The 230686-nt window shown below is 52.8% G+C and carries 213 protein-coding genes and 1 riboswitch (1 of these 214 cut by a window edge); of the genes, 117 read left to right on the top strand and 96 right to left on the bottom strand.

Features of this window, described 5'->3' with window-relative positions:
• The 6 genes in view from QMZ30_RS01065 to QMZ30_RS01040 are tightly spaced (at most 10 nt apart) and all read left to right on the top strand, a layout consistent with a single transcriptional unit that may run on beyond the window.
• A protein-coding gene (locus QMZ30_RS01065) for an ABC transporter substrate-binding protein (RefSeq protein ID WP_283226001.1) crosses the window boundary here: on the top strand, nucleotides 1-1587 show its 3' portion. 12 nt of this gene lie to the left of the window's left edge; the window shows 1587 of its 1599 coding nt (coding positions 13-1599); its start codon lies beyond the left edge, outside the window; it ends in the stop codon at nucleotides 1585-1587.
• 9 nt (nucleotides 1588-1596) lie between these two features.
• Entirely contained in the window at nucleotides 1597-2544 is a 948-nt protein-coding gene (locus tag QMZ30_RS01060; RefSeq protein WP_283226000.1) for an ABC transporter permease, read from the top strand.
• Nucleotides 2537-3367 carry an ABC transporter permease gene (locus QMZ30_RS01055; RefSeq protein WP_283225999.1) on the top strand — a complete coding sequence of 277 codons (831 nt, stop codon included), beginning with the start codon at nucleotides 2537-2539 and terminating at the stop codon, nucleotides 3365-3367. Before QMZ30_RS01060 ends, QMZ30_RS01055 begins: the two co-directional genes overlap by 8 nt.
• Nucleotides 3364-5001 (top strand): dipeptide ABC transporter ATP-binding protein, encoded by a 1638-nt coding sequence (locus QMZ30_RS01050; RefSeq protein WP_283225998.1) that lies wholly within the window; start codon nucleotides 3364-3366, stop codon nucleotides 4999-5001. The genes QMZ30_RS01055 and QMZ30_RS01050 overlap by 4 nt, the downstream gene beginning before the upstream one ends.
• A 10-nt stretch (nucleotides 5002-5011) precedes the next feature.
• Nucleotides 5012-6238 carry a M20 family metallopeptidase gene (locus QMZ30_RS01045; RefSeq protein ID WP_039326934.1) on the top strand — a complete coding sequence of 409 codons (1227 nt, stop codon included), beginning with the start codon at nucleotides 5012-5014 and terminating at the stop codon, nucleotides 6236-6238.
• Nucleotides 6238-7353, top strand: a complete 1116-nt coding sequence (locus QMZ30_RS01040) for a M24 family metallopeptidase (protein WP_283225997.1) — start codon at nucleotides 6238-6240, stop codon at nucleotides 7351-7353. The genes QMZ30_RS01045 and QMZ30_RS01040 overlap by 1 nt, the downstream gene beginning before the upstream one ends.
• A gap of 9 nt (nucleotides 7354-7362) precedes the next feature.
• On the opposite strand, the gene QMZ30_RS01035 is transcribed toward QMZ30_RS01040, so the two are convergent.
• A complete protein-coding gene (locus QMZ30_RS01035; protein ID WP_283225996.1) occupies nucleotides 7363-8910 on the bottom strand; it encodes a sensor domain-containing diguanylate cyclase in 1548 nt (515 codons plus the stop codon).
• Between the two features lie 281 nt (nucleotides 8911-9191).
• On the opposite strand from QMZ30_RS01035, the gene pagP reads away from it, so the two are divergent.
• On the top strand, nucleotides 9192-9749 hold the full coding sequence (pagP, locus tag QMZ30_RS01030; protein ID WP_283225995.1) for a lipid IV(A) palmitoyltransferase PagP: 558 nt from the start codon (nucleotides 9192-9194) through the stop codon (nucleotides 9747-9749).
• Complete coding sequence (locus tag QMZ30_RS01025) at nucleotides 9739-11229, top strand: alpha/beta hydrolase (RefSeq protein ID WP_283225994.1); 1491 nt, start codon at nucleotides 9739-9741, stop codon at nucleotides 11227-11229. Before pagP ends, QMZ30_RS01025 begins: the two co-directional genes overlap by 11 nt.
• On the opposite strand, the gene QMZ30_RS01020 is transcribed toward QMZ30_RS01025, so the two are convergent.
• From QMZ30_RS01020 to QMZ30_RS01010, 3 genes are read right to left on the bottom strand one after another with little or no spacing between them, the layout of a single operon-like run.
• Nucleotides 11219-12184 (bottom strand): acyltransferase, encoded by a 966-nt coding sequence (locus tag QMZ30_RS01020; RefSeq protein ID WP_283225993.1) that lies wholly within the window; start codon nucleotides 12182-12184, stop codon nucleotides 11219-11221. The two genes, QMZ30_RS01025 and QMZ30_RS01020, sit on opposite strands and share 11 nt — an antisense overlap.
• A complete protein-coding gene (locus QMZ30_RS01015) occupies nucleotides 12181-15243 on the bottom strand; it encodes an efflux RND transporter permease subunit (RefSeq protein ID WP_283225992.1) in 3063 nt (1020 codons plus the stop codon). The genes QMZ30_RS01020 and QMZ30_RS01015 overlap by 4 nt, the downstream gene beginning before the upstream one ends.
• Nucleotides 15243-16328 carry an efflux RND transporter periplasmic adaptor subunit gene (locus tag QMZ30_RS01010; RefSeq protein ID WP_283225991.1) on the bottom strand — a complete coding sequence of 362 codons (1086 nt, stop codon included), beginning with the start codon at nucleotides 16326-16328 and terminating at the stop codon, nucleotides 15243-15245. Before QMZ30_RS01010 ends, QMZ30_RS01015 begins: the two co-directional genes overlap by 1 nt.
• Before the next feature lie 761 nt (nucleotides 16329-17089).
• On the opposite strand from QMZ30_RS01010, the gene QMZ30_RS01005 reads away from it, so the two are divergent.
• The 4 genes from QMZ30_RS01005 to QMZ30_RS00990 all read left to right on the top strand — a co-directional run bounded on the left by QMZ30_RS01005 (nucleotide 17090) and on the right by QMZ30_RS00990 (nucleotide 23410).
• On the top strand, nucleotides 17090-19777 hold the full coding sequence (locus QMZ30_RS01005) for a cation-transporting P-type ATPase (RefSeq protein ID WP_283225990.1): 2688 nt from the start codon (nucleotides 17090-17092) through the stop codon (nucleotides 19775-19777).
• A gap of 80 nt (nucleotides 19778-19857) precedes the next feature.
• Nucleotides 19858-19985, top strand: a riboswitch (TPP riboswitch).
• Nucleotides 19986-20085: 100 nt separating this feature from the next.
• Entirely contained in the window at nucleotides 20086-21168 is a 1083-nt protein-coding gene (locus QMZ30_RS01000) for a LuxE/PaaK family acyltransferase (protein WP_283225989.1), read from the top strand.
• Entirely contained in the window at nucleotides 21165-22616 is a 1452-nt protein-coding gene (locus QMZ30_RS00995; protein WP_283225988.1) for an acyl-CoA reductase, read from the top strand. Before QMZ30_RS01000 ends, QMZ30_RS00995 begins: the two co-directional genes overlap by 4 nt.
• A gap of 26 nt (nucleotides 22617-22642) precedes the next feature.
• Nucleotides 22643-23410, top strand: a complete 768-nt coding sequence (locus QMZ30_RS00990; RefSeq protein ID WP_283225987.1) for a 3-oxoacyl-ACP reductase — start codon at nucleotides 22643-22645, stop codon at nucleotides 23408-23410.
• A 146-nt stretch (nucleotides 23411-23556) separates the two neighbouring features.
• On the opposite strand, the gene QMZ30_RS00985 is transcribed toward QMZ30_RS00990, so the two are convergent.
• Together QMZ30_RS00985 and QMZ30_RS00980 are read right to left on the bottom strand one after the other, a co-directional pair.
• Nucleotides 23557-23811: a hypothetical protein gene (locus QMZ30_RS00985; protein WP_283225986.1), complete on the bottom strand. Its 255-nt coding sequence runs from the start codon at nucleotides 23809-23811 to the stop codon at nucleotides 23557-23559.
• A 171-nt stretch (nucleotides 23812-23982) separates the two neighbouring features.
• Nucleotides 23983-25002 carry a LacI family DNA-binding transcriptional regulator gene (locus QMZ30_RS00980; protein ID WP_283225985.1) on the bottom strand — a complete coding sequence of 340 codons (1020 nt, stop codon included), beginning with the start codon at nucleotides 25000-25002 and terminating at the stop codon, nucleotides 23983-23985.
• A gap of 420 nt (nucleotides 25003-25422) precedes the next feature.
• On the opposite strand from QMZ30_RS00980, the gene QMZ30_RS00975 reads away from it, so the two are divergent.
• Genes QMZ30_RS00975 through QMZ30_RS00965 form a run of 3 tightly spaced genes read left to right on the top strand, consistent with a single transcriptional unit; the run spans nucleotide 25423 to nucleotide 29254 of the window.
• On the top strand, nucleotides 25423-26142 hold the full coding sequence (locus QMZ30_RS00975) for a gluconate 2-dehydrogenase subunit 3 family protein (protein ID WP_283225984.1): 720 nt from the start codon (nucleotides 25423-25425) through the stop codon (nucleotides 26140-26142).
• Between the two features lie 27 nt (nucleotides 26143-26169).
• Nucleotides 26170-27942: a GMC family oxidoreductase gene (locus QMZ30_RS00970; protein ID WP_283225983.1), complete on the top strand. Its 1773-nt coding sequence runs from the start codon at nucleotides 26170-26172 to the stop codon at nucleotides 27940-27942.
• A 1-nt stretch (nucleotide 27943) separates the two neighbouring features.
• Nucleotides 27944-29254, top strand: coding sequence for a c-type cytochrome (locus tag QMZ30_RS00965; protein ID WP_283225982.1), 1311 nt, complete (start codon nucleotides 27944-27946; stop codon nucleotides 29252-29254).
• A 422-nt stretch (nucleotides 29255-29676) separates the two neighbouring features.
• Here the strand turns inward: QMZ30_RS00965 and QMZ30_RS00960 are convergent, their stop codons facing one another.
• Entirely contained in the window at nucleotides 29677-29880 is a 204-nt protein-coding gene (locus QMZ30_RS00960) for a con-10 family general stress protein (protein ID WP_034822638.1), read from the bottom strand.
• A gap of 843 nt (nucleotides 29881-30723) precedes the next feature.
• Between QMZ30_RS00960 and QMZ30_RS00955 the strand changes: the two genes are divergently transcribed.
• Nucleotides 30724-32298 (top strand): methyl-accepting chemotaxis protein, encoded by a 1575-nt coding sequence (locus QMZ30_RS00955; protein WP_283225981.1) that lies wholly within the window; start codon nucleotides 30724-30726, stop codon nucleotides 32296-32298.
• Between the two features lie 310 nt (nucleotides 32299-32608).
• On the opposite strand, the gene QMZ30_RS00950 is transcribed toward QMZ30_RS00955, so the two are convergent.
• Both QMZ30_RS00950 and hpxD read right to left on the bottom strand, forming a co-directional pair.
• Entirely contained in the window at nucleotides 32609-33574 is a 966-nt protein-coding gene (locus tag QMZ30_RS00950; RefSeq protein WP_283225980.1) for a PDR/VanB family oxidoreductase, read from the bottom strand.
• Between the two features lie 11 nt (nucleotides 33575-33585).
• Nucleotides 33586-34617 (bottom strand): molybdenum cofactor-independent xanthine hydroxylase subunit HpxD, encoded by a 1032-nt coding sequence (gene hpxD, locus QMZ30_RS00945; protein ID WP_502921460.1) that lies wholly within the window; start codon nucleotides 34615-34617, stop codon nucleotides 33586-33588.
• A 139-nt stretch (nucleotides 34618-34756) separates the two neighbouring features.
• Here hpxD and QMZ30_RS00940 point away from each other — a divergent pair, with 139 nt between their 5' ends.
• Nucleotides 34757-35662 carry a LysR family transcriptional regulator gene (locus QMZ30_RS00940; protein ID WP_283225979.1) on the top strand — a complete coding sequence of 302 codons (906 nt, stop codon included), beginning with the start codon at nucleotides 34757-34759 and terminating at the stop codon, nucleotides 35660-35662.
• Here QMZ30_RS00940 and msrA read toward each other — a convergent pair.
• From msrA to QMZ30_RS00920, 4 genes are all read right to left on the bottom strand, one after another.
• Nucleotides 35659-36192, bottom strand: coding sequence for a peptide-methionine (S)-S-oxide reductase MsrA (msrA, locus tag QMZ30_RS00935; protein ID WP_283225978.1), 534 nt, complete (start codon nucleotides 36190-36192; stop codon nucleotides 35659-35661). The two genes, QMZ30_RS00940 and msrA, sit on opposite strands and share 4 nt — an antisense overlap.
• Nucleotides 36193-36284: 92 nt before the next feature.
• On the bottom strand, nucleotides 36285-37067 hold the full coding sequence (gene map, locus QMZ30_RS00930; RefSeq protein WP_283225977.1) for a type I methionyl aminopeptidase: 783 nt from the start codon (nucleotides 37065-37067) through the stop codon (nucleotides 36285-36287).
• Complete coding sequence (locus tag QMZ30_RS00925) at nucleotides 37064-37309, bottom strand: ParD-like family protein (RefSeq protein ID WP_039337220.1); 246 nt, start codon at nucleotides 37307-37309, stop codon at nucleotides 37064-37066. Before QMZ30_RS00925 ends, map begins: the two co-directional genes overlap by 4 nt.
• A 205-nt stretch (nucleotides 37310-37514) precedes the next feature.
• Nucleotides 37515-37700, bottom strand: coding sequence for a con-10 family general stress protein (locus QMZ30_RS00920; RefSeq protein ID WP_072016973.1), 186 nt, complete (start codon nucleotides 37698-37700; stop codon nucleotides 37515-37517).
• Nucleotides 37701-37902: 202 nt separating this feature from the next.
• Here QMZ30_RS00920 and QMZ30_RS00915 point away from each other — a divergent pair, with 202 nt between their 5' ends.
• From QMZ30_RS00915 to QMZ30_RS00895, 5 genes are all read left to right on the top strand, one after another.
• Nucleotides 37903-38502 (top strand): helix-turn-helix transcriptional regulator, encoded by a 600-nt coding sequence (locus QMZ30_RS00915; protein ID WP_283225976.1) that lies wholly within the window; start codon nucleotides 37903-37905, stop codon nucleotides 38500-38502.
• Between the two features lie 194 nt (nucleotides 38503-38696).
• Nucleotides 38697-39374: a response regulator gene (locus QMZ30_RS00910; protein WP_283225975.1), complete on the top strand. Its 678-nt coding sequence runs from the start codon at nucleotides 38697-38699 to the stop codon at nucleotides 39372-39374.
• Between the two features lie 115 nt (nucleotides 39375-39489).
• The gene (locus tag QMZ30_RS00905) at nucleotides 39490-40212 is read left to right on the top strand and encodes a YoaK family protein (protein ID WP_283225974.1); all 723 of its coding nucleotides are present in this window, start codon (nucleotides 39490-39492) and stop codon (nucleotides 40210-40212) included.
• 205 nt (nucleotides 40213-40417) lie between these two features.
• On the top strand, nucleotides 40418-42286 hold the full coding sequence (gene bglF / locus QMZ30_RS00900) for a PTS beta-glucoside transporter subunit IIABC (RefSeq protein ID WP_283226305.1): 1869 nt from the start codon (nucleotides 40418-40420) through the stop codon (nucleotides 42284-42286).
• 15 nt (nucleotides 42287-42301) lie between these two features.
• The gene (locus tag QMZ30_RS00895; RefSeq protein ID WP_283225973.1) at nucleotides 42302-43696 is read left to right on the top strand and encodes a glycoside hydrolase family 1 protein; all 1395 of its coding nucleotides are present in this window, start codon (nucleotides 42302-42304) and stop codon (nucleotides 43694-43696) included.
• Nucleotides 43697-43726: 30 nt separating this feature from the next.
• Here QMZ30_RS00895 and licT read toward each other — a convergent pair whose 3' ends face one another.
• Nucleotides 43727-44590, bottom strand: coding sequence for a BglG family transcription antiterminator LicT (licT, locus tag QMZ30_RS00890; RefSeq protein WP_283225972.1), 864 nt, complete (start codon nucleotides 44588-44590; stop codon nucleotides 43727-43729).
• Nucleotides 44591-44929: 339 nt separating this feature from the next.
• On the opposite strand from licT, the gene fliD reads away from it, so the two are divergent.
• The 4 genes from fliD (at nucleotide 44930) to QMZ30_RS00870 (ending at nucleotide 47901) form a co-directional block, all read left to right on the top strand.
• Nucleotides 44930-46345: a flagellar filament capping protein FliD gene (gene fliD / locus QMZ30_RS00885; RefSeq protein ID WP_283225971.1), complete on the top strand. Its 1416-nt coding sequence runs from the start codon at nucleotides 44930-44932 to the stop codon at nucleotides 46343-46345.
• Nucleotides 46346-46617: 272 nt separating this feature from the next.
• A complete protein-coding gene (locus QMZ30_RS00880; RefSeq protein ID WP_283225970.1) occupies nucleotides 46618-47244 on the top strand; it encodes an ATP-dependent Clp protease proteolytic subunit in 627 nt (208 codons plus the stop codon).
• 10 nt (nucleotides 47245-47254) lie between these two features.
• Nucleotides 47255-47569: an ArsR/SmtB family transcription factor gene (locus QMZ30_RS00875; RefSeq protein ID WP_283225969.1), complete on the top strand. Its 315-nt coding sequence runs from the start codon at nucleotides 47255-47257 to the stop codon at nucleotides 47567-47569.
• On the top strand, nucleotides 47566-47901 hold the full coding sequence (locus QMZ30_RS00870) for an SRPBCC family protein (RefSeq protein WP_283225968.1): 336 nt from the start codon (nucleotides 47566-47568) through the stop codon (nucleotides 47899-47901). The genes QMZ30_RS00875 and QMZ30_RS00870 overlap by 4 nt, the downstream gene beginning before the upstream one ends.
• A gap of 56 nt (nucleotides 47902-47957) precedes the next feature.
• Here the strand turns inward: QMZ30_RS00870 and QMZ30_RS00865 are convergent, their stop codons facing one another.
• On the bottom strand, nucleotides 47958-49154 hold the full coding sequence (locus tag QMZ30_RS00865) for an MFS transporter (RefSeq protein WP_349306819.1): 1197 nt from the start codon (nucleotides 49152-49154) through the stop codon (nucleotides 47958-47960).
• Nucleotides 49155-49244: 90 nt separating this feature from the next.
• Nucleotides 49245-50882 (bottom strand): methyl-accepting chemotaxis protein, encoded by a 1638-nt coding sequence (locus QMZ30_RS00860; protein WP_283225967.1) that lies wholly within the window; start codon nucleotides 50880-50882, stop codon nucleotides 49245-49247.
• A 283-nt stretch (nucleotides 50883-51165) separates the two neighbouring features.
• On the opposite strand from QMZ30_RS00860, the gene QMZ30_RS00855 reads away from it, so the two are divergent.
• Complete coding sequence (locus QMZ30_RS00855) at nucleotides 51166-51573, top strand: type II toxin-antitoxin system RelE/ParE family toxin (protein WP_283225966.1); 408 nt, start codon at nucleotides 51166-51168, stop codon at nucleotides 51571-51573.
• Nucleotides 51545-51883, top strand: a complete 339-nt coding sequence (locus QMZ30_RS00850) for a helix-turn-helix domain-containing protein (protein ID WP_283225965.1) — start codon at nucleotides 51545-51547, stop codon at nucleotides 51881-51883. The genes QMZ30_RS00855 and QMZ30_RS00850 overlap by 29 nt, the downstream gene beginning before the upstream one ends.
• A 32-nt stretch (nucleotides 51884-51915) precedes the next feature.
• Here QMZ30_RS00850 and glgX read toward each other — a convergent pair whose 3' ends face one another.
• The 9 genes from glgX to QMZ30_RS00805 all read right to left on the bottom strand — a co-directional run bounded on the left by glgX (nucleotide 51916) and on the right by QMZ30_RS00805 (nucleotide 64713).
• On the bottom strand, nucleotides 51916-53991 hold the full coding sequence (gene glgX / locus QMZ30_RS00845) for a glycogen debranching protein GlgX (protein WP_283225964.1): 2076 nt from the start codon (nucleotides 53989-53991) through the stop codon (nucleotides 51916-51918).
• Nucleotides 53992-54041: 50 nt separating this feature from the next.
• Nucleotides 54042-56537, bottom strand: a complete 2496-nt coding sequence (treY, locus tag QMZ30_RS00840) for a malto-oligosyltrehalose synthase (protein ID WP_283225963.1) — start codon at nucleotides 56535-56537, stop codon at nucleotides 54042-54044.
• On the bottom strand, nucleotides 56534-58318 hold the full coding sequence (gene treZ / locus QMZ30_RS00835) for a malto-oligosyltrehalose trehalohydrolase (protein WP_283225962.1): 1785 nt from the start codon (nucleotides 58316-58318) through the stop codon (nucleotides 56534-56536). The genes treY and treZ overlap by 4 nt, the downstream gene beginning before the upstream one ends.
• Before the next feature lie 263 nt (nucleotides 58319-58581).
• A complete protein-coding gene (locus tag QMZ30_RS00830) occupies nucleotides 58582-59697 on the bottom strand; it encodes a M20 family metallopeptidase (RefSeq protein WP_283226303.1) in 1116 nt (371 codons plus the stop codon).
• Nucleotides 59697-60452 carry a glutamine amidotransferase gene (locus tag QMZ30_RS00825; RefSeq protein ID WP_283225961.1) on the bottom strand — a complete coding sequence of 252 codons (756 nt, stop codon included), beginning with the start codon at nucleotides 60450-60452 and terminating at the stop codon, nucleotides 59697-59699. The genes QMZ30_RS00830 and QMZ30_RS00825 overlap by 1 nt, the downstream gene beginning before the upstream one ends.
• A gap of 13 nt (nucleotides 60453-60465) precedes the next feature.
• Nucleotides 60466-61545 carry a phosphotriesterase family protein gene (locus tag QMZ30_RS00820; RefSeq protein WP_283225960.1) on the bottom strand — a complete coding sequence of 360 codons (1080 nt, stop codon included), beginning with the start codon at nucleotides 61543-61545 and terminating at the stop codon, nucleotides 60466-60468.
• Between the two features lie 3 nt (nucleotides 61546-61548).
• Nucleotides 61549-62550 (bottom strand): ABC transporter permease, encoded by a 1002-nt coding sequence (locus QMZ30_RS00815; RefSeq protein ID WP_283225959.1) that lies wholly within the window; start codon nucleotides 62548-62550, stop codon nucleotides 61549-61551.
• Nucleotides 62551-62568: 18 nt separating this feature from the next.
• Nucleotides 62569-63315: an ATP-binding cassette domain-containing protein gene (locus tag QMZ30_RS00810; RefSeq protein WP_283226302.1), complete on the bottom strand. Its 747-nt coding sequence runs from the start codon at nucleotides 63313-63315 to the stop codon at nucleotides 62569-62571.
• A gap of 360 nt (nucleotides 63316-63675) precedes the next feature.
• The gene (locus tag QMZ30_RS00805) at nucleotides 63676-64713 is read right to left on the bottom strand and encodes a LacI family DNA-binding transcriptional regulator (protein WP_283225958.1); all 1038 of its coding nucleotides are present in this window, start codon (nucleotides 64711-64713) and stop codon (nucleotides 63676-63678) included.
• A 339-nt stretch (nucleotides 64714-65052) separates the two neighbouring features.
• Between QMZ30_RS00805 and QMZ30_RS00800 the strand changes: the two genes are divergently transcribed.
• The gene (locus QMZ30_RS00800; RefSeq protein WP_283225957.1) at nucleotides 65053-66003 is read left to right on the top strand and encodes an ABC transporter substrate-binding protein; all 951 of its coding nucleotides are present in this window, start codon (nucleotides 65053-65055) and stop codon (nucleotides 66001-66003) included.
• A 52-nt stretch (nucleotides 66004-66055) separates the two neighbouring features.
• Here the strand turns inward: QMZ30_RS00800 and QMZ30_RS00795 are convergent, their stop codons facing one another.
• On the bottom strand, nucleotides 66056-66922 hold the full coding sequence (locus QMZ30_RS00795; RefSeq protein WP_283225956.1) for a PfkB family carbohydrate kinase: 867 nt from the start codon (nucleotides 66920-66922) through the stop codon (nucleotides 66056-66058).
• Between the two features lie 27 nt (nucleotides 66923-66949).
• Here QMZ30_RS00795 and QMZ30_RS00790 point away from each other — a divergent pair, with 27 nt between their 5' ends.
• From QMZ30_RS00790 to QMZ30_RS00760, 7 genes are read left to right on the top strand one after another with little or no spacing between them, the layout of a single operon-like run.
• Nucleotides 66950-67795 carry a BtpA/SgcQ family protein gene (locus QMZ30_RS00790; protein ID WP_283225955.1) on the top strand — a complete coding sequence of 282 codons (846 nt, stop codon included), beginning with the start codon at nucleotides 66950-66952 and terminating at the stop codon, nucleotides 67793-67795.
• Nucleotides 67795-68451, top strand: coding sequence for a TenA family protein (locus tag QMZ30_RS00785; RefSeq protein WP_283225954.1), 657 nt, complete (start codon nucleotides 67795-67797; stop codon nucleotides 68449-68451). Before QMZ30_RS00790 ends, QMZ30_RS00785 begins: the two co-directional genes overlap by 1 nt.
• Nucleotides 68444-69211, top strand: a complete 768-nt coding sequence (locus tag QMZ30_RS00780) for an ATP-binding cassette domain-containing protein (protein ID WP_283225953.1) — start codon at nucleotides 68444-68446, stop codon at nucleotides 69209-69211. The genes QMZ30_RS00785 and QMZ30_RS00780 overlap by 8 nt, the downstream gene beginning before the upstream one ends.
• 18 nt (nucleotides 69212-69229) lie before the next feature.
• Complete coding sequence (locus QMZ30_RS00775) at nucleotides 69230-70201, top strand: autoinducer 2 ABC transporter substrate-binding protein (RefSeq protein WP_283225952.1); 972 nt, start codon at nucleotides 69230-69232, stop codon at nucleotides 70199-70201.
• An 11-nt stretch (nucleotides 70202-70212) separates the two neighbouring features.
• Nucleotides 70213-71154, top strand: a complete 942-nt coding sequence (locus tag QMZ30_RS00770) for an ABC transporter permease (protein WP_283225951.1) — start codon at nucleotides 70213-70215, stop codon at nucleotides 71152-71154.
• On the top strand, nucleotides 71151-72095 hold the full coding sequence (locus tag QMZ30_RS00765; RefSeq protein ID WP_283225950.1) for an ABC transporter permease: 945 nt from the start codon (nucleotides 71151-71153) through the stop codon (nucleotides 72093-72095). Before QMZ30_RS00770 ends, QMZ30_RS00765 begins: the two co-directional genes overlap by 4 nt.
• A 3-nt stretch (nucleotides 72096-72098) precedes the next feature.
• Nucleotides 72099-73427 carry a M20 family metallopeptidase gene (locus QMZ30_RS00760; protein ID WP_283225949.1) on the top strand — a complete coding sequence of 443 codons (1329 nt, stop codon included), beginning with the start codon at nucleotides 72099-72101 and terminating at the stop codon, nucleotides 73425-73427.
• 58 nt (nucleotides 73428-73485) lie between these two features.
• Here QMZ30_RS00760 and QMZ30_RS00755 read toward each other — a convergent pair whose 3' ends face one another.
• From QMZ30_RS00755 to QMZ30_RS00725, 7 genes are all read right to left on the bottom strand, one after another.
• Nucleotides 73486-74208, bottom strand: coding sequence for a fimbrial assembly chaperone (locus QMZ30_RS00755; RefSeq protein ID WP_283225948.1), 723 nt, complete (start codon nucleotides 74206-74208; stop codon nucleotides 73486-73488).
• Nucleotides 74174-75460 (bottom strand): fimbrial usher protein StbD, encoded by a 1287-nt coding sequence (gene stbD, locus QMZ30_RS00750; RefSeq protein WP_283226301.1) that lies wholly within the window; start codon nucleotides 75458-75460, stop codon nucleotides 74174-74176. Before stbD ends, QMZ30_RS00755 begins: the two co-directional genes overlap by 35 nt.
• Nucleotides 75461-75496: 36 nt before the next feature.
• The gene (locus QMZ30_RS00745; RefSeq protein WP_283226300.1) at nucleotides 75497-78025 is read right to left on the bottom strand and encodes a fimbrial outer membrane usher protein; all 2529 of its coding nucleotides are present in this window, start codon (nucleotides 78023-78025) and stop codon (nucleotides 75497-75499) included.
• A gap of 7 nt (nucleotides 78026-78032) precedes the next feature.
• Nucleotides 78033-78773, bottom strand: coding sequence for a fimbria/pilus periplasmic chaperone (locus QMZ30_RS00740; RefSeq protein ID WP_283225947.1), 741 nt, complete (start codon nucleotides 78771-78773; stop codon nucleotides 78033-78035).
• A gap of 60 nt (nucleotides 78774-78833) precedes the next feature.
• A complete protein-coding gene (locus tag QMZ30_RS00735; protein ID WP_502921459.1) occupies nucleotides 78834-79379 on the bottom strand; it encodes a fimbrial protein in 546 nt (181 codons plus the stop codon).
• Between the two features lie 16 nt (nucleotides 79380-79395).
• Nucleotides 79396-80010, bottom strand: a complete 615-nt coding sequence (locus tag QMZ30_RS00730) for a LuxR family transcriptional regulator (protein ID WP_283225946.1) — start codon at nucleotides 80008-80010, stop codon at nucleotides 79396-79398.
• Nucleotides 80011-80749: 739 nt separating this feature from the next.
• Nucleotides 80750-81649 carry a LysR family transcriptional regulator gene (locus QMZ30_RS00725; protein WP_283225945.1) on the bottom strand — a complete coding sequence of 300 codons (900 nt, stop codon included), beginning with the start codon at nucleotides 81647-81649 and terminating at the stop codon, nucleotides 80750-80752.
• Nucleotides 81650-81795: 146 nt separating this feature from the next.
• Between QMZ30_RS00725 and QMZ30_RS00720 the strand changes: the two genes are divergently transcribed.
• From QMZ30_RS00720 to QMZ30_RS00700, 5 genes are all read left to right on the top strand, one after another.
• Nucleotides 81796-82515, top strand: coding sequence for a CoA transferase subunit A (locus QMZ30_RS00720; RefSeq protein WP_283225944.1), 720 nt, complete (start codon nucleotides 81796-81798; stop codon nucleotides 82513-82515).
• The gene (locus QMZ30_RS00715) at nucleotides 82502-83179 is read left to right on the top strand and encodes a CoA transferase subunit B (RefSeq protein ID WP_283225943.1); all 678 of its coding nucleotides are present in this window, start codon (nucleotides 82502-82504) and stop codon (nucleotides 83177-83179) included. The genes QMZ30_RS00720 and QMZ30_RS00715 overlap by 14 nt, the downstream gene beginning before the upstream one ends.
• Complete coding sequence (locus QMZ30_RS00710; RefSeq protein WP_283225942.1) at nucleotides 83176-84357, top strand: acetyl-CoA C-acetyltransferase; 1182 nt, start codon at nucleotides 83176-83178, stop codon at nucleotides 84355-84357. Before QMZ30_RS00715 ends, QMZ30_RS00710 begins: the two co-directional genes overlap by 4 nt.
• A 102-nt stretch (nucleotides 84358-84459) precedes the next feature.
• Complete coding sequence (locus tag QMZ30_RS00705; RefSeq protein ID WP_283225941.1) at nucleotides 84460-85851, top strand: GntP family permease; 1392 nt, start codon at nucleotides 84460-84462, stop codon at nucleotides 85849-85851.
• Between the two features lie 14 nt (nucleotides 85852-85865).
• Nucleotides 85866-86636, top strand: a complete 771-nt coding sequence (locus QMZ30_RS00700) for a 3-hydroxybutyrate dehydrogenase (RefSeq protein ID WP_283225940.1) — start codon at nucleotides 85866-85868, stop codon at nucleotides 86634-86636.
• Nucleotides 86637-86643: 7 nt separating this feature from the next.
• Here the strand turns inward: QMZ30_RS00700 and QMZ30_RS00695 are convergent, their stop codons facing one another.
• Entirely contained in the window at nucleotides 86644-87315 is a 672-nt protein-coding gene (locus tag QMZ30_RS00695) for a TetR/AcrR family transcriptional regulator (protein WP_283225939.1), read from the bottom strand.
• Between the two features lie 211 nt (nucleotides 87316-87526).
• Between QMZ30_RS00695 and QMZ30_RS00690 the strand changes: the two genes are divergently transcribed.
• The 7 genes from QMZ30_RS00690 to QMZ30_RS00660 all read left to right on the top strand — a co-directional run bounded on the left by QMZ30_RS00690 (nucleotide 87527) and on the right by QMZ30_RS00660 (nucleotide 96656).
• A complete protein-coding gene (locus QMZ30_RS00690) occupies nucleotides 87527-88678 on the top strand; it encodes a Gfo/Idh/MocA family protein (RefSeq protein WP_283225938.1) in 1152 nt (383 codons plus the stop codon).
• A 10-nt stretch (nucleotides 88679-88688) separates the two neighbouring features.
• Nucleotides 88689-89522 (top strand): sugar phosphate isomerase/epimerase family protein, encoded by an 834-nt coding sequence (locus tag QMZ30_RS00685; RefSeq protein WP_283225937.1) that lies wholly within the window; start codon nucleotides 88689-88691, stop codon nucleotides 89520-89522.
• 59 nt (nucleotides 89523-89581) lie between these two features.
• Nucleotides 89582-90823 (top strand): MFS transporter, encoded by a 1242-nt coding sequence (locus tag QMZ30_RS00680; protein WP_283225936.1) that lies wholly within the window; start codon nucleotides 89582-89584, stop codon nucleotides 90821-90823.
• Between the two features lie 16 nt (nucleotides 90824-90839).
• On the top strand, nucleotides 90840-92009 hold the full coding sequence (locus tag QMZ30_RS00675) for a dihydrodipicolinate synthase family protein (protein ID WP_283225935.1): 1170 nt from the start codon (nucleotides 90840-90842) through the stop codon (nucleotides 92007-92009).
• 252 nt (nucleotides 92010-92261) lie between these two features.
• Nucleotides 92262-93716, top strand: a complete 1455-nt coding sequence (locus tag QMZ30_RS00670) for an APC family permease (protein ID WP_283225934.1) — start codon at nucleotides 92262-92264, stop codon at nucleotides 93714-93716.
• 115 nt (nucleotides 93717-93831) lie between these two features.
• A complete protein-coding gene (locus QMZ30_RS00665) occupies nucleotides 93832-95157 on the top strand; it encodes an APC family permease (RefSeq protein WP_283225933.1) in 1326 nt (441 codons plus the stop codon).
• A 74-nt stretch (nucleotides 95158-95231) separates the two neighbouring features.
• Nucleotides 95232-96656 carry an NAD(P)/FAD-dependent oxidoreductase gene (locus QMZ30_RS00660; RefSeq protein WP_283225932.1) on the top strand — a complete coding sequence of 475 codons (1425 nt, stop codon included), beginning with the start codon at nucleotides 95232-95234 and terminating at the stop codon, nucleotides 96654-96656.
• Nucleotides 96657-96687: 31 nt separating this feature from the next.
• On the opposite strand, the gene QMZ30_RS00655 is transcribed toward QMZ30_RS00660, so the two are convergent.
• Together QMZ30_RS00655 and QMZ30_RS00650 are read right to left on the bottom strand one after the other, a co-directional pair.
• Nucleotides 96688-97392, bottom strand: coding sequence for a cache domain-containing protein (locus QMZ30_RS00655; RefSeq protein WP_283225931.1), 705 nt, complete (start codon nucleotides 97390-97392; stop codon nucleotides 96688-96690).
• A gap of 10 nt (nucleotides 97393-97402) precedes the next feature.
• Complete coding sequence (locus tag QMZ30_RS00650; RefSeq protein ID WP_283225930.1) at nucleotides 97403-98131, bottom strand: FadR/GntR family transcriptional regulator; 729 nt, start codon at nucleotides 98129-98131, stop codon at nucleotides 97403-97405.
• 281 nt (nucleotides 98132-98412) lie between these two features.
• Here QMZ30_RS00650 and QMZ30_RS00645 point away from each other — a divergent pair, with 281 nt between their 5' ends.
• The 4 genes from QMZ30_RS00645 to QMZ30_RS00630 all read left to right on the top strand — a co-directional run bounded on the left by QMZ30_RS00645 (nucleotide 98413) and on the right by QMZ30_RS00630 (nucleotide 103496).
• Nucleotides 98413-99837 carry a gamma-aminobutyraldehyde dehydrogenase gene (locus QMZ30_RS00645; protein WP_283225929.1) on the top strand — a complete coding sequence of 475 codons (1425 nt, stop codon included), beginning with the start codon at nucleotides 98413-98415 and terminating at the stop codon, nucleotides 99835-99837.
• Between the two features lie 12 nt (nucleotides 99838-99849).
• On the top strand, nucleotides 99850-100311 hold the full coding sequence (locus QMZ30_RS00640; protein ID WP_283225928.1) for an ester cyclase: 462 nt from the start codon (nucleotides 99850-99852) through the stop codon (nucleotides 100309-100311).
• 72 nt (nucleotides 100312-100383) lie between these two features.
• Entirely contained in the window at nucleotides 100384-101655 is a 1272-nt protein-coding gene (puuE, locus tag QMZ30_RS00635) for a 4-aminobutyrate transaminase (protein ID WP_283225927.1), read from the top strand.
• 113 nt (nucleotides 101656-101768) lie between these two features.
• Nucleotides 101769-103496, top strand: a complete 1728-nt coding sequence (locus tag QMZ30_RS00630; RefSeq protein WP_283225926.1) for an ATP-binding cassette domain-containing protein — start codon at nucleotides 101769-101771, stop codon at nucleotides 103494-103496.
• Between the two features lie 58 nt (nucleotides 103497-103554).
• Here the strand turns inward: QMZ30_RS00630 and QMZ30_RS00625 are convergent, their stop codons facing one another.
• Both QMZ30_RS00625 and QMZ30_RS00620 read right to left on the bottom strand, forming a co-directional pair.
• Nucleotides 103555-104445 (bottom strand): oxidoreductase, encoded by an 891-nt coding sequence (locus QMZ30_RS00625; protein ID WP_283225925.1) that lies wholly within the window; start codon nucleotides 104443-104445, stop codon nucleotides 103555-103557.
• A gap of 86 nt (nucleotides 104446-104531) precedes the next feature.
• On the bottom strand, nucleotides 104532-105281 hold the full coding sequence (locus tag QMZ30_RS00620; RefSeq protein WP_283225924.1) for a DeoR/GlpR family DNA-binding transcription regulator: 750 nt from the start codon (nucleotides 105279-105281) through the stop codon (nucleotides 104532-104534).
• Nucleotides 105282-105363: 82 nt separating this feature from the next.
• Here QMZ30_RS00620 and QMZ30_RS00615 point away from each other — a divergent pair, with 82 nt between their 5' ends.
• Together QMZ30_RS00615 and QMZ30_RS00610 are read left to right on the top strand one after the other, a co-directional pair.
• Nucleotides 105364-105954 carry an NUDIX domain-containing protein gene (locus tag QMZ30_RS00615; protein ID WP_283225923.1) on the top strand — a complete coding sequence of 197 codons (591 nt, stop codon included), beginning with the start codon at nucleotides 105364-105366 and terminating at the stop codon, nucleotides 105952-105954.
• Nucleotides 105951-106319 (top strand): NUDIX hydrolase, encoded by a 369-nt coding sequence (locus tag QMZ30_RS00610; protein WP_283225922.1) that lies wholly within the window; start codon nucleotides 105951-105953, stop codon nucleotides 106317-106319. The genes QMZ30_RS00615 and QMZ30_RS00610 overlap by 4 nt, the downstream gene beginning before the upstream one ends.
• Nucleotides 106320-106371: 52 nt before the next feature.
• Here the strand turns inward: QMZ30_RS00610 and QMZ30_RS00605 are convergent, their stop codons facing one another.
• Entirely contained in the window at nucleotides 106372-107121 is a 750-nt protein-coding gene (locus QMZ30_RS00605; protein WP_039333303.1) for an SDR family oxidoreductase, read from the bottom strand.
• 131 nt (nucleotides 107122-107252) lie between these two features.
• Here QMZ30_RS00605 and QMZ30_RS00600 point away from each other — a divergent pair, with 131 nt between their 5' ends.
• The gene (locus QMZ30_RS00600; RefSeq protein ID WP_283225921.1) at nucleotides 107253-108158 is read left to right on the top strand and encodes a LysR family transcriptional regulator; all 906 of its coding nucleotides are present in this window, start codon (nucleotides 107253-107255) and stop codon (nucleotides 108156-108158) included.
• 11 nt (nucleotides 108159-108169) lie between these two features.
• Here QMZ30_RS00600 and QMZ30_RS00595 read toward each other — a convergent pair whose 3' ends face one another.
• On the bottom strand, nucleotides 108170-109366 hold the full coding sequence (locus tag QMZ30_RS00595) for an ABC transporter substrate-binding protein (protein ID WP_502921458.1): 1197 nt from the start codon (nucleotides 109364-109366) through the stop codon (nucleotides 108170-108172).
• 369 nt (nucleotides 109367-109735) lie between these two features.
• On the opposite strand from QMZ30_RS00595, the gene QMZ30_RS00590 reads away from it, so the two are divergent.
• Entirely contained in the window at nucleotides 109736-110617 is an 882-nt protein-coding gene (locus tag QMZ30_RS00590) for a MurR/RpiR family transcriptional regulator (protein WP_283225919.1), read from the top strand.
• 3 nt (nucleotides 110618-110620) lie between these two features.
• Here QMZ30_RS00590 and QMZ30_RS00585 read toward each other — a convergent pair whose 3' ends face one another.
• Nucleotides 110621-111523 carry a DMT family transporter gene (locus QMZ30_RS00585; protein WP_283225918.1) on the bottom strand — a complete coding sequence of 301 codons (903 nt, stop codon included), beginning with the start codon at nucleotides 111521-111523 and terminating at the stop codon, nucleotides 110621-110623.
• A gap of 131 nt (nucleotides 111524-111654) precedes the next feature.
• Between QMZ30_RS00585 and QMZ30_RS00580 the strand changes: the two genes are divergently transcribed.
• The 4 genes from QMZ30_RS00580 to QMZ30_RS00565 all read left to right on the top strand — a co-directional run bounded on the left by QMZ30_RS00580 (nucleotide 111655) and on the right by QMZ30_RS00565 (nucleotide 114563).
• Nucleotides 111655-112212, top strand: coding sequence for a GNAT family N-acetyltransferase (locus QMZ30_RS00580; RefSeq protein ID WP_283225917.1), 558 nt, complete (start codon nucleotides 111655-111657; stop codon nucleotides 112210-112212).
• Nucleotides 112184-112633, top strand: coding sequence for a GNAT family N-acetyltransferase (locus tag QMZ30_RS00575; RefSeq protein WP_283225916.1), 450 nt, complete (start codon nucleotides 112184-112186; stop codon nucleotides 112631-112633). The genes QMZ30_RS00580 and QMZ30_RS00575 overlap by 29 nt, the downstream gene beginning before the upstream one ends.
• 355 nt (nucleotides 112634-112988) lie before the next feature.
• Nucleotides 112989-113597, top strand: coding sequence for a TetR/AcrR family transcriptional regulator (locus tag QMZ30_RS00570; RefSeq protein WP_283225915.1), 609 nt, complete (start codon nucleotides 112989-112991; stop codon nucleotides 113595-113597).
• 51 nt (nucleotides 113598-113648) lie between these two features.
• Nucleotides 113649-114563 carry an alpha/beta fold hydrolase gene (locus QMZ30_RS00565; protein WP_283225914.1) on the top strand — a complete coding sequence of 305 codons (915 nt, stop codon included), beginning with the start codon at nucleotides 113649-113651 and terminating at the stop codon, nucleotides 114561-114563.
• Here the strand turns inward: QMZ30_RS00565 and QMZ30_RS00560 are convergent.
• From QMZ30_RS00560 to QMZ30_RS00550, 3 genes are all read right to left on the bottom strand, one after another.
• Entirely contained in the window at nucleotides 114560-115741 is a 1182-nt protein-coding gene (locus QMZ30_RS00560; RefSeq protein ID WP_283225913.1) for a Gfo/Idh/MocA family protein, read from the bottom strand. The two genes, QMZ30_RS00565 and QMZ30_RS00560, sit on opposite strands and share 4 nt — an antisense overlap.
• A gap of 10 nt (nucleotides 115742-115751) precedes the next feature.
• The gene (iolE, locus tag QMZ30_RS00555; RefSeq protein ID WP_283225912.1) at nucleotides 115752-116675 is read right to left on the bottom strand and encodes a myo-inosose-2 dehydratase; all 924 of its coding nucleotides are present in this window, start codon (nucleotides 116673-116675) and stop codon (nucleotides 115752-115754) included.
• Nucleotides 116676-116960: 285 nt separating this feature from the next.
• Nucleotides 116961-119126 (bottom strand): TonB-dependent siderophore receptor, encoded by a 2166-nt coding sequence (locus tag QMZ30_RS00550; RefSeq protein WP_283225911.1) that lies wholly within the window; start codon nucleotides 119124-119126, stop codon nucleotides 116961-116963.
• A gap of 344 nt (nucleotides 119127-119470) precedes the next feature.
• On the opposite strand from QMZ30_RS00550, the gene QMZ30_RS00545 reads away from it, so the two are divergent.
• From QMZ30_RS00545 to QMZ30_RS00525, 5 genes are all read left to right on the top strand, one after another.
• The gene (locus QMZ30_RS00545; RefSeq protein WP_283225910.1) at nucleotides 119471-120664 is read left to right on the top strand and encodes a glycoside hydrolase family 5 protein; all 1194 of its coding nucleotides are present in this window, start codon (nucleotides 119471-119473) and stop codon (nucleotides 120662-120664) included.
• A gap of 326 nt (nucleotides 120665-120990) precedes the next feature.
• Nucleotides 120991-121887 carry an ABC transporter substrate-binding protein gene (locus tag QMZ30_RS00540; RefSeq protein ID WP_283225909.1) on the top strand — a complete coding sequence of 299 codons (897 nt, stop codon included), beginning with the start codon at nucleotides 120991-120993 and terminating at the stop codon, nucleotides 121885-121887.
• Complete coding sequence (locus QMZ30_RS00535) at nucleotides 121884-122807, top strand: amino acid ABC transporter permease (RefSeq protein WP_039327935.1); 924 nt, start codon at nucleotides 121884-121886, stop codon at nucleotides 122805-122807. The genes QMZ30_RS00540 and QMZ30_RS00535 overlap by 4 nt, the downstream gene beginning before the upstream one ends.
• Nucleotides 122800-123561 carry an amino acid ABC transporter ATP-binding protein gene (locus QMZ30_RS00530; RefSeq protein ID WP_039327937.1) on the top strand — a complete coding sequence of 254 codons (762 nt, stop codon included), beginning with the start codon at nucleotides 122800-122802 and terminating at the stop codon, nucleotides 123559-123561. Before QMZ30_RS00535 ends, QMZ30_RS00530 begins: the two co-directional genes overlap by 8 nt.
• 35 nt (nucleotides 123562-123596) lie before the next feature.
• The gene (locus QMZ30_RS00525) at nucleotides 123597-125885 is read left to right on the top strand and encodes a molybdopterin-dependent oxidoreductase (RefSeq protein WP_283225908.1); all 2289 of its coding nucleotides are present in this window, start codon (nucleotides 123597-123599) and stop codon (nucleotides 125883-125885) included.
• A 34-nt stretch (nucleotides 125886-125919) separates the two neighbouring features.
• Here the strand turns inward: QMZ30_RS00525 and QMZ30_RS00520 are convergent, their stop codons facing one another.
• On the bottom strand, nucleotides 125920-126306 hold the full coding sequence (locus QMZ30_RS00520) for a VOC family protein (RefSeq protein WP_283225907.1): 387 nt from the start codon (nucleotides 126304-126306) through the stop codon (nucleotides 125920-125922).
• Nucleotides 126307-126613: 307 nt separating this feature from the next.
• Nucleotides 126614-126847, bottom strand: a complete 234-nt coding sequence (gene chaB / locus QMZ30_RS00515) for a putative cation transport regulator ChaB (protein ID WP_283225906.1) — start codon at nucleotides 126845-126847, stop codon at nucleotides 126614-126616.
• Between the two features lie 462 nt (nucleotides 126848-127309).
• Here chaB and QMZ30_RS00510 point away from each other — a divergent pair, with 462 nt between their 5' ends.
• A complete protein-coding gene (locus tag QMZ30_RS00510) occupies nucleotides 127310-128197 on the top strand; it encodes an SDR family oxidoreductase (protein ID WP_283225905.1) in 888 nt (295 codons plus the stop codon).
• Between the two features lie 64 nt (nucleotides 128198-128261).
• On the opposite strand, the gene proP is transcribed toward QMZ30_RS00510, so the two are convergent.
• Nucleotides 128262-129770, bottom strand: coding sequence for a glycine betaine/L-proline transporter ProP (gene proP, locus QMZ30_RS00505; RefSeq protein ID WP_283225904.1), 1509 nt, complete (start codon nucleotides 129768-129770; stop codon nucleotides 128262-128264).
• A gap of 437 nt (nucleotides 129771-130207) precedes the next feature.
• On the opposite strand from proP, the gene QMZ30_RS00500 reads away from it, so the two are divergent.
• From QMZ30_RS00500 to QMZ30_RS00480, 5 genes are all read left to right on the top strand, one after another.
• Nucleotides 130208-130528: a hypothetical protein gene (locus QMZ30_RS00500; protein ID WP_283225903.1), complete on the top strand. Its 321-nt coding sequence runs from the start codon at nucleotides 130208-130210 to the stop codon at nucleotides 130526-130528.
• Between the two features lie 304 nt (nucleotides 130529-130832).
• Complete coding sequence (locus QMZ30_RS00495; protein WP_283225902.1) at nucleotides 130833-131108, top strand: hypothetical protein; 276 nt, start codon at nucleotides 130833-130835, stop codon at nucleotides 131106-131108.
• A 198-nt stretch (nucleotides 131109-131306) separates the two neighbouring features.
• A complete protein-coding gene (gene ycgZ, locus QMZ30_RS00490; protein WP_058973571.1) occupies nucleotides 131307-131552 on the top strand; it encodes a regulatory protein YcgZ in 246 nt (81 codons plus the stop codon).
• A 151-nt stretch (nucleotides 131553-131703) separates the two neighbouring features.
• Nucleotides 131704-131994 (top strand): hypothetical protein, encoded by a 291-nt coding sequence (locus tag QMZ30_RS00485; protein ID WP_283225901.1) that lies wholly within the window; start codon nucleotides 131704-131706, stop codon nucleotides 131992-131994.
• A 45-nt stretch (nucleotides 131995-132039) separates the two neighbouring features.
• Entirely contained in the window at nucleotides 132040-132306 is a 267-nt protein-coding gene (locus QMZ30_RS00480; protein WP_283225900.1) for a biofilm development regulator YmgB/AriR family protein, read from the top strand.
• Nucleotides 132307-132324: 18 nt separating this feature from the next.
• Here QMZ30_RS00480 and QMZ30_RS00475 read toward each other — a convergent pair whose 3' ends face one another.
• Nucleotides 132325-132525, bottom strand: coding sequence for a hypothetical protein (locus tag QMZ30_RS00475; protein WP_283225899.1), 201 nt, complete (start codon nucleotides 132523-132525; stop codon nucleotides 132325-132327).
• A gap of 297 nt (nucleotides 132526-132822) precedes the next feature.
• Here QMZ30_RS00475 and QMZ30_RS00470 point away from each other — a divergent pair, with 297 nt between their 5' ends.
• Nucleotides 132823-134019 (top strand): diguanylate phosphodiesterase, encoded by a 1197-nt coding sequence (locus QMZ30_RS00470; RefSeq protein ID WP_283225898.1) that lies wholly within the window; start codon nucleotides 132823-132825, stop codon nucleotides 134017-134019.
• A 158-nt stretch (nucleotides 134020-134177) separates the two neighbouring features.
• Nucleotides 134178-134402 carry a hypothetical protein gene (locus QMZ30_RS00465; protein ID WP_283225897.1) on the top strand — a complete coding sequence of 75 codons (225 nt, stop codon included), beginning with the start codon at nucleotides 134178-134180 and terminating at the stop codon, nucleotides 134400-134402.
• Nucleotides 134403-134438: 36 nt separating this feature from the next.
• Here QMZ30_RS00465 and QMZ30_RS00460 read toward each other — a convergent pair whose 3' ends face one another.
• From QMZ30_RS00460 to QMZ30_RS00445, 4 genes are all read right to left on the bottom strand, one after another.
• The gene (locus tag QMZ30_RS00460) at nucleotides 134439-135134 is read right to left on the bottom strand and encodes a helix-turn-helix transcriptional regulator (RefSeq protein WP_283226298.1); all 696 of its coding nucleotides are present in this window, start codon (nucleotides 135132-135134) and stop codon (nucleotides 134439-134441) included.
• Nucleotides 135135-135204: 70 nt separating this feature from the next.
• Nucleotides 135205-136521 carry an MmgE/PrpD family protein gene (locus QMZ30_RS00455; RefSeq protein ID WP_283225896.1) on the bottom strand — a complete coding sequence of 439 codons (1317 nt, stop codon included), beginning with the start codon at nucleotides 136519-136521 and terminating at the stop codon, nucleotides 135205-135207.
• Entirely contained in the window at nucleotides 136518-137666 is a 1149-nt protein-coding gene (locus tag QMZ30_RS00450; RefSeq protein WP_283225895.1) for an amidohydrolase, read from the bottom strand. Before QMZ30_RS00450 ends, QMZ30_RS00455 begins: the two co-directional genes overlap by 4 nt.
• On the bottom strand, nucleotides 137663-138208 hold the full coding sequence (locus QMZ30_RS00445) for a GNAT family N-acetyltransferase (RefSeq protein ID WP_283225894.1): 546 nt from the start codon (nucleotides 138206-138208) through the stop codon (nucleotides 137663-137665). Before QMZ30_RS00445 ends, QMZ30_RS00450 begins: the two co-directional genes overlap by 4 nt.
• A gap of 291 nt (nucleotides 138209-138499) precedes the next feature.
• Between QMZ30_RS00445 and QMZ30_RS00440 the strand changes: the two genes are divergently transcribed.
• The 3 genes from QMZ30_RS00440 to QMZ30_RS00430 are packed head-to-tail and all read left to right on the top strand — an operon-like array spanning nucleotide 138500 to nucleotide 142120.
• Nucleotides 138500-139570 (top strand): iron-containing alcohol dehydrogenase family protein, encoded by a 1071-nt coding sequence (locus QMZ30_RS00440; protein WP_283225893.1) that lies wholly within the window; start codon nucleotides 138500-138502, stop codon nucleotides 139568-139570.
• Between the two features lie 34 nt (nucleotides 139571-139604).
• On the top strand, nucleotides 139605-140903 hold the full coding sequence (locus QMZ30_RS00435; protein WP_283225892.1) for an LLM class flavin-dependent oxidoreductase: 1299 nt from the start codon (nucleotides 139605-139607) through the stop codon (nucleotides 140901-140903).
• Nucleotides 140904-140920: 17 nt separating this feature from the next.
• Nucleotides 140921-142120: an aminotransferase class I/II-fold pyridoxal phosphate-dependent enzyme gene (locus tag QMZ30_RS00430; protein WP_283225891.1), complete on the top strand. Its 1200-nt coding sequence runs from the start codon at nucleotides 140921-140923 to the stop codon at nucleotides 142118-142120.
• Between the two features lie 74 nt (nucleotides 142121-142194).
• Here the strand turns inward: QMZ30_RS00430 and QMZ30_RS00425 are convergent, their stop codons facing one another.
• From QMZ30_RS00425 to QMZ30_RS00415, 3 genes are all read right to left on the bottom strand, one after another.
• Nucleotides 142195-142596, bottom strand: coding sequence for an H-NS family histone-like protein (locus QMZ30_RS00425; protein ID WP_058973560.1), 402 nt, complete (start codon nucleotides 142594-142596; stop codon nucleotides 142195-142197).
• Nucleotides 142597-142775: 179 nt separating this feature from the next.
• Entirely contained in the window at nucleotides 142776-144071 is a 1296-nt protein-coding gene (locus tag QMZ30_RS00420; protein WP_283225890.1) for a CitMHS family transporter, read from the bottom strand.
• A 309-nt stretch (nucleotides 144072-144380) separates the two neighbouring features.
• On the bottom strand, nucleotides 144381-145511 hold the full coding sequence (locus tag QMZ30_RS00415; RefSeq protein WP_283225889.1) for an L-dopachrome tautomerase-related protein: 1131 nt from the start codon (nucleotides 145509-145511) through the stop codon (nucleotides 144381-144383).
• A 136-nt stretch (nucleotides 145512-145647) separates the two neighbouring features.
• Here QMZ30_RS00415 and QMZ30_RS00410 point away from each other — a divergent pair, with 136 nt between their 5' ends.
• Both QMZ30_RS00410 and fhuE read left to right on the top strand, forming a co-directional pair.
• Nucleotides 145648-146526 carry a LysR family transcriptional regulator gene (locus QMZ30_RS00410; RefSeq protein WP_283225888.1) on the top strand — a complete coding sequence of 293 codons (879 nt, stop codon included), beginning with the start codon at nucleotides 145648-145650 and terminating at the stop codon, nucleotides 146524-146526.
• Between the two features lie 220 nt (nucleotides 146527-146746).
• Complete coding sequence (gene fhuE / locus QMZ30_RS00405; protein WP_502921457.1) at nucleotides 146747-148954, top strand: ferric-rhodotorulic acid/ferric-coprogen receptor FhuE; 2208 nt, start codon at nucleotides 146747-146749, stop codon at nucleotides 148952-148954.
• A 53-nt stretch (nucleotides 148955-149007) separates the two neighbouring features.
• Here the strand turns inward: fhuE and QMZ30_RS00400 are convergent, their stop codons facing one another.
• The gene (locus QMZ30_RS00400) at nucleotides 149008-149913 is read right to left on the bottom strand and encodes a nickel/cobalt transporter (protein ID WP_283225886.1); all 906 of its coding nucleotides are present in this window, start codon (nucleotides 149911-149913) and stop codon (nucleotides 149008-149010) included.
• Nucleotides 149914-150048: 135 nt separating this feature from the next.
• A complete protein-coding gene (locus QMZ30_RS00395) occupies nucleotides 150049-151191 on the bottom strand; it encodes an acyl-CoA dehydrogenase family protein (protein WP_283225885.1) in 1143 nt (380 codons plus the stop codon).
• Between the two features lie 209 nt (nucleotides 151192-151400).
• On the opposite strand from QMZ30_RS00395, the gene QMZ30_RS00390 reads away from it, so the two are divergent.
• Nucleotides 151401-152459 (top strand): ABC transporter substrate-binding protein, encoded by a 1059-nt coding sequence (locus tag QMZ30_RS00390; protein ID WP_283225884.1) that lies wholly within the window; start codon nucleotides 151401-151403, stop codon nucleotides 152457-152459.
• A 67-nt stretch (nucleotides 152460-152526) separates the two neighbouring features.
• Here QMZ30_RS00390 and QMZ30_RS00385 read toward each other — a convergent pair whose 3' ends face one another.
• Genes QMZ30_RS00385 through QMZ30_RS00375 form a run of 3 tightly spaced genes read right to left on the bottom strand, consistent with a single transcriptional unit; the run spans nucleotide 152527 to nucleotide 155695 of the window.
• On the bottom strand, nucleotides 152527-153576 hold the full coding sequence (locus tag QMZ30_RS00385) for a PLP-dependent cysteine synthase family protein (protein WP_283225883.1): 1050 nt from the start codon (nucleotides 153574-153576) through the stop codon (nucleotides 152527-152529).
• A 27-nt stretch (nucleotides 153577-153603) separates the two neighbouring features.
• Nucleotides 153604-154611, bottom strand: coding sequence for an ABC transporter permease (locus tag QMZ30_RS00380; RefSeq protein ID WP_283225882.1), 1008 nt, complete (start codon nucleotides 154609-154611; stop codon nucleotides 153604-153606).
• Between the two features lie 10 nt (nucleotides 154612-154621).
• Entirely contained in the window at nucleotides 154622-155695 is a 1074-nt protein-coding gene (locus tag QMZ30_RS00375; RefSeq protein WP_283225881.1) for an ABC transporter substrate-binding protein, read from the bottom strand.
• 206 nt (nucleotides 155696-155901) lie between these two features.
• Between QMZ30_RS00375 and QMZ30_RS00370 the strand changes: the two genes are divergently transcribed.
• Together QMZ30_RS00370 and QMZ30_RS00365 are read left to right on the top strand one after the other, a co-directional pair.
• Nucleotides 155902-156678: an ABC transporter ATP-binding protein gene (locus QMZ30_RS00370; RefSeq protein ID WP_039330848.1), complete on the top strand. Its 777-nt coding sequence runs from the start codon at nucleotides 155902-155904 to the stop codon at nucleotides 156676-156678.
• 145 nt (nucleotides 156679-156823) lie between these two features.
• Nucleotides 156824-157933, top strand: coding sequence for an SMP-30/gluconolactonase/LRE family protein (locus QMZ30_RS00365; RefSeq protein ID WP_283225880.1), 1110 nt, complete (start codon nucleotides 156824-156826; stop codon nucleotides 157931-157933).
• Here the strand turns inward: QMZ30_RS00365 and QMZ30_RS00360 are convergent.
• Both QMZ30_RS00360 and QMZ30_RS00355 read right to left on the bottom strand, forming a co-directional pair.
• Nucleotides 157930-158829: a LysR family transcriptional regulator gene (locus QMZ30_RS00360; RefSeq protein ID WP_283225879.1), complete on the bottom strand. Its 900-nt coding sequence runs from the start codon at nucleotides 158827-158829 to the stop codon at nucleotides 157930-157932. The genes QMZ30_RS00365 and QMZ30_RS00360 overlap by 4 nt on opposite strands.
• 63 nt (nucleotides 158830-158892) lie before the next feature.
• Entirely contained in the window at nucleotides 158893-159588 is a 696-nt protein-coding gene (locus QMZ30_RS00355; protein WP_283225878.1) for a type 1 glutamine amidotransferase domain-containing protein, read from the bottom strand.
• 235 nt (nucleotides 159589-159823) lie between these two features.
• Between QMZ30_RS00355 and QMZ30_RS00350 the strand changes: the two genes are divergently transcribed.
• Complete coding sequence (locus QMZ30_RS00350; RefSeq protein ID WP_283226297.1) at nucleotides 159824-160336, top strand: SRPBCC family protein; 513 nt, start codon at nucleotides 159824-159826, stop codon at nucleotides 160334-160336.
• 3 nt (nucleotides 160337-160339) lie between these two features.
• Here QMZ30_RS00350 and QMZ30_RS00345 read toward each other — a convergent pair whose 3' ends face one another.
• Nucleotides 160340-161206: a LysR family transcriptional regulator gene (locus QMZ30_RS00345; RefSeq protein ID WP_283225877.1), complete on the bottom strand. Its 867-nt coding sequence runs from the start codon at nucleotides 161204-161206 to the stop codon at nucleotides 160340-160342.
• 90 nt (nucleotides 161207-161296) lie between these two features.
• Here QMZ30_RS00345 and QMZ30_RS00340 point away from each other — a divergent pair, with 90 nt between their 5' ends.
• From QMZ30_RS00340 to QMZ30_RS00330, 3 genes are read left to right on the top strand one after another with little or no spacing between them, the layout of a single operon-like run.
• On the top strand, nucleotides 161297-161797 hold the full coding sequence (locus tag QMZ30_RS00340) for a lactoylglutathione lyase family protein (protein WP_039330851.1): 501 nt from the start codon (nucleotides 161297-161299) through the stop codon (nucleotides 161795-161797).
• Nucleotides 161790-162764, top strand: coding sequence for a zinc-binding dehydrogenase (locus tag QMZ30_RS00335; RefSeq protein ID WP_283225876.1), 975 nt, complete (start codon nucleotides 161790-161792; stop codon nucleotides 162762-162764). The genes QMZ30_RS00340 and QMZ30_RS00335 overlap by 8 nt, the downstream gene beginning before the upstream one ends.
• A gap of 18 nt (nucleotides 162765-162782) precedes the next feature.
• Nucleotides 162783-163883, top strand: a complete 1101-nt coding sequence (locus QMZ30_RS00330; RefSeq protein WP_283225875.1) for an NADH:flavin oxidoreductase/NADH oxidase — start codon at nucleotides 162783-162785, stop codon at nucleotides 163881-163883.
• Nucleotides 163884-163916: 33 nt separating this feature from the next.
• Here the strand turns inward: QMZ30_RS00330 and QMZ30_RS00325 are convergent, their stop codons facing one another.
• The 3 genes from QMZ30_RS00325 to QMZ30_RS00315 form a co-directional block, all read right to left on the bottom strand.
• Nucleotides 163917-164987 (bottom strand): ABC transporter ATP-binding protein, encoded by a 1071-nt coding sequence (locus QMZ30_RS00325; protein WP_283225874.1) that lies wholly within the window; start codon nucleotides 164985-164987, stop codon nucleotides 163917-163919.
• Complete coding sequence (locus QMZ30_RS00320) at nucleotides 164980-166749, bottom strand: ABC transporter permease (protein WP_283225873.1); 1770 nt, start codon at nucleotides 166747-166749, stop codon at nucleotides 164980-164982. The genes QMZ30_RS00325 and QMZ30_RS00320 overlap by 8 nt, the downstream gene beginning before the upstream one ends.
• Before the next feature lie 70 nt (nucleotides 166750-166819).
• A complete protein-coding gene (locus tag QMZ30_RS00315) occupies nucleotides 166820-167872 on the bottom strand; it encodes an ABC transporter substrate-binding protein (protein ID WP_283226296.1) in 1053 nt (350 codons plus the stop codon).
• Between the two features lie 498 nt (nucleotides 167873-168370).
• Here QMZ30_RS00315 and fetA point away from each other — a divergent pair, with 498 nt between their 5' ends.
• From fetA to QMZ30_RS00300, 3 genes are all read left to right on the top strand, one after another.
• Nucleotides 168371-169039 (top strand): iron efflux ABC transporter ATP-binding subunit FetA, encoded by a 669-nt coding sequence (gene fetA / locus QMZ30_RS00310; protein WP_283225872.1) that lies wholly within the window; start codon nucleotides 168371-168373, stop codon nucleotides 169037-169039.
• On the top strand, nucleotides 169026-169790 hold the full coding sequence (fetB, locus tag QMZ30_RS00305) for an iron efflux ABC transporter permease subunit FetB (RefSeq protein WP_283225871.1): 765 nt from the start codon (nucleotides 169026-169028) through the stop codon (nucleotides 169788-169790). Before fetA ends, fetB begins: the two co-directional genes overlap by 14 nt.
• Before the next feature lie 401 nt (nucleotides 169791-170191).
• Complete coding sequence (locus QMZ30_RS00300; RefSeq protein ID WP_283225870.1) at nucleotides 170192-170557, top strand: hypothetical protein; 366 nt, start codon at nucleotides 170192-170194, stop codon at nucleotides 170555-170557.
• A gap of 31 nt (nucleotides 170558-170588) precedes the next feature.
• On the opposite strand, the gene QMZ30_RS00295 is transcribed toward QMZ30_RS00300, so the two are convergent.
• From QMZ30_RS00295 to QMZ30_RS00245, 11 genes are all read right to left on the bottom strand, one after another.
• Nucleotides 170589-171554: a DUF6402 family protein gene (locus tag QMZ30_RS00295; RefSeq protein ID WP_283225869.1), complete on the bottom strand. Its 966-nt coding sequence runs from the start codon at nucleotides 171552-171554 to the stop codon at nucleotides 170589-170591.
• An 8-nt stretch (nucleotides 171555-171562) separates the two neighbouring features.
• On the bottom strand, nucleotides 171563-172108 hold the full coding sequence (locus QMZ30_RS00290; protein WP_283225868.1) for a PAAR domain-containing protein: 546 nt from the start codon (nucleotides 172106-172108) through the stop codon (nucleotides 171563-171565).
• Nucleotides 172105-172494: a hypothetical protein gene (locus QMZ30_RS00285; RefSeq protein WP_283225867.1), complete on the bottom strand. Its 390-nt coding sequence runs from the start codon at nucleotides 172492-172494 to the stop codon at nucleotides 172105-172107. Before QMZ30_RS00285 ends, QMZ30_RS00290 begins: the two co-directional genes overlap by 4 nt.
• Nucleotides 172495-172720: 226 nt before the next feature.
• The gene (locus QMZ30_RS00280) at nucleotides 172721-173569 is read right to left on the bottom strand and encodes a VOC family protein (protein ID WP_283225866.1); all 849 of its coding nucleotides are present in this window, start codon (nucleotides 173567-173569) and stop codon (nucleotides 172721-172723) included.
• A gap of 35 nt (nucleotides 173570-173604) precedes the next feature.
• A complete protein-coding gene (locus tag QMZ30_RS00275; protein WP_283225865.1) occupies nucleotides 173605-173955 on the bottom strand; it encodes a peptidase dimerization domain-containing protein in 351 nt (116 codons plus the stop codon).
• 8 nt (nucleotides 173956-173963) lie between these two features.
• Nucleotides 173964-175061 (bottom strand): alkylhydroperoxidase domain protein, encoded by a 1098-nt coding sequence (locus QMZ30_RS00270; RefSeq protein ID WP_283225864.1) that lies wholly within the window; start codon nucleotides 175059-175061, stop codon nucleotides 173964-173966.
• Between the two features lie 12 nt (nucleotides 175062-175073).
• Nucleotides 175074-176078, bottom strand: a complete 1005-nt coding sequence (locus tag QMZ30_RS00265; RefSeq protein WP_283225863.1) for a putative FMN-dependent luciferase-like monooxygenase — start codon at nucleotides 176076-176078, stop codon at nucleotides 175074-175076.
• Nucleotides 176075-177685, bottom strand: a complete 1611-nt coding sequence (locus tag QMZ30_RS00260; protein ID WP_283225862.1) for a dipeptide ABC transporter ATP-binding protein — start codon at nucleotides 177683-177685, stop codon at nucleotides 176075-176077. The genes QMZ30_RS00265 and QMZ30_RS00260 overlap by 4 nt, the downstream gene beginning before the upstream one ends.
• Nucleotides 177682-178533, bottom strand: a complete 852-nt coding sequence (locus tag QMZ30_RS00255) for an ABC transporter permease (RefSeq protein WP_283225861.1) — start codon at nucleotides 178531-178533, stop codon at nucleotides 177682-177684. Before QMZ30_RS00255 ends, QMZ30_RS00260 begins: the two co-directional genes overlap by 4 nt.
• A complete protein-coding gene (locus QMZ30_RS00250; RefSeq protein ID WP_283226295.1) occupies nucleotides 178530-179474 on the bottom strand; it encodes an ABC transporter permease in 945 nt (314 codons plus the stop codon). The genes QMZ30_RS00255 and QMZ30_RS00250 overlap by 4 nt, the downstream gene beginning before the upstream one ends.
• Nucleotides 179475-179486: 12 nt before the next feature.
• Nucleotides 179487-181109 carry a TIGR04028 family ABC transporter substrate-binding protein gene (locus QMZ30_RS00245; protein ID WP_283225860.1) on the bottom strand — a complete coding sequence of 541 codons (1623 nt, stop codon included), beginning with the start codon at nucleotides 181107-181109 and terminating at the stop codon, nucleotides 179487-179489.
• Between the two features lie 551 nt (nucleotides 181110-181660).
• On the opposite strand from QMZ30_RS00245, the gene QMZ30_RS00240 reads away from it, so the two are divergent.
• Both QMZ30_RS00240 and QMZ30_RS00235 read left to right on the top strand, forming a co-directional pair.
• Nucleotides 181661-181843 (top strand): hypothetical protein, encoded by a 183-nt coding sequence (locus QMZ30_RS00240; protein WP_283225859.1) that lies wholly within the window; start codon nucleotides 181661-181663, stop codon nucleotides 181841-181843.
• Nucleotides 181844-182173: 330 nt separating this feature from the next.
• The gene (locus QMZ30_RS00235; RefSeq protein ID WP_283225858.1) at nucleotides 182174-182536 is read left to right on the top strand and encodes a hypothetical protein; all 363 of its coding nucleotides are present in this window, start codon (nucleotides 182174-182176) and stop codon (nucleotides 182534-182536) included.
• A gap of 630 nt (nucleotides 182537-183166) precedes the next feature.
• Here QMZ30_RS00235 and QMZ30_RS00230 read toward each other — a convergent pair.
• The 6 genes from QMZ30_RS00230 to QMZ30_RS00205 form a co-directional block, all read right to left on the bottom strand.
• The gene (locus tag QMZ30_RS00230) at nucleotides 183167-184507 is read right to left on the bottom strand and encodes a glycoside hydrolase family 28 protein (protein ID WP_283225857.1); all 1341 of its coding nucleotides are present in this window, start codon (nucleotides 184505-184507) and stop codon (nucleotides 183167-183169) included.
• An 85-nt stretch (nucleotides 184508-184592) separates the two neighbouring features.
• Nucleotides 184593-185936: an enolase C-terminal domain-like protein gene (locus tag QMZ30_RS00225; RefSeq protein ID WP_283225856.1), complete on the bottom strand. Its 1344-nt coding sequence runs from the start codon at nucleotides 185934-185936 to the stop codon at nucleotides 184593-184595.
• Complete coding sequence (locus tag QMZ30_RS00220) at nucleotides 185914-187266, bottom strand: MFS transporter (protein ID WP_283225855.1); 1353 nt, start codon at nucleotides 187264-187266, stop codon at nucleotides 185914-185916. Before QMZ30_RS00220 ends, QMZ30_RS00225 begins: the two co-directional genes overlap by 23 nt.
• 255 nt (nucleotides 187267-187521) lie before the next feature.
• Nucleotides 187522-187761, bottom strand: coding sequence for an MFS transporter (locus tag QMZ30_RS00215; RefSeq protein ID WP_349306818.1), 240 nt, complete (start codon nucleotides 187759-187761; stop codon nucleotides 187522-187524).
• Between the two features lie 3 nt (nucleotides 187762-187764).
• Nucleotides 187765-188808 (bottom strand): MFS transporter, encoded by a 1044-nt coding sequence (locus tag QMZ30_RS00210; RefSeq protein WP_283225853.1) that lies wholly within the window; start codon nucleotides 188806-188808, stop codon nucleotides 187765-187767.
• The gene (locus QMZ30_RS00205) at nucleotides 188801-189958 is read right to left on the bottom strand and encodes a mandelate racemase/muconate lactonizing enzyme family protein (protein ID WP_283225852.1); all 1158 of its coding nucleotides are present in this window, start codon (nucleotides 189956-189958) and stop codon (nucleotides 188801-188803) included. Before QMZ30_RS00205 ends, QMZ30_RS00210 begins: the two co-directional genes overlap by 8 nt.
• 329 nt (nucleotides 189959-190287) lie before the next feature.
• On the opposite strand from QMZ30_RS00205, the gene QMZ30_RS00200 reads away from it, so the two are divergent.
• A complete protein-coding gene (locus QMZ30_RS00200; protein ID WP_283225851.1) occupies nucleotides 190288-190602 on the top strand; it encodes a hypothetical protein in 315 nt (104 codons plus the stop codon).
• Between the two features lie 82 nt (nucleotides 190603-190684).
• On the opposite strand, the gene QMZ30_RS00195 is transcribed toward QMZ30_RS00200, so the two are convergent.
• Nucleotides 190685-191143: an NUDIX hydrolase gene (locus tag QMZ30_RS00195; RefSeq protein ID WP_283225850.1), complete on the bottom strand. Its 459-nt coding sequence runs from the start codon at nucleotides 191141-191143 to the stop codon at nucleotides 190685-190687.
• A 205-nt stretch (nucleotides 191144-191348) separates the two neighbouring features.
• Here QMZ30_RS00195 and QMZ30_RS00190 point away from each other — a divergent pair, with 205 nt between their 5' ends.
• On the top strand, nucleotides 191349-191768 hold the full coding sequence (locus QMZ30_RS00190; protein ID WP_283225849.1) for a bleomycin resistance protein: 420 nt from the start codon (nucleotides 191349-191351) through the stop codon (nucleotides 191766-191768).
• Between the two features lie 140 nt (nucleotides 191769-191908).
• Here QMZ30_RS00190 and pckA read toward each other — a convergent pair whose 3' ends face one another.
• A complete protein-coding gene (pckA, locus tag QMZ30_RS00185; protein WP_283225848.1) occupies nucleotides 191909-193537 on the bottom strand; it encodes a phosphoenolpyruvate carboxykinase (ATP) in 1629 nt (542 codons plus the stop codon).
• A 156-nt stretch (nucleotides 193538-193693) separates the two neighbouring features.
• Here pckA and QMZ30_RS00180 point away from each other — a divergent pair, with 156 nt between their 5' ends.
• Nucleotides 193694-194584 carry a LysR substrate-binding domain-containing protein gene (locus QMZ30_RS00180; protein ID WP_039333924.1) on the top strand — a complete coding sequence of 297 codons (891 nt, stop codon included), beginning with the start codon at nucleotides 193694-193696 and terminating at the stop codon, nucleotides 194582-194584.
• A gap of 66 nt (nucleotides 194585-194650) precedes the next feature.
• Here the strand turns inward: QMZ30_RS00180 and QMZ30_RS00175 are convergent, their stop codons facing one another.
• Nucleotides 194651-195355, bottom strand: coding sequence for an HAD hydrolase-like protein (locus tag QMZ30_RS00175; protein ID WP_283225847.1), 705 nt, complete (start codon nucleotides 195353-195355; stop codon nucleotides 194651-194653).
• A 348-nt stretch (nucleotides 195356-195703) separates the two neighbouring features.
• Here QMZ30_RS00175 and QMZ30_RS00170 point away from each other — a divergent pair, with 348 nt between their 5' ends.
• The 8 genes from QMZ30_RS00170 to QMZ30_RS00135 all read left to right on the top strand — a co-directional run bounded on the left by QMZ30_RS00170 (nucleotide 195704) and on the right by QMZ30_RS00135 (nucleotide 202983).
• Nucleotides 195704-196699: an MsnO8 family LLM class oxidoreductase gene (locus tag QMZ30_RS00170; RefSeq protein WP_283225846.1), complete on the top strand. Its 996-nt coding sequence runs from the start codon at nucleotides 195704-195706 to the stop codon at nucleotides 196697-196699.
• Between the two features lie 13 nt (nucleotides 196700-196712).
• Entirely contained in the window at nucleotides 196713-197861 is a 1149-nt protein-coding gene (locus QMZ30_RS00165; protein WP_283226294.1) for an amidohydrolase, read from the top strand.
• A 78-nt stretch (nucleotides 197862-197939) separates the two neighbouring features.
• Nucleotides 197940-199253 (top strand): LLM class flavin-dependent oxidoreductase, encoded by a 1314-nt coding sequence (locus tag QMZ30_RS00160; protein WP_283225845.1) that lies wholly within the window; start codon nucleotides 197940-197942, stop codon nucleotides 199251-199253.
• A 19-nt stretch (nucleotides 199254-199272) separates the two neighbouring features.
• On the top strand, nucleotides 199273-200205 hold the full coding sequence (locus QMZ30_RS00155; protein WP_283225844.1) for an ABC transporter substrate-binding protein: 933 nt from the start codon (nucleotides 199273-199275) through the stop codon (nucleotides 200203-200205).
• Nucleotides 200206-200214: 9 nt separating this feature from the next.
• Nucleotides 200215-200727: a GNAT family N-acetyltransferase gene (locus QMZ30_RS00150; RefSeq protein WP_058972445.1), complete on the top strand. Its 513-nt coding sequence runs from the start codon at nucleotides 200215-200217 to the stop codon at nucleotides 200725-200727.
• Between the two features lie 10 nt (nucleotides 200728-200737).
• Nucleotides 200738-201664: an amino acid ABC transporter permease gene (locus QMZ30_RS00145; RefSeq protein WP_283225843.1), complete on the top strand. Its 927-nt coding sequence runs from the start codon at nucleotides 200738-200740 to the stop codon at nucleotides 201662-201664.
• Nucleotides 201648-202442, top strand: coding sequence for an amino acid ABC transporter ATP-binding protein (locus QMZ30_RS00140; RefSeq protein WP_283225842.1), 795 nt, complete (start codon nucleotides 201648-201650; stop codon nucleotides 202440-202442). The genes QMZ30_RS00145 and QMZ30_RS00140 overlap by 17 nt, the downstream gene beginning before the upstream one ends.
• 250 nt (nucleotides 202443-202692) lie before the next feature.
• Nucleotides 202693-202983 carry a hypothetical protein gene (locus tag QMZ30_RS00135; protein ID WP_283225841.1) on the top strand — a complete coding sequence of 97 codons (291 nt, stop codon included), beginning with the start codon at nucleotides 202693-202695 and terminating at the stop codon, nucleotides 202981-202983.
• Between the two features lie 38 nt (nucleotides 202984-203021).
• On the opposite strand, the gene QMZ30_RS00130 is transcribed toward QMZ30_RS00135, so the two are convergent.
• Nucleotides 203022-204353 (bottom strand): putative bifunctional diguanylate cyclase/phosphodiesterase, encoded by a 1332-nt coding sequence (locus tag QMZ30_RS00130; protein ID WP_283225840.1) that lies wholly within the window; start codon nucleotides 204351-204353, stop codon nucleotides 203022-203024.
• A 353-nt stretch (nucleotides 204354-204706) separates the two neighbouring features.
• Between QMZ30_RS00130 and QMZ30_RS00125 the strand changes: the two genes are divergently transcribed.
• The 3 genes from QMZ30_RS00125 to QMZ30_RS00115 all read left to right on the top strand — a co-directional run bounded on the left by QMZ30_RS00125 (nucleotide 204707) and on the right by QMZ30_RS00115 (nucleotide 206477).
• Nucleotides 204707-205267: a non-canonical purine NTP pyrophosphatase gene (locus QMZ30_RS00125; RefSeq protein WP_283225839.1), complete on the top strand. Its 561-nt coding sequence runs from the start codon at nucleotides 204707-204709 to the stop codon at nucleotides 205265-205267.
• On the top strand, nucleotides 205264-206058 hold the full coding sequence (locus QMZ30_RS00120; RefSeq protein WP_034829783.1) for an SIR2 family protein: 795 nt from the start codon (nucleotides 205264-205266) through the stop codon (nucleotides 206056-206058). Before QMZ30_RS00125 ends, QMZ30_RS00120 begins: the two co-directional genes overlap by 4 nt.
• 74 nt (nucleotides 206059-206132) lie before the next feature.
• Complete coding sequence (locus QMZ30_RS00115) at nucleotides 206133-206477, top strand: YebG family protein (protein ID WP_283225838.1); 345 nt, start codon at nucleotides 206133-206135, stop codon at nucleotides 206475-206477.
• A 155-nt stretch (nucleotides 206478-206632) separates the two neighbouring features.
• On the opposite strand, the gene QMZ30_RS00110 is transcribed toward QMZ30_RS00115, so the two are convergent.
• Nucleotides 206633-207739, bottom strand: coding sequence for a Fic family protein (locus QMZ30_RS00110; protein WP_283225837.1), 1107 nt, complete (start codon nucleotides 207737-207739; stop codon nucleotides 206633-206635).
• A gap of 686 nt (nucleotides 207740-208425) precedes the next feature.
• On the opposite strand from QMZ30_RS00110, the gene QMZ30_RS00105 reads away from it, so the two are divergent.
• Nucleotides 208426-210885 (top strand): membrane-bound PQQ-dependent dehydrogenase, glucose/quinate/shikimate family, encoded by a 2460-nt coding sequence (locus tag QMZ30_RS00105; protein WP_283225836.1) that lies wholly within the window; start codon nucleotides 208426-208428, stop codon nucleotides 210883-210885.
• Nucleotides 210886-211183: 298 nt separating this feature from the next.
• Nucleotides 211184-211501, top strand: a complete 318-nt coding sequence (locus QMZ30_RS00100; RefSeq protein WP_283225835.1) for a hypothetical protein — start codon at nucleotides 211184-211186, stop codon at nucleotides 211499-211501.
• A 345-nt stretch (nucleotides 211502-211846) separates the two neighbouring features.
• On the opposite strand, the gene QMZ30_RS00095 is transcribed toward QMZ30_RS00100, so the two are convergent.
• The 5 genes from QMZ30_RS00095 to QMZ30_RS00075 all read right to left on the bottom strand — a co-directional run bounded on the left by QMZ30_RS00095 (nucleotide 211847) and on the right by QMZ30_RS00075 (nucleotide 217388).
• Nucleotides 211847-212878: a methionine synthase gene (locus QMZ30_RS00095; RefSeq protein WP_283225834.1), complete on the bottom strand. Its 1032-nt coding sequence runs from the start codon at nucleotides 212876-212878 to the stop codon at nucleotides 211847-211849.
• Nucleotides 212879-212905: 27 nt separating this feature from the next.
• Complete coding sequence (locus tag QMZ30_RS00090) at nucleotides 212906-213883, bottom strand: DUF1852 domain-containing protein (RefSeq protein WP_058972451.1); 978 nt, start codon at nucleotides 213881-213883, stop codon at nucleotides 212906-212908.
• Nucleotides 213884-214140: 257 nt separating this feature from the next.
• A complete protein-coding gene (locus QMZ30_RS00085; RefSeq protein ID WP_039333893.1) occupies nucleotides 214141-215601 on the bottom strand; it encodes an MFS transporter in 1461 nt (486 codons plus the stop codon).
• Nucleotides 215602-215714: 113 nt separating this feature from the next.
• Nucleotides 215715-216407, bottom strand: a complete 693-nt coding sequence (locus QMZ30_RS00080; RefSeq protein WP_283225833.1) for an RraA family protein — start codon at nucleotides 216405-216407, stop codon at nucleotides 215715-215717.
• Nucleotides 216408-216410: 3 nt separating this feature from the next.
• The gene (locus tag QMZ30_RS00075; protein WP_283225832.1) at nucleotides 216411-217388 is read right to left on the bottom strand and encodes a hydroxyacid dehydrogenase; all 978 of its coding nucleotides are present in this window, start codon (nucleotides 217386-217388) and stop codon (nucleotides 216411-216413) included.
• A gap of 489 nt (nucleotides 217389-217877) precedes the next feature.
• On the opposite strand from QMZ30_RS00075, the gene QMZ30_RS00070 reads away from it, so the two are divergent.
• The 8 genes from QMZ30_RS00070 (at nucleotide 217878) to QMZ30_RS00035 (ending at nucleotide 225592) form a co-directional block, all read left to right on the top strand.
• A complete protein-coding gene (locus QMZ30_RS00070; RefSeq protein WP_283225831.1) occupies nucleotides 217878-218276 on the top strand; it encodes a DoxX family protein in 399 nt (132 codons plus the stop codon).
• Between the two features lie 39 nt (nucleotides 218277-218315).
• On the top strand, nucleotides 218316-218792 hold the full coding sequence (locus QMZ30_RS00065; protein WP_283225830.1) for a GlcG/HbpS family heme-binding protein: 477 nt from the start codon (nucleotides 218316-218318) through the stop codon (nucleotides 218790-218792).
• Nucleotides 218793-218794: 2 nt separating this feature from the next.
• A complete protein-coding gene (locus QMZ30_RS00060; RefSeq protein ID WP_283225829.1) occupies nucleotides 218795-219451 on the top strand; it encodes a sugar dehydrogenase complex small subunit in 657 nt (218 codons plus the stop codon).
• 21 nt (nucleotides 219452-219472) lie between these two features.
• Nucleotides 219473-221065, top strand: a complete 1593-nt coding sequence (locus QMZ30_RS00055; RefSeq protein ID WP_283225828.1) for a GMC family oxidoreductase — start codon at nucleotides 219473-219475, stop codon at nucleotides 221063-221065.
• Complete coding sequence (locus tag QMZ30_RS00050; protein WP_283225827.1) at nucleotides 221065-222462, top strand: c-type cytochrome; 1398 nt, start codon at nucleotides 221065-221067, stop codon at nucleotides 222460-222462. Before QMZ30_RS00055 ends, QMZ30_RS00050 begins: the two co-directional genes overlap by 1 nt.
• 81 nt (nucleotides 222463-222543) lie before the next feature.
• Nucleotides 222544-223011: a GlcG/HbpS family heme-binding protein gene (locus QMZ30_RS00045; RefSeq protein WP_283225826.1), complete on the top strand. Its 468-nt coding sequence runs from the start codon at nucleotides 222544-222546 to the stop codon at nucleotides 223009-223011.
• Nucleotides 223012-223225: 214 nt separating this feature from the next.
• Nucleotides 223226-225163 carry a methyl-accepting chemotaxis protein gene (locus QMZ30_RS00040; RefSeq protein ID WP_283225825.1) on the top strand — a complete coding sequence of 646 codons (1938 nt, stop codon included), beginning with the start codon at nucleotides 223226-223228 and terminating at the stop codon, nucleotides 225161-225163.
• A gap of 75 nt (nucleotides 225164-225238) precedes the next feature.
• Nucleotides 225239-225592 carry an MmcQ/YjbR family DNA-binding protein gene (locus QMZ30_RS00035; protein WP_283225824.1) on the top strand — a complete coding sequence of 118 codons (354 nt, stop codon included), beginning with the start codon at nucleotides 225239-225241 and terminating at the stop codon, nucleotides 225590-225592.
• On the opposite strand, the gene QMZ30_RS00030 is transcribed toward QMZ30_RS00035, so the two are convergent.
• Nucleotides 225576-226574 carry a class I SAM-dependent methyltransferase gene (locus QMZ30_RS00030; RefSeq protein ID WP_283225823.1) on the bottom strand — a complete coding sequence of 333 codons (999 nt, stop codon included), beginning with the start codon at nucleotides 226572-226574 and terminating at the stop codon, nucleotides 225576-225578. The genes QMZ30_RS00035 and QMZ30_RS00030 overlap by 17 nt on opposite strands.
• Before the next feature lie 106 nt (nucleotides 226575-226680).
• On the opposite strand from QMZ30_RS00030, the gene QMZ30_RS00025 reads away from it, so the two are divergent.
• Nucleotides 226681-227526: an AraC family transcriptional regulator gene (locus QMZ30_RS00025; RefSeq protein WP_283225822.1), complete on the top strand. Its 846-nt coding sequence runs from the start codon at nucleotides 226681-226683 to the stop codon at nucleotides 227524-227526.
• Here QMZ30_RS00025 and cybB read toward each other — a convergent pair.
• Entirely contained in the window at nucleotides 227523-228062 is a 540-nt protein-coding gene (gene cybB, locus QMZ30_RS00020) for a cytochrome b561 (RefSeq protein ID WP_058972429.1), read from the bottom strand. The two genes, QMZ30_RS00025 and cybB, sit on opposite strands and share 4 nt — an antisense overlap.
• Nucleotides 228063-228153: 91 nt before the next feature.
• On the bottom strand, nucleotides 228154-228648 hold the full coding sequence (locus QMZ30_RS00015; protein WP_283225821.1) for a MarR family transcriptional regulator: 495 nt from the start codon (nucleotides 228646-228648) through the stop codon (nucleotides 228154-228156).
• 122 nt (nucleotides 228649-228770) lie between these two features.
• Here QMZ30_RS00015 and QMZ30_RS00010 point away from each other — a divergent pair, with 122 nt between their 5' ends.
• Both QMZ30_RS00010 and QMZ30_RS00005 read left to right on the top strand, forming a co-directional pair.
• Nucleotides 228771-229922, top strand: a complete 1152-nt coding sequence (locus tag QMZ30_RS00010) for an MFS transporter (RefSeq protein WP_283225820.1) — start codon at nucleotides 228771-228773, stop codon at nucleotides 229920-229922.
• Nucleotides 229923-230014: 92 nt separating this feature from the next.
• Nucleotides 230015-230521, top strand: coding sequence for a DUF1543 domain-containing protein (locus QMZ30_RS00005; RefSeq protein ID WP_283225819.1), 507 nt, complete (start codon nucleotides 230015-230017; stop codon nucleotides 230519-230521).
• Nucleotides 230522-230686: the final 165 nt, after the last annotated feature.

The following is a 230686-nucleotide window of genomic DNA, read 5'->3' as shown; positions in this document are numbered from 1 at the left end:
AAAGGGTTAAACCGCAGACAGTTTATCACCAGCTCAACCGCTCTGACTGGTGCAGCCATGCTGCCTTGGTCATTCTCGGCCCATGCCGCGCAGGTCGCCAGTGCCACGCCAGGCGGCACACCGCGTAAAGGCGGTGTATTACGCATTAGTGTCGATCAGGCCGTCAGCGTGCTGAATCCGCATCAGGTGCGCGTCAACCCGGAGTATCTGGTGGCGGAGTTGCTGTACAGCGGCTTAACTCGCCTGACACAAGAGATGAAGGCCGAAGCCGATTTGGCGCAATCGTGGCAGGCAAGTGCCGATCTCAAACAGTGGACCTTTACCCTGCGGCCCAACCTCAAATTCAGTGACGGCAGCGCGTTGACCTCTGCGGATGTGGTGGCCAGCCTGCAAGCTCTGCTGGATCCGAAAAATGCGTCCCCGGCGTTGCACAACATCGGCCCGATTAAAGCGGTGAGTGCCAAAGATGACAACACCGTATTGATTGAAACCGACGCTCCCTACGCGGATTTGCCGGTGATGCTGGCCTATCCCGATGCCAAAATCATTCCTGCCAGCATTGCTCAAGGGCAGTTCGATAAGTTGAGCAAAGCCTCGCTGGGCGCGGGTCCGTTCCAACTGGTTTCTTACGATCCTGAACGCAAGATTGTGGTGAAGCGTAATCCGCATTACTACGATCCGGTACGCCCGTATCTTGATGGCGTAGAAGTGGTGGTGTATCCCGATGGTATCGCTGAGAGTTCAGCACTGATCTCGGGCGATACCGATTTGATGTTGAGCGCGCAATCAAGTGAGTTCGCGCGTCTTTCCAAGTCATCTGGTGTTCTGCCACTGCGCGTTGCTTCTGGGCAGTTCCTCAACGTGAACATGGGTTGCGATCAAAAACCCTTTAACGATGTGCGCGTGCGCCAGGCGCTGGCACTCTGTGTTGATCGCCAGGCGTCGGTGGATTTTGTTGCCGATGGCCTCGGCTCACCGGGTAATGACACGCCGATCAACGCCGCTTATCCGTTCTATGCCAACCTGGCAAAGAAAGCGGTGGATTACAGCAAAGCCAAAGCGCTGCTGGCCGAAGCAGGCTATCCCAATGGCCTCGACCTCACGCTGATTGCATCGGACAAACCGGCGACCCGTACGCAATTGGGTATCGCGCTGCGTGAAATGGCCAAGCAGGGCGGTTTCCGCATTGAGGTGCAAACCATGGCGCACAGCACCTATCTCGATCAAGTGTGGAAAAAGGGCAACTTCTACGTTGGCTTCTACAACATGCAGCCGACGCCAGATGCAGTGTTCTCCCTGCTCTACACCTCCACCGCATCGTGGAATGAAACGCGCTGGAACAATGCCGACTTTGATAGCGCCGTGAACGCCGCACGTGAAACCCATGACGATGCGCAGCGCACCACACTGTATGGCAAGGCGCAGCAGTTGATGCATGACGAAGTGCCATCGCTGATCCCCACCTTCTTCGATCTACTGGCCGCCAGCCGTGACCACGTCGCGGGCTATCACCTGCATCCACGCGGTGCGGTGTTCCGTCTTGACCACACCTGGCTGACCGACAAAGCGCCAAAACGCGCTGTTTAAGGAGAGACCGTGACCGCGAGCTATCTGCTTAAACGTCTGTTGTTGATGATCTACACCTTGCTGGTGGTGTCATTGCTGGTGTTTGGCATCACGCAGCTGTTGCCAGCGGATGCCGCTGTCACCTTGCTCGGCCAGAACGCCACGCCGGAGGCACTCGCCGCCGTGCGTGAACGTTTAGGGCTGGATGCACCCGCCTGGCTGCAGTATTGGCACTGGCTGACGCAGGCACTGCAGGGTAATTTTGGTGTCTCGATGCGTAATGGCCTGGCTGTCGGGCCAACGTTGATGACAGCGCTTTCGCGTTCGCTTTTGCTGGCGGCCTGTGCGCTGGTATTGATGCTGGTGATTGCCATCCCGCTGGGGATCTGGGCGGCGGTGCGTCGTGGCAAGACCGCCGATGTGTTAGTTAGCGTGATCTCCTACATCGGTATCTCATTCCCTGAATTTGTCACCGCTACGTTGGTGCTGCTGCTGTTTGCCGATGTCTGGCAGATTTTGCCTGCTACCGGCTATGTGCCGCTGAGTGAAAACTTCGTCAGCGGCGTCCAGCACCTGATCCTGCCTTCGCTCACCGTCGCGTTGATTCTGGTGGCACACGTCTCCCGCATGGTGCGTTCAGAAATGGTGGATGTGCTGCATACCGATTACATCCGCGCCGCCTGGCTGAAAGGGTTATCGCGTAGGCGCATTCTCTGGCGTCATGCGTTGCGTAACGGCCTGCTACCCACTATCACCATCGTGGCTCTCGATGTGGGCTATCTGCTCGGTGGGATTGTGGTGGTGGAAGAGATATTCGCCATTCCAGGGATTGGCCGGGAGCTGATCGTGGCAGTACAGGCGCGCGATCTTCCCACTATCCAGGCGGGCGTGATGATTCTGGCCGCGACCTATTCGGTGGTGAACTTCCTGGCAGATTTGGCCTACGTGACTTTGGATAAGCGAATTTCCTATGCCTGAGATTGTAAAACGGTTACTGCGATCGCCACAGGGTGCGATGGGCGTGCTGATTATCCTGCTGGCACTGCTGATGGTGGTGGGTGGGGCGCATATCGCTCCCTTTGATCCGGAGTCGATTTCGATTCTGACGCGCTATAAACCGCCCAGCACAGAACACTGGTTTGGCACCGACCAGATGGGGCGCGATATCTTCAGCCGGGTGATGGTGGGCGCACGCTCCACTATTTTGCTGTCACTGCTGGCGACCGCATTAGCCATGGTGATTGGCTCGGTGCTGGGCACGGCGAGCGCCTACCTTGGCGGCAAGATCGATGAATTTATGATGCGCACCATGGATGCGGTGATGGCGATCCCCAGCCTGCTGTTCGCGTTATTGATTGTCAGTACCCTGGGACAGAGCAGCATGAATGCGGTGTTGGCGATCACCATTGCCTTTGTGCCGGGCATGGTGCGTATCTCACGCAGTGTGGCATTGGCGGCGCGTCAGCAGGATTACATCAATGCGGCGATTGCGCGTGGCGAAGCCGGACACTACATCATTCTGCGCGAGATGCTGCCAAATATTCTGGCGCCGATCATTGTTGAAGCCACCATCCGCGTTGCGTTCGCCATCATGCTGTTTGCCACCCTGAGTTTCCTCGGCTTAGGCGCGCAACCTCCCGAGCCGGAGTGGGGCTTAATGGTGTCTGAGGCGAGAACCTACTTCTTCAGCGCCCCGTGGATGATGATGATCCCCGGATTAGCCATTGCGCTGGTGGCGATTGGATTTAATTTGCTGGGTGACGGGCTGCGTGACGTGCTCAACCCAAGGAGCCACGGATGAACGTGAAACCTGCACCGGTGCTGTCGGTGGAAAATTACAGCCTGGATTACGCACTGCAAAGTGGACAGGCGTTGCCGGTACTGCGTGACATCAGCCTGCAGGTGATGCCGGGTGAAGTGCTGGGTTTAGTCGGTGAATCCGGTTCCGGCAAAACCACGCTTGGCTGGGCGATCATGCGCTGGCTGGCGAGCAATGCGCAGGAGAAATGGGGCGATATCCGTCTCAATGGTGAGAGCCTGCTGAGTTTGCCGGCCCCGAAATTGATGGCACTGCGTGGCGCAAAACTGGGGATGATTTTCCAGGACCCCAGTGCCTCGCTCAACCCAACGTTGACACTCGGTGAGCAGGTGACGGAAGTGTTGCGCCGTCATCGCGGCTTAAACGCCCGAGAAGCGCAGGAGTTGGGCGAGTCACTGCTGCAGGATGTCGAACTCAAGCATCCGGCGCGCATGATGCGCCGTTATCCGCATCAGGTGTCGGGCGGCGAGAAGCAGCGTATTTTGATCGCCACCGCTTTCGCCTGTCAGCCGGATTGCATGATTTTTGACGAGCCGACCACGGCGCTGGACGTGATCAGTTCAGCGCAAATTCTCGATCTCTACGAACGTCTGCGCGAAGAGACCGGAGTGGCTTCCCTCTATATTTCTCACGATCTGGCGCTGGTGGCCAAAGTGGCTGACCGGGTCTGCGTGCTGGATAAGGGGCGCATCGTGGAGCAGGCCGATACCCATAGCCTGTTTAGCGCACCGCAAAACAGTTACACCCGCAAATTGATTGCGGCGGTGCCTAATCCTCAGCAGCGACTGGTTGCGGATGCCGCTGGCTCGCAGCCGCTGCTGAAGCTGGACAATCTCACCATCGATTATGGTCAGCAAGGTTTTCTCGATCGCCTGCTCAAGCGCGAGGCCAATACCACGCGTGCGGCCAACTCGGTGGCGCTGACCGTGCATCAGGGCGAAATTTTGGGTGTGGTGGGGGAGTCGGGTTCGGGTAAGTCCTCACTGGGCAAAGCCATTACTGGGTTAGTGCCGTTCAGCGGTGAACTGGATTTTTGCGGCTACGCATTGCAGGGCCGTGCGCAGATGGATAAGGAGTATCGCCGCCGTGTGCAGATGATCTTCCAGCACCCGGATGCCTCACTCAATCCGCGCATGACCATCGGCGAAATCATTGCGCGTCCGCTGCGTTTGTACGGTCTGCCACCTGGCGAAACCGAAGCGCAAGCGGTGGCACGCTTGCTGGAAGAGGTGCGCCTGCCAGCAGAGTTTGCTTCGCGCTATCCGCATGCGCTGTCGGGCGGGCAGAAACAGCGCGTGGCCATCGCGCGCGCCTTTGCTAATCCGCCGGATTTAGTGATTTGCGATGAGATCACCGCCGCGCTCGATGTGTCGGTGCAGGCCACCATTATTGAGCTGTTGCTGGAACTGCGCCGCCGCTACGGTACGGCATACCTGTTTATTACCCACGACCTCAACCTGATCCGCCAAATCGCCCATCGCGTGGCGGTGATGTATCGCGGTGATGTGGTGGAAGTCCTGCCCGGTGAGAACATGACCGCGCTGGCGCAACATCCTTATACCCGTGCGTTGCTTGAAGCGGTGCATGTTCCCGACTTATCCCAATCCGTTGCTTAACGAGAAACGCATGAATCCTGAACAGTTAATTCATCATATTGATCGCGAGTTTTGTCTCTCTTTTCTGGCGAAAATGGTGCAACACAAAAGCTACAGCGCCACTGACGGCGAGCGCGAGTTAGCCAAATATATGGCCGAGCAGATGGCACAGTTGGGTCTGGAAAGCGAATTGCAAAAGGTACCCGGCGATCGCCTTAACGCCATCGGACGACTGGTGGGCAGCGGTGGTGGCAACAGCCTGCTGTTTAACGGACATCTGGATACCAATCCGGTCACCGAAGGCTGGACGGTCGATCCCTGGGCGGGAAAAATTGACGACCAGTTTATCTACGGTATTGGCGTCTCCAACATGAAAGCGGGCGATGCGGCCTATTTCTGTGCGCTGAAAACCCTGATTGATGCCGGTGTGAAGCTGAAAGGGGATGTGATTCTGACCTACGTGGTGGGTGAATTGCAGGGCGGTATTGGCACCCTGGCGGCGATTGAGCAGGGCGTGCGTGCCGACTACTTTATCAATGCGGAACCCACCGATTTGCAGGCGCTCACCATGCATGCCGGTTCGTTGATGTTCACCATTGAGTTGACGGGCGATACGCGCCATCTGTCGAAACGTGAAGAGGCCGTGGATGCCATCAGCGCCGCCGTGGAGCTGATCCCGCAAATCAACGGCATGGTTTTCAGCGGTGCGAAAAGTGACGAGCACCTGAAGGTGAACCGTGGGCACATCGGCACGGTCCATGGCGCCCTGGGGCGTGAACTGGAGGAGTGGCGACCGCCGCAGGTGGCTGATTTCGTGCGTTTGAAAGGCTCGGCACGCTTTGCTCCGGGCCAAACGGTGGAAGGCGTGCTGGCGGATCTGCAAGCGCTGCTGGATACGCTCTGCCAGCGATATCCTGGCTTGAAAGCCGAGTTATATGATGATGGTATCCGCGACAAACCCACCATGTTGCCGTTTGAGGTCTCGCCAGAGTCACCGATTGTTAAGGCGGTCAATCGCGGCTGGAAAACGGTGCGCGGCACCGAACAACCAACGGGTGTAATCACCCCACCGGCTTTCTTTGGCACCGATGCGGCGCATTTTTATCAGCATGCGGGAATGGAAGGCATCGTCTGCGGCCCTGGCGGTAAGTACAACACCATGCCGGATGAGCGCGTTGAGATCACCGAATTCCTCGATATGGTGCGCATCTATTTACTCGCCATCCTGGAAATCTGCCAGCCGGTTGAGAGCAACTGATGATTAGTGCCGCACTGAGTCGCCTGCGCGCTGCCATGCAGCAGGCCAACGCCGAGGTGATGATCGTTGATCATGGCGAACTGTTGGCCTGGCTGACGGGCTATACTGTGTCTGAAACCCTGTATCGCGCCTGCATGGTTCCTTTGCAAGGGGAGCCATGGATGGTGCTGCGCCAGTTGGATGAGGCACCGTGCCGCAGCCAGTCACCACAGCTGGTGGTAGAGAGCTATCGCGATGATGAGGATCCCTGGCGGGCAGTGGCACAGAGCCTGGTGCGGCGTGGTTATCAACAGAGTCGCATCGGGGCGGATTTCCACTCCTATGGTATGACCGTGCACAGCTGGCAGCAGCTGTCACGCCTTCTTCCGCAGGTAGCGTGGTGCGATCTCAACGGCATCAGCGACCGGCTGCGCAGCGTAAAATTCCCGGCAGAATTAGCGACCTTACGTCAGGCAGCGGCAATAGCAGATGCCACGCTGGAGAGCATTGGCAACCAGGCACGTGAGGGCTGGCGCGTGCGCGATGTCGCCGCGCTGGCTGCCGGGCAGTTTCTGCAATTGGGTGCCGATACCGGGGAAACGGGACCGATTGTTATCGCCAGCGGTGACAATGGCTTCCTGCACGCCAGTGGGCACGAACAGCGTTTACAGCGCGGTGATGTGCTGCACGTAGAGCTGATCCCCAAAGTGCAGCACTACAGTGCGCGGCTGATGCGGCCGTTTATTGTCGGTGAGATTTCGCCGCAGCGGGCTGAACTGGCGCGGTTATTGATTGCCATTCAGGATCGCCAACTGGCGGCGATGAAGCCGGGAGTGAGCGCCTGTGAAGTGGATGCGATTGCACGTGAAGCGGTACTGAATAGCGGATTGCGTGCTGACTACCCCAACATCACCGGCTACGCGCTGGGGCTGTATACCCGCACGCCGCGCCCGAGCGATTTTTCCTGTAGCTTCCATGCCAAAGCCGAGTGGCGACTGGAGGAAGATATGGTGTTCCATATGTATATTTCCGCGCAGAGCCTGGCCTTTAGCGAAACGGTGCGTGTCACCCCGCAGGGGGCGGAGCGCCTGACGCACTTACCGCGCGAGCTACTGTCGCTGCCGCAAAACGAATAAACACCATCACTACGCCATCGCGCGGTTACGCCCACCTCGTTTCGCCTGGTAGAGTGCTTTATCGGCATCCAGTTTCAGCCGTTCCGCCTCACCAGGCTGACCTGTGGACGTCAGGGTGCTGAAGCCCGCGCTGACGGTGACCACGCCAGTCGTCAGTTCGGTGCTTTCGTGCGCGATACCCGTTTCCGCAACAAGGCTCACGGCACGTTCAGCGACTTTTTGCGCCTCCAGTGGCGAGGTGCAGGGCAGAATAATGGCGAACTCTTCACCGCCATAACGCGCCACCACATCACCGTGATAATGCACGCTGTCTTTTAATGCCAGCGCGACGTCTTGCAGGCATTCATCCCCCGCCACGTGACCATAGGTATCGTTATAGCGTTTGAAATAGTCGATATCGATCATCACCAGCGATAACGGATCGCCTGTCTTTTCTGAGCGCAGCAGCGCTTGTTCCAGCAGGGCATCAAACTGACGACGGTTAGCCAGGCCGGTGAGGCCATCCACCAACGCCAGCGACTGCAAGGTATGGTTGATGGTGGTCAGTTCGTCACGCACATGGGTCAGTTCAATCTGGTTGCGCACATTGGTGCCGACCTGGCGTAATACAAACAGGCCCATGCCAGCGATGGTAAACAGCAAGACAATATTCAGCAGCACGTTGGTGAGGTTAGCTGTTAACCACTCCATGCGCAGTCGGCTCAGGTCATAGCCTGCCGTGACAATCAAGGGATAGCGTTCCAGACGAGCGTAGCCGAACACACGCTCTACACCATCCAGCGTTGATTTCCACGTTGCGCTGCCGCTGGAGGCCGCTTTTAGCTCCGTTTTAAACAACGGACTGGCGGAGAGGGTGCGGCCAATAAAGCTATCCGGGAAAGGGCGCACGTAGATCGCGGTTGCATCGGCCAGAATCAAGCCTAAGGCATCTTTTTCACCTAAGGTGTAATAGCTGTAATACTGACGGAAATAGTCCACCTTCACCGTTGCCAGAGCCACGCCGGCAAATTTACCCGTACTGTCGTTCAAACGAACCGATACCGGTATCACTAAGTCACCTGTTGAACGGCTGCGGATCACATGGCTGATGTGAATATCCAGGCTGTCATGCGTCTGGTGCCAGATAAAATAATCGCGATCGGCATTACTGGCATTGGTCGGCACAAAGTTACCGGATGACGCCACCCAATGACCCGCCGTGTCGTAAACAAACAGGCCGTGCAATTGCGGCAACTTACTTTGCTGGTCTTTAATCTGGTGTAAAAACTGGGGTGTGGCGGCAAACTCGTTGCCGTTTTGTCGAAGCTGCCGCACCGCATCTGCCAGCGTAATATCCACTTGCAGAAAGGCATCTTCCGCCTGTTTCGCCAGCGACAAGGAGAGGTTGCGCGCGTCTTCTTCTTTTTCCGTGAGATTCTGCTGCCAGGAGTGCCAGAGTGACCAGGCATTAATGGCAATTACCAGCAGGCTGACCAGCAGTAAAAATACCGCCATGCTTCTGCCCAATGAGGTCTTTAACAGGCGTGGCGCACCATCGGAGAGAACTCTTTTACGCATTTATACTCTTATTAAATCGCTGACATCGTGGGCCTAATATAAGACCAATATTACTCGAATATTTCAGGGGTAATAAGCCGATATCAGGATTATTTGTTACTCGGGGTCATGTTTGGTTGGTCTGTCACGTGGTAACCACGAGATGTCCGATGAGTACACAGAGCTCAACCCCTGTTAAACAACTATAATATTGACTGAATTGCTGCCTGGAATGGGCACGCAGATCACGCTGGCTGTTTCTCTTGATCACTATCATCGGTGCTTTTGCAGAAGGATGTCCCATGCGTAGTATTCTGACCTCATTCATTTTTACGTTAAGTTTATGGGTTTTACCCGCCAGTGCAGCCGGCACGCTAAGTGATGGCTGGGAGTGGCTCAAGCAGGACGTTTCACAAACCTGGGAGCAACCGCAATATACCGACCTCTATCTCCCGTTTATTAGTTGGCATGCCCGTTTTGCTTACGACAAAGAGAAAACCGACAACTACAACGAATCACCTTGGGGTGGGGGGCTGGGCGTCTCACGTTACAATGAAGACGGCGACTGGAGTGCGCTCTATGCCATGGCCTTCAAGGATTCACACAACAAATGGCAGCCGATTATTGGATACGGTTGGGAGAAGGGCTGGTATCTCGATCAGGCCCGCGATTTTCGCCTGGGGTTAGGGCTGACGGCGGGCGTTACCGCGCGCGATGACTTTGCCAACTATGTGCCGCTGCCGATTGTTCTGCCACTGTTCTCCGCCGGGTATAAACGCTTAACGGTACAGTTCACCTACATTCCGGGAACCTACAACAACGGCAATGTGCTGTTCTCCTGGTTCCGTTATGGCTTCTGACACCCTCTTCAAATGGTTTAAGCGCCTTATCATCGGTGCTCTGGCGCTGCTGTTAATGTTTTTGCTAATACGTGGCTATCAGTCTGAACAAGGGCCGCCGCTGCATCGCTGGCATACCTGGTCTGCGGATGAAATGACCGCTGATGAAATTGATCGCGCCAGCTTCGCCGATTATCTGGCACGGGAAGATATCATTTTCCGCGATTTGAAAAGCGAAGTGAGCGATACACTCAGCGATGAGGAGAAAACCGCACTTAACCGTTTTAACCCGCACAGCCCGGTGAATCCTGAAGGATTCCAGACCGACTGGAATCGCTCTTTTGTGCTGCAACCCACGGGCACGGTGAAGGGCGCGGTTGTCCTGCTGCACGGCTTAACTGACTCACCCTACAGCGTGCGCTACCTGGCGCAGGCGTATCAGCAACAAGGGTTTATCGCCGTGGTACCGCGACTGCCAGGACACGGCTCAGCACCGGGTTCGTTGACCAAAGTCGACTGGCAAAGCTGGCTGGCCGTGACACGATTAGCAGTGCGTGAAGCCACACGGCTGGCAGGCTCCCAGGTCCCCTTGCATCTGGTGGGCTACTCAAATGGGGGCGCGCTGGCGATGAAATATGCTCTCGACAGCCAGCAGGACAGCCAGTTGCGTAAACCGCAGCAGATTGTGTTGCTGTCACCGATGATTGGCGTCACCGCCTATGCGCGCTTTGCCGGACTGGCCGGTTGGCCCGCAGTGTTCCCGGTGTTTGCCAAGGCGGCGTGGCTGAATATCGTGCCAGAGTATAACCCTTTCAAATACAACTCTTTCCCGGTTCGGGCGGCACGTCAGTCCTGGCTGTTAACTCAAGCGTTACAGGACCAGATTGTGCAACTGTCTCGCACAGGACAATTAAGCCACTTACCCCCCATACTGACATTCCAGTCGGTGCTGGATTCCACTGTCAGCACGCGTGCGGTCGTCAACACGCTCTACCAATATTTGCCTGACAACGGCAGTAAGCTGGTGATTTTTGATATCAATCAGGCGGCCAATTTACGCGCCTTATTCCGACCTGCACTCTACTCGGCGGTCAACACCTTGCTGCCTGCTGCCCCGCGTCACTACACGACCACGGTGATCACCAATGCGTCCGCCACCACCTATGAAACGGTGGCGCGTACTACTGAGGCGGACCAAAGCACCGAGGTCATGCAACCTCTGCATATTGCATGGCCGCAGGATATGTATTCGCTGTCGCACATCGCGGTGCCCTTCCCGTTAACCGATTCGCTGTATGGTCGTGAGCCAACGGAGAAAAACCGCTATGGCATCAGCCTGGGAACCATCTCACTGCGTGGAGAGACCTCCAGCCTGACGGTGGGGCTGGATACGCTGATGCGCAACACTTCTAATCCGTTCTTTGACGTGATGATGGCGCAAATTAATGCCCGCATTGTCTGTAGTCAACAAAGCGATCTGCTGCGCTGCCTCAAAGGGTGATGACTTTCTTGAGCCACGAACTGGCCAGGATCAGTTGCGAGATCAGCACCGAGGCAGCGAAGGTGACGACCAGCAGCGCCAGTTTGGTTGCCAGCGAGTTGATCGGGATCCATGCCGTAATGAGATCAAAGACGGAATAGTGAAGAATGTACACGCCGGTCATGGTTTTGCTGATGGTAGCGAGCACCGTCTCCTTGAACACCACATTGCGCCGGAAGCGCACACGACTGGCGGCCACCACCAGTACCACCACCAGCAAATAGATTTGTGAGCCGGTCAGAAGAAAGGCATTTCGGTCGGCCTTGAACAGCGCAAAGAAAAAATGTTGCTCGTAGAGCCAGGTAAACAGGTAGATGAAGGGCAGCGCAATTGCCGCAGCACGCGTCACATTCCGCCGGTTGAGCCATTCGGCAATGACGGGCTCGCACAATAACTGCCCCGTCAGATAAAACAGCAACCAGGTCCAGATGCGATACTGCGGCTCGAGGCGAAACAGGCTGACATCGGGATACAGCACCGCAAGCAGGTCATAGCCATAAGAGAACAGCAACAGGGTCAGCACCAGAGCGGCAAAGGTGATGCGATGCAGGCTGAGCCAGGCGACCAGCGGGTGGAAGCTGTAAATCACGACAAAAGAAAACACAAACCAGGGCTGAATCAGGTAGCCGCGTTGATAGGGCTCCCACAGGTAATACACCGTCATCCAGAAAAGAAAAACGATCACCACATTCCTGATTTTCGTCAGTTGCCAGCGCAAGTCCTGCTCGGCGCGTGCATCCATGATGCCGGCCACCACAAAAAACAGCGGGGTGGCGATGGTGGAGATAAACGTCAGAAAGGCCAGAATCCAGTGGTAATCATAATCGTAGCGATCCCAGGTGTTATACAGGGTGAAAAAGGTCACCGCCGCCATGCAGCCCATGGTTTTAATGACGTTGAGCCCGGTGACATTCATGGCGAGACGGCGGATGTGGGTCGATGGAAGCAGGCGTAAATCACCGGCAACACCAGCAAGGTGAGCACGGTAGCAAAGCCCAAACCGAACATAATCACCACCGCCATGCTCTGGAAGAACACATCGCGCAGCAGCGGCGCAAGGCCCAGCACCGTGGTAAAGGCGGTCAGCAAAATCGGCCGTAAACGCGAGGTGGCGGCGTAGAGAATGGCTTCGTGTTGCGGTTTCGCCTGTTTCTGCTGCTCAATCTCCTCAACCAGCACAATACCGTTGCGGATTAACATACCGCTGAGGCTGAGTAAACCAATCAGGGCCATAAAGCCAAACGGAATGCCGGTGATTAAAAAGCCTGGCGTCACGCCAATCAGCGCCAGCGGCACTGTCAGCCAAATGGCAACGGCATTTTTCAGTGAGCTGAACATCAGCACCGTGATAACAAACATTACCAGATAGCCGATAGGTAACGTCGTAAATACCCCTTGCTGGGCATCGCTGGAGCTTTCGGCGTCTCCTCCCCACTCAATGCTGTAACCGTGTGGCAGGGGGATCTGATCAATCTGCGGTTTCACCCGCGCCAGAATGTCACCGGAAGTATCGCTGCTCAGCGGGTTAGGATCGGTCTGCACTGTCAGTACGCGACTGCGGTCGCGGCGTAAAATCAGCGGATCTTCCCACTCCAGCTTGAAGTCACTGACCACGTTGCTAAGCGGGATATAGTGCTGCTGGCTCTGACTCCACACCAGCACATTGTTGAGATGGTTCGCATCCTGGCGTTCGCTGGCCGGTGGACGTACGATCACCGGTAACAGATCTGCGCCTTCGCGATAGAGCCCTACGCGACTGCCGGTAAAATTCATCTGCAGGGCGGTATCGATCTCTTGTTTATCCACGCCCAATTCACGGCCCAGCGCGGGGTTAAACTGCGGACGAATCACTTTGCTGCGGTTTTGCCAGTCATTACGCACGCTATCGGTTGCGGGGTCCTGAGACAGAATATCGCCGACCTGACTGGCAATCAGTCTCATGCGGTCCGGATCGGGGCCTTTAATGCGCACCTCAATCGCACTGCCGCCAGAGGGGCCAAACATCACGCGCTTAGTACTGGCATTCACCTGCGGATATTGCCGGGCGATATCCGCATCAATGGTGCGCGCCAGCGCCGCAATTTTTCGCTGATCGTCCATGCGCACCATGATTTGGGCGTAGTTGCTGTACTGGCGCTGCCCGTTATAGGTGAGGATAAAGCGCATGCTGCCCTGGCCGATGGTGGTCACCGTTGACACCACGCCGGGTTGACCGGTGATCGACTTTTCAATATCGCTGGCCATTTGCTCGGTGGACTTAATGTCCGTGCCATACGGCAGCCAGAGATCGACAAAGAAAATCGGCGTGTTAGAGGAGGGGAAGAAGTTTTGTCGTACCGAACCAAAGCCCCAGACAGAGAGCGCCAGCAGCACCGCCATCACAGATAACGTCAGCGTTTTTTGGCTTAACAGCGCTTTCAGTATGCGCTGATACAGTTGATAGAAGCCGCCGTCATACGGCGATTTTTCCGTTTGCGTGCTGCCATCGCTCCCGGCTTTAAACAACCACCATTTGATCAGCACCGGCGTGATGGTGAGGGCGGAGAACCAACTCAACATTAACGAGATCAGCAACACCTGGAACAGCGATTTACAGTATTCACCCGTGGAGTCTTGCGACAGGCCAATCGGTGCGAAGGCCAAAATCGCAATGATGGTGGCCCCTAACAGGGGAAAGGTGGAGCGTCGAATGACAAAGTTCATCGACGAAACCAGCGATGAACCCTGCTGGCGCGCAATCAGTACCCCTTCGACGATCACAATCGCATTATCCACCAGCATGCTAAGGGCGATAATCAGCGCACCCAGCGAAATACGCTGCAACTCAATGCCCCACAGGTACATGATCAACAGCGTACCCAGCACATTCAACGCCAGCGACAGGGCGATAATGATGCCGCTACGTACTCCCATGAAGATCAGCAGCACCCCGACTACAATCGCCAGTGCCATCAGGAAGTTGGTGATAAAGCCATTGACGGAGTGCGCTACTTCGGCGGCCTGGTCGTAGAACATATTGATCTGAATGCCGGCCGGTTTTTCGGCTGACATTTGCTGCATTTTGGCTTCCAGCGCATGCCCGACATCAATCACGTTAACGCCAGGAATGAAGGAGACGCCCATGGTGACTGCGGGTTTTCCGCTGGCGTGATAGATGCTGGTAGGCGACTCGCTGAGTCCACGTGACAGGGTGGCGATATCGCGTAAGCGGGTGGTCGCCGTTGCACCGACCGGGCTGATCAACAGATCGCTTAATTCATCGAGACTTTGAAACTCTCCGGTGGGATGCAGGCGAATCGATTCGGTGCCAGACTTGATCTCCCCGGCGCTGGAAACCACATTCAAGCGGCTTAATGCGCTGGAAAGCTGCGTCAGGGTAATGCCGCGCGCCGCCATTTTCGTCAGCGAGACATCGACATTGATCTGCTGGGGAATCACACCGCCCAGCGTAACTTTACCGACGCCAGGCACCAGCACCAGTTCGCGCCGAAGCTGCTCGGCGTACTGCACCAGCTCAGGATTGCTAAAATTGTCACCGGAAATGGCGAAGAAAAAGCCAAACACATCGCCAAAATCATCATTAACGAACGGGGCTGCCACACCGGGCGGGAAGAAGCGCGCCGCATCCCCCACGCGCCGCCGGAGTTCATCCCAGATTTGTGGCAATTCGTTGGAGTGATAGCGCGAAGCAATGTTCACGGTGATCTGTGACAGACCATTGGAGGAGATGGAACTGACGTTGTCCAGATAGGGCAGCTGCTGAAGGGCATTTTCCAGCGGCAGCGTGACTTCTTCTTCCACCTGTTGTGCGGAAGCGCCGGGGTATTGTGTCACCACCACGGCGGTCTTGATGGTGAACGCGGGATCCTCCAGGCGCCCAATATTCAGCAGGGCAAAAATCCCCCCAACGCCCAGCAGCAAAATCGCCAGCCAGACGCGAATCGGGTTATCTATAAACTGTCGGGAAATATCCATTACAGACCCCGCTCACGCGTCCAGATGCGCACTGCTTGTTGAGCGTGCAATTCATTGACGCCCGCCGCGACCACGCGTTCACCTGCATGTAATCCGGAGGTGATCACCACGCCCTGATCGGTGACCTCACCCACGGAAACTTTACGATCTTCGAGATGGAATTGATCGCCGCTGCCTTGCACCACCCAAACATGGGGTTCATTACGCTGGCTGCTATCCGGGTTAAAGACCGCCTCTACCGGAACAACCAAGGATTCGTGATTTACGTTAGCCGGGAGATTCGCCAGATTGATGGTGACAGTGCCGCTAACGCCACCGACAGCAGGGAAGTCGGCAGGACGCGGCATGGTCAGAATCACCTGCCAGGTCAAGGTATTGCTGCTACTGCTGCCGGTGTGTTCTTTGTATTCAGCCTGAAACTGGCGATCGGGTAGGGTGTTTATCCGCACCACGGGACGGTAAGCCATATTCCGGATGTCGAGAGAGGTAAAAAGGTTTTCCGGTACATTGAACACCACATCGAGCAAGTCAGTGCGTGTCAGGGTGGCAATGGTTTGGCCGGCAGCGACCACCTGATGATTACGCACGTTGACCGTTGCCGCGGTGCCACTGAACGGTGCGGTGAGCGTCATCTGACTTAACTCTTCGCGGGCGATTTGCAGTGCGGCATTGGCGGCATCACGATTAGCGCGCTGCACGTCCATTTCTGCCTGAGAGATGGCCTGACGGCCTGAGAGGGTTTGAAAGCGGGCAAACTGTCGTTGCGCTAAGGTCGCTGCAGTCTGGCGTTCATTCACTCGCTGCTGTGCTTCACGTGACACCAATCTGGCAAGCACCTGACCCTGAGTCACACTACTGCCCTGACGCACTTCCAGCGCATCAATTTGTCCACCGCGCTTGAACGATACGTCAGTGGAGTCACCCGACTCAATACGGGCAGGGAAAATACGCTGTTGAGATTGACCTGAAGCCACCACCTCAATCACTTTCACCATGCGAGGCAGCGGTGCAACTTCCTGTTTTTTTTGATCGCAACCTGTTGTTATTAAAATAACAACGGCAATCAGAGAAAAATAACGCATCACAGAGTTCCTCTTTGCAATAACGATGTAATTTTTTGCGTTATTATTAGCGCCTCATTTATTCGCCCAACATGGAAACCACCGCGTAAGTGAAAAGTCCGACGGCAGAACAGGTGATAATCGCTAACACAACATACAGACTTAGACGGAGCAGACTATAGTCCGGCATCGTTGCCTCCATTAACCTTGATCGCCATCAAACAGCGCCACAGTTATAAACAGAGTGAGAGGTTTATGAGATTGTTTTTGCTATGGATGAGCATAGTCGTAGAGATCAAAGTTTGTAAAGTTTGATAATTGCAATAACTTTTACGATATTTTTGGTTTTTTGTTCTGATTTTGTTTAAGTAAATGGTGTTTTTAGCCTGGTTAACGAAATAAAAACAGGTCTCGCCATGGAGGGTGAAAATGTTAACAATTCACTTTGTTTAGTTTGTTGTAAGTCAAAATAGCTTATTAATCTTTGGGTTAATAATGGCGATTCTTTTTATTTGGTGTTTTTCTTACTGTTTTTGATTGATGGGCGAATAAGTTGAATGGCCCTGTGCTACGTTTATAACGTCTAATTTTCAACTTGATAATATGATTGTATAGATTATTCCCCTGCTCACTTGCTGTGAGTAGCGACTAATTGCATATCTTTCAGTTATAAACGGACCTCATCTCAGGCAATTTGTGGAAATTTGTCTTTGTATTCGACGTGGTTCTGTTAATAACGGGATATCACCGCCTTGATTTCCGAAACAGGATTTGAGGAGAAAGCGATGAAAATGGGTAAATCGGAAAGTGCGTACTATCAACTCTCGGTCGATGAGACGCTCAACAAGACAGAGAGTTCAATTGAGGGTATTAGCAGTGCGGAGGCTGCAGCCCGTTTACAACAATACGGTGAAAATGCGCTGCCGCAGAAACCCGGCAAGCCAGCATGGCTACGTTTTCTCGCCCACTTTAATGATGTCTTGATCTATGTCCTGCTGGCTGCCGCGTTGCTGAAAGCCGTCATGGGGCAATGGGTCGATATGTCCGTGATACTGGGTGTAGCCGTGGTCAATGCGTTGATTGGCCATATCCAGGAAAGTAACGCGGCAAAGTCGCTGCAAAGTATTCGCAATATGCTTTCCAGTGAAACGGTGGTGGTGCGCGCGGGCCAGCATGAAACCGTAGCCACCACGGCACTGGTGCCTGGCGATGTGGTTGTGATCCGCGCCGGTGACCGTATTCCAGCCGATCTGCGCGTTATCGAAGCCCATAATTTGCGGGTGGAGGAAGCGATCCTTACCGGGGAGTCTACGGTTGTAGAGAAAGGCACCGAGGCGTTGACCGGCGATTTGCCTTTAGGCGATCGCACCAACCTGCTGTTTTCCGGTACCACCGTGAGTTCGGGTGGGGGTAAGGGCCTGGTGGTCGCGACCGGGGGTGAAACCGAGTTAGGGCACATCAACCAGATGATGTCCGATATCGAAAAACATCGTACACCTTTGATGGTACAGATGGATAAGCTGGGTAAAGCCATTTTCGTGCTCATCCTGGTCATGATGGCAGCACTGTTCGTCTTTAGTTTACTGTTCCGGGATATGCCAGTTTCTGAACTGATGCTCTCACTGATAAGCCTGGCAGTGGCATCCGTTCCTGAGGGATTACCCGCGATTATCTCTATCATCCTTTCTCTCGGTGTGCAAGTGATGGCGAAGCAGAAGGCGATCATCCGTAAACTGCCGACGGTTGAAACCCTGGGTGCCATGACGGTGGTCTGCTCAGATAAAACCGGCACCCTGACCATGAATGAGATGACGGTCAAAGCGGTGATCACCGCCGATCATATCTATCGGGTTGAGGGTGACAGTTATGAACCGGTAGGGGCGATTCACAAATCAGATGATGCAATCCCGGTTACGGTCACTGAAGACTCCTTGCTGGGGCGCTATCTGCGCACCATCGATCTGTGCAATGACAGCCAACTGATTAAGGATGACAGCGGGTTCTGGAAAATCACCGGCGGCCCGACGGAAGGGGCGTTAAAAGTGCTGGCGGCCAAAGGGCAACTGCCGGTGGTGACCACTGAACTGCGCAGTAAAATTCCGTTTGATTCGCAATACAAATACATGTCGACGCTGTATCGCATCGGTGATGAGGAGCGGATACTGATTACCGGCGCGCCGGATGTCTTGTTCAGGCTGTGTCAGCAACAGCAAACGGAGACGGGCCTGCAGCCGCTGGATCTTCCGTGGTGGGAGGCCAAAATCGAGGAGTATGCGCGGGAAGGTCTGCGCATGGTGGCGGCAGCCTGGAAACCTGCATTACCGGGGCAAACAGAGTTAGATCACGCTGACCTGCAGCAGGGGGTGATTTTGCTGGGCATCGCCGGAATGATGGACCCACCGCGCCCTGAAGCGATCACCGCGATTGGTGACTGCCTGCAAGCCGGTATCCGCGTCAAAATGATCACCGGTGACCACCCGCAAACGGCGATGAGTATTGGTCAGATGCTGGGTATCGGCAATGCTAACAGCGCTATTACAGGGCGTGAGTTAGAAGTGATGGACGATCACCAGTTGAGCGAAGCGGCGCAGACCTACGATATTTTTGCCCGTACCAGCCCCGAGGATAAGTTCCGTCTGGTGCAGGCGCTGCAGAGTAGAAAAGAGGTGGTCGGGATGACCGGGGACGGCGTGAATGATGCGCCAGCGCTGAAACAAGCTGATGTTGGCGTGGCAATGGGGATTAAAGGCACCGAAGTCACCAAAGAAGCCGCCGATATGGTGTTAACCGATGATAACTTTGCCACCATTGCCAGCGCGGTGCGGGAAGGGCGTCGGGTGTACGATAACCTGAAAAAAACCATTCTGTTTATCATGCCCACCAACCTTGCGCAGGGCTTGCTGATCATTATCGCGCTGTTGGCGGGGAATTTAATTCCCCTCACGCCGGTACTGATTCTGTGGATGAACATGGCGACATCCGCCACGCTCTCCTTTGGCCTGGCTTTTGAGGCCGGTGAGAAGAACATCATGCGCCGCCCACCTCGCGATCCTAAGCTGCACGTGATGGATGGTTTTGCGATCTGGCGCGTGATTTTTGTCGGTTCGATGATCGCCATCAGCGCCTTTGTACTGGAAGCCTGGCTACAGCCGCGTGGCTACTCTCCGGAGTTTATCCGTACAGTGTTACTGCAAACTCTGGTGACCGCACAGTGGTTCTATATGCTCAACTGCCGCGTCTCCGATGGCTTCTCGTTGACTAAAGGCTTACTGATGAACAAAGGGATCTGGATCGTCAGTGCGGTGCTGTTAGTGCTGCAACTCCTGATCATTTACGCGCCCTTTATGCAGATGCTGTTTGGCACCACCGGACTGCCGTTCCGCTACTGGGTGATCACCTTCATCATCGGATTTGTGATGTTCCTGATTGTTGAAATCGAGAAGCCGTTAACCCGCAAATTCAGAACCGCGTAAACATCAACAGCACCTGCGCTTGTGGGTGCTGTCCGTTTTCTGCTGGCTTGACACCTGAGCGGGCAGCATCCTAGACTGCCGCTTGTTCCAAGGGGTGCCCGAGTAGCGGGCTGAGATTCTACCCGCTGGCGATCTGTCGCTGGCAACGTAGTGACCCTCCGAACCTGATCCGGCTAATACCGGCGTAGGGATGCGGGACACAGGGCACTTTCACGCCCTGATTCCATCTTTGTGCTTTGTAGCGGACAGAACATCCTCACCAGGCTTTGCCTGATAGAGACCTCGCACAATCACAGTAGGTGGAATCCATGACCGAAGCTGCACTTATCGATGCGCTACTGACCTTTCTGTCTCGTCAGGACACCGGCGATGACGATTTTAACCGTCTGGCACTCGCTATCTTTGCTTATCAGTTTGAGCACAATCCACCTTACCGCCGCTTTGCCATTCAGCGTGGACGTACACCGTTCACGGTAAAACACTGGCGCGCCATCCCCGCTATCCCGATTACGGCCTTTAAAGATCTCACGCTGAGCTGCCATGCCACGGATGACGTGGAGGGGGTGTTTATGACCAGTGGCACCACCGGCACGGTGAAAGGGCGCAGTTATCATCCCACGCTGGATGTATGGAAATGCTCCATGACGCTCAATTTCCGCCAGCGATTTATGGCAGGCCGGGAACGTATCCGCATGGGCATCTTATTCCCCGATAGCAGCGTATTGCCGAACTCCTCACTGGCGCATTACCTGACGCTGGCAAAACAGACTTTTGGCACGCCCGACAGTGCAGTGATGTTGAATGACAGTGGCATTGACTGGGCGCGTTTGTTTGCCGCGCTGGAACAGGCCGAGACCCGCGGCGAGCCCTATGCTCTGCTGGGGGCCAGCTACAGCTTTGTGCATCTAATGGATGAGTTGCAACGTCAGGGCCGCTGTTTTTCCCTGCCCGAGGGCAGCCGGATACTCGACACCGGCGGATTTAAAGGGCAGTCACGCGAGGTTGAAGCGGACGATTTTTACAACGCGCTGACCAAATCCTTGGGCGTGCCGCGTGAGCAGTGCATCAACATGTATGGCATGACTGAACTCAGCAGCCAGTTTTATGACAACGGCAATGTCGAATGCCCGTCTGTAAAATCAGGCCCGCACTGGATCCGTACGCGGGTAGTCAATCCCCTCACGGGTGAGGATGTGCCCGAGGGAGAAATCGGGGTGCTGGTGCATCACGATCTTGCCCATTTCAATTCTGTGTCGGCCTTACTGACCGAAGACGCGGGCGTCGCCGTAGCAGGTGGTTTCCAGTTACTGGGAAGGGTGACTGGCGCGGATGCAAAAGGGTGCTCACTGGCGATGGCCGAATTTCTCGCAGCCACGCAAGGTGCCCTGTGAAAGAGAGCGCGGGTTACCTGCCGAGCGGCTTCACATCGTCTGAGGTGCAGTGGCATACGCTGAGCTTCACCCATCATGGTAAACAGCTGGATGTCGCCGTGCCGGATCTCAATGCGGCGCAAATCGAGAAGTTGAGCGGCCATATCCGCCGCCATGCGCGTGACTATCTGAGCACGCTTAGTGTGACCAGGATTGTCGCCATCGTGGATGAAGCGATTTCGCGTCTGCTGGACCGCAACCATCCACTGCGTAGCAAAGCGGAAGCGTTACTGCCCATCGTCACCGGTTTTGATGCCGAGATGATTCGCACCGGACTGACTGGCTATCTCAAAACCTTTCGCCAGCCACAGTTGAAACGGTTCCTGGCAGAAGACTTTACCGACCCGCACATACTGGATGATTTCCAGCCGCGCCCCAACGGTGGCTTTGCGCGCGCGTTTGGACCTGAATTATTGCTGCATATCTGGGCAGGCAATGTGCCGGGGTTGCCGCTGTGGAGTTTGATTAACGGTTTGCTGGTTAAAGCAGGAACGGTTGGCAAACTGCCCGGCGCAGAACCACTAATGGCGGGATGGCTTGCCCAACTGCTGGCCGACATCGATCCGCAACTGGGTGAGTGTCTGGCGGTGGTGTGGTGGAAGGGCGGCGACAGCACCGCAGAAGCCGCGTGGTTCCAACAGCCCGATGTGGTAGTGGCGTACGGTGGCAATTCGACGCTCAAGGCGATTCAGCAGCAGCTACCTGTCACCACCCGTTTTCTGCCGCACGGTCACAAGATCAGCGTTGGTTTAGTGGCGCGATCGGCGCTGGATGCGCGACAGGGGGCGGAGCTGGCGCGCCGTGCCGCTTTTGACGTGATGCGCTATGACCAGGCCGGATGTTATTCACCGCAAATGCTGTTTGTGGAGCGCGGTGGACGCGTCTCACCGCAGGAGTTTGCTGCTTATCTCGCCCATGAGTTGCAGGTTCTGGCACGTAAATATCCACGGCGCGCACTTTCGCAGGCTGAGGCCCATCACGTCGCCGCCTGGCGCAGCACCGAAGAAATCCGCGCATTGCAGGGCGATCGCACCTTGTATGGCGAAGCAACCGATAGCTGGGCTGTGGTGTGTGTGGATGTATGTGAAGCGCTCTCACCAACGGCGCTTGGGCGAACGTTGAAAGTTGTTGCCGTGGATGACATCGAAGACGCGATTCCACTGATTGCCCGGCAAAAAATCTATTTGCAGACGGCTGCCGTGGCAGCAGAACCGGATGCACTGTTCCGCCTGTCTTCGCGACTGGGGAAAGTGGGCGTAACGCGTATCACCGCCTTTGGTGCAATGACGTCGCCCGCGGCAGGCTGGCACCACGATGGGCGCTTTAGCCTGCTGGATCTTGTCACCATGACCGAAATTGAACATGCAGCGGAACAGGCGGCAGAAAAATTCGCGCCTTACGCTGACTGAGGGTGTTTTTCTACAGGAGGTAATCTATGAAATTTGCTGATCGCACGGTTTTGGTCACGGGCGCGAGCCGAGGCATTGGTGCGGCGATCGCCAAAGCCTTTGCCGCTGAAGGCGCACTGGTGGTAGTGAATTATCTGCACAGTGAGGAGGCCGCAGCCGGAGTGGTGAAAAGCTGTGAAGCCTTGGGCGGTGCGGCTGTGGCGATTCGTGCGGATGTGACGTCACCTGAGCAGGTGGCGGCGATGATGGAGAAAATCCTCAATACCACGGGGCGTCTGGATGCGGTGATCAATAATGCGTTTGCTCCTTATGTGTTTGATACCGACAATCGCCAGCGCTTTTGGGAAACCTCATGGCAGGGCTACCAGAGCCAGTTTGAGGGTGCAGTCGGGGCGGCCTATAACGTCTGCCAGGCCGCATTGCCTTTGATGCGAGCGCGGGCACGCGGCAGCATCGTCAACCTGTCGAGCGATCTGGTTGCCCGTCCTTCAGTGCCGTACCACGACTATGTGACGGCCAAATCCGCCTTGATTGGCTTCAGCCGTTCGCTTGCCGCAGAGTTGGGGCCGCTCGGCATTCGCGTCAACTGTGTCGCACCGGGTTTGGTATATCCGACCGATGCCAGCCGCGCGACGCGGGAAGATGTACGCGATTTTATCACCGCCCAAACCCCATTGCGCCGCATTGCCGAACCGGGTAATGTCGCCGGCCCGGTACTGTTTTTAGCCTCGGACTGGAGCGAGTTTGTCACCGGGCAGACATTGTATGTGGATGGCGGATTGGTGATGGGGTGAGGCTGGTGTAACGCTTGTCAGTGAAACGGCTGACGGTCGCCTTGAAGGGCGACCGTGCACGAACGGACGCGTTTTTCCTGGAATGCGCATTCATGCGCAATTGTATACCTATGCAGATTATTGCTTAACTGAGCGAAAGCAGAGAGTCACTGGCGCCCCTTTAACTCTTCCAGTAACCACGCTTTGCTAATGGGGCCTTGGCTCGCCTTTTGGATCATTGCGCTCTCCGCATAGTTCAGCAACCATTCACCCATTTCTGCCATCCCGGCCTCGTAAGAGCCATGAACTTCGATGAATTTCTCCGACAGGATCAGCAACTCCATGCGTAGCGCGTTGCTGCGCGTCATAAATTCCATATAGCCTTCGCGGTCGGTTTCATAATCGGGGATTTTGGAAAGCACGTTTGCATCCTCTGCACGCCATCTAGAGCCTCAGTGTAAACCGCAAGGGGCCTTGTGTGCAGAATAATTATGCGTATTGAATGAATATCTGATCCTGACCTTTATGGGCGGCTGACAACAACGCACCGGTATCCAGAGCAGGCTATCTTTGTTCGTGAAGAGGTTTTGGCATCAATCCAGATTTTCTGCAGTCACAATGCGCAGTTCCACGCGTCCGTCTTGATACAGGTCGGGAATAAACCCCTGTTCAAGATAGCGAATGAGCAGATCGGTCGCCAGCACAGCATGTTGGCGTGCATTCTGATCTAAAGTGTAGGAGAGGGCGCCAGTTTGCAAAAGCCGCCGGGTCACATCATACAGTTCGTGAGTGATATAACAGCAGCGCCCGGTTAACTGATGCTGATGCAATACAGCACTGATATCGCTGTTATTATCGCCTGAGTTATATAATCCCACGACATTATCGGATTGATGTAATGCCTGATTGAGCAGAGCACGTATTTTATGCCGCTCATCTTCACCGGCCAACACTTCGCGTAAACGCAACCAAGGGGCACGTTGTGTTATGGCATCACGGAAGCCGGAAATACGTTGAATATGAGCACTAAAATCAAAACGGCCGCTAACCATGATGACGTCGCCTGCGTTTGGCATCGTTTGGCTCATTAATAAACCAGCGGTGCGCCCCGCCTGATACTGATTTATTCCAACATGACAGAATCGATGCGAATCGGCTAAGTCGGAAACCAGTGAGATCACCGGAATACCTCTCTCCTTGCAGTATGCTAAGGCGTCATGAATAACCGGATAGTCATGACCATAAACAATAATACCGTCACGCAATTCACTGCTTTTTTTTATCTTTTCGGCGAGTTTATCCGGTGGGTTTTCGTTCACCAGAGTACGGAATAATTTAATTTTCCGGTAGCCAAGTCGGTCGGCGATGTTGGCAAACTCATCCGCGAGTTGTTGAAAAAACCAGGTGCCGTTACTGCTGAGGAACACCTCTATTTGCCAGGGGTGCTGGGTATCATCAGGCAATAGACGTTGTAAGCCCGCCTGCCGTGCTGCGCGTAACACCTTGCGCACCGTCTCAGGACGAACACCGCCACGCTCATTCAGCACGCGATCCACTGTGGCAATCCCAACCCCGGCCAGTTCAGCAACCTTTATCAGGGTGAGTTTTTTCATTTTAAGTCAGTGCCCCAGCAGGATGTCTAATATTTAAACCATACTCAGTGCGTTTCGCATCACAGTATGGCGTTTGCGTGTGCCGTATTATGCGTAACTGCTCCTCGCTGGCAAGATGTTAATTGTTGCGAGGCGAAACGATACTCTAGCGCTTCTCAATAAATGGATGATGAAAATAAATGATGGGAAACCATCAATAAAAACCTTTTAAAGCGCAGGGGGAGTCATTACTCTTTGCTGCGTTGTTAAGATTTAATTAATTCCGTGATTTGAATGTAAAAACTTACCTCGTTGTTAATCTAATAAAAGCCCACTGGGCAACGTCCTAATAAATCCATTAATCCTTATTGATATGGCTCAATGCCAGGCACAAATACGTCTGATATTTGGCCCGGTTTGCAATGTGAAAGCAGGGAAAATATGAAACGCAGAGAATTCCTCACCTCCATGACCGCATTGGGCGTGGCTTCCTCGATCCCGACGCTGACTAAGGCTGAAGAGGTCAATGGCGGTCAGCCTTGGGAGCCAGGCAAAGTCCAGACGCCTCCCGCACCGCCCCGTAAAGGTGGTCTCCAATATCTTACCCAGCATGAATTCGACACCGTGGGAGCCATTGCCGAACGTTTTATTCCGGCCGATGAAACCAGCCTCAGTGGTAAAGAGGCCGGCTGTGCCATCTTCATTGATCGTCAACTGGCCGGTGATTACGGCAATGCGGTCGCGATCTATCGTTTGGGTAAGTTTGTCAAAGGTACGCCAGAACAGGGACCGCAATCACCGCTGACGCCTGCGCAACGCTATCGCCTGGGGATTGCCGCACTGGACAACGCTATGCAGCAACACTATGGCAAAGACTTTCTGTCGCTGAGTGGCGAACAGCAGGATCAGGTGCTGACCACCATGGAGAACAATAGCCTCAATCTGGGCGAAGAAGTGGAAACCAAGGTGTTCTTTGAATTGCTGCTACAGAACGTGCGTGAAGGCTTCCTCGCTGACCCGATTTACGGCGGCAACAAAGACATGACCAGTTGGAAAATGATTGGCTTCCCCGGCGCGCGTTACGATTTCCGTGACCTGCTGCCGAAAAAAGGGCAAAAGCTCAACATCATCCCGACCAGCCTGATTGATAACACCCTTTAATTTTTCGCCTTAGCTGAGCAATAAAACATGAATAACGTCCGTCCAAAAGCTGATGTCGCCATTGTCGGCCTGGGTTGGTGCGGCTCTTTGATTGCCGAAGAGCTGACCCGCGCCGGTCTGAATGTCGTTGCCATTGAACGTGGCCCGTGGTTTGAAACCGCCACTGATTTTCCGCCGTCGGTCGATACCGATGAACTGCGCTGGGATACGCGCCGCAGCATGCTGCTGCCACCCGCCGTTGAAACCACCACTTTCCGCAATAACACAACGCAGACCGCTCTGCCTACCCGTGAGTGGAACCTGAATGAACTGGGTTACAACGTAGGAGGTTCCGGTACGCACTGGGCGGGCATGGCATGGCGTTTTACCCCCTTTGATTTTGAGCCTTACACCCAGACAATGAAGCGATACGGCAAGCAGCAGATCGCCAAAGGCGTGATCCTGCAGGACTGGGGGGTGACCTATGACGAGCTGGAGCCTTTCTACGACCGCTTCGAGAAAATCGCGGGTGTGTCGGGCAAGGCAGGTAAGTTAAACGGCGAAACCGTGCCTGGCGGCAACCCGTTTGAGGGAAATCGCAGCAGCGAGTACCCCTTACCCGCGCTGGAAAGCATGCGTCTGACCGATATCTTCGCGGAAGGCGCGAAGAAGATAGGCCTCAATCCCTTTATGGTGCCCGCGGGCCAGGCGTCACGCGCTTATGTTAATCCGCTCGGTGTACGCATGGGTCCTTGCACCTATTGCGGTTACTGCCTCTATTACGGCTGCGGTAACTTCTCCAAATCCAGTCCGAACGCCTGCGTCATCCCGGCGCTGATGCAGCGTGAGAATTTCACCGTATTAACCGATTCTGCCGTGGTCCGTGTGAATAAAGCGGAGGATGGTAAAACCGCGACCGGGGTGACCTATCTCGATAAAAACAAAAAAGAGTGGGTACAGCCTGCAGATATCGTCATCTTGTCTGCATTCCAGATGCAAAACGTACGACTGTTGCTGCTGTCGAAAATTGGTGTGCCTTACAATCCGGTGACCAAAACGGGGGTGGTAGGACGTGCCTACAGCTTCCAGACCGTCTCTGGCGCAGCGATCCACTTTAAAGATGAGAACCTGAACCAGTACATCGGAGCCGGTGCACTCTCATCACAGGTTGATGACTGGAATGGCGATAACTTTGACCATACCGGTCTTGGCTTTATCGGTGGTGCAGGCATTCTGGTGGTTGCGCGCGGGGCGCGCCCGATTGGTAACGCAGATGCACTGCCGCCAGGCTCTCCACGTTGGGGTAAAGACTGGAAGAAGGCCTATACCCACGCTTTCCAGAACACCACTTTTATATTCGGCCAGGGCACCAGCTACTCACACGAAGATTATTACCTCGACCTCGATCCGGAATACAAAGATGACAACGGCAATGCCTTGCTGCGCGTCACCTTTGACTACAACGATAACGACCGCAAATCAGCGAAATTTATCGAAGAGAAAAGCGTCGAGATAGGTAAAGCGATGGGCGCGGAGTTGGTATTAGGCACAAACTCAGCCACCGGCGCGTACTCGCCTTACAACTTTGCCAGCGACCACACCATTGGTGGTGCGGTGATGGGAACCGATCCGAAAACGTCAGTGCTCAACCGCTACCAGCAGTGCTGGGATGCCCACAACGTATTTGTGCTTGGGGCCTCTTCATTCCCCAACAATGCCGGATATAACCCGACCGGCACGATTGGGGCACTGAGCTTGTGGACGGCGAAAGCCATTATTGAGCAATACCTGAAAAATCCAGGTCCGTTGGTAAAGGTGTGAGATGAAAAAGACCAAACTGATTGCGGGCGTGGCGGTGGTCGCTGCGGCGGTTGCTGCGGGTATGCTGTGGGTCAACGGCGATACCTCAGCGGATAACGTCGCCAGCGACACGGTATTGACCAGCCAGCCGCCCACGGCAGCAGATAGTGCCGCTATTGAACGTGGACGCTACGTCGCCATCGCCAGCGACTGTACCGCTTGCCATACCATGCCGGAGAGCAAGTTGCCATTGGCTGGGGGTTATAAGATTAGCACCCCGTTTGGTGGCATTTATGCCAGCAACATTACGCCGGATACCGAGACCGGGATCGGCAGCTGGACAGAACGTGATTTCTTCCGCGCGGTGCGTCACGGTAAAGGTAAAGAGGGCGAACATCTCTATCCTGCCATGCCATACAACGCTTACGTGAAGCTGACCGATAAGGATATGCATGATCTGTGGATGTATATGCGTTCGGTGAAGCCAATCCATTATCAGGTGCCGGAAACGAATCTGGGCTTCCCGTATAACATTCGTCTGGCCATGATGGGCTGGAACCTGCTGTTCTTCAAAAACGCTGGATTCCAGGTGGATAACAGCCAGTCGGCGCAATGGAATCGCGGAGCGTACCTGGTGGAAGGACCAGAACACTGCGCAGCCTGCCATACGGCGAAAAACCTGATTGGTGGCGACAGTAGCGATTATCTGCAGGGCGGCAATCTGGGCGAGTGGCATGCGCCTGATATCACGCCTAATCCACATACCGGCATCGGTAGCTGGTCCGAGCAACAGGTGGTGGACTACCTCAAGCTCGGCAGTAACCACGTTGCGGTTGCGTCAGGCCCTATGGCTGAGGCGGTGACCAACTCAACGCAGCACCTGACGGATGATGATCTCAAAGCGATCGCGGTATATCTGAAACAGGTGCCGGCATCTACCACCTCTTTGCCTCAGCCACTCTCTCTGGATAATGCGCAGATGAAGATGGGGGAGAATGTCTACTCGGCCAACTGTACTGCCTGTCACAACAGCGACGGTAAAGGGATCCCCAATCTTGCGGCGAGCCTGGCGGGCAATCCCGGCCTGTTAGCCGATGATGCCTCTTCCATTATCACCACGGTGTTGCAGGGTGGGCGCGGCGCTGTGACGGCCGGTAACCCCACCAGTGGTGCGATGCCTTCCTTCGCCTGGAAGCTCTCTGACGAGCAGGTGGCGGCGGCAGCAACGTATTTACGCAATAGCTGGGGGAACGCAGCTAAACCGGTGAGCGTTGAAGAGGTTGCCAAAGCACGCGCTCAACTGGCACTCCCGGAGCAGATGGCATCACACTGAGTGAGGTAACTGACAAAGGCTGTCATCTCTCTGGAGGTGGCAGCCTTTTTTGTTGGCTGTAGGGGAGTGCTGTGCTGCTGATTTTACTTTTCCGGTTTAGTAATTAATTAAACTACTGACATTGTAATTACCCTGAAGGTGTACAGTTTGTTGGTGTCTGTACAAATATGTTGGTTAATTATTGATTGTTTATTTAATCAGGAATTTTAAATGATCATTAATAAATAAAGAGAAAATCATTAATAAGCGAAGCGGTAATTAGTGAGAAATCGATCAAGAAATGATCGATTTTTTGAGGGGTTCGATAGGAATAACTCTCCTGGCGAAGCTAATCTTGCATTTAAGCGAAGCGCTAATACACGACAGGAGAGTGTTGTGAAGAAGGTTAGCCAGACTAACCCTGTATTATCTCAGATAGAGTGTTATTTACGGCGGCTGATCTTTCCTCCTTTCCTGCCGGCCTCTACGGCACGGTTAGGATCATTTTTAAAATTGCCGCCGCTCACCTGGCCTCCCTTGCGGCCTGCTTCAGCTGCGCGTTCCTTATCCTCGGCGAAGTTTCCTGTGCCCCCACGACGTTGCGTCTTTTTCTCTTCCTCTTCAGGATGCTTGTTAGGGTCCGTCATGCGTTCTCCTCGTTATATTCATACCAACGTAAAGCAAAATAAATGTAGTGTCGTTTTTACCATAATCAAGCCAGGATTAATCTTAAGTTTTAATATTTTTGGCTTTGTTTGTTTAAGTCTACGTCAATTAACGCCTATTTTTATGTGTGGCAGAAAGATAATTCATTGTTATCGCATTTTATGCCTCTAGTAAAGTCTGTTGTTGGTATATATAAGCGAAGCGGTAGTTGGCTTACTATTAGGTTCTTGAAAACGAGTTGCTAAAACGGTGTTGAGTTGCGATCATTCTTCCACAGGTTAATAAAGAAAGAAGATCTTTAAATTAACGCTTCGCTTATTAACGCCACTTTAGTCATCAGAAATGCGTAAAAATTGATTCGCAAGCTAAGCATTTAACGCTGCTTTTGCAGGCGCGTTTTCATGATGAAGCCTGCGAAGGATCACTAAAGTGCCAGCTGGGTGCGATTGGACAGTTGCATTGAATGTTAATGAATAACTATTAACAGAAATTATTGATAGTTCGCTAAAAGTGACTTTATGTTAATCGAATGCCAGGTAACGAGTGAGATCATTGGTTTAGTAAATAATGTCTTTAAATTAAACACATGATGATTTCCAAAAATAGTTCAGTTTAACTGATCAAATTTATTTTTTAACATATACACACTAAGTAAATCCTCTTGGGTCATTAAGTAACAGTTAAGTAAAACTATTAAGGTTAACGTCGTCACTGACGATAACAACAACGATGCTGTTGATTCATGATGGCGTCTATTCTTTTATCGGCTTTTAAAAGACACCTGGCAATTTATGACTTATCAATAAAATCATTGAGGTTTCTAAATGGACGTAGTTCAAGGATTTTCACGTAATGTAAAATTACGCACCAAACTTATTATTTCCTCGCTCATCAATATCGCGATGTTGCTGCTGGTCGCAGCCATGGGACTGAATTCACTATTCCTGGCACAAACGGGAGTTAATGGCATGATGAAGGATGATTACCCGACCATCTCATTGGGTAATCAACTGATCGCTGAGATCAATGCGACCATACAGCAGCAGGCTTTGCTGTTGAGCCCCATTGACGAAGAGCGGCGAGCCACTATCATGAATGGCTTACAACGTTCAACCGGGCAGATCTCCGAGATATACCGAAAACTAGATGTATTGGCGAGTGACGAAGAGTCACTGGCATATTTGAAAGTGCTAAATGAGAAACGTGCTGCTTATTTGCAGGTGCGTAATGAATTCCTGCAACTCCTTAAACAGAATCCCGCAAAAGCACTGGACTATTATCTCACGACCATGGCTGCAAGGCAGGGTGAATATACGGGTGAGGTTCAGCGTTTCATTGCGCTTCAAGAGCAGCAGATGAATGGGTCTTATAATAATTTTATGGGGTCTTATCACAGTACGAAAATTTCCATGGTAATTATTTTTATCGTGGCTATTGGACTTTCGGCTGTGCTCGGTTGGATTATTATCCGTTCGATTACTGTTCCTCTGAAAAATGTTATTAGCTTCCTGGGTCGTGTAGCGGATGGTGACCTCAGCTCTGGTTTTTACGAAAAGCGTAAAGATGAAATGGGAGAATTAATTTGTGCCATTCAGCAAATGCAGGAGAAGATGTCGGAGATTGTCAGCAATATACGCATTAGCGCCGAACAGATTTCCGGTGGTGCCAGCGAAATCATGTCGGGCACTAACGATCTTGCTGCACGCACGGAAGAGCAGGCCAGTTCAGTAGAACAGACGGCGGCATCCGTTGAGGAATTTACCGCGACCATCAGTAATACGCGAAACAACACCCATTTCGCAGCGGGATTGTCGCAAAAGGCGGAAAGTGCAGTAGAAGAGAACGCCAGCATGATGAATAATGTTTCGACTAAGATGGCTGAGATTCATGATTCTGCAGGCCGTATGGCCGAGATTATCAATCTTATTGATTCTATCGCGTTCCAGACCAATATTTTGGCGCTCAATGCAGCAGTTGAAGCCGCCCGTGCAGGCGAGCATGGCCGTGGTTTTGCTGTGGTAGCACAGGAAGTCCGTGCGCTGGCACAGAAAACAGCCACTTCATCACATGAAATTCGTCACCTGATTGAAGAATCCTCCACACGCATTGTCGATGGACGTGACATGGTGGCGGATGCCAACAAACTGATGTCAGAGATGATGTCGAACGTGGTGAATATGAAAGAAGTGTTGTCACAAATTAACCAGGCCAGCGCTGAACAGGCTGATGGTATCAGCCAGATTAATACCGCGATCAGCCAAATCGACATCACCACTCAGCAGAATGCCTCTCTGGTCGAGCAGTCGCTGGCAGCTTCGGCCATGTTGAGCGAGCAAGCAGCCAATATGGTGCAAAGCGTCAGTGTGTTTACACTGCGGAAACACGTGACCTTGCCGTGATGCTTGCCAGTTAAGGACTTAGGCTGCTTATTGATAAGCGGCCTTTCTTTTCAGTGCGGGCTCTGCCGCCACTACTGCCCCCTCTGGGCCGTCCTCGCGCCGCTAAAGCGGTACCTTCGACTTCCACGTCGTGCCGGACGGACCGTTCGCGGATGACCATCCATGGTCGGCCGCGAACTGACCCACGCCTCCCCGCGTGGGGCTCCTGGCCCAACGTAAAAGTCTCAGCGCTGCGGATAGCCCTGAGGGTGCAGCAGAGGCGTCAGAGCTTCAGGCAATGTGCCCTTTTTGACAACCCGCACTCAATAAGTCACAAGTCGATCACCAGGTTCGCTGACTTACTGCGTGAGCAGCACAATGCAATGTACTGCTCAGCGCCGGATTTTTCGGCGTCAGACTGAACGGTATCGCGGTGATCGATCTCGCCTTCAGTGACACGCGTCAGGCATGCGCCGCACATGCCCATTTCACACGAGAGCGGCACATCGACACCGTTTTCCAGCAGCACACGGGCGATGGTTTGATCGGGAGAAACAATGCATTGCTGCCCGGTACGGGCAATCGTGACAGTGAAACCTTCATCAATAGCCATTGATGTGGGAAGCGCGGGCTTAAACGCTTCGGTGTGAATATTCTCACTGCGCCAGCCGCGAGCTGTGGCCTGCTGCGAAACCTGCGTCATGAACTCTTGCGGGCCGCATAAATAGAGATGGGTATCCTCCGCGATCGTCAGCAACTCGGCGGGAAGGTGGTCGCGTGGACTGTGGCCTTCACTGCTGTACCAGATTTCACAAAAACCGTGCGCAAAGGGCTTTGATAGCTGCGCCAGAAAGGCTTCATCGCCACGCTGTTTCACATAGTAGTGCAACACAAAGGGCACGCCAGACAGCTCCAGCGCTTCCGCCATGGCATACAATGGCGTGATGCCAATACCGGCGGCCATTAGAATCACTTTGCCTGCAGGTTGCAGGGGAAACAGATTGCGGGGTGCCGATATATTCAGCACCTGACCCGGCCTCAGCGAGTCATGCACGTAACGCGATCCGCCACGTGACTGACGATCGCGCGCAATACAGATTTGATAATGGCTGCGTACGCGGCTTTGACCGGTCAGCGAGTATTGACGAATCAAACCATCACGTAAATGAACATCAATATGTGCACCCGGCTGCCATTCGGGCAGTGGCTGACCATTATCCGCGACCAGATTGACGCTCAGGTTATGACGACCCTGACGGTAGATACCATCCACTATAACCTTCAATTCTGTTTTCATGGGCGCCTCCACTACACCAGGAAGAATTCACCAAAGCCCATGCGTTTCAGGCCACGACGATAGGCGATGGAACTGCGGTCTGCCGGAATGTGCGCTTCCAGCGCCAGATCCAGTGGCAAACGTTCCGGTTTTTGCGTTTCGACCATCAAACGGTCTTCTTCAAACACCTTTAGATTGAAGGCGTGCACGTCTTCCACTGGCACGTGCAGATCGAAATTACGCGCGATGGGGGCAAACATCCGTGTTTTCCGGGCAGATACCGGAGAAGCCGCGTTCATAATCACCAGCCGTGATTCACCAGGAAAATGGATGGTGAGTGTGGCGGTAAAAGGCAGATGCATTTCAAAATGGCGCAACCATTCAAATCCTTCAGGGGCTTGCTGCGGACTGTCGGCGGCGAAGTTGCTCACAGAGCTCCAGTAATCCACGGCAAAACCGGTGTCGGTTTCAACGGGGTTGTAAGCCGGCACGACCTGATTATTGGGGTCGGCAAAGGTTTCAGTGTGCACCCACGCAAAATGTGCCACATCCAGGAAACCTTCCACCTGACGGCCAGCGAACCCATCTACTTCAAAACCGGGGCAGTTAATCTGCTGGAAACCGACGTCGTCCCAGTGAGGCATACTCGGCAAAGGTGACGGATTATCCGCATCGGGCGCGATGCACACCCAGATCAACCCGAAGCGCTCTTCGACTTGATAACTGATCAAATTGAGCTTGGCAGGAATCGGCTGACCTGGGCTGGAGGGGATACGGTTGCAACGCCCATCATCACCAAAGCGCAAGCCGTGATAAGGACAAACCACGCCCTCTTCATCATGAAAGCCGAGTGTTAATGGAACGCCGCGATGCGGGCAGACGTCCCGTGCAACCACGACTTTGCCATGAATCCGATAGACCACTAATTGCTCGTCCAGCAGGACAGCTTTACCCGGCGCGCCAGTGATATCGCAGGAGCGCGCCACAGGGTGCCACTGACGCGCCAGGCGCAGCCAGTCATCGGGCTCGAAGGTACAATGTGCAGGAGGAGTCGGTGTATGCATGGCGATGTTCCTGTTAGTGGCTCACAAAAGGCGCTGCTGAAAGACTTCATTTTTGTCAGGACATTGTGAATAATTAGCCCTGTACAAATCCATCAGTAAGAATTCACTTAACTGTTGCAAAAATCAGTACAGGTGGCGCATGAGTCCGTTTTCACGTTTTTCAATCTATTTTGCGGAAGTCGCGCGCAGCGGAAGTTTGCGTAAAGCAGCTGAGAAACTGCATGTCTCAGCATCGGCGATTAACCGGCAGATATTGCAGGCCGAGGAAAGCTTTGGCACGCCGCTGTTTGAGCGCTTGCCAGAAGGGCTGCGCATGACCACTGCCGGAGAATTGCTGTACGACGATGTGATGCGCTGGCAGCGGGAATTTCGCGTGACGCGGCAACGCTTCGACGATATTCAGGGTTTAAAACGCGGCAATGTCAGCGCGGGTTTGGTGCAATCACTGACCAAAGGACCGGTAGCAGATGCGATCGGTGACATGGCACGTGAGCATCAGTGGCTCCGGCTTGAACTCACCGTGGATAACAGCCACGCCATTAGTCAATTGATCCGCCAGTCGGCGATCGATTTTGGTCTCATTCTCGACCCGGCGGGGCAGAGTGGGTTGGATGTGCTGGCGTTTGCCGAACTGGAGATGGGCATTGTGATGGCACCTTCCCATCCGCTGAGCAAACAAGATTCGCTGTCACTGAGTCAGTTGAGCATGGAACGTCACATCATTCCCGGTGATTCACTGGTGGTGCATGAACGCGTGGCGGCGTTATACCGTAAACAGGGCATGGCGCCGGATAACCGTATCGCCTGCAATGATATTCGGTTGATTCGGAGTTTGGTGGCGCAGGGCACAGGGGTATGCGTGCTGAGTTTGTTGGATGTGATGACGGAAGTACAAGAGAAGCAGCTCTGTTTTGTGCCGCTTAAAAACAGCGTGATGCGCCCGCTGACGCTGGCACTCTGTACGGCGCCGTCGCGTCAGTTGTCACGGGCGGCGCAGAACGTGATTCAACGCATCACGCTGGTGATTGATCAGATGGGGCGTTAAGCGTCAGTGGCCTGCTTCGGGAACTTATTACGCAGCTTTTGCAGTTTCGCTGGAATATTCATCATGCAGAAGGCGTTTTCCTGCCCCTCTTTTTCCCAGAAATTCTGGTGATAATCTTCAGCCGCATACCACTCTGCCAGCGGTTCTAAGCGCGTCACCAAGGGTTTCCCGAGTTCGGCTGCTGCGCGGGCAATGCCTTGTTCAGCGGCGATGCGTTGCGCATCGCTGTTGGGGAACAAGGAGGAACGATAGCGGGAACGGACGACGCCATCTTTGATATTTTCCTGCGTCGCGTCATGCGTGGCGAAATGGATATCGAGTAAGTCGGCGTAGCTGACAATCGTCGGATCAAATTCGATTTTAACCGCTTCCGCATGACCGGTGGTGTCACTGTAAACCTGGTCGTAAGTGGGCGATGGCAGATGGCCTCCGATGTAACCACTCTCCACGCTTAACACGCCATCAATTGACTGGAAAATCGCTTCGGTACACCAGAAACAGCCGCCGGCAAAAATGGCTTGTTCACGCATTAACTTGAATTCCTGATCGCAGAAAAATGATGGTGCGCATCTTACAAGAACCCGACAAGCTATTGTAGACGCGCCCTGTATGACGCCCGCTTTTAAATCGCCGCGTAATCGCCTGTTCCCTCTGGCCAGGGTGTTAACAAGTCAAACCCCGTTTCGGTGACTGCGACAGTATGTTCCCACTGCGCAGACAACGAACGATCTTTGGTGACCACAGTCCAGCCATCAGACAGCACGCTGGTGCCCGCTTTGCCAGCGTTAATCATCGGTTCGATGGTGAAAATCATGCCTGCTTTCAGTTCGAGGCCGGTACCCGGTGTGCCATAGTGCAGAATTTGTGGTTCATCATGATAGACCTGACCGACACCGTGCCCGCAATATTCACGAACCACCGAGAACCCGGCTTTCTCCGCCACTTGCTGAATGGCGGCGCCGATATCACCTAGCGTGGCACCGGGTTTCACCACCTTAATGCCCGCCACCATCGATTCGTAGGTGATTTCGACCAGGCGTTTCGCGCGAACAGAAGGTTCACCGACGTAATACATGCGGCTGGTATCACCGTACCAGCCGTCTTTGATAATGGCGACGTCGATGTTTACGATGTCACCTTGCTTGAGCTTTTTGTCGCCAGGAATACCATGGCACACCACGTGATTCACCGAGGTACAGGTGGTGCGGGTATAGCCGTGATAGCCAATGTTGGCGGGCACGACTTTCAGCTCATTGACGATATAGTCGTGGCAAATGGCGTCCAGTTCATCGGTGGTCACGCCCGGTTTGACGTGAGGGGTGATAATTTCAAGCACTTTTGCTGCGGCTTGTCCGGCGGCACGTGCCAGTTCGATTTCTGCAGCGGTGTGTAATTTGATGCTCATTGCGCGATTCCTTGCGAAGTGTAAGTAGGCTGGTCGAGCAACTGTGCTAAATCAGCGCCGCCGTCGCGTTCGACGCGCATCAGCAGGCGCGTCAACTCATGATGACTCAGATGGGGATAAAGTTCGGCCAACATACCGATTTTCATCCAGTGTTCAGCCTGCGCATTGATCGAACGGCTCAGCGCGGTGCTGGCAACGCGGAGATTCTCATGCATCAGGTCCGATATTTTAACGATACCCATTATCCAGTCCGTATATGAAACACATATGTTTTATATATAGGTTACGTGCATTTTTGCATTGTGCAAAGAAAAAATTGGCAGGGACAACCACGCTTTAGATAGGGCAGGGTTAACAGCAAATGGGATGATGAGATGGTCAGGGGAGTTTTATTCATTGAATTGAAAGGATGAAGCCAGTCCCTGGCCGATAACATCCTAAAGCGCTTTATTCAGACTTCGTTGGAGGACGGCGACTTATTTTGCCTCCTTTCCGACCCGCTTCAACGGCGCGTTCAGGATCGTTTCTGAAGTTGCCTCCGCTGGCTTTGCCTCCTGCTTTGCCCGCTTCTCTCGCACGAGCAGGATCGTTAGCAAAATTCCCTGCACCGCCTCTGTAGCTCTGTTGTTTCATAGGAAGACCTCGTATCAATGTTCCAAGAGATTTGAGGACTAGCTAGTCACGCCATAATTTTAGTGTGTCGCTGCCGCTGCGCCAGTGAGCGGCAACGCAATTTTTGATTTGTAAGCTTTATCGTACAAAAAAAACGTTACTCTCCGATTTTAAAAAAACAGCATTCACGATTTAATGTTTTTTTACTCTTCTGATAATCATCATGAATATTTTAAATATCGATGCAAACTATTGGGCTACGCAGGGATTATCTGCATTGCTGAATGAGAAGGGGCATCAGTTGTTGGCTTGTGCCTCTATCAGTGAAGCGAAGCACGTGCTGATTTATCAGCGTGTTGATGCGCTAATTCTTGAACTCAAAACCGAGGTTGATGATGTAGAAGCCACCTATGTCTTCCTGCGTTTGCTACAGTCGTTGTATCCTCATGTTAATGTGGTGATTTTGACAGAAATAACGGATTCAGCATTGCTCAATTTCTTTGCTAATGGCCTGTCTTCTGTCACTATTTTGTCTAAAACCATTTCTTTGAAAAAGATCATTCAGGGTTTAAACCTGTCAGGTGAGAGCAACGGGAATATCCGGTTTAGAGGGGGGGATTCTTCATTGTCACCGCAGGAATTCAATATGTTGAAATGGTTTTCACAATATAGCAGCCAGCGAGAAATTGCTATGCGGCTTAACCTTAACAATAAAACGATCAGTCATTATAAACGCTCCATTTCCTTAAAGTTGCATTGTGGGAATAATGTTCAGTTTCATGATTGTTTGATGAAGTATGGTTTTAATCGGAACATTTTATAACATTCAATTTTTGGTTTTGTTCTGTGTTCTTCCTGAATATCATTCAGTCAGTGAATCCCTACCCGTCAAATAGAAAACGCTGACTCAGAATATGCGGGTGCCGCGCTATGCGCATTGAGCATAAATCAGGATCATCTGCCGTTTAACAGGTCTTTGACGGGGTGAATGTGATGAGCTGTCCGGTAGGTGAAAAAATGGCAGTGGTGCTGCTGGATGACCATCCAATGATTCGGTTATCTTTGGAGATGGCTGTCAGTAACCAACATGATATGCAGATCGTGGGGAGTTTTGGCCACAGCCGCGACCTGTTGCACTGGTTGCAGCAGCATCAGGTTGATGTGCTGGTGCTGGATTATATTCTTGGGCACGATGAGTTGGATGGCTTATCACTGATTAAACTGATTCTCACGCATCACCCTCATTTAAATATTCTTCTCTACTCCTCTATGGAGAATCTGGCAGTGATACGTGCTGCATTTCAGCGCGGTATAAAAGGTTACCTTTCTAAGAGAGAAGACGCTAAAACCTATTTACAGGCATTGCGCGTGGTGTGTCGTGGCCAGCGCTTTATCCCGGAACAGATTGGTATCGAATTAGCCAAAATTCCAATGCGTAAATGCGACGGAACCGTATTAGATATGCCGGCAGCAGAGAAAAATGATCTTTTGATATCACGACTGGATAGCATGCTTTCTCCACGTGAAGCGGAAGTGATTCGTTGCATTCTTGATGGCATGAGAAATAGCGAAATCGCAGAAAAACTCAAGCGCAGCCGCAAGACCATCAGTGGGCACAAACAAGCAGGAATGAAAAAACTGGGTATCAACAGCGATCTGGAATTGTTTAAATATCGCGATGACCTTTTCTTTTGAAACATCCACCGCGCACACTGTGAGTCTCATCGAGAAAAAAGCATGTATCCCTGACGCTTGAGAATTTCCGTTCGCAGGAGGAAAATATCTTCCTTTACCAGGGCCGGGAAATGTCATGCTGATCACCTCTGAAAGTACGCGTACATTTAATACCGATATTCGCCTGGCTTGTACGCTAGCGGCGGTAGCGGGTGCGCTTAATACTGCTGCATTTGAGACGGTGGGTTTTTTCTCCGCCAACATGACGGGCAACGTCTCCTCTCTCTCCGACCATCTGGCAAAAGCAAATTTGCACGTCGGCCTGTTTTTTCTGCTGATCGTGCTGCTGTTTATTGCGGGTTCGTCGGTATCAACGATGATTATTAACTCGGGGCGCAGGCGGAAAATTCAGGGTATTTACGCTATCAATATTCTGCTGGAAGGCGTGGCACTATTAGCACTTGGCGTGGTTGAAAGCTGGTTTCGTTTCAGTGAATCAGGTGTTTTACTGATTTTGAGTCTGAGCTTTCTGATGGGATTGCAAAATGCTGTGGTGACACGCATATCCAACGCACGTGTCCGCACCACCCATGTATCCGGCACGGCAACGGATATTGGCATTGAATTGGCGATGTTGTTGGATGTGTTGCGCCGTAAGGAATCCCCTAAGGAAGCACCACTCTATATTGAGCGTCTTAAGCTGCACTTTTTCACCGTGCTGGCCTTTCTCGCGGGTGGTGTGCTCGGTATTTTGCTGCTTCAGGCATTGAGTTATAAATTTTTAATCGTTATCGGCGTATTACTCACTGCACTGGCGCTATCGGCGTTGCAGCGTGCCGGATCTTTGCTTCATTCTTGAATGAGAGTTGATGCACCTCACATTTTTCAGTGCATTTTTAGAAAACTCCTTGCTACTTTTTAGCGCAGCTTAGCAAGATAGCCTGCGTTAAGGATTGTTACTGTTCGGCAGGCAAAACCTGAGGCGCGCCCTTTCTCGATGTGAGAGGGCGCGCCTCAGGTTTTTTTTTGCACGAAATTCGGGGCGTTTTGCAGGAGAAAGAGTGATGCAGTATCAGGAACTGGCAGATGACATCGTCGCAGGCGTGGGCGGCAAAGAGAATATCCTCAGTGTGATGCACTGTGCGACCCGTTTGCGTTTCAAATTGAAAGAGAGCCAAAAGGCGCACACGGCGACGCTGAAAAACAATCCTGGCGTGATCATGGTGGTAGAAAGCGGCGGGCAGTATCAAGTGGTGATAGGCAATCAGGTGGCAGACGTTTATCGCGCGCTGACTACGCGCTATGCGCTGGATAATCAACCTGATGCCGAAGATGGTGCACCGCAAAACCTGTTTGCCCGCTTTATCGATCTGGTTTCCGGGATTTTCACCCCGTTTATCGGTGTGATGATCGCCACGGGCATCATTAAAGGCCTGCTGGCGCTGGCGTTAGTGTTAGGTGTGATGGAGGTGAGTAGCGGCAGTTATAAAGTGCTGTTTGTTGCCAGCGACGGCCTTTTCTACTTCTTGCCGATTCTCTTGGGTTACAGTGCCGGGAAAAAATTCGGCGGCAATCCTTTTGTCAGTATGGCGATTGCCGCGGCGCTGGTACATCCGCTGATTCTGGAAGCATTGCAACAGCAGCAGGCCGGTCAGCCCCTCACTTTTGTCGGCATTCCATTAGAGATCCTCAATTACAGCTCATCGGTGATCCCGATTATTTTCGCAGCATGGGTCTCCAGCCGAGTTGAGCGTTGGGTTCATCCGCGTTCACCGAGTGCGGTACGCAACTTCACCACGCCGCTCGTCTGCTTGTTGATCACGGTGCCATTAACCTTCCTCGCCATTGGCCCAGCCGCTACCTGGTTGAGCCGCATGCTGGCAGAAGGCTATTTATGGATTTACAGCCTCAGCCCAATGATGGCCGGAGCCGTAATGGGAGCCATCTGGCAGGTGTGCGTGATTTTTGGTCTGCACTGGGGATTGGTGCCGATTATGCTCAACAACCTGGCCAATTTCGGTCACGACACGCTGTTGCCGTTGCTGATGCCCGCGGTGTTGGGCCAGGCCGGTGCCACGCTGGGCATTTTCCTGCGCACCCGCGAGGTGAAACTCAAAGCAATGGCAGGTTCAGCTTTCACCGCCAGTATTTTCGGCATTACAGAACCCGCCGTTTATGGCGTCACGTTACCGCGTCGTCGTCCGTTCATCTTTGGCTGTGTAGGTGGGGCATTGGGTGCCGCCATTCTTGGCTTCTGGCACACCACCATTTACTCATTCGGCTTTCCCAGCATCTTCACCTTTATCCAGGTGGTGCCCGGCAGCGGTATTGACGCCAGCGTACTGGCCGCCTTCGGCGGCGCGACGGTTGCCCTGTTGTTTGCCTGCGTGACGACCTATCTGTTCGGATTGCAGGAGTCGATGCCGACAGTTACCGTCCCGGAACCAACCGTTGTGCCCGCGGCAACGCCACTGACGCGCCGTGAAAGCGTGCTCAGCCCGATTGTGGGCGAGGTCATTCCGCTAAACGAGGTCAAAGATGAAACTTTCGCCAGCGGCTTACTGGGTAAAGGCGCGGCCATCATGCCGCAAGTCGGGCGCGTCGTATCACCGGTAGATGGCGTGGTGTCATCGATGTTTCGAACCGGTCATGCGATTGGCCTGACGTCCGCTCAAGGCGCAGAGGTACTGATTCACGTTGGGCTCGATACCGTGAAACTCGATGGACAGTATTTCCATCCGCAGGTCAAAAACGATCAGCCGGTGAAGGTGGGCGATGTGCTGCTGGAGTTCGATATCAAGGCAATCAAAGCCGCAGGTTACGACCTCACCACACCGGTGTTGGTGAGTAACAGTGATGACTTCATTGATGTGTTGACCCTTAACAACCGAACGGTAAGTGAAGGCTCACCGTTGCTGGCCGTACTGAAATAACCAAGGAGCAAGTAAATGACTACACGTTTCCCAGATGCATTCTTATGGGGTGGCGCTGTCGCTGCCAATCAGGTTGAAGGTGCCTGGCAGGCGGGCGGCAAAGGGCTGTCGACCTCAGATCTGCAACCTAAAGGGATATTCGGTGCGCGCGTGGAGCGCAGCGGTGATGATTTTGGCATCAAGGACACCGCGATTGATTTTTATCATCGCTTCCCGGAAGACATTAAGCTGTTCGCTGAGATGGGTTTTACCGTGCTACGGACCTCGGTCGCCTGGACGCGTATTTTCCCTCAGGGTGATGAAGCCGAGCCGAATGAAGAGGGCCTGGCATTTTACGATCGCCTGTTTGACGAGATGGCGAAATATAACATCACGCCATTGGTGACGCTGTCGCATTACGAAATGCCCTACGGATTGATCAAGCAATACGGTGGCTGGGGCAATCGCATCACTATCGATTGTTTCGAACGCTATGCGCGCGCCGTGTTTACCCGTTTCCAGCATAAAGTGAAGCTGTGGCTCACTTTTAATGAAATCAATATGTCGTTACACGCGCCGTTTACCGGCGTGGGCTTGCCGGAAGAGAGCGATCAGCAAGCCATTTATCAGGCTATCCATCATCAGTTGGTGGCGAGTGGACGTGCGGTGAAAGCATGCCACGAAATCGTGCAGGACGGAAAAATCGGCAACATGCTGCTGGGGGCATTGCTCTACCCATTGAGCTGTCGCCCGGCGGATGTGCTGGAGACGCTGCAACAGAACCGTGAATGGCTGTTCTTTGGCGATGTACAAGTGCGCGGAGCCTATCCAGCATATATGAAACGCTTCTTTGCCGACCGCGATATTTCGATCACCATCACTGATGCCGATAAACGCGACCTGCAGAACACGGTTGATTACATCTCTTTCAGCTATTACATGACCGGTTGCGTCACGACCAATGAAGAAGAGAACCAGAAAGCGCGTGGCAATATTTTGTCCATGGTGCCCAACCCGCATCTGGCCAGTTCGGAGTGGGGCTGGCAGATCGATCCTGAAGGACTGCGCATCCTGCTAAATATTCTGTATGACCGCTACCAGAAGCCGCTGTTTATTGTGGAAAACGGGCTGGGTGCTAAAGATGAAGTCGATGCGGATGGCAGTATTAATGATGATTACCGCATTCAATATCTGAACGATCACTTAGTGCAGGTGCGTGAGGCGATTGAAGATGGTGTCGAGGTGATGGGCTATACCTGCTGGGGGCCGATTGATTTAGTCAGCGCTTCTAAGGCTGAATTCTCCAAACGTTACGGCTTTATTTATGTCGATCGTGATGATGCCGGCAATGGCACGCTGGAGCGATCGCGTAAGAAGAGTTTCTTCTGGTATCAGGACGTGATTCGCAGCCATGGTGAGGCTCTAAAGTAATACGATGGCCGGGCGCAGTCGCGCCCGGCTTTATGCCTCGTCAGCATCTTCCTGCAAGGCCAACGTCTCTTTGCGCACGCGCTCGATATGAATCGTGAGAAACATGCGTTCTTCCGTCGACAGGGCATACAAATATTTTTGCTGTATATGTTGATCAATCTTCAGTGAGCACTGGTAAGCAAGGGGATATTTATCCCTTACCACGTCATGCAAAGACTCATCTTCACTGCAGACACCGCGTTTTCCGAGCATGCGCTGGGCGAAAAACTTTAGGTGATTGACGAAGCGGTTATAACTGAGGCTGTCGGTGCGGTAATCAAGTTGCAATCGATACTTCACGATATGCAAGATTTCCTGCATGAATTGGGTGACATGTGAGACATCTGCGAAGTCGCTGCCGAGTTGCCCGTTCACCAGATGTAGGGCGATAAACGCGGCTTCGTCATCAGGTAACGCCACGCCCAGGCGTTTATTGATCAGTGCCAGCGCTTCGATGCCCAATTGAAATTCTTTGGGATAGAGCGTCTTAATTTCCCATTTCAGCACATTACGGATGGGAATACCTTGCTGATGACGCTCAATGGCGAAATGGCAGTGATCGCAGAGCGCAATGGACAGACTCTCATGCAAAGGCTGGCCTAACTGCTGGCGCGCGTTGGCGATAATCAGTTCGCTGGTGGTGATCACGTCTATTGGAATATCCGAAAGTAATTCGCTGAGTCGTCCGGTAAGCGCATCACTTTGCAGCGCAAAGATCTTCTCGATCTGTTGCGTATCCAACTCATCCCCCACGCGTTTTTGAAAGGCCAGTCCGCGTCCCATGACCACTTGTTCTTTGCCATGTTCACCCAGCACGACCACGACGTTATTGTTAAGTATTTTCGCGATTTTCATTTTGTCTGCCCTGAAAAAGAAAAAACCCGACCCACCGGGAGGACGGCGTGTCAGGTTTTGCCTGCGTTGCACGCAGTAACAATCTGGCAAGATCATAAGCGGGCCAGCTTTTCCGACAAGTGTGGTGACCCTTAAATGTGAGTTACATCATGTTTTATTCAAATCGGACATTTTGCTGTTTAACACCGCAAACCCGCCTGCAATGCGGCTTCTGCACTGGTTTAGTGCGAAAGGTAAGGTTATTCGTAAGGATAGCGTAAAGAAATGATCAGTTTTTATTTAAGGTTTGCCTTAAGTTGCCGATAGTACCGTAACGTCAAAATAACAGGAGTTACGTACATGGCCGGGATTTCAACATTAGGTGTGGGTTCAGGATTGGGTTTAAGCACCATTCTGGACAAGCTGACAGCGGCGGAAAAGCAGTCGTTGGCGCCCATTTCCAAGCAGCAGTCCGCCGCAACGGCGAAGCTGTCTGCCTATGGCACACTGAAAACTGCAATTCAGGCTTTCCAGACGGCGAACACCAAATTAAAAGATGCCGCGCTGTACACGGCCACCTCGACCACTTCCAGCTCCAGTGCATTCAGCGCCGATACCAATGGCAATGCGTTGGCCGGAAAATATACCGTCAGCGTGGCGCATCTGGCACAGTCGCAAACCCTGACCAGTGAAAAATCGAATGATGTGAAAACCGCCATCGGCAGCGATGCGGCGTCACGCACCCTAAAATTTGTCACCGAAGATGGTAAAGAGCACAGCATCACACTGTCCAAAGAGCAGACCTCACTTTCAGCACTGCGTGACAGTATTAACAAGTCAAATGTCGGCATCAGCGCCAGTCTGATTAAGGTCTCCAGCACGGAGTTTCGTCTCTCTCTGACTTCTACCGCTACTGGTACCGAGCATGCGGTAAAATCGTTGAGCGTGACCGGTGATGATACGCTGCACAGTTTTATTGGTTTTGATGCGGCCGACCAGACCAACAGTGGGATGAAGCAGAGTGTTGAGGCGCAGAATGCCAGCCTGACCGTGAACAATGTGGCGATTGAAAGCAGTAGCAACACCATCACTGATGCGGTTGAAGGCATTACGCTGAAGCTGAATGACCAAACCACCGGCAATCAGACGTTAACGGTCAGCAGTGATACCAGCAAAGCAAAAACGGCGATTACCGAATGGGTCAATGCTTACAACTCCCTGCAAGACACCATCGGCAATCTGACGAGATACACGGCGGTGGATGCAGGGAAAGATCAGGACAGTAAAAACGGTGCATTGTTGGGCGACGGCACGCTGCGTAACATCCAGACGCAGCTAAAAAGTATTCTGGCGAACTCTTCAGGTTCTGGGGTGTATAAAACCCTGAGTCAGGCAGGTATCACCACGGACCCGACCAACGGCAAGCTAAAACTGGACGCGGACAAACTCACCAGTGCGATGAGTGTTCGTCCGGATGGCATACGCGATATGTTCACTGGCGACGGCAAGAAAACCGGCGTGACCACGGTGCTGGACACCACGTTTACCGCCTTTCTCAGCAGCAAAGGAGTGTTGCAGGGTGCAACCGATAGCATCAGTAAGAAGCTGAATCAGCTGACCGATCAGTACAACACTTCGAGTAAGCGTATTGATGACAAAATTGCGCGCTATAAAACCCAGTTCACCAATCTGGATAAGATGGTCAGCGTGCTGAATAACACCAGCAACTATCTCACCCAGCAATTCGAAAATATCAGCAACAGTAGCAAAAAATAATCTGCCAGTTCGTTAAGTTGTTGATGCGGCCAGTATGGCGTGATGCTTTTCAGTCGCCTGACGGTCGCCATAAATGGCGGCCCTACAAGAATGGGTGTGGTATTTCGTAGGGTGCGCATTCATGCGCACCGACATGAATATTCGCGCGATGCTCAAGAGGGCAGCAAGCGTAGTCCAGACCGTCTGCACTCCATCGGGATGACATAATTTCGCAAAACAGATAAGTAACTGCTAATGTGTTTGGGTGTTTATCACTTTCGTGGAGATCACTCATGCGCTATAGCCACACCGAACCTGCCTCGCCACCCTCTGCGGTGTCTATACCTTCCTCGTTGATGGAACACTTGATCAACGCGCGTAAAATTTTCATCACTGGCACCGTGGATGAAAAGATGGCGAAAGAGGTGGTGCAGCATCTGCACATTCTCGCGGCAATTAGTAATCTTCCGATTACGATTTTTATTAACTCTCCAGGTGGTCATGCGGAATCGGGGGATATGATCTTCGACGCCATCCGCTTTATCTCGCCAGAGGTAATCATGATTGGTTCGGGCTGCGTCGCGAGTGCAGGGGCGCTTATCTATGTTGCGGCCAAAAAAGAACATCGTTATGCGTTGCCCAACACCCGATTTTTATTGCATCAGCCTTCGGGGGGCATGCAGGGCCCGGCCAGCAATATGCAGATATACAGCAATGAAATCGTGCGCATGAAAAATCGGCTCAATGCTATCTTCGCCAGTGCAACTGGGCAGGCGCTTGAGACGATAGAACAGGATACGCAGCGTGACTTTTGGCTGAGTGCCGAGCAGGCTGTGGACTATGGTCTGGTGAGCAATGTGATTATCAGCGAACATGAAATCGCTGAACATCACCTTGCTGCTGATATAAGTGAATGCTAATGTCATTGACATGATTGAGAACGCGATATTCAAAGCACTGGCGGATCCGACCCGCCGTGCCATATTTGAAAAATTGTCGGCGGGGCGCCTGAATGCCACGGCGCTGCGCGAGGGCATGGAGATCAGCCAGTCGGCGATGTCTCAGCACCTCGCCGTACTGCGGGGAGCCGGGCTGGTACGTGAAGAGCGTCAGGGGCGATTTGTGAATTATGAAGTGGACCCGGTAGGGATGACTTTCCTGGTCAACTGGTTAGCTAAATATCGCGCATTCTGGCCAACACGTATTGAGGCACTGAAAAGCTTGCTGAAGGATATAGATCAATGAGTGAAGTCGAAAAAACTAACGAATTGGTACAAGAGTATCAACTGGATGCACCACCGGAAAAAGTCTGGCGCGCCATCAGTATCGCCGAATATCGCGAGATGTGGTTACCCGCTAACCTGTTGGCGCAGGATGAACCCCTTGCCAGTCATCCGGGGCAAGAGATCCGTTACCGCTTGCGTGACGATGAGCCTCCTTATTTGGAAAGTGAGGTCCGTTTCGTGATTACGCCTGATGATGCAGGTGGCACCGTGCTGACCATCGTACATCGCCTGAGCGATGCACGATTGCCGCCTGCCAATGATGATTTCAACACGCTTATGCTGGCCGCATAATTCCAGAATGGACTTTTTGGGAAAGGGCTCCCCAAAAAGTCCATGACTTTTATCACTCAGGCCGAGGTTCTGGCCTTCTCAACCTGTTTTGCTCCCGCCGCCCCAGCACACATCAGGGCCAATAACACCATCACCAGTACCGGCAACATCGCCATACGCAGGCCTGCGTGTTCGCCGATAAAGCCCAGTCCAGGCGGGCCCACCAGAAAGGCCAGATAGCCGAGGGTGGCGGCGAGGGTGACGCGAATGGCACTATTTTTGCCATCGCCTGCTGCTGAAACGGTCAGCGGGAAGCCAAGCGATGCGCCAACCCCCCAGAACAACACCGTTGCTGCGGCCAGACATGAGTTGTTGGAGAAAATGACCATCGTCAGGCCCAGTGCGGCTGAAAAGGCACTGGCACGTAGCACCCAAACGCGGCCGAGGCGATCCACCACATAGCCACCCAGGAAGCGTCCCACGGTCATTCCTGCGGTGAACCCCGCGTAAACCAACGTGCTCTGCGTGTGGTTGAGATTGTGACCGTCGATCATCAGCAACGGCAGCCAGTCGTTAGCAGAGCCTTCAGCCAGAGCCATGGCTAGAATGACGACGCCAAGCACCAGCAGTTGGCGATCGCGCAGTTCATGCCATACCTGGGCGAGGAAACCGCCGCTGTGTTGATGTTCGCTTCTTTCACTGTCGCTGGTGGCGGGTAGATGAGGCAGGGCAGCAGAGATGATCATCAGATTAACCACCACCATCAGCGCAAAGTGCCAGGTGATGCTAATATCGGCGGCCGTCATGGCAAGCCCCGACAACGCGCCAATCAGCGTACCGAAGCTGAAGAAACCATGAATGGTGGTCATGATCGATTTGCCTATCAGACGTTCAAAGGCTGCCCCTTCAACGTTAATCACCACATCGACCAGGGCGGTTCCTCCGCCGAGCAGCACCAGACTGGCGAACACCGCATAAGCGTTATGCAGCAGCAGCGAACTCAACATCACAACGATGCCAAACAACAGCAACGCGAAGCCGTAGCGCATTACGCGGCTGGTACCAAAATGGGCAATCAACTTTCCTGCCAGCAACACGCAGAGCATGGAGCCACAGGAAAAGCCAAACAGAATCATGCCCATCATTTCCGTCGAGGCGTGGAGAATGTCGCGCATGTAGGGCGTGCGGCTAACCCATGAAGCCCAGGTAAATCCGGGTAAAAACATCAGGCCATAAATCGCCCATTTGCCGCGTAACAGTTGCGCTGAAGTCACGGTTATCTCTCCTCCTTGATGAAACCCAGAAGGGTAGTGCGTTATGGGCGAGAAATCACCCCCCACGTTGACTACGCGGAGGGATCCCGATTAAAAGCTCTGCCAGTCGGCGTCGTTGACCACGGTTAACCGTTGCGGTCTGGGCAGTGTGGGCTTAATTAAAGCGGGCTGAGCAGCATCCTGCGTATCGTTAACATGGAATTTGCTCACCAACTGATTCAGGGTGCTGGCCTGCCCTTGCAGAGATTGTGAAGCCGAAGCTGCTTGTTCAACCAGTGCGGCGTTTTGCTGGGTCACATCATCCATCTGATTGACGGCCTGTTGCACCTGCGCAATACCCTGGCTCTGTTCCACGGCGGCTGCGGCGATTTCTCCCACCAGTTGGCTTACCTGATGAATGGCGTCATTCATCACGTCCATATTGCGACCAACATCACTGGCCTGATTCGCACCGGCCTCGGTCAAGCGGTGTGAATCCTCAATCAACAGTTTGATTTCACGTGCCGCGTTACTGGAGCGTTGCGATAGACTGCGCACTTCGCCCGCGACGACGGCAAAGCCTTTGCCATGTTCTCCCGCCCGGGCCGCTTCAACGGCGGCGTTAAGTGCCAGAATGTTGGTCTGGAAAGCGATGCCTTCGATAATCGAGACGATTTCTGTGACCTTACGTGAGCTGCCACGAATCTCGTCCATGGTGGAGAGCATGGTGGTCAGCGATGCGCCGCTTTTTTCAGACAGCACGCTGGCGTTAGCGGCCAGTTGACTCGCCTGGCGGGTGTTATCTGCCGTCTGGCGCACTGTTTCACTTAGCTCCGTCATGCTGGCAGCGGTTTGCTCCAGTGAAGCCGCCTGCTGCTCTGTTCGTGCGGAAAGATCTTCATTGCCTGCTGAAATCTGTACTGAGGCACTGCTGACAGATTGTGACGCTTTACGCACGGATGCGAGGGCATCCGCCACGCGCTGCATCAAAATGTTGAACGAGTGCGCCATGTTGCCGACTTCATCGCGGCGGCTCTCATCTGCGCTCAGTGTCAGGTCCAGGTTTTCGCTGGCAGTTAACATCACCTGACCCACGGCGCTCAAGCTGCGGCGAATACGCATCACGGTAAACAGTGAGAACAGGCCAAAAATCACCACGGTGGCGGCGACGCCTGCAATGGTGGTCCACAACACAAAATGGAAGGTGCTGCGGTTGGTGGCACGTAGCTCATCACCCACGGCAATATTCAGCGCCAGCTGTTTTTGATAATCGCTGATCATTTGGCGGATTGCCGCACCGATGCCGCTGTTACCCTCCAACAAGCCCAGGCTAATTTCATTTTGATGTGCGCGTGAAGCGGCTAAAAAGGCAGGTAGCTGCGCGGCTACCTGTTGGATATTGTCAAAAGCGACGTTGGTCAGACGCTTATCTTCATCATTGGAGATATCGTTGGTCATGTAGTAATCCGTCAGCGCTTTTAATCCCTTAATTTGCTGATCGATCTGTTGTTCCACCGAGGGCATGTTGCTGTCGTGCAATTGGCTTTGATGTTTATACAGCGTCAGCGCCAGTTGGTTGCTTTGGTCAATCAGTTTGCCAAGGTCCTTAATTGAAGGGATGGCGTTGGTTTGCACAAATTCAAAACGGTCCTGAAATCCGGATAGCAACGAGATAGCCAGCACGGCCTGCAGGATGATGGCGCCAAATAACATGGAGAGGGTCAGCAAAAGACGCTGGGAGATGTTCATCTTATTATCCTTAATCTAAAAGCACCCCTGGTTCAGGAAAATCAGGGAGTCGGGCAGATTAATAACCATCGGCAGATTGCGAGAATTCGTTAAGGTTTTTTTATCGGCGGGTGATAGGGGTCGCGTCATTCACTATGGATGCGTAACATTTTTAACCGTTTTGCTGGTTTTGTAGTGCCATTTTTATTGAGAGGTGCCTCGAGAAAGACGTTAATCTCTGTGTTGATACGATGCCGTAACAGTTACTATAATAATCATTACGGGTTTTCTCGGGAGCTAAGGAATGGCGATTTATGTTCACAAACGATTTGACCGCAGTTTTAAGAAAACAGGCCTCTATGACGATGACCTGTGCTGTGCGGCGGCAGAGGTTAAAAGGGGAGAGTTTGAAGCAGATCTGGGGGGTGGCGTCATCAAAAAACGTATAGCCCTCACGGCCGGAAAGCGTGGAGGAGCGCGTTCGGTCATTTTCTTCAAACGGGGCAACACTCTGTTTTTTTATGATGGCTGGTCCAAGTGTGAAATGAGCAATAAAAGCGCCAAAGAGATTCAGGATGATGTCCTGGCCACGTATAAAATTCTTGCCAAAGGTTATTTACAGGCCAGTGCAGCAGACCTGCTAAAGCTCGAGTTGAGTGGCACATTTAGAGAGGTGAATTGCGATGAAAACGACGCCAGTACCATTAAATGAAATGATCGAGGACGCCGAGGAGTTGCGCGCTTTAGGTTTACTCTCCGATGGGGACGTCGAACAGATTGCAACGCGTATTTCAGCCAGTGAATACCGTCAACGCGTTGCCGCTGTGCATGATATGTCTGGTCAGGAGATAAAACGCATGCGCAATCAGTATGGCCTGAGTCAAGCCTTACTGGCTTACACTTTAGGGATGAGTGTAGACAGCGTTTCTAAATGGGAGCGCGGTGAAATTAAGCCGAGTGGTCCTGCATTACGCATTCTCAATACCTTGGCGGCTAAAGGGCCGGAGGCATTTATTGTTTAAAAGGGAAGCTGTTACCAGCTTCCCTTTTCACTTCAAGGTCGTCTAAACAGCGCCATGCTGCGGCCTTCCAGCTCAAAGTCCTTCTCTTTGGTGATGACGAGGCCCTTTTGGGCGGTGTCGGAGGTGGTGAGTTCAAGTACCCAGCCGCCTTCACCAAATTGCGGAATGCGGAAGGGCACATTGCCTTCAAACGGATTAAACAGCATCAGCACATCATGCCAGATGCCTTCCTCTTCCTGTAAATCAGCCCGACCCAGGTAGACGCCCAGCGTCACGCCATCATCCCACTGATCAGCCTGTTGGAAACCTCCACCGGCGTTAAACCATTTAATGTCCATGCCATCGCGCCAGCTTTCACGCCTTAGCAGCGGCTGTTTGGCTCGCAGCGCCAGTAACTGACGGGTGAAGTCGCGCAGCGCATCAGCGGATTCCGGCAGATTTTCCCAGTGCAACCACGAGATCTCGCTGTCCTGACAATATCCGTTATTGTTGCCCATCTGGCTGCGGCCAAACTCATCACCCGCCAACAGCATAGGCGTACCGTGTGAGAACAGTAAGGTGGTGAGGAAATTACGTTTTTGCCGTTCACGTATGGTGTTGATGCCTTCGTTGTCTGTCGGGCCCTCTGCACCGTAGTTATAGGAGCTGTTATCGTTATGGCCATCGTTATTGTCTTCGCCGTTGGCCTCATTATGCTTCTCGTTGTACGAAACCAGATCGTTCAGCGTGAAGCCATCGTGAGCGGTGAGGAAGTTAATGCTGGCCCACGGGCGACGGCCACGTTGATCGTAGAGATCACCTGACCCCAGCAAGCGCGCGGCAAAATCGGTTGAGACATTATCGCCTTTCCAGTATTCCCGCACCGTATCACGGTATTTGTCGTTCCACTCCGCCCAACCCGGCGGGAAACCACCCACCTGATAACCGCCCGGACCGATGTCCCACGGCTCGCCAATCAGTTTCAATTTGGATAGCACCGGGTCTTGCGTCATGGCATCAAAGAAGCCGCCGCGCTGGTCGAATCCTTCGGGCTCACGGCCCAGGATGGTCCCGAGATCGAAACGGAAACCATCGACGTGCATCGACTCGGCCCAGTAGCGCAGCGAGTCCATCACCATTTGCAGCACACGAGGATGTGACGTGTTCACCGTATTGCCGGTGCCGGTATCATTGATGTAATAACGATGCTGATCCGGCAGCGTGCGGTAGTAAGAGAAATTATCGATACCTTTAAAGGATAACGTTGGGCCAAGTTCGTTACCTTCGGCTGTGTGGTTGTAAACCACATCGAGGATCACCTCAATACCTGCATCATGGAAGGCACGCACCATATCGCGGAAGCCCTGTATGCCGCGTGGGCCAAAATAGCGGGACGCAGGGGCAAAAAAGGCCAGCGAGTTATAGCCCCAGAAGTTCTTCAACCCTTTATCGAGCAGATGTTGATCGTCCGGAAAACCGTGTACCGGCAGCAATTCAACAGTGGTAACGCCAAGGCTCTTTATGTAGTCCACCGTGGCTTTGTTGCTCATCCCGTCATAGGTGCCGCGCATTTCAGGAGGCACCGCCGGATTCAGCTTGGTGAATCCTTTCACGTGTGCTTCGTAAATCACGGTTTGCGACCAGGGAATGATCGGGCGATTGCCGTCCTGCCAGTCAAACTCGTTGGGATCGATGACGCGACATTTGGGCGTGAATGGCGCACTGTCACGCTCGTCAAAGGTCAGGTCTTTGTCTTCATGATGCAGATCGTAGGCGAAGTGCGCATCGTTCCATTCGAGTTCACCGCGTAGCTCACGCGCATAGGGATCGAGCAGTAATTTATTCGGGTTAAAGCGGTGACCATTTTCCGGATCGTACGGCCCGTGTACGCGGTAACCATAAAGTGCACCCGCAGGTAAACCGGGAACATAGCCATGCCAGACTTCATGGGTATATTCCGGCAGATCGAAACGGGCAATCTCATGCTGCCCACTCTCATCGTACAGACACAATTCAACTCGCTCAGCGTGCGCCGAGAACAGGGCGAAGTTAACCCCCGCACCATCATAGTTCGCGCCCAGTTGCAGACCCGAACCGGCAGTGATTTCCAAAGGCTTACCGTTAGACATTGATTCCACTCCACCCAATGAACAGAAATGCAGATTGTTGTTAGGCACGCTTAGCTGGCGATCAGCACCAGCGGCGCTTGATACGGCACGTTTTCAAGAGAAAGTTGTTCGTTAAGCGACAGCATTTCGCCATTAAACAGATTTCGATACTGACGATGAGCCAGCGACTCAGGGAGCAACAGAGTGGACAGCGACCAACCTGAACCCTCCAGCATCAGGCGCGGCACCACCACCAGCAAAGCATGGCTGCTGTCCTGACGCGCGTAAGCAATCACATGTTCCGCGTTGGCACCGATGGCATACAGCGGCTGATAATCGCCAAAGCGGAACAGCTTCGGGATATCGCGTCGCAGCTGTAATAGAGCGGCAATGACCTGCTGCTTGAGCTTGCCGCTCAACCAATCACTCTGCTGGCTGAAATCAGGTTTACTCTGGGTATCCAATTGCTGCTGTAAGGTGGCAAAATCCGGTTCACGGCGGTTATCGGGATCAACCAGACTGAAATCCCAGGCTTCGCTACCTTGATAAATATCCGGTACGCCGGGAGCGGTAAGTTTGATCACTGTCTGAGTCAGACTGTTGATCATCCCGGTGGCGATCAATGGCTGAATGGATTGGCTGAAATCATGTAAAAACGCGGGATGAGCAGGAGACAACATATGACGTGCATAAGCCAATACCGCCTGCTCATAGTGCTCATTCGATTCGGCCCAGTCGGTGCGAAGTTTGCCCTCACGCAGCGCTTTTTCGACAAAGGGTAAAAAACGCGCCTCCAGTGCTGCCAGTCCCGTTGCATCTTGCGGTTGTAACGTCGCGGGCCAGGCACCCAATAGTGCCTGATACAGCATCCATTCAACGGCTGGCTCGGGTGCCGGGCCATCATGCAGTTGTACAACCTGCGACTGATTGAGTTCACGCCAGCGCGCCACGTTTTCTGCCCACGCTGCGGGGCATTCACTTAATGCATAAAGCCGTGCGCGGGCATCTTCGCCGCGCTTAGTATCGTGGGTTGAGGTGGTCGATAGGGCGTCTGGTTGCTGCTGTAACCGGGTTTGCATCTCATGGTGAAAATGTTGCAGTGAGAAGGCGTGCGGTAAGGGTTCTGCGCCCACTTCATTAATCGCCAGCAGCACGTGGTTGCGGAAAAACAGCGTGTCTTCGACCGATTTTGCCATTAACGGCCCGGTTAACTGTTGGAACCGCGCACGGAATTCCGCCGCATCTTGCTCACTGCGTTCGGACAGTGCGTCCAGCAAGATGGCCTGCACAAAGCTGAGTGCCACCGGCGACGCACTGAATTTCACTGCCTCCAGCACCTGCTGTAACAGTTCTTCGCCTGCCAACGGCATGCCCGAACGCCGCCCGTAGGTGCGATATACCGGGAAAGCGATCAGCATTTCACGCAGTGCGACATGCAATTCTGCTTCACCGAAATTACGTTGTTCTTCACTGGCGATGCGAGTGGCCAGCGCCAGCAGACGAGCAAATTCACCGGCAAAATTGCGGTCTACCATCAATTCGCGTGCCGCACGCAATCCCGCGCTGACGTTGTTCCTCTCTTCCGTGGCAACTTCGTAGGCAAGGTGCAGCGCATCGATCTGCGTATCGTCAATCAACGCATGGGACAGCGCGGCGATGAACTCATAGCCGGTGGTGCCGGAAATCGGCCACTCAGCGGGGATCAGTTCGCCTTCTGCCAGGATTTTCTCTACCGTTATATAGCAGTCTGGCCCGGCGGCCTCGCGCAGACGAGTTAAATATCCTTGCGGGTCGGCCAGCCCATCGATGTGATCGACGCGTAAACCGCTCACGGCACCGCTGTGCACCAGTTCCAGAATCAGCTGGTGTGATGCATCAAACACCGCTTCATCTTCTACGCGCATACCAACCAACCCGGTAATTTCAAAGAAACGACGATAGGAGAGGTCACGTCGCGCATCGCGCCAGTTGATCAACTGCCATGGCTGCTGCTGGTGTAACGCATCTAACGCGGCGTGGTCCGTGATGGCTAACACCTCATCGGCGCGACCCTGCCAGCTGGCGGGCGTAAGCGGATAAAAACTGTCGTAGTACGCCAGCGACGGATGCCCGGTTTCGGGATGGGGCTGTACACTTAACTCCCCGTTCTCTAGCACGGTAACAAAGTCATCGCCGAGGAACGGCAGCGTTAAGCGGCGTGACCAGTCAATATCGAAGTAGCGTGCGTAAGCGCTCTGTTCGCCATGCTCAATCACATCCCGCCACCAGGCGTTTTCCAGCGAGGCCGCCATATGATTCGGGACGATATCCAGAATTAACCCGAGACCGGCCTGCTGTAGTGCTGAGGACAAGCGATCAAATCCTGCACGACCGCCGATCGTCGGATCAATTTCATTGGCATCCGTGACGTTATAACCGTGCGTGGATTCGCCAGTAGCGGTAAAGACTGGCGAGGCATACAGATGGCTGATACCGAGTTGTTGCAGATACGGAATGAGTTCAATCGCACGATCAAAAGTCATGCCATTACGGAACTGAATGCGATAAGTGGCGGTAGGCACCATCATGCGGATTTTTCCTTTTTCAGGCGAACAACAATAGCGTGCTGGGGTAAAGATGCGCTTTCCTGTGGCCAGGCAAAGAGCGTGTCACCGGGCAAAGTCGGTAACCTGTGAGATTGTTTGCTGATATTGAACGCCATCGACAGCTCACCTTGTGGGAACTGCCAGCTCACCGCCACAAACCCTTTGGCGGTGGTTAACACCTTGCCGCTGTGCCCGCCAGCGGTAGCCAGCAGCGGTACAATGTGTTGTTGACGGAGCTGCAACAGCTGCTGGGTGAACGTCCACCAGGATTGACCTTCCACGCTCTGCAGTTTCTGCCAGTCGAGTTTGGATTGGATAAAGGTCTGTTCCGCGTTGGGATCGGGGACGTTGTCATCGTGTCCGGCATGGCCGGTGAATTCACGGGCGCGGCCTTCACGCACGGCTTTAGCCAGATCACCATGAAAATCGGTGAAAAACAGGAACGGATGGGTTTCGCCATATTCCTCGCCCATAAACAGCAAAGGGATGTGTGGGGACAGCAACAGCGCTGCGAGCAGCACTTTGGTGCGGTCAGACCCCGCCAGCGTAATCAACCTGTCGCCTTGCGCACGGTTGCCGACCTGATCGTGGTTCTGGATAAAATCCACGAAGGTGACCGGTGACTGTCCAGCACTGGGCACGCCACGTCTTTGGCCGCTTTGTGGCGAGATCTCACCCTGATAAGCGAAGCCTTCAGTCAGAATGCGTGCAATCAGTTTTTCCGGAACCTCGGCGAAATCCTGATAGTAAGCGTGGGTTTCGCCGGTAGCAAACACATGGATGGCATTGTGGAAGTCGTCATTCCATTCACCGGTAAACAGTGGAGCGTTACCCTGTTTATCACGCGGGTGCAGGAAGGTGACGTTACGACAATCTTCGGTGGTGAGGTGAATGGGCCGATCGGTGATATCGCGACGGATGCGCTCGGCTATCTCAACCAGCACATGTTTGCTGGAGGCATCTTCAATCTGGTCGATGGCATCAAACCGCAGACCATCAAGATGGTATTCCTGCAGCCAGTATAGCGGCGCTTCAGCAATATAACGGCGAGCCGCATCGACGTCGTAAGCGATTCCCGCACCCCAAGGCGTCATGCGCTCTTGATGGAAGAAGTCCGGTGCCAGCAGCGGCAAATAGTTGCCTTCAGGACCAAAATGGTTGAGCACGATATCGAGCACCACCGATAAGCCTTGCGCATGGGCGGCATCGATCAATGCTTTAAAATCATCAGGCGACCCATAGCTGGCGTGGGGCGCATAGAGCAACACACCGTCATAGCCCCAGCCGCGTGAGCCACCAAATTGCGATACCGGCAGTATCTCAATCATGGTGATACCCAATGCTTTTAAGCCCGGCAGTTTAGCGATCGCCGCCTGGAAGGTGCCTTCAGGGGTAAAGGTGCCAATATGCAGTTCATACACCACCGTCTCATGCCATTTATGGCCGTGCCAGTCCTGGTGCTGCCACGCATAATGGCGCGGATCGATCACCAGCGAGGGGCCGTTAACATCCGATTGTTGTGCGCGGGAAGCCGGGTCGGGCACCACGGTGCCATCGGCCAGCACGTAGTTGTATGCTGTGCCGTGCGGTGTATCGTGGCGTTGCAGTTCAAACCAGCCATCATGGGTGGCATTCATCGGATACTCGCCATCGACAAGGCGCAGGGTGATCTGTTGCTGACCAGGTGCCCACAGGCGGAACAGCACGCTGCCATCCGTCTGCATCTCCGCACCCCAGGATTTCTCAAATGATCTGAATTCCATTCAATTGCCTCGTTTAGCCCATGCAAGGGCGATGGACGACATCAAGCGGTTAGCGTTCCGTAGAAAGATCTATGGCTCAAATTGGGACGGCACGACGGGACTGAGAACAGATCATAGTCGATATTTTCGCCTTTTCTGGCGCTGCTCAGCGGGTTTAGGAAATTTTCGACGCGTCGCGCTTCGCTAATGAATGGGATAAAGGAAAGAAAAAACGCTGTTTTGATTCACAACCGGTATGGCGGCCTTCGGGCCGCCTTGGGTTATCACTCTTGGTAATCCTCAATCAACTGCGCATACAGTGCTTCCGCTTCCGCTAGGCGGCTCAGTAAACAATACTCATCCGTTTGGTGTGCCATGGTCGGTTCGCCGGGGCCAAGGATAATGCAAGGCGGGTTGCCCAGTGCGGGCAGCAGTAACGAAGCATCGGTAAAGTAGGGCACCACTTTGGCTTCAAGCGGCTGATCAAATAGCGGTTGGCAGTGTTGATAGACTGACTGAATCCATTGATTCGCCTCAGAACTCAACACGGCGGGTAAATCCACTAAGGTGGTCAGCGTAACCTCTTCGCCCAACAGCGCCGACAGCTGTTGCCGGATAGTGGCATGCTGCAGGTTGGGCGCACTGCGGATATCCACATCGAAGGCTGTACGATCCGGCACGGAGTTAATGTTTAAGCCTCCTTCAATGCGTCCTACATTTAGCGTGGGCTGCTTCATTAACGGATGTGGTGCGCCGGGCGAAAAGTGGCGGATTTTCCCCAGTGCATCCGCCGCCAGATAGATCGCGTTGATACCCAACTCTGGCATCGCGCCATGCGCGGTTTTACCCCGCGTTTCACAGCGTAACCATAATGCACCTTTGTGACCGATTACCGGGTAGTTAGCCGTCGGTTCACCGACGATCAATGCACCGACATCGGGTAGTTTACCTGCGGCAATCATCGCCTGAGCCCCGTCACAGCCGGTCTCTTCACCCCCCGTGATCATCAGCACCACGCCACGCCCGGCAGTAATCAGCGCATGATGTTGCACACAAGCCAGCGCAAAAGCGGCGATGGCGGCTTTCATATCACTGGCGCCCCGTCCATACAGGCGATCGCCCACAATATCACTACCAAAAGGGTCCTGTTGCCACGGCTGATTGCCGAGCGGAACGGTATCAAGGTGCCCGGTAAACGCCAGAGGTTTACCGGCAGCGCGGCCCGGTAATTGCGCTATCAGGTTGGTGCGCCCCTCACCAAAATGGCTGAGACTGACATCGAATCCGTGTGCCGCCAGCCAGGCAGCAAAAAACTGCATGCAATCCGTTTCATTACCTGGTGGGTTGATGGTGTTGAAGCCCAGCAGTTGCTGGGCCAGTTCAAGCGACTTTGGCCGAATCAAGTGCGCTCCGTTAGCCAGTCAAGGCAGTTAGTCCACAGTTGGCGATAACCCGGCCATTGAGAAAACTCTTCAGGTAGCCAGTGGGCCGACATATCACTGGTCCAGACCAGAGAGCGGCCGCGCTGATATTCACGCACTGCCAGCAGAGGGTGAGCCGTTCCCGCGACGGTCGCGAGGAGTGTTCCCTCAGGCTGCATTTCCACCTCGTTATAACCCAGCAGCCACGGCCAATCGCTGGGGATATCGGCCAGTACTTGGTGTGACATGGTCACCTCGGCGTAGCTGCCTTCGGGGGTTTCTATGCGATCATCCCAGGCGAGACAGCGCACCGGCAGGACTTTCTCCACCAGGGTATTACGATAGCGTGCACCGCCGTTAATGCCCTGGAAGCTGTAATAGCCACCAATCATCATCAGGGCGCCACCGCCAGCAACGTAATCATGAATTAATGCCAGGCGATTCTGTGTGCGGCGGCTCTTCAGCCAGGTATCGGGATGCAGGAGCAGCGTATTGGCGCCAATATCAGACAGGATGATCACATCCCACTGCTGCAGCGCTTCTAACGTCAACGGGAACTCCGTCGCTGCGGCATGAGCGGGCATATGGGTGACGGCATAATCGCTGTCTTTCAACGCCGCCATAAAATCGACGGCACCGCTGTGCCATGTCGCGGTGGCAAACTGATCAAAGCCTTTTACGTGAGTTGAGGTACTGGTCCAGGATTCACCGACCAGTAAAACTTTCTTCTGCATGACACGTCTCCGTTTATCCGCCAAATACCCGCTGCGGATTGGTAATCATCAAGGTTTCCAGTTGTTCGCCACTGACACCGAGGCGTTTCAGGCGCGGAACAAAATGTTTGAGGATGTAGCCATAACCATGGCCGCCGTAACGCGTCAGCATGGTTTTGAGGAAAACGTCCTGTGACATCAAAATCTGCTGGATGTAGCCATCATCGATCAGCTCGCAAATGGCGCGGGCATTCTCCTCATCGGAAGGGGATTGCGCATCTTCATCCGCGTAGTAGTAGCTCATGCCGATCATGTCGTACTCGAGGAACACGCCGCGATCGGCAAGCTCGCGCTGATAGGTTTTATCAGCAAAACTGGGGTTCATATGGCACAGCACGGTATGGCGCAGGTCAGCGCCTTCCTGCTGAAGAATATCGAGCACTTTATGGCCGAGGCGCTCCCAACCGGGCAAATGCACCTGAATCGGTACGCCCGTCGCAGCACTGGCGCGTCCGGCAGCACGCAGTGATTTCTCTTCATCCGGTGTGAAGCGGCTGGAGATACCAATTTCTCCGATCAATCCGGCGATCACTTCAGGCTTCTCGGCTGCACCTCCGAGGTCGTAAATCAGCTTGTCAGCCAGTTGCTCAACGCTGATGCTTTTTACCCATTCAGGATGCGAAGGCTCCAGATACAACCCGGTGCCCATCACGATATTTAAGCCGGTTAAACGCGCAATGCGCTGCAAACCTTTGGGATCGCGCCCGATGCCAATGTTCGTCGGGTCGACCACGGTTTCACCACCCAACGCGCGATATTTCATCAGCTCTTCAATCGCGGTATCGACATCAAACAGCTGGCAATTGTCGCGGCTCATCAGCGGGTTAAGCGATAACTCACCGAGGTTTTCCATTTTGACCGGCATCTCGGCCACATGACGTTCACTGCAACAGCAGGGCGGCACCCATTTGCCCGAGGCATCTAACAGGATGTGCTCATGCATTAACGTCACGCCCATCTCCGCCAACGGCAAAGGGCCGAGCACCGTCATCACATGGCCGCTGGAAATGCCTACTGGCAACGGGTCGGCATGGCGAAATATTGATCCTTTCATAAGCTATCCTTTTGCGGCCGAGCGGGTTGGATTGAGGATGCGGGTATTCAGCCAGATGGCGAGCAGAATGATGGTGCCGGTGGCGATCTGGGTATAAAACGGTGAGATGTGCGACAAAATCAGGCCGTTCTGGATAATGGCGATGGAGAGCGCACCCAGCAGCGTACCGATAATGGTGCCGAACCCGCCGAACAAACTGGTGCTGCCCAAAACCACAGCCGCAATCACCTGCAGTTCAAAACCTTCACCCTGGTTGGAAGAGCCGCTGCCGAGACGAGCAGTGATGATCATGCCAGCCAGCGCCGCGGCCATCCCGCTGATGATGTAAACCTTCATGGTCACGGCTTTGGTATTGATGCCGCTGCGACGTGCCCCTTCCGCATTAGCACCAATGGCGGTGACGTAACGACCAAAGCGCATATGGTTCAGCAGAATATGCCCGGCAACTAATACCACGATGCCAATCAGCGCAGGCATCGGGATGCCCAGCACCCAGGCGCGGCCCATAAAGGTAAACAGGCTGTCGGCAGGGACGGGAATCGAGTAGCCTTGGGTCACCAGTAAAGCAATGCCACGTACCACGGCCAGTGTCGCCAGCGTGACGATAAAGGCCGGAATGCCCTCGAAGGCGATAAAGAAACCGTTGATGGCGCCGACCAAGCCACCCAGTATTAATCCACCGATGAGTACTACCGGCCAAGGCAAGCCCCAGTTATTGAGTGCAATCGCCGAAAGTGCACCCACCAACGCCAGCGTGGATCCCACTGACAAATCAATACCGCCGGTGGTGATCACCAGCGTCATCGCAGTGGCCACAATCAGCAACGGTGCGCTCTGGCGAATGATATTCAGCCAGTTTGTGCTGGTGAGAAAGTTACTGGTGATCAGTGAAAACACCACGCAACAGAAGATAAAGAACAGCGCAATGCTGACCACACCGGAGTGGTTGTGTAACAAGCGGCGTGGCAGCGAGTGCTGGATCATGCGTGAACTGCCTAAATTCATGATGCTCATCCTGTTACCTCAATGTGCTGCCGCTGATTGCGCGGTAAATTTCTCACCTACGATCAGGTTCACGATGTCGCTCAGACTGGTATCGGCCACGCGGCGGTCTGCCACATTTGTGCCCTCATACATCACCATAATGCGGTCGCATACCAGGAAGAGATCTTGCAGACGATGGGTAATCAGAATCACACTGACGCCACGCGCCGAGACACGCCGAATCAGCTCCAGCACCGCTTCCACTTCGGCGACAGCCAGCGCAGCCGTTGGCTCATCCATAATCAACACTTTCGGATCGAAGGCCGCAGCACGGGCAATGGCGATCGCCTGGCGCTGGCCGCCGGATAGGTTGCGCACCAGCAAGCGGGTATCCGGGATGGAAATGCCCAGACCTTTCAACATCTCGCGCGCTTCGGCGTGCATTTTGGCCTGATCGAGAAAGGGGATGCCGAGCACGCTTTTCATCGGCTCACGGCCCATGAACAAATTGCCCGCGACATCGACGGTGTCGCACAAGGACAAATCCTGATAGACCATTTCGATGTGGCAGCGGCGTGAATCGGCGGGGTTGCTGAACTGCTGCTGTTCCCCGTCGATGCGAATGGTGCCGCTGGTGGGGACGACCGCGCCAGAAAGCACCTTGGTGAGCGTCGATTTTCCGGCACCGTTATCGCCGACTAAACCGAGCACTTCCCCTGGCGCGAGCTGTAAATTGACACCGCGCAGAGAGCGAATCGAACCGTAAGTTTTGGTGATGTTAATCATCTCAACCCGGGCTGGAAGAGCTTGTAATTGCTGCATTGGACAACTCCCATCAACGCTTGTGGGAAATGTTTATCCTGTCAGGAAAAAGGACTTATCCGGCACGGTTTACAATCTAGTAAACCGGTTTACCTACCGGATAAGACTTTTGTCTAAACCAACAGGACAAACGCTACAATGATATTTACTCGCCAGGTACGACATTGCAGCATCCATGCCAGCCTGCATCGCAGGCACTGCACTTTCGGCTAACTTGTTGTAAAGCATCACTTGTTAGGTAATTTTCTAGTAAACCGGTTTACTCACTATAACGTGATTAAAAATTTCAGCTCACTTTTTGCGCCATTGTTGTGCGCTTTTGCATCATTTTGGGACGTTGTTAACAAATCCAATTGAATCTCGCCCAATCCATTCCACCGGCAAACGAGTCTCCATCGGAACATCCGTTTCGTCATTCAGCAGGCGCAGCATAATGTTAACGGCAGTGTGGCCCAGTTGGCGCGCGGGCTGGCGGATAGTGGAGATGCGGGGGTGCGTGAGGTCGGTGTAATTGGCGTCATCGAAACCCACGAGGGAAAGGGCGGCGGGCGCTTGTAAGCCGCTGGCGCGTAACCCGTCGAGCAATCCCAGAACCAGATAATCACTGGCGGCGAACACGGCAGTCGGGCGCTGGGTACAGCTGAACAGGTGATTTAGCGCTTGCTGGCCGAACTCCCGCGCATAGTTGCCATACATCACCCACTCTGGCGGAACGGTTAAGCCCGCCTGCTGCATCGCCGAACAAAAACCCTGATAGCGTTCACGGACGCTCATCAGCTGCTCTGGCCCACCAATAAACGCGATCCTGGTGTGCCCGGCAGCAATCAACTGTTCGGTGGCAATACGTCCACCTTGCACATTGTCGGCAAACACTTTGGGTACCTGGCTACCGGGGATATCCTCATCCAGTAACACCACATGATTGTGACGCTGAATTTCATCGCGCAGTACACCATTGTCCGGCCGGTTGGTGGTGAACAGTAAGCCATCGACCTGGCGTGTATCCAGCCAGCGGATGAATTGCGCCTCCTTGTCCGGATTGTTCCGCGTGATGCACAACACCAGGCTATAGCCGCGTGCCGAGGCGGCCTCCTCGGCGGCGTCAGCCAGCTCCGCGAAAAAGGGGTTGGTAATATCCGGCAGCACCAGACCCAGGGTTTCGCTGCCGCCTTTACTCAACCGCCGCGCCAGACTATTCCCGCGATAATCGAGGGTGCGGATGGCGGTTTCGATGCGGTCAATGGTCTCCTGAGGCAGCACGATGCTGTGATTCATATAGCGAGAAACCGTGGCTTTTGACAGGCCCGCCAGCTTCGCGACGTCAGACAACAACACGCGTTTTATACTCATTGATTTCGCCATCTTTGCTCAGAGTGTTTATCTGTAACACAGTTAAGCGTAACTGATACAGCGCTTTCCTTTTGCAATGATGGATAAATAAACACTTGACAAAAAAATCCACTGAGCGAATTGTATAAACCGTTTACCGCAGTACCGGGAATAGCTTCCCAACCCGATTCAATGTATTTCAACCCGCACTCCCAACGGATGGGATGCCGAAAACGTTGAACACGGTGGCCTCAAAAACACGGTATGAAATCCGTGTTCATGACTTTTTATCGATATTTGCCTGCCAACATAAACTCTCAGCCTAAAACGCTGGGAAGCGCTGATTATTATTTATTCCCGACGAGGAACTCAATGATGTCATCTTTCACCGGAAAACTGCGTTCAATGGTTTTGGCAAGTGCATTACTTTCTGCTGGATCTTTTTTTGCATTGGCTCAGGCAGCGCCGACTTATGCATTAGTTCAAATTAATCAGCAAGCGCTATTTTTTAATCTTATGAATCAAGGGGCGCAGGATGCGGCGAAAGCCAGCGGTAAAGATTTGGTGATTTATAACGCCAACGATAATCCGGTAGCGCAAAATGATGCGATTGAAAACTATATTCAACAGGGTGTGAAGGGAATATTGGTTGATGCCATTGATGTGAATGGGATTATGCCCGCCATTAAAGAAGCTGCCGCCGCTAAGATTCCGGTGATTGCCATTGATGCGGTATTACCTGCTGGTCCGCAAGCGTCTCAGGTTGGGGTAGATAATCTGGAAGGCGGTAAAATTCTGGGTAAATACTTTGTCGATTACGTCGCGAAAGAAATGGGCGGCAAAGCGCGCCTGGGCATTGTCGGGGCGTTGAATTCCGCGATCCAAAACCAGCGCCAGAAAGGTTTTGAAGAGACGATTAAGAGCAACAGCAAGATTACCGTTGCCGATGTGGTCGATGGGCAAAACATCCAGGACAACGCGATGACAGCGGCGGAAAACCTGATTACCGGTAACCCGGATCTGACGGCGATTTACGCCACTGGTGAACCGGCGTTACTGGGTGCCATTGCCGCCGTGGAAAACCAAGGGCGTCAAAAAGACATCAAAGTGTTCGGCTGGGATTTAACTGCGAAAGCCATCACTGGCATTGACGGCGGATACGTCTCGGCCGTGTTGCAGCAAGATCCGAAAAAGATGGGTGAAGAAGCATTGAAAGCACTTAACGCCATTACGGAAGGGAAGTCCGTTAGTAAAACCATTTTGGTGCCTGCAACGGTGGTGACCAAAGCTAACGTCGATACCTATCGTCCCTTGTTTAAGTAAGGCACAAGCGGGGCGCGCCTTGGTGCGCCCACGGGCGGCCCTAAGGCCGCCACTACAGACGAATGGCCAGCAGTTCGGTCAACTCGTCCGGGGTTGGAAAGGCATTCAGGGTGCCGGTGCGGCTTACGGTTATCGCCGCCGCCGCGCTGGCATGATGCAACGCCAGCGCATCGGGTTCACCGCCGCGTAACAGGGCGGATGCGAGCAACACCGCCAGGAAGGTGTCGCCCGCACCGGTGCTGTCAACGGCCTGCACCGGAGTCGCAGCACAGAACAGATGTTGGCCAGGCTGGAAAAGTTCAGCACCCGCCGAACCTTGTGTCACCACCAGCGTTTTGACGCCGCTGGGTTGCAACAGTTTCGCTTCATGTTGATTGACCACGGCAACATCAACCAGTGGCCATAAATCGGCAAAATCGGGATTGACGGGGGACGGGTTAAATACGGTGATGAGTCCGTGAGCTTTCGCCCAGCTAAAAAGCGCACGGGTTTTCTCGACGGAGAAATTTCCCTGTTGCAGCAAGATATCGCCTGGGCTGGCGTCGGATAAATGAGACAGCACGACCTCCAGCGCCAGTGCCTCGGCGGCGGCCTGGGTGGTAATAATGGCATTATCGCCATCACTGCTATTAAAGATAATTGAGGTATCACTGTGATCAGCTAACGCGTTTTCAGGAACCAACGGTAAATTTTCACACTGCAGACGATCGCGAATCCACTGTCCGTGAATATCATGACCTGTGGCAGCAATTAATCGCGTGTCAATACCGCAGCGGGAAATAATGATCGCCTGATTGGCCCCTTTTCCGCCAATGTCCTGGGATTTCTTTATTCCGTGAATTGACGCGCCTTTTTGGGGTAATTCATCAATCGACCAAGTTTCATCAACAACAATATTGCCTGCAACATATACACGCATAGGTTTCTCGTTAATAAGGTGAGTGAGATGGCTTCTATATCAGCAGAAAAAAGTAACGCGATACAAGATATTTTTTCACGTAAAAAGGCAGTGATTGGTGTTATTCACTGCGATGCATTTCCTGGTTCGCCAAAATATCGAGGTAAATCAATTTCAGATATTATTGATCGTGCCTTGCGTGATGCGGATAATTATCTCTCTGGCGGTGTTCATGGGTTAATTGTTGAGAATCATGGCGATATTCCCTTTGCCAAACCTGAAGACATCGGCCCAGAAACCGCGGCGTTTATGGCGGTGATTACCGAGAAAATCCGTGAACGTTTCGGCGCACCGCTGGGTATTAACGTGTTGGCCAATGCCGCTATTCCGGCTATTGCCACTGCCCTGGCCGGAGGCGCGGATTTTGTGCGCGTCAATCAGTGGGCAAATGCCTACATCGCCAACGAAGGTTTTATCGAAGGTGCAGCGGCGAAAGCCCTGCGTTATCGCAATCAATTACGTGCCGACCACATTCGGGTATTTGCTGATAGTCATGTCAAACACGGCAGCCATGCCATTGTGGCAGACCGATCCATCCAGGAACTGACCCGCGATGTCGATTTCTTCGAAGCGGATGCGGTGATTGCCACCGGACAGCGCACCGGCGATAGCGCCACATTGAGTGAAATCGACGAAATCCGTGCGGCGACCGAATTGCCGCTGCTGGTGGGTTCGGGGGTGACACCGGCCAACGTCTGCCAGATTTTAGGCCGCACCCAAGGGGTAATCGTGGCCAGCACCATGAAGGTTGATGGCGTGTGGTGGAACGAGGTTGAGCTGGCGCGCGTGAAGCACTTCATGTCAGTGGCGCAGGCCGCGCTGGAGGAGGTGTGATGAGCCGTTTCACCGACCAATTGCTGGCTGAGCATCAAGACGTCTGGCAAGGCATGCAGCAGCATCGCTTTGTGCTGGACATTGAGCGTGACCAATTGCCGGACAGCGTGTTTAACCGTTATCTGGTGTTCGAGGGCAATTTTGTGGCCACGGCGATTGCCATTTTTGCGCTCGGCGTCAGCAAAGCGCCGGACATTCGCCAGCAACGCTGGCTGATTGGCGTGCTCAATGCGCTGGTGGATACGCAGATTGCCTGGTTTGAAGCCGTACTCGCCAATCGTGCCATTAACCTTGACGACTATCCCGATGATCTGCCCGGCGTTAACCGTTTTCGTGACGGCATGTTGCGTGTGGCGCAGAAGGGCAGTTATGCCGAGATTATCACCCTGATGTTTGGTGCCGAGTGGATGTATTACCACTGGTGCAAGCGTGTCAGCGCAAAAACACAGCAGGACAAGGATGTGCGCCGCTGGGTGGAGATGCATGCGGAAGAGGAGTTTCATCAACAGGCGTTGTGGCTCAAAGCGGAACTGGATCAGTGTGCGCTTACACTGAGCGCGGAAGACAAACAGCGTCTGTCAGATCTCTACGGCACCGTGCTGCAATGGGAAATTGACTTTCACACCGCTGCCTACCTGGAGAGTGGGGATGACTAGCTGTTTCATTGAAGCGCGCAACATCTGCAAACGCTTTGGCGCCTTAACCGCGCTGAGCCAGGTCAATTTGTCCATTTATCGTGGAGAAGTGCTGGCCCTGCTGGGGGATAACGGCGCGGGGAAATCCACCTTCACCAAAGTGTTGTCAGGCGCGTACAGCGCGAGTGATGGCGAACTGTGGATCGAGGGCAAAGCGGTGAAATTCACTTCACCTCGTCAGGCGGCTGAACACGGGATTGCCACCATCTATCAGGAACTCGCGCTGGCGGAAAACCTGAGTATTGCTGAAAACGTGTTTTTGGGTCGCGAACTGAAACGCCGCGTGCTGGGCATTCCTTTCCTGAAACGCCGTGCCATGCGTGAACGGGTCGATCAGTTGTTGAAAGAGCTGGATGCGCATATCTCGGATGCGGAAGCCGCCGTCGGCAGTCTCTCTGGCGGCCAGCGTCAGGCGGTGGCGATCTGTCGGGCTCTCAATCTCAATGCGCAGTTGGTGATCATGGATGAACCCACTGCAGCGCTGGCGGTGGCGGAAACCCAGAAAGTGTTACAGCTCACACGCCGCCTTGCCGAACGCGGCTGCGCGGTGGTGCTGATCAGCCACAACATCAGCGATGTGTTTGCAGTGGCCGACCGCATGGTGGTGTTCCGCCGGGGACGCAAAATTGCCGAACGCCGCCATGCCGACACCACGCCAGACGAAATCGTCTCTTTAATCACCGGCGCGCATCCCGATGCGCGCGTCTTCGAAAACACCTAACTACCAGGGAAAATCATCATGCGTCGAATTGCCTTTGCTGTTTGTTCTCTGTCACTGCTGGTTTCCGGTTTTGCCCTTGCCGCGGAAAAGGTGGCCTTTGTGCCGCAAATCATCGGTATCCCCTACTTCCAGGCGATGGAAGCAGGTGGGAAACGCGCCGCAAAGGATTTAGGCGTGGAGTTTGTCTACAGCGGGCCGGTAGATACTAATCCAATGGATCAACTGCAAATTGTGCAGAATTTAATTGCGCGAAAAGTCAATGCCATTGGCATTAGCGTGCTGGATGCATCGAGCATCGCGCCGGTGATGGCACAAGCCAAATCCAGCCACGTTCATCTGTTCACCAGCGACAGTGATGCGCCAGACAGTGGCCGCCCGGTTTACGTTGCGCAAGCTACCGATGAAGGCCTCGGTGACACCATCATCGATGAAATGGTCAAACGCGTCGGTGAAAAGGGGAAAATTGGCATCGTTTCCGGTGAAGCCACCGCGTCCAATCTGAATAGCTGGATAGGATTTATGCAGCAGCGGGTGAAGAGCAAGTATCCCGGAATCACCCTGCTCAAACCGCAATATGCGGGCGGATCGGCCAGTCGTGCTGCGCAGATCACCACCGATCTGATGTCGGCCAATCCTGACCTGAAAGGTGTGATCGCCATGGCCTCGACAACCTGCCCAGGTGTCGCTCAGGCAATTGAAACAGCAGGAAAAAATAATAAAGTGATCGGCAGTGGTTTTTGTAGTCCGAACACCGCACGTGCTTACCTGAAGAGCGGGGCATTTGGTTACACGGTGCTGTGGGACCCGGAAAAACTGGGTTATCTGACGGTGTGGGCGGGCAAGCAGTTGATTGATGGCAAAGCCTTTGCGGCTGAAAACAAGGTGCCGGGTTTCGCTGAAGCGGTGAAGTTCGACAGCAAAACCGGTGTGCTGCTGTTGGGTAGCCCGGCGGTGTTCACCAAAGAGAACGTCGATCAGTTCAATTTCTGATGGGGTTACGCATGCGCATGACTTCACGGGAGATCGCCTTACTGGCGATCGCCCTGGTAGCAATTGGCTGCTTTTCGTGGTTCTCACCGTGGTTCGCCACGGCAGATAACCTGCTGACCATTCTTCGTAACAGCAGCGAGCTATTGCTGATTGCGCTGGGCATGACGCTGGTGATTGCCATGGGCGGTGTGGATGTCTCGGTGGGCGTGGTGATGGGGGTGGCAGCGTGGGGAGTCGGACAGTTGCTGATGCTGCAATCCCCCTGGCTGGCTGCGCTTGCTGGGCCGCTGATTGGCCTACTGGCCGGTCTGCTGACCGCCTTAGTGGTGGTCGTGGGACGGATTCCGGCGATTGTCGGCACGCTGGGGCTGTTTGGCGTCTGGCGCACCGGATTGTTTGTCCTGCTGGGGGGCCAATGGCTCTCTGGCCTGCCAGATAATTTGACCCGCGGGATGATGCATACGTTGATCGGGGTTCCGGTGATGGCGTGGATCATTGTGCTGGCGTGGGCGCTGGTATGGCTGGCGCTGCGCCACACGCCCTATGGTTTATGGCTGCTGGCCGCCGGAAATTCCGAGGAAAAAGCCCGACTTGCCGGTATTCCCGTCACCGAGGTACGCATCGCTACTTTTCTGATCAGTGGCGTGCTATGCGGCCTGGCAGCGACCTGCTATCTCGCGACTTATCGTAACGTAGAGATGACCGTGGGTGGCACGCTGGCGCTGGAGGCCATTGCGGCAGTGGTGCTGGGCGGCACCAGGATTACCGGCGGATCCTGCAGCCTGCTGGGCACACTACTGGGTGTGCTGCTGCTGCGTATTTTGCAGAACGGTTTGTTACTGGTTGGTGTGCCATCGCTGTGGCAGACCGTGGTAACCGGTGCCGTGCTGCTGCTGGTGTTAAGCAGTGAAGCTGCCAGCGGACGTGTGCTGACATTCAGGAGGGCAGCATGAACCTGTGGCGCAAAGCTCCCGATCTCTCCTTACTTCTCACGTTGTGGTTGCTGTTACTGCTGGGCATTGTTTTCGCCTTACCGCAAATGCTGGCGGCATGGTCAGTCACCTCCATTTTGCAGTTTGCGACCTTGCTGGCGCTGGTGGCATTGGGCCAGTCACTGGTGGTAATGACCGGCGGCGGCGGTATTGATCTGTCAGTGGGCGGCAACGTCTCCCTTTCAGCGGTGATGGGGATGCTGGCGCTGAACCAGGGCATTACGCCCGCCCTGTTACCGCTGATTTGTTTGCTGACGGGTACCTTGGCCGGTGCGCTCAACGGCATGCTGGTGGCACGACTACGGCTTTGGCCGCTGATTGTCACCCTGGGCAGTTTTTACCTGTTTTCAGGGTTGGCCCTGGCTCTCACCGGTGGCGCGGCGATTTCCGGTGTCCCACCCGAGCTGACGCAATGGGGCAGAGGCGCAACCTTCTTTATTCCGCTGCCGTTTCTGGTGTGTGTTATCCCTGCTTTTCTCATCGCCTGGCTGCTTTTGAGTCAGAGCGCCTGGGGGAAATGGATCTACGCCAGTGGGTTCAATGAACACGCCACGCGTTTGGTGGGCATCCCCGTCGATCGCTTGCGATTGCTGGTGTATTGCCTCAGCGGCCTGCTGGCGGGTTGCGCCGGATTTATTTCTCTGACCTGGCTGGGCAGCGCAAGGCCTGAAATTGGCGTCAACCTCGAACTGGAATCGTTAACAGCAGCGCTGCTCGGTGGCGTCGCCATATTCGGTGGTCGCGGCAGTGTGATCGGTGTGCTGGCCGCCGCGCTGATGCTGGTCACCATCAAAACCTGCATGTTGCAACTGGGGCTAAACAGCGTGTGGCAATTGGGCGCGGTGGGCCTGTTGTTAATCCTCGTCTTAATGGCACAACGACTTTTCATTTACCGGAGATAACTGATGAGCCTGACTGAAAGAATAAGCGCGCACGTTGATGCCAGCGCCGATCGCATTGCACAGACGTTGTGTGACCTGCTGGCGTTTCCCTCCATTGTGAAAGTGGACCCGCGTGAAGCGGGACCGGGTGAACGCGATTGCCAGCTCTACCTGCAACAGCGGCTGATTGCTTTAGGGATGGAAACTGACCTGTGGGATCCCGATGGTCCGGCACTGCTGGAGAAATACGCCGGTCGTCCGGGAGCCCATAAAGGGCGAACGTTTGAGGGCCGGCCTAACCTGGGCGGCACGCTGCGGGGGGCAGGTGGCGGCAAGTCACTGATGCTGACGGGCCATATTGATGTGGTGCCGCCCGGCCCAGCTGAGCACTGGCAAACCGACCCTTTTGCGCCGGTAATTAAAGAGAGCAAAGTGTACGGTCGTGGCGCAGTGGATATGAAAGGGGGCGTCGCCTGCATGCTGATGGCGGTAGAGCTATTGCAGGATCTCGACATTCGTCTGGCGGGAGACGTGGTGTTTACCACCGTGGTGGATGAAGAGATTGGCGGCATGGGATCGCTGGCGATGGTGGATCGGGGCTTCAAAGCTGATGCGGGCATCATGACGGAACCGACCGCGAATCGCATTTCACCGATTTGCCACGGTATTCTTTGGGCACGCATCATTCTCGACGGCATTGGTGGGCACGCTGAATTAACGCCGAACAGCTGGGACAGCAGTGGCCCGGTGGACGCGGTAATGCTCTGCCGTCAGATGCTGGATGGCCTTGATGTGCTCAATCGTCGCTGGCAAACCCAGCCCGATAAAAATCATCCACTGATGGACATGCCGAACCAGATTATCGTGACGCAGCTGAAAGTGGGTGAGCATCCGGCCTCCATTGCCGGGCGGGCAGAGATAGTGATCGATGTGCAGTATTTGCCGAGCGAAAAGGATGAAATGGGCTTGGGTGGCAAAGTGAAGAAGGAGATTGAAACGCACATTGCCAAAGTCTGTGCGTTGGATCCTTACCTGGCAAAACATCCGGCTAAAGTGGAGTGGATTCTGGATGCTGACTGCGCAGAAATCAAAGCTGATCACCCATTTGTCACCACCTTCCAGCAGGGCGTGAGTGATGCAGCACTCAATACGCAATTGGCAGGATTTGGCGCACACAGCGATATTGGATTGCCAAGCACCTTGGGACAAACGCCGACCGTAAACTTCGGCCCTGGCGACCCGGCGATGTCACACCAGCCCAATGAGCATGTGTCGATTGCGGACCTGGTGGATTGCACCAAGGCGATTGCGCTGACGTTGGTGCGCTGGTGTGGGGTGAAAGAAAATGCATAGTGAGCTTGTCGTTTAAAAGCCGTTTTCAATTGCCGCGCCAAACATCAGCGCGGCACTCTCACGATATATGGAGGATAGTGCTATAACTCACCGGATTTCCATTATCGTCAAAAACCTCGTAATCCACCTTTTCATCAGGTGATACGGCTTGATTCAACGTCAGAGTTTGCGTTGCAAGCGGCGCAACCATCACATCGTTCACCGTAATGCTGTTCGCGATTTTTAGCCGCAAACTCATATTCCAGCGGGTAGGGTTCTCAATGCTTAACTGCTTACCCCGCAACACAAAGCGCAGTTTTTGCACGTCATCAGGCATGGGGGCACCTAATGTGGCAGGGCGGATGAAAACTTTGAGCCGGATACGCAGTGGCAGCATTATTTTCTGCTCTGCACGCCCGATGTGCTGAGTCAGGGCGGGAATTTGATAAATATTTAACCAGTAGACACTTTCTTTGTCTTGCGGCAAGTCTTGCCGCGTCGTCAGCACCAGGCGAATAGCTCGCTGCTCATCGGGTGAAAGCCGCATCATCGGAGGCATAGCAAACAGCGGTGTTTTGCTGAGATCCGGTGACAGCATCAGATCACCTTCATCACTCCAAATCTGAACCACCGTGGGGTTTTCAGGCCCATTTTTGAGATTCAGCGTCTGGCTGGATTGATTGGCGTTGAAAATGATGCGAGTTCTGTCGACATTCACCACTGCCAGAGTGTGTGCGGAAAAAAGCAGGCTGGCCAGTGCCAGCGACTTACTGAAAACTGACCACAACTTGCAACTGCGCATTCACGGTACCTGCTGTCACTGTTTGTCCACTCAACGCTTCAAGTGAAGCTGTAAAATCACCGCTGTAAATAGCGGGGCTCCCCGAAGAAACCAGAGAAGTTAAATCGTCGTAGGCATACCAGCCGCGAGTATTGCCCGTGCCAGTTGAAGACAGGTTAGGCAACAGATTGATGGCACTGCCGTTGCTGTCATAGATTTTAATCCCCACGCCAGAGGCCACACCGCTGCTGCCATAGCGCGTATCCAGCAGCCAGGTCAATCCGCCTCCGCTGGTGGTCAGGCCCAATTGGGTTGCCTGTAATACGGCATTGGATTGATTCACCAATAAACCCATCGCCACGTTGGCTGAGCTGCTGGTTGAGGTGCTGGTACTGGCTTTAGCACCGGTTTCGCACTGTAGGGAGATGGAAAAGGGCGCCTGGCTGCTGCCCCCGCCGGTGAGCGTACCGACACTGATGGTCGGTAGTAGCACGACGGAGGGATAACTCAGCACTTCACAGAGTGCACCTCGAACATAAGTGACGTTGCGGTAGGTGCTCCATGCGGCAGGCCAGTTGCCATAAAATCCGTACCAATAGCTGGCGCTGTCCTGACCCACCATCAGGCTGTTGGTATCCAGCCCCGGACCTTTGAAGGCGATATAGCCACGCGGCTGCGTCCAGGTATCGCTGTAACGGTTATCACCGTTGGCGTAGTAACTGGTGGAACTAATCTTAAACATCTCATACAGCACATTACTGAACGCGCTGGCCGGGATGTAAAGGTAAGTCCCGTCTGAGTACCAATTATCCGAGGTGAACTGACGCGCTTTCCAGTAGCGACTGTAATACTCACCGGTTGTGGTGTTGGTCATGCGCACCGCGACGTTTTTCGCCACATCGTAATAGGCACCACTGACTTCGCTGCTGGCATACATTCCGGCATAAGCGCTATCGCCATTGGTGGCGTACATCTCAAACAAGCTGCTGGCATCGGCCACCGCACAGCGGTACAGGATCTGATTAGGGCTGTAGGCCACATTGCTGGCGGAAGTGAGGAATGATCCCACCGAACTGGCAATCAGCGAGCCTGCAGGCTGAAATGAAGTCCCGCTATTAATGCTGATAACGGAAGGTAACCCCAAATTACCTGAACAGGTATCACACGCCCCTGTCCAGGAAGATGCGGTGTAACCGGCCGCTAGCGCAGCGGCAGAGAGTGAAGAAGTGCTGGTTACTTTAATGCAGTTAGCCCAAAGCGTCAGCGGCAGCATCAGTAACGCAAAAAGCGTATATTTTATGTTCACGTATTAAGACTTCCTGCAAATACCATTCAGAAGGATCAGCGCCTGTTGCGTTTTTCCGGTGATTTGATAATTCACTAAGCAGCGCTGTGAATTGCCGTCCCAGCGCACCTCCAGGCTGCCCGAATCATGCGGAACTCGGGCGTACAACTGGCTACCTTGACCGACTACACCAACCACGGTGCCGGCAACATCGCGCACTTCTGCGCCCATAGGTGGTGCACTGCCTTGTGTTGTGCTTAATGAAATCAGCACCGCATGGCCCTGTAAGGTTGAGAAATTAACTTTGCTCACTGCCCCGGCGTAAGGCACCACTCGCTGGCTCCCTCCGCTCAATTCGGCGTCGGCACGCATGTTGAGTGTGTCCAGGCTCACGGTGTTTTCACGGTAGGGCGTCAATGACGGCAGCAATGCATAACCGTTACGGTCAATCACCGCGCCTTGCCCGTTTTGCACCACTGCACCCTGAGCGCCTTCGGCATGGATCAGAGCAAAGGTGTCGCTGGCGTAAGGTCCCGCCGTCAGGCCGCCGCTATGCAGCAACAACGTGCCAGAGGTGCCCAGTCCAAGCTGGCGATAGTGGTTTCCCTGACCGTAGTTGGCTCTTATCGCACCGAAGCGGGTGTTTTGCTGCAGGTTGCCGCCGAATGAGCTGGCCGCACCGCTGTCGCCACTGCGGTAATGCTCTGTGCCGCCATACAGTGAATAAGAGAAATCACGTTGGTCGCCAGCGGACCCCGTTAAGGAAACTGTCGATGCACGGCTCTGCTTTGACTGGTTGTAGTTGTAAGCGACCGATGAGAAACCTGACCCCCAGTTCAACGGCACCGAGACGTTGAATGACACCGTATTTTCGGTGTACTTCTGCTGACGGCTACTGTCCTGGTTATCATTGATGCTGATGTCATCCAGACGGGAGTTCCAGTAGGTACGTTGTCGCGCCACGTTGATGCCATAACTGATGGCTCGCCAGCTGTTGGTGTAGCCAAGTTGCAACTGCGTAATGCGTGATTGATTGTTGTAATAATCTGCGGTGCTGGCGCTCAGACTCACCAAACCCAATGCGTCCATTGACTGACTCAAGGTGGCAGAAAGGCGATTGCGTTGATTGAGCGAGTCAGAGAAATAATCGATTCCCGCCTGCTGCTGACGACGTACCCCTAATACATCTTCAAGATCGCGAAAGCCGCGCGTGGAGTAGCGATAGGCAGCCAGCACCAGGTTGGTGCCCGTCTCGAAGGTTTTGCTGTAACTCAGCTCTGCTCGCCAGCCTGAGGTGCGTTGATCGTTCTCAACTTTCGCCTGAGAGAAGGTGGTGTTGATCCCCAATGCGCCCACGCCCGTCGCCCAGACCCCTCCCAGCAACCAGGCCTGATAATCTTCCGCTAAGCGCGCTCCTGCGGTGGCTGTCAGATTATTACTGATGCCGTGCTGCAATACGCCTTCAAAAAATTGGTTGTTGACCGCGTAATACTGGCGCACCCGACCAAGGGCCAAAGAGTAGTGCCAGTTACCTGGACGCACCGAGTCCGGCACCGAAGCGTATGGCACGGTGAAGGAGGCGATTTTGCCGTTGGCTTCGATCACTTCAACCTCGAAATCACCCTGACTGCGCGTGTTATAAAGGTCATCAATGATAAAAGGCCCCGGCGAGACCAGGGTTTCATACACCACGTGATTGAGTTGCTTGACCACCACACGCGCATTTGATGAGGCAATACCCTGAATCTCAGGGGCATAGCCACGCCGTCCTTGTGGGCGCATGCGCTCATCGGAGGCAAGTTTAATGCCGTTAAATGCCAGGCTGCCAAAGAGCGATCCTTCGGTATAACTATCGCCAAGGGTGACCTGGCTATTCAGGGTTTCGATCGGTCTTTGTACCCAGCTTCTGACCGTGTTGTAGCGATAGCGGCTCCCTCCCTGGCTGTTGTTGAGATAGCGGAAATTACCTTGATGACGCAGTTGCCAGGTCGCCAGGTTCGTGCCTGCAGTAATGCCGCTCCATAAGTACTGATAGCGGTAGCCTGATGCGCTGTTGTCCGTCCAGGTGTAGTTGGTGTTGTGGCGCAGGAACAGCGCAGTCATACCCTGGTCCCACTGTTCGGGGGGGATGTACCCCCTCGGCGTGCGATTAAGCGCGGACATGGGCACGATGATGTTCAGACGTAAAGCCGCGGAATCAAATTCCCAGTTCCCCTGCGGTGTCCAGGCTGCGAGAGGGGCACAACCTGCGACAGCCGTTTGGCTGGTCGCTTGTTTAATTTGCATCATTTTCACCAGCGACAGCGGCAAGCAAGGTTCTACGGCCTGTTTTCCAGCAGCAGGCAAAAATTCCAGCTTTAGGCCAGACGAGACCAGCTTATTATTAAGATAGACATCCACCAGGTAGTGCCCCGCTGGCAGATTCCCATGATTAAATTGTTCAATGTTTTGACCAAAGGCTGACCCTTTAAACAATGATGGATCAAAATAATATTCATCACTCAGAGCAGGTGTTGAAAAAGAGAATGAAACAGTCAGCAAGAAAAAGGGCAATGTTAATTCACGGTAAGTGGATGGCGTAACGTTCACTTATTCTTGCTCCCTGATCGTTAATTGCGTCGAGACGCACGGTGCCTACACCCTGTAAGCGCTGTTTGGTATTGGGAAACCAGCAAGTTTGCTGCGAAAAAGGAGCCACCATTTCGGGTTCACAATGGTAAGTTCGGCTTGCTACCACTAGTGAGGCCGCCACCAATGAAGCAAACCAGGGTTGCGCATTCTCAATTGCCAGACCACTGCCTCGGTGCTTATCAAACAGGCTGCGAACGGTGATTCCTTGCAAAATGTTGTCAGGTTTACCAATGCTGGCAGGGCGATAGAAAAGCTTGATGCGATTGCGCAGCATCACCGTCATCGCATTCTGTTTGCCAGCGGTCGTTTTTTCTGCAGGCGGAATTTGTAGCATGTTGAACCAATACATTGATTCGCGATCCTGCGGTAACGAGCGAGATTGGCTAAACACCACACGGGCCACTTGTCCGGCTTTCGGTTGGATGCGAAATACCGGGGGCGTAATAATAAAAGGCACACTGCTTATTTGCTGTGGTTGGGCATCAACATCGCCATCATCAAACCAGGCCTGAATCAGATAAGGGATGTTGTCGCCATTCTTGAATTGAATATCGACGGAACGGGCATCTCCCGGATAAATAATACGGCTACCTACTAATGTCACGCTGGCATTAACTGAATTCAGTGCGGTGCCCAGTAATAAACAAGACAGGATTTTGCGTAAAAACATAGACACGATTCCATGATACACAGTGTGGCTCTGAATAAGATGAGCCACACTGATTTGTTATTATTGGTAGGTCACGGCATATTGCAGAGAAGCCTCGACCGTACCGGCCGTGGCAACACCGTTGGCATAATATTGCGCGTTGTAAGTCGCAGAGGCTTCGGTTTCGCCTGCGGCCAGCGTCAGGTCACCGCTACCGGTGTAACCGCCCGTTAAATTGATGACGGCATCTTTGCTATCCACCAATTGCACCTCAACGTTGGTCGCGCTACCGGTATTGGCCAGGTTGCCATTAGCCGTCACGTTATTGCCGACAAAGACCGTTGAGATTTTTGTGGATGCAGACGCATCTCCTGTGCAGCCGGTTAATCCGACCGTGAAGGCAGTTTGCCCCGCAGTATCACCGCTTGCGGCCAGATCAGCTTTGCTGACGGTTGGCATTAATACAACGGGCGAAGCGGCATTACCATTCACGGAGATCGAGCAGGTTTCATCTGCCACTTCACCCTGGAAATTGATGGTATTGTCCGATGCTGCAAACGCAGAGGCAGAGAACAGTGCACTGCAAACAACCAGTGCGAGTAATGATTTATTTTTTTGAGTCATCATCGTGTAATCCTTTTACTTAGTGACCCGAGAGCAGCTGATTAAAGCTGGTGCCGGTTTTCCTACGAATGGAATCTTTAATGTTGTAAATCTTTTTCATGTCATGATTCATAGCGACTGAGATTGAAGAGAGAGAGTTTCCTTTGAGCGCTAAATCAAGGAAATTAACCTCTTCACAGGAGAGTGCGTTGACTCTCCGTGTTACACCTCCTTTCAAACCATAATAGGTACTGTTGATTGTTTTCTTAATATCGATCAATTGGTCTTCGCAATAGATAATCGAGTGGATTCCCTCTCTCTTAATCCAGTGTGCCGCTAATGCGGACAGTGCGCGATCGGACACGAGCACGATCGTTAAGCCGGTTGATTTAAGATACTCAATCCAGTTCTTATTGGTTAAATAACGTATGTTATGAATCGAAAAATCAACGAATATACATCCACGACAAAATACACTTTCGTAGCGTCCTGCCACTAAAGACAACACACCTTTCATCAGAAAGTGATTATTGTCAGGCCAGACGGCGATTTTTTGTATTGGGCATCGATGAAGAATATCGTTGTTTCGATCCGTCAGCTGGCAGCGATATTTGCAACTGGCGCAGCGTATGTCCTCTTTGGTTGTGTTTCTCATAACTGACTCATCCGCTCCATAAAGAGCTGCGGATATCCTGGCAGGATAGTTGTTTTCATTCAATGGGTTAAGTAAATGGACTGATTTTTGTAATCAGAATAGTCTTAGGCTATGTGGTTAAAGTTTCACAGGAATATCTTTGTCTTTTCTTCACTTGGACATAAACGTTCACTTGCATACCTATAAAGAGGTAAGAATTTTCTAATTTCTCCAGGATTAATTTTGAAAGTAAGAGAGTAAGATCAAATAATTTATAGCACTTAATGCTAAATACCTTAGTCATTCATACGCTGTTAACCATCAAAGTGATGTGGGTAAGGCGTTATTATTCATATTCTCTTTTCCCAGTATAATTTAAGTTGGTTGATAGTTTACGAAGGAGACTATTGGTTACTCATAGATTTTTCTGTGTAACTAAAATATTTTCTGCAACGTTCCAGAGTTTATTAACTGGATTAGGATTATTCTTACACCTGAGGTGTTTTTAGGTTGATCCGAAAATGTCCGGATTAAAGCGGGGTGTTAATCTCAAAGTATTGCGCCGCTCTGTTATATTAGTTTCATTAATCAAACTTGACGAAAACGGAAGCGTTTATGTTCTTTTTATGATGATATTTATAACTTTTATTATTAAACCACCCAAGGATTTGTTCATTTTAAATGTTCAATTCAGCATGAGTTATTTTTTCCCGATAGGGTAAAGACTATTGTTCGTTTAATAAAAATTGACACAACAGCTTTATAAATCCGGCCAACGGCATTCATCGCTCATTGTCTGCGCCAGCGCCGCCGCCGCGTGGGATAAGTGGTGCTGTTTCAAACGCAGAATGCCGACGCGGCGTTCAATGGTGGGCGCCACCAATGGCACACACACTGCACCCAGTTCTCGCATCTGCTGAATGCAGAGCGCCGGTACCGCGCTGGCACCCAGGCCGCTGGCCACCATTTTGCCGACCGTAACCAACTGATGGCTTTCATAGGCCACATCCAAACGTTTTCCCGCCTGTGCCAGAGACTGTTCCAGTAACAACCTCACCGCCGAGGGGCGTTGCAAAGTAATAAAATCCAGATGCAGTAATTCACGCCAGCTCAGTTGTGATTTTTGTGCCAACGGACTTTCAGCGGGTACCACGGCGACAAAGCGATCGCTGCCCAACGGCGTGAAATGCAGTGAATCAGCGAGTTCAGGCTCGAACGCCACGCCCATCTCCACACGTCCTTCTTGCACCATTTCCAACACCGTTTCGTTGATCACGTCATGCACCGCAATGTTGACGCCGGGATAGCGTTGACGAAATGCCTTCAGCACAGCGGGCAGTAAGTTGCCGGCGAAAGAGGGCATGGCGGCTATCGACACTTTCCCAAGTTGCAACGTAAAGCGCAGGTGCATTGCCTCCTCGGCATTTTCCCAATCCGCCAGCAGTCGCCGTGCCATGGGGAAAAAGATCTCCCCTTCCGGTGTGAGCGACACATGACGGGTAGTGCGCATGAACAACGGCCCCCCCAACGCGCCTTCCAGTCCACTGATCGCCAGGCTTAGGGCAGGTTGTGAAATTGCCAGTCGCTCACTGGCCTGGGCGAAGTTTAAAGTGTGAGCCACCGCTAAAAACGCGCGTAACTGCTTGATAGTCATTTTCATTTTTTAATTTGTTAACTTTATGTAAAACAACGATTAACAACCTATTAATAAAAAAAGTAAATGAAAAGTGCATAAAAACAAAATTAACAAATCATTTCTGTGACGTGAGGATGGCTTTATCCGGCGAATTCAGGAGAAGCACGGCAATGGCAGGTTTAGATAAACGCGTCACCAGCTATCAGCAAGCGCTGGCGGGGTTGGAAGACAATATGACGGTACTGGCAGGGGGGTTTGGCCTGTGCGGCATTCCAGAAAACCTTATCGACCACATTCGCCAGCAGGGCGTGAAGGGGCTGACGGTGGTGTCGAATAACTGTGGTGTAGATGGATTTGGCCTCGGCTTACTGCTGGAAAACCAGCAAATCAAAACCATGATCGCCTCTTACGTGGGTGAAAACGCGCTGTTTGAGCAGCAGATGCTGAGTGGTGAGTTGGAAGTGATCCTGACGCCTCAAGGTACGCTGGCCGAAAAAGTACGTGCGGGCGGGGCGGGTATTCCCGCGTTTTATACCGCTACCGGTTACGGTACGCCCGTGGCGGAAGGTAAAGAAGTGAGAGAGTTTGACGGACGCCATTACATTCTGGAGCAGGCGATTCGCGGTGATTTTGCCATCGTCAAAGGCTGGAAGGCGGACTGGTACGGCAATGTTATTTATCGCCATACGGCACAGAATTTCAATCCACTGATGGCGATGGCTGCGCGCGTCACGGTGGTGGAAGTGGAGGAGATTGTCGCACCTGGAGAGCTTGATCCCGCAGCCATTCATACGCCGGGCATCTATGTCGATCGCGTCATTCAAGGCAATTTCGAGAAGCGTATTGAACAGCGCACTTTAAGAGCAGGAGGCACAGATGCTGACGCGTGAACAGATGGCGCAACGTGTGGCTCAGGAGCTGCGTGATGGTGATTACGTCAACCTTGGCATTGGCATGCCCACGCTGGTTGCCAATTACGTACCCAAAGGTATGGACGTGATGATGCAGTCAGAAAACGGTCTGCTTGGCATGGGCGCTTTTCCCACTGAAGCAGAGTTAGATGCCGACATGATCAACGCTGGCAAGCAAACCGTGACAGCACGCAAAGGGGCGGCGATTTTCGACTCCGCGCAATCCTTCGCCATGATTCGAGGAGGTCACGTTGACCTGACCGTGTTAGGTGCGCTGGAGGTCGATACCCAAGGAAGCATTGCCTCGTGGATGATCCCCGGAAAAATGGTGAAAGGCATGGGCGGGGCAATGGATTTAGTTGCCGGTGCCGAGAACATTATCGTGATGATGACGCACGCCTCAAAGCATGGTGAATCGAAACTGCTTAGCAAATGTACCTTGCCGCTTACCGGCGTCGGTTGTATCCGCAGAGTGATCACCGAACTTGCCTGGCTGGAAATTGAAGACGGAGCCTTTGTACTGCGTGAATACGCGCCGGGTGTGAGCATCGAAGAGATTCGCGCCAAAACGGCTGGAGCACTGCGCGTGGCGGATGATGTGCGGGAAATGGCCTTCAACCAACAAAGCCCGGAGGCGTTATGAACGAGTGCGTGATTGTTGCGGCGACCCGCACACCAATTGGTCGTTTTCATGGCGCGCTGGCGACGCTTTCCGCCGCTGAATTGGGACAAAAGGTGATCGCCAAGCTATTAGCGCAGACCCAGGTCGATCCTGCGCAAATAGATGAAGTGATCATGGGGCAAGTGTTGACCGCAGGTTGCGGGCAAAACCCGGCGCGGCAGGCTTCCGTCGCTGCCGGTGTGCCTTACTGCGTGCCCGCCACCACGCTGAATATGGTGTGCGGTTCGGGGCTGAAAGCAGTGATTCAGGCGGCGCAAGCGATTCAGAGTGGCGCAGCCGACATCGTCATTGCCGGTGGTCAAGAGAGCATGAGTCAGTCACCTTATTTGCTACCTGATGCACGCGGTGGCTGTCGTTTAGGCCATAGCCAGTTAGTTGACAGCGTGATCCATGACGGGTTGTGGGATGCCTTTAACGATTACCACATGGGGATCACCGCTGAAAATCTGGCGGATGAGTATCTCATCACCCGTGAAGACCAGGATGCCTTCGCTTTGCAGTCGCAACAAAAGGCGGTAGCGGCACAGCAGCAAGGGCGCTTTCGCGCAGAGATCACTGCGCTCGATGTGCCACAAGCGAAAGGAGAAGTGAAGGTGATCAGTGAAGATGAGCAACCGCGTGCGGACAGTTCCGCAGAACGGTTGGCGCGTTTGCATCCCGCATTCAAAAAAGAGGGCAGTGTGACTGCAGGCAATGCTTCCAGTCTTAACGACGGCGCAGCCGCAGTGATGCTGATGTCGGCACAGCGCGCAGCGGCGCTGGGGTTGCCGGTCATGGCGCGTTTGACGGGGTGCGGTATCGCGGGGGTTGATCCTGCGGTGATGGGCATCGGCCCAGTTGCTGCCACGCAAAAAGCGCTCAAACAGGCGGGATGGACGCTGGATCAAGTGGATTTGATCGAGGCAAATGAGGCTTTTGCTGCTCAGGCGCTCGCGGTGGGGAAAGCGCTGCACTGGCAACCCGAGCGCGTCAACGTCAATGGCGGCGCGATTGCGCTCGGCCATCCGATTGGCGCATCTGGTTGCCGCATTCTGGTCACGCTGCTGCATGCGCTTGAGCAACGCCAGCTGCAGCGCGGTTTGGCCACGCTGTGTGTCGGCGGCGGGATGGGCGTGGGGTTAACGATTGAACGCCCTTAAACAGGCGCTAATTAGGTTGGTCGCCATGAGTGGCGACCCTACATCGTAGAGTGCGCATTTATGCGCATCAGGTAAACATCAATAAAATAATAAGGAAGCAACATGAGTGTCGTTATTGCCCTCGCTGCGCTCGGATTGCTGATGTTAGCTGCCTATCGCGGCTATAGCGTAATTTTATTCGCCCCGATCGCTGCGCTATTAGCAGTGCTGTTAACCGAACCGGCAGCCGTGGCGCCGGTGTTCAGCGGTTTGTTTATGGAGAAGATGGTGGGCTTTGTGAAGCTCTACTTCCCGGTCTTTTTGCTCGGGGCCATCTTTGGCAAGCTGATTGAACTGTCGGGTTTCTCGCGTTCCATCGTCACAGCAGCGATTGCAATCCTGGGGCGTCGTCACGCGATCCCGGTGATTGTGCTGGTGTGCGCACTACTGACCTACGGCGGTGTCTCGCTGTTTGTGGTGGCATTTGCGGTGTATCCGTTTGCCGCGGAACTGTTCCGTCAGAGCAATATCCCCAAACGGTTGATCCCGGCCACGGTAGCATTGGGTGCATTCTCCTTCACCATGGACGCACTGCCCGGCACGCCCCAAATTCAGAACATCATTCCCGGCAGTTTCTTTGGCACCAACGCCTGGGCGGCGCCATGGCTGGGGTTGATCGGCTCGCTGTTCATTATTGTCATTGGCCTGCTGTGGCTGGATCGTCAACGCCGCCGGGCACAGGCAAACAATGAACCTTACGGCATCAACTTAAAGAATGAGCCAGAAACGGCAGAAGATGTGCATTTACCGCACCCGCTGGTTGCTATTCTGCCGCTGATTCTGGTGGGCGTGCTGAATCTTCTCTTCACTTACTGGATCCCCTCATGGTACGGCGCGCAAAGCAGCGTGACTTTGCCCGGGAATCCCATTCCTATCGTGACAGATATTAAGAAAACCACCGCGATCTGGGCGGTGCAGGCGGCATTGTTGAGCGGCATTTTGGTGGTGCTGATCTTTGGCTGGCGCAACATTCGCGGGCGTCTGGCCGAAGGGAGCCGAACAGCCGTGGCGGGCGCGCTGCTGGCCGCGATGAACACCGCTTCCGAATATGGTTTTGGTGCGGTGATCGCCGCGCTGCCAGGATTTGTGGTGCTCTCCGGCGTGTTGCAAGTGATCCCCAATCCGCTACTGAATGAGGCGATCAGCATCACGGTTTTGGCCGGGATCACTGGTTCAGCATCGGGCGGCATGAGTATCGCGCTGGCTGCGATGGCCGAACACTTTGTGCAGGCGGCCCAGGCCACTGGCATCCCGATGGAAGTGCTGCATCGTGTCGCGGCGATGGCCAGCGGCGGGATGGATACGCTGCCGCACAACGGCGCAGTGATCACATTGTTAGCCATTACCGGGTTGAGCCACAAAGAGGCCTATGGCGGCATCTTCGCCATCACCATCATTAAAAGTCTGGCAGTGCTGTTTGTTATTGGGGTGTTTTACCTCACCGGCATTGTCTAAAGGAGGATAATTCGATGCAATTAACGGGAAAAGTCGCACTGGTGACTGGTTCAACCAGCGGTATTGGTTTGGGGATTGCCGAACAGTTGGCGCTGCAAGGTGCAACCGTGATCCTTAACGGGTTTGGTGATGTGGAGCAGGCCAAAGCGCTGATTGCCGCAACCGGCGCTCAAGTGGATTACCACGCTGCGGATATGTCCGATCCTGAGCAGATTGCGGCGATGATCGCGTGGGTAGAATCGCGTTATGGAGCGGTGGATATTTTGGTGAACAATGCCGGGATTCAATACACCGCACCGGTTGAGCGATTCCCGGTGGAAAAATGGGATGCGATCATTGCGATTAACTTGTCCTCGGTGTTCCACACCAGCCGTGCCGTGTTACCGGGTATGCAGGCGCGCGGATGGGGCCGCATCATTAATATTGCTTCGGTGCATGGCCTGGTGGCATCGAAAGAGAAAGCCGCTTATGTCGCGGCAAAACATGGTGTGGTGGGTTTGACGAAAGTGATTGCGCTGGAAAACGCCACATCGCCGATCACCTGCAATGCCATCTGTCCGGGCTGGGTGCTGACACCGCTGGTGCAGCAGCAAATTGATAAGCGCATTGCAGCAGGTGAAGAGCCTGAAGCGGCACGGCTCGCCTTGCTGTCAGAGAAACAGCCTGCTCAGGCATTTGTGACGCCGGAACAGCTCGGGGCGCTGGTGCTGTTCCTCTGTAGCGAAGGCGGTGCGCAGGTGCGCGGCGCCGCCTGGAATATGGACGGCGGCTGGCTGGCGCAGTAAGCCGAAGTCAGGGCCTTATCCACGCCGCAATACACTCTTTCATCACACGCAGGCGTTCATCCAATGCCGCTTTAGCACTGAGATCTTGCTGGTAGATGATGGAGAGGGTGGACTGGTTAATCAGGTAAAAGAAACCCAGCGCCGAGATATTGATGTTGAGTTGCATCACATCAATATCTTCACGAACGCAGCCTTCTGTTCGGCCACGCGCCAGCAGTTGTTGTGTGATGCTGCTCCAACTCTGGTTGATCTGCACGGTGATATCCGACTCTTTTAGATGACGCGCTTTGAGTTGATTTTCGCTGTTCAACAGGCGGATAAATTCGGGGTTCTTAAGATAGTACTGCCAGGTAAACTCCACCAGTTGCAAGATGGCCTGATCGGCAGGCAGATGATCAAGATTTAACGCCGCTTCCTGCTCACGAATATCTCGATAGGCTTCTTCAAGCACCCTGGTGAACAGGATATCTTTATTGGTGAAGTAGTAGTAAATCAGCTGTTTATTGGCGTGGGCGCGTTCGGCAATGCTGTCAACGCGAGCACCGTCAAATCCCTTCTCGGCGAACTCGGCGCGGGCGGCCATCAATATCCGCACCTGCTTATCCGTCACTTCATCAATATTGCTAGCCACGCGATCAACCAAAGCAGAATCCCCACACATCACTGTTTTTCTGAGCATTATAGTGCCTCTTTTTGCGCATAAAACAAGGGCGAAAGATTTTCAACTAACTAGTTGGTTATGTGAAACCGATCAAAGTCAGACTGATTTTTGGACTCTATAGTGAAGTCATCAACCAGTTAGTTGATTGATTATGAGTCAACGTGAGTTGAACGGTGAAAACAGATGTTGAGCGTGTTACTTCCATCACAAACTACTTTGAGGTGTATTCATGGCGCAGATTCCAGTAGGCATCATCATGCACGGCGTGACCGGGCGAATGGGCAAAAACCAGCATCTCATCCGTTCTATCGTGCAGATTCGTCAGCAGGGCGGAGTCGCGCTGGCAAATGGCGATCGCCTGATGCCAGACCCGATTCTCATTGGCCGTAATGCGGAAAAAATTGCGGCACTGGCGCGTGAGTATGGCATTGAGCGCTGGGGCACCAACATTGATGAGGCGCTTAACAATCCACATGACATCATCTTCTTTGATGCGGCCACCACCCAGGCGCGCCCGGCATTGCTGAAAAAAGCCATTAGCAAAGGCAAACATGTCTATTCGGAAAAACCCGTGGCGATGGGACTGGATGATGCGCTGGACTTGTACCATTTCGCGCGTGAAAAGGGCGTTTGTCACGGCGTGGTGCAAGACAAGCTCTGGCTTCCGGGATTGCAAAAACTGCGTCTGCTTAATGAGGCAGGCTTTTTTGGCCGCGTGTTGTCGGTGCGCGGTGAGTTTGGTTACTGGGTGTTTGAGGGCGACCAGCAACCCGCCCAACGTCCCTCCTGGAACTACCGCAGTGAAGACGGCGGCGGCATCATCCTCGATATGATCTGCCACTGGCGCTATGTCATCGACAATCTGTTTGGCGAGATCAAAAGCCTGAGCTGCATCGGTGCGACGCACATTCCGCAGCGCTGGGATGAACAGCAACAGCCCTACGTCGCCACTGCGGACGATGCGGTCTACGCCACATTCGAACTGCATAACGGCGCGATTGTGCAAATCAATAGCTCATGGTGTGTGCGGGTGCGCCGCGATGATTTGGTGACATTCCAGGTCGATGGGGTGAAAGGTTCGGCGGTGGCTGGGCTGAGCGACTGTTTCACTCAGGCGGGTGTTAATACGCCGAAACCGGTTTGGAACCCAGACATCCGTCAAACACACAACTTCTTCGATGACTGGGCAAGCGTGCCCGACACTCAAGTCTACGACAATGCATTCAAAGTGCAGTGGGAACTGTTCTTACGCCACGTTTGGGGAGAGGGCGAATACCGCTGGGACCTGCTGGAAGGTGCGAAAGGGCTGCAGTTGGTCGATCTGGCACTGAAAAGCTGGAAAGAGCGTCGCTGGGTTGATGTGCCATCGTTGGAACGCTGAGGAGAAGAAGATGAGCCAACCCGATCCGCAGCAACTGTCTTTGAACACCGCCACCGTCCGCCAACAGTGGGATTTACGCCAAATCATTGAAGGCTGCGCCCGCCATGAGATTCGCGGCATCTCACCGTGGCGTGACCAGGTCGCAAAGCTTGGACTGCGGGAAGCCGCCCGGCTTATTCGCCATCACAATCTTACTGTCAGTGGTTACTGTCGCGGCGGTATGTTCCCCGGCATCGATCTGCAGGCACGGCAGGCGACCTTGAGCGATAACCAGCGAGCCGTGGATGAAGCCCTGGAGTTGGGGGCGCAATGCCTGGTGCTGGTGGTGGGCGGATTACCGCCAGGCTCGCGGGATTTACCCGGTGCGCGACAACAAGTGCGCGATGGGCTGAGCGCACTGCTGGAGTATGCCCGTGCCGGAGGGATGCCGCTGGCCATTGAGCCGCTCCATCCGATGTATGCCGCCGATCGTGCCTGTATCAATACCCTTAAACAGGCCAACGATCTCTGCGACGAGTTGGGTGATGACGGCCTGGGCATTGCGGTTGATGTCTATCACACCTGGTGGGATGCGGAGTTTTATCAGGAAATCGCCCGCGCGGGCCAGAAGCGGCTGCTGGCATTCCATATTTGCGACTGGCTAAGCCCGACGCAGGACCTGCTCGAAGATCGCGGCATGATGGGCGATGGTGTGATTGATATTCGGGCGATGCGAGAGGCGGTGGAAGCGCAGGGCTATCGTGGGTTGCATGAAGTGGAGATTTTCTCCCGCCTCAACTGGTGGGTTCAGGATCCGGATGAGGTGCTCAAGACCTGCAAGGCTCGCCATCTGGCGCACGGTTAACCGTATCTGACAGAGCTGAAAAGCTGTTTTCGTCGGTCTAAGAGATTGTCGAGGAAAAGATGAATACAGATACCCGAAAAATGATTTTGGTCACCGTGCTGTGCGGCCTTGGCTACATGATGTACTCGGTGGACCGCATGACGGTGTCATCCGCGATTGGCTTAATCGCCGGTGATTTTGGTCTCGGTAAAGCAGAAAGCTGCATTCTGCTCTCCTCCTTCTTTTTTGGCTTCATCCTGTTTCTGTTTATCGCGGGCATTATTGCCGACAAGCTAAGTGGCAAGCCGGTGCTTATTCTCGGTCTGATGATGTTCTCCCTTGCCACGCTCCTGACGGGCGTGGCGGGAAGTTTTACCAGCCTGATCTTCTATCGCGTCATGACCGGTATCGGTGAAGGCATCTTCTGGCCCGCAGCCTCGCTGGAAGTCGCGAACGTCACCAGCGAGAAACAGCGCACCACCGTAATGTCGTTGTATTGGATGGGCTATCCAATTGGCGGCTTTCTCGGCACCTGGATGGGCGCCATGCTCGGCCCGATTTTTGGCTGGCGTGTGGTGTTTTATGTTGCGGGGGCGATGGGGATGGTAGTGGCTCTGCTCTATCTACTGTTGGTGAAGAATGACCGCAAGCCCGCTGCGCTCATCGCGCGTCAGGCTGCGGAGCGAGTGCCCCTGAAAACTTTGTTCCGTCATGCCCCGGTATTGCTGATGGCGGCCTTCTATTTCGTGCTGTTAGCGGGCTGGTGGATTGTGTTGCTGTGGGCACCCAGCTACCTGATGCAGGTGAAAAATCTGTCGATCGGCACCGCCGGAACTATCGCCAGCCTTCTCGGCATAACCGGTGCGCTGGGTGGATTTGTGCTCGGACGCTATTGCGATAAAGGCGATTTCAAACGTCGTCGCACCTTACTGATGAGCATCACCTTTGTCAGCGGGTTAGTGATGGCCGCAATGTCCTTCAATCTCTCCGTGCCGCTGGTCATTGTTCTGGTCTTGATGCTGGGTTTTCTCGGCTATCCCATCACCCCGATTGTGCTGTCACTGACCGCGGAGCTGGTTCCGCCATCGCTGCGCGGATCAGCCATTGGATTTGTCATGAATATGGGCATGGCTGCCGGCGGTATCTCGCCGATTGTCGCAGGCTACTACGCGCAGCACTACAGCTTGCAACCGGTGTGGCTGGCGGCGGCGTTGGTGATTGTTTGCAGCAGCGTGGTGTTGCTGGGTGTGCGGCGCATGCCTGTGACTACCGCAAAAAATGCACAGGACGCCATGCCGTCTGGGCATCTGGCTAAACATTGAAAGAAGGATGAGAACCATGACTGTCAGCCATAAAGTACGTTTACTGGATCGCCACGGGCAGCCTTACAGCTATGTTTTGCAGGGCGAACGCAGCTGGCACTTGCCTGCCAAACCGGCGTTTAACCGGCAGGTGTATGCGGCAGCACATGTGGTGGCCGATCCCCAACGCATGCAGAATCCGCACAGTGATATGGCGATTGACTGGGACGCCACGCTCGCCTATCGCCGTCACCTAATGTCGCTAGGATTGGGCATTGCCGAAGCGATGGATACTGCCCAGCGCGGCATGGGGCTTAACTGGGCCACCGGGCTGGAGCTGATCCAGCGTAGCGTGGAGCAGGCAAAAGCCTACCCGGGGACTTTGATCGCCAGTGGGGCAGGGACCGATCATCTGACTGATTTCACCGGGTTAACCTTGCAGGATGTCATTGCCGCCTATGAACAGCAGATAGCGGCGATTGAGGCCTGCGGCGGCCGCATCATTCTGATGGCCAGTCGTGCGCTGGCAGCGATTGCCACCGGGCCGGATGATTACATCAAAGTTTACGGCACCCTGCTGCGCCAGGTAAAAGAGCCGGTGATCTTGCACTGGCTGGGAGACATGTTTGACCCCGCGCTGCGCGGATATTGGGGGGGGAATAACCTCCATGCTGCGATGGAGGTGTGTCTTGCCGTGATACGAGAAAATGAGGCGAAGGTCGAGGGGATTAAAATCTCTTTGCTGGATAAAGATCGCGAAATCGAGATGCGTCGCCAGTTGCCTGCTTCGGTGAAAATGTACACCGGGGATGACTTCAACTATCCCGAACTGATCGCGGGGGATGAACAAGGCTATTCCCACGCGTTATTAGGCATTCTGGATGGCATTGCGCCGGCGGCAACCAGTGCGCTACATGCGCTAGCGCAGGGCGACCGGGCGACCTTTGACAAAATCCTGGCTCCAACTGTCCCGCTGGCACGCCATCTCTTTTCCGCTCCCACCCAATATTACAAAGCAGGGATTGTGTTCCTCGCATGGCTTAACGGTCATCAACAACACTTTACGCTGCTAGGTGGCATGCAAAGCGCTCGCAGCTTAACGCATTACTGTGAAGCCTTCCGTTTAGCTGACCAGGCCGGCTTACTGGAAAATGCTGACATCGCCTCGGAACGCATGTGGCTGCTGGCGAAACTGCACGGTATTTAAGCTGCGATACATTAGCTTCACGCGGGCGGTTTAGGGCCGCCCGCTCTCTTTCAATCACGCCTATTACCGCATTTTTTCTTACCTGATTTCAACTCACCTGCGCCATAAGAAACACCTATCATCAATAAAACACTTTCATAACAGCTACATATGGTGAATTTAACAAAACTGTGACATCGCACAATATACATATAACATATTATGTTTTATAAATACTGACATAACATTACAGTTAAGGTTCTGGAGGCGTTGATGAGCACTATTCCGTCAGGAAATACCCGCAACAGCGTTGGGCAAGAAGAGCGAAAGTTCAAGCGTTCGATCGGTTTGATGTCTAACTTCTCGCTAGGATTCACCTATTTATCACCCCTTACCGCCGTCTATTCTCTGTTTGCCTTAGCCATGACGCTGGCAGGCCCACCTTCTATTTGGTGGATTTTGATTGCTGCAGGCGGGCAATTGTTGGTGGCGATGGTGTTTGGTGAAGTCGCCTCACAATACCCGATCACCGGAGGGTTATATCCATGGTCGCGTATTCTCTGGGGCAAAAAATATGCCTGGATTGCCGCCTGGATCTATCTTTGGGCGCTGGTGGTCACCATTACCTCGATTGCCGAATACAGTTCAACCTTTGTTGCCTCGCTATTAGGCTATGAACAAACCGCGATTAACTTGTTGATGACCTCGGTTGTGCTGCTATTAATGATGATGGCGATTAACCTGTCGGGCACCAAAAACCTGGCGCGCGTGGCCCGTATTGGTTTTTGGTGTGAAATTGTCAGCGTTATTGCTCTGGGTATTTACCTCTTGCTGTTCCATCGGATGCAGCCGATCAGCGTGATTTTTGATTCAATGGGCGTGAATGCCAGCACTGGTTATACCTCCGCGTTTATGTCGGCATCCTTGTTAGGGCTGTTCATGTTCTTTGGTTTTGAAGCCTGTGGGAACGTGGCTGAAGAGGTGCAGAATGCCAGCCGTAAAATCCCGGTAGCGATGATTTTAAGTATCGTTTTTGGTGCGATCTCAGCGGTGATTTCTGTTCTGGGCTACCTGTTATCGTATCCAAATCTGCACGATATTGTGTCGGGAAAAATACAGAATCCTATCCCTGAAATTTTGAATAATGCTCTTGGCCCGATGGGTGAGAAGATCTTCATTGTGGTTGCGGTGATTGCCATGCTCTCCTGCATTCTGTCGCTGCAAGCCGCGTTGAGCCGTCTGCTGTTCTCTTTCTCGCGGGACAAAATGCTGCCAGGCAGCAGTTGGATGGCGAAGATTTCGAAGCACGATGTGCCAGATAACGCCATGATTGTCAGCTGTGCCTTGCCATTGTTGGTGTGTATCTGGGTTTACTATCAACCGGATAACCTCGCACGAATTACCGCTTTTGCGGTGGTGGGTATCTATATTTCCTTCCAGATGGTGGTACTGGCTGCTTTGCGTAAACGTCTGCAGGGTTGGAAACCTCAAGGCGAATGGAGCATTGGCCGTTGGGGCATCGGGGTGAATATCCTTGCACTGATTTATGGCTTATGCGGTATCTATTTGCTGGTGCAACCTGGTGAAGGCAGCTTTGTCGATAAATGGATTGTGTTGATTGGTCTGTTTATTGTTGTGGCATCGGGGGCGTTATATATGTTTATTGCGCGCCCTTACAGTCAACAAAGTCATGAACCGCATTACGATCTGAGCGCTATCAAAGAGTAATCACACTGGGTGAGGGAAATCTCACCCACATCTCCGCTTTGCAATACAGCTTACACTCCATCGCCGGTGCCATGGGAAGGGAGCGGCGTGTCTGAAATATTGAATGGGAATAACCATGAACCTGAATTCAAGAACCAAGACAAAGCTTTCCATCTGGCAAGTCATTATCATTGGCATCGCCTACATGACGCCAATGACGGTATTTGATACGTTCGGCATAGTGTCTAAATTAACCGAAGGGCGTGTGCCGCTGGCGTATTTACTTGCACTGGCAGCCGTATTGTTTACCGCCGTCAGTTACGGACGCATGGTGAAATTATATCCTTGCGCAGGTTCGGCTTATACCTACGCAAAAAATGTTTGCGGCAATAACATTGGTTTTCTGGTGGGTTGGTCATCCCTGTTGGATTATATCTTCCTGCCGATGATCAATTCATTATTAGCGGGTATCTACCTGCAAACACTGCTGCCTGAAATTCCACCGTGGTTATCCATTCTGGCTTTCACCACGCTGATTACCTATATCAACTGCTGCAACATTAAAATTCTGGCAAACGTCAATTTCCTGTTTGTCGGCATGCCGGTGATTTTAATGGGGGTGTTTGTTTACCTGGTGGTGCACGATTTAAGTAGTGCTTATGGCAGCGGACGCGTGTTGACAGTGACACCGTTGTTCAACGGGAATGCCAGCATTCTGCCTCTCATTAGCGGTGCAGCCGTCCTGTGTTTCTCATTTTTAGGCTTTGATGCAGTCACCACGCTGTCGGATGAGACTGACAAGCCAGAAAGCGTCATTCCTAAAGCGGTGTTTTATACCGCACTGTGCGGTGGTGCTATTTTCTTCCTCGCCGCATGGTTTATCCAACTCTATTATCCCGATAACGCCATGTTTAAAAATCCCATGGAAGCGATGCCAGAGATTGTTTTATACGTTGGCGGTCATTTATTCCAGACACTCTTCCTGATGGGAATATTATTAAACACGGTTGCGTCAGCCTTGGCTTCACACGCCAGCGCTGCACGGTTGCTGCATATCATGGGTAAGAACAATCCAGTGACAGCACCGGTGTTGGGATATATTCACCCGAAAACCCGCAATCCGCTCTATTGCGTATTGTTAACCGGTTTTATTTCGCTCAGTTCGATATTCTTTGATCTCGATACGGCCGTCTCTTTAATTAGCTTTGGCGCGCTGGTGGCATTCAGTGCTGTGAATCTTTCCGTTATCGTGAAGTTTGCCTTTATGGATAAGCAAGTCACCGGATTCAATGACCTGTTTAATAATGTATTGCTGCCGCTGTGTGGATTGGCATGCGTTGCGATGATGTGGGTCAATCTTGATCATGATGCCTTTCTGTTGGGATCGATTTGGGCGGTATTAGGGATTAGCTGGATTGTTTACTGCAGCATTACCCAACGTGAAGTGATGATTTCTGAGTAGTGAATGAAGTGAAACTCACAGTGAACTGACCTGTGGTGTGATTAACTGGCCGAGAATAACCCATGAACAGACAGATGGATTTAATTAAACCGGAATTAATGCGTGATGCGAAATTTACCCGACCGAGTCAAACCGCCATCAATGGTGACTGGAACTGGGTGAGACAGTGTGATGAAACAGAGAATATCGATCCGGGAAATCCGGCCAATTACTACGAGTCGACGCTTGCGCCATGGATGCATTTTTCTCCGTTAGGGGGAGAGAAAGTGTGTGAATTCGTAGTCATTGGCGGCGGACTTCTTGGGGCATCCACTGCGTTGCATTTGGCTGAAGCGGGCATTGAAACCGTGCTTCTGGAGAAGAATGCGATTGGTTCTGGCGCGTCAGGGCGAAACGGAGGACAACTCACTCCCGGGCTGGCGCGTTGGGAAGCTGAATCGATGCTGGATAACCTCAGTACGGACGAAGCGCGACGTTTATGGCATTTCACCTCGACCGAAGCGATGTCGCTGATTGATGATATTGCCAGCCGATACCATCTCGACCTCGACCGCCAGCGCGGCCATATCACGGCTGCGGTGCACCCTGGCCATATGAATGCGCTGGTGCAGGCTGCCGATGCGCGCCGTTTTCTGGGAGACAACCATGTCGCCGTGTTAGGAGGATACGAGCTGCAAGAACACATCAGATCGGAAGCCTACTACGGCGGAGTTTTGGACGATCTTGGCGGCCAGATTCATTCACTGGCGCTCAATCGTGGCCTTATTTACGGCTTTGTGATGAATGGCGGACAGGTTCACGAGCAAAGTGAAGTGATCCGTATTGAGGAGTTCGGCGGTGTTACCCATGTCCATACGGCAACAGGGATGATCACTGCCACCAAGGGCGTGGTGATTGCGGTTCATGACGCCACGCATACCTTACTTAATGAAAACAACGCCACCACCATACCGTTTTACACCTACGTTGGCGTGACATCGCCGGTGGCTGGCGGCACGAGAACCTTGCTCCCGACAGGCAAGCCCGTCTATGACACGCAGTTGCAAATCGATTATTACCGCCCGGTTCGCAATGAGCGTTTGCTGTTTGGCGGGCAAGGCACCGGCATGCGCTGGGATGATACTCGCACGGTGGATTACCTCACCTCGCGGTTACGCGCTGTGTTTCCTGAACATGAAGAACTGCAGCTTGATTTTGCCTGGAGCGGCACCACGGATTTAACGCTAAACGGCGCAACCGACTGCCGCAAAGGCGGGAAGAACGGCAAAATTTACTCCGTGCATGGCTGGAGTGGGCATGGTATTGCGCAAACGGTGCGTATTGGCAAAGCGATTCGTGATGATATCGTCAAGGCCAACAGTGACTTCTCGATGTTAACTGCGATTAAACACACACCGCTGATGATTGGACGAAAACTGGCGCCAGTGGCCATTCCTCTGGCGAAAACGTTACTCGGCATCACCGCCAAACTGGCACCGGGAAAAATGATTTCGTTTTAATCGTGACCCTGCCGCATCATGCGGCAGGTATTTACAGGAAAGTGATTTTGCAGAAATTGTTTTGCGTAGTTTGATAGGTCGCATCAATATTGACCAATGAACCGGTCCGATATTTAAGATGGCTTGAGAATATCACCCGATTATCATTATTAGTAATGATCACTTTACTGCTGGTCTGTTTAATCATCGGCAATAACGCTTCTTCAATGCGGCTCACTAATATATCTACTGCTGCTACGCCAACCATATTTCCGTCAATCAGTACAGGCGACGCCGCTGTAATGGTATACGCAGAGGTACAGACATAATCGACATAAGGTCCGTGTAAATAAACGTCTTCGGCCTCTGGCGTATTTTTAAACCATTCAAAAGTACTGAAATCTAACCGTTGCTGTGTGGCCTGATCGAGGTCTAAACAAGATTGCTGGTTGCTCTTGGGGTTTTTAAACCACCATTCCAGAAACCAGTAAGGTTGCGCGAGGTTTTCGGTTGCCAGATGGCTGGCAAACCCCGCTCCTGAACAGTATTGGCTCTCCAGCAAAATCTTTTCAATCGCGGGATAAAGGCTTTTACGCAGGCTACTTTCGCGCTGCTTGTCAGAGGCAATACCGGCGACAGGAATCGCGGCTAAAGTATGGTTAATACTGGCCGAGAGATCTTTAGTCGACATGGTGACCGCGGCGAACAGATCTTCTAAGGTATTAACGATTCGCGTGTGGTGACTGACTTCGCTCACGGTTTTCTCCTCACATCATCTCTTTAAAGCTTATTTTATATTCGATCAATCTTGAGGTTAATTCGGTAATCAATTCACTCGCCAGATTAACCGCAGCCAGTTCATCATGCCCAAGAAAGGCGGTCAATAACTTGCGATAAATATCGACGGAGGTGTGATGAGCAGCATCTGATTTATATAAAAGTGTGACCAGTGATGCCCACTCAGATTGAATAATCAGTTCCTGACTGGCAATTCTGGCCGATTGTGAGTTGGCCGCAATCGTTAACAGACAACGCATATCCGCCTGACTGCGCATTTCTGCCGTAGTGGCCTGTTCCAGCGTGTCAACGAACTGGGTCAGGGTAGTGATATCGTTGGCGGTCATGCGGGTTGCAGCCAGTTTCGCCGCATGGCAGAAAATCGCACTGTGCCATTCCCCTAAATCAGACAGATATTCAGTGCTGATCATATTGAACGGGTGCTGTGATGAAGCCTGTTTATCAATGCTGTTGGCGACGAAACTGCCGCCATTGCGCCCGCGTACCGTATACACCAGGCCATTAGCGCGCAACGTATTCAGCGCTTCGCGAATTGTGATGTGTGAAACGCCCATCATACGGGCTAAATCCGCTTCATTAGGCAGTTGCTCATTCGCTTCAAGTAATCCTGAAACGATGGCATTCGCCAGTCGCTGCACGATCTGATCGGAACGGCTGGACTGCCCAATAGGGGAGAAAATCACTGCATGAGTAATCATATTCCTCGTGATTTCTTATTTGTGTCGGGAAGGGAGGTTGCACATTCATAACATAAAACATCCACATTGGAAACAATGAGTTGCCTTATCCCATTACAATCCAGCATGGCAAAAATTTGTGTAATCAGTCGCTTAATTAAACAGTTGGATAAACAGGCTTTTGCTGAGAATTTGCATGCCAAATATGCGAGTGCAATCAAATTAATGTGAAACAAACGTTGCCTGAATTGTGATCATAATGATAAAACCTATTATGTTATATGATTAAAGGAGCCTGTCGCATGCATAAGATAAAACACTTTATCAATGGAGCCTTCGTTGAAGGTTCTGGCAGTGAGACTTTTGAACTGGTTAGCCCGGTGAGTGGTGAAGTTTATGCACTTTCACCACTGGCCAATCAAGATGACGTCAACGCGGCTTATGCTGCAGCCAAAGCCGCTTTTAAAATCTGGAAACAGAGCACACCGAGTGAACGCCAGCGTGCATTGTTGCACCTGGCGGACGCGATTGAACAACACTGCGATCGCATCGTCGATATCCAGAGTGAAGAAACGGGACAGCTAAAGCACTTCATTCGTCAGGAAGAGATTGCGGCATCCTGTGATGCGATTCGTTTCTTTGCAGGCGCTGCGCGCTGTCAGGAAGGAAAAGCTTCTGGGGAATACCTGGCGGGATTTAACTCCACCATTCGCCGTGAGCCACTGGGGATTGTTGGTCAGGTCACACCGTGGAACTACCCGTTCATGATGGCGGTGTGGAAGATCGCCCCAGCGCTGGCAGCGGGTAACACCGTAGTGCTGAAACCCAGTGATACCACGCCGCTCAGTACGCTCTTGCTCGCTGAGTTGGCTGCCCCCTTTTTCCCAGCAGGGGCGATCAATGTGGTGCTGGGTAAAGCGGCGACCGGTTCACTGGTGGTGTCGCACGGCGATGCTTCGCTGGTATCCATCACCGGTTCTGTTCGTGCCGGAATGCAAGTGGCGGCATCCGCTGCGGCCAATCTGACCAAAGCGCACCTTGAGTTGGGCGGTAAAGCCCCGGTTATCGTGTTTGGTGATGCCGATATCGACAAAGCGGTGAAAACCATCTGCGCAGCAGGCTTCTTTAATGCCGGGCAGGATTGCACCGCCGCCACACGAATTTTGGTTGAAGAGCGTCTCTATCCCGTGTTCCTCGATAAACTCGTGAGCGAAGCGCGCAGCATCCGTTTTGGTCAGCCGGAGGATCAAGACGCCTTCTATGGTGCGCTGAATAGTCAAAACCAGCTGGAGCAGGTGAAAGGCTTTATCGCTCGTCTGCCTGCACACGCGCGTATTGAAACTGGGGGGAAAGCGGGTAGTGGTCCTGGCTTCTATTTTGAACCCACCATTATCTCGGGTCTGCAACAGAACGATGAAGCCATCCAACACGAGGTATTTGGGCCGGTGATGACCATCCAGACCTTTGCCTCCGAGTCCGAAGCGCTGTCGATGGCGAACGATGTGGAATACGGTTTGGCCGCCAGCATCTGGACGCGAGACCACCGCCGCGCACAGCGATTCAGCAGCGCACTGGACTTCGGCACCGTATGGATCAACAACCACATTCCACTGTGTGCCGAAATGCCGCATGGTGGCTTTAAAAAATCCGGCTATGGCAAAGATCTGTCTGCGTATTCGTTAGAAGAGTACACGCGCATTAAACACGTAATGAGTGACTTAACGTAAAAGCGAGTATTAATGATGAAAAAAATAGTAATGGTTGCGGCGTTATTGGTTTCTTCGAGCTGTTTCGCCAGTGAAACACCGCTGGAAGTGGTGCAGCATTATATGGGCGCCTGGAATCAGCATAATGCCCATAAAGCCGGGACGTATCTGGCAAAAGATGTGACCTATTATGATGCGGCAGTGGGCACACCCGTAAAAGGAAACAGTGACGCTGAAAAGAATGTCATCAAAGCCTTTATTGATGGCGTGCCGGATTTGAAATGGCAGATGGTCGGAAAGCCGGTATATAACCACGACATTGTCGCCTTCGAGTGGGTTTTCTCAGGCGTCAACAGCGGTGAGTGGGCGGGTAGCCCAGCGACCAATAAACCGATTAAATTCCACGGTGTTTCATATATCAAAGTTAAAGACGGCAAAATCGCCTATCAGGGTGATTATTACGACTCAAAGAAACTCGATGAGCAATTAAAATAATTTCCTGTGATGTCTTCAATGCCTTAATAGATATGGCAGGCATCGTATCGTATTAACAGAAGGTTTTTATTCATGAAAAACTCTGATTTTAATCAGCGTCGGCTGCAAGCGACGCCACGTGGTGTGGGCGTCATGTGTGATTTTTATGCGCAACAGGCAGACAATGCCACTTTAACCGACGTTGAAGGCGCGGAATATATCGATTTTGCCGCCGGTATTGCGGTGTTAAATACCGGGCATCGCCATGCCAAAGTGGTCGAAGCAATTGAAAAACAGTTGGCGCACTTCACGCACACGGCCTATCAAATCGTGCCTTATGAAAGTTATGTCGGCTTGGCAGAAAAAATTAACGAGTTGACGCCGATTCAAGAGGAAACCAAAACGGCATTCTTTACCACCGGCGCGGAAGCGGTGGAGAACGCCATCAAAATTGCCCGCTGCCATACGGGAAGGCCGGGGGTCATTGCCTTCGGTGGTGCTTTCCATGGCCGTACTTACATGACGATGGCGCTGACCGGCAAAGTGAAACCCTACAAAACCGGCTTTGGTCCTTTCCCTGGCTCTGTTTTCCATGCTGCTTACCCCTCAGATGCACGCGGTATTAGCGTTCAGGAGAGTATCCGGTCGCTGGAATCGCTGTTCCAGTGCGATATCGATCCACAACAGGTGGCGGCGATTATCTTTGAACCAGTGCAAGGTGAGGGCGGATTTAATGTCGCTCCCGCCGAATTCGTGAGTGCGCTGCGCGCTATCTGCGATCAGCACGGTATCGTACTGATTGCGGATGAAGTGCAAAGTGGTTTTGCCCGCACTGGCAAAATGTTTGCCATGCAGCACTACGTGCATCAGGCCGATCTGATGACGATGGCAAAAAGCCTGGCGGGGGGGATGCCACTCTCGGCAGTGGCGGGTAAAGCGGCGATCATGGACAGCCCCTTGCCGGGCGGCTTGGGCGGTACCTATGCGGGCAATCCTCTTTCTATCGCTGCCGCCCACGCGGTAATTGATGTGATCAACGAAGAACAGCTGTGTGAACGCGCGGTGCATCTGGGGGGCAAACTGCGCGCCGTACTGGAAGAGGCGCAAGAAGTGTGTCCAGCACTGGCTTATGTGCGTGGGGTCGGTTCCATGATGGCCGCAGAGTTCAGCGATCCTGCCAGCGGCAAACCTTCTGCCGCAGCGGCGCAGGCCGTGCAGAAACACGCGTTGGCGCAGGGTCTGCTGCTGTTAACTTGTGGTCAACATGGCAACATTATCCGCTTCCTCTATCCACTGACCATTCCTGAAGCGCAGTTCGATAAGGCCTTGGCTATCGTGAAAAACGCACTAGAGAGCGTCTCTTAACAAGCGGCAGGAGAGGTTAAAGGAAAAATTGATCACTGACTGCAAATAAATCTCATTATCATCTATCATGCTATGGGGTTTGTTTGATTCATCTGCAATCAGGGAGGCAGTCAGTGATTTTGGCAATCCGCTATGTATTCTTATCCTGTCCGTTACGTATTTCTTTATTAATCGCGCTTATTGTCCTGCAAGGTTTAATACCGGCACTGAATATTTTCATGACGGGACAAATTATCAATAGCCTGCAAGCACCTGACACCAGTAACAGCGATTTGATGATCACCATCGGCATATGGTGTCTTTCGCTATTGGGAATGCAACTGATGCAGCCACTGGTGAATTTGCTACAGGGTGACGTGACGGAAATCGCCACTAGCCACTTCAGCGGCAGCATTATGCAACGAATGAACAGTTCATTTTCACTCAGCTTGTTTGACAACAAAGAACGTTATGAACAACTGGAGTTGTTAAAGAAAGAGGCCGGATATCGCCCGATCAATTTTATCATCTGCCTGATATATGCTTTCAGAGCATTGATTATGTCTGGGAGTTTACTGGCAGTGCTCATTAAATATTCGGGGTTAGGGGCGGCGATATGTGCGGTATCAGTGATACCACTTATCGTCATCAATTTACGCATCGAAAGGAAATACTGGGAGAATCTTATCCATAACTCCAAGGATTCCATCCTTATGCGCTACGTCTATGGGCTGAGTATGGATAAAGGTTATCTTCAGGAAATCAGGCTTTATGGGCTGGGGAAATATCTGCTGGAAAAGTTTAACCTTGCGGCAAAGCGCATGTTTCAACGCATGCATGCGCAACGTCTTCGGGCGTTATTGTTACCGATTCCCGCCACTGTTTTAAGCCTGCTGCTGCTATTCCTGGGCGTCTATCTGTTTCTTAATACATTACGGAGCAGTCACCTGGCCGTCAGCGGATTGGTCATGGTTTTTCAGTCTATTGTCATGATGAAGTCTCATCTCGATGAGATCGCCAACTATGGTGCGAATCTGAAAAGCACCAGTTCTTTCTTTGCCAGTTACCACTCATTTATGACGGATGAAATTGAGCCGGTGCGCAACGGTGAAAAGAGATTGCCTGACCATCAGCCTTTTGCGATTGACGTAGCGGGCCTGCGTTTTCAATATCAGGGACGTAGCACACATGCCTTGAATCATGTCAATCTCACCATCAATGCTGGCGAGAAAGTGGCGATTTTAGGCGATAACGGCAGCGGCAAAACCACCCTAATTAAGCTGCTGTTACGCATGTATGCGGCGGAAGAAGGAAAAATATCGGTGTCCGGCGTTGATCTTGAGCAGTTGGATATCGAATATTATCGCCAACAAATTGCCACGGTGTTTCAGGAATATGGCAAATATGAGTTCCTGGTGGGTGAGAATATTGCGTTAAATCATTATGAAGCTGAAACGGAACAGCTTGAAGCGCTGATCAAACGAGTAAAATTTCCCTACAGCCTGCAAACCAAATTGGGAAAACAGTTTGGTGGTGATGAACTCTCTATTGGACAATGGCAAAAGCTGGCGATTGCCCGTGCGCTGTTCAGAAACGCCAATCTGTTTATCTTCGATGAATTTTCATCATCATTGGATCCAGAAACCGAACATCGCCTGTTTAATGAAATATTAGCCTTAAATACCACGGTGATTGCGGTTACCCATCGGCTCGGCAACATTAAAGCGTTTGACCGTATTGTGGTGATGGCTGACGGTGCAGTTATTGAAAATGGTGACTTTACGACCCTCATCAATCAACGCGGAAAATTTTATGATATGTGGCACGCCCAGTTTAAATCGGTAATCGGCGAGGCGGTCTGATGAAAAGGAGCGTCCCCGATTTTGGGAAATCGAGGACGCTGCTGCTAAGCGCGGGCCGTTAACCTGGCCCCTCACTCCCGGCAGCCAGTAAAGGCACCACCACATCACTGATCGGCGTGGCGATACCGTGTTTTTTACCGCGACGTTGTACCACGCCGTTGCGGATATCCCATTCTAACGGGCGATTTGCCTGGCGATCGGCAAGGATTGAGGTGCTCAAATCCGCGGGCGCGCGGTGAAAGCCAGCCATAATTTCCTGTAGTACGTTATCACTTAAGTTTGCACCTTCAGCTCGCGCCACGTTCAGACACTCGTGCAGATACGCCAGCCCCAGCTCGGTAATCGTTTCGCGTTGGAACATGCCTGCACGACGATTGGCGAGCACCATCAAACCCGCCACGGCGTTTTGCAGCAGTTTGCGCCAGGCGATGGAGAGGAAATCCGCTTCCAGTTCAACCGTGCAACGGCTATCACGCAAGGCTTGTACCACCCGCTGCGCTGCGGGCACATCTGGCAAGGTCAAACGCGGTTTGGCGCGCAACCACACCGAAGCATCGGGTTCACGCTGAGCAGGGAACCACACGACGGAAGGAAGTACTGTCGCACCATTGACCCAGGGGGAGAGCTGCTCTACTTGCTCGACACCGTTTTGTAACGCACAGACCACGCTGTTTTCATCACACAATGTCGCCAGCCAAGGCGCGGTTTCCGCCACCTGCGTGGTTTTCACCGCGACAAACACCAGGTCAAAGGGTTTAGCCATTTCAGCAGGGTTGCTCAATACCGGGCCGGGTATCACAATTTCCCCGTCGTCATGGCGTAGCACCAATTGGGGATGTGCCGTGCGGCCACAAAGTTGCGGCGTCCGATGCACTTCATGCAGGGCGGCGGCAACGGTAGTGCCGATGGCGCCCGGCCCGACCAAGGCGATGGTTGGAAACTCAGACATGCGTGTATTCTCCTGTTAATCCTGTACTGGCCGTCAGGTCAGCGTGAATCTGACTATTGAATCATGGCATTGTTACTCATTGATGTTCACAACAACGTAATCTGTTTCTGTTGTAACACCTGCCGCAGGGCGGCATCAGGTTCCCCATCAACAATCAGCGTACTGGCGAGAGACAGATCGCCAATCGCAAAAGCCGATGCGGAATTGAGTTTTTCCTTTGACACCATGACCACCGTTTCTGCGGCACGGGCGGCCAGCGCACGTTTTATGCCCGCCTCTTCGTAGTTGCCGGTGGTTAATCCGGCGGTTTTATGTACCCCCGTCACGCCCATGAAGAATAGATCGGCATTAATGCGTGCGATGCCCTCTAACACGGCTGAACCCACGGCTACCACGGAGTGACGATAAAGCTGCCCGCCAATCATGATCACTTCAACCTGTGGAAAATCCACTAACGCGACGGCGATGCTGGGACTGTGCGTCACCACGGTGAACGCCAACGCTTTCGGCAACAGTTGCACCATTTCTGCTGTGGTGGTTCCGCCATCAATTATCACCACCTGGCCGGGCTGAATCAGTTGTACCGCTTTTTGCGCAATCAAGCGTTTAGAACTTATTTGCACGTTTTTGCGTGTTTCAAAGGGGGCGATGGCGGCAGAAACCGGCAGTGCGCCGCCGTGTACCCGCTGCAGTAAACCGTCGGTTGCTAACTCGCGCAGGTCGCGCCGAATGGAGTCTTCAGAGACGTTAAAACGCTGGCTTAACTCGCTGGACATCACCTGTTGTTCCTCGGCAAGAAGGGCGAGGATCTGCTGTTTACGTTGACTCGAGAGCATGTTTTTAATCTTCGTGTTTTCGCTTGTATTTGCACGATTATGCATGTTAGCGTTTGTTTTGTCATCAGCGGGAGGGCAAAACATGCAGCAGAAAGTGCGGAATATTCGTGAGCAGTTGTTATCCGACAACTGGTACACGTTAAAGAAATACACCTTTGAATTACAGCGTGCCGATGGTAGCTGGCAACAACAAAACCGTGAAGCTTACGATCGCGGCAATGGCGCGGTGATCCTGCTCTACAACCGCCACAAGCAAACTGTGGTGCTGACGCGGCAATTTCGTTTTCCCATTTTTATCAATGGCCATCATGGCTTTTTGATTGAAGCGGCGGCGGGGTTACTGGATAACGCATCGCCGGAAGAAAGGATTATTGCCGAAGCGCAAGAGGAAACCGGCTATACCATCACGAAAATAGAGAAAGTGATGGAAGCCTACATGAGCCCAGGATCGGTTACGGAAAAACTTTATTTCTTTATCGCTGAATATGCAGATGAAGACCGGCAAGGCACCGGCGGCGGGGTGATAGAAGAGGGGGAAGACATCGAAGTGTTGGAGTGGACGCTCTCGCAGGCGCTGGCGGCGATTCGCAGCGGGGAAATCATGGATGCCAAAACCATCATGCTGCTACAGCATCTGGCGTTAAACGTGCAATTTGAGGAGAACAAGCAATGATGATTTTGATTGCAGGCCCGGTTCGCAGTGGTACGCAGGGTGATATGGCGTTGATTCAACACAATATGCAGAAGCTTGATCAGATGGCTCTGCAAGTTTATGAGAAAGGCCACACGCCAGTGATAGGTGAATGGCTGGCGATGCCGCTTGCCAGTGCAGCGGGTTCGCAACAGATTGGCGATGAAATCAGTGAGGCTTTTCTTTATCCGGTGGCTCACCGGTTGATTCACTGCTGCGATGCCATCCTTCGCATGCCAGGCGAGTCCAGGGGGGCGGATAATGATGTGCGTATTGGCCACGCTTTGGGACTGAGTATTTATACCCACCTGGATGAGATTCCGCATCTTAATCTGGCAGGTCATTAATTTGCTCTGCCAAATGAAAAGGGGAGCGGCAGGTGCCGCTCCCTCGCTATTGTCAGACCTGCGCCATCCCGCCATCGACAAACAATTCTGTGGCATTGATGAAGCTGGAGGCATCTGAAGCCAGGAAGGTGACCACGTTACCAATCTCACCCGGCTCACCCAGGCGACCCAACGGCACCTGTGCTGCAAGCGCATCGAACAACCCCTGGCGCTGATCTTCCGGGACTAAATCACCCAAGCCAGGAGTACGTACCGGGCCAGGGCTCACCACGTTAACGCGAATGCCGCGATCCTTCACATCCAACGCCCATGAGCGGGCAAAGTTGCGCACGGCGGCCTTGCTGGCACTGTAGACGCTGAACCCTGCGGTGCCCTGTATGGATGTGGTCGAGGCGGTCAGAATCACTGAGGCTTTATCACTCAGCAGCGGTAGCGCTTTCTGCACGGTGAACAGCACGCCGCGCACGTTGGTGCCGAAGATGCGGTCGAAGTGCTCTTCAGTTATCGCGCCGAGGGGCAACATATCGCCGCCACCGGCGTTAGCGAACAGAATGTCGAGTCGGCCCGCCTGTTTTGCAATCTGCGCATAGACCGCGTCAAGGTCACTGAGTAATGAGGCGTCGGCGCGAATGCCGGTTGCCTGTACGCCAATGCTGGCAACTGCTGCATCCAGTTCAGTCTGACGACGTCCAGTAATAAATACCTGAGCGCCTGCGGCGGCGAGCGCTTGTGCTGAAGCCAGACCAATACCGCTGGTGCCGCCAGTAACCAATGCAATTTTACCTTTCAATGATGCGTTCATGTTGTGCTCTCCAATGATTGATTAATGTGTGATGACTGCGTTGCAGTGCATGGGAGGCAATGTAACGCTGCGGCGTTTAGCGATAAATGGTGTAAAATCGAAATGACTATTTCTGTGGGTGGATAATCAAGATGGATCAGTTGTTGGCGATACGGGCTTTTGCCCGCGTGGTGGAAGCCGGGAATTTTACCCGTGCGGCAGATTCACTGGATATGCCAAACGCGACCTTGAGTAAACTGGTGCAAGAGCTGGAAACACATCTCGGTATTCGCCTGTTACAGCGCACCACACGACGCGTCACGGTGACGCCAGAGGGGCGCGACTATTATGAAAAAGCGATGCGCATCGTGCGGGACTTGGAGGATATCGACAGTGCCTGTAACGCCGAGAGCGGCACACCACGTGGCTACTTACGCATCGACGTCGGCGGCTCGACCGCCCGCGATGTCCTGATCCCGCTGCTGCCCGATTTTGTCGCGCGTTATCCTGAGATTCGCCTTGATCTGGGCGTGTCCGATCGCGCGGTGGATTTGATCAGTGACAGTGTGGATTGCGTGATTCGCGGCGGTCCATTAAGTGATTCTTCGCTGGTGGCGCGTCATCTGGGGAATGCCGAGATGATCACCTGTGCCGCCGCCCGCTATCTGAAAACCTACGGTATTCCGGCTTACCCACAGGAGTTAAAAAACGGTCACCGGTTAGTGAGCTATCAATCTTCCCAAACTGGCCGGGCGTTTCCTTTTCGCTTTGCGCAGGGCAGCGAAACGATCGAGATTAAAACCGAACATCGCATCGGCATTAACGAGAGTAACGCGCATCTGGCGGCGGCTGTGGCAGGATTGGGCATTATCCAGACCTTTCGCTACGCCGCCGCGCAGGATCTCAAATCCGGCGTGTTGGTGGAAATCCTCGCCGACTGGCGTCCCGCACGTTACCCGTTCCATGTGGTCTATCCACAAAACCGCCACCTGACACAGCGTTTGCGCCTGTTTATCGAGTGGCTGCGCGAGGTGTTTCCATCACGGCTCAACGGATAGCAGGCGTATAGCTAGGGATTTACCGGCGCGTTTATCGTTGCAAAGTACGTCCCGCTGTAAGGAATCGACAGATAATCATGGAAGATTTGCTGCAAGGTTTTCTCTGGATTCACGTCGGCAAACAGCTGCGGATAGAGTGTTTTGGCCATAAATTCTGTCGCGGCAATATGCCATGGGCTGAGATAGAAATTCATCCAAATCACCGCGGAATGACCATTATGCAAAGCTTTTAATTCACGCAAACCGTTCTGCTGGGAGGTCAACTGCGTGAAACTGCTCTGCACGGCTTCTGGAGCCACTTCGGGGCCGAGTTTCAGTAGACCCTGAGTCGTGTTGTTAGCAAAGCCGGTGGCAAAGTAGTAGTCAGGCTGGGCGGCAATCACCTGCTCTTCACTCAAGCGACCAAACACGCCATGCTGCGTTTTACTGGCGATGTTATCTCCGCCAGCGGCATTCAATAGTTCGCCGAGGCTCCCGTTCACCGCGGTGACACAACACTCATTACGACGACCTAAGTGCAACTGCAACAGCACCGACGGTTTCACACCCTGATAACTGGCAAGCCGCTCCTGAATCACCTGCATGTGCGCCGTGTAGAACTGGTTGAAGGCTTGCGCGCGCGCTTGTTGATTGAGCACTTCACCGAAAATCTCGACGCTGCGGCGCGTATTTTTCAGCAGGTGCACGCGGAGATCGATCTTCACCACCGGGATATGCGCAGCTTTTAGCATCGCGACCAGACGCAGATCGGCATCGTCGTAGCGCGCGAGGCTGGGTAAGATCACCACGTCAGGCTGGAGCGCCAGAACCTGTTCCGGGTTAATCGCTGATGGGCCGCCGGGGCCGAGCGAAGGGATCTTGAGCATCTGCGGGAACTGGCGAGCGAAGCTATTCCACGTTTGGCTGTCATATTTCTTCAGATCCTGTGGCCACGCCACAATGTGCTGAAACGGATTTCCCGGTTCCAGCAGCGCCAGGGTGTAAAGCATGCGGCTTTCCCCCAGCACAATGCGCTGAGGGCGATCGGGAATCTCGACCTGATTACCGTCAATATCGGTGACGGTCTTAGCCAATGCGGCACTGCTTAGCACCAATAAAAAGCAAGCCAGTACAAAAAACAGGGGGCCGAGCAGGGAAGGTGCGTGCCGGCTACTGCTATTTAAAGGGAGGTTGTCTTTATTGAAGAGATTACCGGGGTTCAAATTCATCTGAGATTTTTCACCAAAAACGTGAGCATTCCGAGCGAATGCCATGATCAGTTGCACCTGCGCCATCGCATTGCCAGTCACGACGTGCTAAAACACGGTTATTAATGTTATTGATAATCATTCAAACATGAAAGTCTGTAGTAGTAAATCAATAAAATAAGTTAGATGCTACAGTGGAAAAACGCGGGTAAAAGAGTACTAATCAACAACTAATTTCGCGATTATAGTAAGATAAAACAGTTAATTACTTTTGTGTGGTGTGTATTAAAATGCGTTAATTTTACAGTGCGTAGTATTGTCGAAATGACGGTAATGCGAAATACCACTACATTACGCTTAACCGCTTCGCGTCCTTAAATCAGGGAACTCATGGCTATTAATAAACTCAGAGTCGATGTATTAGGTGAGCGCTATCGAGCGCGGGCACCTTCATTATCCTCAAGCCTTCAGTCAGTCGCACGTTATATCCATGATAATCGTGAGACGATATTAGATGCCACGGCAATGGAAATTGCCGATGCCACGCAGACGTCGGACGCCACCGTAGTGCGCGCCGTTCAGGCGCTGGGATTTGCCGGATTACGCGATTTGAAAACCACGCTGGCAGCATGGTTTGGCCCAGCGCTGAATTCTGAAGAGAAGATGAGTGTGACCGTCAGCGAGTTGTCGTGTGACATCAACTCCGGTATTGATTTCGTGCTGGGCGGGCATAAGCGTGCCTGTGATGCGTTATCGGAACCGCATAATCGTCAGGCTGTATCGCAAGCGGTTGCACTACTGATTGAGGCGCGTCAGGTGGCGCTATTTGGCATCAATGCCTCCGGCATTCTGGCCGATTACAGTGCGCGTATGTTTACCCGTATTGGCATACCGGCGGTGACCCTCAATCGTTCGGGGATTGCGCTGGCTGAGCAGTTGATCACGCTGCAGCGTGGGGACGTGTTGATCATGATGGCGCAGAAGTCTGCACATCGTGAAGGTCTGACCACGTTGAAAGAGGCAAAACGCCTGGGTATGCCGGTGATTTTACTCACGCATGCCACGGATTCGGTTTTTGCTAAAGAAGCCGATGTGCTCATTAATGTGCCACGCGGTGGCGAGAATGGCCGCATGCCGCTGCATGGCACCGTGCTGGTGTGTCTGGAAATGCTGATTCTTTCGGTCGCATCTGCCACATCTTCGCGAACGGTTAAAACCATGAAACGTATTCAGGATTTTAACCGTTCACTTAAACCGGCCAGCAAAAAGTAAGCGTTAGCGCGCTTTGTGCCACTTTTCCAGGCCGTTACTGTTAACCAGCCATATCGAGAACACAATCAGCAGCGCAGCGCTGATAAAGCCCTGGTTAATTTGTTCCCCCAGTACCAGCCATCCCCAGAAAATGCCGAAAGGGGGGATCAGGAAGGTGACGGTCAGGGTGCGTAACGGGCCGATATCCGCCAGCAAGCGGAAGTAGATAATGTAGGCCAGCGCGGTGCAGATAAACCCTACTGCCAAAATGCAGGCCCAGACTTCAGGTATTTGCCAGTTGGCCGCCGGGGTTTGCGGTGCGCTAAAGGCGAAAAACGGCAACAGAAACAGCGAAGCGCCCAGTTGGCTGCCGTAAGCCACTTTGGTGGCATCGAGTCCGCCCCGCGATCCAATCCAGCGTTTAGCCAGAAAACCGGCAAAACCGTAGCAGAGTGTGGCTACCAGACAGGCCAAAATACCCAGCACCAGTGCTTGCGACATCACCACTTCGCCGGTGGTGCTGATCAAAATGATGCCGGTAAAGCCTGCCACCATACCCAGCACTTTGCTGACGCTGAGCTGTTCGTTGAAGAAGGCGGCACCAATGATCACGCCCATTAATGGCGTAGTGGCATTGAGGATGGCGGAATAGCCTGCCGGCAGCACGCGCGCCGCCAGGCAATACATCAGAAAGGGTAATCCAGAGTTAATCACGCCCAGCAGCATCGCCCATCCCAGTTTGCCCTCAAAACGGCGTGGAATACGCATGACAGCCATCACTATCAATAAGCCAAACGCGCCACACAATACACGCAGAAACGCGGTGTTGATGGCTCCCAGCGCAGGCACCGCGATACGCATGAAGAGAAAACTGGCACCCCAGATAGCCGCCAGCAGTAACAGTCGCAACGAGTCCGATGTTCGCATTTTTAATATTTATTTGCAGATGAGAAGGGCTGACATCATAGCAAAGATTCTTAACTGTCGCAGGGGGCGCAGAGTGCTATGTTAATCAGGCATTGGGTACTTTTGTTGAGTGAAAACAGCGAGGGATTGTTATGCATTGGGAGTCAGAGCGGCTGTTGTATCGTCCTATTGAGCGGTCAGATTTACAGGCGTTATTTCGTATTTATGGCGATGCGAGAACCCATCAGTTTAATCCGCGTGGGCCTTACCCGAATATTAAGTATGCGCGGGAAGTGCTGCTGCGCAGAATCAAGGATCGGGCAATTCACGGGTTCGATGATTGGGTGGTGGCAGAGAAATCCGCACCGGAGAATGTGATTGGTTTTGGCGGTGTCTTTGTCAGCGAGTTTAACGGCCGCCGCACCAATAATCTCGGTTATCGCTTTGCTCCCGAAGCCTGGGGAAAGGGCTTCGCCACCGAGCTTGCACTACGCGCGATTCGTTATGGTTTTGAAGAGTTAAAGCTGGGCGAAATTGTCGGTGTAGTGAGGGAAGATCATGCTGTTTCACGCCGCGTGCTGGAAAAAGCCGGGATGACGTTTCTTGAGAGAGTGTTAAATCCGCAAGACCCGCCAGCACATTTGATGTTCAATATTACCCGTCAACAATGGAGAGAAAAAAATGGATTTAGTGATCAGAAAACTCACTGAAAACGACTTCGCGCAGTGGAAAGCGTTGTGGATTGATTATCTTGATTTTTATGTTAGTGAAGTTACGGATGAGGTCACTCAAACCACGTTCAAGCGGCTTTTGGCTGAAGATGAGCCGATGTATTGTCTGGTTGCCGAACATCAGGGGGCCTTGATCGGCCTGGTGCACTTTATCTGTCATCGTAGTACCTGGACTACTGGAGATTACTGCTATTTGCAGGATCTGTTCGTGAGTGCCAGTGGACGCAAGCAGGGCACAGGCCGCGCGCTCATAGCCGCCGTGAGCACGGCTGCCGCTGCCTTGAACTGTTCTAAGGTGTATTGGATGACGCGTGAGAATAATTACCGCGCCCGAACCTTGTATGATCAGGTGGCGACTAAAACCGATTTTATTCAATATCGCGTAGCGCAGTCATCCTAATGCCCGTGAGGTAAGTAACTGGAGATAACGCAGGCTGGGGCCGCACCGGTGCTGGCGGTCCTCGCGCCGCTGACGCGGTGCCTTCACTTCACTCGTCTGCCTTAACGGACCGGTGCCGATGGAACATCCATGTTCCAGCGCCACCTTTCGCCCGCGTCCTGCGGGCTCTCCTGGCATACTCACTCCGTTCAGCGCTGCGGATGCCTGCCCCGGTGCGGCCCCAGCCAGCTCATTAGCTTCAGTGGTCGTCTGGCAGGCCACCCCTAAGATTCGTTTGTCTGCTGAACTTCATTGCTAAGCATTGAACCCTTAATGTAGTATTTAGGAATTAATCATTTCCTATATCGAGTTGAGCATGTCACTGCCACAATCTCAGCCACGTGAACGTGGTCGTCCGCGTCAGTTTGACCTTGATACGGCACTGGACCGCGCCATGCTGGTGTTTCGCGAAAAGGGTTATCACAGCGCGTCGATTAACGACCTCAGCGCAGCGATGGAACTCACTGCAGGTAGCATTTACAAAGCTTTCCATGACAAACGTGGCCTGTTTTTACAGGTGTTTAGCCGCTATACCTCGTTACGCAATCAACATCTCAAACGCAGGCTGGAACAACAGCCAAATGGCCGGGCACGCATCGCCGAGTTACTGCGTTTTTATATTGAATCCGCCACGGATATTGAAGGGCGACGGGGATGTCTGGTGGTCGGCAGCGCCATTGAGTTGCAGGTCCTTGACCAGGAGTTGGCCGAACTGGTACGAGCTGCGTTACAACGTAACTTAAAATCGATCACTTCTCTGCTTGAGCTGGGTCAGCAGGATGGCTCTATCAACCCTAAACATGATGTGCAGGCGTTGAGTGGCATTTTGTTATGCCTGGTGTTGGGCATGCGCGTAGCGGGAAAAATGCAGGATTTCCCGGCGCACGATAACTTGATCGCAACTGCATTGACCTTACTCGACTAAAATTTTTGACTAATAAGGAAATATTCATTTCCTAAACATGTGGAGTACGAGATGAACGCTTCAGAACTCAAACCAACCGCTCGTTGGTCTCAACCGGTAACGGATTTACCGGGATTTTGCCACGGCTACGCCTCAGTTGAAGGCGTCAGACTGCATTACGTTAGCGGCGGCAATCAACAAGGTGAAACGTTGGTGTTATTAGCCGGTTTCCCGCAGAGCTGGTATGCGTGGCGTCAGGTGATGGCCAAGCTTGCTGAACACTACTTTATTATTGCGCCAGATTTACCCGGGCAGGGTGATTCCGATAAACCCTTTGCCGGTTACGATACGGTCTCACTGGCGACAAAGGTACAGGGCTTACTGCAACAGCTCGCCATCAATCGATATTATCTGGCAGCGCACGATGTCGGGGCTTGGGTTGCCTGGCCGTTTGCTTCGTTGTATCAGGATCAAGTGATCAAGTTGGCGCTGCTCGATGCCGGTATTCCTGGCGTGACCTTGCCGGATGCGCTGCCTGCCACACCCGATAAAGCGTGGAAGACCTGGCATTTTGCTTTTCATTTACTGCCGGATTTGCCAGAGGAATTGATTGAAGGGCGAGAGGAGATTTATCTCGAATGGTTCCTGAAACGTAAAGCCGCGAGCCCGATGGTGTTTACTGATGAGGATATGCAGGAATATACCCGCTTATTGCGACAAACCGGGGCAATCCGTGCGGGCATGGCGGCCTATCGAGAAGTGAGTGTTTCTGCCGCGCAAAATCGAGAACGACTGCAAGTGGAGGGCAAGCTGCCCCTTCCGCTGCTGGCGGTGAGTGCCGATCAAGGGTCGATTCCAGATATGGCCGTACCACTAAGAGAGTTCGCTGCCGATGTCACGGGCATAAAAATAGCGCACTGCGGTCACTTTATTCCAGATGAGCAACCGCAGGCACTGGCCGAAGCGCTGCGCGCGTTTTTTAACTAAGCGCGCAGACTGGCGATCTCAACACGTTCATCGCGCGCGGAAGATTGCACCATCGCCTCTATGATTTGCTGATTTTCGAGGCCAAAGCGGAAGTCCGGGAAGCATCCGGCTTCGCTGCTGAGGCCTTTGATCAGGTCATAAATTTCGATCACTTTAACGTCGAAATAACCTAAGCCCCCTCCGGCAAAATCAAAGCCAAAGAAGCCGCCAAACTGTTCCACCTGCGAACCAGCATAAATGGTCTTGAAGCCACGATCGTGTTTGGCATCGCCATAGCGGGCGATTTTCAATTCATTAAAACGCTCACCGTCCATGATGATGGTGCCTTCGGTGCCTGACACTTCCCAGGCGATGCCGAATACTTTGCCTGCAGAGATGCGAGAAGATTCAATCACGCCGCCAGCACGATTTTCAAAAGTCACCAGCGCCTGGAACTGATCGTCGTTCTCGACTTTCAGGCGTGCGGCATCTTTATCGGCCTGAGCACCGTAGCCGGAGCCACCACCCGCTGCCGGACGCGTATCAATAAACAGCTGTTCCTGACCTACCACGCTTTTAATCGGCCCCATCAAATATTGCGCCACGCTTACAACGTGTGAACCTAAATCACCCAGTGAACCGGAACCCGCCTGTTGACGTGAGCAGCGCCAGCTCCACGGCAGATTGGGATCGTTAAAGAAGCCCTGATCAAACCAGCCACGAAAACGGGTCGGCGTGCCAATGTCGCCACGCTCGATCATCTGTTTCGCTAACTGCGCCGCCGGCGTTTTGATGTTGTTAAACGCCATGATGGTTTTCACTCCCGCACGTTCGGCTTCCTGTGTCAGGGTTTGCGCTTCCTGCAGAGAGACGGTGAGGGGCTTTTCACAGTAAACGTGCTTGCCTGCGCGGATAGCGGCCAGCGCCATATCGAAGTGCATGCTGTTGGGCGTGGTGATATCGACAATATCAATGTCGGGATTATTCACCATTGATTGCCAGTCTGCAGTGCTGTGCTGAAAACCGTAACGACGCGCGGCTTCTTCTGCCAGTGCTGGAGTGGCATCGGCCAGCGTATGCAACACCGGTTGCAGTGCCAGATTGCGATACAACAAACCTGCGCGACGCCATGCATCGGCATGTGCCTGTCCCATAAAGCCCGATCCAATCAGACCTACGTTGAGTGTTTTTCCAGCCATGTCGTGCTCCTTATGCGTTTGCAGGGTAAATGTGTTGTGCAACGTAGCGCTGTGCTCGCGTGACGGTAGCCAGCGGCGGGGCTTTGGCCGGATCTTGCTCGGCTTCGACCACCATCCAGCCCTGATAACCACTGTGAGCGATAAACTCCGCCAGTGGCCGATAATCAATGCCGCCATCACCAGGCACGGTGAACATGCCCGCGAGCACCGCCTCGTTGAAGGTCATTCCTGATGTGCGCACCTGCTGCAGGCGATCCAAACGGACATCTTTGAGGTGTATATGGCAGATGCGATCGGCAAATTCGTCAATCAGTTGGGTGTAGGAAAAACCGGCGGCGGTAGCGTGACCGGTGTCAAGCAGCAAACCTACAGAAGGCGCGCAAGCGCTGAGCAAGGCACGAATTTCGGGTAACGTTTCTGCCACCATCATCAGGTGATGGTGATAGGCGAGCTGCAATCCGTATTGCGCCAGCAGCGCATCGGAGAAAGCGGAGAGTCTGGCGGCGTAGGGTTTAACCTGATCTTCTGGCAGCAGCCGTCTGGCGTGCAGCGGCACATCCAGCGCATTGTCCGTCATCCAGCCGCATTCACCGTAAACCATGACCCTGGCACCGTTTTCCTGCAGCAGAGAAGCGTGGTTATGCACCGCATCCAGTTCCTGCTCCACGCTGCGCTCGGTCAGAAAACCGTCGTGCCAGCCTGATACCAGTTGTAGTTGTTGCTGTGACAGCAGCTGTTTTAACGCGCCAGGTTCGCGCGGGAAAATACGACTCAGCTCAACGCCCTGAAAGCCTGCTTGCCTGGCCTCGCTTAAGCACTGCTCGGCAGTGGCGCCCGCTCCGAGGTGGTGCAGGACTTCATTCACCCAGGAAAGTGGGCTGACACCGAGTTTCGGGGCAGGTTGCCCGCTGCGGTAAAACGTTTTCTTGATCATGGCTTAGATTTTTTGTAGGAAGAGGTAGCGAAGAAATTAGCGGAAGTGAGGCAGTGCAGCGAGGGGTTATTTGACGTAAAACCATCAAATATTGACGTCTTAACGTCAATAAATAATTTGTCTTCATTGGCTGTAGGGGCGACTTTCCGGCCTACTGCTTATCAGTCGCCATAAATGGCGATCCTACGGGAATGGATGAGGTTTGGTGCGCATTAATGCGCACCAGAACACATATTGATTTTTTTCTTAATTGAGCGGCTTTAACCCTTCAAGCCGCCCTTTTTGTTAGAACGACATGGTTACACCCGCGTAATAAGCGCGACCGGGTTCGTTATAGGTCACTGCGCCAGTCGCTTCGCGATATATGCGTTTATCAAACAGGTTGTTGATACCGGCATTGGCACGCAAGTTTTTGGTGATGTCGTAATTCAGGTTGAGGCCCACCACTGAGTACGGCTTGATCTCTTTGGTGGTCATATTGGTCACGTCAGTATTCGTTTCTGCAAACTGGCGTGGTTTCTGACGGCCATATTGCGTCCAGTTGACGTTCGCACTGAGAGCATCCGTTGCCTGCCACTCCAGTTGTGAGTTAATGGTGAACTCAGGAATGATGGAAAGCGGATTGCCCGTATCTTTGCTCTCTGAACGGAACATGTAGGTTGCATTAGTGCGCCATTCCAGCGTATCGGTGATCAATGGAATGGTAAGGTTTCCTTCCAGCCCTTCCACAATGGCTTTACCACCGTTTTCCCAACGCAGTACGTTGTAGCCCGCAGCGGAATAGACAGGATCGGTACCGGCAACGATTTTGTTTTTATAATCGTTACGGAAGTAGGTAATACCGGCTACATACCCCTCATGACTGAACTCCAGGCCAATCTCTTTGTTGACGCTGGTTTCAGGGTCAAGATCGCCATTACCTAGCAAATAACATTGCGTCAGCCCAATCGGACAGCCGTTACCGCGAGTGGAGAGCAGATATCCCGGAGTTGATTGGTACAAGTTTGGCGCTTTAAACACACGTGCAATGCCGGCTTTCAGCGTGAAGTTATCCCCTAAACCTTGAGAAACGTTAAGACTTGGGCTCCAGTTAGCACCGAACTGATCGTGATAATCGAAACGCAGGCCCGGAATGACTTCAGTACTGTCTGTTGCGGCAATATTGTCTTCAAAGAACAGTGAACTGATAGTGGCATCGTTTTTACTACTGCGCTGTGAAGGATCGCCAGAACTGCCCGGCAGCGTCACGCCTGTCGCAGTTTGCGTTAACATCGACGCCGGATCGTTTAACTCATCGCGGTTCCATTCTGCGCCGAGGGTCACGGTTTGATCGACCAGCAGTTGGAGTGGGAAGTTAATCTCACCGCCGGCACGATAGCTCTCCAAACGGCTGGTGGCGTACTCATCGGTATTGATCATCCCTTCAGTACGGCCCGCAGTCCCTTCTTTCAGACGCGTATTGTTGGTTTTCTCGTAATTGAAATTGAGTTTAGACGTGCCCCAATCCCAGATTCCATTGTGCACAACGCCATAGCTCTGGCGGTACAAGCGGTTGGTTTCCTGGCCGTAAAGCGCTTCGATCAATCCGTCGGTGCTGGCATTGCTGTTGCTGTTTTGCGTATCACCCGCATAAATATTGCCCTGACGGCTGTAACCGTAGGAGAAATCGACGATCTGCGTTGGCGTGATTTTCCATGACAGCACACCGTTAATATCTTTATTACGCACGCCCTCACGACCAGCAGCATAAGAACCGTTTTCAGCAGTGTTGATGTCAAAGGCATCGGCGTCAGTGCGGTTAAGGTTGCCGTACAGGCGCATGGTCAAGGCTTCGCCGGCCAACGGACCACTTAAGTCGAAGTTCGCGCGGCGGGTGTCACCCTCTTTGCTGTTTTCAGGCTGATTGGTGAACAGTGACAGCGAGCCGTGCCAGTCATTGGTTGGGCGTTTAGTGATGATATTCACCACGCCCCCTGCAGCACCTGAACCGTAACGCGCGGCAGCTGGGCCACGAATCACCTCAATGCGTTCCACCATCTCCGCGGGCACCCAGTTGGTATCGCCACGGGAATCGCGTTCACCGCGCCAGCTGTAACGCACCGAGTTGCGAGAGCTCACCGGCACGCCGTCAATCATTATCAGGGTATTTTCTGGGCCCATACCGCGAATATCGATCTGACGGTTGTTACCACGACTGCCGCTGGCACCGTTACCCGTCAGGTTGACGCCAGGCATTTTGCGGATGATGTCAGAAAGGTCATTCACCGGAGGGTTCTTCTTAATGTCTTCTGCGGTAATGGTGGAGACGCCAGGCTGCTGTTTCAGCTCCTGCTCAACCGTAACGATCATCGATTCATCGTCAGCCAGTTTTTCCGTGGGTTCTGCGGCAAAAGCAGGTGAGGTGAGTAAACCCGCCAAAAACAGCGCAATCGGACGCTTTCTGCAATACATAGTTACATTCACTTAAATCTTCTCCCTGAAGCGTTAACGTTTGTAAGCAAATGCGCATGATAATGAGAATGCTTATCATTGTATATCTAGCGTCAGGCGCTCTCCTTTATTTCTCCATGATTGGTCCATTTTGCGCGTGGAGCGTGAAGATTCGTAAAGAGAATAAAAGTGGAAGATGTCTCTGAATAAGGGAAAAGCGTTATTAATAAAAATGTCATGAAATTCTTTACATTTCAGAGTGATAAAGAGTGGTGATAACGCACGGAAATTATCTGGTTTTTAGTTTAGTTTAATGACCGCGCTGCTGATGGGCGCTTTGGACGACCGATAATTAAGGAGAAAGTGTGCGCCAGATCATACAAAGCTTTACATTCACCATCCTCATTTTCATGGGCATCACCCACGGGAATGCTGCAGAAAAGATGGATTTTTGGCTGCAACCGCAACATGGCGGTAATAGCTTTAATCGGCTGCCCCCTAACCAAGAATACTTCAAAGCACTGCATCACTACGGTGCTTCCTGGGTGCGCTTATCATGGGACAAATGGCCGACCCAGCAACGCGATTTCCTGCTCGGTAGCGCAGACAGCTATCAGGGATTAGTAGCAGAAGACGTCGCGACGCTTAAAAGGGTACTCGATGAAGCGCAGGCGGCAGGGCTGAAGGTGGTGATCACACCGCTATCGCTGCCCGGCATGCGCTGGGCGCAGAATAATGGAGGGCAGTTTGATGATCGCCTGTGGCAGGATAAACAGTTTTGGCAACAGAGTGCGGACTACTGGCGCGATCTCGCGACAGTATTAAAAGATCATCCGGCGATAGCTGCCTACAACATCATTAATGAACCCGCACCGGAAAAAATGGGTGGACTGGCTGAACATGCTTCAGCATCAACCATGCAAAGCTGGTATCAACAGCATCAGGGCAGCGCGCGCGATTTGCCCGAGTTCTATCGACATGTTATCGCGGCCATCCGTGAAGTTGATCAGCAAACCCCCGTGATGGTCGATAGTGGCTGGTACGCGGCAGCCGATGCCTTTAGCTATTGGCCCCAACCATTAACAGATAAGCGTGTTCTCTACAGTGTGCATATGTATGAACCCTATGCGGCGACCAGCGCGCCGAATGCCAAACGGCAAACACCCTGGCCCTATCCTGGTAACGTACCCTATGCCGGTTCATTGCAATATTGGGATGCAAAGCGGGTTGCGGAATATTTAACTCAGCCATTTAACTGGGCGAATGCGCACGGCGTGGCGAATCATCAGTTGGTGGTGGCGGAGTTGGGATGTGTTCGCACCTTATCCGGTTGCACAACGTATCTGGAGGATGTGCTCAGCGTGCTGGATAAACAGCAGGCACACTGGGCGTTTTACAGTTTCCGGGAGGACAGTTGGGACGGCATGGATTACGAACTGGGTAATAAGAAAGTGCTCTGGCAATACTGGCAGGCCGCCGAGAACAATTTACCGGATAAGGTGCCACGTCATGCCACCAAAGAGTTTGAACCTATCCGCAAACGCTTAGAACAAAAGTGACTTGCTAAGAATTAAATGATCAATAGCCACAGCAAAAGCAGGCTATTGATCCTCTTGGCAAAATCTGAATATTTCCGCTCATCCCGCGCCGGGACTGGTGCCATTATCCCCACTCAATAAGCTGCCAGGCGCTATTCCCGAAATCTGGCAATAGATATCCGTTTTTCGCATTTGTGATCGCTGCCTATCTTACTGAGAATGGCTGCGGGACGTTAAGAGGATGAAAATTCCGTTCCGCCGTGAGGCGAGAGGGGAGAAAAATACATCGCTACCTCAACGCCTTTTCCCTGCCGGGAAACATTGAATACATCAGGAGAAAGGTTCCAGTGAAACTCGCTAAAGGTATCACCTTGCTGGCACTCGCATTGAGTGCACACACCGCGTTTGCCGCCGATCAATCCGTCCCGACTGACAGCTCACTCCATGTTCAGGCCGATCCTGCGCTGAAAAGCCTGGTGCCTGAGGATGTGCTGAAGCGCGGTTATATCGTGGCAGGAACCAACCCTAACACACCGCCTACTACCTTCTATAAAGAAGACAACAAAACACTGGCGGGTCGTGAAATCGATATCATGAACGCCGTGGGTGAACGCTTAGGGATTCAGGTCCAATGGCGTGACACCGGCGGTTTCGACAACATCATTCCTGGCCTGAAAACCGGCCGCTACGATGTTGCGTTATCCAACATCAATGCCACCACAGCGCGTGCCAAAATCATCGATTTTGTGGGTTATTACGATGCCAGCAAACTGGCATTTATTTCGCGTAAAGCCGACAAAGTGACACCGTTTAAATCCTTTGATGATGTGTGTGGCAAAGAAGTAGGCGCAGGTTCAGGTACCATGCAGGCCATCCGCCTGGATGAGGCCAGCAAAGCCTGTGTGGCGGCAGGTAAACAGCCGATTAAAGTCGCGTTGTTCCCGGATCGTCCAGCCGGTGTTCAGGCGGTAGTCAGTGGCCGTGTGCCGATGTTCCTGGGTCCTTATGAAGGCTTGCTGTGGCAGGCAAAAGTGATCAAACCACTGGAACTGAGCGGCGAAGTGGCCGTAAGCGATTATCCGGTTTCCGTCGCTTTCCCGAAAGACTCTCCACTTGAGCCTGCGGTTCAGGCCGCACTTAACTCACTGATCAAAGATGGCAGCTACCAGAAGATCCTCGACAACTGGGGCATCGGTTTTGGTGCGGTGAAAGTCGCTAAACGTAATCAGGAAATCTTTCAATGAGTGATGTACGTGACCACACCGACGATCTGAAGATCGTCGGCAAACGCTACTACGGACGCTGGCTGAGTGCGCTGGTGGTGCTGTTGTGCGTCGTGGCAATGGCGCATTCAATGATTAACAACCCACGCTTCGAATGGGGCGTGATTGCGGAAAACTTTACCGGCGAATCCATTCTGCAAGGCGTGTTGATGACGCTGCAGCTCACCGCTATTTCGGTGGTGCTGGGCTTTGCGTTTGGTACGGTGCTGGCGCTGATGCGCCTCTCCTCCAACCCGGTTCTGGTTGGCGTGAGCTGGTTTTACACCTGGTTCTTCCGGGGTGTGCCGATGCTGGTGCAGCTGTTCTTGTGGTACAACATCGCCGCGCTCTATCCCACCATCGCTTTGTCGATTCCGGGATTAGGGGAGATCTGGAGCACCCAATCCAATGCGCTGGTGAGTCCATTTAGTGCAGCGGTTATCGCACTGGTTATGCATCAGTCCGCTTACGCGGCTGAAATTGTGCGTGCCGGTATCCAAAGTGTGGGCAACGGTCAGTTGGAAGCGGCGCGCGCGTTGGGCTACCGTCCGGCGCAGATTTTCCGCCACACGGTATTGCCACAGGCGATGCGTGCCATCATGCCGCCAGCCGGTAATGAAATTATTGGTCAGTTGAAAACCACTGCCGTGGTCTCGGTGATTTCACTGCAGGATGTGCTGTTCTCGGCGCAGATCATTTACCAGCGTACTTATGAAGTCATCCCGCTGCTGCTGGTGGCGACGCTGTGGTATCTGTTAATGACGTCAGTGCTGTCCATTGGTCAGTTCTATGTGGAACGCTATTTTGGTCGCGGTGTGACGCGTCGTGAAAAGCGCAGCTTCTTTAAGTCATTGCCGGGTTTGACTGCACAGAAAGTTGAAAGGAGCGTGAGCAATGGCTGAAGCGATCGCCTTACGTAAAGTCACTAAACGCTTCTCGGGTGTCACCATTCTTGATGAAGTGAACCTCGATATTCCTGCCGGTTCCGTAACGGTGATCCTTGGGCCTTCGGGTTCGGGTAAATCCACGCTGCTGCGCTGCATCAACCATCTGGAAAAACTGGATGGCGGCACCATTCGTATTGGCGGCGAAATCATTGGCTATAAGCAGAAAGGCCAGGCGCTGCACGAATTAAGCAGCAGCGAGATCGCCCGCCAGCGTGCCGAGATCGGCATGGTGTTTCAGCAATTCAATCTGTTCCCGCACCGTACGGTGTTGCAGAACATCGTTGATGCGCCGATGCGAGTGAAAAAGCAGAACCGTCAACAAGCCACCAGCAAAGCCATCTCGTTGCTGAAGCAAGTGGGGCTGGCGGGGCGTGAAGAGGAGTGGCCGCAGAATCTGTCAGGTGGTCAGCAACAGCGTGTCGCCATTGCCCGCGCGCTGGCGATGGACCCCGGCGTGATGCTTTTTGATGAGCCCACTTCAGCGCTTGACCCGGAATTAGTCGGTGAAGTGCTGCAGGTGATTAAGCAACTGGCGCACTCTGGCATCACCATGGTGATTGTGACGCACGAAATCGGCTTTGCCCGCGAGGTAGCCGACAACATTGTCTTTATGGAAGACGGCAAGATAGTCGCAGCTGGGCCGACTCAGCAAGTCCTCGACGACCCGGAAAACGGGCGCGTAAGAAACTTTATTGCAACGGTGCTTTAAGCACCGTTTTTCATTTTTGACAGCCAGGAACAGTGATGACGCAAAAACCGGTAATGCACAGCGCCCACTGGGGTGCTTTCCATGCCCAGCAATCGGGCGATCAGCTCACCATCGAACCCTTCAAAGGCGATCCGGACCCAAGCCCACTGCTACAAAATTTCCGCACTGCGCTAAACCATCCAGCTCGTGTTTCTCGCCCAATGGTGCGTCGTGGCTGGCTGGAAAACGGCCCCGGCCCGGATCAACGCCGTGGCAATGATGAATATGTGGCGGTGAGCTGGGAGCAGGCTTACGAGTTGGTGGCTAACGAGCTGAAACGCGTAGGGGACAGTTATGGTCCTGAAGGGATCTTTGGTGGCTCTTATGGCTGGTCCAGCGCGGGGCGTTTTCACCATGCGCAAAGCCAGGTGCACCGCTTTCTGAACACCACACTCGGCGGCTATGTCCGGTCGGTTAACAGCTACAGTTCCGGTTCTGCGTCTGTGCTGTTACCGCACATTGTCGGCGACATGACAGAGATCGCTCGACGCGGCGTCAGCTGGGAAGAGATTGCCCAGCACAGTGAAATCGTACTGGCATTTGGTGGCCTGGCGCTGAAAAACTCGCAGGTGGCGAGCGGCGGATTAAGCGAACACACCGAGCGCGGCTTTATGCAGCAGGCGGCACAGCGCGGCACGCGGTTCATCTCCGTTAGCCCGCTGAAAAGCGATCTGCCTGATGAAGCGCAGGGGGAGTGGCTGGCGCTGCGTCCCGGTACGGATGCCGCTTTCATCCTCGGTGTGTTGTCAGTCTTGATTGAAGAAAAACTCACCGATGAAGCGTTTATCAGTCGCTACACGGTGGGTTGGCCAGCCATGGTTGCCTACATTCGTGGCGAAGAGGATGGCACGGTCCGTGACGCGGCTTGGGCCGCTGATATCTGCGGTGCCAGCGCTGCGTTTATTCGCGATTTTGCCCGCCAACTGTATGGCAAACGCGTATTGGTGACGGTCGCGCATGCGCTACAGCGTGCCGAGCACGGTGAGCAACCGGTGTGGCTCGGTTTGGTGCTGGCGGCGGCCCTCGGTCAGCCAGGATTACCCGGCGGCGGCTATACCTATGCATTGGGTGCGCTGGGGCATTACGGCAAACACCATAATCTGGTGAGTTTCCCGGCGTTGCCACAGGGCAAAAACGGCATTGATCGTCTGATCCCGGTGGCGCGCATCTCGGATATGTTACTTAACCCCGGCAAACCCTTTGACTATAACGGACGCCGCTTAACCTATCCGCACATTCGATTAGCTTACTGGGCGGGTGGCAATCCTTTCCATCATCATCAGGATCTGGCCCGCTTGCGCCAGGCATTCTGTCAGTTGGATACGCTGATTGTGCATGAGATCGCCTGGACCGCCAGTGCGCGTCATGCCGATATCGTTTTACCTGCCACCATGACGCTGGAGCGCGAAGACATTGGCGGTGCGCCAACCGATCGTCACCTGTTTGCAATGCAACCCGTAGCGGCACCGCACGGCGAAGCCAAAGACGATTATGTGATTTTTGCCGAGTTGGCGCGGCGTCTGGGTCGTGAGGAAGCCTTTACGGAAGGCCGGGATACGCGCGGCTGGTTGAAACATCATTACGCGCAGTTGCAGGCAAAACTGGCCGCGCATCAGGTGGATATACCTGATTTTGACCAGTTCTGGCAGCAGGGAGTGCTGGAGTTGCCGCAGCTAAAAGATGGCGGCAGAATGATCAACGCCTTCCGCGCTGATCCAGAAGCCGCGCCGTTACCTACGCCAAGCGGAAAAATCGAAATCTACTCCGCCACTATTGCCAGCTTTGATTATGAAAACTGTCCGGGACATCCGGTGTGGCGTGAACCGCAGCAAAAGCCGGATCACCAGCACCCATTCTGGCTGATCGCCAATCAACCGGCTACGCGTCTGCACAGCCAGCTTGATTTTGGCGACTACAGTTTAAGTGGCAAACGTGATGGCCGTGAGGTATGTAGCCTCAATCCGGTGGATGCCGCTGCGCTGGGCATCAAGCACGGTGAGATTATTGAGCTGTATAACCAGCGTGGACATGTACTGGCCAGCGCGCGCGTCACCGATACGATTATGGCGGGTGTAGTTCAGTTACCGACCGGTGCCTGGTACGATCCCGTTGATCCGCTCGCACTGCGCCCGATGTGTCGTCACGGTAATCCCAATGTGCTGACGTTAGATATTGGCACTTCATCGTTGACGCAGGGTTGCAGCGGGCAAATCACCGTGGTGCAGGTTCGAAAATACAGCGGCGAACTCACCCCGGTGCAGGCGTTTATCCCTCCTCAGGCTTAACATCCATGGGGCGCCAGGCGGCGCCCCTCGATCATTACGCCTCTTCTAACTGCAAAAACATCACGCGCAGACGATGGCCGTCTGGGTCAATGGCTGTGAAGGTGTAGCCAAAGTCCATCTCGGTAGGGGATTGAATGATGGTGATCTCGCGGAAAGTCCCCCATTCGTTATACAAGAAATCGACGTCCTTTTTGTGCTGCACTTTGAAGGTAATTTCGCCGTTGGCGTTGAATGGCTGGCTGTTGACACCAGGTAATACCGTGTACTTCGACCACAGTCCAAATTTGAAGCCATTTTCAAACACAAACATGGCGAAGGTTGGCGTGACATTGATGGGTTTCAGGTCAAACAGCGATGCATAGAAGTCAGCACTTTTAATGACGTTCGGCACATAAATGATGGTCATATCAGCAGTAAACATGGTTTTTTCTCCTTGTGGGTTTACGGCTGAATAGTACGGGGGGGCTGTGACAGAATCTGTCAGGAGACGCTGCTGGACTGTAACAAAAGCAGTGCGTCGCAATCTCGGATCCTGAACTTTTTGCAAATTGCCTTTCATGATTTGGTTTCAATGTACTGGTGTAAGATCAAGGCTTTTAATTGTAACTGTTTTATTGACTAAATTATCTCACAGTGAAAAGAGCCAGAGTTTTAATTTCTTCTCTAACTAATATTTTTAGGTCAGCAATCACTCTGAATACAGGGGGTGGAAAAAGACATGATTTTCATCAGGATGCCTTTTTATGCCATTTGCCATCATGGACTTTCTCATATTTCTGTTTAACGGATGACCAGGCAACTTTGTGTGAAACTTCCTCATGCGAGCTGTTATCCTTGCGGTCTTTTTTCTCTTTGTACTCATCCCACGCACTGTTGAATGCGGCAAGATAAATATCCTGTGCATGTGCAGGGAGAACATTTTTTACACTTTCAGGTAATTCATTACGAGTTTTATAGGGCACAGGTAATCCTCTTTTTGATTTAAAACTATATCATGGCTCAAATTTGAATATTAACAATGTAAGGTTTAATATCTATATTATTCATGTAGTTAATGGCATTCATTCCTGAATTCGATGTGGTTTCTCAATGTGAAAACTTCTCTGTTAATTATTCGCGATAGATAATGAATTGCAGTGTGCTAATAATCTGGTTCTTTTATGAAAATGTTCAGAGGTGAGCAGAGAAATGTTCAAAGGGATTGAGCCTGGTTGGTGGTGAACTGCTCAGTTAGGGAGAGGGAAATAAATACTAAGCGAGGCGTAAATAATTCCTCGACTGTCACTGGAATTATCAGATTTAAGCCAAGCGAGGCGATGTCATTAAGTGGCTATGTCATCAAGCAGTGGCTCTTTCATTATTGTCAAAATTTACTAACCTTAATGTTAGCCAATTGATTAACACTCAAATTAAAGAGGTTTTTGATGACAAACGAAGCGGTTAATAATCTTACAGACTTCCCGGTTCCTCCCTTTAAAAAGCAGCCACAATCCTCTCCTGGTCTGGCATCCAAAATGAATCCTGTACCGGATCATGGTGAAACCAGTTACATCGGTCATGGTAGGCTTTCAGGTAAAAAGGCACTTATAACCGGTGGTGATTCTGGTATCGGTCGGGCCGCAGCGATAGCCTTTGCCAGAGAGGGAGCCGATGTTGCCATAGGGTATCTTCCTGAAGAGGAGAGTGACGCACAGGAAGTCATCGAACTGATCCAGAAAGAAGGCAGAAAAGCCATTGCCTTACCCGGTGATATCAGGAGTGAAGAATTTTGCACTGAGCTGGTTGAAAGAGCGGTTGCCGAACTTGGGGGACTGGATGTCTTAGTGAATAACGCGGGTCGCCAGCAATACTGCTCATCCATACGCGACCTGACGACAGAGGCTTTTGACGCAACTTTCAAAACCAATGTTTATGCCCTGTTCTGGATTACCAAAGCGGCGTTAAGGCATCTGTCAAAAGGGGCCAGTATCATCAACACCTCATCAGTGCAGGCCTATGATCCCAGTGACATTCTTCTGGACTACGCCCAGACGAAAGCCTGTATAGCAGCCTTCACTAAATCCCTTGCTAAACAGTTGGGCCCTGAAGGTATTCGTGTTAACGCCGTGGCCCCCGGTCCATACTGGACACCGTTACAGCCTTCTGGTGGTCAGCCTCAGGAAAAACTCACTCAGTTTGGCGAAAAAGCCCCGCTAGGCCGTCCCGGACAGCCTGTTGAGATTGCGCCTCTGTATGTCTTACTGGCATCAGATGAAACGCCATTTACTTCTGGTCAGGTCTGGTGCTCCGACGGCGGGACGGGCACCCTCTGAACCTGAAGACATACTTAATCCTCATCCGCGGCAAAACCCGCCATCCTCAGATGGCGGGCACAAGTTACTGGGTAATTTCAGGATGCTGATCAACTAAATTGCGGCGTTTTTTCTTCAGTTCTTCAATTCTTTCATCTATGTCTTCGATGCGTTGCTCAATACCATCGTGATGTTCCTGCAGTAACTCTTTAGCCTCTTCAAGTGATGAGGCCGCAGGGGTATCGCCATAGAGAGGTTTATTCGCTGTCTCTCTCAAAGTGAAGCCGGTGACAACCCCGATTGCCCCTACAACCATCAGATACCACGCAGGCATATAAAGGTTACCGGTTTCTTCAACCAGCCACGCAGTCAGTGTAGGCGTGACGCCTGCTACCAGAATAGAGATGTTATAGGTACTGGCCAGTGCACTGTAACGTACCTCTGTCGGGAACAATGCCGGCAGTGTTGCAGCCATCACACCAATGAGACAGTTCAGTATCACAGCCTGAATAAACAGGCCAAAAAAGAGCGCAACGACACTGTGATGGGTGATCAACATGAATGATGGAATGGACAAAATGACCATGGCCACACTGCCAATAATGATAAATGGACGTCGTCCAAACTTATCACTCAGTAATCCCATGATGGGTTGTACAAACAACATTGCCAGCATGATAACGACAATGATCAACACGCCTCGGTCTTCAGAGTAATGCAAGTTGTGTGTCAGATAGCTGGGTACGTAAGTTAACAGCATGTAGTAAGCGACATTAGTGGTGATCACGATACCAATGCAGGAGATAAGATTACGCCAGTGCTTTTGGGCAACTTCCTTGAACGGAACTGAAGGCCCCTCGCTCAGACCCTGTTTAGAACCCTGTTCAAGTGAATCGACGTGCTTCTGAAATGCTGGCGTTTCTTCAAGCGCATGGCGCAGATAAAGTCCAATCAGCCCCAGTGGTAATGCCATAAAGAAGGGGATACGCCAGCCCCAGTCATTAAACTTTTCCTGTCCGAGTATGGTGGTAAGCAGCACAACGACACCCGCCCCACAGACAAATCCCACCAGCGAGCCGAAATCAAGCCAGCTTCCTAAAAAACCACGCTTACGGTCGGGGGAATATTCTGCGACAAAGATTGAAGCACCAGTGTATTCCCCTCCGACTGAAAATCCCTGGACCATTTTTGCAATCAGCAGCAGAACAGGTGCCCAGAAGCCAATGGAGGCATAGGAAGGTATCAGTCCGATACAGAAGGTGCTGAGAGTCATCAGTATGATGGTCATAGCCAAAATTTTCTGTCGGCCGTATTTATCGCCTAGCACGCCAAAAAACATACCACCCAGCGGTCGTATGATGAACGGAACAGAAAACGTCCCCAGAGCCGCAATAATCTGAATACCCGGTGAGGCATCAGGGAAAAAGACTTTCCCCAAAACAGCAGCGACATAGCCGTAGACGCCGAAATCAAACCATTCCATGGCATTACCCAAGGCGGCAGCGGTAATCGCTTTTTTCAGACGGCCATCATCTATGATTGTCACGTCCTTAAGACGCATCGGTTTAACTTTTTTTCTTCTGATACTAAGCATTTAACTTCCCTTAAAATTCAATGCGTTACTGCAGGATTCTGGTTATAAATTAAACGATTCAACTTCATGAAATTCGAAACATGAATGATTGAACCACCTACATCATAGACATAAATTTACAATCTGCCGCGATAGGTCAGTTAAGCGCCTTGATTATTTGATAGATTTTAAGTTCTTACAGATTAAGTCGTAAAAGGGGGTATCAGAGAGGGATGATGACTGCCTGAAAATTGAGCGTCTACTGGTGGTGGAGTGAACTTGTTTATAACTTGCCACAAGGATATCAGTCTCTGGTGGATAGCGATCATCAATGTCGTCAGTTCATTAAATGAGCCCGCAGGTTCCCAGACAAGAAGTTATTTTAGGTTTTGGCTTTCTTTTTTAAAAAAAGCAACTACAACTATAATTCAAAAAAAATAATATCTGTTGAGGTGTGTTTGAGCAAACTGGAGTCAGACGTTGAGATTATTGCGGTTAAGTTGAGAAAACTTGCTGCTTTTCACCAATCGGGAATGAGCCTTACTGAAGTAAAATTGCAGGTTGATGCAACTATTCAACAAATGAAAGAAACCTTGGGTAAAGACAAAACACAGCAGGCAATCATATGGACTGAGTTGCTTAATTCACTTGAAAAGTTCAACAGAAACACAGCACATCCGATGTGGATGGCGGTGATTAAGCATGCAAAATTCCGTATCAAAAGTCGTATTCAAACTGCTGTCTACTGCAGGAAACACTTAAAAGGCAATGCGTATTAATTAGAATCAATTGATACAAATTGCTAGTCATAATCTACTTCATATTTAAAAACTAATGAAATTGGGTGCCGTTCCCAAGAAGTAGGGAACGGCGTCAACATACCTTTCATAAAATTCATCGGAATTGTCCAGGTAATAAACGTAGTCATCCAAATTAAACTTTGACGGGATCTGGTTAACTTCCTGATTAACTTCATTAAAAGTCCTAAATGTGTGTTGATAAGATATGTTTAGCATGAGATTGAATGCGCTAGAATGAAACCTGAGGACAAAGCGAAAGCCCATATCTTCAGGAGAAGTCAAAATGGAAAGCACAGAAAAAATTATTGGTGAAGCGGCATACCGGATTCTTCTGCGTCATGAAAAAGTCACCGTTGCGCAGTTGCAGATCGAATTGAAGAGTATGGCCTCGGAAGAGGGGTCAGCCCTTCGCCAGACAACCATTACCCGTGCTATGGCGTGGCTACAGGATTACCGCCAGCCGTCATCTGCTGAGCAACCGTCACACTCACCCTTACGTGGACTTCATTCAGATGAGTTTGCCATTCGAGTGAATCATCGAGATCGGGGTAAAAAGTAATATTTCAGATGCACTTAAACGTGATTTGGCTTAAGTCACCACTTGCCATGCAAAACGTATGTTTACCAGGTATAGGGGGTGGAAATAGCACTTTTTGCAAAAAAAAATGATGCGATGGTTTTATATTCTTGTACAACTTTGCTTAAATTGTACAACTAACCGGGCGGTCTGTCTCACCGCCCATTTGGGGGTAAAATCATGCGTCAGAATGGATACACGCCAAACTCCTCGGAAGCCATTGCTCAATACTTTTCAAGGGCATCGTTACCGTCTCAACAAGAGACTTTGGGTCAAATTGTTGTTGAAATTCTGCGGGAAGGCCGCAATCTTAACCGGAAATCGCTTTGCACTAAACTCCTGCGCCGCATGGAGCTTTCTGGCAACGCGGAAGAAGAACGCCACTATCATCAGTTGATTGGTCTACTGTTTGAGCGTGAAAGTTAAGAGTCGTATTTGTCCAGGTTGTACAGCTTTTGTCTTACTGATGTTGCATTGGATTTGTACAACTCGTGAATGCTAGATTTCATTATGGTCCTTCGCGAACCTTCAAATTAACGCGCATTTTCTGATAGACATGCAGCAACCAGAGACGAGTATGAACAGAAGTGATTTACAGAAAATAATTGATGAAATCATAGGCGAAGCTACGCTGGCATTGCTCATCAAGGCAGGACCGATTAGCAACATCGCACTGATCAATCAGCTCAAGTTTATGCAAGAACAAGCTGAACAAGATACCCGACGACAGCACATTGGGTTCGCGATCAAAGAGGTGAATGAATGCATTGCAGCCAATCAGAGAGAAAATAGCAACAGCAGTAATGATGACAGCGTGGTTTATCTCTTTCCCGTTAACCATGGTGCTGGGAATCAACGTAAGCACTGAACCAGGCTAATCAGGGCAGGCCTTAATCAATAACAGGACAGGATTATGCAAAAGCCTCAAGACATTCTTGCTGCGATACCCGATGAAGAACTGGCCATGCATTTTCGTGAGAGCGGGGCGGAACTAAGCGATGAGGCCGCCGTTCTGGGCATGATTATTCCACGTCTACTGGCTACAGAAGGGCACGTCAGCAACAAGTCAATAATATTGAGTCTAATCTCTGCGCTTGAATCCACTAAGGATGAAGGCGAACTGGAAATTTTGCGTAAAACGCTTGGAATTGTGGTGGGCTATACGCCGGACGATGCATAATTATTTTTGAATGTGATGTTAATGCATTAACTCAGAAAGCAGACGGATCATGCCCTCATATCTCACTTTTACTTCGTCATCGATTTCGCTTTCCTTCAATTTCTGCATGGCTTGAGAAAGTGCGTGAAGCTCGAAGGGAATTCCTTCTCTGATAAAATGCCTCACCGTTTCGCCTAACAGAGCAAGCATCTCTTGCGTAATTCGCTCATCATGGCCCACTTGACCTCCAAAGTATGTATGCACATCCAGTGTGGCATATAATTTAGAAAGTCTACACCTGTTTCTGATGTCATCGCATTTTTAAATAAACATCCCATCATATTATTGTTGATACACGGCTCCGCTTGGAACGTTAAATTTCATTAGGCATGTTTGTTCTGATTGAGTTATTCGAAAAAATAACATAAACCTCTTTTTTAAAGCGAAGCGTTAAATAACAGTTTTTCATAATTAGCTATTTTTCGTGTGAACGAAATGCTACGGTGGCGCCAATGTGTCACCCAGCTGGAACAATTCATGCTTACCACGCTTATCTACCGCAGCCATATTTCTGATGATGTCCCCGTTAAAATTCTCCCGGATATGGTCAGCAGGGCCAGCAAGCTGAACGAGACTCAAGATGTCACCGGCATCCTTTTGTTCAATGGCACGCATTTTTTCCAAATTCTCGAAGGGCCAGACGAAGGTGTGCAGTACGTGTATCAGCGGATCTGTTCAGACGTGCGGCATCACAATATTGTGGAACTAATGCAAGATCATGCACCGTATCGCCGATTTGGTAATGCAGGAATGGAACTATTCGATCTGCGTGAGCATGACAAAGATTCGGTTTTACAAGCGGTGTTAGACAAGGGAACTTCCCTCTATCAACTAACTTATGACGACCGCGCATTGCAGTTCCTCAGAACCTTTGTTGAGGCCCGAGAGAAAGAAAATTATTTTGAAGTTCCACCTATAGAACAGTGGGATTTCATCGTTGACGAGTTTGAAGAATACACACCTGTCAACAGGCTGACCAAGACCAGCGAGCACGGCATCAGTTTCCACCCCATCCTTGATCCTTTTGCCAGAAAAGTGACGTCTATTCAGGCGATTATCAATACAGCATCCGTTGAAGATATCGCGTTAGACCCGATTGAACATCACCGCCTCGACCTCGCGTTAGCCATAAAGGCCATTCGTATTGCTGGCAATACCTTACCTGAGGACATGATGCTGTATGTCAACATCATGCCGATGACGCTGGTAGAAATCCCTGATGCGGTTGAGCAAATCGTGGCAGGAATTGCAGATGCAGAGTTAGTCACGGCGCAGATTTCATTAGCCGTCAGTGAAATGGCGTTAATCTCCCGTCCTGACGCCTTTGTCATGGCAGTCACAAAATTAAAGGCCGCGGGTGTGAGTCTGGCGATTGATCATTTTGGCGCCGGAACGGCTGGCCTATCGCTGCTAACCCGAATACAGCCAGATAAAATCAGAATCGATGCCAGTATCACGCGCAATGTTCACAACAGTGGACCCAAGCAGGCGGTTGTGCAGGCGATCTTACGCTGTTGCTCAGCACTGGAAATATGGGTCATTGCCACGGGTATCGAACGGGCTGAAGAGTGGATGTGGCTGGAAGCGGCTGGGATTATCAACTTTCAGGGTCCTCTTTTTACCTGTGATCTCACCCACAACGTGGCCTGGCCTGAACTTAAGTTTACGGCATAAGTTGCTCTGTCATGAGCGATGACAGCTTGAACAGCAAAGACTGGGTGTGAAAGCTTCTGTCTGAAGCCATTAGAGAATTATTGTTCGCACTCTCCGTTATAATCCTGATAATGCACGCAGGATTGAATTTAACTGAACGCTGTAAACGGAGATATGAAATGGTAAATGATTACTTTGCACCCGCCCCAATGGGCATGACGCCGGAACAGCACAAACGTACGATTGCCGTTGCGGCGGCGTTAGCCATGGCAAAAGAGTCGGTGAGTGCCTCTACTTCCGCCAGCGGCTCTAAAGCTTCATGGGATTTGCAAGCCGTCGCCAATGAGATCGCCAATCTCGCCGATGCGATTCAGGATGCGCTCGAGCCTGATGACGAGATGTAAACCTCTTGGCGGTCTGAACAGGGCCGTCGCTCAATTTTAAAGACTTTCCGGATAGCGCGCCTGCTGATGATCCTTCCAGCGCTTCAACAGTTGATGCCGGGTTCCTGGATACAGCTCGCCGTTCACCTCTATTTCCTCAATGCGATCCACGCGGAAATTACGGAAGTCCTGGCGCAGCTCACACCAGCCGCACAATAAACGCACGCGATCAAAATAGCCCAGCACCACCGGCCATAGCGTACGGGTGGAGGTGGCTTCTTTCAGATCTTTATAACGTAGCGTGATTTTATTGCGCGAGTGTATCGCCTGGCGAATTTCCGGCAGGTGCCGCTCAAACAGCGCTTCCCCGCGTGAGGCAACCAGCAGTGATTGATGGTCGATAGTGTGAGTTAAATGATCTGGCAGCACCGCCTGTATTTTTGCCAGTGCATGTTGCGCGGCGGATTTCAGTTCGGCATCGGTGTGACGGCTCACCCAGTCGAGGCCTAATGCCAGCGCATCAATTTCATGGCGGGAAAACATCAGCGGCGGCAAATGGCCGTCGGATTTCAGCAGGTAGCCCAGGCCTGCGCTGCCTTCAATCTCTACGCCTTGCTGCTGCAAACAGATAATGTCGCGATACACCGTGCGCACGCTGATGCGGAGTTGATCGGCCAACTGCTGTGCGGTCACCGGATAGCGATGGCAACGCAGCAGTTGCACCAGTTCAGGCAGTCGCTGGGTTTTGGTAATTGTGTTGAAAATCCGAGGTGTTTCCGTCATAGGGGCGGCATTCATGCCGCCCATGGCCCAGCACGTAACATTAAATGTGCAACAACTGGCTGATTGTCACAAGATCCGCTGATGTTTGCAGTGGGATGCTTTGCTGCAACTTTTGCAACTGTTCACCCGTCTCCTGGCTTAATGCCAGACGCAGTTTACCCGCAACATCCACGCCGTCTGCCAGTGACTGCTGACGCGTGCGGCGATGCTGTAGCTGCGTACCATCGCGCAACGTCAGGGTCAGCAAATGAAAACGCAATGCAGGGTTAATGGCATCCGGCGGCGCGGAAGCATCGGGGGTGCGACGCACCTTGCTGGCCAGCGGCATCACCTCAGGGTTGAGATCGCCCTCGGCGAAATCCTCCAGGCGAAGATCGTTATAGATCAACATCGCTGCAATGACATATTCCAGACTGAAGCGCGCTTCAATACCGTTGGTTGGCTCGGTGACGGAGGCCGCGATATCGCCTCCAGGCGGGAAAGCAACGCTGATATCGGTAATGTTATCCAGTAATGCCGACAGAGGTTGGCCGCTCTCCAGCCATGACTGGCGTAATATGCGCGCGGCTTCAGCCGCACTGTGGGTTCCGGCGCAGGTCGGAAAGGGCTTGAACTCCAGTCCCGGCGCGACAATACGCCACGGGGCTGCCCAGCCAGATACCAGTTTTCCAGGCTGTGCCTGACCGTTGCTGTTGGCAGCGAGAAACTCCTCGATCACCCCATTTTCCTGTCCATCAAAACCGGCCAGCGTTAGCTGTGCGGCGGTCACTGCCCGTTCGGCAGCGAATCCAGCATGCAGTGGTTTCACCGCCGAACCAAACTGCGCTCGCAATCCACTGGCTTGGGTGGTGGCAATGCCCAGCAAGACCGCGGTGGCCGATGCATCCAGTTTCAGCAATCGGGCCAGCGCGGCGGCGGCGGCCAGCGTACCCAAAGTCGCGGTGTTATGATGACCCAACGCATAGTGCTGCTGACTGATGGCGAGACCTAAGCGCCCCGCGACTTCCACGCCAATAACATAGGCGTCGAGAAAATCATCCATCTCCGCTGCCTGTTGCTGCTGCCAGGCAAACAAGGCGGGCAGAATGACAACGCTGGGATGGCCGCGAAAATCGGCATGGAAATCATCGTAATCCAGGGCATGAGCGGCGTAACCGAGTAGCAGTGCCTGTGAACGCGGGCTGCTGTCCGAATACACCGTGCGCAGGGCGGGCAGGCCGCTATCTGGCACCTGACCTTGCAACACTGGCCAGCTTACTGCGAGGAAATCTTTGACGCCTTGTCGTGCGGCCGTGCGTGCGGGGGCATCCGGTTGACGGTTTACGATGAGTTCGGCCAGAACGTGGGTGAGACTCATGGCTGCTCCAGACTGTTCAGGGCGGCCACGGCCAGATTCGCCAGATAGCGCGATGTTGGCAGCAGCACCTCATCGTTAATACGAAATGCAGGATGGTGCAGCGCATACGGCTCACCGGTACCAATCATCATAAAGGCACCCGGTAACTGCTGTTGGTAGAAGGCAAAATCTTCGCCAATTGGGCTGGCCTCTACCACGCGTGCTTCAAAGCCACTTGCCGTTGCCTGTTGCAGGGCAAAGTCAGCCCAGTGCGCGTCGTTGACCACTGACGGCGGACCCGCGTGCCAGTTAAATTCCACCTCGGCGGCAAAGGCGGCGCCGATACCCTGCACGATCTCACGAAAACGCTGTTCCAACCGTTCACGGGTTTCCTGTGAGAACGAGCGCACCGTACCTTCCAGCCAGGCGCTATCGGGAATCACATTCCAGGTGCTACCGCTATGAATCTGGGTAATCGACACCACGGCGTTATCGCCTGAGGGCGCATTGCGGCTGATCAGGGTTTGGGCTGCAGAGACAATCTGTGCGGCGATCACAATCGGGTCGTTGCCCTGATGCGGCTTGGCCGCATGACTGCCCACGCCGGTAATGCGAATATCGAAACGGTCTACTGCTGCGGTGAGCGGGCCGGCTTTGCTGCCAATCACGCCCGGGGGCAGTGAAGGATCGTTATGGATACCAAAGATGGCAACGGCGTCTTTCAGCGCGCCGGTGGCAATCACATCGGGTGCGCCTTGTCCGGTCTCTTCAGCCGCCTGGAAAAGAATACGCACCCGTCCCGGTAAGCTCGCCTCTTGCTGTTTAAGGAGGATCGCTGCACCCAGCGCCGCCGAACTGTGGAAATCGTGACCGCAGGCGTGCATTACGCCAGGACGTTCGGAGCGGAAAGTGACGTCAGATTGCTCTTCAATCGGCAGAGCATCAATATCCGAACGCAGCACCATTAGCGGCCCCTGAGCGGGCCCCACTTCAGCGACTAAGCCGGTTTTGAGGGGCAAATCCAGCACGCGAATCTGATGGTTTTCTAACTGCTGGCGGATGCGTGCGGTGGTCTCAAATTCCTGATTAGAGAGTTCAGGGAAACGGTGTAACTCATGGCGGAAAGCAACCAGATGCTCGCCTAAAGCGTTCTCATCAAAACTCATATCTTGCTTCCTTGTTGTGCTGCTTGCCGTGTCATCCACGCATCATGCGCAGTGTCATCCAGCACTTTCTTCATATATTGGGTGATGTGGCCTTTGCCAAGATCCGTAGTGTGCATCAGTTGGAAACCGCGCTTTTTATACATCTCGATCAACCATGGATGGCTGATGGCGGTCCCGAGGGAAACTGCAGGCGCGCGAAGTTTGCCGAGCAGGATCTCCTGTTCAAGGCGATCTTGTACCTGGCGGCCATATTGCAGACCAGGATAATCAGGATGCGCACCAAACCAGCCGATGTGCGGCAAGCCAAAGGGACCCGGTAGAGGTCCCCACGGGTAACGAACCGTCACGGAAGAGACCATGGTGTTATTTGCATAGAGTGCATAAACGCCGTGCGTTTGCAGGTGGCGCAGCGTCTTTTCGCGATCGGCGGTGGCGGCATCGAATTTGATGCCAAGCGCCAGCGTGGATGCGTAGGCGGCATGCATCAAAGCCTGATAGACATCCACTTCGTCTTCTCTGACCTGACGAAATTCAAGTGACATAAGTTCCCCGAAAACCGCTCGATGGCGGAAATGTTGGCAGCGGCGCAATTGATGACGCCATGACACAATGCGTAAGTCGTCCAGATTATCAGTAATGTCAGTCGCTGCTATATGTGAAAAATAGCTAAGCTAATGCGAATTTGTGAAATTGAAATGGCGGCTTTTTCATTGCTTAAATCGTTATTTACCGTAGTATGCATAAATGACATAGCGCTATAACTATTTCGCATTAACCTCATGAAATAAAATAACTTTTCTCGTTATAGCCTTATTCTTAATCAGGGTGACAACGTGTTAGCGATCAAATCTCCACGTGCTTATGCACATGAAGCCGGCCTGCGTTCGCGTGCTGGTGAATTTATCAAACCTTACGCCACTCATATCCGTATCTTCACCTCCCCCCGTGCCTGGCAAGCGGTTAATCCAGAATTAAGCCAGAGCTTAGAGGCCAACGGTATTCGTTGGGAGTTGGAGTATCTGCACGGTGAATGCACCGACGCGGCGATTGAAACGCTGAAACATAACATTGAGCAACAGCAAGCAGAACTGCTGTTTGCTGTAGGCGGTGGGCGTGTGCTGGATGCGGCTAAAGCCGTCGGCAGCCAGATGCCAGACCTGAAAGTGATCAACTTCGCCACCCTGGCGGCGACCTGCGCGGCATGGTCGCCGGTTGCCATCATCTATAACGAGCAGGGCGGTCATCTGCGCAGTCAGCCGCTGGGCAAAATGCCCGAGCTGGTGCTGGTGGACACTGAAGTGATTGCGCGCAGCGACGTGCGCTATCTTAAGGCCGGTATTGTGGATGCGCTGGCGAAGTACTACGAATTCTATCCTTATCTGCGCAACAACCCGCACGATTTGGCGCTCGATCTTAAAGTGATGACCGCTCAGCGCGCGTTGGACGTTTATCGCCAATTGGGTGCAGCGGCGGTGAGTGCCAACGCACAGCAACAGGTCACGCCTGAACTGGTGAAAGTCATTGACGCCAACATTGTGTTAGCGGGACTGGCGAACAGCGTACGCGACCAATTGCCCACACCGGGGTTTGCCCACGCGATTCACAATCGGCTTACCCATCTGCCAGAGCTGCATCACTGGCTGCACGGCGAGAAAGTCGGCTACAGCCTGTTGGTGCAATCGCTGATCGAGCATAACGGCGAGCCAGACGCGGAGTTACTGGCGCTGCTGCGTCAGTACGACATGCCTTTGACACTGGCCCCGTTGACGGGCGATCGCGCAGCGGTCATTCGTCAACTCGCAGAACACATTAAATTCCCAGCGGCCAGTGCTGAACGTTTGCCGTTCCGCATTCATGCGGACGCGTTGGAACAGGCGCTACTGGCGACTGAGAACAATTTCTGACCTTTTACCCTTTTTATCGACCAGGACAAATTCAATGGCTACTGCAAATTCACCACGCATCCGCTTGGGCCTTTTCGTACAACCGGTTGGACAACATGTCAGCGGCTGGCGTCTGACGGAAAAACTCGGCGACCCCACCGATATCGACTGGCTGATCACCATCGCCAAGAAAGCCGAAGCGGGTAAGTTTGATCTGTTCTTTGTCGGCGATGCGCTGGCAACCAGCATGTACCGTTTGCCTTCGACCATGGCGCGTCTTGAGCCGCTAACGATGCTGTCGGCACTGGCGGTAAACACCAAACGTATTGGTCTGGCGGCGACGGCTTCGACTACCTTTAGCGATCCGTTTACCATGGCGCGCAGCTTCTCGTCGCTGGATCACATCAGCCGTGGTCGCGCCGCCTGGAACGTCGTTACCTCTTTCTCAACTGACGTGGCGCGCAACTTTAGCCGTAACGATATGCCGAACCATGCAGAACGCTATGCGCGTGCGCGCGAATTCCTGGACGTCACCAACAAGCTGTGGGCGGGTTGGGAAGCGGGTGCCGTTCAGCCAAATAAAGAAACCGGCAGCTACTTCGTCGATGACAAAATCCAGCCGATTAACCATGAAGGTGAACACTTCCAGGTGCAGGGCCCGCTGAACATTACCCGTTCACCGCAGGGACGTCCGGTGATCATTGAAGCGGGTTCATCTGCAGATGGTCAAAAACTGGCGGCAGAAACCGCAGAGGTGATTTTCACCGCAGCGGCCAGCCTGGAAGAGGCTCAAACCTTCTATCGCTCACAGAAAGATCAGGTGATTGCGGCGGGTCGTAATCCAGACCATGTGGTGATCATGCCAGGCGTGATGCCTATCGTAGGCCGCACGCGTGAAGAAGCCAAAGCGTTGTGGAAAGAGCTGAACACCCTGGTGGATATCGATAATGGCCTGCGTCAGCTGTCACTGCGTTTCAGCATGGATCTCAGCCAGTATCCGCTGGATGGCCCGGTGCCGGAAGTGCCACTCGGTGAAGGTAATCAGAGCCGAGTTAAGTTAATGACCGATATGGCGAAGCGCGAGAACCTGACGCTGCGTGAGCTGGCGGCAGTGGCGGCGGGTTCACGTGGCCACCGCGTGATCGTCGGTACGGCGGAAGATATCGCGGATGATTTCGAGCTGTGGATGAAAGAGGGCGGCGCAGATGGCTTCAACATCATGCCAGCCATCATGTCTGAGCAGTTGGATCTGTTTGTGGAGTTGGTGATCCCGGAACTGCGCCGTCGCGGCTTGTTCCGCGAAGACTACGAATTCGCCACCCTGCGTGAAAACCTGGGTCTGCCAGCCCTGTAAACCCTGAGGAGCTGAACATGGTCACCTTATCAAAGCGTGTGCAGTCCGTGTCGCTCTCTGCTAATGCGGCGGCGCGTCAGTTGACGCGTCAGCTCAAAGAGCAGGGCGTGGATATTCTTGACCTCACCACCGGTGAGCCAGATTTTGATACGCCACTGCACATCCGTGAGGCAGCGGTCGCGGCTATGCATGCCGGCGAAACCCGCTACACGCCCACTAATGGTACCGCACCGCTGCGTAAAGCGGTGCAGGCCAAACTGGCACGCGAAAATCAGCTGGATTATGGATTAGGACAGATTTGCATTGCCAACGGCGCTAAGCAGATTATTTTTAACGCCTTCGCCGCCACGCTGAATGACGGGGATGAAGTCATTGTGCCGGTGCCATACTGGCCAACCTTCCCGGACAGCGTGCGCTTCAATGGGGGTGAAGCCGTGTTGCTGGATTGCCCGCTGGAGCAAGCGTACAAACTGCAACCGCAGCAGCTGGCGCAGGCGATCACCGCTAAAACTCGCTGGCTGGTGCTGAACAATCCGGGCAATCCTTCGGGTGCGGTGTACAGCGCCGACGAGCTGACTGCATTGGCGGCGGTGCTGCGCGATCATCCACAGGTATGGATTATGCTGGATGAGCTTTACGAACATATTCTGTTTGATGAGCGCGAGCATGTGAGTTTACTGCAGGTGGCACCGGATTTAGCGGAGCGTATTCTGCTGGTGGGCGGCGTGTCTAAAACCTATGCCATGACCGGCTGGCGCATTGGCTTCGGCGCGGGACCGCAAGCGCTGATTGATGCGATGGTGGTGGTGCAATCACAGAACAGTTCGGGAGCCAGCGCTGTTAGTCAGGCGGCGGCGGTGGCTGCGTTGAACGGTGGGTTGGATTTCCTCCCTCCTCAGCGTGCAGCATATCAGGAACGCCGTGACGCGGTTATGGCGCAACTAAAGCCGGTGAAAGGCATTGAAGTGCTGAATCCTGAAGGGGCGTTCTTTATCTTCTGTCGCGTTTCAGGGCTGCTGGGCAAAACACGTCCAGATGGTCAGGCGCTATCAAGCGAGCAGGATGTGCTGAACTATTTGCTGGAGAGCGGCGTGTCAGGTGTCGCGGGGAGTGCGTACGGCTTGTCACCTTACTTCCGTTTGTCGATTGCCACCGATATCGATAGCGTACGAGAAGCGGGCAGACGTATTGCCGCGGCGTGCGCAGCGTTGAAATAAGGTTCATTGAGTGGTCGCCATAAATGGCGACCACTCAGGTCATGTAGGGTGCGCATTCATGCGCACCGGAACGCTTAAATCAGGAAATCATCCATTGAACCACCGGCATCCAGCGCCGATTTAATCGGCGAAGGCGTGCGGCCCTGGCCGGTCCAGAACTTTTCATTACCGTCTTCGTCGATAAATTTATATTTGGCTGGGCGCGGTGCACGTTTGGTCTTGGGTTTGCTTTCAGACGGGGTTAATGACGCCAGTTCACTAATATCAATACCATCGTTCAGCAGCATCTCTTTATACAGCGCCAGTTTTTCTTCTTTCTCGCGCTGCGCGGCATTATCCGCTGCTGCTTCTTCACGGCGTTCAGCAACCACCACGGCGAACTTTTCCAGCATTTCGTCTAAAACCGCAATCTCAATATCACGTGCCTGCGCACGCAGCGTACGAAGATTGTTCAATGCTTTGAGTGCATCGCTCATGAATAAACCCTTATTACTTATATACAGAAAATGAAAGGGCGCATTCTACGGTATTTTATTGCAAATGAAAATATTGCTACCCAGACAGAATTATCCGGAAAGCCTCTGCGTGTGCAATTATTGAATACACGCAGACGCTATCCCGTCTTATTTATCTGTGCTAATTGGCTATTGATATTCTACAGGCTGCGATAGAACGGAAAACAACCGGTCAGTAGCGCAACAAACAATAATACCAGTGAGGTAATAAATGACCAGCGCAGGGTGAATCGCTGTGTCTGGGCATAATCGAGCTTCAGCATGCCGACTAATAAATAGGTCGATGCAACTAAAGGACTGAGAATATGCACCGGCTGACCCACCAGCGCAGCACGCGCCATTTCAATCGGCTCGATACCATAATGGCTGGCGGCCTGGACCAATACCGGTAGCATGCCGAAATAGAACACATCATTTGATACCATCCAGGTGACCGGAATGCTGATCAAAGCGGTGATCACCGCCAGATAAGGGCCGAGTGCGGCAGGTATGGTGTGCACTATGGCTTGTGCCAGCGCGTTTGCCATGCCGGTCTCGGCAAAGATACCGGTAAACACCGCAGCGGCAAAAATTAACCCTGCTACCGCGAGAATGGCGGGCGCATGGCGTCCAATCTGCTCCTGCTGTTGGCTTAATTGTGGATAGTTGACGATGAACATGATGGCGGTTGCCAGCATAAACAGATACGCCATCGGCATCACATCCAGCACCAGGAAGGTCATTAACACCGCGGTCAGCGCCCAGTTAAACCAGAATCGCCAGGCGACACGCGGCTTCTCTTCGAATTGCAGGGTGGCGACAGCCTCGGGGATGTGCTGCTGAAAGCCCAACCGTTTACGCTCATGACGACCGAGCATCCAGGCAAGAATAAAGGTCCAGGCCACACAGGCGAGCAACGGGACTAACAGCGGGACAAACAGCGTAGCGACATCCGCCTGAACCGCGGCGGCCGCACGCGCCGTGGGGCCGCCCCACGGGAACATATTGCCCAAGCCGGTACATTGTAAAAGCAGGGCGGCGACACTGAGTTTCGATAAACCAATACGTTCATATATCGGCATAAATGCCGAAAGCACAATCATATAAACCGTGGCACCATCACCATCGAGCGCGACGATAAAACCTAATAATACGGTGCCGATAAATATCTTCACCGGATCGCCATCCACCGCGGAAACGATGCGTTTAATGATCGGATCAAACATGCCTGCATCGGTCACGCTCATAAAATAGAGCATGGCAAATATCAGCATTACGCCGGTGGGGGCGACGGTGCGTAATCCTTTGATCACCATCGCACCCATATCTGCGCCATGGCCAGATAAAAGCGCAAATATTGTCGGGATAATGATTAAGGCCGTGAGCGCGGAAAGTTTTTTGCTCATTAATAAGCCAATAAAACAGATTATCATAAGCAGACTGATGATCAGCAGCATGACGGTGTTTCCTGTCCAGAGGGATAGTGCACATTTGTGGGTAGCAAATGCGATGTGTTCGGAATAAATAAAAAACAGCCAATGATTATTTATTGTTCAAATTAACCTTCTGCGACCTCGTCAATCTGGCGATATTATCCAGTGTTTTTTTCAGGGGTCACAAGGTCGGTATTACGCGAAATATGTGCGTAACCTCTTAGTTTTAAAAATTTTAAATATCGTACGGTGATGATTAATGTCGGTGTTATTTCCCTCTCTGTAATATTAAGTGACGTGAGTAATATCCCGGCACTCGGTGCCGGGGTGCCATTATTGATGGTCACGCGCTGAAGGCGCGATCGGTAATGCCAAGCGGTAAAGCTTCACCGGATACTCTACCGTTGAGGGTTTGCCGCCGGTGGTCGCAGGCGTGCGATTGATTTGCCCGGATGGCATCCACAGCGCCCCTTTGGACACCCACATCGCATCAATCCATACCAGGCGCGGGTCCTGCACCACCGTCGTCACCTCGCCATTAGGCGCGATGCGCTTGATGCTGCGTGTATTAATGTCAGAAGCGTAGATATTGCCGTCGGCATCAATCGCTGTGCCGCCGGTGCTCCAGGTGTCACGCACTTTTTCCGCATGCTTAGCCACCTCAGCGGCGGTGAGCGCGCTGTCATTCAGGTAGCGGGTTTCGATGCGCGCCAGTGGGCCGGGAATGGCCTGGTAGTAAAGCCATTTGCCATCCGGTGAGACTTCTAGCTGGTCGAGACCGACGCGTTTTTCACGTCCATCGCGCAGAATAAGCTTTTTGCCGTCGGCGTATATCGGTTGGTGGTCAATCGAGAGGGGGTGATTGTCCAGTGCGCGCCAACTTTTGCCGCTTTTCAGATTCAGCACCACTAAACCCACAGCGCCAGGATCGGTGATGTAAGCGAAATCGCCGTTAAAGCGCACGTCATCCAGGTAGCTGGTTGGCTGCAACGTCGGAGCTTTAAACACATAGCTGCCTACCACTTTGCCGCTTGCCAGATTGATACGCACCAACTTGGCGCCACCCGCCACAGCCTGATCGCCCGTGCCAATGCCTTTGTTGCCGGAGTCCATCACCCACAGATCGCCATCGGGACCGATTCGCAGCGCATTAACATGGTAGAAGTGATGCTCGGGATCTTTGGCGTCCCACTGGTTCCACGCCGCATCGGGGAAGGCTTTCAACTGGTTGTTCACCACCTCCGCTAACTGCAAACCGGCACCTTCCGATTGCGTCAGCGAAGCGAACAGACGGTTGTCGTGGCTGACGGTGATGCCGTTCCACACGCGAGGTGAGGTGGCAACTTGCTCCAGGCGGCTATCCTGTTGTGTCGGCAGCGTTACCGGTAGAGTATCTTGCGCCATCACTTGTGCGCTGGTGACCAATGCAATAGCCGCTGCCAGTGCTTTCAAAGTCTGTTTCATCCTTTTCTCCCTTGTTCAGCGCCACAAGGTGACGCAAACAGCGTGTTGCGCTGTTGTTAATGTCTTACCATCCTGGCAGTGTAGAATGATAAATTATATTCTCTGGTTTTTATCAATCGATTCCTGGTGGGAATGAATGGAACTGAAAGATCTGCACTACTTGCTGGCAGTGAAAGAGACTCAACACTTAGGGAAAGCGGCGCAATCCCTTGGCATTACTCAGCCTGCGCTGACCAAATGCCTGCAACGTCTGGAGAAGTTTTACGCCACGCGTCTAATTCTCAAGGTCGGGCGGGGGATGCAACTCACCGAGGCGGGACTGTTACTTTGTGAACGTGCTCAAAAAGTCGTGCACATGATGCAGGTCACACGCCAGGATTTACAGGCGCTGGGTGCAGGCACTGCTGGGGTGATTCGCTTGGGTGTCGCCGCCACGGCGGCGCAGTTTATGTTGCCGGTCCTGAGCAAAGATCTGCTGCACAGAGCGCCCACGGCGCGGCTGGAAGTCACGGTGGGGATGAACGATTTACTGCAGAAAAAACTACGTGAGAACAAAATCGATCTGATTCTCGGTTTTCTGCCGCAGGGTGACAGTGAATTTATTACTCGTCCGCTGATTGAAGATCCGGTGGTGATTGCCGCCAGTCGACAGCATCCCCTCGCCAATATCCATCCTACCCCAGAGCAGCTCAATGAATATAACTGGCTTCTTCCATCCGATAATGTGGCGACACGCCAATGGCTGGAGCAGCGTTTGCGCAGTGGCGGCTACGCAGCCCCCCGCGTGCAAATGGAGAGCAACACGCTTTCACCACTGCGTGCCGTATTGGCTGAGACACAACTGTTGAGTTTCCTGTCACGCCGACTGCTACAGGCCGAAAGCGGATTGATTGAGATCCCGCTGCCACTGGTGATGATGCCGCGTACCTTCGGTTGGCAGTTCCGTTCGTTAAGCGAACTTTCGCCGGCCTCACGTTTGTTAGTCGAGCTGGCAGAAAAACGTTGGCCGTGGTGAATCTGTAACAATTTCTTGCAATCGTAATATGAATGCGTATATTTCTCATTTGCTTTCTTAACGGTAACTTTACTGTCGATTTGTCTGCGCCAGGACGGCGCGAACGGGGTATTTCCCGGTTCTGAACTTCCTTTTTCAGCACGTTATTTTTTGGCAGGAGCCAGCAGACGTCAGCAGGTAAGCCGCAACAAAAATAACGATAAGTTGATCGAGGAATATGATGTCTTTCAAAGAAAAGCGCGTCAGGGAAACGGGCCGTGCACCACAGCGTGTGCTGCAGGTCTCTCTGCTGGCGATGATGATCGCCTCAGGAATTGCACAAGCGGCAGACAAGACCAACGGCGATCAAACGCTGACGGTGGATGCCAGCGCCAGCGCGGATGCGCAGCAAGAGCAGGCGGCAAAAGATTACAGCGTCCCGGTGACCCGTGCCGGCACCAAAATGGCACTCACCGCGCGTGATATCCCTCAATCGGTCAGCATCATCAGCAAACAACGTATGCAGGACCAACAGCTGCAATCACTGAATGATGTGCTGTCGAATACCACCGGTATCCGTGGCGTCAGCGGTGATATGGATCGTACCAACTACTATTCCCGTGGCTTTATCATCGACAACTACATGACCGATGGTATCCCAACCGCATTCGCCTCTCGCTGGAACCTCGGCGACGCCCAAACCGATATGGCGCTGTATGAGCGCGTGGAAGTGGTGCGCGGTGCCACCGGTCTGTTGACCGGGCCGGGTAACCCTTCGGCTGCGATCAATATGGTGCGCAAGCATGCGGACAGCAAAGAGTTCACCGGCAATCTCGAAGCCAGCTATGGCAGCTGGGATAAGCAACGTTATGTTGCCGATCTCTCTGCGCCGCTATCGCCAGAAGGCAATGTGCGTGGCCGCATGGTTGCGGGTTACGAAAACAAAAACAGCTTTATCGAACGCTACGGATTTGAAAAGAAATTCATCTACGGCGTGGTTGACGCGGATCTGACCGACAAAACTAAGCTGTCTGTGGGTTATGAGTTCACTCAGGTGAATACCGATTCACCGATGTGGGGTGGTTCGCCGCGCTGGTATACCGACGGTTCACAGGTGAAATTGCGTCGCGGATATAACACCTCAACTGACTGGGCGTACAACGATAAAGAGAACAAAAAAGTCTTTATCAACCTGCAACAGAACTTCGATAACGGCTGGAACATCACCTTAAACGGTACCCATAATGAGATGTTCCTCGACAGTAAGCAGCTGTATATCGATGGCTACATCAACAAAGATACCGGCATCGCGGTTAACCAGTACGATCCTTCGTATGCCTACGACGCGGTAGGCGGAACCGGCTATAACACCGGTAAGCGCAAGGTGGATGCTGTTGATGCATTTGCCAGTGGCCCTTATGAGATGTTTGGACGCCAGCATGAGTTGATGTTGGGTATGAACTACAGCCGTCAGGACAATAAGTATTACAGCGCCTGGACCAACATTTCGCCTGCGCAACTGGGTAACTTCTACAACTACAACGGTGATTACGCTGAGTCAGACTGGGATCCTCGTACGCCTGCGTCCGACACGCAGTTAGTGCGTCAGAAGTCTGTCTACCTGGCGACACGAGTCTCGATTGCTGACCCTCTGCACGTGATTCTGGGTGCGCGTTACACCAACTGGAATCGTCAAACGCTCTCCTCAGAGATGGAGAAGAACAACACCACCCCTTATGGTGGCGTGATCTGGGACTTCTATGACAACTGGTCAGCTTATGCCAGTTACACTTCCGTGTTCCAGCCACAGGATTATCAGGATGCGTCAGGCGGATTCCTGTCACCGGTTATCGGCAAGAACTACGAAGCCGGGGTCAAATCGGACTGGTTCAACAGCCGTCTGACCACGTCAGTCTCGGTATTCCGTGCAGAACTGGATAACGTGGCCTCAGCTACAGGTCAAACCAACGCGCAAACCGGTAATGCAATTTATGTCGGTAAGAAAGGCGTGGTGAGTCGTGGGGTTGAATTTGAAGTGAACGGTGCGCTGACCGATAACTGGCAGATGACCTTTGGCGGCACCAGCTATGTGGCGGAAGATCGTGATGGTGAGAACTATAACTCTCAGCTGCCACGCACTTCCTTCAACCTGTTTACCAGCTATCGCTTGCCGATGATGGATCAGCTGACGCTGGGCGGCGGGGTTAACTGGCAGTCGAAGACTTATACCGACATTGCAGGTCCAGAGGGCGTGGGCACCTGGCGTGCACGTCAGGGCAGCTATGCGCTGGTGGACTTGTTCGCGCGCTATGACGTGACGAAAAATGTCACGCTGCAAGCTAACCTGAATAACCTGTTCGATAAAGAGTATGACGAAAACGTCGGCAACGGCGGCATCGTATACGGCACGCCGCGTAACTTCTCAGTTACCGCGTCCTACCGTTTCTAATCGTACCTGTAGGGGGGGGCCTTCAGGCCTCCCTCATGGCACCCAATAATTCCTTAACATCCCGCCGCAATGTAATCGCCGTTCGCACTCACTGGCACCACGGTTAAAAACAGCACTATCGCAAACAGAATCAGCAGTGCGCCACCCGCAATACGTACTAGTTTAAGCAGGTGATCAACCCGCGCCGAGCGCTCCGCCAGCCACAACTCGCCAGCTCGATGGCGAAAATGACGCACAAACAGGGCTAACGCCACCAATGCCATGCCCGTGCCCAGCGCCATGGTCATCACAGCAAACATACCCCAGCGCGTAATGCCAATCACATTGGCAAACAGCAGTACCGTGAGGGCGCCGCTGCAGGGTCGAACGCCGGTGGCGATAATGATACCCAGCCAGGCTTTCCAGTCATTGACCGGTTGCGTCGTGATGCCGTGGTGGTGACCGCAGCCTTCATGGTGATGATGTTCATGCTGATGCTGACCGCGCCAGGCTTTCACCATCATCATCACGCCCAGTCCTGCAATAAACAGCGCGCTGGCTTTCTCCAGATACCAGCGGCTGACGCTGAGATCGCCGGTCGTCAGGTTAAAGCCCACCGCCAGGATAAACACAAACGCGATGGCGCACAGCCCCTGCACCAGGCTGCCGATAAACGGCACGCTCAGGGCAACGCCACGTGGGGGTTGATGAGTGCTAAGCCAGGTGGTGATGATGAATTTGCCGTGCCCCGGACCTACTGCATGAAGAATGCCGTAAATAAAGGTCACGCCGATCAGCCACAAACCCGCGCTGTATTGACCGCTGTTGATTTGCAGCAGATGCGTCACCAGCAGACGATGCAGTTGAATTTGTGATTGTAATGACCAGGCTTGAAACGCTGTCCATTGGGTGAACAGTGTTATCAGCGCCGTCAGCAGCACGAGCGCAGCAAGGGTAAATCCGGTTTTGGTGGCAGTCATAGCTATGAGATATCGCGGCCCTGAAAGCCACCAGCATGCGGGATTTTTCTGCGTTGTAAAGCCGCACGTGTTTATCATGGATGATAGGGTGCAGCCCTTGGGCCGCCCGTGAACCTGGTAGCGATCAGGCCGCTGCTATTTCTCAGCAGACAGGGCATTTTTGCCCACGGATGTAAAAATGGCGTCGCCTTGTGGGGTATGAATGCGACCGCATAAGACGTTGCGTAAGTGACGTTGTAACGGATAGTGGCGCGTCAACGCATGATTGCCGATGCTTTCCACCATGAGTTCAACCGCGCGAATCGCGTTTTCCGTTACCACCTGTTTGATTTGTGCCGTGTGAGCGCTGGCGACCTGCCCGTGTGCTGCACTGTTGAGCAGCGTGTGATTGGTAAAAAGCAGGGTATCAATGCGCCCGACCAATTCCTGAAAACGTGGCAGTGATGCCAGAGGTGCGCCTAAATTAGCGGGGGTACGCTGCTGCAAAAATCCGATAAACCAGTCGCGTGCGCTTTGTGCAATGGCGTCATACAGCGAGCCGAGCAGCACCGCCATCCACAGCGACTCCTCCTCATTTAGCCCCGGTTTTGGCGTGCTCCAGGGCGTCACATTGACTGCATGATCCAGCGGAATGAAAACGTCCTTCAACACCACGCGATGGCTACAGGTGCCGCGCATGCCCAGATGATCCCACTCATCGATAATCTGGATACCCGGCGCATTGGCGGGCACCAGATAGCCGCCGACCAGAGGATCGGCATCGTCGCTACTCGCCCAGACGATGAACCAACGCAAACCGTGACTTCCCGTGGAGTAGATCTTCTCGCCAGTGATACGCCAGCCGTCGGCACTGCGCCGTGCGCGCGTGGCGGGCAAGCCTCCTCGCGCTGGTGTGCCCAGTTCAGGCTCCACCCGCAGCGCATTGATCAATGCACCTTGTGCCACCACGCTTTGCGCCACCCGCTTACGCACGGACTCCGGCCAGGATGATTCCTCACCCAAACGACGGGTATTGAGATACTGCATAATCAGAATCAGTGCGGCGGAGGGTTCACCGCGCGCGACAGCTTGAATGATGGCCTGGCAGCTCAGTAAGTCACCGCCGCTGCCGCCTGCCGCAATGGGCAGTGCGTAATGGAGCAACCCTTGCTGATGTAAGCGCGCAAAAGCCTGCTGGGGAAATTCACCACTGCGATCAACCTGTTCGGCATGTTCAGCAAGAGATTCGGTTATTACCGGTAATATTTCGCTGAGAAAAGGGAGCTTATTAACCATCATCAATTGCCTTATTTATCCCTCTGTTCAATAAGGTCGATTGTTTCTTTTAATGGCTGAACTGTAAAAGCAATAAAACGGCTTACGACATGCGTAATTGGCATAATTACGCGGCTGGTTGCGACATTAATTAACGATTACTCTGCTTGCTTCTGAAATGAATTATTACAACGTCAATTCCATCACCTGCATTTATTTTTGGGAGTAAAACCATGCCAGCGAATTATTCACTGTCACGTCGTCGATTTATTGGTTATTCCGCCGCCGCCATGATGGCTTCCGCGCTACCGGGACGTAGCTTTGCTGAACAGCAGATGCACGATATGCCTATGTCTGGCGATCTGTTGCAGGGCGGGGCGGGAAAATGGGCCTTGGCGAAACCCACGCATATCCGCCTTGCGGTCAATCTCAACGCCATCTGCCTGGCTCCGGTTGTGGTGGCCGATCAGCATAACTTCTTCAAAGCGCACAATCTTGAGGTCGAGTTCGTGAACTTCGGCAACTCGACGGAGTTGTTGCTGGAATCCATTGCCACCGGCAAAGCGGAAGCGGCTATTGGCATGGCGCTGCGCTGGCTGAAAGCGTTGGAGCAGGGCTTTGATGTCAAGCTGACGGCGGGCACGCACGGCGGTTGCATGCGCTTACTGGCGCGCGATGATGGCCCCGCGACGCTGGAGCAACTTAAAGGGAAAACCATTGGCGTCACGGATATGGCAGGCGCGGATAAAAACTTTTTCTCGCTGATGCTGAAAAAGCACGGCATCGATCCCAACACGGACGTGAACTGGCGCGTGTTCCCGCAGGATCTGTTGCCGATGGTGTTGCAGAAGGGAGAAATTCAGGCGGCAAGCGGATCGGACCCCATCATGTGGCGCTTAACGCAACAGCCGGGATACCGTGAAATCGGCACCAATCTGATGGATGAGTATGCGAACCTCAGTTGCTGTGTGGTGGGCACGCGTGGCAGTTTGATTCGCGAACAACCCGAGGTCGCGGCGGCCATCACCCACGCTATTTTGCAGGCTCATGCCTATGCTGCACAGCATCCTGAAGCGATCGGCACTGAATTTAATGGTCAGGCACTGAATACCACGCCGCAAGAGATCGCCAGCGTGTTGAAGACGCACACACATGGGCACTATTCGGTGGGCAAAGCGTTTGTGAATGAAATTGATGTCTATGCGCGGGATTTAAAGGCGATAAACGTACTACGACCAGAAACCGACCCGATGCTGTTTGCCAAGGGCATTACCAGTAATGTGTTGGTTTAATGGCAAACATTAATCAACGATGATTTTGTAGCGGCGCGCCCGATGGCGATATCGGGCGGCCCAAAGGCTACGCAATCTTCTGTGACGTCTGAATCGCATTCGCCAGTTTAAACGTCTCTGCAGGCAACTGGTGGGCAAACAATTGCGTACTCAAATAGCTATTGCCGCCATCGGCCAGCAGTACGATGATACGCTTGCCAACATTCTCAGGGCGCGCCGCCACTTGCTCGGCAGCCCAGAGCACCGCTCCGGAAGAGTCGCCGACCAGCACGCCTTCACTTAATGCCAGCTGACGTGCCGCCGCATACGCCTGCCAGGTCTCCACCGCAATCACTTCGTCATACACCCGATGGTCCAGATTGGCGGGGATGCGCTCGGGTGGCTGATTGCTAAAGGCGTGCACGCCGGTAATCTCCAGCGGTTCAGGACGTAATTCACTGGGCTGCGATCCCACTCCTGGCTCTACGGCAATCACCTGCAAGGCGGGGTGTTGCTGTTTCAGGAAGCGCCCGGTGCCAGACAGGGTCCCGCCCGTACCCACCGCGGCAATAAAGATATCCAGCTTGCCGCCGCTGTCGCGCCAGATCTCCGGCCCGGTGGTCTGGACGTGAATCGCCGGGTTCGCCGGGTTCTCCAGCTGTAGCAGGAAATGGACGTCCGGTTCAGCGGCGGTGACTTGCTCCGCCAGCCACTTGGTTGCCGCGACAAAATCACCGTTGCTGGCATCGTAAAATTCTTTGAAACCCTCAATGGTGCTAAACGGCACCACTTGCGCACCGTAGGCCTGGATCAATTGCGTGCGCTCAATACTGACGAAGTCATTGATGTAGACCCGGAATTTGTAGCCTTTAGCAGCGGCGATGGCGGCTAACCCAATGCCGGTATTGCCGCTGGTGGTTTCTACCAGCGTATCGCCCGGCTGTATGATGCCGTTGCGTTCTGCCTCTTCGATCATGCTCAGCGCAATGCGATCTTTCACGCTGTGATTAGGGTTAAACAGCTCCAGTTTGGCAATCACTTCGGCCTGGATCGCCTGCTGCTGCGTATAGCGTGACAGCCGGAGAAGGGGCGTATTACCAATTAACTCAGTAATGGAGGAAGAAATTTTAGCGACCATAGTTCACCTCAATAATGGGGGATGGCATTACCATTTCACCGCGCTGCGCTGCCACGAAAGCAGACGATCGCGAATGATAAACAGCAGGGAGATCAGTGAAGAAAATAGCAGCGCCATCACAATCAACGCGGCATACATATTGGCGTAGGCCGCCCAGCCTTGCGCCCACTGCAAATACCATCCCAGACCCGATTTCACCCCCATCATCTCTGCGGCCACCAGCACCGAAAATGACGCGCCCAGGCCCATAAATAAGCCAACAAACAGATGGCGTAATGCGGCAGGTACGGCGACACGCAGCACCAAAAACATCGAGTTGGCCCCGAGCGTACGAGCGACGTCGTAATAGCGCGTATCCACGCTGGAGACGCCAGACCAGGTCAACACGGTCACTGGGAACCAGGTGGCGAGCGCAATCAAAAACACCGCCGCTGAAAAGCTTGACGGGAAGAAGTAAAGTGAGAGGGGCAACAGTGCGGTGGAGGGCACCGGGCCGAGGAAGCGCAGAATCGGATGCACCCAATACCCGAGCCCACGCGACCAGCCAATCGCTACGCCGGTGACAAATCCCACCACGCTGCCGTAGATAAACCCGAAGGCCAACAGACGCAGTGAATTGAGCACGCTATCCAGCAGGCGTGGCCAGTCGGTGGCGTAAGCCTCGACCAGCGCACGCGGCGGCGCAAAGAAGGGCGCAGGCAGTAATGCCAGTTTCCCGGTCACGGTTTCCCATACGCCGATCAACAGCGCCAGTGCAATCAGCCACGGGCCGCTGCGTTTCAGCGGGGCCAGTAGCGTCAGGCGCGGAAACAGTCCTGAGGCAATTGCCAGCCCACTGAGTAACAGCGCGATGCCGGCAAACAGCTCGTGAGTCTCTTTGACAAACCGGGGCGTGGCAAAGCCTTGCGGCTTATCCGGTACCACCACCATCAGCGCTACCAGCGCCCACCATAACAGCAGCGCACCCCACACGGCAGGTTGCAGGCGGCGCGGTGTATCACGGGTTTGGGCAATCGTCAGGGTTTCACTGGCCATCACTATCTCCTTAGCTCGACATGTTGCTCATCTGTGCCATGTTACTGGCGTGCTGGTGGGGGGACTCGGCGGGCAGCAGTTCGGGCACATAGTGCTCGGCAAAGCGTTGCGCATCGGTGTCCGGACGGATCACATTGATTTTCTTCAGTTCCTCAACATAGGTCGCCACTTCGCTGCGCAACTGTGCGCCAGTGGAGTGATGGTGGTGGGTGTGCTCTTTGAGCATCGCGGTAATATCTTGGACGGGCACCGAACCTGGCACGAAGGGTTGGAAAATTTTGGCCGTTTCCGCGGGATGATCGGCGGTCCACTGCTGGGCATCCACGATAGCCTGAGTAATAGCACGTGCGGTTGCGGGGTCATCACGCACCAGTGAACCGCGCAGCCCCAACACACAGCAGGTCATGGTGGCGTATTCACCCTTGAGGTTGTTATCCACCTCTAGCAGTTCGTGTTGTTTTTTCAGCAGCCAACCCTGCGGGTCGTCGGTGGCCAGAGCCTGAACTTCACCTTTGCGCAGTGCTTCGCCAAACAGGTCAGGAGGATACTGCAACCAGTTCACCTGTTTATCCGGATCGATACCCTGTTTCGCTAACTGCACTGCGAAGAAGTTGCGGATTGGGCTAGCCTGATCGCTGACCGCGACAGACTTGCCAACCAAATCTTTCACATCACGGATCCCGCTGTTTTGCGGAGTGAGCAATCGCATGCAGCCGCCGTGGGTGCCAACCGTGAGGTCAACGTCAAAGCCCTGTTCCAGCGGTTTTAACCAGCGCAGCGCCATACCAATTCCACCGTCAGCCTGACCGGTGGCGATGGCCTGTAATAGTGCGTCGGTCGGCCCGCTAAAATTCACCGGTTCGACATTCAGACCATATTTTTTAAAGAAGCCCTGTTTAAGCGCCACGGAAATCGGTGCCTGACAGACCGCAGTCTGCCCCCATGCCAGCTTGATGGTTTTGAGTGGTTTGTCTTCGGCGAACACATTGCTACTCAGCAATGGATTCACCGCCATACCGGCGCTCACTAAACTGACACCGCGCAACAGTGCACGGCGGCTCAGAGATATATTGTGCATTGCCATTCTGCTTTCCTTGTCGATAAACGATCACAGGCACTATCTCTTAGCCATTACCCTCCACCAAATAACAATCCCGCATGAACTCATGCAGTTTTTCTTTATCAATAATTAAGGATAAGTTTGCTGAAATGGCTATTTCAGCGTGCAGGTTGCCCGGCTTACTCTTATTTCCATTAACGTTGCCTCGAACGTCAAAACCGGAGCGGAATATGACTGTTACCTCAGCAGGCGTAAATATTGCAATTGAAAAAGTGAATCACCATTTCACCCTTGAAGGCCGGGATCTCCCAGTGCTGGAAAATATAAATTTGCAGGTCAAGGCCGGTGAGTTTGTTGCCTTGTTGGGGCCATCCGGCTGCGGTAAATCGACATTGCTGCGTTTACTTGCCGGGCTTGAACCTCCGGCTAGCGGTCTGCTGGCGGAAGAGGGCAAAGCCATCACCGCACCCGACCCTTCCCGCGTAGTGGTGTTTCAGGACCCGACGCTCTACCCGTGGCGCACGGTGTATGACAACGTCGGGCTGGGTTTACAGATTCGTGGAGAGAGTCGTACGGTACGAGAACAGCGTATTAACGCGATGTTGGATCGTGTCGGGCTTAAGCAGTTTGCCCGCGCCTGGCCACATCAGCTTTCAGGCGGTATGGCGCAACGTGCCGCTTTGGCGAGGGCGCTGGTTAATGTGCCGCGCCTGCTGATTCTGGATGAACCGCTCGGCAAGCTGGATTCATTAACCCGCTTGCGGATGCAACAGGAGATCGTCGATCTCTGGCAGGAGCAGCAATTCACCACGCTGATGGTAACGCACGATGTTGAAGAGGCATTAGTGATGGCCAACCGCGTGGTGGTGTTCAGTCCCCGCCCGGCCAAGGTGGTGGATGTAATTGAGGTCGATCTGGCATGGCCACGCCGCCGCGACGATCCACAGCTGGTGGCGTTGCGCCGCCGTATTTTGGATCTGTTAGGCGATGAGCGGGTCGCAGCGTGATAGTTTCACTATGTGCATGTCACCATGGCGTTAAGCAAGAGCCGTTTGGAAGCCGTAATATAGTTGAAACTATATTGGTGACTTAAGGTGCTGAACGTTGGAGTTATCACGTCGTATTTTTCTTAAAGGCATGACTGCCCTTTGCATGACAAAAGTGCCTCTGGCACATGCGGTGGGACCAAAGCCCACTTTAGAACGGGTGCTGACCTCACCCTGGATGGCAAATCAGGTGGCGATTACACGCCAGCAGCGCCTTTTTCTTGGTTTGCCACGTTACTCTTCTGAACATCCAACGCCATCATTAGCCCGGCAGAGCAAAGAGGGCATTCTGCAGCCTTTTCCAGGAAACAGCTGGAACAACTGGAAGCCAGGTGATGATGGCAGTAAAGCCTTTGTTTATCTCAATTCCGTGCACGTTTTTAATGATGAAACCGTGTGGTGTGTCGATCAAGGCTCATTGAGCGCGGGGGTTTTTGGTGAGCAGTACAGTAAACCCGCACCCGGTGCGCAAAAAATTGTCCAGTTAGATGCGGAAAGCGGAGAAATACTGCGAATTCTACGCTTCGACGATCACATCTTACCGCCTGGTGCGCAGTTAAACGATCTCCGTTTCCATGGTTCGCTGATGTACGTCACCGATTCTGGTTTAGGCGGCATCATTGTGCATGATTTTGAAAATGACAAAACGATCAGAAGGTTATCAGGTCTGCCAGTGGTCAAAGCCAGTGATAAAGCCCCTCCGGCGATGCTGGCGCATGTGAAGGGTGGCACCACTTTTCATCCACCCAACAGTGACATGATTGAGATCACCGCTGATGGCAAATGGCTCTACTGGGCGGCACCCACAGGACCTCTCTATCGTGTTGAAACGCGATTCTTACGCGACATGACTCGATCTGATGCTGAAGTGGCTTCGCAGGTTGAGGCGGTCTACGACAACAACTTTTCCGGTGGCTGCGCAATGGACTCGGAGGGGAACGTCTATTTCTCTGAAACCGTGACGCACAACATCACGGTATGGTCACCAACAGGGAAGACAGCAGTGTTAGTGAGCGACCCGCGTCTGGTGCGGCCTGACGGATCGTTTATTTCGCAGGATCGTAAACTCTATATCCCCGTAAAACAGCCTGTGAAAAGCACCACCTCTCGCGGGGAACAAGCATCCAATTTTCATATTTATTGTGTTGATCTGCCTGAGCGTGTTGAAGGCATTCGGCTGGGGCATGCCGTAACGGGAGAAAATCTAACCCACTAAACCGCGATGGAAAACAGCAATTCACGCAGCCAGCGATGCCCGGCATCGCGGTGCGTGCGCTCATGCCACACGACGATCTTATTAAAGCCTTGAATCGCCAACGGCGGCGGTAAAACGCTTAAGCCGGGTAAATTATGGGTGAGTCGACGGGGAACCACGCTAATTAAATCGCTCACGCGCAAAATCTCTGGCAACACCAAAAAGCTGCAAACAGAGAGCGTAACGCGTCGCGATCGCCCGAGCGCGGCCAGGGATTTATCCGTGACGCCACTAAAACTTCCGCCCACATAAGACACTAACGCATGGTCTTGGGCGCAGAAGCTATCCAGCGTTAAGGCATCGGGTTGCGCGAGAGGATGACCTTCTCGCAGCAGGCAAACATAGTCTTCGTCATACAACGAACGCGCATGTAAGTCGGCCGGAGCGGTATCCGGCGTGATGAGTGCAAAATCGATATCTCCCCGCTCAAACTGTGCGGAAAGTTGTTCGTTATTGACGGGCAACACCGCCACGCGAATGCCGGGCGCTTGCAGGCGCAACGCTGCCATAAACGGCACAACGACCGCGCGCAAGGCATAATCTGTGGCGGCGATCTTAATGGTGATATCCGCCGTGGAGGGATCGAACGCTTTTGGCTGTAGCAGTTCGCTCACTTCAGCCAAAATCGTTTTTACCGGTTCCGCAAGTTCGAGTGCGCGTAACGTCGGGATGATACCCCGCTGTGTTCGGGTAAACAGGGGGTCGTCAAAACACTCGCGTAGGCGTGTCAGCATCCCGCTGACAGCAGGTTGCGTCAGCGATAAACGTTCCGCGGCACGGGTAACACTGCGCTCATCCAGTAACGCATCGAGTGCTTTGAGCAGATTAAGATCCAGGGTGCGAATATCAGTTTTCATAGGCCCTTACGTTAACAATAAAACCCGTTGCCACTTCAATCAGCACGCCGTTCACTTAAGGATTTAAGCGCCCAACAGTTGCTGGCGCAGAGCTTCGCCTACGGCAGTGGCAGATTGAGGGTTTTGCCCGGTGATGAGTCTTCCATCGGTGACCACGTTGCAGTGCCAGTTTTCTGCCGGCTGGTGGTGCGCACCGCGTGATTTCAGGGTCGTTTCCAGCATAAACGGCACGACATTCGCCAATCCAACTTCCATCTCTTCCGTATCTGTAAAGGCCGCAACGCGTTTGCCTTTCACCAGATACTGGCCATTGCTCAGCTTCACATTGACGAGTGCCGCAGGGCCGTGGCAAACCGCGGCAACGGGTTTATTCTGTTCATACAATTCGCGTGTCAGTGCTTTAACTGCATCATCATCCGGAAAATCCCACATGGTGCCATGACCGCCTACGAACAGCACTGCACTGTAATCTTCACTCTTGACCGCAGCGAGCGGCAAGGTGTGATTTAACCGCTGTTGAAACTCGCTATCATCCCAATAGCGTTGATTAATTTCATCTTCCCCAATGCCGTACACTGGGGGCTTTCCCCCCAAAATCGAAGCCAGCGCAACGGGGATGTTGGCTTGCTCTAACACGTGCAGTGGGTGGGTTAATTCCGGCAAGTAAAAGCCTGAAATTTCGTGTCCGTTGACGATATTACGATAACTGGTCAACACCATTAACACCGGTTTCATCGCTTGTTCCAGGCGCTCAGCCATTATGTTTCCTCAAATATGCATGGGTGATTTAGCGCCAGAGTATCCGATGCAGATATTAAGAAAACCGACATTCTCTTATGGTCTGTATAAATTATCGTTATGTTGCCGAAGCAATAATCCTCATAAGATATCACCTGGGTTTATATCATAAATAAAAAATGGCGATTGGTGTTATTTCTAACATGGGTTGATACTGCTCCCGTTCCTTATCAACCACGAGATAACACTGATGAAAATGAATGCCATCCACTGGCCTGAAGGCTTCGTACCGGGTTTTGCCGATAACTACTGCTCAAATGAAGTGATTGTGGCGGGTCTGTCCACACAAGATATCTGGCCGTTGCTGAACACGCCATCGCTGTGGCCTACCTATTACCAGAATTCCGCTAACGCACGCTTTTATGACAATAAAGGTCCTCAGCTGGAGCAGGGTGTGCGCTTTTACTTCGAGACTTTCGGCTTCCCGGTTGAAGCGCAGGTCACAGAGTATGTCGCGCCAGCAGCAGGTGAAGCGGCGCGCGTTTCATGGCACGGCTGGGCAGGTGAAGTCGGCAGCGATGAGCGTCTGGATGTGTTACATGCCTGGCTAATTGAAGATCTCTCTGACAACCGCGTGCGCATCCTGACTCAGGAGACGCAGAACGGTAAACCTGCTGTTGAGCTGGCTAATGCCAAACCGAACCCGATGATCAACGGTCATCAGGATTGGCTGGATGGACTGGTTGCCGCGGCAAAAGCACGCAAATAAAGGCTACATGCTGGCTTCCAGCCAGCGTAATGCCTGCTGCGCACGCGCAGAAAGTGGCCATTCGGCACGGTGAATCAACCAGATGGTATCCACCAGTGGCGTACCTGCTTCGATAACCTGAATGTCATCCTGACGGTGAAATGCCAGGCGCGCATAGCGCGGTAACACCGTGAAGCCCAGGCCACGAGCGACGGGCTCAAGGATCAGGCTTATCTGATTGCTGAACCCACGCTGGGGCAAATTGCGCACGCCCGCATTGCCGGGGAAGCGTCGGCTCAGCAGACGTGTGGCCATCGCCTGGCCGTCAGGGTGATCGATAAAACCCAACGCGTCGAGATCTTCCCAGCGGGAAGCGTTCTTGCCTTTAGGGGCAATCAGTTCCAGCGGCTCTTCGGCAAATTTTTCGGCAACCAGGCGTTTGTCATCGGGCTTTTGCGTCATCAAACCTATTTCGTATCGATTGTGTAATACCGCATCCATCACCTCACTGTCTGGGGCAAAGCGGTGGCGCAGGGATAAATCAGGATGCTGCTGCTGCAATGCGAGCAGTAAAGGATAAAGACGAAGACCGATGCTGCCGGGGGATATCAGGCTCACCTCGCCGCAGGTCACATCACCATCACTGAGTCTTAATGCCAGGTGGCGCTGCGCGCGATCCACCTGCTGGCAATAATCGAGCAACGCCCGGCCCGCCGGGGTGAGTTCTAAGGGACGCTTACTGCGCAGGATCAGCGGCCCCAGCTGCTGCTCAAGATGGCGAATGTGCTGACTCACCGCCGCCTGAGTGATACCCAGCTGTTCAGCGCTGGCGGTGAAGCTGCCGACATCCACCAGCGTGGCGAAAGATTTTAACCATTGTGGGTTTAGCATAATAAAATTTTATAATTACCATAATTGAATCACTGTTTTCATTATACTCCCGCCAACGTAGCCTGTGGATCTTTAAACAGGAGATAAATCATGAGCACCCCGTACCCACGTACATTTTCCCATATTGGTCTTTCAGTGACGGATTTGGATGCTGCGGTGAAGTTTTATACCGACGTGATGGGCTGGTATTTGATCATGCCACCGACTGAAATTCAGGAAGATGAATCCGCTATTGGCGTGATGTGCAGCGACGTGTTTGGCGGTGGCTGGGAGAAGTTCCGCATTGCCCATCTCTCTACCGGGGACCGCGTCGGTGTCGAGATCTTCGAATTTAAAGCCGCTGAGAAACCGGAAAACAACTTTGAATACTGGAAGACCGGTGTCTTCCACTTCTGCGTGCAGGATCCGGATGTTGAAGGACTGGCTGCCAAAATCGTTGCCGCCGGTGGCAAGCAGCGTATGCCGGTACGTGAATACTTCCCCGGTGAGAAGCCCTATCGCATGGTTTATATGGAAGATCCGTTCGGCAACATCATTGAGATCTACAGCCACAGTTATGAACTGACTTATTCGGCGGGTGCCTATGTCTGATCAGGCGATTTCTGTTCCTGCTGACTGGCGCGGCTGGGTCTGGCAGGGGGGCGATTCGCCACTGGATTTGCAGGAGCGTTACCTTAGCGCGGCACCACTCCAGTCGGGTGAAATTCTGGTCAAGAATGGCGCTATTGGCCTCAATCCGGTGGACTGGAAGGTCCTTAACACCCAAATCGATCAAGTGCCGGGCGTCGATGGCGCTGGCACAGTAGTGGCCGTAGGGCCAGATGTCGATAAGAGCTGGCTCGGCGTGCGGGTGGTATACCATCAAAATCTGCAACGCAACGGCAGCTTCGCTGAATATACCGTGCTGGCAGCACAGGTGGTGATGCGCATCCCGGATGAGCTTGATTTCGCGACTGCAGCGGCGTTTCCTTGCCCGGCGCTGACGGCGTGGCAGGCCATTGAGAAAATTCCCGTTAAATCCGGCGCGCCAATACTGATTGCCGGAGCGGGCGGATCAGTCGGCCATTATCTGGTGCAACTGGCCGTAGCGCGTGGTTTTGACGTGACCACGTTAAGCAGTGAACGACATTGGGCACGATTGCACGCACTGGGTGCGAAGCGCTGTCTGGATGATATCCAGCACAATGCAGATGCAACTCAACGACGCTATTTTGCCGTGATTGACGCGGTGGGACCGGAACACGCGGAAAGTTTAGCCGACGCATTACTGGCTAACGGCCATCTGGTCTGCATTCAGGGGCGTGTTGCACAGTGGCCATGTGCTGCATTTGGGCGTGCACTCTCCCTGCATGAAGTGGCGCTGGGGGCGTTGCATCAAACGGGCAATGCCCAGCAATGGCAGGAGCTAACACAGCAGGGTGAAAACCTGCTAAAGCAGATCGCCAGTGGAAGTCTGCAAAGCGAGATGTTACTGCATTTCCCTTACGATCAACTGCCTGCCCAATTGTTAGCTTTGCAGCATCGCAATTTCAGCGGCAAGCAAGTCATTTTGCTTTAATCACATTAAGAGGTAGTTATGGGACTGTTTGCACCTTTTAGTCTAAAAGACATCACGTTGCGCAACCGTATCGCGGTGCCGCCCATGTGCCAGTACAGCGCAGTGGATGGGTTAAGTAACGAATGGCATCGCGTCCATTACAATAGCCTGGCGCGCGGCGGTGCAGGCCTAGTCATTGTCGAAGCCACGGCGGTGTCACCGGAAGGGCGCATCACGCCTGCTTGTCTGGGTATCTGGAACGATGATCAGGCAGAAAAACTGGCGCAAATCGCACGCGAAATTAAAGCGTCAGGCGCGGTACCGGGCATTCAAATTGGCCATGCTGGCCGTAAAGCCAGCGCGAATAAACCCTGGGAAGGTGATGATCACATTCCAGCGGGAGACACCGCCGCCTGGGAAACGATTTCCCCATCAGCCGTGGCTTTCGGCGCTAATTTATCTCGCATGCCAAAAGCCATGACGCTGGACGATATCAAGCGCGTGCGTGAAGACTTCGTCCGCGCAGCACAGCGCGCGCGTGATGCCGGTTTCGAGTGGCTGGAGCTACACTTCGCCCATGGTTATCTGGCGCAGAGTTTCTTCTCAGTGCATGCCAATCAGCGAACTGATGAATACGGTGGTGATGCAGCCGGACGCAGTCGTTTCTTGCGTGAAACCTTTGATGCGGTGCGCGAAGTATGGCCAGAGAATCTGCCGCTGACCGCGCGCTTTGGTGTACTGGAATTTGACGGTCGTGATGAAGAGACGTTGCAGGAGGCGATCGCGCTGACCAAACAGTGGCGCGACAATGGTCTTGATCTGTTAAGCGTCAGCATGGGCTTCTCGACGCCGGACGCCAATATTCCATGGGGAACCGCATTCCTGGCGCCGATTGCCGAACGTGTCCGCCGGGAAGCCAACATCCCCGTCACCTCAGCATGGGGCATCGATGCACCTGCCGTTGCCAATGAAACCATTGAGAAAGGGCAGTTGGATCTGGTGATGGTGGGGCGTGCACACCTGAAAAACCCGCACTGGAGCTATCAGGCTGCGCTGGCGCTGGACAAAACCGAACCTTCTTGGGTACTGCCGGCGCCTTACGCGCACTGGCTGGAGCGCTATCGGGTGAGTGAGAGTTAACATGCGAAACCTGCCAGCATTGGCAGGTTTTTTTTAGCTCTTGGCAAAAATCCACAGGTCATCTTTAGGCAGCGAGAGGCGGAAACGTTGATTGCCGCGGAACTCTTTGCCGTAGGCTCTCAGTGCAAAGCCGTCTTCCTCGGTGCGGAACAGGTATTCCCAACGGTCGCCTAAATACATGCTGGTGAGGAGTGGCAGTTCGATGAAGTTGTCTTCGGTGGTTTCCGCAAAGTGCAGGCGTTCAACACGAATCACCGCGGTGCCTTCCTGGCCGACGCGAATGTCACTGGTTGCCTTGCCCCAAAGCGCCCATTTCGCGCCTGCAATGCGTGCCCGGTCGCCCTCAACATGGGTGATTTTGCCGTGCAGACGATTGTTGCTGCCCATAAATTCAGCGGCAAACAATGTTGAGGGCTGGCTGTACATCTCTTGCGGCGTGCCTTGCTGTTCAATCACGCCATTGTTGAGCAGCAGGATACGATCAGAGATCGCCATCGCTTCATTCTGATCGTGTGTCACCATCAACGCAGATAAGCCGAGGCGGATGATCAACTCACGTAAGAAGACCCGCGCCTCTTCCCGGAGTTTGGCATCCAGGTTTGACAGCGGCTCATCCAGCAGAATCACCGGCGGGTTATAGACCAGCGCACGGCCAATCGCCACGCGTTGTTGCTGCCCACCAGACAGTTGATGCGGGTGTCGTTTGCCGAGGTGTCCGAGACCGAGTTGGTCCAGCACGGCTTGCACACGCTCATTGATCTCTGCGGTGGCGACTTTGCGCAGCTTGAGCGGGTAGGCGACGTTCTCAAACACGGTTTTGTGCGGCCACAGGGCGTAAGATTGAAACACCAGGCCGAGATTGCGCTCTTCAGCAGGGATTTCACTTTTGGGCGTTCCGTCGAACACCACATTTTTGCCAATGGTAATCCTGCCCTGTGAGGGTTTTTCCAGCCCCGCCACGGCGCGCAGCAGGGTGGTTTTTCCACTGCCGGAAGGCCCCAGCAGTGACACCACTTCACCTTTTTTCAGCTGCATCGATACGCCTTTCAGTACTGGATTATCGCCGTACATCAGATGCAAGTTATCTACCGATAATTCAATCATGTAATTTCACTCCAAAGCGTAAAGCAATGCCGAGGCCAATCACCACCAGCACGATATTGATCAGGGAGAGCGCCGCCACGATATCAATGGCATCCGCAGACCACAGCGAAACCAGCATCGAACCAATGGTTTCCGTGCCGGGAGATAAGAGATACACACCGGTTGAATATTCGCGCTCGAATATCAGGAACATCAGTAACCAAGAGCCAATCAGGCCATGGCGTGAGAGCGGTACCGTGACGTGACGGGTAGTTTGCCCCGGGGTGGCACCGGCACTGCGCGCCGCCTCTTCCAGTTCAGGCCCTACCTGCAACAAGGTGGACGAGATCAGTCGTAAGCCATACGCCATCCACACCACGGTGTAAGCCAGCCAGACGCTAAAAATGGTCTGACGCAGCGAACGAAGCCAGACGATGAAGTTTTCCCGTAGCCAATCCGCCATCGGTAAGCTGGAGAGCCAACCGTTTTTCAGTGACTGATCCAGCCACATCGGGATGAACAGGAACACCCAGAGAAAGGCCAGACCGGCTAACAGGCCAGGCACGGCACGCGGCACCAGCACGCTGTAATCGAGAAAGCGTGTCACCTGATCCTGTTTACGGTGCATCGCGATACCTACGAACAAATAACAGATCACCGCAATCGCGCCGCCAATCACACCGATTAACATGGAGTTAACGATGGCGCGCAGCAGGTTGGGTTGGTCCCAGATACTGCGGAAGGTGGCCACTGAGATTTCATCCCACAGCGATACGCCCACGCCCCAATGTGAGATAAACGCACGCATCACTACGCCGAGCAACGGCACGCCAATGGTCACAGTAAGCCAGGTCAACACCACCGCACCGGCGATCCAGCGCCATTTGCCCAGCGGCAAGGCTCGCGCCTGAGACGCTTTGCCCTTCATGGTGACAAAACGGTTAGCGGTACGCATCAGCCAGCGCTGTAGCATCACCAGCGGAACGGTAAAGCAGATCAGCACCACGGCGACCGCCGCCATCAGGTGATAGGAAGGGGTGCCGAGCTTGTTGGTCAACTTATACAGATAGGTGGCAAGCACCATGTTGCCTTCGGGATCGCCCAGTACCAGCATCAGGCCAAACACTTCCAGTCCGAGGAAGAACAGCAATACACAGGCGTAGAGAATAGATGGGCGCACCATCGGCAGGCTGACTGAGGTCATCACTTGTAAGGGGGATGCTCCCACGGTGCGCGCCGCTTCTTCCACATCGGAACTGACGCTGCGCAACGCCGAAGAGATATACAGATACGCATGCGGAACGTGGGTCAGTCCGGCAATCACCACGATGCTGGACATCGAATAGATGTTCCATGGCACCACACCGAACAGTTGATTAGCCCACTGCGACAGGAAGCCGACCGGGCCAGCTGCGACCACGTAACCAAAGCCCAGCACCATCGGTGACACAAAAATGGGCACCAGAATCAGAGGTTCAATCAGACGGCGGCCCGGTAGGTTGGTTCGCACCATCAGAAAGGCCAGTATGCCGCCAAGTGGAATAGCAATAATTACCAAACCAAAGGCCAATATAAAGCCGGATTCCAGTGCTTTGTAGAAATCAGGATCGGAAAAAATAAAGCCGAATGAGCCGAGCGTCAGCTCCTTCTTTTTGGCAAAGAAAGGTGCGGAGAGAAAACTTTGCACCACAATAAACATCAGCGGAACGTAGATAACCAACGCCGTGATGACAACAATTAATGCACGTGGCAAGCTTTGCCACTTTCTCAGTAACCTGTTCATATGCCAGCCCTGTATCGAAAAAAAGCGTTATGCGCCAGAGCCTGTTAATGGGCGCATAACGTGGGGAGGTTTATTTCCCGGCAGCCGTGCGCCATTGTTTAATAAATTCCAGCCGTTTAGCAGGCTCAAGATATTCCAGCAGTGACTCATCGACCGGGATCGGTTTCAGTGCATTGCCAAGCATTTTTGTCATGCCATCGATATCGTTTTTCCCTTCAATATCATTGCGCAGTGAGGGAATATCCGCTTGATTAGCCAGAATACTTTGTCCTTTCTCAGACAATACATAGTCCAGCCACAATTTGGCCGCGTTCTCGTGTTCAGCTTCATCAGTAATAAAGGACACGCGCGATAACACTAAAATGTAATCTTTGGGGTAAGCGATACCCAACGCCGGGTCGTTTTTGGCGCGCGCTTCCGCATAAGAGCCGAGGATATTAAAGCCAATCAGGTTTTCACCAGAGGATACGCGTTCCATCATGGTGCCGGTTGATGACTGCACCGTCAGACCGCCTTTGGCCATGCCGGCGAGGTTTTTCAGGTAATCAGGATCGACCTTACTGTCTTCCACCGTGAGCATGAAACCTAAACCCGATTTTTCGATGTCATAGGTGGTGACTTTATTTTTAAATTTATCAGGATTAGCGGAAATCAATTTTGCCAGTGCGGTATGAGAATCCGGCGCCTGGTCTTTAGGGATTAACTTATTGTTGTAAATAAACACCACTGGCTCATACGTGGTGCCATAGGCTTTATTTTGCCACACAGCCCACTTGGGTATTTTACTCTGTTCGGGAGAGGTATATTCCGCCGCGTACTCCGTCGCCAGCTTTAGCGCGGTATCCATGGACGAACTCCACACCACATCACCGCTGCCGCTACCCGAAGCCTGTTCGCTGATGTAGCGGTTATAGAGCTCGGTGCTGTTCATATCGTTATATTCGACTTTAATACCGGGATATAACGATTCGAAACCTTTGATAAGCGGACCCGCAGCTTTGGTATCGGTAGTGGAGTACACCACCACTTTTCCCTCTTTTGTCGCCGCATCAATGACTTTCTGATAATCGCCAGGATAACCCGCAGGCGCCGCCGCGATTGCCGAGAAGGAGAGGCCAGCCATGACAGAGGTTGTTAAAAAACGCAGTGAGGTTTTCATACAGATCCTTTTGGTTACATTTGTTACAAGAATTTAACAGTAACCCATTGCGCTTGTGATGCAATCCGCAAGTCAATTTTTTTCAGGATCTGTGAAGTTAGTTAGATTGTTAATTTCAGGAGGGAATGAATAACCTTAGCATTCAATATTTTTTCCAAAAAAAATTCGCTGTTACTTATTGAACTTTCATCGTCAAGATGCAAACCAAATAAATAAAAAACTCGTAACGGCAATAATGCTAACGGTGACAGAGAGATAAGTGTGAACAGCGGGAGGTGCGATTATTTTCATATTGGTTCCTTATGAGCATCGCAACCATTTTGAACAGGAAAGATTAATCTAACCTTAAGCGTTGAACGAAAGATTGAAATTTAGACTTTGTTCCTGATTAGCCTAAATAGTCATACAGAATTTCATTGCGCTGGGATTATAATTCTTTGTTCTTATTGATGAGGTTGAATAATGACCACCGATTTCCCCCTGCTTGATGTACAGGGGATCACTTACGCCGTGCAAGGTCGAACCTTGCTGGCACCCGTTTCCCTGCAACTGCAGGCCGGTGATTTTCTGCTGCTAACCGGGCCCTCTGGCAGTGGCAAAAGTACGTTGTTGAAGATTCTGGCTTCATTACTGGCTCCGACAGCGGGGCAAATTCGTTTTAAAAATCGCGACATCAACTCGCTGAGAGCGGAACACTATCGCCAACAGGTTTCGTATTGCTTCCAGACGCCACAACTGTTTGGTGACACGGTGTATGACAATCTGGCCTTGCCGTGGCAGATACGTCAGCAGCGGCCATCACGTGACACGCTGATTGCCTCTCTGGCAAGTGTGCATCTTACAGCCGATATGCTGGATAAAAAGGTCGATCAACTCTCTGGCGGAGAGAAGCAACGGGTCGGCTTGCTGCGTAATCTGCAATTTTTACCCAAGGTCCTGCTGTTGGATGAGGTCACCAGTGCGCTGGATGAAGAGAACAAAGCGGTGATCCAAAACCTGATTCAGCAACAGGTCGAGCAACAACAACTGGCAGTGGTGTGGATCAGTCATGATCCCAAGGAGATTGGAGAGGCGAAGAACGTGTTGCGGCTAACAGCCCCTGAAGCGGGAGAGACCCATGAGTCAGCATAATATTAACGATAGCTCATTGTTACTTTCGCTGATGCTGGTGGTGATTGCGTTGATCATCAGCCAGAAAGAGAAGCTCGGCATGAGCAAAGATATTATCTGGAGCGTGTGCCGCGCCATCGTCCAGTTGGTGATTGTGGGTTATGTGTTGAAGTCAATTTTTGACCTCAACAACCGCTGGTTGACTATCCTGATGGTGCTGTTTATTTGCGTCAATGCGGCGCTGAACGCGCGCAAACGCAGCCGTAATATTGACCATGCCATGCTGATCTCGTTTATCGCCATCACCACCGGCACCACCCTGACCCTGACGATTCTGGTACTCAGCGGCGCGATTGAGTTCATCCCGATGCAGGTGATCCCGATTTCCGGCATGATTGCGGGCAACGCCATGGTGGCGGTGGGATTGTGCTACAGCAACCTCAACCAACGCTTCAGTGACAATCGGCAAAAAATTCTTGAGATGCTGAGTTTAGGGGCGTCGGTGAAACTGGCTTCCGCCCAGTTGATTCGAGACAGTATTCGCGCGTCGATGATCCCAACGGTCGATGCGGCGAAAACCGTGGGTTTGGTGAGTTTGCCTGGGATGATGTCGGGATTGATTTTCGCCGGTATCGATCCGGTCAAAGCGATCAAGTATCAGATTATGGTGACCTTTATGCTGATCGGTACCGCCAGTTTATCGACCATCATCGCCGCGTATTTGTCGTATCGACTTTTTTACACGACGCGTGCGCAGCTGAAAGTTGGGTAGGGTGCGGCCCTTGGGCTAATGCCAGTCACTCAAGGATTTTTATGAATATAAATTCACTTTCATGCTTAAGGTATAACGAATGAGTCAAGCTTGCAGACATCTTTCCTTCATTAGAAGCCTGAATTTATGGGCTTCAATTTCTTAAGTAACCGGCATTACTCAATGGCCAGCCGCTACAGTCTCTTCAAAAAAAGTGTTTTCAATCGGGATACCCTGGTCGCGCGCTCCGCAAGCTGACTTTTCAGGTACCAGAGCCGGCTTTCCGTTTGCATACATCACAGATTAACTATTGAGGGCTGTTGAGGTTCACCTCCAAACAGTAGCTAAAGGCTTCTTTTTTCGTGTTTATGGGCAGGGCGGGTATGTTACAATAATCCCTACTATTCAAAGGGAATTGAACAATGTATAACGCTCTCCCCTATCTGTCTGCGCTTGCAACTGGTGCCGTGATAGCACTCATATTCGCGGAAATCATTACACGGCTTTTCAGTCAAAAACAATGCGGCTACACCTATACTTGTATTTTTATGCTTGGGCAGGTGCTTTTGCCTCCATTCGCCAGTGACCTGCTTTTCCCATACAGAGGGGTGATGCCTGGATGGGCGATCTTCTTTACGTTATTTTTTGGGGCAATCATATCGGCAGTAATGATAACCGTATATGTAATCAGTGTCTTGAAGATAAAAGGTGAAAGAGTCCGGTTTGTCCTTTCCCTGATAATTGGTTATTCAGCTTCATTTTGTTTAATAACTAACTTTGTAAAATAAAAAGCCAGCCAAATATGGCTGGCTCACTCATTTACACACCCCACGGCAATTCATATACGCCGTTCATTTTTACCCATAAGACGTCTGAGAAAACGATAAAGTCGCCACCTTTTCCAGTTTCCTTTCGGTAATTCAAAAAGTCAGAATTAAAGACTTTAGACACTTTCATTGTTTTTTTTCCTAACCTGACGGTGTCTCTGTTTAGAACAGACCTTACACTCTGACCTCTTGTAAGAATGCCATCTTCGGTCCAAAGTCCGAGAGGCTGATCCCACGCGCCGTCATTATTAAAGTCATAGAAATCCTTAACATACACCCCTGCATACGAGGGTTCAAAATAGACCTTGTTATCAATTCCGCGCGATGCGGTACCAATTACAGCAACCTTCAAATTGTATGTGCCTAAAGAACCGTATACGTCATCTAAGGTATCGACAACAACGTGAAGGGCAAAGTTATCCCCAACAGCAAGGAAGTTATTTTGGTACTTTTGCTCCAACTCTCTTGCCGACATTGAAGGCCGGCCCAAAATGTTTTTCCGACCAAATGTGTAAGTTCCCTTTCCATCCCAGCCTAATCTCTCTAGGCGCTTTGTCGTTACACCAAGCCCTGCTGGTGACAATGCACGTTCATTGAGAAGCTTATTGACGGCCTCTGCTGCAGAAGGGTAGTTCATAAGCCACGACATAGTTATGGTCTGGTCGTCGCAGTGTTCATCAGGAATATACAGCCCTTCCGGCAGTTCCATGCCGTCCTTCCAAGATTCAGGACACTTCCACGCGGGTGTTTCCAGCCAGCGCTTCATGAGAGCAGCAGATTTTTTCCATCCCATTCGAGACATGGCACGAGGTATTTGGCTGATTGATATTGGCTCAATATTAATCGCAGAGTAATAGTCCTCTCTCTGATAGCGGGTTTTTTCAAATTCTCTGACCAAATATGTGTCCTGAGAAAGTGCCGACGAAAGCGGTCCTCTGTACGGATTTTTAACACCCATACTTCACCTCACTTAATTTTTAAACGAGGTGCTTGCACCGCCAATTGAATCTCGTAGCTATCATCTGTTCTGATTTTAGAAACATGACTGTTCATATACCCATCCTTGGTATTGATGTTGCCTAAATCTAAAGCAGTTTCGCCGGAAAAAACGATATATTTTACAGGCTCACTGCTGTGATTAACGATTTTAAAATTATGGAAAAAAGCACCATTTTGCGATTGGTTGCTTTTTACTTCTTTTAAATCATCCTGATAGGTTCTTTTAGTGGAAGGAGAACACTCGTCTTCACACCATTCTTGAATGCCTAGCTGATGAAGAGCCACCGCGCCACAAGATGCCCTATAGCCATTTAAAACACGTGCTTTGCCTTCTATCGTAAATCCGTTGTACCCCTCCAAAAACGTGGACCAGCAATAACATTTTGGACACCAGAATTTATGACCTACGCAAACAGCCTTATTTTTATAGGCATATGTAAAAATTGACGAGCCTTCCAGTAACGTACCGCCGTGAGTTGTGGTATCTCCAGTCCAGATACACTGTAACCTCATGAAATCAATCCTTGAGATTTAAACTCGGCAACCTCATCCTCATCAAGAATAGCAACGCTACCTTCCCCATTTGAATATAAGACAGTAGCCATGCGGTACTGACCGGGATCAACGATTACATCACCATTAGCAATAGCAGTGCCTGTAGCGGCGATGGTCAGTTCAGTATTCTGATCTGGTGTTGTGGTAACGCCGATTGTGGCGTCTCTGGAAACAATAGAATGGGAACCATCGGGATAGACCACCTTATCTCCCTCGAGCACACATTCCTTGCCTTCAGCTATGAAATCGGAAGTGCCAACGATCACACCTCCACGTTGTGTTTTAGATCCGGTAACAGCTAAAAACCTGATAGATACAGGCGCAATATCATTGACTGGACTCACAATTAACTCCTTTTAATTCAAGTAACTATAAAAACCATTTAATTTTCAAGGTTTACAGTTTCTTATGTTATTAAAATTTGAGTTATGCGCAAGTAAAAACTTCAAACACCCAGTAGGGCTTCCAAGTCATCCCCGAGAAGTGAGGCAGAAGTCGTCGAATTATCCCAAGAAAATCAATGCCGAAACCTAAAGTCTCCGCAATTAGGCCCTTGGGCCGCCCGTAATCTTACTGCTGAAAACGCAGCGCCACACCAAACGCCTGTTCCGGGCCCACAATAATCGCGGACTCCTCTTCCTGGAATGGCACATCCCCCAGCAGCAGGCTGGCTTTCACTTTACGCAAATCGTGGGTGCGCAGACTCAATCCTGCCATGCGCGCGCTGCCATCGTAGTCCAGTGGCAATCCAGCAAAGCGCTGCGTGACATACTGCGCAGCCGCGAAACGTACGGTGGCGACTCCCGCTTTCAACACGAATGCCCCTTCCTGACAGGCAGTAAGTTTGTCAGCGCCAAATAAGCGGCTATAAGGCAGGGCGGCGGCGGCCGGATCCTGCGCCACCACGACAAACTCGATAATATCGCTCACGCCGTTAGGGTGCTGACGCCACGCATTCTGCCATACCGCATGCGGTGTCTCATGCTGACAGAAGAAGCTGCGGCCGTTGGGCACCAGCGCTGGACGCAGACGCACGGTGCGGAAACGTGCCTGCTCTTCACTGCCGTCTGGCAACTGAACGGGGCGGAAGAAACGGGCAGGTTGTTCGTCATCAATATCCTGGCTCTCCAGATAACGCCACACGGCATCGGCATCGTCGGTTTTCCACACCAGACCACTCAGACCGATAGGTGACTGCCACAGATCCTGACGCAGATTGCCGCGCCCAGCCTCATAACCCAGCAGTTCAAGGTAATTATCATTGAACACCCCCAGGTGGTTACTGGAGCCCAATGAGTGATGGCCGCGTTCGGTCAGTTGAAAGCCAAGCCGCCTGAACAGTGCACTGGCCGTATCAAGCTGATCTGCCACGTTAATCACTACATGATCCAGACGGGGAGTCGGTACTGAAATAGCCATCGCTTTCCTCCTTGCTCTCATCGTTGCTGCACCCATTACGCTGTGCTCGTCTCGGTTGGCTGCCAGTGAATCTCGCTAGCTGCGCCAAAACCGGCGGCAATGCCGCTGATCAAGGCAGTGATTTGCTCAGTGAGCTGTGCGCTTTGACCCTTGACGATGCCCTCTATCTCTGCGGTTTGTGGCAGCACATTCCAGCTGTTTCCTGCGCTTAAACGCGTAATACCGAGTGCCAACGGCCCACTGCGTTCCGGCAGTGCATACAGTGCAGAGATGATGTGACTGCCAATCACAATCACATCGATACCTTCATGCGGCCTGGCAGCATGCGCGCCTTTGCCTGTAAGGGTGATGTGAAAACGCTCTGCTGAAGTGAATTGCCCTGTCATGGTCATCCTTAAACGTGTTCAGGTAAAAAGGGTTCGCCCAGCGTCAACATCAATCGGTTTGCCCACGCGAAGAAAGCCGCAGACTGAATGACATCCAGCAACGCCAGCGTGTTCAATCCCTGATCGCGCAATGCTTCTAACTGTTGCAGACTCGCGGCAGCGGGGGTGATGGAGAGGGACGCCACCAGATCAATGATCGCAGCCCATCGTGCGTTTTGGCCGTGTGCCAGTTGTGCGCCGGGCACGACATTCAGCAATTTTTGTACCGCTGGCTCATCTTTCGATAACTGGCTGGTTTTGCGCGCATGCACTGAGGCGCAGTAAATGCAGCCATTCACCTTACTGACCACGGTTGCCGCCAGTTCACGCTCGGCGCGGGACAATCCGCCAGGCGTATAAAAGATGCCTTTGTCGGTGAGTGTGCGCTGTTCCAGCAACGGCAGATTGCGCGCCAACAGGCGGAAATAGTCGGAATTACTGTGGCCATTCTTTTTCAGCGTGGCCTGCTCTTGGTCGCTGAATTCGCTCAGCGGCTTGGCCGCCAGCCAGGGTTCCCAACCCAGTTCCTGCTGAGTAAAGGCGGTGAGGGCGGTTTGACCACTTAGCGTCAGCGGTGCATCGTGCCATTTTCCTGCCACGGCATGCGGTTGCGCTTCAGTCTGTTCGCCATTCAGCAGACGCAAACCCGTCAGCAAACGACTCTGGAAGCTGACAAAAGCAACCAACTGCGCCAGCGTGACGATTCCGCGTGGTGTCCAGCCCGCCTGCTGTAAATTCTGGATGTGTTGCGGCGTGGCATCGACAGGGTGCAGACTCAAGCGTTCGGCAAAGGCGCGACCCACAGCAAAACGGGCGTCCTCAGTACTCGCGATCCCCCGCTGCTGGTAGTGTGCTTGTAAACGGGTGGCACCGTGCCAGGCGGCGACCTGTGCGGCCAGGGCAAAACGCCATGGCAGCGGAAGGTCAGCGTCATCCTGACCAAATAAAACATCATAACTGCCTTGCGTATGCTGGGTGACTGCATGCCGTTCAGCGCGTGCTTGGGCCAGTTCTGAGGCGGGATCGATATCCGCCAATGCGGCCAGTAAATCAATGGATTCAGACATGTTTTTCTCCGGTTAAGCATCACCCAAAGCGCGCAGCGCGGGGGCGATGTGATCAGCGATCAATTCAATGGAACGCAGAATGTCTGCGTGTGGCGGATCAATAGAGTGCACCTGGAAGCTGATGTCGGTGACGCGCCGCAGCGTGGAATCAGCCAGCAACGAGGTGAGCACGCTCGGGGCATCGCCAAAATGGGCATCCAGTTGGCGCGCATGGCTCTCCAGCGTGGTGCCGGTGATGACGTGTCCGGCGGCCTGGAACTGCTGCGCCTGACGCTGCAATCCGGGTTCCGCCAGGCGCCGCGCGTAATCACTGGAGTCGGCAACAAAGGCGGTGCGTGAGGCGAGAATGCGTGGCGCAACCCCTTCAGGCAGTGCCGCTAAATAGGCGTCAATCATTGGATTTTGTATCGCATCCAGCGGTAAATCAGGCTGACCTGCAGGGCGGGGTTGCGTACGCGACAACATCAAGCCGTGACCGGCAGCCCCGGCACGCGTTGCGCCCTCCACGGAGAAGGTGGCAATCCATACGCGCTGCGCCAACGTGGGCGCGGCCGGGTAAAGATGGTTATCCGGGTGAGCCAGGGTATCGCCGCGCCAGGCGCCGAGCAGCGTGTGCAGGTGATCAGCAAACACCTCGGCACGCTGTTCGAGGGTCAAACCAAACGGCAAAAACGACGTTGCAGTGCCGCCAGAACCCAGTCCCACTTCTAAGCGTTCATTACTGAGCAAATCCAGTACTGCAGTGTCTTCCGCCACGCGTAACGCATTTTCCATCGCCAACGTGATGATGCCCGTTCCCAGGCGGATGGTTCGTGTATTGGCTGCCACGTGTGCCAGGAACACCAGCGGGGATGGCAAGCCACCTTCCTTTTCATGAAAGTGGTGCTGAGCGATCCAGGCGCTGTCGAATCCCAGACGTTCCGCGTGCTGAATCTGTTCGGTTGCCAGGCGATATCGCTGTTGCGCTGAGGTGTCATCCAATAAACGGGTGAAAAATCCAATACGTTTGCGCGTCATGCGGACTCCTTAATCAGCGGACGAAAAGCGGGAATGGCCTCAATCAGTGAGCGGGTGTAAGGGTGCTGAGGCGCAGTGAATAGCGTGACGGTGTCACCTTGCTCGACCACCTCACCCGCGCGCAACACGGTGACGCTGTGTGCAATGCGTCGCACCGTGGCGAGATCGTGGGTGATAAACAGATAGGTCAAACCCAGCTCTTGTTGCAGTTGCTGCAAAAGTTGCAGGATTTGCGCCTGTACGGTGACATCCAGCGCCGATGTCGCTTCATCCAAAACTAAAATCGCCGGCTCCAGCACCAGCGCACGGGCAATCGCGACCCGCTGGCGTTGTCCGCCGGAGAGTTCTCTCGGCTTCCGTGTCAACAGCTCAAGCGGTAAGGCCACACGCTGTGCGACCGCCTCCACGCGTTGTTGACGCTGCTCGCGGCTGAGTTTTTCAAAGTTGCGCAGGGGTTCCTCGATAATCGCAAACAACGTCTGGCGCGGATCGAGTGAGGCGAACGGGTTTTGATACACGAACTGTATCTTGCGGCGTAACTGGCGTTGCGCCTCACCGCGCAGCGCACTCGCATCAATGCCGTCGATCACCACGCGCCCGCTGTCCGCCTGTTCAAAACCCAGCAGTATGCGCGCCAGCGTGGTTTTGCCTGAACCGGACTCGCCGACCAGCGCATGGGTGCTGCCACGTATCACGGTGACGCTGACGTCTTTCGCGACCTGTAACTGCTGCTGTTTGCCCAGCGCGAAGTGTTTATTGATGGCGGACAGTTGGATCGCAGGCGTCGAGAATATTGCCTGTGCCGGGAGCGTCAGTGAGCCCGCTCCGGGAGAGGCATCCTGCAGCAACTGTCGCGTATAGGGATGTTGTGGCGCATGAATAACCTTTGCCGCGTTACCCTGTTCCTGAACTTCACCATGACGAAACACCAACAGGCGATCGGCACGTTCTGCCGCCAGTGCCAGATCGTGGGTCACGAACAGTACCGCAGTGCCAGATTCGCGGCGCAGTACATCCAGCAGATCGAGAATGCGTTTTTGCACCGTCACATCGAGGGCGCTGGTGGGCTCATCCGCAATAATCAATTGTGGGCGTAAGGCGAGCGCAATGGCGATCAATACGCGCTGTTTCATGCCGCCCGAAAGCTGGTGAGGATACTGTTTCAATCGCTGTTCAGGATGGCTCAGCCCAACTTTCTCCAGCAACTCCAGCACTCGCTGCTGGCGTTGCGGTTTGCTGAGTTTCTGATGCAGTTGCAGCATCTCACCGACCTGATCGCCGATGGTTTTTACCGGGTTGAGCGAATTGCCCGGGTCCTGTGGTACCAGGCTTATGGTGACGCCGCGCAGGCTGTCCATGCGTTTGGCTGACCAGTTGGTAATATCGGTGCCATTCAGCACAATTTTTCCGCTGTCGCGGCGGCCGTTTTCCGCCAGCAGGCCGATGATAGCTTGCGCCGTCGTGGTTTTGCCCGAGCCCGATTCGCCGACCAGCGCCACCATTTCACCGGCCTGTAATTCAAAACTGACGTTATGTACCACCTGACGCCAGGCGTTTTTTTGCCGGTAACTGAGGGTCAGGTTTTCTATGGCGAGTAATGCACTCATGCATCACCTCCCGCGATGTGATGACTAATACGATTGGCAGCCAGCACCACAGCGACCACGACGATGCCGGGGAAGGTGGTGAGCCACCAGGCGGTGGCCAGATAGTTGCGTCCCTCGGCGATCAGTAAACCCCACTCCGGCGTTGGGGGCGGGGTGCCGTATCCGAGGAAACTCAGGGTGGAGAGCGCCAGAATCGCCTGACCAAACTGCAAGGCGGCAAAGGCGATCACCGCCGTTAACGAGTTGGGTAAGATATGCCGCCATAGGACATGCCAGAAGCTGCCGCCGCTGCCATAAGCGGCTTCAACAAATTCGCTGCGTCGCACGCGTACCACTTCACCACGCGCCAGTCGCGCAAAGCTGGCGATGGAGGCGATACCTACAGCCAGTGCAGCGTGGACGGTGCCAAATCCCAGTAAAATCAGCACGCTCAAGGAAAGCAGCAGAGAAGGAATAGAGAGCAGCACATCCACCAGTCGCATCAGGCTGTTTTCCGTTCGGCCGCCTACGGCACCGGCGAGTACGCCCAGTGTGGTTCCGCCCATCAAGCCCATCGCCACAGCGGCAAATGCCGCTGCCAGCGACTGAGAAGCGCCGTACACGATGCGTGTGAATAGGTCGCGCCCCAGTTGATCGGTGCCCAGCCAATAGGCGGCTTGCGGAGGCAAACGCTGTGCCCCCACAATGCCTTGGGTGGGGTTGTAGTGGGTAAACAGACCGGGCGTAAACGCAGCCAGCAGCGCCAGCAGCATCACCGCCCATGCCAGCCATAATCCCGGTTGGATACGCCACACGCGCTGCTGACGTGTCGCGCGCTGGCGAGCGCTGGCGTAATCGACGAGGCTCATCGGCTTCCTCCCGCAATAGGTTGCAGACGCGGATCGAACAGCGGCATCAGCGCATCGACCAGCAGGTTTATTAGCACAAAGGCCAATGCAGAGATCATCACCACCGCTTGCAGTACCGCGACATCCTGATTGTTGACCGCTTGCTGCGTCAGTTGGCCGATACCGCTCAGACCAAACACCGTTTCGGTGATTAACGCGCCCGCAATCAGTTCGCCCAGCAGTAAACCCGCCACGTTGAGCACGGGTAGCAACGCATTACGCATCACATGTCGCCACAGTACGCGGCTCTGGCTGGCACCTTTCGCACGCGCTACCGCGACAAACGGCTGAGTCGAAACTTGATCGATACTGCGCAACAAAATTTGCGCCAGTGGCGCGGAGATCGGGATCGCCACGGTGATGACGGGCAAGATCAACCCCTGTAAAGGCGAGGGGTTGATCACTGGTATCCAGCGCAGTTGGAACGAGAACAGTTGAATCAGCGCGATACCGAGCCAGAAGGTCGGCAGTGAGATAAACAGTGCAGGCACCGATTGCAGCAACGAACGCAGCGCACGCAATGCGGGCAGGCGCGATAGCGCCGCTAAAGCAAAGGCGATCAGCGTGGCGAGGGCAAAGCCGAGCAGTGCCAGTTGCAGTGTGGCGGGCAGGTTGCTGGTGAGCAGATCGCTCACCGCCACACCGGCCTGTACCGAGTAACCAAAATCGCCATGCAGCATCGCCCAGAGGGTATGCAGATACTGCTGCCACAATGGATTATCCGCGCCATACGCCAGCCGCATTTCCGCGATTTGGTCCGGGCTTAAGCCGAGATCCGGGTTCTGAAACTTAATCAGCACCGCATCGCCCGGCAGCACCTGCAGCAGCAAGAACGACAGGGTAAAAGCGGCCCATAACACCAGCGCGCTTTGACCCACTCTTCGCAGCAGAGAACGTTGCATCATCGGCCTGCCTTAGTGTTTTTCCAGCCATGCGCCGTAAAACGACGGACGGCCAACCGCTTCAAAACTCACCCCTTTTAACCAAGGCGCACCGGCAAAGACCTGTGGCTCTTCGAAAATCGGAATGACATAAGCCTGATCGAGCAGATAACGCTGCACATCGCCGGTCAGCGTCAAGCGCTTGGCAGGATCGACTTCGGCGGAGATATCCACCAGTAGCGCATTGAGCTTGTCGTCACGGAAGTTTTGTACCTTGTCGCTGGAGCCGCCTTTTTGCAGCAGGACGTTACGGTTGGTCGGGTAGAAGCTGCTCTTGATGACATCGGGATCGGCGCGACCGACTTCGGTGACGTTAAGTGGCGTTTTGAGCGGATCGAGATTATCCAGCGTCGCGCTGCCGGCATCGCCCGCTTTGACCGCCAGTGCAACGCCTACCTGGCGCCACTGCTGTGCCACCAGTTGCAGGACTTCTTTGTTTTGTGGCTGTGGCAACGATTCATAAATGGCCAGCGCCAGTTTTTTGCCGTCTTTTTCGCGGATACCATCACTGCCGACTTTCCAGCCCGCTTCATCCAGTAAGGTTTTGGACAACGCCGGATCATATTTCAGCTTGTCGGAGAGGTTGACGTAACCCGCCGCAGAGTTTGCGATAACAGAAGTGGCCTGCGAATAGTTGGGTGAGAAGAGTGTCTGCACGACCTGCTGGGCGTTGGTGGCGTGAAGCAGCGCCTGACGCACTTTCAGGTCGCTGACCAGCGGATTGTCCGGACGGAAGCTGATGCTGTCATTCACCCCGCGCGTCGGTGCGGCATAAATCGGAAAGTTCTGTTGCTGTGCCTGTTTTTCGTCATAGGCTTGTACCTGACGAATAAAATCGGCCTGACCTGCCAGCAGCGCGCCGATACGCACGCTGTCTTCTGGGGTGACGATAAATTTAATCCCATCCAGATTGGCAGGGCCTTGCTGGGCGATATTTTTTGGCCCCCACTGATAATCTTTACGCGCGGTGAGGTCGACTTCGCGGCCTAATTTTTCGTCACTGACCACAAAAGGCCCGGAACCGATAATATGGCGTGCATCACCCAGTTGATCGAAACTACGTTGCAGCGTGCTGAGAGAGACTAATCCGGAACCAATGGTGGCGGTGCCCTGTAAAAATCCCGGCGAAGGTTTTTTGAAATAAAACTTCACCGTCAGCGGATCAATCACCTCACTGTGATCGTAATTATTAATCACCTCCGATACCGGCAAGCGTTGGGCTTTATTTCCCAGACCATAAGTATCAAAGTTTTTCGCTACCGCATTGGCATCCAGCGGCGTGCCATCGGAGAAGGTGACGCCCGGCCGGATTTTGAAGGTGTATTGGGTTTTATCGGCGTTGCTGCTCCAGCTTTCGGCAATCCAGGGTTCCACTTGTAGCGTTTTCGGGTTCTGCCACGTCAGTTTGTCGGTGATTTGATTGAGTATGCCGCCGTTGGGGTAGAAGCCACCGGCCGGGGGATAGAGGTTGGTGTGCGGTTGCTGTTCCAGATAAACCAGCGTGCCGCCTTTAACCGGTGTGTCTGCGGCGTGTGCGCTAAAGATCCCTGTCAGCAGGGCCAAGCTTAGCGCCTGCAAGTGAAAATGCTTAGTCATGGTGAATTCCTTATGATTCAAAAGCCCGGCGGGCTGATTTCATCATCAAATGTCGCACCGCGGAGTTGAACCAATGAATTGCACTAAGCTTTGCTGAAAAAGATAAATAGCGGTTGGAGGGTGAAATAAATAATGGCATCAAGGATGGTAGGAATTGTTGCTGTGCTATTTATTGCGTAATCAGTGAGGGGATTATTTAAGGTGAGTGGGGTAGGTTTGTTTTATCACTTTTGTATAACCACGAGAATAGGGTTTTCTGAAGAGACTTGTTAATTGACTTCATATTGTTGGAGAAACGAGGGGTGATAACGCAGGCTCTGGCCGCTCCGGGGCTGGCGGTCCTCGCGCCGCTGTCGCGGTGCCTTCACTTCACTCGTCAGCCTTACGGACCGGTGCCGATGGAACATCCATGTTCCAGCGCCACCTTTCGCCCGCGTCCTGCGGGCTCTCCTGGCATACTCGTTCCGCTCAGCGCTGCGGATGCCTGCCCCGGATCGGCCAGAGCCTGCTGTGATACTTCAGTGCGGGTTTCGTACTCTCCGGATGCCGATATGCACGCATTTACAGATTGGGCGGAGCAAAGACTCTCTGAAAATGAGGTCAATGAAAATGTACTTATCCTTGCCTCCTTGGGACTCGACAAAGCGATTTCTCAATACGAGGTCTACCGCTACTTTGATGCCTACCTCTTGGATAATGCGACCGCGCATCCCTTTCCCTTTCTGACATTGTGAGATTTTATCAAGTAGTACCACTTGCCCACACCTATCAATCTACAATGAGATATGTACTCAATTGCTATTCATTGTGCATATTTTACTGTACACCAAAATATTTGATGTAGATTGTATTAAAAGCCCGGTTTATTTGATTTGCTACATTGTCTCTATTTCTCACATCATTTTAGACTGGCACATCTGAAGTCGATATTTTTTATAGAGCTACTTCCTGGCGGTACCATAAGTTTAATCTCATATTTTTTATGACCGCACAAAATGTATTGTGTGTACATTCGTTATCCGGGAAACTGCTTCTGAACCACAAATAAATGGAATTTTTATAAAATGAATGCAACCGCAAAACTCGGGGCTTTGTTAACCCTGGGCGTTATTCTTTGTGCGTCTGGCTATGAAGTATATTCTTCAAGTACTGAAGACCAAAATGATCGTATAGCCTGCCTCACAGTACACAGCAACGATGCAGTACAAGCAGTTGAAAAAGATCTACTTATTCGTCCCCATACCGAAATGTTTGGTAAACAGCGGATAACTATTGGTTCTATGTTCATTCACAGTGAGAAAGTTGAGAAAATAGGGACAAGACTTATTGTGCCATTTACTTTAACAAGTCATCACCGCGTGCAATCTGAGTTTAATGCGGTTGTTCGCTGCTCGAACTTACAAGATATTGAGTACGACAAACTATAAAGTTTACCCGTTGTAGTAATAATGATGGTTTTTGCAGAACAGCCGATAGAAGACTGCAACGGGTTCACGAATATTTTAATACCTCTTAGAGTCCGTATAAAGACTCACTCAGCAATCAATATTGGGAACTATCATGTACATAGAAGCACGTAAGTACTACGTGAGTGATCACCTGGGGAATGGATTATTACTACACGTAGAAGGTTGTAAGTATTTGCCGCCAACTGATTTAAGAGCATTCATCGGTAGCTGTTACAGTACTAATCAGGCTCATACAGTATCTGCTACACAATATGCTGGCGTGAAGTATTGCCCACACTGCTTAGCTCAAGTACATCAGGCTAAGATTAAGCCTGTAAACCCACCTAGCCTGGTTGGGGCATGTAGTGTAAGAAAACCCCAGCGTAAGCCCAAAGAGAAGGTACTGATTGCAGTGCGTCACTTTCCTATCTAGCAAGACCCCCATCTCATAGCACGACTAAAATTAGTCGTGCTATGCACCCTGCAGAAGCTTAAAAATATCGACCTGCTCCCCGTTGGTTAATGCACCGCGGTGTTAGTGACTTCCGCTTGGCACACAACGGTCATTGAGCCCACAAGTTGACCCAAGTCATTCCCCCGATCTCTCCGTTACTCCACCCCATGATTCAGTTGCAGTGCCACATCCGGGCCTTTTTCTACTGTAGAACCCTCTTTCACAGAAACGCTCACATTATTCCCTTTACCAGCGACATATCTCGCCTGCACGCCATAACGGGCATCAATCTTGATGTTATGTAGCGTGACATCCTGGATAGGGGATTCCGGCAAGCCGCTGAAAATCATGGCATAGCTCGCTTTAGTCGCCATAACATCTGAAATGGTTACCCCTTTGATTTTTGGCGTTGAAGCCGAAACGGGTACCGTTTCAATCGGCTGGGTAAGCGTGTGCCCCTCTGCCCCCGCCTGGCCGCTGTAGCTATTGGTCACCAGAATCGGCGTATTCACATTGGACATGTTGAGGTGGCTGGCGATGAGAGGGCCTATGGCATTGCCTCTGTCCCTGGCTGATTTAATGCGCACGCCATTTTCGGTATTCAGGAATGTGACGCGGCTGATCGTCACTTTGCCGATACCGTTCGCGGTTTCACTGCCGACAGAAATTCCGTGGCCATCACGCATCATGGAATCGTGGATGGTGATGTCTTTCGATGCTGCTCCGGTTCCGTTAACCAACCCTGACTTAATGGCAATATTGTCATCACCCGTTGCAATATCCATGTTTGCAACCGTAATATTTTGGGACGAGACAATGTCCATTCCGTCAGTATTCGGTGAGGTGACAGGATTGGTGATCTTCACTTTGTTCACAATAATATCGCTGCTATTGCGAATGACAATGTTCCACATGGGTGAATTAGTCAGGTGTAGATTTTCAATTTTACCCTGAGTGACATCATTGAATTCCACAAACCAAGGGCGTGGAACACCGTTCGCCAACGGAATGCCGGGGAAGCGGTCGGTGAAGACTTTTTTATTCCCAGCTCTGACTTCGCCACGTATTTTTAATGCTTCTGGCCACCAGGTTTTCTCTCCATCACCATCCAGTGTGCCTCCACCAATAATGGCCACATTGTTCACATTATTGGCGAAGATAAAGGCTTCATTCACTTTGGCGGGATGCCCAATAAACGCCGAAATGAATTTCCCTTCCTGATTGCTGGCCTTTAGGGTTGCGCCTGTTTCAATTTTTAGCGTGATATTAGTTTGTAATTGCAGCGGTCCACTCAACCAGAGGCCCGGAGAGAGTTGAACCGTTCCTCCACCGCGCTGGCTACATTGCTGAATAGCTTGTTGAATGGCTTTGGTGTTCAGGATGACGCCATCAGCTTTACCGCCAAATTCTTGAGGGCGGCAGACTGAAGAGGCGGCTTGGGCTAAACAAGATGAAAAAGAAATACAGCAGACCAGGGTTATAAGAGATTTATTCATGCATCCTCAGCAAATCAGGCAGTTGTGCGACCAGCAGAGAGGGCGACCAGAGGTGGCGTGAGTACGCCACCATCCTCCTTGCACTTTAGCGAACCATTGACGGGCGCTTGGCGTCATAGCGCCAGTTATCAATTAAGAATTGCATCCCTAAGGCATCGTTACGGTTCTTATCCGGCAGCGTGTTGTAAAGCGCATGCGCCTGTTCAACGCGTTCCATATTTAACTCAATGCCTAGCCCAGGACCGGGTGGCAATTCCAGGTAGCCATCGCGGATCTGCGGCGGTTGGTGCGTGAGTTGCTGTCCGTCCTGCCAGATCCAGTGCGTATCAAAGGCGGTCTGACGATCGCCAGGCGCCGCCGCGCCCAGGTGTGCCACCATGGCCAGAGAGATATCAAAATGATTATTGGAGTGGCAACCGGTGGTCAGTCCCCACTCGTTGCACAACTGCGCGACCACATTCGCGTTGCGCATCGTCCAGAAGTGCGGATCGGCGAGTGGAATGTCGATGGCATTCAGTTGCAGCGCATGGTGCAGTTGACGCCAGTCGTTAGCGATCATATTGGTCGCGACCGGCACGCCAGTCGCGCGACGGAATTCGGCTAACGTTTCCCGGCCTGAATAGCCCTGTTCTGCACCGCAAGGATCTTCCAGATATGGCACTTTCCCCGCCAACTGTTTACCAAAACGAATCGCTTCCTCCAGCGACCAACTGGCATTGGGATCGACGGTGACGCGCGCGTCAGGAAATCGTTTCAGCAGCGCTTCAACCGTTTCAACTTCTACTTCACCGGCCATTACACCGCCTTTTAACTTGAAGTCACGAAAGCCGTACTGCTCAACCGCCGCTTCCGCCAGCCGTTGCACGCCAGCACTGTCCATCGCTGCCTCATGGCGCAAACGGAACCAGCCATCCTGCGCCTGATCACCCGATCGGTATTGCATATTGGTGAGTCTGCGATCGGCGATATAGAACAAATAGCCCAGCACCGGGATACGATCCCGCTGTTTTCCGCTGGCAAGCAGATCGGCTACGGGCAGGTTAAACAGTTTGCCTTGCAGGTCCAGTAGTGCAGTCTCAATAGCCGCCGCCGCGTTATAAAACTTCTCCGGGTTCATCTGCGGAATATGAATGTCGTTGGTATGTGACGTTTGTTGCTGACGCGCTTCACTATTAAAGAGTTGGCTCAGCGTGGCATTCAGGCGCAGTAGCGAGCTGCCTTCAATCAGCGGGCGAAACTGCTCCAGCAGCTGCAAGGTCGAGGCATGACAGGGCGTTTCGCCAACACCGGTGTGCCCGGCTGAATCGGTCAGGATGACGATAATGCGCGTAAAGAAGCAGTTATGTGCCCCCCCAATATTCAAAAGCATGCTGTCGTAGCCAGCGACCGGTACGATGCGCATGGAGTTAATGACTGGACTGTCTGACATGGTGTCTCTCCTTGTAACCGAAAGATGGGGGAACAGGTTTGCTCCGCAGCAACAGCCACAGGCCGGTAACCACTGACACACTGGTCAGCGCATAGAGGCCACCGGTGGTGCTGCCTGTATGCATTTCAAGATAGCCGAACACCGTTGGCGCGAAGAAACCGCCAAGGTTGCCAATGGAGTTGATCATCGCAATGCCTGGTGCAGCGATCGCTGCGGGCAGTTCGCTTTGCGGCATTGGCCAGAAGAATGCGGCGCTGACTTTGGAACCAATACACGCCACTATCATCGCCACAAAGCCAAACCACGGCGTGCCAAGCGTGGCCATAAAGGTGCCACACGCGGCGATCAGCATCGCGATGCCGAGCCCTTTATCCAGTTTATCGCGATACCGATCGGTGACTTTACCCAGCAAAAACAGAGCTACGATGGCGAACAGCCACGGGATGGCGGTTAGCAGTCCGGTTTCGAAACTGTTGAACCCCTGAATACGTTGGATGATTTGCGGTAACCAGAAGACCAGGGTGTAGCCGGTCATGGTCATAGTGAAGAAGATCAGGCAGTAGGAGAGGAGGCTGCGATCGGTGATCAATCCCCAGCGACCCTGTGTGACCGCGCGCTCTTCACGAACACTGTCTTCAAGAGCCAGTTGCTGCGCCAGCGCCTGTTTTTCCGCATCGCTGAGCCATTTTGCCCCTGCTGGTTTCGATACCAACACAAATGCTGCCAGCAAGCCGATTACTATCGATCCGCCACCTTCCATGAACATCACCCATTTCCAACCCGCGAGTCCGCCAACATCATGCATCATCAGGATGGCACCAGTGAGCGGACCAGAGAACAGAAAAGCGCTGGCGGTTGCACTCAGCACCATTGCGGTTGCGCGCCCCCGCCAGGCATTTGGCACCCATTGACGGAAATAGAACAGCACGCCAGGAAAGAAGCCCGCCTCCGCGACGCCAAGCAGGAAACGCAGCACATAGAAATGCAGCGGGGTGCTGACAAAACCAGTCAGCACGACAACCGCTCCCCAGGTGATCATGATGCGAGTGAGCCACACGCGTGCACCGAATTTTTTCAGCATCATATTGCTGGGCACTTCAAACAGCGCATAGCCTATGAAGAACAGGCCCGCGCCTAAACCGAAAGCTGCGGCGCTAATGCCGGCATCGGCTTGCAGTTCGGCTTTAACGAAGCCAATGTTGGCGCGGTCAATCTGATTGACGATAAGCATCAGTGCCAGCATAGGGATAATGCGGCGGAAGAATTTGCCGATCGCTGAAGCAATATGCGCATCGTGATCGGTTGATAATTCATAGAGTTGTTGTGTCATGCGTCACCTTAGGGGGAGAAAAACACCGCTATAGGTATACGCAGCAGAGTAGGTGAGTGGTTATGTGTTTTTGCCCTGGAACTATTAGGCAAATGCCGTGCGTTTTTTACATTTCATGAAGTTATGTAAGTTTAGGTCGCAGAGTTTTGTGCTGGTTTGTGCGCTGGCTCACGCGGAAGGCAGAATAACTTACTGCCTTCCGCTGAGAGGCAAAACAGAGCTATCCGGCTGTTTCGACTCCTCGGCTTACCTTCATTAATGGCTCGTTTGTGAGCGGAGTTGATTCACTCCTTTCTGACGAACCAGTAGCGCCAGCAGCAACATACCGGAGAGCGCCAGAATGCTGGCGAGAACAAAAGCAGTGTGATAGCCGCCGCCATACTGAATCAGAAAACCTGTGATGCTTGGGGATAATATACCGGCCAGGTTAGCCAGTAGATGCACAAAGCCTCCTGCTGTTCCTATACGACCCGCAGGCACGATATCCTGCAGCAAAGATCAGCAGGCCTGTGGAGTCATGTAAGCAAAGACGCTCGCCAGCGTAATAAGCGTGACAGCTGACACCACGCTCTGGCTCCATGCCGTCAGCAGCACGCAAAGAGCTGCCACCGCGAGGCCGACAAAAATCACCAGCTTACGTGACAACAGGAAGTCCTGCGTGCGGCGGAACAAAATGTCAGAAACAATGCCTCCGCCCAGAAAACCGATGGTCGCACCCAGCCAAGGCAGCACGCCGATAATGCTCATGCTTTTGATGTCCAGATGCTGAAAGTCAGTCAGATAACTCGGCAGCCATGACAGAAAGAAGAACTGAATATAGTTGAAGCAGAAAAATGCACTGGCTACGCCCAGCACGGGCAGTGAAAATACATAGTGCCAGAGAGTATGGCTGTCCTTCTGAGGCTGACTCAGCGTATTGCCTGCCGGTCGCCGCTGCACGATGTACTGGCTCTCTTCTTGACTCACGCGTGGATGCTGCTCGGGCTTGTCCCGAAAAAGTAGCAGCCAGCAGGCGACCCAAATGAATCCCATTGCCGCAATTACAACAAAAGCAATGCGCCAGCCAAATTGCAGACCGACCAGCCCAACGATCGGTGCCGCAATGGCTGCACCAAGCGGTTGCCCCGCGTTGGTAAAACCAACAGCCCTGCCGACTTCATTACGAGGGAACCAGTTGGCAATCGATTTGTTGGTGGTGGTTCCCATGGGGCCTTCCCCGACACCAAATAACATGCGCACGATGAGCAGGTGAGCGAATCCTGTCACCAGTGCCGTGGCACCACAAAAAAGGGACCAGATACTGGCCGCCCAGGCATAGACTCGTCGAGGTCCAAAACGGTCTGCAGCCCAGCCGCCAATGAAGCAAAACAGGCAGTAACCGATAAAGAAACAGCTAAACAAAATGCCCATTTGTGCATCGTTAATGCTCAGATCCTTCTTGACCAGAGGAGCCATTACGGAGAGCGCTGCCCGATCAAGATAGTTAAGAATGCCAGCAAAAAACAGCAACAGAGCAATGACATGACGGTAGTTTTTAAACATGGTGGCTCACTCCCTGCTGATTGACTCGCGTCAGTGACAGGCGATAGTCGTTGAGGACGGCGGGATCGGGCTCATAGCCTAGGCCTGGGGCATCGCTCAGGCTGAAACTTACGCTTTGCGGCAATGTTGGATACAGCTGAGCCTCGAAGGTAACCCAGGGAATTTCCATTTTGATGTCGGTTGGCAGTGCCGCGACCAGATGCGCTGTTGCCAGCATTCCCGCGCCGTAGTAAAAGCAGTGCGGCACAACTTTTACACGATACTGCCGGGCCAATTCGAACACGCGTAGGGCAGAGGTTATCCCCCCAACTTTAGACACGCTTGGCTGTGCAACGTCCACGGCACCACTTTCAAAAAGGTTCACAAACCCCATGTCGCCGTCCACATTTTCTCCTGCGGCGAGCGGTACGCCCTCTTTGCGGAGTAGAGATAGCCCCAAAAAGTCATCCGGTGGCCAGACAGGCTCTTCGAGCCATCCTAGTTGGAGCGGACGCAGTTCACTGGCAACGGCCTGCGCCTGTTCGCGTGACCATGGGCAGTTGACGTCAACCATCAGGTCAGCATCCGGCGGCAGTGCCTGACGCGCAGCAGCAATTGCTGCTGGAAGTGTTTCATGAAGTTTGAGCGTCCGAAAACCTTCGGCATATGCCCGCCGAACTTGTAGGGCGACTTCATTTGAGTCATTGCCATAGCTCACCAGGCTTGCATAACGCTCTATCTGATGGCGAGTGGCACCCAAGAGTTGCCACAGCGGTTTCTGTTGCAACTTACCCAACAGGTCCCACAGGGCAATATCGAGAGCAGACAGGGCGTAACGAACCGGCCCGCTGCGTCCAAAGGCATGCAGTGCCTGCTCTGCAGATTGCATCACCTCCGCAATCTCTTGCTGAGTAGCTGGGGCAGGCCGTTGCAGGAAGAAAGGCGCGACCAGGCTTACCAGCGCCTGTTCAGTGACGGCATTGGACAGGTGGCCAAATGCTTCTCCCCATCCTTCAAGACCGTCTTCTGTGATGACTTTTACCAGCAGCGTTTCCATTCGTTTGAGTGACGGAGAGGCTGCGTTATAGGTGGTTTCCTGCTCATCGGGCTGAGGCCGGTGCGCATCAAACGGGATACTGATACGTGTAACTTCGATAGCGGTGATTTTCATGCCATAAACCTCATAGGGGTGGTGCCCGGCGTGATTTGTTATTAGAAGCCGTGGCGTTGAGGAGGAGTTCTAACTCAAGGTGAGTATAAAAAGACTGGCAGAGGATAAGCATCGGGCATCAGCACAGGACTGTAGACCGATTCGTTCTGGAAATTGGGCTTCTTAACGGATGGTCATGGCGGTGATCACATAAATCCTCTGGCATGAGATGTCCGAGTCTCTGCAATTAACCGGAGTGGATACGTCGTTGCTGTCAGAAAACCCGAGGGTTGAGTTTGACATGATGTTGAGAATGATTATCATCTGAAGGGGTTGTGAAAGGAGGACACATGAAAATTTACTTGTCGAAGAAAAGTATCCCTGAGTTGAATAAACTGACATCATTGCAGCGGAAGCGAAATTATCGCGAAGCTGCCAGGCTTGCCAGTACACATATTGAGTATTGGGTTGGGGCCGGCCTATTTGTTTTACTGTTAATCATTCTTTCTATGCTGTTTAAAAAGGTCTATCCTGGACCTGATACTTTCCTGCGAGATGTGCTGCGCTGGGTTACAACATTTATTCCTGCTGCGTTTGTCTTTGTTCAATTCAAGATTTATGCAATGCGCAAACATTATCGCCATATTCTTTTAAGAACCGAGTGATGGCGGTAGCGATTTGGCGATAATGAGCAATAAATTAAAGGCCGAATATAGTGAGCAAAAATCTTGATTGCCGTCAGAATGGTTAGTTTCTAAGTCGGTTCAAACCCTTTTCCAGCAACACCGCTAAATTCTCCGGGAAATACTTTTCTCCACTGCATGCCAGTTCTTTCATGTTCCACCAATGAAAGTCCGCCATCACCTCTCGTTCATGAGCACTCCATCCAGAGGTGGATATCTCCTGCTGTTCGACAAGCACCATAAAGTATTGCTCCTGAGCTAATACCACCCCGCCACAGGGTAATTGCATCTCAAACTCCCGGTATCCAATAACATCACCGAGTTGAGTGCGTTCAATACCCGTCTCTTCGAATAATTCACGAATGGCGGCCTGCTGCGCGGTTTCATTATCCTCAAGCGCACCGCCAGGCGTGGCCCAATAGCGCTGTCCATCTAAGGCATCGCCTTTATGACTAAAACAAAACAACAGCAAGCGCTGCTGTGGGTCGATGATCAATAATCGGGCAGAAGGGCGCGATCTCATGTTTATCAGATATTAAGAACCGTTAATTATTCATAAATTGTATCTCATTAGCTTCAATAATAAAGCTTCAGTCGCCCCCATTATTTGAACAATCCGTTAATAACATTATGCGGGCTACGCTATTGGATTAAGCGATAGCTCAGTGTCATGCACGGTTTAAAAGGCATCTGATGTATGCTGTGCTATTCAAGGAGAGAAGAGAGCAATGACGGATATGAAAGATCACTATTGGAATCGTATGGTGCCCGAGCTGACGGTTACCGACTTTTCAGCTTCCCTGGACTTTTACGTGGATGTGCTTGGCTTTGACATAATGATACGGCGTCAGGATCCCGATTTTGCTTACATTAGCTTGGGTGAGGCACAACTTATGCTTGAAAAGTATCATCCGGAAGGATGGAATACAGCAGATCTTATCAGACCGTTAGGTCGTGGCGTTAACTTCCAGATTGAAGTCGACGACATCGAGCAGATGCTAGACCGTATTAAAACGAATGGACAAACACTCTATCGGGATCTCCGTGACAACTTCTACCAAACTGGCGAATCTACTGTCTGCCAGAGAGAATTTCTCGTACAGGATCCTGACGGTTATCTATTACGCTTCAGCCAATATATTGAATGATGTACAAGGCTCCGACAGGTTTTTCGGATGTCGAGCGGGGATTCCCGGTTCGCAAAGGAGTAATTCTACAAAATGCCCTGATGCGTAAAGTGTTGGTGTAAGTCTGGCCAAAATTATCCAGCCTTACACCAACTTGTTAATTAGCGCTGTTCTACCCGTGGACCAGCCTGAGCAATACGCGCGCCTGCCTCGTTGTTGCTGTACTGTTTGAAGTTATTGATAAACAGTTGCGCCAGTTTCTCGGCTGCTTCATTCCATTGTTCAGGTGATTCCCAGCCGTTACGCGGATCAAGGGTAGCGGCATCCACTCCCGCAATCTGTTGCGGAATGGCGAGGCCAAATACGGGCAGCGACTCTTCACGCATCGCACCGGTTTCTCCTTCGAGGATAGCGTTAACGATCTGGCGTGTATCTTTCAGCGACAGACGCTGACCGGCACCGTTCCAGCCAGTATTCACCAACCACACTTCCGCACCGCTCTGCGCGACTTTCTCCTGCAACACATCGGCATACTGCGTTGGATGCAGCATCAGGAATGCTGCGCCGTAGCAGGCGGAGAAGGTCGGAGTCGGAGCCGTAATGCCGCGCTCAGTCCCTGCCAGCTTGGAGGTAAAGCCAGACAGGAAGTGATACTGCATCTGCTCTGGCGTCAGGCGGGATACTGGTGGCAACACCCCGAATCCATCCGCTGCCAGGAAGATAATGCGTGAAGGGTGACCCGCACGGGAAACCGGCAGCACGATGTTTTCAATATGCGACAGTGGGTAAGAAACGCGCGTGTTCTCGGTCTTGCTGCCATCGGCATAATCTACGCTGCCATCTTCTCTCATCACCACGTTTTCCAGCAGCGCGTTACGGCGGATGGCACCGTAAATTTCTGGTTCAGACTCCGCCTTCAGATTAATGGTTTTGGCATAGCAGCCGCCTTCAAAGTTGAACACGCCGTCTGCGTCCCAGCCGTGCTCATCATCGCCAATCAGCTGACGGCGCGGATCGGTCGAGAGCGTGGTTTTCCCGGTGCCGGAGAGGCCAAAGAACAGCGCCACATCGCCTTTTTCACCGCGGTTTGCTGAACAGTGCATGGAAGCAATACCCTTCAGCGGCAGCAGGTAGTTCATGACCGAGAACATCCCTTTCTTCATCTCGCCGCCGTACCAGGTACCGCCAATCAGCTGAATATTTTCAGTCAGGTTGAAGGCAATAAACGTCTCTGAATTTAACCCTTGCTCCTGCCACTGCGAATTCACGCAACCTGCACCGTTAATCACCGTGAAGTCCGGATCAAAACTGGCCAGCTCATCGTCGGTTGGGGCGATAAACATATTTTTGACAAAGTGTGCCTGCCACGCCACATCAGTGACGAAACGCACCGCCAGGCGGGTATCGGCGCTGGCTCCGCACCAGGCGTCAACAATATACAGTGATTTGGCCGACAGGTGATTGGCAACCAGAGTTTTCAGGTGCGCCCACACCTCAGTGGACATCGGCTTGTTATCGTTGCGTCCCAAGCCGGCATCAGACCACCACAGCGTATCGCGGGTCTGGTCATCGCGAACGATGTACTTATCGCGCGGGGAGCGGCCGGTAAATTCGCCGGTATCCACAGTCACTGCGCCAGACGTGGTGAGCTTACCGCGAGCTGGACCTTCGAGATCGGCTGCCGTTTCATGTTCGAACAACAGTTCATAGCTCGGGTTATAGATCACCTCGCTGACATCGTTGATGCCAAGGCGTGAGAGATGTTGCATGACAGAATTTAGTGCGCTCATAAGATACCCTGACTCATTGAATGAATGGCGAGACGGCAACTACCGACTCGATTGATGAGCGGATAGTAGCATCGGCATTGCAATGCAGAAATTGCATATAAATCATTTGTCATGTAAAAATTGCATGCAAATGGGGGCTGTAATTGGAGCAGAGAAGTGCTAAGTAATCTCGAAGTGAAGTGGTTATATGATGTGATTGCACTGGAAGAATATCGCAGCTTCACACTGGCAGCTGAGAAGCGAAATATTTCCCAATCTTCGTTCAGCCGAAGGATTCAGGCACTGGAATCAACCTTGGGTTTCAGCGTCTTCAATCGCAACGTGAATCCGCCGCAACTTACGGCGCAGGGCAGAATATTCGTCGGCTATGCCCGAAATATGCTCGACGATATGGACTTTCAGATCAGCCGTATCAAGGGTGAAGATAAGTTGAAGCAGAGTATCCGTATCGATGCGGCGCCCTCGCTTTCCGTTCTGCTGCTGCCCGATATTTTAGCCGACTACCGCGACAGCCCGGATAAGGTGTTCTTTGTCGAATCGATTAACGTCAATGATGCCGTCTTTAATCTTAAAGAAGGTAAGAGTGACTTTATCCTGTCGTTTTATAACGAAGAGCTGATGAATTACCCTTTCATCAACCATAAAATCTTCGATTCCGCGCTGCACCTGGTCTCCCCCTGTGATGCGCACGGCAAACCGATATTTTCAATCAATGGCGACACGCTGCCGCTGGTTAAATACGCCAATGACAGTTACATGGGGCGCCAGGTGAATCAGGTGATTGATCGCATACCGAATACCACCTTTATCCTGACCTTTGTCTCGTCGATGAGTGAGCTGCTGAAAAGAATGATACTGAAAGGCGATGCCGTTGGCTGGCTGCCGGATTACTCGATTCAGCGTGAGCTGGAGGAGAGACGGCTGGCGATTATGGATCACAGTCTTTCGCTGAAGATTTCTGCTTATGTATATCGCTCCGGCGCACGTTTAAACCTGACGGCGGAACGCTTCTGGCGTTATGTGAAAGAGCGGAAAATTGGGTCTTAATGAGGTAATGCTGCTCAGTTATGCGCACACTACGAAGAACCGCATCCATTCTTGTAGGGGCGCCATTTATGGCGCCCGCAAGGCGCTTAAATGAGCAGCGTTTTGATGTTCAGTTAGCGCAACTGAGATGGTTTTTAAAAGTTCATGCGGAGACTCACATAAGTAATGCGCTCCGGCGTACTCAAGTTCATTACCGTCGGCATAACCCCATTTTGCGCCAATGACAGGAACGTTATTGGCTATGGCAGCGATGACATCTTCTTTTCGATCGCCGATAAAGACGACATCCCTGCTGTTAAGTTTTTGGTCCAACATCAGATGCTTTAACAGGACCTCTTTGTTATCAAGCCGACCGTCCGTTGTAGTTCCGTAAATACCAACAAAATATTCAGAGAGGTTGTTGTTTTTCAAGATTTCTTCGGCGAAAACCTGTCTCTTTGATGTTGCTATATAAATTGCATAACCTTTCTCTTTCAATGCTGAAAGCAATGACACTATTCCATTATAACTTATTGTTTTTAGTAGTCCTTTTCTTGCATAATCCTCCCTGTAATTGTCTAAAACCTGTTCGATAACTGCATCACTGGGATGGGATAGTAATTTCATCAATAAATCCCGCATTGGAGGACCAATCAACGATTTTATGTCGATATTTTCGTCTATCAAATGGCCATTTTTTCGTGCCGCATAAAGGATGCTTGATGTAATGCCTTCCAGGGAATCAACGAGTGTTCCATCCAGGTCAAAAACTACGTTTTTTAATATGCTCACTGCAGTCTCTTTTGATACCTGATTATTTAAGCGGGCAGGGTATAAGCATACTTTCGTTTGCGGAAAGATATTTCAATTCCCCTGCGTCTCTAACAAACCAAGTTAGAGGCGATAAACAGCATTGATAAACAACAAAATGTGATTATGAAAGATAAATAAAAACTTTAAACGAGTATGTGGTTTTTATTTTAATGCAATTATCTGATTTAGTGCGTTTTTATTGGTAAGTCAATATTTACTGTCATTGATATGCATAAATTAACAATGCATACCACAATATCATGTTTTACGAATTACCCACCGCCACCACACACTGCTCGCCATATTCACTGAGAAAGGATTTGGCGTATGTCATATCGACTGAGTCTGTTAGATAAATCGCCGATTGCCGATGGAGAGAGCGCCGCGCATGCCCTGCATCGTACTTTACAACTGGCGCAGCAGGCTGAAGCCTGGGGCTATCATCGTTTTTGGCTGGCGGAGCATCATAATACCGATCGCCTCGCCAGCCCCTCGCCAGAGTTATTGATCGCCTGGATCATTGGCCAGACGCATCATATTCGCGTTGGTTCGGGCGGCGTGATGCTGCAGCATTACAGTCCTTACAAAGTCGCGGAAAACTTCAACCTGCTGGCCTCGCTTGCGCCGGGTCGTATTGATCTGGGCGTGGGTAAAGCGCCGGGGGGATTACCGCTCTCGACACGCGCCTTGCAGCTGGGTGTGCATCAGCAAGAGAAGGGGAATTTTGCCGAACAGCTCTCCTTGCTAGACAGCTGGCTAAATGTGCCACCCGTAGGGGATGAAGAGATCCTGCGGGCCACGCCGCAGCCGCCACGTCCTGCCAACCGTTTCTTACTGGGGGCCAGTGAGCAAAGCGCCAAACTGGCGGCCGAATTGGGTTGGCAGTTGGTGTTCGCCGCACATCATAACGGTGATCCGTTGTTGATGGAGCAGGTGCTGAACAGCTATCGCCAATACAGCAACGGTAAACAAGCGCTGGTGGCGGTGCAGGTGGTGGTCGCTGACTCGCCTGCGGAAGCGGATTTGTTAGTCGACAACCTGCGTGTTTATCACGTTAACGTAAAAGATGGCCCAAGCGTCAACGTCGGCAGTGTCGAGCAGGCGGAACGTTATGTGCGTCAGGGTGGTTATACCGACTATGTGATCGAGACGCGTATCCCTTCGCTATTGAAAGGTACAGCGGCGCAGGTTCACGCCAAACTGGACGCGCTGCACCAGAATTTCGGCATTGAAGAGTTCGTGATTGATACGCCAATAGCCGAGGAGCAGGCGCGAGTGAAATCGCTTGAGCTACTGGCTACCCATCGCTTGGTTGCTGCCTAATTCGGAGGTCATGATGAGCCACGTGAGCGAACAACAACTGATTGACTGGCGACGCGAGTTACACGGCTGGCCGGAGCTTTCGGGTCATGAAGTGGAAACCACTGCGCGTCTGCGTCGCTGGTTACAGGAGGCGGGCTTGCATCCTCTCGATTATCCGCTGGAAACCGGCGTGGTGGTGGAGGTCGGTCGTGGTGAACCCCTGATTGCGCTGCGCGCCGATATTGATGCCTTGCCGATCCACGAAGCGACCGGTCTGGCATTCCGCTCACGCAATACCGGCGTGATGCACGCCTGCGGTCATGATGTGCACAGTGCGGTGATGCTCGGTGCCGCGCTGCAACTTAAGGCTATTGAAGATCAGTTGCCCGGCCGCGTGCGCATCCTGTTTCAGCCGGCCGAAGAGAATGCCACCGGCGCGCGAAAATTGATCGACGCTGGTGTGCTGCACAATGTGCAAGCCATCTTTGGTATGCATAACGAACCCGGCTTACCTACCGGCACCTTTGCCACGCGAGGCGGGGCGTTTTATGCCAATGCCGATAAGTTTGTGGTGCATGTTTCTGCCAAAGGCGCACAACCTGATGCAACGGGTGACGGTATCTTGGTTGCCAGCCAGATTATCCAGGCGCTGCAATCATTGACCAGCCGCAGCTTCAATACTCTCGACAGTTTGGTACTCAGCGTGACACGCATCGAAGCGGGCAAAGGCGGGATCGAAGTACCAGCCGAAGCCGAGTTTGGCGGTACGGTGCGCACCCATGACAAACAGGTACGCGCCGAACTGGAGCAGCGTGCCAGACAAATTGTCGAGAATATCGCGGCTGCCAACGGTGCTCACGCCACTTTCAGCTGGCATCCGGGACCACCGGTGTTAGAGAACGATGTGCGCTGGGCGCAATTTGCCAGCCAGATTGCGCAAGAGGCGGGATATCGCGTCCAAACTGCCGAACTGCATATCGGTGGTGAAGATTTTGCCTACTACTTACAGCAGATCCCCGGTGCCTTTGTCAGCATTGGCAGTGCCAGCGAATATGGCCTGCATCATGGTGGATTTAATCCAGACGAAGCCTTGATCGCACCCGCAGCCCACTACTTTACCCAACTGGCTCAGCAGGCATTGCAGCATCTCAATGCACGATGTCGTGACGCCATTCTGAGTTAGCCCCCTTCACAAATATCTTTGTTCTGCACGGCAACGTGACGTTGCCGTCAGGCTGTGCCATGGAAAAGAGAGAACATTATGACTGCAAGACAACTGCGACTCGGCACTATCCTGCATGGTGCGTCAGGCAATATGTCAGCGTGGCGCCATCCCGCCGCGCAAGCGAACGCCAGTATCAATTTTGACTATGCCAAACATATCGCACGTAAAGCCGAGGCCGGAAAACTGGACTTCCTGTTTGTCGCTGATGGTTTGTTCATCAATGAAAAATCGATCCCGCATTTCCTTAATCGATTCGAACCGCTCACGCTGCTTTCGGCACTGGCGGGTGTAACTGAACATTTAGGATTGGTGGGCACGGTATCCACCTCCTACAGCGAACCCTTCACGGTGGCGCGCCAGTTCGCCAGCCTTGACCACCTGAGCGGCGGTCGCGCGGGCTGGAACGTCGTGACGTCACCGCTGGAGGGATCGGCGAAGAACTTTTCTCGTCAGCAGCACCCTGAGCATGCGCTGCGTTACCGCATCGCTGATGAGTATCTGCAGGTGGTAAAAGGGTTATGGGATTCATGGGAGGGCGATGCGTTTGTGCGTAACAAAGAGAGCGGTCAGTTCTTTGAACCAGAAAAGCTTCATACGCTCAATCACCACGGTGATTTCTTCCAGGTGCAAGGTCCACTGAATATCGAGCGTACACCGCAGGGGCGTCCGATCGTCTTCCAGGCGGGTGCATCAGAAGACGGTAAAAAGCTGGCTGCGCGTCATGCGGACGCCATCTTTACCCATCAACCCACGCGCGAAGAGGCGCAGGCTTTTTATAAAGATGTGAAAAAGCAGTTGGTGGCGAACGGACGCGAGCCGCAGGATCTGCATATCTTCCAGGGCGTGGGCGTGATTGTGGGCGATGATGCGGCCGATGTTGAACGCCAGTATCAAACCACCGCAGCGCTGGTGTCCATTCAGGATGCACTGAACTACCTGGGGCGCTTCTTTGATCATCACGACTTCTCTCAATACCCACTCGACGCACCTTTCCCGGATATCGGTGATATCGGTCAGAACAGCTTCCGCAGTACCACTGACGAAATCAAACGCAAAGCACGCGAGCATGGCCACACGCTGCGCCAGGCGGCACTGGAAGCGGCGACACCGCGCCCGCTGTTCTTTGGCACACCCGAAGAGGTGGCGGATGGCTTGCAGTTATGGTTCGAAAGCGAGGCCACCGATGGCTTCATTATTCAGGGCGGCACGCCGGATACCTTCGAGCGCTTTGTGGATCGTGTAATCCCCATTCTGCAAGCACGCGGCTTAACCCGCAGCGAATATCCCGGCACTACGCTGCGTGCCAGCTTTGGTCTGAAAGATCCGGTCAATCAGTTCACACAACAATAATTTAAAGAGAAAACACGCTATGCAGAAAAAATCCCTTATCGCACTGATGTTACTGGGCCTGAGCAGTGCGGCATTCGCTGATGATGTGGCGGTGAATGGTCAACAGATCAGTCTTGAAGCGAATAAAACACCGGTGAACACGGCAAAAAATGCGGCGGCTGTCGCGCAGATCCCGGCTGGACATAAATTTGCGGTGCCGGGCTCGTTTACGGTGGCCGTGGCGGCACAAAACTCACCGCCATTGACGGTGTTTAGCGACGACAACAAAACCTTGCTGGGCAGTGAAGTGGATATCGCCCGGTTAGTGGCGGACAGCCTGGGCCTGAAGCTCAACGTGCTACCGACCTCATGGGAAGACTGGCCGCTAGGCGTAGCATCGGGCAAATATGATGCTGCCATCAGCAACGTAACCGTCACCAAAGAGCGCAAAGAGCGTTTTGACTTCGCGACCTATCGCAAAGACTCCCTCGGTTTCTACGTCAAATCCAGCAGCCCCATCAAATCACTGAGCAAAGCGGAAGATATTGCCGGTTTGCGCATCATCGTAGGCTCAGGCACTAACCAGGAAGCGATCTTGCTGGCGTGGGACAAAGAGAATCAGGCCAAAGGCTTGAAACCTTTCACGCCGATTTACACCAAGGATGATGCTGCACAAACGCTGGCGTTACAGTCGGGCCGTGCCGATGCCTACTTCGGTCCGAATGTGATTGGTGCCTGGAAAGCGGCATTGACGCACCAGACCCGCTTAGTGGGTAGCGTCGATGGTGGCTGGCCGAAAGCGGCGCATATCGCGGTCACGGTAAAGAAGGGCAGCGGTCTGGCGGAACCGATCAACACCGCGCTGAACGGTGTGATCAAAAACGGCGATTACGACAAGGTGCTGAATCGCTGGGGTGAAGGCGTGGAGCGTCTGGATCACTCTGAAATCAACCCAGCCGGTCTGGGCGATTAAGGAGGCCGCATGAGTCAGCAATTTTTCCGCGAAGTGCACCCTGAAGCAGCAGAATTGCAACCGATTATCACCGGCTTGTTTGGTGAGTATGCTGCGCGCTACGGCGACTTCTTCAAGAGCGCCAATGAGGTCGAACTCAGCGAATGGTATTTGCCGCCGCGCGGCTTGTTTATCGTGCTGGAACGTGATGGCGAGATTATCGCGATGGGTGCGTTCAAGCCCTATGACGAGGTGACGGCGGAACTCAAACGTATCTGGACGCGCAGCGATCTTCGCCGTCAGGGCTTAGCGTTGCTGATTCTGCAAGAGCTGGAGCGGCGCGCCTTGCGTGCCGGTTATCAGCGCGTATTTCTGACCACCGGTTTTCGTCAGCCGGAAGCGGTGCAGCTCTACATCGGCCATGGTTATCAGCCGCAGTTTGCGCTACTCGAAGATATGGAAATCTACGGTCAGCCGCCGCATGACGGTCGTCTGCGCTTTTTAAAAGTCATTGATGTACACAGCGTGGCGCAGGCCAGTTAAGGGGGATGAAATGAGTAAAGAACAACGCTTAACCGTGGTGCCCGCACGCTATCCTGGACGCGTATTCGGGGCAATTGTCGCCCTGTTTATTCTGGCCAGCGTGATGGATTCTGTGGCCTTTAATCCGCGTTGGGAGTGGAGCGTATTTGCCCGCTGGTTCTTTGATCCGGTAATCCTGTATGGATTGGGACAAACCCTGCTGCTGACGCTCTTTGGTACGGTGCTGAGCCTGTTTTTCGGCGGCTTACTGGCCTTGGCGCGGCTCTCATCCTCATGGCTGTTAAGCACGTTAGCGTTCGGCTACATCTGGCTGTTCCGTTCGCTTCCGCTGATTGTGGTGCTAATCATTCTGTATAACTTCTCCTATCTCTACGACACCTTGTCTCTGGGCGTGCCTTTTACCGCGCTCTCTTGGGGGCATTTCCAGACCATCAACGTGCTGGGCCAATTTCCAGCAGCCGTGATTGGCCTGACGCTGGTGCAAAGCGCCTACAGCGCGGAGATCATTCGTGGTGGCTTTTTGGGGGTTGATCACGGTCAGTTTGAAGCGGCCTCAGCGTTGGGATTATCCTCTTCGCGACGCACGTTCCGCATCATTCTGCCGCAGGCGCTGCGCGCCATTATTCCCACCACGTTTAATGAAATCATCAGTCTCGCGAAAGGCACGTCCATGGTGTACGTGCTGGCGATGCCGGAGCTGTTTTATACCATCCAGATGATCTACAACCGCACCCAGCAGGTCATTCCTCTGCTGATGGTGGGCGCGGCTTGGTACCTGATCATCACCACCGTGTTGTCACTGTTGCAGCATAGCGTTGAACGCTGGCTGGCACGCAGCGTAACGCGTGAGCCACAACCCTCGCGCTGGCGTCAGTGGCGCAATCGACCTGTCACTTCTATCGCAAATGAGGAGCTCTCCCATGTCCGAGGCCATTGATTATCGTCATCTGCACAGCACCGGTGCCATCAGCATTACCGGCGTGAGTAAGTCGTTTGGCAAACACAAAGCGCTGGATGAGGTATCGCTGGAGCTGGAGCCCGGATCGGTGACGGTGATCCTTGGCCCATCAGGTTCCGGCAAATCCACGTTGCTACGCACCATTAATCATCTGGAGCGTGTTGATGAAGGTTTTATCCAGATCGACGGGGATTACATTGGCTACCAGCGTCGTGGTGACAAACTGTATGAGCTGAAAGAGAAGGCGATTTTACGCCAGCGTATCAACGTCGGTTATGTCTTTCAGAACTTCAATCTGTTCCCGCATCTGACGGTACTGGAAAACCTCATCGAGGCGCCGATTGCCCATCGTCAGCTATCCCGTCGTGAGGCAATCGAACGCGCCGGTGAACTGCTGGATATCGTGGGACTGCGCCACAAAGCCGGTGCATGGCCGCGTCATCTTTCTGGCGGCCAGCAGCAGCGCATCGCGATTGCACGCGCGTTAATGCTCAATCCTCGGGTGATGTTGTTTGATGAACCCACCTCAGCGCTCGATCCCGAGCTGGTGGGGGAAGTGCTGGACGTGATTAAAAAGCTGGCGCGATCCGGCACGACCTTAGTGATTGTCACGCACGAGATTGGCTTTGCACGTGAGGTGGCGGACCACGTGGTGTTTATGGTGGATGGCCGCATTGTCGAGCAGGGCAGCAGCCATCAGGTTCTGAGTCAACCGCGCCATGAGCGCACTAAACGTTTTCTGGCACGGGTGCTGTAATGGAAAGAGTGATTGTGTATCAGTAGTTTTCATCAGATATTGGTTGCGAGAAAACTCACAATTTAATTGTTGTGAGTTTTTTTGTTTTCATTGGTTATTGATTGAGGTCTTATTTTAGTAAATGCGAGTGAATTATCTCATTTATTTCTTTCTCTCTTACGAGGAGCGGTATTGTTTCTCTGATTGAATGCGTTGAATATTAATGCCAGCAAGACAGACAGGTTAATCATTCACACATTGGGGAATTGAAATGGAATCGAGAGTTAAAAAGCTAGAGAATTTGTTTTCGGATTTAGCGACGGATGTCGCTGTTATCAAATCTAACCATGCAACAAAGCAGGATCTCGCTGAGGTGCGTTCAGAAGTTCGGGAAATCAAAGCCGATATTGCGTCAATAAAACAAAACTACGCGACAAAAGCTGATGTTCTGGCTATCAGAGGCGATCTGTATCAGGCGATCACCTCACAAACCAAATGGATGGTCTCGATGCAATTGATAACTATGGGATTGGCGTTAGCCGTGGCGAAAGCGATATTTTAATCTTCAGGCGGCAGTGATGCCGCCTGGATAAGACCGTGTTAACTTGATGCTCTTCGTATCCACAGGGCTGCCTCTCCCGCCGGGAGCGGGCGGGCAAAGTGATAGCCCTGGAACAGGTGGCAGCCTTTGTCACGTAGATATTCGAAATACTCTTCGCTCTCAATGCCTTCGGCCAACACGTTCAGCCCCATATCGCGCGATAATTCGATAGTTTTGAGTACCACAATGGCGGCAGATTCATTTTTAAAAATCTGCATTATCAATGATTTATCAATTTTTATGTCATCAATAGCAAAATCACTGATCGATTTGAGAGACGAATAGCCCACGCCAAAATCATCAATCGCCCATTTAATGCCCAGCTGGCTAAAGTGTGCGATAACGCCACCAATGCGCTTTTGATCATAGATGAAGGTGGTCTCAGTGATTTCAAACTTTAGTCTTTCAGGACTGATTTTATAATGCGAAAGCGTCAGTAGCGTATCCTGAGTAAAATCCCGATGCATTAATTGTAACGGGCTGATATTGATCGAAAATTTCAATTTGCTCAGATTGAACATGCGGTCCCAATCCGACATCTGTTGCAGGGTGCGTTCCATCACCCATTTACCGATCTCAATAATCAGCCCGCTTTTCTCCGCCACCGGGATAAAAACCTCGGGTGAAATAAAGCCTTTCACCGGATGCTTCCAGCGTAGCAGGGCTTCAAAGCCAATCAGTTTCTTATCTACATCCACCTGCGGTTGGTAGTAAAGTTCCAGTTCATTATTCGTGATGGCGTTTGACAGTTCCCGCTTAATCAGATCGGTTTCCGAATAATTACCTCGTGAGGTAAATACCGTTAATAATAATGCCACGATAGGGACACTGCAATTGACAATATAAAATCCATACTCTTCAGGGATATTTAATTGAAATCCACCATTCTGCCAGGTGAGCCCAGTCACGATGAACAGGAGATACACTGCGAGGCAAATAAGCGGGAATGCCTTGCTAAGATAGCCAGACTGTTGGCGCAACACGAGCGAAGAACCAATGGTTAAAGCCAGCAGGTAATTATATTCGGTATGTTTACCCGCTGTATGATAATTATCGACTAATAACAACAGGGTAATACTCACCAAAAGGGCATGAACAATGATGTAGAGGTGATATTTCAACCGAGTGCAAAAGGCCGCACAGGTGATATAAACGCCTAACGCGCTGCTCACACAATACAATAACGCCACATTATTATGGCCCCGACTGTAGTTAAAATATATCATAAACAGCCCAGCAAAAATGCTGGAAATCCCGGCGATTAATAAGGTTAAGCGCAGTTTCTTTTCCAGACTGTCTCCTTTCAATATGAAAGGAAGATTGCGGATCATGGAATATCTTGAACTGAAATAAGAGATCATGAGTTATCTTATTGGTGTCATAATTATTTAATATTTTCAGCAGGGTATATTAAGGAAAAGCGAGACGGCTGTCATAACTGTTTTCATGTTATTTACACAGAAACCGGCTTGATGGTAATTTGAGATTGTCCAGAACAGTCTGCCAATGATAGATGATAAGTCGATATAAGATGGCGGTGGCAGTCGATAATTTTCTCTTGGTTAGCCTCTGTCAGAAGCTTGCAAAGAGTATCGTCCAATTTACCCACAGGAAGATTGTTCCTACCCACTGACTATGCCTCGCGTTAGAATGAAATCTGAATACCTCAAAACGACGGGTTGCAATGAAAATTCGATTCCTTTCTGCGAATGAACTCAAGCTGGCCGAAGTCCGTACCATCCTGGAGCCAGTGGGCGTTGAGGTGATCCCCATCGCCCGCCGCATCGAAGAGATTCAGACTGAAAATGAGGTGGAGTTGGTGCGTGACAAACTCACCAAAGCCTTTTCTATTATTGGTCGTCCGCTGTTTGTTGAACACACCGGTTTATATCTCGATGGGCTAAACGGTTTACCTGCCGGCCTGACGCGTATTTTCTGGAGCCGTTTGCATGCGGAGCGCTTTACTAAACTGGTGGGCGGTTTAGATAGCCCCAACGTGACAGCAAAGACGGTGCTCGGCTACTGCGATGGGCGTAAAATGTATCAGTTTGAAGGTCAGCTGCGTGGCACCATTGCTCCGGCTCCCGCTGGCCCCCAAGAGTTTCAGTGGGATTGCGTGTTTATTCCTGAAGGTCACTCCCAGACTTTTGCAGAAATGGGGGAACTGAAAAACGAGATCTCAATGCGGCGTTTAGCGCTGGACCGCTTCGCCACCTTTCTAAAAACATCACGGGGACTGGCATGAAACCGGAACTCAAACGTGCCTACGATGCAGGGAAACTGATCCTGTTCGCGGGGGCGGGTATTTCACGCAATCTTGGCTTGCCGGAATGGCATGAGCTAATTGCGCATCTTGCTAAAGAACTGGGTTACGATCCGAAAATCTTCAACACCTACGGCACACATCTGTCATTGGCGGAATATTACAAGCAACGCAAAGGATCGCTGGGACCTTTACGCAGTTGGATGGATCGTGAATGGCACCGCCCAGATATTGATGTGCGGAGTTCAGAAATCCATACCATGATCACTCAGGGCAACTTTTCGCGCATCTACACCACCAACTACGATCGCTGGCTGGAGATGGCACACGAGGCGCATAACGTGCCCTACAGCAAGGTGGCCAACGCGGCGGATTTGGTTTCATTGACAGAAGACAAGCGCCATATCATTAAACTTCATGGCGATTTTGACGATGATACCTCTATCGTTTTAGATGAAAGCAGCTACTTTGAACGCCTCTACTTCGATTCGCCGTTGGATATCAAACTGACCCATGATGTGATGGGCAACTCCGTGTTGTTTGTGGGATACAGCATCAGCGATTTCAACATTCGTCTGTTATTCTACCGGCTGACAAAAATGTGGGGGCGAACAGGCCTCGCGACCGCGCGTCCTAAATCCTATCTGTTTACCAATCGTAATAATCCGGTTGCAAAAGAGGTGTTGGGGCAGTGGGGCATCGAAATGATCGTGTCAGAAGAGGACGATCCGCGCAAAGCGCTGGCCACGTTCCTGGAAGAATTACTGGCTTAATGAGCAGAAAGTGATTGCTCAAAAAAGTTTGCTTAGAATATACTGTATATAAATACAGTTAACCGAGGTGCATCATGGCAGTCGAAACCAAATATGTTGTTGTCAGAAAGGGTGAAGAAAAGATGACGTTTGCCAATAAAAAAGACGCGGATGCCTGGGACAAAATGCTCGATATGGCTGACGCCTTCACCGACTGGCTGCAACAGCATCAGCCTGAGCTGGATGAAGCGCAAGCCGAATCATTGGGCATGTTACTGGCAGAACAGAAAGACGCGGTGCAGCATATCCTTCGCACCAGCAAGTTACCGGATGCAGTAAAGGAAGAAGCTGTTGAGAGTGCTGAAAGCGAAACTGAAGCCTCTGCTGACGCGGAAGTGAGTACGCCAGAAAAGAAAGTACGCGCAGTTAAAGCGGCGTGATGCGTGAAGGGCGATCCATGGGTCGCCCTTCATTTGTGTCACGTTATGCGCATTAATGCGCACCCTACGAATACCACGCGATGATCGTAGGGCTGCCATGTATGGCCACCGAAAGCGCTTTTCAGGCAAGCATAACGCCCTTTATTTATGCCGCATCAATGCTTAATTTGATAGCGTGTACTGCGCCCGCCGCCCGGTAATTTCTCCAGACAGCCCTTTTCCAGCAACTCCACCAAATGACGTGTCGCCGTGGCTTTACTCACCTTCGCCACCTTTTGATACTGACTGGCGCTGATACCTTCCGTGAATCCCTGTTCGCCGCCGTCGAGTAATCGATTGAGCACGCGCGTTTGCTCCGCATTTAGTTGAGCCGCATTGTGGATTAGCCAGAAGCGGGCTTTGTTTTGCGTGCGCGTCACAATCGCTAACGCCTGATCCAGACTGTCTTGCAGCACATCCAGAAACCACATAAGCCATTCGGTGATATCCAGTTCACCGCGCTGGGTTTCCTGCAGAATCCGATAATAATCGGCACGTCTTGTCAGGATCGACGCAGACATGGCATACAGGCGAATACTCTGGCTATCTGCCTGCGCCAGTGCCAGGTCTGTCAGCGCGCGCGTGATACGGCCATTCCCGTCATCAAAGGGATGTAGCGTTACAAACCACAAGTGGCAAAGGGCCGCTCGCAGCAGGGGGTCGAGTATCACATCATCACGACTGTGATTAAACCAAGCGATAAAACCCCCCAGTTGCGTTTCTAGTCCAGCACGAGGCGGTGCTTCAAAATGCACGGTAGGGCGGTCAATCCGTCCCGACACCACCTGCATCGGCTCTTCCCCGCGCAACGCACCGACATTGAAACGTTTGAGGGACCATTCACTGGCAGGAAATAGCCAGTGATGCCATTGGCATAGTCTTTCCAACGTCAATGGCGTATCACGTTGGGAGATGGCATCCATCATCATGGTGGCCAGTCCTTCCGAGCGATCAGAAACCGGGTAGGGTTGTTCCAGTGTCACGCCCAGCCGACGGGCGAGGGAAGATCGCACCGATTGCGCGTTGACGCGTTCATCTTCAATCGCGGAGGAAGCGAGGATATTGTTAAGTAACGTATCTAGCGTCTGCTGATCGTTATTATCAGCCACGCTTGCGCGCCCCAGCAGCACTCCACGTTGCTGTTGCAGCGAGCGTAAACGCGGCAGTAATTTTTCATCCTGCCAGCGAAAATGCGGCCAGTCTGGCTGTTGCCATATCCACATGTTTAACCTCAATGCATTGACGAGATGAGCTGAATAATCGTTGTATTTAGCTCATGTGGTGAGCTGATTGAAATGTTATTCGGCTCACAATGTGAGTTGAATGATAGTGTTTAATCGGCTCAAAAGCCAGATTCTGTTAGGTGCAGATAGGGCGACATGTGGCGATTTCAGGCTGAAATTGGCCTTTGATTGGGGAGCATTACGGGCAATTGTGAGGTGAGAATCAGGTCGGAAACAGGGAAGTAACCCCGGCATGGCCGGGATTACCGCGTTCATTAATGAGTGAACAGTGAAAATGTACCGGAGTAGTAACTGACCATCCATGCCACGTACACCAGCCATATCAACAGCAATCCTGTTAAACCTAATTTACCTGTCATATTCGTATCCTCTTCTTATTTGGCGCTGTGCGCCCTGTAAGAAATAAACTGACAGCAGAGCGAGTCGGCGATCTTGCGCCAGATCAAAAACAGCGTTTTTTGTCGCGGAAATGATGTGTCAGAAATTGTTCGAGGCTGAAAAAATAATTTATGACGGAAACAGTAAGGATAATAAGCGGATAAAAAGTGCCGATTGTTTCTCAACATGGCGATCTAACGCAGTGAAATAACAAAAAGATCCTACAATTTACGGCGAAGTTTAAAAAATATTCAATCCTGCAATTCTTTTGGCAAAGGAAATTTATTTTGAACATCGCAAACCGAATAACCAGACTCTCGTTCTGGAATAGATTATTTGCTCTTATTCTGCTGCTGTTAGGCATCACGCTGGCCGTGGGAGGCGGCTGGCTGGCAGCATTAGGCGGAAACTGGTATTACGTGCTGGCGGGTATCGGGCTGGTGATATCCGCTGTGCTGATCTTTATGAGAAGAAGTAGCGGCGCAGGTTGGTTTGCGCTGGTGTTTATTGGCACCTTGATCTGGACCATTCAGGAGTCTGGGCTCGACTATTGGCGTTGGGTACCACGTTTCGCTCTGATGCTTATTCTCGGCATCTGGTTTGCCTTTCAACTGCCTAATCTGGCACCGCGTGTCAGCCGGGGGGCATCACGTGTATTGGCAGGTTTGTTAATCGTGGCATTTATTGTGGCTGCGGCGTTGCCGTTTGCGCCACTCAATGAGACACCTGCGACCAACGTTCCGGCAGCAGGCTCAGCAAACTATCTGGCCGACACCGGCAACGGTAAAGCCTCCACGCCGGATAACGGCGACTGGTATACCTACGGTGGTTCGCTGGCATCGCAACGTTTTGCCAACGCGAATCAGATTACGCCCGATAACGTCAAAGATCTGAAACTTGCATGGCAATTTCGTACTGGCGACCTGCCCAAGGCGCGTTGGGGTGGAGAGAATACGCCAATTAAGGTTGGCGATACTTTATATACCTGCACCGCGCGCAACATGGTATTTGCGCTGGATGCGGCAACCGGGAAAGAGAAGTGGCATTTTGATCCGAAAGTCAGCGACAAGTCGATCCCTTACACTGCCGCTTGTCGCGGTTTGACCTGGTATGACAGTCAAACCAACAGCCACGCGACCACGGGTCAAGTGGCGGCGATGCCAGAAGGGGATAACAGTGACTGCCAGCAGCGCATCATTCTCGGTACGTTGGATGCACGCATCATTGAGCTGAATGCCAAAACCGGTGAGGTATGTCGCAGCTTTGGTAACCAAGGCACGGTAAATCTGGCTGAGGACATGGGCGAAATCTATGACGGCTATGTCGCCATCAACTCTGCGCCGGTGGTGATCCGCGATACGCTGGTGGTAGGCCATCAGACCATTGACGGTCAAAGAGCTTTTGGGCCTCCGGGCGTGATCAAAGCTTATGATGTGCGTACTGGCGCGTTGAAATGGGCGTGGGATGCCGCCGCGCCAGACACCGCAACACCGAAAAAAGGGCCGAATGCCTATAAGCGCGGTTCGCCAGATGTCTGGACCTCCTTTACCGGTGACGACAAGCTGGGGCTGGTTTATCTGCCCGTTGGTAACTCATCAGGCGACTATTGGAGCGGTACCCGCACACCTGCGGAGAACAAGTATTCTGTTTCGTTGACCGCACTCAACATTGAAACCGGGCTGCCAGTGTGGACCTTCCAGACAGCGCATAAAGACGTCTGGGACTATGATCCCGGTTCACAACCCACGCTGGTGGATTATCCCGATAAGGATGGCGGTAAAACGCCAGCCATTATCATGCCGACCAAACAGGGGGAGATTTACGTGCTGGACCGTCGTACCGGTAAATCGCTGTTTGGTGTTGAGGAACGTCCGGTGCCAGGTGGTGGGGTAGAACCCGATCAGCGCTCGCCCACGCAACCTTACTCACTGTTCCACCATCTCAGCAAACCAGATCTTACGCCACAAGATATGTGGGGTCTGACACCGGTGGATCAGCTGGTATGCCGAATTCAGTTCCAGAAGGCCAGCTATAAAGGCCAATACACGCCTCCTGAAGCCGATCGTCATTCAATTGAGTACCCTGGCTATAACGGTGGGTCGGACTGGGGCAGCGTTGCGGTGGATCCGACACGAGGCATTATCATTGCGAACTACAACGATATGCCGAACTACAACATTCTGGTTCCGCGCGTGAAAGCCGATGCGCTGGGCTGGAAGCCACGCGATGAAATTCCCTATAACCCGCACGATACTGGCCATGCGGAGGGGGCGGGCGACCCGCAAATAGGTGTGCCATATGCTGTTAACGTGAATGCAGGCTGGCGTTTACCTTACACGGGGATGTTGTGTAAGGAGCCACCGTATGGCGGAATTCGTGCCATTGATCTGCGTGATGGCCGCACGATATGGGATCGCCCACTGGGCACCGCGCGTCGCAACGGTCCGTTTGGACTGCCAACTGGGTTACCTATCAATATCGGAACGCCAAACAATGGGGGTTCGGTGGTGACAGCCAGCGGATTAGTCTTTGTTGCTGCTGCGACAGATGATCTGATTCGCGCCATTGATATGCGAACCGGCAAGCAGGTGTGGAGCACGGAACTCCCGGCGGGTGGGCAGGCTAATCCAATGATCTATACAGAAAATGGACGTGAATATCTGGTGATTGTCGCGGCGGGTCATCACTTTATGGAAACCCCAGTGGGGGATTACGTGTTGGCGTACGCGCTTCCGGAAAGCAAGTAAATAAGAACAGACGGCATTGGGAAAACCCAATGCCGATATAAATCACATGGGTTATCATCTGAGTGGATAAATATGTGACCGTCTACGCATTATTTAAATAAATTAGCTGAAATTAACTCTGATAAAATCTGGTTTATTTTTATTCATTGCTTAAATTTTCCTAATGAAAAGAATGACTCCCATTACATATTTAAAAGTTCTCGTAAGCAACTCTATTAATGTTGGCTACTAATGACAGAGAAATTTATCGAGATATGCTTGTGTTACCACATAGTGTGGTATCACAGGAAATCTAAAAATGAGAAGAATTAGCGTTGAAGAAATGATGATGGTATCTGGCGCAGGCAACTATGCTGATAAATTTGGCATGGGGAATCCAAAAAACAGTAATAGTTCGAATAAAAACGGCAATCCGCGTTATGGTGATCCTGGTGTGGCTGATTGTAATCGAGCCATTCTCGTGGGCGGCGTTTTAGGCGGGTTAGGTGGAGGAATTGTGGGAGCAGGACTGGGTGTGGCAGGTGCGGCCTTGGGGAGTGACTGTTCAAAATCATCTTCTAACAATAGCAGCAATCACAATGGCGGGAATAGCATCGGTGGTCAGTGCCGCTGGTAAAGTAAGCGCGTCATCTGATATTAAGGGCATGCATATTGAGGCAGATGATGAATAAGTGGGTTAAAGGATTATGTGTGTTTTTTGGAATAATGGTTGGTAACTTATTCCTCAATGGTGCAGGTGTAAATGATGGACCTTATGCGGCGCCTGAAAAGATTTCTCATTTAATGATAATGATTTTGACGTGGTGGGGGACAATAAACATATTTCTGAAAATATCATCTTTTATCACCACGCCTAAACATTAACGTCAGTCATTTAACGATCTGATTTAACCCGCCCATATCCCATTTCATCAACATCTTGGGATATGGGCTGTTAAGCTCATGTAGTCAATTAAACGCTTTATTTAGCCAACAGCTCATTACGCACAATCGCAGCGCCTGCGCTTAAAGCATTCAATTTTCCGCGCGCCACTTCGCGAGACAGAGGTGTCATACCGCAGTTAGTCGAAGGATAGAGCTTGTCGGCATCGACAAACTGCAGGGCTTTACGCAGGGTATCAGCCACTTGTTCAGGTGTCTCGATGTCGTTGGTTGCCACGTCAATTGCGCCGACCATCACTTTTTTACCCCGGATCAATTCAATCAGATCCATTGGCACGCGAGAGTTTTGACACTCAAGTGAAACGATATCGATAGACGATTTTTGCAGTTTAGGGAACACTTCTTCGTACTGGCGCCACTCGGTACCCAGCGTCTTTTTCCAGTCAGTATTGGCTTTGATGCCATAGCCATAGCAAATGTGAACGGCAGTTTCGCATTTCAGCCCTTCAACGGCGCGCTCTAAAGCCGCGATACCCCAGTCATTCACTTCATCGAAGAACACGTTAAATGCGGGTTCATCGAACTGAATAATGTCGATGCCCACAGCCTCCAACTCTTTGGCTTCCTGATTCAGGATTTTGGCAAATTCCCAGGCCAGTTTCTCACGGCTTTTGTAGTGGTTATCATAAAGCGTGTCGATCATGGTCATCGGACCCGGCAGCGCCCATTTAATCGGCTGCTTGGTTTGCTGACGCAGGAATTTGGCATCTTCGATAAATACCGGCTTCATACGTTCTACCGCGCTAATGACGGTAGGCACGCTGGCATCATAGCGGTTACGAATTCTGACGATCTCGCGCTTCTGAAAATCCACGCCATTGAGATGTTCAATAAAGGTGGTAACAAAGTGCTGACGTGTTTGTTCGCCATCACTGACAATATCAATCCCTGCCTGTAATTGATCATCCAGAATTAAACGCAACGCATCTTTTTTACCGTCAACCAGTTCCTGGCCTTGTAATTTCCACGGCGACCATAGCGTCTCAGGTTGTGCCAGCCAAGAGGGCTTCGGCAAGCTGCCAGCAGTGGACGTCGGTAATAATGTTTTCATAAGTGAAGACCTTGTATTTTCGGTTAATCAAAGCGCGTAATTAGCAGACCATTGCTCAAGAATGTTTTGGTAAGGTTTAATGAAGTTCTCTTCAGTAAACTTACCCTGCTCAGTTGCCAACAGGCTACGCTCTTCGCGATCGTAAACGATGCGGGTTAATGAATGATCCTGATGGTTCAGGCTTGGCTGGAAGCATTGACCCGCTGGAGAGTTCGCGTTGTAAATCTCCGGGCGATAAATTTTTTGGAACGTTTCCATGGTACTGATGGTGCTGATCAGCTCCAGATCGCTGTAATCACGCAGCAAATCACCAGAGAAGTAGAAGGCTAAAGGCGCAACGCTGTTGGCGGGCATGAAATAGCGCGCGTGTAATCCCATTTTATGGAAGTACTGATCGGTCAATGAATATTCATCTTGCTGGTATTCAATGCCCAACACCGGGTGCTGATTGCCGGTACGGGTATACACATTCTTACTGGAAACGCTGAGGCAGATAACCGGTGCCTTGCTAAAGTGCTCTTTGTACTTGTCCGAATTAACGAAACTTTTAAAGATATTCCCATGCAGATCGCCAAAGTTTTCAGGCGTGCTAAAGCCAGCGTTGCGCTTGTTGTGATCAGCCAGTAATACACTGAAATCATAATCGCGCACGTAAGAGGAGAAGTTATTGCCAACAATCCCTTCAATGCGCTGATCGGTTTTTTTATCGACGATATGAGTTTTCAGGATTTCAATCACTGGGAACGTAGTGCCATTTCCCTCAATGTCCAGTTCCACTGAAATGATATCGAGTTCAACAGAATAACGATCGCTTTTTGGGTTATCCCAGGATGCCAGTGAGTTGAAGCGATTATCCATCATCTTTAACGCGTTACGCAGGTTCTCTTGACGATGCTGGCCTCTCGCCAGGTTCGCAAAGTTAGTGGTAATACGCGTGCTTTCGGAAGGGTTGTAGTTCTCATCGAAAGTGGTTTTTTTCACGGTAAAGATAAAGTCTGCGTTCATTTGTTCTGGCACCCTAAGTTCTGACAGAAAACCTGATTTCATTCCTGGATTAGCAAGGCTGAAAGGTTTTTGTATTCACTAGACGTTTAGACGTCTAGAAGCTTTCACATGGCGTCTTTTATGCCAGAGTCTTGGGATGAGGAAAAGTGATTTAATTTCACTGAACATGAAGCATCTTCATGATCTCTCATGTTGCCTGAAAAGTGTTCAATATATTGCGGGGAGAGGATCGTAGGGGCGGCCATTTGGCCGCCCGTTTAAGGATTCACCTCTTCAAGTCGGCGATTCAAGGTCCGAGGGCCATACACTCCAATGGTAAACACCACTATCGCCATCGCGCCAGAAATCACGGCGAAGACTGAACTCACGCCCATTTCACTCAACACCCAGGCAATGGTAAAGCCAGACAGCATGCCGCTGATGCGACTAACGGAATAGACCAAGCCAATCGCTTTGGCGCGAAAACGTGTCGGGAACAGTTCAGCCTGATAGGCACGATAAGAGAAGGTCATGCAGGTACTGGCCAGTGACAGCAGCAGCCCCAGTGTCACCAGCATCACCGGTTGTGACTGCCAGGAGAAAATAGTACCGACGATGGCAATCGCCAGAGCAGAACCGCTCACCAGCCACTTACGTTCAATGCGGTCGGCAAACGTCATCGCCACCAGCGGTCCCAACGGGCTGGCGAACGCAATCAGAAACGAATAGAGCAGGCTGTGGGTAAAGGTCACCCCTTTTGCCGCCAGTAAGGTCGGGATCCAACTGGCAAAACCGTAATAACCAATTGATTGAAAGAAATTAAACACCAGCAGCATGATGGTGCGACGACGATACGGTGGGCGCCACATCTCATTCTTCACCGCAGGCTTCGCTTCAGTTGGGATGCACTGCTGCAGATCCACCGCAGGTAAGGCAGAACCGGTCGATTTCGCCACGCGCGCTTCCAGTCTGCGCACCACATCCTCAGCTTCTTTATAACGACCTTGTTCAACCAGCCAGCGCGGGCTCTCTGGCAAGCCCATACGAATAATCCAAACCAGGATCGCACCGATACAGCCAAACAGCACCACCCAACGCCAGCCACTCAAACCCAGTATCTCTTGCGGCACTAACTGCCAAGAGAGGAAAGCGATGGTAGGGATAGAGGTGTACTGAATCGCCTGCACAAAGGCATAAGAGCGCCCGCGCAGACGTGCTGGAATAAATTCCGAGACGTAGGCATCAATCGTCACCAGTTCGGCACCGACGCCGATACCGGAAATAATGCGCCAAAACACCACGGCAAAAGGGTGATGCTGAAAAGCCATGATGCCACTGGCCACCGCATAAATGAGCAGCGCAATGATAAACACCTTCTTACGTCCGATGCGGTCAGCCAAATTGGCAATCAGCAACGTACCAAGGAAGACACCGAGAAACATCGCCGCGACGAAGGCACCCAGACTGGTAGGATCAAAAAAGTTATGGCTGCCGTGGGAAAAAATACCTTCACGCACCATGCCGGGACCGATATAAGCGGTCAGAAACACATCGTAGACCTCAAACCAGCCACCCAGCGCCAGGGCGAAGATGATCAGCCACAAGGGGCGGGCAGCAGGCAGGCGCTCCAGCCGTGCAGAGAGTTGCGCGCCAAAAGCTTTGCCCTCTTCTGGTGTAAAATTCTCGCGCCAGGTCATCGGAGGCGGTATCGACTCGCTCAGGGAAATTTTCTTAAGCACGGTAGGGTACTCCGTTGTTTTATATTATTTTTTATGCAGGTTGATAAGGGGCGCCAATTTCTGGCGCCCCAACATATCGCGCGACCCTGATTCAGGGGGCGCAGACGAAATCATTAAACCGGGCAGCCCTTCGCACGCAGGATCGCGTTGAACCGCTCGGGATCGTTGTTACCGGCGATATTGCTGGCACGGATCTTCTCTTCACGCTGGGCGTGTTGTTGTACTCGTGGCAGCAGCACACTCAGCTCATCTTGTCGGATGGCAATCACGCCGTCGGCATCAGCCACGATCAAATCTCCTGGCGACACCACTAACCCGGCACAATGCACGGTGGTGTTCACTTCACCTGGGCCTTCTTTCGAAGGGCCGCGTAGGGTATTGCCACGCGCCCAGCAGGCAATGACGCCTTCGGCCCACTCATTGAGATCGCGCACGGCACCATCAATCACGAAACCGGCAATCTTTTTGGTCACGGCGGAGGTCCGCATCAGGCCCCCAATCAGTGCCTGGGTCAGATCGCCCGACCCGTCAACCACGATCACATCGCCAGGCTGCGCCATCTCAATGGCTTTGTGGATCATCAGGTTGTCGCCTGGACGAACTTTTACGGTGATGGCTGGCCCGCACAGCACCAGGTTGGCATCGTTGTGATACGCCTGTAATCCAATGGCACCGACACTCCGCCCCATCGAGTCCCCAATATTCGGCACCGGCAGTGCGCGGAAGGCATCAATCACACCCGCATCAATCTGTGTGCCACGCTCACCGATGAAATAGCCAATGGGCCAGTCTTTATGAATCGTCATGTGTTAACTCCGGTTAAGCGCCTGTGGATTGACACAGGCTGAGAGGTTGATCTGTTGGTTATCGAGAAAAGCCAGACATTGGCGTGCGGCGCTCTGTGCCACGGCATCCAACGCCTGTGGGGTGGAACCGCCAATATGCGGGGTGATGATCAGGTTGCCGAGTGCGCGGAAAGGATGATCTGCCGCCAGTGGCTCTTGCGTTACCGTGTCCAGTGCAGCAGCGCGTAACTGCCCGCTTTGCAACGCGGCAATCAGCGCCTCTTCGTCAATCAGTTCACCCCGCGCGGTATTGATCAGCGTGGCGTGCGCCGGCAGCAGCGCCAGGCTTTGTGCGTTGATCATCAGACGTGTTTTTGGCGTTACCGGGCAGTGCAGGCTGAGTACATCTGCCAGTGGCAACAGCGCGTCCAGCGTCGCGCAGCGCTGTGCACCTTCGAAGTCCGCATCGTCGGGGGTAGCAGGATCAAAAAATGCGACCTGCATCCCAATCACGCGGGCGAAACGTGCAACACGGCGGCCAATTTCGCCAAAGCCCACCAGACCCAGGGTTTTACCTTGCAGCTCCTCGCCATCGCCGCTGCGTGTCCAGCGTCCAGCAGCGACTTCCTGCTGGAAAAAAGGCAGGCGGCGCGCGCAGTTCAGCATCAGTGCCAGTGTCAGTTCCGCAACCGATTGAGCATTGGTGGCTGGCGTGGTTAACACCGGAATGCCACGCTCCGTGGCTGCGGCAACGTCAATATTGGTCACGCCCACGCCATGCTTGCAGATAATTTTCAGCGTAGGGCAGGCGTCAATGGCCTTGGCATTCAGCGCCACGGTGCGCGAGATTACCGCATCGTACGCCACGGTGCTCATGCGATGTTCGACCTCCGCGATGTCGTTGGCATCAGCAAGATAATCCACCGTGCAACCAGCCTCCGCGAGAAGTTGACGGCCTCCCTGGCCAAGGCTCGTGGTGGTCACGAGAAAGCGATAACTCATGTCGATTCTCCAATAGGGTTTACGTCATCCTGGCATCGGCAATCGATAAAAAATATTCTGCGAAGGTTATTAATTCATTCCCCAAAGGAATCGGTGTGCAAAATTCGCGCATTCTGGCTGACCGACTAAGCACCGTTTTATGTTGGATAATTGTTAACGTCATGATCGAAAATGAAGATGATCATGCCAGTCCTAATTCTTTAAGATTTTTACTCATAAACAGGCCGGAAAGCCTTAAGCCGTAGGTGAAGAAGGCCGCATAAGTGCCGTTAAAAACCCTGACTCATAGTGTGATCTACTTCAAATAACACCCTCAACACCCTGATGCCTGTCAGATATTTTATCGCCGCTGTTTTGAGCAGAAGGCGATGTAATGTTGAGCAGGCTGAGCGGTGAGCGATTTTTAGCCGCACGAAATGATAAATGTAACTAAAGTCACAGAGTGTACCGTTTGGTTCATTAACAACTACATAATAGAACGGTTACATCATGTATCAGTCCAAGGATCTGCTCGCCGTACTGGGTCGCGTTATGGCGGTCGGTCTGTTCTTCACGTCGGGTCTCGACAAAATCACCCATTACGCTGACAACCTGCAAACCATGGCGGACAACGGGGTACCAGCCTTCTTCCTGCCGTTGGTCATCCTGTTGGAAGTGGGTGGTGGGCTGGCGATTGCACTCGGCTTTCTCACACGCTTTACCGCGATATTTATGGCGGTGTTTTCAGTGGTGGCGGGTTTCCTGTTTTATCAAGGCTATAGCCACGCGCACCTGATGGTGTGGTTGAAAAACATCTCCTGCGCGGCGGGATTCCTGATGCTGTGCCTGCACGGCGGCGGCAAATGGAGCCTCGATCACCTTATTCAGCAACGCCTTGCGCGCCACTGATCGTCTCCCTCTAACACATTCATTTCCAGGACAACATCGATGAAAAAACTTCCGACAGCACTGCTGTGCGGCGCAGTGCTTTGTGCCTCAGCCCAGGCAGCCGAACCGGTTAACCAGATTGCTGTGTTAACCCATCATCAGGCACAGCAGCTGCTGGCTAAGGCGGAGCAAATTATTGACCGGCATCACATTGGCGGCGCGATTGCCGTGGTCGATCCTTTCGGTCAGTTGATTGCCTATGAGCGTCTGGATGGGGCAACGCTCGCCAACAGTGAACTGGCACCGAAGAAAGCGCACTCAGCAGCCGCCTTTGGTGCACCTACCGCCAGCTTCCAGCAGAAAATTGCTGCGGGAAATATCGGTCTGTTAGGCAACCCTGCGGTGGTGCCGTTACCGGGTGGCGAGCCGGTGAAAATTGATGGTGTGGTGGTCGGTGCGATTGGCGTCAGCACGCCAGATGGCAACGTGGATGCAGAGGCTGCGCAAGGCGCGCTGTCGGCATTGAAAGCAGGTTAGCCATGGAAAGAAGACGTTTTTTACAGCTGATGATGGCAACGCCTGTGATTGTATCGATTCCGCTGCAGCCGTTGCTGGCCGCACCGGCTGACGCCTCACAATCACTGTTGCTGCGCGCCAGTGAGTTACTGACCGGACGCCGTGGCCTCGACGTCGGTATCACCGAACGCTTGTGGACGCTGTTGTGCCAACAGGACGCTGAGTTCCCCGCGCAGCTCGCGCGGTTAATGACCCGGCTCAACGCACTGCGCAGTGAAGATCGTGAGCAGATCGTCACGCAACTGGATGATGCCGATGTCAAAACCGCGTTAAACATCATTTCGCCTTGGTATCTCGGTTACACCGGGCATCCTTCCACCACCAAAGCGGTGGATGACGCCCATTTCGTTACTTTCCTGTCCGCGCTGATGTACGAGCCCACCCGCGACCATACCATCCGGCCAAGCTACGCCAGAGCGGGCGGTGATTACTGGGCTGAGGTGCCAGCTGGTGTGACCGCGCCACCGATGTCAGCTCAGATCCGCGAATGGGGCGATCTTTCGCCTGTCGCCGCCAACGCGATTAAACCCCCTGAAGCACCCTGGTTACTGATGGTGCAGGGCAAAGCCAAAACCCTCGTGGAAGCCGAGGCGATGCTGGCGCAGCACAACAACACATAACAAGAATCGAGCAGGTACATCATGAGTGAATTTGATGCCGACGTGGTCATCGTCGGCTCCGGTGCGCTGGGCGCCAACGCCGCTTATCAACTGGCGAAAGCAGGCAAATCGGTGATTATGCTGGAAGCAGGGCCTTACATTCCACGCTGGAAAGTGGTGGAAAATTACCGCAACGGTGCCAGTAAACGTAACTGGTGCACACCCTATCCTAATCTTCCATGGGCGCCGAACTCTTATACCGATGGCTATATCGACGCTAAAGGTGACGATGATTTCCAGTATGTCACCAGCTACTTGCGCGTAGCAGGGGGCAGCACCCGCCACTGGGCATCGGCCTGCTGGCGTCTGCTGCCCAACGATTTCAAGCTTAAAAGTGTCTACGGCGTGGGCCGAGACTGGCCATTTGAATACGGCGAGCTGGAGCCGTGGTACGTCAAAGCCGAGCGTGAAATTGGTGTGGTGGGCACTGCGAATGAAGACCAGAGCGGTCAAGGGCGCGGGCACTATCCGCCGCGCTCCGCAGCGTACCCGCTGCCGCCGGAAGCCAAGCCGTACATGGTGCAGCGCATGCAGTCAAAGCTGGGACCGATGGGTTATCAGGTGATCCACGAGCCGCATGCGCGCGTCTCTCGTCCTTATGATGGCCGTCCAGCCTGTGCCGGTAACAATAACTGTGAACCGATTTGTCCGATTGGCGCCATGTACTCGGGGGATATGCACGTCGATAAAGCCGTCGCGCTGGGCGTGCAACTGCGTACCGAGTGTGTGGCGTGGAAGCTGGAGAAGGGTGCTAATAACAAAATTGTGGCACTGCACTATCGCCAGCCTGACGGCAAAGACACGCGACTCACAGCGAAAACCTTCATTATTGCCGCACACGGGCTGGAAACGCCGAAACTGCTGCTGATGAACGATGTCGCCAACAGTTCAGATCAGGTCGGCCGCAACCTGATGGATCACACCGGGTTAAGCCTGACCTTCCTTGCGGATGAACCGCTATGGACCGGACGTGGTTCGGTGCAGCACGGTACCATTGCAAATCGTCGCGATGAAGCCAGCCGCGCGCAACACTCCGCTATTCGCTATTCACTGCGCAACCTGGTACCGAATGTCGATGTCACCGTGCCGCTGCTGAAGCAGGGTATGATGGGCCAGGCGCTGGATGATGCCATCCGCGACCGGGCATCACGCATCATGAATATCAGTACCATGAGTGAAACGCTGCCGAGCCCCACCAACCGCGTAACACCTAACTACGACCGTAAAGACTCGATCGGTTTGCCGATGCTCAACGTGAATTATCACCTTGATGACTACGTACGTGGCATGCGCCCACAGGCTTACAAAGATTTCGCTAACTTCCTGCAAGCCTTTAACGGCGAAGTGATCGAAGCCCCAACCGGATGGCGCAACCAGTACCACATTATGGGCACCACCATCATGGGTGATAACCCGCGTGACTCGGTGGTGGATGAACACTGTCGCAGTTGGGATCATCCAAACTTGTTCCTCGCCACCACTGGCGTGATGCCGACATCCGCCACGGTCAACCCGACGCTCACCGGTATTGCGTTGGCGTTGCGCATGGCTGACACCATTGCGAGGGAGATCTGATGATGCGTAAACAGATCAGGCATCTCGCTGCGGCTAGCTTATTGGTCGCCGGATTCGTGCAGGCGCAGGATGCCTCGCCCGATTTGGTCAAGCGCGGGGAGTATCTGGCTACGGCTGGCGACTGTTCTGCCTGCCATCGCGATCCGCACAGTGGTAAACCCTTCTCAGGCGGCTTCGCCATTCAGTCGCCGATGGGCATGATTTACGGCTCAAACATTACGCCATCGAAAACGGCAGGCATCGGCAATTACAGCCTTGCCGACTTCACTGATGTGATGCGCAAAGGTAAAGCGCCGGGCAATCACTACCTCTATCCGGCGATGCCTTACACTGCGTTTGCGGGATTATCCGATGAGGATATCCACGCGCTTTACTCCTATCTGATGCTGGGCGTCCCAGCCGACGATCACCCCGCGCCGGAAACCGACCTGCCGTTCCCGTTCTCTTTCCGTCCGGTGATGGCGGTGTGGAATCTGATGTTCCTCGACAGTCGCGCCGTACCGGGCAGTGATGCCACAGCGGGGAGTGCCGAACGCGGCGAATATCTGGTACGCACGTTGGCGCACTGTTCCACCTGTCATACGCCGCGCAACGGCATGATGGCTGAACAGGGCGATCGCTTCTTATCCGGTGGCAAAGTCGGCAGTTGGACCGCGCCAAATATCACGCCCGATGCGCAGGCCGGCATCGGTGACTGGAGTGAAGATGAAATTGTCACCTATTTGCGTACCGGTGCGCTGCACGGTAAAGCGATTGCTGCTGGTGAGATGGGGACAGCAGTACAGAACTCGTTCTCGAAAATGCAGCCGAGCGATCTCGCCGCCATGGCGCATTACCTGAAACAGGTCACGCCGATTGGTGGTGCAGATCGTAAAGCTCCCGCCGTAGCTCCACAGCCGACGCCGCTTTCCGCCATTGAAACCGGCATGAAAGAGAGCATCAACGATTATGTTTCGGGTGAGGGGATGAGCGGTGCGCAGCTTTATAACGGTGCCTGCGCAACCTGCCATGCCAGTGACGGGCGCGGCACGCACGATGCGCAGCACTTTTATCCGTCACTGGTGGGTTCGTCGGCCGTGTTGTCGGACGATCCGGCCAATCTGATCATGACCATTGCAGAAGGTGTGGATCGTAAAACCGAAGGCGATCATGCCTTTATGCCAGAGTTTCGCACTCAATTTTCACAGGCCGAACTGACCAAAGTCGCGGATTACGTCTCAACCAACTTTAGTAATCCGCAACATGCCGTGACTGCCGCCGATGTTGAACAAACCTTGAAAGGGGAAAGCGGCAGCTGGCTGGTGCGCTATGCGCATGTGTTAAGCATTGTCGGCGGCGTTGTGGCGCTGCTGGTGATCATTTTGGCGTTAATCATGGTGCTGCGCCGAAGGAAATAATCGTTGGGCAGCACCCAGGTAAGCAATATCCACCGTCGTGTTGCCCGTTTTTAATGACACCGTTGTTTATGGAGAAGTGACATGAAAAAGGCCTTATCTCTGGCTCTGTTGAGTACCGCTCTGCTGGGTTCTGCGGCGGCACACGCCACCTTGACCCAAACCATTTTGTCTCAGGGTGACGCCCAGAAACTGATCGCCAGCGCAGAGGAAAAAGCGCGCGCCCTCAATGCGAATGTCTGCATTGCGGTATTGGATCAGTCGGGTCAGCTGCTGGCATTTAACCGTATGGACAATGCACCGGTTGGCTGCATTGATTCCTCGATCCTCAAAGGCCGTGCGGCGGCGCTGTATCGCACTCCTACGGATAAATATATGGATCGCGCTAATGGCAAAGAGCCGGCGATTGCGACCTTACCTGGCGTGATCCCGTTGGGCGGTGGCTCACCGGTGGTGTGGCAGAACAACACCATTGGCGCAGTCGGCGTAAGTGGTTCCGCCAACCCGAATGAGATCGCCATCGCCAAAGCGGCCAGCGACAGTTTTAAATAGTCATCATATTGCGCCCGTCGCCGCCCGTCACCGACTGCGGGCGTGCCAAGGCGCGTCCCAACCAAAGCATAGCGGCGCGAGTTATCGCGCTGTATTGAATGCCCATCCCCCATCAAGTTCTTCCACCATCCGCCGATAGTCTCTTCTGAGGGATGTACGCGCACAGGGAGTGGTTCTTTTTAACCGAAAAAGTGTCAACCCCAGGAGCGCCATAATGGCCAAACACGCATCAAAGAAAACTATGAGCACCCGCACGCAAATGCTGCTGACGGGTGCCATCACCATTACCCTTGGCTTTGCTGTCACCATCGGCGTGCTCAGCTGGCAGTCCAGCAAGGAGCAGAAATCGCTGGCGGAAAACTATTTACAACAGATTGCTCAAACCCAGGCACTGCAAATCCAGCAGGAACTGAGCTACGCGCGCGATGTGGCGCATAACCTCGGACATAGCCTGATCGCACTACCCGAAGCGGGCATCCAGGATCGTAAGGTCGCGGACAAAGTGATGGAGTCTGCGTTACGCGACAATCCTGATTATCTTTCCGTATCCGTTATCTTCGAAGAGAATGCTTTCGACGGGCGTGATGCTGAATTCGCCACACAACCGAATGCGGCACCCAAAGGGCGTTACGCCTACTTTGTCGACCGCGATCAGTCTGGCAAATTCAATATGCATCCGCTCACTTCGATCTTTACGCCGGGTCAAGGTGACTACTATCTGCTGCCGCAGAAGAGTCAAAAGGATACGCTGATTGAACCCTACAGCTATGCCTACAATGGTATTCCTACCTTACTGACATCCGTCGCAGCACCCATCATCAGCAAAGGCAAATTATGGGGTGTGGTGACGTCAGACATCTCACTGGCCTCGCTGCAAGAAAAAGTCAACAAGATCAAGCCCTGGAATGGTGTGGGCTATGCCATGTTGCTCTCCAGCGCAGGGAATGTGGTTTCCTATCCGGATAAAAATCAGACCAGCAAAGCCTGGAAAGGCGATACCCACAGTTATAGCGCTTCGGCGTATGAGCAGCACGACAATATCCTCGGTGAGGATGCGCTGGTGACCTGGCAGCCGATTGTCATCGGCAATAGCGATCAGAAGTGGTATCTCGGCGTGGTGGCCCCGGTGAGTCAAGTGATGGCAGCCGCGCATCGTCAGTTGATCAACGCGGTGATCCTGATGATCATCAGTATTTTGGTGGTGTGCGCACTGCTGGGTGTGTTGTTTAACCGCAAGGTGCTCAAACCGATTGGTGGTGAGCCGTTGGAAGCCGCGACCATCGCGTTAGCGGTGGCGGACGGTAAGCTCGACAATGTCATCACCCTGAAAGCACGTGATAACAGCAGCCTGTTCTACGCGCTGCACACCATGCAGAACCAGTTGCGCGAGATTGTCGGACAGATTCAGGATGCCAGTTCATCGGTGCGGCAAGGTGCCGGGGAGATCGCCAGCGGCAACCTTAACCTGGCATCACGCACTGAAGAGCAGGCGGCGGCACTGGAGCAAACCGCTGCCAGCATGGAGCAGATCACCGCCACAGTGAAACATAACGCCAGTAATGCACATCAGGCCACGGAACTGACGGAAAATGCCACGCAGATTGCCAGCCGGGGTGAAACGCTGGTGGGTGAAGTGGTGCAGACCATGGCGCAGATTGACGACAGTGCGAAGAAAATTGGCGACATCACCGCCATCATCAACAGTATCGCGTTCCAGACTAATATTCTGGCGCTGAATGCCGCAGTCGAAGCGGCACGTGCTGGTGAACAAGGTCGCGGCTTCGCGGTGGTGGCCTCTGAAGTGCGTAACCTGGCACAACGCAGTGCCAATGCAGTGAAAGAGATTGCGGCGCTGATTGAAGAGTCCAGCCAGCGCGTGGGCAGCGGTGTACAACTGGTGCAGGATGCGGGTAAAACCATGCAGGAAATGACGCAGGCGGTGAACTCGGTGCGTACCATCATCGGTGAGATTGTGGTGGCTTCCGATGAGCAGGCGCGCGGCATCAGCCAGGTGACTATCGCGGTGAACGAGATGGACGGCACCACGCAGCAAAACGCCGCACTGGTGCAAGAGATGTCGGCTGCTGCCAGTTCACTGGAGGATCAGGCGGCACAATTGGCACATACGGTGGGGCGTTTTCAGTTGAGTTAAATTTACGAGGCGTTCATTGTGTAGCGGCGTGATAAATCGCGCCGCTACCATTAATGTGCTTTTAAAGGAGCCGCAATGAACCGCCAGATTCTGTTCGAGCACATCAGCCAAACCTACCAGATCGAACCCGATTACCCGTGGAAGAAACACAGCGCATATGCGGTGCTGCGCCATCCGCGTCACCGCAAATGGTTTGCACTAGTGTTTCCGCTGGAGAGCCACAAACTCGGTTTAGCCGAGGGAACCGTGGTCGATGTGATGAATATCAAAACCCGCCCTGAACTCACCGGTTCACTGCGCCAGCAGCACGGCGTCTATCCGGCTTATCATATGAACAAAGAGCACTGGATCAGCCTGACGCTCGAGAATGGCCTGCCGGACAGTGAAATCCTTTCATTACTGGATGAGAGCTTTAGTCTGACGTTTTAGGTCGCCGCGCCAGAATCACGTTCAGCGGAGACATTGGGAACGGCTGCATGCGCTGCGTCTCCTCAATCTCAAACCCCGCTTGCTGAAGTGCGAGAGCCAAAGCACCCTCATCGGTTACACTGTAACCTCGCATCATCAATGGCGTGAAGAAAGGCAGTATCTGTCGGGCCTCAGCGGGGTTATCTGGCACCTCGGCGTGAGCACTGATCAGTAATCCCCCGGGTTTTAACCGCGTAAACCACTCACTGAGCATCGCCTGACGATCCTCCATGAAATAGAGAAACGAAGAACTCCAGATGATATCGACCTGACGCTGCGGCGGAAATTGCGGCACAGCACAACAGCGATGGGTCAGTCCCGCTCTCTCGATATTCCGCTGTGCCACGGTGGCGGTCTGTGGCAAGTCAAACACGATGGCGGAAAGCTGGGGAAATCGCTCTGCTAACGCAATGCTGATCAAACCCGGCCCACCGCCCATATCCAATAACAGCGCTGGACGCTGAAAGTCCGCCAGCCTGTCGGCGATAGCGCAGGCGGTCTCTGCGCTGAGTGCACGCTGTTCCTGAGCAATTTGATGCAGTGCTGCATCGGCCCAGGCGGTATCTATTTGCAACGGATCTTGCCAGCCTGATGCCGGTTGGGTGAGCAACTGAGGTAACTGTTGGGCAAACTGCTGCAATACCTGATGGCGATAGCGCCACGCATCACCGATGAAGCGCGAACTCCCGCTGCACAGAAACAGGTGTGCACCGGCGGCAAGCACAAAGCAATCGCCTTCCAGCGTGAGCAACTCGAGGCTCCAGAGTAAGCGTAAGAGATGGTTAGCCTGCTGTGGCTGCCAGTTATGATGCTGCGCGATCTCAAGGGCTGTTGCCGGTAGCGCTAAAAAATCGAACAGTTGGCTATCGAATGCCAGCGCGATTGCACCATTCAGTGCATGTTGCGCCAGCAGCGCGTCCAGTGTTGGCAGAGGTGAATGCATAAAACGTCCTGTGCAGAGAGTGAGAACACCAGACTAGCCTTTCATGCGAATGCAATTTATTCTCATTTGTCTGCGAGACGGTGGATTAACTCTGCGAAACGGAGAAATGATGCAACAACCCGGAAAACTGCACGTGCGCCAATTCGATCTGGCACCAGGCATGCGTCTGGTGCAGTCGGACTACTGGCCATTACAGCCTTTGCATGAGTCGTCACAGGCCTGCAGCGATCAGCCGCAACTGGTGCTGACTTTTGGTATGCAGGGCGCATCGCGTTTTCGTGAAAGCAACGGGCGTGAAATCGCGTTTCATGCCGGGCACCTGACCGTTACCAGTTTTCAACGCAGTGTGGGAGAGCGCCTGTATCGTGCGGGTGAACGGGTGCAGCAATTACGCGTGATCCTTAACGCCGCCAGTGTCCGACACTATTTTGGCGAATCAAATGCGGAACCTATGTTACGGCTCAATCTGCAGCGACATCTGTTTAGCCGCTATGGGCAAGCAACTGCGGCACAGCTCAAACATCTGCATGATGATCCGCTGCTATTGGAGATTCAGGCGTTAACCTTGCTGGCTCTGCACCGTCATCAGCTTCAGCCCGATGCGCTTATGCAAAAACGGCACCCACAGCAGGTGGAGAAGGTCGAGCAAGCGCGGGACTGGATGCGCGACCATCTGGCCGAAAACTTCTCGCTCGCGACATTAGCGCTGGCTGTGGGGTTAAGTGAATACCAGCTGAAATCTGGCTTCCAGCATCACTTTCGCTGTACGCCGGGTGCGCTACTGTTGCAGATGCGAATGGAACAGGCACACCAGTTACTGGAGCAGGGATATCAGGTGGCACAGGCGGCATGGCAGGTAGGCTATCAGCATCCACGCAATTTTAGCGTGGCGTTTCAGCGCTATTTTGGCCGCCCGGCAAGTGCGATTACCGGGCGGAGAAGGCAGGATTAACGCGAACGGCGCGAGGGCATCATGCGCAGCAGCGTGTTGTCTTTAAACAGGTAATGGTGAGCCAGTGCGGCGAGGGCGTGAATGCCGATCAACCAGTAACCATAGGGCGCTAATGTTTCATGCCAGTCTGCAATGCTGTCAGCAAAATCCGGGTCGGGATCGCTGCTCACCGGCATTGGGATGCCGAAAATCCACCAGGTACGACCCATGTAGAAGCGCGACAAAATCCCGAGGATAGGCAGCACAATAAAGAACAGGTAGATCGCCAGGTGCATCAAATGCGCCAGGCCGGTTTGCCAGTGTGGCGGTTTGGGCACAATCGCCGGGCTACGATGACGGAAACGCAGCATGACACGCGAGAGCATCAGTACCAGCACACAACTGCCCGCGCTGAAATGACCGATGATCATGGCAAATCCTTGCCATGAACCGCGCGTCGCCAGACCGCGAAACTCCATGGTGCAATAAGCAGTGGCCACCAGCACGAAGGTTAGCCAGTGAAGAAAAATCTGCGAGGGGGCGTATTTAGTGCTCATGTGTTATCCATAAAATGCGTTGCATACGACGTAACATAGCGGAAAGCGCGCTGAATTAATTCATATTTTGACACATCCCTCGTGGCAATGTTTACGGTTGGTGTTCAGTTGCTTGCAGTAACTGACTGAGTAACAGCTTCAGCTGTTGTTGCTGTGTGCCATCCAGCGTTGCGAGGAGTGCATTTTGCGTCTCGGTATGCACCATCAATGCCTGTTCAATCTTTTCGCGTCCTGCCTCCGTCAACGTGACCAACGTACTGCGCTTATCGTCGGGATCGGCTACGCGCTCGATAGACCCGGCCTCGGCCAGGCGATTGAGACGATTTGTCATCGCCCCCGAGGTGACCAGCAGCGATTTGTACAACTGCGTAGGAGAAAGGCAATAGGGTGCACCCGCGCGACGCAGCGTGGCCAGCACATCAAATTCACCGTCGTGGAAATCAAACGGGGCCAGCGCTTCCGCTCGCGCTATGGCGAGATGCTTCATGATGCGCAGCATGCGGCCAAATACCGCCATGGAAGAGGCATCCAGTTCAGGCATCGCCTTGGCCCACTGTTCCGTTACAAAGTCGACGTGATCGGCCATTTTTCTCCCTTTCTTCTGTGGCATTTCTAGATTGATGATTTGTTGCTTTGTGCGCATCCCACTTTCGCGCTGCTGAAAAGTATCTTAACGTTAAGATACTTTGACGCACAAGGAGATGCCAAGTGAATCGTACCTTACCTGCAATCGGCATGTTTGCCGTACTGGTTTTTATTATCGCACTGAATTTACGCCCGATTATGGCGGCAATGGGGCCGCTGTTTCCGTTATTGCAACGTGACGCGCAGCTTAATGCCACGCTGTTGAGTTTACTCACCACTTTACCGGTCATCATGATGGGACTGGCGGCGCTGGCTGGGCCAATGCTACTGCGCACCTTAGGCGAAGTCAGGGGCATTGCAGCAGGTTTAGTACTTTTGGCATTGGCCTGTCTGGCGCGCGGTGTGGCGCCATCCGCGTGGGTATTGATCGTCAGTGCCGTGGTGGCCGGTGTTGGTATTGGCTTAATTCAAGCCTTGATGCCCGCGTTGATTAAGCGCCATTTTGCTGCGAACGCCGGCACGTTAATGGCGCTATTCACCACCGGGATTATGGCTGGTGCGGCGCTGGCTGCCGCCACGGCTGCACCCTTGGCCGACACACGTGGCTTAGGCATAACGTTGGCGATTCCGGTGATACCCGCGGTGATAGCGCTGCTGTTATGGTTGATAACCTTACGTCCTGGCGTGCCATCCCTTTCGCCACCGCGTCCTAAAGTGGCATTATCCAGTCGAGCCTGGCTGCTGATGGTGTTCTTTGGCATCGGAACCGGTGCCTATACGCTGGTGTTAGCCTGGTTGCCACCGTTTTACATGCAATATGGCTGGCTGCCGCAGCAAAGTGGCTATGTGCTGGGGGCGTTGACCTTGACAGAAGTGGTCGCGGGATTTGTGTTGACGGCGTTGATACATCGTTTCCGCGATCGTCGTGGCCCGCTTATGCTGGTGCTTACATCGATTTTACTGGGGCTGCTGAGTCTGATCTGGCTCGGTGGTGCCAATGCCTGGATTCCAACGCTGTTACTGGGATTGGGGATTGGTGCGTTATTCCCGCTCTCCTTAATCGTCACTCTGGATCATGCACATTCGCCAGAAGAGGCGGGCGCGTTGTTATCCTTTGTGCAAGGTGGTGGATATTTACTGGCCGCCTTGATGCCGCTGATTGCCGGTATCGTCCGCGATCGCGTGTCTTCGCTAAACAGCGCGTGGGCAATGATGAGCGTAGGGATTGTGATATTGATGATGATGGCGCGGCGGTTCAAACCGCAGATGGCATAATGGGTTGCGGCAAGAAACGGTTGTTTCGTTGTATATCATGTTTTATAACGCTGCTCTCACCTCATCTTTGTTGATCAAAAGGAAATGATTACGTGAATCTGTTTATCTTTTACATTGGCGGCAATGCCGGAAAATCGAATATTGAAGTGCATGACATTCAGTTTGTTGCCGCCGAAAAGCCTGAAGATGCCTGGCCCGCGCTACGAGAAGCCTGGTTTGGTGATGCCGATAAAATCCATGTTGATGGCTATGCCCGTGTGACCTGGGCGGATGGCTATCGTGTAACGTTGTCTGATCAACCCGCTACGGGCAGCGAAAAGCTGTTCTTTGTCAATGCCGGTGCGTACCATCCCTCCACGCTGGCGGAGTTGCATGCCTTTGATCTGTTTGTGGCAAAGGATGTCAAAGAAGCCAAAGCCAAAGGTTTAGCCAACCTGCTGCCGGGTGCGGATCATCAACATAAAGACAATCTGAAGGATGTGGATGATTGCCTGTTGCTGGAAAAAGTCGGGGATTTGTATATCCATTTAACCCCAGACGCCAATGGCGAACCTTTCCGCCCCGAGTGGCAGGGCTATCAACCGATTGGTATTGCGTGATTTGGAGCGTTGTCCTTGGTTGTGATTCGAGTGACTGACGATAACGCCGTCTGAGGCCGCACCGGGCCCGGCGGTCCTCGCGCCGCTGACGCGGTGCCTTCACTTCACTCGTCTGCCTTACGGACCGGTGCCGATGGAACATCCATGTTCCAGCGCCACCTTTCG

The organism is Pantoea sp. EA-12, from assembly GCF_030053355.1.
In the GTDB taxonomy this organism is placed as follows: domain Bacteria; phylum Pseudomonadota; class Gammaproteobacteria; order Enterobacterales; family Enterobacteriaceae; genus Pantoea; species Pantoea vagans_C.
Note: the sequence above shows the minus strand (reverse complement) of the source record. Positions and strands in the feature narration are given on the sequence as shown.

Coding starts and splice junctions, on each gene's coding strand:
- QMZ30_RS00345 (WP_283225877.1), bottom strand. CDS start 161,206: ATGCTAAACCCACAATGGTTAAAATCTTTCGCCACGCTGGTGGATGTC.
- treZ (WP_283225962.1), bottom strand. CDS start 58,318: ATGGAATTCAGATCATTTGAGAAATCCTGGGGTGCGGAGATGCAGACG.
- hpxD (WP_502921460.1), bottom strand. CDS start 34,617: ATGCATACACCGACTCCTCCTGCACATTGTACCTTCGAGCCCGATGAC.
- QMZ30_RS00035 (WP_283225824.1), top strand. CDS start 225,239: ATGAACCGCCAGATTCTGTTCGAGCACATCAGCCAAACCTACCAGATC.
- map (WP_283225977.1), bottom strand. CDS start 37,067: ATGAGCATCAAATTACACACCGCTGCAGAAATCGAACTGGCACGTGCC.
- QMZ30_RS00200 (WP_283225851.1), top strand. CDS start 190,288: ATGAAAATTTACTTGTCGAAGAAAAGTATCCCTGAGTTGAATAAACTG.
- QMZ30_RS00980 (WP_283225985.1), bottom strand. CDS start 25,002: ATGAAAAAACTCACCCTGATAAAGGTTGCTGAACTGGCCGGGGTTGGG.
- QMZ30_RS01020 (WP_283225993.1), bottom strand. CDS start 12,184: ATGAATGTCACCGGGCTCAACGTCATTAAAACCATGGGCTGCATGGCG.
- QMZ30_RS00170 (WP_283225846.1), top strand. CDS start 195,704: ATGTCATATCGACTGAGTCTGTTAGATAAATCGCCGATTGCCGATGGA.
- QMZ30_RS00040 (WP_283225825.1), top strand. CDS start 223,226: ATGGCCAAACACGCATCAAAGAAAACTATGAGCACCCGCACGCAAATG.
- QMZ30_RS00205 (WP_283225852.1), bottom strand. CDS start 189,958: ATGAAAATCACCGCTATCGAAGTTACACGTATCAGTATCCCGTTTGAT.
- QMZ30_RS00585 (WP_283225918.1), bottom strand. CDS start 111,523: ATGCGAACATCGGACTCGTTGCGACTGTTACTGCTGGCGGCTATCTGG.
- QMZ30_RS00455 (WP_283225896.1), bottom strand. CDS start 136,521: ATGAGTCTCACCCACGTTCTGGCCGAACTCATCGTAAACCGTCAACCG.
- bglF (WP_283226305.1), top strand. CDS start 40,418: ATGCAGTATCAGGAACTGGCAGATGACATCGTCGCAGGCGTGGGCGGC.
- QMZ30_RS00860 (WP_283225967.1), bottom strand. CDS start 50,882: ATGAACATCTCCCAGCGTCTTTTGCTGACCCTCTCCATGTTATTTGGC.
- QMZ30_RS00550 (WP_283225911.1), bottom strand. CDS start 119,126: ATGTATTGCAGAAAGCGTCCGATTGCGCTGTTTTTGGCGGGTTTACTC.
- QMZ30_RS01040 (WP_283225997.1), top strand. CDS start 6,238: ATGATTAGTGCCGCACTGAGTCGCCTGCGCGCTGCCATGCAGCAGGCC.
- QMZ30_RS00575 (WP_283225916.1), top strand. CDS start 112,184: ATGGATTTAGTGATCAGAAAACTCACTGAAAACGACTTCGCGCAGTGG.
- cybB (WP_058972429.1), bottom strand. CDS start 228,062: ATGAGCACTAAATACGCCCCCTCGCAGATTTTTCTTCACTGGCTAACC.
- QMZ30_RS00400 (WP_283225886.1), bottom strand. CDS start 149,913: ATGACTGCCACCAAAACCGGATTTACCCTTGCTGCGCTCGTGCTGCTG.
- QMZ30_RS00290 (WP_283225868.1), bottom strand. CDS start 172,108: ATGAGGTTACAGTGTATCTGGACTGGAGATACCACAACTCACGGCGGT.
- QMZ30_RS00970 (WP_283225983.1), top strand. CDS start 26,170: ATGAATAACGTCCGTCCAAAAGCTGATGTCGCCATTGTCGGCCTGGGT.
- QMZ30_RS00275 (WP_283225865.1), bottom strand. CDS start 173,955: ATGACAGGGCAATTCACTTCAGCAGAGCGTTTTCACATCACCCTTACA.
- puuE (WP_283225927.1), top strand. CDS start 100,384: ATGAAAAACTCTGATTTTAATCAGCGTCGGCTGCAAGCGACGCCACGT.
- QMZ30_RS00800 (WP_283225957.1), top strand. CDS start 65,053: ATGATGTCATCTTTCACCGGAAAACTGCGTTCAATGGTTTTGGCAAGT.
- QMZ30_RS00955 (WP_283225981.1), top strand. CDS start 30,724: ATGGACGTAGTTCAAGGATTTTCACGTAATGTAAAATTACGCACCAAA.
- QMZ30_RS00120 (WP_034829783.1), top strand. CDS start 205,264: ATGAAACCGGAACTCAAACGTGCCTACGATGCAGGGAAACTGATCCTG.
- QMZ30_RS00510 (WP_283225905.1), top strand. CDS start 127,310: ATGACAAACGAAGCGGTTAATAATCTTACAGACTTCCCGGTTCCTCCC.
- QMZ30_RS00295 (WP_283225869.1), bottom strand. CDS start 171,554: ATGGGTGTTAAAAATCCGTACAGAGGACCGCTTTCGTCGGCACTTTCT.
- QMZ30_RS00325 (WP_283225874.1), bottom strand. CDS start 164,987: ATGATTGAATTATCGGTAGATAACTTGCATCTGATGTACGGCGATAAT.
- QMZ30_RS00535 (WP_039327935.1), top strand. CDS start 121,884: ATGAGTGATGTACGTGACCACACCGACGATCTGAAGATCGTCGGCAAA.
- QMZ30_RS00815 (WP_283225959.1), bottom strand. CDS start 62,550: ATGAATTTAGGCAGTTCACGCATGATCCAGCACTCGCTGCCACGCCGC.
- QMZ30_RS00680 (WP_283225936.1), top strand. CDS start 89,582: ATGAATACAGATACCCGAAAAATGATTTTGGTCACCGTGCTGTGCGGC.
- QMZ30_RS00100 (WP_283225835.1), top strand. CDS start 211,184: ATGAGAAGAATTAGCGTTGAAGAAATGATGATGGTATCTGGCGCAGGC.
- proP (WP_283225904.1), bottom strand. CDS start 129,770: ATGCTTAGTATCAGAAGAAAAAAAGTTAAACCGATGCGTCTTAAGGAC.
- QMZ30_RS00600 (WP_283225921.1), top strand. CDS start 107,253: ATGGATCAGTTGTTGGCGATACGGGCTTTTGCCCGCGTGGTGGAAGCC.
- QMZ30_RS00075 (WP_283225832.1), bottom strand. CDS start 217,388: ATGAGTTATCGCTTTCTCGTGACCACCACGAGCCTTGGCCAGGGAGGC.
- QMZ30_RS00910 (WP_283225975.1), top strand. CDS start 38,697: ATGGCAGTGGTGCTGCTGGATGACCATCCAATGATTCGGTTATCTTTG.
- QMZ30_RS00470 (WP_283225898.1), top strand. CDS start 132,823: ATGCTTACCACGCTTATCTACCGCAGCCATATTTCTGATGATGTCCCC.
- QMZ30_RS00530 (WP_039327937.1), top strand. CDS start 122,800: ATGGCTGAAGCGATCGCCTTACGTAAAGTCACTAAACGCTTCTCGGGT.
- msrA (WP_283225978.1), bottom strand. CDS start 36,192: ATGCGTGAACAAGCCATTTTTGCCGGCGGCTGTTTCTGGTGTACCGAA.
- fliD (WP_283225971.1), top strand. CDS start 44,930: ATGGCCGGGATTTCAACATTAGGTGTGGGTTCAGGATTGGGTTTAAGC.
- QMZ30_RS00055 (WP_283225828.1), top strand. CDS start 219,473: ATGAGTGAATTTGATGCCGACGTGGTCATCGTCGGCTCCGGTGCGCTG.
- QMZ30_RS00080 (WP_283225833.1), bottom strand. CDS start 216,407: ATGACGATTCATAAAGACTGGCCCATTGGCTATTTCATCGGTGAGCGT.
- fetA (WP_283225872.1), top strand. CDS start 168,371: ATGACCACCGATTTCCCCCTGCTTGATGTACAGGGGATCACTTACGCC.
- QMZ30_RS00030 (WP_283225823.1), bottom strand. CDS start 226,574: ATGCATTCACCTCTGCCAACACTGGACGCGCTGCTGGCGCAACATGCA.
- QMZ30_RS00115 (WP_283225838.1), top strand. CDS start 206,133: ATGGCAGTCGAAACCAAATATGTTGTTGTCAGAAAGGGTGAAGAAAAG.
- licT (WP_283225972.1), bottom strand. CDS start 44,590: ATGAAAATCGCGAAAATACTTAACAATAACGTCGTGGTCGTGCTGGGT.
- QMZ30_RS00925 (WP_039337220.1), bottom strand. CDS start 37,309: ATGGGTATCGTTAAAATATCGGACCTGATGCATGAGAATCTCCGCGTT.
- QMZ30_RS00960 (WP_034822638.1), bottom strand. CDS start 29,880: ATGACGGACCCTAACAAGCATCCTGAAGAGGAAGAGAAAAAGACGCAA.
- QMZ30_RS00235 (WP_283225858.1), top strand. CDS start 182,174: ATGAATGCAACCGCAAAACTCGGGGCTTTGTTAACCCTGGGCGTTATT.
- QMZ30_RS00485 (WP_283225901.1), top strand. CDS start 131,704: ATGAACAGAAGTGATTTACAGAAAATAATTGATGAAATCATAGGCGAA.
- pckA (WP_283225848.1), bottom strand. CDS start 193,537: ATGAGCGCACTAAATTCTGTCATGCAACATCTCTCACGCCTTGGCATC.
- QMZ30_RS00625 (WP_283225925.1), bottom strand. CDS start 104,445: ATGTCTGAGTTTCCAACCATCGCCTTGGTCGGGCCGGGCGCCATCGGC.
- QMZ30_RS00580 (WP_283225917.1), top strand. CDS start 111,655: ATGCATTGGGAGTCAGAGCGGCTGTTGTATCGTCCTATTGAGCGGTCA.
- treY (WP_283225963.1), bottom strand. CDS start 56,537: ATGATGGTGCCTACCGCCACTTATCGCATTCAGTTCCGTAATGGCATG.
- QMZ30_RS00355 (WP_283225878.1), bottom strand. CDS start 159,588: ATGGCTGAGCGCCTGGAACAAGCGATGAAACCGGTGTTAATGGTGTTG.
- iolE (WP_283225912.1), bottom strand. CDS start 116,675: ATGATCAAGAAAACGTTTTACCGCAGCGGGCAACCTGCCCCGAAACTC.
- QMZ30_RS00870 (WP_283225968.1), top strand. CDS start 47,566: ATGAGTGAAGTCGAAAAAACTAACGAATTGGTACAAGAGTATCAACTG.
- QMZ30_RS00735 (WP_502921459.1), bottom strand. CDS start 79,379: ATGATGACTCAAAAAAATAAATCATTACTCGCACTGGTTGTTTGCAGT.
- QMZ30_RS00420 (WP_283225890.1), bottom strand. CDS start 144,071: ATGCTGCTGATCATCAGTCTGCTTATGATAATCTGTTTTATTGGCTTA.
- QMZ30_RS01035 (WP_283225996.1), bottom strand. CDS start 8,910: ATGCGTAAAAGAGTTCTCTCCGATGGTGCGCCACGCCTGTTAAAGACC.
- QMZ30_RS00160 (WP_283225845.1), top strand. CDS start 197,940: ATGACTGCAAGACAACTGCGACTCGGCACTATCCTGCATGGTGCGTCA.
- QMZ30_RS00110 (WP_283225837.1), bottom strand. CDS start 207,739: ATGTGGATATGGCAACAGCCAGACTGGCCGCATTTTCGCTGGCAGGAT.
- QMZ30_RS00565 (WP_283225914.1), top strand. CDS start 113,649: ATGAACGCTTCAGAACTCAAACCAACCGCTCGTTGGTCTCAACCGGTA.
- QMZ30_RS00915 (WP_283225976.1), top strand. CDS start 37,903: ATGAATATTTTAAATATCGATGCAAACTATTGGGCTACGCAGGGATTA.
- QMZ30_RS00965 (WP_283225982.1), top strand. CDS start 27,944: ATGAAAAAGACCAAACTGATTGCGGGCGTGGCGGTGGTCGCTGCGGCG.
- QMZ30_RS00770 (WP_283225951.1), top strand. CDS start 70,213: ATGCGCATGACTTCACGGGAGATCGCCTTACTGGCGATCGCCCTGGTA.
- QMZ30_RS00415 (WP_283225889.1), bottom strand. CDS start 145,511: ATGAAACAGACTTTGAAAGCACTGGCAGCGGCTATTGCATTGGTCACC.
- QMZ30_RS00255 (WP_283225861.1), bottom strand. CDS start 178,533: ATGAGCCTCGTCGATTACGCCAGCGCTCGCCAGCGCGCGACACGTCAG.
- QMZ30_RS00875 (WP_283225969.1), top strand. CDS start 47,255: ATGATTGAGAACGCGATATTCAAAGCACTGGCGGATCCGACCCGCCGT.
- QMZ30_RS00425 (WP_058973560.1), bottom strand. CDS start 142,596: ATGAGCGATGCACTCAAAGCATTGAACAATCTTCGTACGCTGCGTGCG.
- QMZ30_RS00665 (WP_283225933.1), top strand. CDS start 93,832: ATGAACCTGAATTCAAGAACCAAGACAAAGCTTTCCATCTGGCAAGTC.
- QMZ30_RS00265 (WP_283225863.1), bottom strand. CDS start 176,078: ATGACGCGCAAACGTATTGGATTTTTCACCCGTTTATTGGATGACACC.
- QMZ30_RS00615 (WP_283225923.1), top strand. CDS start 105,364: ATGCAGCAGAAAGTGCGGAATATTCGTGAGCAGTTGTTATCCGACAAC.
- QMZ30_RS00825 (WP_283225961.1), bottom strand. CDS start 60,452: ATGCAGAAGAAAGTTTTACTGGTCGGTGAATCCTGGACCAGTACCTCA.
- QMZ30_RS01025 (WP_283225994.1), top strand. CDS start 9,739: ATGGCTTCTGACACCCTCTTCAAATGGTTTAAGCGCCTTATCATCGGT.
- QMZ30_RS00395 (WP_283225885.1), bottom strand. CDS start 151,191: ATGATGGTTAATAAGCTCCCTTTTCTCAGCGAAATATTACCGGTAATA.
- QMZ30_RS00920 (WP_072016973.1), bottom strand. CDS start 37,700: ATGAAACAACAGAGCTACAGAGGCGGTGCAGGGAATTTTGCTAACGAT.
- QMZ30_RS00730 (WP_283225946.1), bottom strand. CDS start 80,010: ATGAGAAACACAACCAAAGAGGACATACGCTGCGCCAGTTGCAAATAT.
- QMZ30_RS00720 (WP_283225944.1), top strand. CDS start 81,796: ATGGCAGGTTTAGATAAACGCGTCACCAGCTATCAGCAAGCGCTGGCG.
- QMZ30_RS00210 (WP_283225853.1), bottom strand. CDS start 188,808: ATGTTTAAAAACTACCGTCATGTCATTGCTCTGTTGCTGTTTTTTGCT.
- QMZ30_RS00315 (WP_283226296.1), bottom strand. CDS start 167,872: ATGGCTGGCCTCTCCTTCTCGGCAATCGCGGCGGCGCCTGCGGGTTAT.
- QMZ30_RS00090 (WP_058972451.1), bottom strand. CDS start 213,883: ATGAACGCAGACTTTATCTTTACCGTGAAAAAAACCACTTTCGATGAG.
- QMZ30_RS00070 (WP_283225831.1), top strand. CDS start 217,878: ATGTATCAGTCCAAGGATCTGCTCGCCGTACTGGGTCGCGTTATGGCG.
- QMZ30_RS00760 (WP_283225949.1), top strand. CDS start 72,099: ATGAGCCTGACTGAAAGAATAAGCGCGCACGTTGATGCCAGCGCCGAT.
- glgX (WP_283225964.1), bottom strand. CDS start 53,991: ATGTCTAACGGTAAGCCTTTGGAAATCACTGCCGGTTCGGGTCTGCAA.
- QMZ30_RS00165 (WP_283226294.1), top strand. CDS start 196,713: ATGAGCCACGTGAGCGAACAACAACTGATTGACTGGCGACGCGAGTTA.
- QMZ30_RS00740 (WP_283225947.1), bottom strand. CDS start 78,773: ATGTTTTTACGCAAAATCCTGTCTTGTTTATTACTGGGCACCGCACTG.
- QMZ30_RS00330 (WP_283225875.1), top strand. CDS start 162,783: ATGGGACTGTTTGCACCTTTTAGTCTAAAAGACATCACGTTGCGCAAC.
- QMZ30_RS00270 (WP_283225864.1), bottom strand. CDS start 175,061: ATGTCTGAATCCATTGATTTACTGGCCGCATTGGCGGATATCGATCCC.
- QMZ30_RS00675 (WP_283225935.1), top strand. CDS start 90,840: ATGACTGTCAGCCATAAAGTACGTTTACTGGATCGCCACGGGCAGCCT.
- QMZ30_RS00805 (WP_283225958.1), bottom strand. CDS start 64,713: ATGGCGAAATCAATGAGTATAAAACGCGTGTTGTTGTCTGACGTCGCG.
- QMZ30_RS00050 (WP_283225827.1), top strand. CDS start 221,065: ATGATGCGTAAACAGATCAGGCATCTCGCTGCGGCTAGCTTATTGGTC.
- QMZ30_RS00410 (WP_283225888.1), top strand. CDS start 145,648: ATGGAACTGAAAGATCTGCACTACTTGCTGGCAGTGAAAGAGACTCAA.
- fhuE (WP_502921457.1), top strand. CDS start 146,747: ATGTCTTTCAAAGAAAAGCGCGTCAGGGAAACGGGCCGTGCACCACAG.
- QMZ30_RS00380 (WP_283225882.1), bottom strand. CDS start 154,611: ATGGCCAGTGAAACCCTGACGATTGCCCAAACCCGTGATACACCGCGC.
- QMZ30_RS00385 (WP_283225883.1), bottom strand. CDS start 153,576: ATGGTCGCTAAAATTTCTTCCTCCATTACTGAGTTAATTGGTAATACG.
- QMZ30_RS00320 (WP_283225873.1), bottom strand. CDS start 166,749: ATGAACAGGTTACTGAGAAAGTGGCAAAGCTTGCCACGTGCATTAATT.
- QMZ30_RS00715 (WP_283225943.1), top strand. CDS start 82,502: ATGCTGACGCGTGAACAGATGGCGCAACGTGTGGCTCAGGAGCTGCGT.
- QMZ30_RS00940 (WP_283225979.1), top strand. CDS start 34,757: ATGAGTCCGTTTTCACGTTTTTCAATCTATTTTGCGGAAGTCGCGCGC.
- QMZ30_RS00640 (WP_283225928.1), top strand. CDS start 99,850: ATGATGAAAAAAATAGTAATGGTTGCGGCGTTATTGGTTTCTTCGAGC.
- QMZ30_RS01045 (WP_039326934.1), top strand. CDS start 5,012: ATGAATCCTGAACAGTTAATTCATCATATTGATCGCGAGTTTTGTCTC.
- QMZ30_RS00450 (WP_283225895.1), bottom strand. CDS start 137,666: ATGAGTTTTGATGAGAACGCTTTAGGCGAGCATCTGGTTGCTTTCCGC.
- QMZ30_RS00765 (WP_283225950.1), top strand. CDS start 71,151: ATGAACCTGTGGCGCAAAGCTCCCGATCTCTCCTTACTTCTCACGTTG.
- QMZ30_RS01050 (WP_283225998.1), top strand. CDS start 3,364: ATGAACGTGAAACCTGCACCGGTGCTGTCGGTGGAAAATTACAGCCTG.
- QMZ30_RS00430 (WP_283225891.1), top strand. CDS start 140,921: ATGGTCACCTTATCAAAGCGTGTGCAGTCCGTGTCGCTCTCTGCTAAT.
- QMZ30_RS00060 (WP_283225829.1), top strand. CDS start 218,795: ATGGAAAGAAGACGTTTTTTACAGCTGATGATGGCAACGCCTGTGATT.
- QMZ30_RS00390 (WP_283225884.1), top strand. CDS start 151,401: ATGCCAGCGAATTATTCACTGTCACGTCGTCGATTTATTGGTTATTCC.
- QMZ30_RS00045 (WP_283225826.1), top strand. CDS start 222,544: ATGAAAAAGGCCTTATCTCTGGCTCTGTTGAGTACCGCTCTGCTGGGT.
- QMZ30_RS00365 (WP_283225880.1), top strand. CDS start 156,824: ATGACAAAAGTGCCTCTGGCACATGCGGTGGGACCAAAGCCCACTTTA.
- QMZ30_RS00065 (WP_283225830.1), top strand. CDS start 218,316: ATGAAAAAACTTCCGACAGCACTGCTGTGCGGCGCAGTGCTTTGTGCC.
- QMZ30_RS01000 (WP_283225989.1), top strand. CDS start 20,086: ATGACCGAAGCTGCACTTATCGATGCGCTACTGACCTTTCTGTCTCGT.
- QMZ30_RS00300 (WP_283225870.1), top strand. CDS start 170,192: ATGTATAACGCTCTCCCCTATCTGTCTGCGCTTGCAACTGGTGCCGTG.
- QMZ30_RS00260 (WP_283225862.1), bottom strand. CDS start 177,685: ATGAGTGCATTACTCGCCATAGAAAACCTGACCCTCAGTTACCGGCAA.
- QMZ30_RS00195 (WP_283225850.1), bottom strand. CDS start 191,143: ATGAGATCGCGCCCTTCTGCCCGATTATTGATCATCGACCCACAGCAG.
- QMZ30_RS00240 (WP_283225859.1), top strand. CDS start 181,661: ATGCACGCATTTACAGATTGGGCGGAGCAAAGACTCTCTGAAAATGAG.
- QMZ30_RS00445 (WP_283225894.1), bottom strand. CDS start 138,208: ATGTCACTTGAATTTCGTCAGGTCAGAGAAGACGAAGTGGATGTCTAT.
- QMZ30_RS00685 (WP_283225937.1), top strand. CDS start 88,689: ATGAGCCAACCCGATCCGCAGCAACTGTCTTTGAACACCGCCACCGTC.
- QMZ30_RS00605 (WP_039333303.1), bottom strand. CDS start 107,121: ATGAACGCATCATTGAAAGGTAAAATTGCATTGGTTACTGGCGGCACC.
- QMZ30_RS00560 (WP_283225913.1), bottom strand. CDS start 115,741: ATGGCTGGAAAAACACTCAACGTAGGTCTGATTGGATCGGGCTTTATG.
- QMZ30_RS00230 (WP_283225857.1), bottom strand. CDS start 184,507: ATGAATAAATCTCTTATAACCCTGGTCTGCTGTATTTCTTTTTCATCT.
- pagP (WP_283225995.1), top strand. CDS start 9,192: ATGCGTAGTATTCTGACCTCATTCATTTTTACGTTAAGTTTATGGGTT.
- QMZ30_RS00790 (WP_283225955.1), top strand. CDS start 66,950: ATGGCTTCTATATCAGCAGAAAAAAGTAACGCGATACAAGATATTTTT.
- QMZ30_RS00435 (WP_283225892.1), top strand. CDS start 139,605: ATGGCTACTGCAAATTCACCACGCATCCGCTTGGGCCTTTTCGTACAA.
- QMZ30_RS00520 (WP_283225907.1), bottom strand. CDS start 126,306: ATGTTTACTGCTGATATGACCATCATTTATGTGCCGAACGTCATTAAA.
- QMZ30_RS00340 (WP_039330851.1), top strand. CDS start 161,297: ATGAGCACCCCGTACCCACGTACATTTTCCCATATTGGTCTTTCAGTG.
- QMZ30_RS00360 (WP_283225879.1), bottom strand. CDS start 158,829: ATGAAAACTGATATTCGCACCCTGGATCTTAATCTGCTCAAAGCACTC.
- QMZ30_RS00095 (WP_283225834.1), bottom strand. CDS start 212,878: ATGAAAACATTATTACCGACGTCCACTGCTGGCAGCTTGCCGAAGCCC.
- QMZ30_RS00495 (WP_283225902.1), top strand. CDS start 130,833: ATGGAAAGCACAGAAAAAATTATTGGTGAAGCGGCATACCGGATTCTT.
- QMZ30_RS00590 (WP_283225919.1), top strand. CDS start 109,736: ATGGCTATTAATAAACTCAGAGTCGATGTATTAGGTGAGCGCTATCGA.
- QMZ30_RS01055 (WP_283225999.1), top strand. CDS start 2,537: ATGCCTGAGATTGTAAAACGGTTACTGCGATCGCCACAGGGTGCGATG.
- QMZ30_RS00620 (WP_283225924.1), bottom strand. CDS start 105,281: ATGCTCTCGAGTCAACGTAAACAGCAGATCCTCGCCCTTCTTGCCGAG.
- QMZ30_RS00850 (WP_283225965.1), top strand. CDS start 51,545: ATGAAAACGACGCCAGTACCATTAAATGAAATGATCGAGGACGCCGAG.
- QMZ30_RS00335 (WP_283225876.1), top strand. CDS start 161,790: ATGTCTGATCAGGCGATTTCTGTTCCTGCTGACTGGCGCGGCTGGGTC.
- QMZ30_RS00245 (WP_283225860.1), bottom strand. CDS start 181,109: ATGACTAAGCATTTTCACTTGCAGGCGCTAAGCTTGGCCCTGCTGACA.
- QMZ30_RS00525 (WP_283225908.1), top strand. CDS start 123,597: ATGACGCAAAAACCGGTAATGCACAGCGCCCACTGGGGTGCTTTCCAT.
- QMZ30_RS00855 (WP_283225966.1), top strand. CDS start 51,166: ATGGCGATTTATGTTCACAAACGATTTGACCGCAGTTTTAAGAAAACA.
- QMZ30_RS00780 (WP_283225953.1), top strand. CDS start 68,444: ATGACTAGCTGTTTCATTGAAGCGCGCAACATCTGCAAACGCTTTGGC.
- QMZ30_RS00370 (WP_039330848.1), top strand. CDS start 155,902: ATGACTGTTACCTCAGCAGGCGTAAATATTGCAATTGAAAAAGTGAAT.
- QMZ30_RS00465 (WP_283225897.1), top strand. CDS start 134,178: ATGGTAAATGATTACTTTGCACCCGCCCCAATGGGCATGACGCCGGAA.
- QMZ30_RS00645 (WP_283225929.1), top strand. CDS start 98,413: ATGCATAAGATAAAACACTTTATCAATGGAGCCTTCGTTGAAGGTTCT.
- QMZ30_RS00670 (WP_283225934.1), top strand. CDS start 92,262: ATGAGCACTATTCCGTCAGGAAATACCCGCAACAGCGTTGGGCAAGAA.
- QMZ30_RS00690 (WP_283225938.1), top strand. CDS start 87,527: ATGGCGCAGATTCCAGTAGGCATCATCATGCACGGCGTGACCGGGCGA.
- QMZ30_RS00725 (WP_283225945.1), bottom strand. CDS start 81,649: ATGAAAATGACTATCAAGCAGTTACGCGCGTTTTTAGCGGTGGCTCAC.
- QMZ30_RS00125 (WP_283225839.1), top strand. CDS start 204,707: ATGAAAATTCGATTCCTTTCTGCGAATGAACTCAAGCTGGCCGAAGTC.
- QMZ30_RS00610 (WP_283225922.1), top strand. CDS start 105,951: ATGATGATTTTGATTGCAGGCCCGGTTCGCAGTGGTACGCAGGGTGAT.
- QMZ30_RS00145 (WP_283225843.1), top strand. CDS start 200,738: ATGAGTAAAGAACAACGCTTAACCGTGGTGCCCGCACGCTATCCTGGA.
- QMZ30_RS00135 (WP_283225841.1), top strand. CDS start 202,693: ATGGAATCGAGAGTTAAAAAGCTAGAGAATTTGTTTTCGGATTTAGCG.
- QMZ30_RS00820 (WP_283225960.1), bottom strand. CDS start 61,545: ATGAAAGGATCAATATTTCGCCATGCCGACCCGTTGCCAGTAGGCATT.
- QMZ30_RS00025 (WP_283225822.1), top strand. CDS start 226,681: ATGATGCAACAACCCGGAAAACTGCACGTGCGCCAATTCGATCTGGCA.
- QMZ30_RS00150 (WP_058972445.1), top strand. CDS start 200,215: ATGAGTCAGCAATTTTTCCGCGAAGTGCACCCTGAAGCAGCAGAATTG.
- QMZ30_RS00190 (WP_283225849.1), top strand. CDS start 191,349: ATGACGGATATGAAAGATCACTATTGGAATCGTATGGTGCCCGAGCTG.
- ycgZ (WP_058973571.1), top strand. CDS start 131,307: ATGCGTCAGAATGGATACACGCCAAACTCCTCGGAAGCCATTGCTCAA.
- QMZ30_RS00250 (WP_283226295.1), bottom strand. CDS start 179,474: ATGCAACGTTCTCTGCTGCGAAGAGTGGGTCAAAGCGCGCTGGTGTTA.
- QMZ30_RS00595 (WP_502921458.1), bottom strand. CDS start 109,366: ATGAATTTGAACCCCGGTAATCTCTTCAATAAAGACAACCTCCCTTTA.
- QMZ30_RS00695 (WP_283225939.1), bottom strand. CDS start 87,315: ATGCTCAGAAAAACAGTGATGTGTGGGGATTCTGCTTTGGTTGATCGC.
- QMZ30_RS00785 (WP_283225954.1), top strand. CDS start 67,795: ATGAGCCGTTTCACCGACCAATTGCTGGCTGAGCATCAAGACGTCTGG.
- QMZ30_RS00225 (WP_283225856.1), bottom strand. CDS start 185,936: ATGTCAGACAGTCCAGTCATTAACTCCATGCGCATCGTACCGGTCGCT.
- QMZ30_RS00650 (WP_283225930.1), bottom strand. CDS start 98,131: ATGATTACTCATGCAGTGATTTTCTCCCCTATTGGGCAGTCCAGCCGT.
- fetB (WP_283225871.1), top strand. CDS start 169,026: ATGAGTCAGCATAATATTAACGATAGCTCATTGTTACTTTCGCTGATG.
- QMZ30_RS00795 (WP_283225956.1), bottom strand. CDS start 66,922: ATGCGTGTATATGTTGCAGGCAATATTGTTGTTGATGAAACTTGGTCG.
- QMZ30_RS00130 (WP_283225840.1), bottom strand. CDS start 204,353: ATGATCCGCAATCTTCCTTTCATATTGAAAGGAGACAGTCTGGAAAAG.
- QMZ30_RS00480 (WP_283225900.1), top strand. CDS start 132,040: ATGCAAAAGCCTCAAGACATTCTTGCTGCGATACCCGATGAAGAACTG.
- QMZ30_RS00660 (WP_283225932.1), top strand. CDS start 95,232: ATGGATTTAATTAAACCGGAATTAATGCGTGATGCGAAATTTACCCGA.
- QMZ30_RS00975 (WP_283225984.1), top strand. CDS start 25,423: ATGAAACGCAGAGAATTCCTCACCTCCATGACCGCATTGGGCGTGGCT.
- QMZ30_RS00220 (WP_283225855.1), bottom strand. CDS start 187,266: ATGACACAACAACTCTATGAATTATCAACCGATCACGATGCGCATATT.
- QMZ30_RS00015 (WP_283225821.1), bottom strand. CDS start 228,648: ATGGCCGATCACGTCGACTTTGTAACGGAACAGTGGGCCAAGGCGATG.
- stbD (WP_283226301.1), bottom strand. CDS start 75,460: ATGCTGCCGCTGACGCTTTGGGCTAACTGCATTAAAGTAACCAGCACT.
- QMZ30_RS00990 (WP_283225987.1), top strand. CDS start 22,643: ATGAAATTTGCTGATCGCACGGTTTTGGTCACGGGCGCGAGCCGAGGC.
- QMZ30_RS00880 (WP_283225970.1), top strand. CDS start 46,618: ATGCGCTATAGCCACACCGAACCTGCCTCGCCACCCTCTGCGGTGTCT.
- QMZ30_RS00895 (WP_283225973.1), top strand. CDS start 42,302: ATGACTACACGTTTCCCAGATGCATTCTTATGGGGTGGCGCTGTCGCT.
- QMZ30_RS00155 (WP_283225844.1), top strand. CDS start 199,273: ATGCAGAAAAAATCCCTTATCGCACTGATGTTACTGGGCCTGAGCAGT.
- QMZ30_RS01005 (WP_283225990.1), top strand. CDS start 17,090: ATGAAAATGGGTAAATCGGAAAGTGCGTACTATCAACTCTCGGTCGAT.
- QMZ30_RS00755 (WP_283225948.1), bottom strand. CDS start 74,208: ATGCGCAGTTGCAAGTTGTGGTCAGTTTTCAGTAAGTCGCTGGCACTG.
- QMZ30_RS00810 (WP_283226302.1), bottom strand. CDS start 63,315: ATGATTAACATCACCAAAACTTACGGTTCGATTCGCTCTCTGCGCGGT.
- QMZ30_RS00375 (WP_283225881.1), bottom strand. CDS start 155,695: ATGGCAATGCACAATATATCTCTGAGCCGCCGTGCACTGTTGCGCGGT.
- QMZ30_RS00775 (WP_283225952.1), top strand. CDS start 69,230: ATGCGTCGAATTGCCTTTGCTGTTTGTTCTCTGTCACTGCTGGTTTCC.
- QMZ30_RS00705 (WP_283225941.1), top strand. CDS start 84,460: ATGAGTGTCGTTATTGCCCTCGCTGCGCTCGGATTGCTGATGTTAGCT.
- QMZ30_RS00570 (WP_283225915.1), top strand. CDS start 112,989: ATGTCACTGCCACAATCTCAGCCACGTGAACGTGGTCGTCCGCGTCAG.
- QMZ30_RS00905 (WP_283225974.1), top strand. CDS start 39,490: ATGCTGATCACCTCTGAAAGTACGCGTACATTTAATACCGATATTCGC.
- QMZ30_RS00350 (WP_283226297.1), top strand. CDS start 159,824: ATGAATGCCATCCACTGGCCTGAAGGCTTCGTACCGGGTTTTGCCGAT.
- QMZ30_RS00710 (WP_283225942.1), top strand. CDS start 83,176: ATGAACGAGTGCGTGATTGTTGCGGCGACCCGCACACCAATTGGTCGT.
- QMZ30_RS00700 (WP_283225940.1), top strand. CDS start 85,866: ATGCAATTAACGGGAAAAGTCGCACTGGTGACTGGTTCAACCAGCGGT.
- QMZ30_RS00140 (WP_283225842.1), top strand. CDS start 201,648: ATGTCCGAGGCCATTGATTATCGTCATCTGCACAGCACCGGTGCCATC.
- QMZ30_RS00950 (WP_283225980.1), bottom strand. CDS start 33,574: ATGAAAACAGAATTGAAGGTTATAGTGGATGGTATCTACCGTCAGGGT.
- QMZ30_RS00280 (WP_283225866.1), bottom strand. CDS start 173,569: ATGGCTATTTCAGTACCGACTCCCCGTCTGGATCATGTAGTGATTAAC.
- QMZ30_RS01015 (WP_283225992.1), bottom strand. CDS start 15,243: ATGGATATTTCCCGACAGTTTATAGATAACCCGATTCGCGTCTGGCTG.